The organism is Bosea sp. Tri-49 (assembly GCF_003952665.1).
GTDB lineage: Bacteria > Pseudomonadota > Alphaproteobacteria > Rhizobiales > Beijerinckiaceae > Allobosea.
The window spans coordinates 2,900,062-3,124,636 of record NZ_CP017946.1 but is presented as its reverse complement, the minus strand read 5'-3'; the positions used below and the strand labels follow the sequence as shown (position 1 = coordinate 3,124,636).

Annotated in this window: 217 protein-coding genes, 1 tRNA gene, 2 pseudogenes and 2 riboswitches (1 of these 222 cut by a window edge); of the genes and pseudogenes, 111 read left to right on the top strand and 109 right to left on the bottom strand. The window is 66.6% G+C overall.

Features of this window, described 5'->3' with window-relative positions:
• On the top strand, positions 1–1,165 hold the 3' portion of the coding sequence (locus BLM15_RS15330; protein ID WP_126113569.1) for a molybdopterin molybdotransferase MoeA. Its footprint begins 89 nt before the window's first position; only the last 1,165 of its 1,254 coding nucleotides appear in the window; the start codon falls outside the window, past its left edge; the stop codon is at positions 1,163–1,165.
• A gap of 52 nt (positions 1,166–1,217) precedes the next feature.
• Here the strand turns inward: BLM15_RS15330 and BLM15_RS15325 are convergent, their stop codons facing one another.
• The 3 genes from BLM15_RS15325 to BLM15_RS15315 all read right to left on the bottom strand — a co-directional run bounded on the left by BLM15_RS15325 (position 1,218) and on the right by BLM15_RS15315 (position 6,540).
• Positions 1,218–1,988: a TIGR02186 family protein gene (locus BLM15_RS15325; RefSeq protein ID WP_126113568.1), complete on the bottom strand. Its 771-nt coding sequence runs from the start codon at positions 1,986–1,988 to the stop codon at positions 1,218–1,220.
• Positions 1,985–2,917: a sulfite exporter TauE/SafE family protein gene (locus BLM15_RS15320; protein ID WP_126113567.1), complete on the bottom strand. Its 933-nt coding sequence runs from the start codon at positions 2,915–2,917 to the stop codon at positions 1,985–1,987. Before BLM15_RS15320 ends, BLM15_RS15325 begins: the two co-directional genes overlap by 4 nt.
• Before the next feature lie 227 nt (positions 2,918–3,144).
• Complete coding sequence (locus BLM15_RS15315) at positions 3,145–6,540, bottom strand: SEL1-like repeat protein (RefSeq protein ID WP_126113566.1); 3,396 nt, start codon at positions 6,538–6,540, stop codon at positions 3,145–3,147.
• A 368-nt stretch (positions 6,541–6,908) separates the two neighbouring features.
• On the opposite strand from BLM15_RS15315, the gene BLM15_RS15310 reads away from it, so the two are divergent.
• The 4 genes from BLM15_RS15310 to BLM15_RS15295 all read left to right on the top strand — a co-directional run bounded on the left by BLM15_RS15310 (position 6,909) and on the right by BLM15_RS15295 (position 12,980).
• Positions 6,909–7,364 carry a MerR family transcriptional regulator gene (locus BLM15_RS15310; RefSeq protein WP_126113565.1) on the top strand — a complete coding sequence of 152 codons (456 nt, stop codon included), beginning with the start codon at positions 6,909–6,911 and terminating at the stop codon, positions 7,362–7,364.
• A gap of 260 nt (positions 7,365–7,624) precedes the next feature.
• Positions 7,625–9,421: an acyl-CoA dehydrogenase C-terminal domain-containing protein gene (locus tag BLM15_RS15305; protein WP_126113564.1), complete on the top strand. Its 1,797-nt coding sequence runs from the start codon at positions 7,625–7,627 to the stop codon at positions 9,419–9,421.
• Between the two features lie 134 nt (positions 9,422–9,555).
• Complete coding sequence (locus tag BLM15_RS15300) at positions 9,556–10,764, top strand: acetyl-CoA C-acetyltransferase (RefSeq protein ID WP_126113563.1); 1,209 nt, start codon at positions 9,556–9,558, stop codon at positions 10,762–10,764.
• Between the two features lie 11 nt (positions 10,765–10,775).
• On the top strand, positions 10,776–12,980 hold the full coding sequence (locus BLM15_RS15295; protein ID WP_126113562.1) for a 3-hydroxyacyl-CoA dehydrogenase NAD-binding domain-containing protein: 2,205 nt from the start codon (positions 10,776–10,778) through the stop codon (positions 12,978–12,980).
• Here the strand turns inward: BLM15_RS15295 and BLM15_RS15290 are convergent.
• Positions 12,981–13,148 (bottom strand): annotated as a pseudogene (locus BLM15_RS15290) (LysR family transcriptional regulator); the annotation flags it as partial.
• A gap of 88 nt (positions 13,149–13,236) precedes the next feature.
• Here BLM15_RS15290 and BLM15_RS15285 point away from each other — a divergent pair.
• Positions 13,237–13,731 carry a peptide deformylase gene (locus BLM15_RS15285; RefSeq protein WP_126113561.1) on the top strand — a complete coding sequence of 165 codons (495 nt, stop codon included), beginning with the start codon at positions 13,237–13,239 and terminating at the stop codon, positions 13,729–13,731.
• Positions 13,732–13,743: 12 nt separating this feature from the next.
• Here BLM15_RS15285 and BLM15_RS15280 read toward each other — a convergent pair whose 3' ends face one another.
• A complete protein-coding gene (locus tag BLM15_RS15280; RefSeq protein ID WP_126113560.1) occupies positions 13,744–14,847 on the bottom strand; it encodes a serine hydrolase domain-containing protein in 1,104 nt (367 codons plus the stop codon).
• Positions 14,848–14,860: 13 nt separating this feature from the next.
• Positions 14,861–16,201 carry an omega-aminotransferase AptA gene (gene aptA / locus BLM15_RS15275; protein ID WP_126113559.1) on the bottom strand — a complete coding sequence of 447 codons (1,341 nt, stop codon included), beginning with the start codon at positions 16,199–16,201 and terminating at the stop codon, positions 14,861–14,863.
• A 182-nt stretch (positions 16,202–16,383) separates the two neighbouring features.
• On the opposite strand from aptA, the gene BLM15_RS15270 reads away from it, so the two are divergent.
• The 3 genes from BLM15_RS15270 (at position 16,384) to BLM15_RS15260 (ending at position 20,698) form a co-directional block, all read left to right on the top strand.
• Entirely contained in the window at positions 16,384–18,168 is a 1,785-nt protein-coding gene (locus BLM15_RS15270; RefSeq protein ID WP_126113558.1) for a tetratricopeptide repeat protein, read from the top strand.
• Between the two features lie 145 nt (positions 18,169–18,313).
• Complete coding sequence (locus BLM15_RS15265; RefSeq protein WP_126113557.1) at positions 18,314–19,756, top strand: EAL domain-containing protein; 1,443 nt, start codon at positions 18,314–18,316, stop codon at positions 19,754–19,756.
• An 84-nt stretch (positions 19,757–19,840) separates the two neighbouring features.
• On the top strand, positions 19,841–20,698 hold the full coding sequence (locus tag BLM15_RS15260) for a TIGR01459 family HAD-type hydrolase (protein WP_126113556.1): 858 nt from the start codon (positions 19,841–19,843) through the stop codon (positions 20,696–20,698).
• A gap of 61 nt (positions 20,699–20,759) precedes the next feature.
• Here BLM15_RS15260 and BLM15_RS15255 read toward each other — a convergent pair whose 3' ends face one another.
• On the bottom strand, positions 20,760–21,143 hold the full coding sequence (locus BLM15_RS15255; RefSeq protein ID WP_126113555.1) for a response regulator: 384 nt from the start codon (positions 21,141–21,143) through the stop codon (positions 20,760–20,762).
• Positions 21,144–21,419: 276 nt separating this feature from the next.
• Here BLM15_RS15255 and BLM15_RS15250 point away from each other — a divergent pair, with 276 nt between their 5' ends.
• From BLM15_RS15250 to mutL, 8 genes are all read left to right on the top strand, one after another.
• Entirely contained in the window at positions 21,420–21,866 is a 447-nt protein-coding gene (locus BLM15_RS15250; RefSeq protein WP_442859378.1) for a MaoC family dehydratase, read from the top strand.
• Between the two features lie 79 nt (positions 21,867–21,945).
• Positions 21,946–22,929: a bifunctional riboflavin kinase/FAD synthetase gene (locus BLM15_RS15245; protein WP_126113554.1), complete on the top strand. Its 984-nt coding sequence runs from the start codon at positions 21,946–21,948 to the stop codon at positions 22,927–22,929.
• Between the two features lie 188 nt (positions 22,930–23,117).
• Entirely contained in the window at positions 23,118–26,111 is a 2,994-nt protein-coding gene (gene ileS, locus BLM15_RS15240; RefSeq protein ID WP_126113553.1) for an isoleucine--tRNA ligase, read from the top strand.
• A complete protein-coding gene (lspA, locus tag BLM15_RS15235) occupies positions 26,111–26,596 on the top strand; it encodes a signal peptidase II (protein WP_126116193.1) in 486 nt (161 codons plus the stop codon). Before ileS ends, lspA begins: the two co-directional genes overlap by 1 nt.
• Before the next feature lie 151 nt (positions 26,597–26,747).
• A complete protein-coding gene (locus BLM15_RS15230; protein ID WP_126113552.1) occupies positions 26,748–27,404 on the top strand; it encodes a hypothetical protein in 657 nt (218 codons plus the stop codon).
• A gap of 133 nt (positions 27,405–27,537) precedes the next feature.
• The gene (locus tag BLM15_RS15225; protein ID WP_126113551.1) at positions 27,538–28,848 is read left to right on the top strand and encodes a M16 family metallopeptidase; all 1,311 of its coding nucleotides are present in this window, start codon (positions 27,538–27,540) and stop codon (positions 28,846–28,848) included.
• Between the two features lie 52 nt (positions 28,849–28,900).
• Positions 28,901–30,193 (top strand): M16 family metallopeptidase, encoded by a 1,293-nt coding sequence (locus tag BLM15_RS15220; RefSeq protein WP_126113550.1) that lies wholly within the window; start codon positions 28,901–28,903, stop codon positions 30,191–30,193.
• A 23-nt stretch (positions 30,194–30,216) separates the two neighbouring features.
• Entirely contained in the window at positions 30,217–32,034 is a 1,818-nt protein-coding gene (mutL, locus tag BLM15_RS15215) for a DNA mismatch repair endonuclease MutL (protein ID WP_126113549.1), read from the top strand.
• Positions 32,035–32,046: 12 nt separating this feature from the next.
• Here mutL and BLM15_RS15210 read toward each other — a convergent pair whose 3' ends face one another.
• From BLM15_RS15210 to BLM15_RS15195, 4 genes are all read right to left on the bottom strand, one after another.
• Positions 32,047–32,415 (bottom strand): DUF2019 domain-containing protein, encoded by a 369-nt coding sequence (locus BLM15_RS15210; RefSeq protein WP_126113548.1) that lies wholly within the window; start codon positions 32,413–32,415, stop codon positions 32,047–32,049.
• Complete coding sequence (locus BLM15_RS15205; protein ID WP_126113547.1) at positions 32,412–33,143, bottom strand: hypothetical protein; 732 nt, start codon at positions 33,141–33,143, stop codon at positions 32,412–32,414. Before BLM15_RS15205 ends, BLM15_RS15210 begins: the two co-directional genes overlap by 4 nt.
• Positions 33,144–33,245: 102 nt before the next feature.
• The gene (rsmD, locus tag BLM15_RS15200) at positions 33,246–33,806 is read right to left on the bottom strand and encodes a 16S rRNA (guanine(966)-N(2))-methyltransferase RsmD (protein WP_126113546.1); all 561 of its coding nucleotides are present in this window, start codon (positions 33,804–33,806) and stop codon (positions 33,246–33,248) included.
• Between the two features lie 10 nt (positions 33,807–33,816).
• Positions 33,817–35,919: a pseudouridine synthase gene (locus tag BLM15_RS15195; protein ID WP_126113545.1), complete on the bottom strand. Its 2,103-nt coding sequence runs from the start codon at positions 35,917–35,919 to the stop codon at positions 33,817–33,819.
• A gap of 173 nt (positions 35,920–36,092) precedes the next feature.
• Here BLM15_RS15195 and BLM15_RS15190 point away from each other — a divergent pair, with 173 nt between their 5' ends.
• The 3 genes from BLM15_RS15190 to BLM15_RS15180 all read left to right on the top strand — a co-directional run bounded on the left by BLM15_RS15190 (position 36,093) and on the right by BLM15_RS15180 (position 37,799).
• Positions 36,093–36,521, top strand: coding sequence for a nucleoside deaminase (locus tag BLM15_RS15190; RefSeq protein ID WP_126116192.1), 429 nt, complete (start codon positions 36,093–36,095; stop codon positions 36,519–36,521).
• Complete coding sequence (locus tag BLM15_RS15185) at positions 36,521–37,024, top strand: GNAT family N-acetyltransferase (RefSeq protein WP_126113544.1); 504 nt, start codon at positions 36,521–36,523, stop codon at positions 37,022–37,024. Before BLM15_RS15190 ends, BLM15_RS15185 begins: the two co-directional genes overlap by 1 nt.
• A gap of 490 nt (positions 37,025–37,514) precedes the next feature.
• On the top strand, positions 37,515–37,799 hold the full coding sequence (locus tag BLM15_RS15180; RefSeq protein ID WP_164547524.1) for a peptidoglycan L,D-endopeptidase MepK: 285 nt from the start codon (positions 37,515–37,517) through the stop codon (positions 37,797–37,799).
• Between the two features lie 9 nt (positions 37,800–37,808).
• Here BLM15_RS15180 and BLM15_RS15175 read toward each other — a convergent pair whose 3' ends face one another.
• The gene (locus BLM15_RS15175) at positions 37,809–38,549 is read right to left on the bottom strand and encodes a sulfite exporter TauE/SafE family protein (protein WP_126113542.1); all 741 of its coding nucleotides are present in this window, start codon (positions 38,547–38,549) and stop codon (positions 37,809–37,811) included.
• A 157-nt stretch (positions 38,550–38,706) separates the two neighbouring features.
• Here BLM15_RS15175 and BLM15_RS15170 point away from each other — a divergent pair, with 157 nt between their 5' ends.
• Positions 38,707–39,453 carry an ArsR/SmtB family transcription factor gene (locus BLM15_RS15170; protein WP_236846314.1) on the top strand — a complete coding sequence of 249 codons (747 nt, stop codon included), beginning with the start codon at positions 38,707–38,709 and terminating at the stop codon, positions 39,451–39,453.
• Here BLM15_RS15170 and BLM15_RS15165 read toward each other — a convergent pair.
• From BLM15_RS15165 to purD, 5 genes are read right to left on the bottom strand one after another with little or no spacing between them, the layout of a single operon-like run.
• A complete protein-coding gene (locus tag BLM15_RS15165; protein WP_126113541.1) occupies positions 39,413–40,288 on the bottom strand; it encodes a patatin-like phospholipase family protein in 876 nt (291 codons plus the stop codon). The genes BLM15_RS15170 and BLM15_RS15165 overlap by 41 nt on opposite strands.
• A gap of 27 nt (positions 40,289–40,315) precedes the next feature.
• Positions 40,316–41,230: an alpha/beta fold hydrolase gene (locus BLM15_RS15160; RefSeq protein WP_126113540.1), complete on the bottom strand. Its 915-nt coding sequence runs from the start codon at positions 41,228–41,230 to the stop codon at positions 40,316–40,318.
• Between the two features lie 5 nt (positions 41,231–41,235).
• Complete coding sequence (locus tag BLM15_RS15155; protein ID WP_126113539.1) at positions 41,236–41,649, bottom strand: type II toxin-antitoxin system VapC family toxin; 414 nt, start codon at positions 41,647–41,649, stop codon at positions 41,236–41,238.
• Positions 41,646–41,900: a type II toxin-antitoxin system VapB family antitoxin gene (locus tag BLM15_RS15150; protein ID WP_126113538.1), complete on the bottom strand. Its 255-nt coding sequence runs from the start codon at positions 41,898–41,900 to the stop codon at positions 41,646–41,648. The genes BLM15_RS15155 and BLM15_RS15150 overlap by 4 nt, the downstream gene beginning before the upstream one ends.
• Positions 41,901–41,960: 60 nt before the next feature.
• Positions 41,961–43,241 carry a phosphoribosylamine--glycine ligase gene (purD, locus tag BLM15_RS15145; RefSeq protein WP_126113537.1) on the bottom strand — a complete coding sequence of 427 codons (1,281 nt, stop codon included), beginning with the start codon at positions 43,239–43,241 and terminating at the stop codon, positions 41,961–41,963.
• Between the two features lie 92 nt (positions 43,242–43,333).
• Between purD and xseA the strand changes: the two genes are divergently transcribed.
• Together xseA and BLM15_RS15135 are read left to right on the top strand one after the other, a co-directional pair.
• Entirely contained in the window at positions 43,334–44,857 is a 1,524-nt protein-coding gene (xseA, locus tag BLM15_RS15140; protein WP_126113536.1) for an exodeoxyribonuclease VII large subunit, read from the top strand.
• A gap of 156 nt (positions 44,858–45,013) precedes the next feature.
• On the top strand, positions 45,014–45,742 hold the full coding sequence (locus tag BLM15_RS15135) for an SGNH/GDSL hydrolase family protein (protein WP_164547523.1): 729 nt from the start codon (positions 45,014–45,016) through the stop codon (positions 45,740–45,742).
• 22 nt (positions 45,743–45,764) lie between these two features.
• On the opposite strand, the gene BLM15_RS15130 is transcribed toward BLM15_RS15135, so the two are convergent.
• The gene (locus BLM15_RS15130; RefSeq protein ID WP_236846313.1) at positions 45,765–46,613 is read right to left on the bottom strand and encodes a dienelactone hydrolase family protein; all 849 of its coding nucleotides are present in this window, start codon (positions 46,611–46,613) and stop codon (positions 45,765–45,767) included.
• Positions 46,614–46,729: 116 nt separating this feature from the next.
• On the opposite strand from BLM15_RS15130, the gene BLM15_RS15125 reads away from it, so the two are divergent.
• On the top strand, positions 46,730–46,951 hold the full coding sequence (locus BLM15_RS15125) for a DUF2093 domain-containing protein (RefSeq protein ID WP_126113533.1): 222 nt from the start codon (positions 46,730–46,732) through the stop codon (positions 46,949–46,951).
• On the opposite strand, the gene lpxK is transcribed toward BLM15_RS15125, so the two are convergent.
• From lpxK to BLM15_RS15100, 5 genes are all read right to left on the bottom strand, one after another.
• Positions 46,919–47,953 (bottom strand): tetraacyldisaccharide 4'-kinase, encoded by a 1,035-nt coding sequence (lpxK, locus tag BLM15_RS15120; RefSeq protein ID WP_126113532.1) that lies wholly within the window; start codon positions 47,951–47,953, stop codon positions 46,919–46,921. The genes BLM15_RS15125 and lpxK overlap by 33 nt on opposite strands.
• Positions 47,953–49,254 carry a 3-deoxy-D-manno-octulosonic acid transferase gene (locus BLM15_RS15115; RefSeq protein WP_126113531.1) on the bottom strand — a complete coding sequence of 434 codons (1,302 nt, stop codon included), beginning with the start codon at positions 49,252–49,254 and terminating at the stop codon, positions 47,953–47,955. The genes lpxK and BLM15_RS15115 overlap by 1 nt, the downstream gene beginning before the upstream one ends.
• The gene (locus BLM15_RS15110; protein WP_126113530.1) at positions 49,251–50,000 is read right to left on the bottom strand and encodes a lysophospholipid acyltransferase family protein; all 750 of its coding nucleotides are present in this window, start codon (positions 49,998–50,000) and stop codon (positions 49,251–49,253) included. Before BLM15_RS15110 ends, BLM15_RS15115 begins: the two co-directional genes overlap by 4 nt.
• 28 nt (positions 50,001–50,028) lie before the next feature.
• The gene (locus BLM15_RS15105; protein ID WP_110488448.1) at positions 50,029–50,271 is read right to left on the bottom strand and encodes a DUF4170 domain-containing protein; all 243 of its coding nucleotides are present in this window, start codon (positions 50,269–50,271) and stop codon (positions 50,029–50,031) included.
• 206 nt (positions 50,272–50,477) lie between these two features.
• Entirely contained in the window at positions 50,478–51,272 is a 795-nt protein-coding gene (locus tag BLM15_RS15100) for a 3'(2'),5'-bisphosphate nucleotidase CysQ (RefSeq protein ID WP_126113529.1), read from the bottom strand.
• A 280-nt stretch (positions 51,273–51,552) separates the two neighbouring features.
• Between BLM15_RS15100 and BLM15_RS15095 the strand changes: the two genes are divergently transcribed.
• Complete coding sequence (locus BLM15_RS15095; RefSeq protein ID WP_126113528.1) at positions 51,553–52,080, top strand: DUF6101 family protein; 528 nt, start codon at positions 51,553–51,555, stop codon at positions 52,078–52,080.
• Here the strand turns inward: BLM15_RS15095 and ubiA are convergent.
• Entirely contained in the window at positions 52,077–53,027 is a 951-nt protein-coding gene (gene ubiA / locus BLM15_RS15090) for a 4-hydroxybenzoate octaprenyltransferase (RefSeq protein WP_126113527.1), read from the bottom strand. The two genes, BLM15_RS15095 and ubiA, sit on opposite strands and share 4 nt — an antisense overlap.
• 10 nt (positions 53,028–53,037) lie before the next feature.
• Positions 53,038–53,511, bottom strand: a complete 474-nt coding sequence (locus BLM15_RS15085; RefSeq protein ID WP_206438519.1) for a hypothetical protein — start codon at positions 53,509–53,511, stop codon at positions 53,038–53,040.
• 174 nt (positions 53,512–53,685) lie between these two features.
• Between BLM15_RS15085 and BLM15_RS15080 the strand changes: the two genes are divergently transcribed.
• From BLM15_RS15080 to BLM15_RS15050, 7 genes are all read left to right on the top strand, one after another.
• Positions 53,686–54,426: a 16S rRNA (uracil(1498)-N(3))-methyltransferase gene (locus BLM15_RS15080; RefSeq protein ID WP_126113525.1), complete on the top strand. Its 741-nt coding sequence runs from the start codon at positions 53,686–53,688 to the stop codon at positions 54,424–54,426.
• A gap of 167 nt (positions 54,427–54,593) precedes the next feature.
• Positions 54,594–55,769, top strand: coding sequence for a carboxylate-amine ligase (locus tag BLM15_RS15075; protein ID WP_126113524.1), 1,176 nt, complete (start codon positions 54,594–54,596; stop codon positions 55,767–55,769).
• Between the two features lie 221 nt (positions 55,770–55,990).
• Positions 55,991–57,376, top strand: coding sequence for a glutamate--cysteine ligase (locus BLM15_RS15070; RefSeq protein ID WP_126113523.1), 1,386 nt, complete (start codon positions 55,991–55,993; stop codon positions 57,374–57,376).
• A 90-nt stretch (positions 57,377–57,466) separates the two neighbouring features.
• A complete protein-coding gene (locus tag BLM15_RS15065) occupies positions 57,467–57,640 on the top strand; it encodes a Flp family type IVb pilin (RefSeq protein ID WP_126113522.1) in 174 nt (57 codons plus the stop codon).
• A gap of 250 nt (positions 57,641–57,890) precedes the next feature.
• Positions 57,891–58,991 carry a TadE/TadG family type IV pilus assembly protein gene (locus BLM15_RS15060; protein ID WP_126113521.1) on the top strand — a complete coding sequence of 367 codons (1,101 nt, stop codon included), beginning with the start codon at positions 57,891–57,893 and terminating at the stop codon, positions 58,989–58,991.
• A 12-nt stretch (positions 58,992–59,003) separates the two neighbouring features.
• On the top strand, positions 59,004–59,573 hold the full coding sequence (locus BLM15_RS15055) for a TadE/TadG family type IV pilus assembly protein (RefSeq protein WP_126113520.1): 570 nt from the start codon (positions 59,004–59,006) through the stop codon (positions 59,571–59,573).
• The gene (locus tag BLM15_RS15050) at positions 59,573–60,193 is read left to right on the top strand and encodes a TadE/TadG family type IV pilus assembly protein (protein ID WP_126113519.1); all 621 of its coding nucleotides are present in this window, start codon (positions 59,573–59,575) and stop codon (positions 60,191–60,193) included. Before BLM15_RS15055 ends, BLM15_RS15050 begins: the two co-directional genes overlap by 1 nt.
• 27 nt (positions 60,194–60,220) lie before the next feature.
• Here BLM15_RS15050 and BLM15_RS15045 read toward each other — a convergent pair whose 3' ends face one another.
• Positions 60,221–61,102 (bottom strand): LysR substrate-binding domain-containing protein, encoded by an 882-nt coding sequence (locus tag BLM15_RS15045; RefSeq protein ID WP_126113518.1) that lies wholly within the window; start codon positions 61,100–61,102, stop codon positions 60,221–60,223.
• Positions 61,103–61,268: 166 nt separating this feature from the next.
• Between BLM15_RS15045 and BLM15_RS15040 the strand changes: the two genes are divergently transcribed.
• Both BLM15_RS15040 and BLM15_RS15035 read left to right on the top strand, forming a co-directional pair.
• Positions 61,269–61,634, top strand: a complete 366-nt coding sequence (locus tag BLM15_RS15040; RefSeq protein ID WP_126113517.1) for a DUF1127 domain-containing protein — start codon at positions 61,269–61,271, stop codon at positions 61,632–61,634.
• Positions 61,635–61,822: 188 nt separating this feature from the next.
• Complete coding sequence (locus tag BLM15_RS15035) at positions 61,823–63,715, top strand: methyl-accepting chemotaxis protein (protein ID WP_126113516.1); 1,893 nt, start codon at positions 61,823–61,825, stop codon at positions 63,713–63,715.
• 60 nt (positions 63,716–63,775) lie between these two features.
• On the opposite strand, the gene BLM15_RS15030 is transcribed toward BLM15_RS15035, so the two are convergent.
• From BLM15_RS15030 to BLM15_RS15020, 3 genes are all read right to left on the bottom strand, one after another.
• Positions 63,776–64,681, bottom strand: coding sequence for a DUF937 domain-containing protein (locus BLM15_RS15030; protein ID WP_126113515.1), 906 nt, complete (start codon positions 64,679–64,681; stop codon positions 63,776–63,778).
• A 63-nt stretch (positions 64,682–64,744) separates the two neighbouring features.
• Positions 64,745–66,118 (bottom strand): MATE family efflux transporter, encoded by a 1,374-nt coding sequence (locus BLM15_RS15025; RefSeq protein WP_236846312.1) that lies wholly within the window; start codon positions 66,116–66,118, stop codon positions 64,745–64,747.
• Positions 66,115–67,980, bottom strand: coding sequence for a monovalent cation:proton antiporter-2 (CPA2) family protein (locus BLM15_RS15020; protein WP_126113514.1), 1,866 nt, complete (start codon positions 67,978–67,980; stop codon positions 66,115–66,117). The genes BLM15_RS15025 and BLM15_RS15020 overlap by 4 nt, the downstream gene beginning before the upstream one ends.
• 191 nt (positions 67,981–68,171) lie before the next feature.
• Here BLM15_RS15020 and ispH point away from each other — a divergent pair, with 191 nt between their 5' ends.
• From ispH to rnhA, 3 genes are read left to right on the top strand one after another with little or no spacing between them, the layout of a single operon-like run.
• The gene (gene ispH, locus BLM15_RS15015; protein WP_126113513.1) at positions 68,172–69,143 is read left to right on the top strand and encodes a 4-hydroxy-3-methylbut-2-enyl diphosphate reductase; all 972 of its coding nucleotides are present in this window, start codon (positions 68,172–68,174) and stop codon (positions 69,141–69,143) included.
• Between the two features lie 7 nt (positions 69,144–69,150).
• Positions 69,151–70,116, top strand: a complete 966-nt coding sequence (locus BLM15_RS15010) for a homoserine kinase (protein WP_126113512.1) — start codon at positions 69,151–69,153, stop codon at positions 70,114–70,116.
• Complete coding sequence (gene rnhA / locus BLM15_RS15005) at positions 70,113–70,559, top strand: ribonuclease HI (RefSeq protein ID WP_126113511.1); 447 nt, start codon at positions 70,113–70,115, stop codon at positions 70,557–70,559. Before BLM15_RS15010 ends, rnhA begins: the two co-directional genes overlap by 4 nt.
• 467 nt (positions 70,560–71,026) lie before the next feature.
• On the opposite strand, the gene BLM15_RS15000 is transcribed toward rnhA, so the two are convergent.
• From BLM15_RS15000 to BLM15_RS14985, 4 genes are all read right to left on the bottom strand, one after another.
• Positions 71,027–72,049 (bottom strand): LLM class flavin-dependent oxidoreductase, encoded by a 1,023-nt coding sequence (locus tag BLM15_RS15000; RefSeq protein ID WP_126113510.1) that lies wholly within the window; start codon positions 72,047–72,049, stop codon positions 71,027–71,029.
• 187 nt (positions 72,050–72,236) lie between these two features.
• Positions 72,237–72,686: a GNAT family N-acetyltransferase gene (locus BLM15_RS14995; RefSeq protein WP_126113509.1), complete on the bottom strand. Its 450-nt coding sequence runs from the start codon at positions 72,684–72,686 to the stop codon at positions 72,237–72,239.
• 151 nt (positions 72,687–72,837) lie between these two features.
• Positions 72,838–73,323: a peroxiredoxin gene (locus BLM15_RS14990; RefSeq protein WP_126113508.1), complete on the bottom strand. Its 486-nt coding sequence runs from the start codon at positions 73,321–73,323 to the stop codon at positions 72,838–72,840.
• A gap of 44 nt (positions 73,324–73,367) precedes the next feature.
• The gene (locus tag BLM15_RS14985; protein WP_126113507.1) at positions 73,368–74,207 is read right to left on the bottom strand and encodes a protein-disulfide reductase DsbD domain-containing protein; all 840 of its coding nucleotides are present in this window, start codon (positions 74,205–74,207) and stop codon (positions 73,368–73,370) included.
• A 208-nt stretch (positions 74,208–74,415) separates the two neighbouring features.
• Between BLM15_RS14985 and BLM15_RS14980 the strand changes: the two genes are divergently transcribed.
• On the top strand, positions 74,416–75,036 hold the full coding sequence (locus tag BLM15_RS14980; protein WP_126113506.1) for a YqgE/AlgH family protein: 621 nt from the start codon (positions 74,416–74,418) through the stop codon (positions 75,034–75,036).
• Between the two features lie 109 nt (positions 75,037–75,145).
• On the opposite strand, the gene BLM15_RS14975 is transcribed toward BLM15_RS14980, so the two are convergent.
• The 12 genes from BLM15_RS14975 to coxB form a co-directional block, all read right to left on the bottom strand.
• Positions 75,146–77,998 carry an EAL domain-containing protein gene (locus BLM15_RS14975; protein ID WP_126113505.1) on the bottom strand — a complete coding sequence of 951 codons (2,853 nt, stop codon included), beginning with the start codon at positions 77,996–77,998 and terminating at the stop codon, positions 75,146–75,148.
• Between the two features lie 137 nt (positions 77,999–78,135).
• Positions 78,136–78,747, bottom strand: coding sequence for a GNAT family N-acetyltransferase (locus BLM15_RS14970; protein WP_126113504.1), 612 nt, complete (start codon positions 78,745–78,747; stop codon positions 78,136–78,138).
• 5 nt (positions 78,748–78,752) lie between these two features.
• Entirely contained in the window at positions 78,753–80,105 is a 1,353-nt protein-coding gene (locus BLM15_RS14965; protein WP_126113503.1) for a M16 family metallopeptidase, read from the bottom strand.
• Positions 80,102–81,517, bottom strand: a complete 1,416-nt coding sequence (gene thrC, locus BLM15_RS14960) for a threonine synthase (RefSeq protein ID WP_126113502.1) — start codon at positions 81,515–81,517, stop codon at positions 80,102–80,104. The genes BLM15_RS14965 and thrC overlap by 4 nt, the downstream gene beginning before the upstream one ends.
• A gap of 69 nt (positions 81,518–81,586) precedes the next feature.
• Complete coding sequence (locus tag BLM15_RS14955) at positions 81,587–82,351, bottom strand: SURF1 family protein (protein WP_126113501.1); 765 nt, start codon at positions 82,349–82,351, stop codon at positions 81,587–81,589.
• A complete protein-coding gene (locus tag BLM15_RS14950) occupies positions 82,348–82,722 on the bottom strand; it encodes a DUF983 domain-containing protein (protein WP_126113500.1) in 375 nt (124 codons plus the stop codon). The genes BLM15_RS14955 and BLM15_RS14950 overlap by 4 nt, the downstream gene beginning before the upstream one ends.
• 76 nt (positions 82,723–82,798) lie before the next feature.
• The gene (locus tag BLM15_RS14945; protein WP_126113499.1) at positions 82,799–83,656 is read right to left on the bottom strand and encodes a cytochrome c oxidase subunit 3; all 858 of its coding nucleotides are present in this window, start codon (positions 83,654–83,656) and stop codon (positions 82,799–82,801) included.
• Positions 83,657–83,705: 49 nt separating this feature from the next.
• Positions 83,706–84,233 carry a cytochrome c oxidase assembly protein gene (locus BLM15_RS14940; protein WP_442859377.1) on the bottom strand — a complete coding sequence of 176 codons (528 nt, stop codon included), beginning with the start codon at positions 84,231–84,233 and terminating at the stop codon, positions 83,706–83,708.
• Positions 84,234–84,288: 55 nt separating this feature from the next.
• Entirely contained in the window at positions 84,289–84,465 is a 177-nt protein-coding gene (locus tag BLM15_RS31390) for a hypothetical protein (protein ID WP_164547522.1), read from the bottom strand.
• Positions 84,462–85,418, bottom strand: coding sequence for a heme o synthase (locus BLM15_RS14935; protein ID WP_126113497.1), 957 nt, complete (start codon positions 85,416–85,418; stop codon positions 84,462–84,464). The genes BLM15_RS31390 and BLM15_RS14935 overlap by 4 nt, the downstream gene beginning before the upstream one ends.
• A gap of 131 nt (positions 85,419–85,549) precedes the next feature.
• Positions 85,550–87,184, bottom strand: coding sequence for a cytochrome c oxidase subunit I (gene ctaD, locus BLM15_RS14930; protein WP_126113496.1), 1,635 nt, complete (start codon positions 87,182–87,184; stop codon positions 85,550–85,552).
• A gap of 57 nt (positions 87,185–87,241) precedes the next feature.
• Positions 87,242–88,123 carry a cytochrome c oxidase subunit II gene (gene coxB, locus BLM15_RS14925; RefSeq protein WP_126113495.1) on the bottom strand — a complete coding sequence of 294 codons (882 nt, stop codon included), beginning with the start codon at positions 88,121–88,123 and terminating at the stop codon, positions 87,242–87,244.
• 364 nt (positions 88,124–88,487) lie between these two features.
• On the opposite strand from coxB, the gene BLM15_RS14920 reads away from it, so the two are divergent.
• The 7 genes from BLM15_RS14920 to BLM15_RS14890 all read left to right on the top strand — a co-directional run bounded on the left by BLM15_RS14920 (position 88,488) and on the right by BLM15_RS14890 (position 95,967).
• Positions 88,488–88,997: an invasion associated locus B family protein gene (locus tag BLM15_RS14920; RefSeq protein WP_126113494.1), complete on the top strand. Its 510-nt coding sequence runs from the start codon at positions 88,488–88,490 to the stop codon at positions 88,995–88,997.
• On the top strand, positions 88,994–89,611 hold the full coding sequence (locus tag BLM15_RS14915) for a hypothetical protein (RefSeq protein WP_126113493.1): 618 nt from the start codon (positions 88,994–88,996) through the stop codon (positions 89,609–89,611). The genes BLM15_RS14920 and BLM15_RS14915 overlap by 4 nt, the downstream gene beginning before the upstream one ends.
• 75 nt (positions 89,612–89,686) lie before the next feature.
• A riboswitch (glycine riboswitch) is annotated at positions 89,687–89,786 on the top strand.
• 4 nt (positions 89,787–89,790) lie between these two features.
• Positions 89,791–89,890, top strand: a riboswitch (glycine riboswitch).
• Between the two features lie 57 nt (positions 89,891–89,947).
• Positions 89,948–91,096 (top strand): glycine cleavage system aminomethyltransferase GcvT, encoded by a 1,149-nt coding sequence (gene gcvT / locus BLM15_RS14910; protein WP_126113492.1) that lies wholly within the window; start codon positions 89,948–89,950, stop codon positions 91,094–91,096.
• Between the two features lie 29 nt (positions 91,097–91,125).
• A complete protein-coding gene (gcvH, locus tag BLM15_RS14905; protein ID WP_126113491.1) occupies positions 91,126–91,500 on the top strand; it encodes a glycine cleavage system protein GcvH in 375 nt (124 codons plus the stop codon).
• A gap of 111 nt (positions 91,501–91,611) precedes the next feature.
• Complete coding sequence (gcvPA, locus tag BLM15_RS14900) at positions 91,612–92,952, top strand: aminomethyl-transferring glycine dehydrogenase subunit GcvPA (protein ID WP_126113490.1); 1,341 nt, start codon at positions 91,612–91,614, stop codon at positions 92,950–92,952.
• Positions 92,952–94,526, top strand: coding sequence for an aminomethyl-transferring glycine dehydrogenase subunit GcvPB (gene gcvPB / locus BLM15_RS14895; protein WP_126113489.1), 1,575 nt, complete (start codon positions 92,952–92,954; stop codon positions 94,524–94,526). The genes gcvPA and gcvPB overlap by 1 nt, the downstream gene beginning before the upstream one ends.
• A 130-nt stretch (positions 94,527–94,656) precedes the next feature.
• Positions 94,657–95,967: a L,D-transpeptidase family protein gene (locus tag BLM15_RS14890; RefSeq protein ID WP_126113488.1), complete on the top strand. Its 1,311-nt coding sequence runs from the start codon at positions 94,657–94,659 to the stop codon at positions 95,965–95,967.
• A gap of 97 nt (positions 95,968–96,064) precedes the next feature.
• On the opposite strand, the gene BLM15_RS14885 is transcribed toward BLM15_RS14890, so the two are convergent.
• The 9 genes from BLM15_RS14885 to BLM15_RS14845 all read right to left on the bottom strand — a co-directional run bounded on the left by BLM15_RS14885 (position 96,065) and on the right by BLM15_RS14845 (position 104,462).
• Positions 96,065–96,547: a F0F1 ATP synthase subunit B family protein gene (locus BLM15_RS14885; protein ID WP_126116189.1), complete on the bottom strand. Its 483-nt coding sequence runs from the start codon at positions 96,545–96,547 to the stop codon at positions 96,065–96,067.
• Positions 96,548–96,555: 8 nt separating this feature from the next.
• Positions 96,556–97,110 carry a F0F1 ATP synthase subunit B gene (locus tag BLM15_RS14880; protein ID WP_126113487.1) on the bottom strand — a complete coding sequence of 185 codons (555 nt, stop codon included), beginning with the start codon at positions 97,108–97,110 and terminating at the stop codon, positions 96,556–96,558.
• A 124-nt stretch (positions 97,111–97,234) separates the two neighbouring features.
• The gene (locus BLM15_RS14875) at positions 97,235–97,462 is read right to left on the bottom strand and encodes a F0F1 ATP synthase subunit C (RefSeq protein WP_057187825.1); all 228 of its coding nucleotides are present in this window, start codon (positions 97,460–97,462) and stop codon (positions 97,235–97,237) included.
• Positions 97,463–97,523: 61 nt separating this feature from the next.
• The gene (locus tag BLM15_RS14870) at positions 97,524–98,270 is read right to left on the bottom strand and encodes a F0F1 ATP synthase subunit A (protein WP_126113486.1); all 747 of its coding nucleotides are present in this window, start codon (positions 98,268–98,270) and stop codon (positions 97,524–97,526) included.
• 48 nt (positions 98,271–98,318) lie between these two features.
• On the bottom strand, positions 98,319–98,906 hold the full coding sequence (locus tag BLM15_RS31875) for an AtpZ/AtpI family protein (RefSeq protein ID WP_236846311.1): 588 nt from the start codon (positions 98,904–98,906) through the stop codon (positions 98,319–98,321).
• 104 nt (positions 98,907–99,010) lie between these two features.
• Positions 99,011–102,466: a chromosome segregation SMC family protein gene (locus BLM15_RS14860; protein ID WP_126113485.1), complete on the bottom strand. Its 3,456-nt coding sequence runs from the start codon at positions 102,464–102,466 to the stop codon at positions 99,011–99,013.
• A gap of 27 nt (positions 102,467–102,493) precedes the next feature.
• Positions 102,494–103,114: a DsbA family protein gene (locus tag BLM15_RS14855; RefSeq protein ID WP_126113484.1), complete on the bottom strand. Its 621-nt coding sequence runs from the start codon at positions 103,112–103,114 to the stop codon at positions 102,494–102,496.
• 83 nt (positions 103,115–103,197) lie between these two features.
• Positions 103,198–103,695 carry a DUF721 domain-containing protein gene (locus tag BLM15_RS14850; protein ID WP_126113483.1) on the bottom strand — a complete coding sequence of 166 codons (498 nt, stop codon included), beginning with the start codon at positions 103,693–103,695 and terminating at the stop codon, positions 103,198–103,200.
• 68 nt (positions 103,696–103,763) lie between these two features.
• On the bottom strand, positions 103,764–104,462 hold the full coding sequence (locus BLM15_RS14845) for a DUF4336 domain-containing protein (RefSeq protein ID WP_164547521.1): 699 nt from the start codon (positions 104,460–104,462) through the stop codon (positions 103,764–103,766).
• 169 nt (positions 104,463–104,631) lie between these two features.
• Here BLM15_RS14845 and mutY point away from each other — a divergent pair, with 169 nt between their 5' ends.
• A complete protein-coding gene (gene mutY, locus BLM15_RS14840; protein WP_126113482.1) occupies positions 104,632–105,702 on the top strand; it encodes an A/G-specific adenine glycosylase in 1,071 nt (356 codons plus the stop codon).
• Here mutY and BLM15_RS14835 read toward each other — a convergent pair.
• The 4 genes from BLM15_RS14835 to BLM15_RS14820 all read right to left on the bottom strand — a co-directional run bounded on the left by BLM15_RS14835 (position 105,699) and on the right by BLM15_RS14820 (position 109,922).
• Positions 105,699–106,901: a site-specific DNA-methyltransferase gene (locus tag BLM15_RS14835; RefSeq protein WP_126116186.1), complete on the bottom strand. Its 1,203-nt coding sequence runs from the start codon at positions 106,899–106,901 to the stop codon at positions 105,699–105,701. The genes mutY and BLM15_RS14835 overlap by 4 nt on opposite strands.
• 220 nt (positions 106,902–107,121) lie before the next feature.
• On the bottom strand, positions 107,122–107,913 hold the full coding sequence (locus tag BLM15_RS14830; RefSeq protein WP_126113481.1) for a PhzF family phenazine biosynthesis protein: 792 nt from the start codon (positions 107,911–107,913) through the stop codon (positions 107,122–107,124).
• Between the two features lie 16 nt (positions 107,914–107,929).
• Positions 107,930–108,550 carry a ribonuclease HII gene (locus BLM15_RS14825; protein WP_236846309.1) on the bottom strand — a complete coding sequence of 207 codons (621 nt, stop codon included), beginning with the start codon at positions 108,548–108,550 and terminating at the stop codon, positions 107,930–107,932.
• Positions 108,551–108,734: 184 nt separating this feature from the next.
• Complete coding sequence (locus tag BLM15_RS14820) at positions 108,735–109,922, bottom strand: PA0069 family radical SAM protein (protein WP_126113479.1); 1,188 nt, start codon at positions 109,920–109,922, stop codon at positions 108,735–108,737.
• Between the two features lie 116 nt (positions 109,923–110,038).
• Here BLM15_RS14820 and BLM15_RS14815 point away from each other — a divergent pair, with 116 nt between their 5' ends.
• The gene (locus BLM15_RS14815) at positions 110,039–110,539 is read left to right on the top strand and encodes a hypothetical protein (protein ID WP_126113478.1); all 501 of its coding nucleotides are present in this window, start codon (positions 110,039–110,041) and stop codon (positions 110,537–110,539) included.
• Between the two features lie 105 nt (positions 110,540–110,644).
• On the opposite strand, the gene ypfJ is transcribed toward BLM15_RS14815, so the two are convergent.
• The 6 genes and pseudogenes from ypfJ to BLM15_RS14790 all read right to left on the bottom strand — a co-directional run bounded on the left by ypfJ (position 110,645) and on the right by BLM15_RS14790 (position 116,198).
• Positions 110,645–111,535 carry a KPN_02809 family neutral zinc metallopeptidase gene (ypfJ, locus tag BLM15_RS14810; RefSeq protein ID WP_126113477.1) on the bottom strand — a complete coding sequence of 297 codons (891 nt, stop codon included), beginning with the start codon at positions 111,533–111,535 and terminating at the stop codon, positions 110,645–110,647.
• A gap of 73 nt (positions 111,536–111,608) precedes the next feature.
• Positions 111,609–112,613, bottom strand: a complete 1,005-nt coding sequence (gene cydB, locus BLM15_RS14805; RefSeq protein WP_126113476.1) for a cytochrome d ubiquinol oxidase subunit II — start codon at positions 112,611–112,613, stop codon at positions 111,609–111,611.
• A 12-nt stretch (positions 112,614–112,625) separates the two neighbouring features.
• Positions 112,626–114,056: a cytochrome ubiquinol oxidase subunit I gene (locus tag BLM15_RS14800; protein ID WP_126113475.1), complete on the bottom strand. Its 1,431-nt coding sequence runs from the start codon at positions 114,054–114,056 to the stop codon at positions 112,626–112,628.
• A gap of 190 nt (positions 114,057–114,246) precedes the next feature.
• Positions 114,247–114,651 carry an ACT domain-containing protein gene (locus tag BLM15_RS31635; RefSeq protein WP_206438669.1) on the bottom strand — a complete coding sequence of 135 codons (405 nt, stop codon included), beginning with the start codon at positions 114,649–114,651 and terminating at the stop codon, positions 114,247–114,249.
• An 81-nt stretch (positions 114,652–114,732) separates the two neighbouring features.
• Positions 114,733–114,981 (bottom strand): annotated as a pseudogene (locus tag BLM15_RS14795) (GNAT family N-acetyltransferase); the annotation flags it as partial.
• A gap of 410 nt (positions 114,982–115,391) precedes the next feature.
• Complete coding sequence (locus tag BLM15_RS14790) at positions 115,392–116,198, bottom strand: uracil-DNA glycosylase (protein ID WP_126113474.1); 807 nt, start codon at positions 116,196–116,198, stop codon at positions 115,392–115,394.
• Positions 116,199–116,371: 173 nt separating this feature from the next.
• Between BLM15_RS14790 and BLM15_RS14785 the strand changes: the two genes are divergently transcribed.
• The 4 genes from BLM15_RS14785 to BLM15_RS14770 all read left to right on the top strand — a co-directional run bounded on the left by BLM15_RS14785 (position 116,372) and on the right by BLM15_RS14770 (position 121,827).
• Positions 116,372–118,051, top strand: a complete 1,680-nt coding sequence (locus BLM15_RS14785; RefSeq protein ID WP_236846308.1) for an electron transfer flavoprotein-ubiquinone oxidoreductase — start codon at positions 116,372–116,374, stop codon at positions 118,049–118,051.
• Between the two features lie 461 nt (positions 118,052–118,512).
• The gene (locus tag BLM15_RS14780) at positions 118,513–120,273 is read left to right on the top strand and encodes a tetratricopeptide repeat protein (RefSeq protein ID WP_236846307.1); all 1,761 of its coding nucleotides are present in this window, start codon (positions 118,513–118,515) and stop codon (positions 120,271–120,273) included.
• Between the two features lie 3 nt (positions 120,274–120,276).
• Entirely contained in the window at positions 120,277–121,161 is an 885-nt protein-coding gene (locus BLM15_RS14775) for a 4-(cytidine 5'-diphospho)-2-C-methyl-D-erythritol kinase (protein WP_126113472.1), read from the top strand.
• Positions 121,162–121,191: 30 nt separating this feature from the next.
• The gene (locus tag BLM15_RS14770) at positions 121,192–121,827 is read left to right on the top strand and encodes a LysE family translocator (protein WP_236846306.1); all 636 of its coding nucleotides are present in this window, start codon (positions 121,192–121,194) and stop codon (positions 121,825–121,827) included.
• A 6-nt stretch (positions 121,828–121,833) separates the two neighbouring features.
• Here the strand turns inward: BLM15_RS14770 and BLM15_RS14765 are convergent, their stop codons facing one another.
• Positions 121,834–122,850, bottom strand: a complete 1,017-nt coding sequence (locus BLM15_RS14765; RefSeq protein ID WP_236846305.1) for a polyprenyl synthetase family protein — start codon at positions 122,848–122,850, stop codon at positions 121,834–121,836.
• Between the two features lie 102 nt (positions 122,851–122,952).
• On the opposite strand from BLM15_RS14765, the gene BLM15_RS14760 reads away from it, so the two are divergent.
• Together BLM15_RS14760 and BLM15_RS14755 are read left to right on the top strand one after the other, a co-directional pair.
• Complete coding sequence (locus BLM15_RS14760) at positions 122,953–123,261, top strand: putative signal transducing protein (protein ID WP_442859376.1); 309 nt, start codon at positions 122,953–122,955, stop codon at positions 123,259–123,261.
• On the top strand, positions 123,251–124,018 hold the full coding sequence (locus BLM15_RS14755; protein WP_126113470.1) for a tRNA1(Val) (adenine(37)-N6)-methyltransferase: 768 nt from the start codon (positions 123,251–123,253) through the stop codon (positions 124,016–124,018). The genes BLM15_RS14760 and BLM15_RS14755 overlap by 11 nt, the downstream gene beginning before the upstream one ends.
• 6 nt (positions 124,019–124,024) lie before the next feature.
• On the opposite strand, the gene BLM15_RS14750 is transcribed toward BLM15_RS14755, so the two are convergent.
• Together BLM15_RS14750 and BLM15_RS14745 are read right to left on the bottom strand one after the other, a co-directional pair.
• Positions 124,025–124,336 (bottom strand): hypothetical protein, encoded by a 312-nt coding sequence (locus BLM15_RS14750; protein WP_126113469.1) that lies wholly within the window; start codon positions 124,334–124,336, stop codon positions 124,025–124,027.
• Between the two features lie 136 nt (positions 124,337–124,472).
• Positions 124,473–124,754 (bottom strand): hypothetical protein, encoded by a 282-nt coding sequence (locus tag BLM15_RS14745; RefSeq protein WP_126113468.1) that lies wholly within the window; start codon positions 124,752–124,754, stop codon positions 124,473–124,475.
• 231 nt (positions 124,755–124,985) lie between these two features.
• Here BLM15_RS14745 and BLM15_RS14740 point away from each other — a divergent pair, with 231 nt between their 5' ends.
• The 8 genes from BLM15_RS14740 to BLM15_RS14705 all read left to right on the top strand — a co-directional run bounded on the left by BLM15_RS14740 (position 124,986) and on the right by BLM15_RS14705 (position 132,966).
• Positions 124,986–125,903 (top strand): glycine--tRNA ligase subunit alpha, encoded by a 918-nt coding sequence (locus BLM15_RS14740; protein ID WP_126116183.1) that lies wholly within the window; start codon positions 124,986–124,988, stop codon positions 125,901–125,903.
• On the top strand, positions 125,903–128,110 hold the full coding sequence (glyS, locus tag BLM15_RS14735) for a glycine--tRNA ligase subunit beta (RefSeq protein ID WP_126113467.1): 2,208 nt from the start codon (positions 125,903–125,905) through the stop codon (positions 128,108–128,110). The genes BLM15_RS14740 and glyS overlap by 1 nt, the downstream gene beginning before the upstream one ends.
• 320 nt (positions 128,111–128,430) lie before the next feature.
• Positions 128,431–128,592, top strand: coding sequence for a Thivi_2564 family membrane protein (locus BLM15_RS14730; RefSeq protein WP_110488098.1), 162 nt, complete (start codon positions 128,431–128,433; stop codon positions 128,590–128,592).
• Positions 128,593–128,871: 279 nt separating this feature from the next.
• Positions 128,872–130,134: a GTP cyclohydrolase II gene (locus BLM15_RS14725; RefSeq protein WP_126113466.1), complete on the top strand. Its 1,263-nt coding sequence runs from the start codon at positions 128,872–128,874 to the stop codon at positions 130,132–130,134.
• Positions 130,135–130,142: 8 nt separating this feature from the next.
• On the top strand, positions 130,143–131,360 hold the full coding sequence (locus BLM15_RS14720) for a DUF1688 family protein (protein ID WP_126113465.1): 1,218 nt from the start codon (positions 130,143–130,145) through the stop codon (positions 131,358–131,360).
• Between the two features lie 33 nt (positions 131,361–131,393).
• Complete coding sequence (upp, locus tag BLM15_RS14715; protein ID WP_126113464.1) at positions 131,394–132,035, top strand: uracil phosphoribosyltransferase; 642 nt, start codon at positions 131,394–131,396, stop codon at positions 132,033–132,035.
• Positions 132,036–132,100: 65 nt separating this feature from the next.
• Positions 132,101–132,529, top strand: coding sequence for a type II RES/Xre toxin-antitoxin system antitoxin (gene parS / locus BLM15_RS14710; RefSeq protein WP_126113463.1), 429 nt, complete (start codon positions 132,101–132,103; stop codon positions 132,527–132,529).
• Positions 132,529–132,966: an RES family NAD+ phosphorylase gene (locus BLM15_RS14705; protein ID WP_126113462.1), complete on the top strand. Its 438-nt coding sequence runs from the start codon at positions 132,529–132,531 to the stop codon at positions 132,964–132,966. The genes parS and BLM15_RS14705 overlap by 1 nt, the downstream gene beginning before the upstream one ends.
• Positions 132,967–133,063: 97 nt before the next feature.
• On the opposite strand, the gene BLM15_RS14700 is transcribed toward BLM15_RS14705, so the two are convergent.
• The 9 genes from BLM15_RS14700 to BLM15_RS14660 form a co-directional block, all read right to left on the bottom strand.
• Complete coding sequence (locus tag BLM15_RS14700; protein WP_126113461.1) at positions 133,064–133,510, bottom strand: DUF1236 domain-containing protein; 447 nt, start codon at positions 133,508–133,510, stop codon at positions 133,064–133,066.
• A gap of 102 nt (positions 133,511–133,612) precedes the next feature.
• Positions 133,613–134,158, bottom strand: coding sequence for an ureidoglycolate lyase (locus tag BLM15_RS14695; RefSeq protein WP_126113460.1), 546 nt, complete (start codon positions 134,156–134,158; stop codon positions 133,613–133,615).
• 80 nt (positions 134,159–134,238) lie between these two features.
• Positions 134,239–135,210: a tripartite tricarboxylate transporter substrate-binding protein gene (locus tag BLM15_RS14690; protein WP_126113459.1), complete on the bottom strand. Its 972-nt coding sequence runs from the start codon at positions 135,208–135,210 to the stop codon at positions 134,239–134,241.
• Positions 135,211–135,271: 61 nt separating this feature from the next.
• On the bottom strand, positions 135,272–136,825 hold the full coding sequence (locus BLM15_RS14685; protein WP_126113458.1) for a tripartite tricarboxylate transporter permease: 1,554 nt from the start codon (positions 136,823–136,825) through the stop codon (positions 135,272–135,274).
• A 4-nt stretch (positions 136,826–136,829) separates the two neighbouring features.
• The gene (locus BLM15_RS14680) at positions 136,830–137,348 is read right to left on the bottom strand and encodes a tripartite tricarboxylate transporter TctB family protein (RefSeq protein WP_126113457.1); all 519 of its coding nucleotides are present in this window, start codon (positions 137,346–137,348) and stop codon (positions 136,830–136,832) included.
• Complete coding sequence (locus tag BLM15_RS14675) at positions 137,348–138,337, bottom strand: LysR family transcriptional regulator (protein WP_126113456.1); 990 nt, start codon at positions 138,335–138,337, stop codon at positions 137,348–137,350. Before BLM15_RS14675 ends, BLM15_RS14680 begins: the two co-directional genes overlap by 1 nt.
• Positions 138,338–138,566: 229 nt before the next feature.
• Positions 138,567–139,508: a DMT family transporter gene (locus BLM15_RS14670; protein WP_236846669.1), complete on the bottom strand. Its 942-nt coding sequence runs from the start codon at positions 139,506–139,508 to the stop codon at positions 138,567–138,569.
• A gap of 85 nt (positions 139,509–139,593) precedes the next feature.
• Positions 139,594–140,256 (bottom strand): glutathione S-transferase family protein, encoded by a 663-nt coding sequence (locus tag BLM15_RS14665; protein WP_126113455.1) that lies wholly within the window; start codon positions 140,254–140,256, stop codon positions 139,594–139,596.
• 68 nt (positions 140,257–140,324) lie between these two features.
• Positions 140,325–141,482: an acyl-CoA dehydrogenase family protein gene (locus tag BLM15_RS14660; protein ID WP_126113454.1), complete on the bottom strand. Its 1,158-nt coding sequence runs from the start codon at positions 141,480–141,482 to the stop codon at positions 140,325–140,327.
• Positions 141,483–141,825: 343 nt separating this feature from the next.
• Between BLM15_RS14660 and mgtE the strand changes: the two genes are divergently transcribed.
• Complete coding sequence (mgtE, locus tag BLM15_RS14655) at positions 141,826–143,208, top strand: magnesium transporter (RefSeq protein WP_126113453.1); 1,383 nt, start codon at positions 141,826–141,828, stop codon at positions 143,206–143,208.
• Between the two features lie 25 nt (positions 143,209–143,233).
• On the opposite strand, the gene BLM15_RS14650 is transcribed toward mgtE, so the two are convergent.
• Positions 143,234–144,946, bottom strand: a complete 1,713-nt coding sequence (locus BLM15_RS14650) for a GGDEF domain-containing protein (RefSeq protein WP_164547520.1) — start codon at positions 144,944–144,946, stop codon at positions 143,234–143,236.
• A gap of 204 nt (positions 144,947–145,150) precedes the next feature.
• Between BLM15_RS14650 and BLM15_RS14645 the strand changes: the two genes are divergently transcribed.
• Positions 145,151–145,711 carry a GNAT family N-acetyltransferase gene (locus BLM15_RS14645; RefSeq protein ID WP_126113451.1) on the top strand — a complete coding sequence of 187 codons (561 nt, stop codon included), beginning with the start codon at positions 145,151–145,153 and terminating at the stop codon, positions 145,709–145,711.
• On the opposite strand, the gene BLM15_RS14640 is transcribed toward BLM15_RS14645, so the two are convergent.
• On the bottom strand, positions 145,660–146,058 hold the full coding sequence (locus BLM15_RS14640) for a VOC family protein (RefSeq protein WP_126113450.1): 399 nt from the start codon (positions 146,056–146,058) through the stop codon (positions 145,660–145,662). The two genes, BLM15_RS14645 and BLM15_RS14640, sit on opposite strands and share 52 nt — an antisense overlap.
• 4 nt (positions 146,059–146,062) lie before the next feature.
• Positions 146,063–149,059, bottom strand: a complete 2,997-nt coding sequence (locus BLM15_RS14635; protein WP_126113449.1) for a PAS domain-containing sensor histidine kinase — start codon at positions 149,057–149,059, stop codon at positions 146,063–146,065.
• Positions 149,060–149,312: 253 nt separating this feature from the next.
• On the opposite strand from BLM15_RS14635, the gene BLM15_RS14630 reads away from it, so the two are divergent.
• From BLM15_RS14630 to BLM15_RS14605, 6 genes are all read left to right on the top strand, one after another.
• Positions 149,313–149,708: a phasin gene (locus tag BLM15_RS14630; RefSeq protein WP_164547519.1), complete on the top strand. Its 396-nt coding sequence runs from the start codon at positions 149,313–149,315 to the stop codon at positions 149,706–149,708.
• Between the two features lie 155 nt (positions 149,709–149,863).
• On the top strand, positions 149,864–150,820 hold the full coding sequence (locus BLM15_RS14625; protein WP_126113448.1) for a hypothetical protein: 957 nt from the start codon (positions 149,864–149,866) through the stop codon (positions 150,818–150,820).
• 128 nt (positions 150,821–150,948) lie between these two features.
• A tRNA-His gene (locus BLM15_RS14620) sits at positions 150,949–151,025 on the top strand.
• A gap of 99 nt (positions 151,026–151,124) precedes the next feature.
• A complete protein-coding gene (locus BLM15_RS14615) occupies positions 151,125–151,529 on the top strand; it encodes a RidA family protein (RefSeq protein ID WP_126113447.1) in 405 nt (134 codons plus the stop codon).
• Between the two features lie 137 nt (positions 151,530–151,666).
• Entirely contained in the window at positions 151,667–152,095 is a 429-nt protein-coding gene (locus tag BLM15_RS14610; protein ID WP_126113446.1) for an Hsp20 family protein, read from the top strand.
• A 116-nt stretch (positions 152,096–152,211) separates the two neighbouring features.
• On the top strand, positions 152,212–152,466 hold the full coding sequence (locus tag BLM15_RS14605; protein WP_126113445.1) for a BQ00720 family protein: 255 nt from the start codon (positions 152,212–152,214) through the stop codon (positions 152,464–152,466).
• Positions 152,467–152,472: 6 nt separating this feature from the next.
• Here BLM15_RS14605 and BLM15_RS14600 read toward each other — a convergent pair whose 3' ends face one another.
• Positions 152,473–153,258 carry an alpha/beta hydrolase gene (locus BLM15_RS14600; protein ID WP_236846668.1) on the bottom strand — a complete coding sequence of 262 codons (786 nt, stop codon included), beginning with the start codon at positions 153,256–153,258 and terminating at the stop codon, positions 152,473–152,475.
• A gap of 154 nt (positions 153,259–153,412) precedes the next feature.
• Between BLM15_RS14600 and BLM15_RS14595 the strand changes: the two genes are divergently transcribed.
• Together BLM15_RS14595 and infC are read left to right on the top strand one after the other, a co-directional pair.
• Positions 153,413–154,606 carry a glycosyltransferase family 4 protein gene (locus BLM15_RS14595; protein ID WP_126113443.1) on the top strand — a complete coding sequence of 398 codons (1,194 nt, stop codon included), beginning with the start codon at positions 153,413–153,415 and terminating at the stop codon, positions 154,604–154,606.
• Positions 154,607–154,692: 86 nt separating this feature from the next.
• Positions 154,693–155,235, top strand: a complete 543-nt coding sequence (gene infC, locus BLM15_RS14590; protein ID WP_126113442.1) for a translation initiation factor IF-3 — start codon at positions 154,693–154,695, stop codon at positions 155,233–155,235.
• 165 nt (positions 155,236–155,400) lie between these two features.
• Here infC and BLM15_RS14585 read toward each other — a convergent pair whose 3' ends face one another.
• From BLM15_RS14585 to BLM15_RS14560, 6 genes are all read right to left on the bottom strand, one after another.
• Positions 155,401–155,694: a GYD domain-containing protein gene (locus BLM15_RS14585; RefSeq protein WP_126113441.1), complete on the bottom strand. Its 294-nt coding sequence runs from the start codon at positions 155,692–155,694 to the stop codon at positions 155,401–155,403.
• Between the two features lie 145 nt (positions 155,695–155,839).
• Positions 155,840–156,472, bottom strand: coding sequence for an aspartate/glutamate racemase family protein (locus BLM15_RS14580; protein ID WP_126113440.1), 633 nt, complete (start codon positions 156,470–156,472; stop codon positions 155,840–155,842).
• Entirely contained in the window at positions 156,472–157,494 is a 1,023-nt protein-coding gene (locus BLM15_RS14575; RefSeq protein ID WP_126113439.1) for an amino acid ABC transporter substrate-binding protein, read from the bottom strand. Before BLM15_RS14575 ends, BLM15_RS14580 begins: the two co-directional genes overlap by 1 nt.
• Before the next feature lie 57 nt (positions 157,495–157,551).
• Positions 157,552–158,889, bottom strand: coding sequence for an aspartate aminotransferase family protein (locus tag BLM15_RS14570; protein ID WP_126113438.1), 1,338 nt, complete (start codon positions 158,887–158,889; stop codon positions 157,552–157,554).
• Positions 158,886–159,779: a MurR/RpiR family transcriptional regulator gene (locus tag BLM15_RS14565; protein ID WP_126113437.1), complete on the bottom strand. Its 894-nt coding sequence runs from the start codon at positions 159,777–159,779 to the stop codon at positions 158,886–158,888. The genes BLM15_RS14570 and BLM15_RS14565 overlap by 4 nt, the downstream gene beginning before the upstream one ends.
• A 114-nt stretch (positions 159,780–159,893) precedes the next feature.
• Entirely contained in the window at positions 159,894–160,487 is a 594-nt protein-coding gene (locus BLM15_RS14560) for a TetR/AcrR family transcriptional regulator (RefSeq protein WP_126113436.1), read from the bottom strand.
• Between the two features lie 113 nt (positions 160,488–160,600).
• Between BLM15_RS14560 and BLM15_RS14555 the strand changes: the two genes are divergently transcribed.
• The 3 genes from BLM15_RS14555 to rplT all read left to right on the top strand — a co-directional run bounded on the left by BLM15_RS14555 (position 160,601) and on the right by rplT (position 162,570).
• Positions 160,601–161,806: an MFS transporter gene (locus tag BLM15_RS14555; RefSeq protein ID WP_126113435.1), complete on the top strand. Its 1,206-nt coding sequence runs from the start codon at positions 160,601–160,603 to the stop codon at positions 161,804–161,806.
• 160 nt (positions 161,807–161,966) lie between these two features.
• Positions 161,967–162,167 carry a 50S ribosomal protein L35 gene (gene rpmI / locus BLM15_RS14550; RefSeq protein WP_091831700.1) on the top strand — a complete coding sequence of 67 codons (201 nt, stop codon included), beginning with the start codon at positions 161,967–161,969 and terminating at the stop codon, positions 162,165–162,167.
• Positions 162,168–162,195: 28 nt separating this feature from the next.
• Positions 162,196–162,570 (top strand): 50S ribosomal protein L20, encoded by a 375-nt coding sequence (gene rplT, locus BLM15_RS14545; protein ID WP_126113434.1) that lies wholly within the window; start codon positions 162,196–162,198, stop codon positions 162,568–162,570.
• Between the two features lie 115 nt (positions 162,571–162,685).
• Here the strand turns inward: rplT and BLM15_RS14540 are convergent, their stop codons facing one another.
• Positions 162,686–163,447 carry an LOG family protein gene (locus BLM15_RS14540; protein WP_126113433.1) on the bottom strand — a complete coding sequence of 254 codons (762 nt, stop codon included), beginning with the start codon at positions 163,445–163,447 and terminating at the stop codon, positions 162,686–162,688.
• A 222-nt stretch (positions 163,448–163,669) separates the two neighbouring features.
• Here BLM15_RS14540 and pheS point away from each other — a divergent pair, with 222 nt between their 5' ends.
• The 7 genes from pheS to BLM15_RS14505 all read left to right on the top strand — a co-directional run bounded on the left by pheS (position 163,670) and on the right by BLM15_RS14505 (position 172,174).
• The gene (gene pheS / locus BLM15_RS14535; RefSeq protein WP_126113432.1) at positions 163,670–164,752 is read left to right on the top strand and encodes a phenylalanine--tRNA ligase subunit alpha; all 1,083 of its coding nucleotides are present in this window, start codon (positions 163,670–163,672) and stop codon (positions 164,750–164,752) included.
• Between the two features lie 21 nt (positions 164,753–164,773).
• On the top strand, positions 164,774–165,961 hold the full coding sequence (locus BLM15_RS14530; protein WP_126113431.1) for a glycosyltransferase: 1,188 nt from the start codon (positions 164,774–164,776) through the stop codon (positions 165,959–165,961).
• On the top strand, positions 165,958–168,381 hold the full coding sequence (gene pheT, locus BLM15_RS14525) for a phenylalanine--tRNA ligase subunit beta (protein ID WP_126113430.1): 2,424 nt from the start codon (positions 165,958–165,960) through the stop codon (positions 168,379–168,381). Before BLM15_RS14530 ends, pheT begins: the two co-directional genes overlap by 4 nt.
• 273 nt (positions 168,382–168,654) lie before the next feature.
• Positions 168,655–169,557 carry an alpha/beta fold hydrolase gene (locus tag BLM15_RS14520; protein ID WP_126113429.1) on the top strand — a complete coding sequence of 301 codons (903 nt, stop codon included), beginning with the start codon at positions 168,655–168,657 and terminating at the stop codon, positions 169,555–169,557.
• On the top strand, positions 169,554–170,633 hold the full coding sequence (locus tag BLM15_RS14515) for a tartrate dehydrogenase (protein ID WP_126113428.1): 1,080 nt from the start codon (positions 169,554–169,556) through the stop codon (positions 170,631–170,633). The genes BLM15_RS14520 and BLM15_RS14515 overlap by 4 nt, the downstream gene beginning before the upstream one ends.
• A 73-nt stretch (positions 170,634–170,706) precedes the next feature.
• Entirely contained in the window at positions 170,707–171,411 is a 705-nt protein-coding gene (locus BLM15_RS14510) for a TerC family protein (RefSeq protein WP_236846667.1), read from the top strand.
• A 19-nt stretch (positions 171,412–171,430) separates the two neighbouring features.
• Entirely contained in the window at positions 171,431–172,174 is a 744-nt protein-coding gene (locus tag BLM15_RS14505; RefSeq protein WP_126113427.1) for a TerC family protein, read from the top strand.
• Positions 172,175–172,182: 8 nt separating this feature from the next.
• Here the strand turns inward: BLM15_RS14505 and BLM15_RS14500 are convergent, their stop codons facing one another.
• Positions 172,183–172,791: a 4'-phosphopantetheinyl transferase family protein gene (locus BLM15_RS14500; RefSeq protein ID WP_126113426.1), complete on the bottom strand. Its 609-nt coding sequence runs from the start codon at positions 172,789–172,791 to the stop codon at positions 172,183–172,185.
• Between the two features lie 127 nt (positions 172,792–172,918).
• Between BLM15_RS14500 and BLM15_RS14495 the strand changes: the two genes are divergently transcribed.
• From BLM15_RS14495 to BLM15_RS14480, 4 genes are all read left to right on the top strand, one after another.
• The gene (locus BLM15_RS14495; RefSeq protein ID WP_126113425.1) at positions 172,919–173,647 is read left to right on the top strand and encodes an AzlC family ABC transporter permease; all 729 of its coding nucleotides are present in this window, start codon (positions 172,919–172,921) and stop codon (positions 173,645–173,647) included.
• Complete coding sequence (locus BLM15_RS14490; RefSeq protein ID WP_126113424.1) at positions 173,634–173,951, top strand: AzlD family protein; 318 nt, start codon at positions 173,634–173,636, stop codon at positions 173,949–173,951. The genes BLM15_RS14495 and BLM15_RS14490 overlap by 14 nt, the downstream gene beginning before the upstream one ends.
• A gap of 149 nt (positions 173,952–174,100) precedes the next feature.
• A complete protein-coding gene (locus tag BLM15_RS14485; RefSeq protein WP_126113423.1) occupies positions 174,101–174,967 on the top strand; it encodes a branched-chain amino acid aminotransferase in 867 nt (288 codons plus the stop codon).
• 6 nt (positions 174,968–174,973) lie between these two features.
• Positions 174,974–175,954: an NAD(P)H-dependent flavin oxidoreductase gene (locus BLM15_RS14480; RefSeq protein ID WP_126113422.1), complete on the top strand. Its 981-nt coding sequence runs from the start codon at positions 174,974–174,976 to the stop codon at positions 175,952–175,954.
• Between the two features lies 1 nt (position 175,955).
• On the opposite strand, the gene murJ is transcribed toward BLM15_RS14480, so the two are convergent.
• Complete coding sequence (gene murJ / locus BLM15_RS14475) at positions 175,956–177,482, bottom strand: murein biosynthesis integral membrane protein MurJ (RefSeq protein WP_126113421.1); 1,527 nt, start codon at positions 177,480–177,482, stop codon at positions 175,956–175,958.
• A gap of 98 nt (positions 177,483–177,580) precedes the next feature.
• Positions 177,581–178,540, bottom strand: coding sequence for a glycosyltransferase family 2 protein (locus BLM15_RS14470; RefSeq protein WP_236846666.1), 960 nt, complete (start codon positions 178,538–178,540; stop codon positions 177,581–177,583).
• Positions 178,541–178,712: 172 nt separating this feature from the next.
• Between BLM15_RS14470 and BLM15_RS14465 the strand changes: the two genes are divergently transcribed.
• Positions 178,713–179,543 carry a ChbG/HpnK family deacetylase gene (locus BLM15_RS14465; protein WP_126113419.1) on the top strand — a complete coding sequence of 277 codons (831 nt, stop codon included), beginning with the start codon at positions 178,713–178,715 and terminating at the stop codon, positions 179,541–179,543.
• A 173-nt stretch (positions 179,544–179,716) separates the two neighbouring features.
• Entirely contained in the window at positions 179,717–181,378 is a 1,662-nt protein-coding gene (locus BLM15_RS14460) for a methyl-accepting chemotaxis protein (RefSeq protein WP_164547518.1), read from the top strand.
• Positions 181,379–181,449: 71 nt separating this feature from the next.
• Here the strand turns inward: BLM15_RS14460 and BLM15_RS14455 are convergent, their stop codons facing one another.
• Complete coding sequence (locus tag BLM15_RS14455) at positions 181,450–182,049, bottom strand: superoxide dismutase (RefSeq protein ID WP_126113417.1); 600 nt, start codon at positions 182,047–182,049, stop codon at positions 181,450–181,452.
• A gap of 283 nt (positions 182,050–182,332) precedes the next feature.
• Between BLM15_RS14455 and BLM15_RS14450 the strand changes: the two genes are divergently transcribed.
• Positions 182,333–183,796, top strand: a complete 1,464-nt coding sequence (locus BLM15_RS14450; protein ID WP_126113416.1) for a hypothetical protein — start codon at positions 182,333–182,335, stop codon at positions 183,794–183,796.
• Here the strand turns inward: BLM15_RS14450 and BLM15_RS14445 are convergent.
• Positions 183,783–185,924 carry a S9 family peptidase gene (locus BLM15_RS14445; RefSeq protein WP_126113415.1) on the bottom strand — a complete coding sequence of 714 codons (2,142 nt, stop codon included), beginning with the start codon at positions 185,922–185,924 and terminating at the stop codon, positions 183,783–183,785. The genes BLM15_RS14450 and BLM15_RS14445 overlap by 14 nt on opposite strands.
• A gap of 395 nt (positions 185,925–186,319) precedes the next feature.
• On the opposite strand from BLM15_RS14445, the gene BLM15_RS14440 reads away from it, so the two are divergent.
• The 3 genes from BLM15_RS14440 (at position 186,320) to BLM15_RS14430 (ending at position 188,194) form a co-directional block, all read left to right on the top strand.
• Positions 186,320–186,736 carry a Ros/MucR family transcriptional regulator gene (locus tag BLM15_RS14440; RefSeq protein ID WP_126113414.1) on the top strand — a complete coding sequence of 139 codons (417 nt, stop codon included), beginning with the start codon at positions 186,320–186,322 and terminating at the stop codon, positions 186,734–186,736.
• A gap of 292 nt (positions 186,737–187,028) precedes the next feature.
• Positions 187,029–187,397, top strand: coding sequence for a helix-turn-helix domain-containing protein (locus BLM15_RS14435; protein ID WP_236846665.1), 369 nt, complete (start codon positions 187,029–187,031; stop codon positions 187,395–187,397).
• Entirely contained in the window at positions 187,394–188,194 is an 801-nt protein-coding gene (locus tag BLM15_RS14430; RefSeq protein ID WP_126113412.1) for a DUF6456 domain-containing protein, read from the top strand. Before BLM15_RS14435 ends, BLM15_RS14430 begins: the two co-directional genes overlap by 4 nt.
• Here BLM15_RS14430 and BLM15_RS14425 read toward each other — a convergent pair.
• A complete protein-coding gene (locus BLM15_RS14425; RefSeq protein WP_126113411.1) occupies positions 188,191–188,616 on the bottom strand; it encodes a SufE family protein in 426 nt (141 codons plus the stop codon). The genes BLM15_RS14430 and BLM15_RS14425 overlap by 4 nt on opposite strands.
• 90 nt (positions 188,617–188,706) lie before the next feature.
• A complete protein-coding gene (locus BLM15_RS14420) occupies positions 188,707–188,988 on the bottom strand; it encodes a hypothetical protein (RefSeq protein WP_126113410.1) in 282 nt (93 codons plus the stop codon).
• A gap of 437 nt (positions 188,989–189,425) precedes the next feature.
• On the opposite strand from BLM15_RS14420, the gene BLM15_RS14415 reads away from it, so the two are divergent.
• From BLM15_RS14415 to BLM15_RS14405, 3 genes are read left to right on the top strand one after another with little or no spacing between them, the layout of a single operon-like run.
• A complete protein-coding gene (locus BLM15_RS14415) occupies positions 189,426–191,144 on the top strand; it encodes a sensor histidine kinase (protein WP_164547517.1) in 1,719 nt (572 codons plus the stop codon).
• A 17-nt stretch (positions 191,145–191,161) separates the two neighbouring features.
• Positions 191,162–191,713: a hypothetical protein gene (locus BLM15_RS14410; RefSeq protein ID WP_126113408.1), complete on the top strand. Its 552-nt coding sequence runs from the start codon at positions 191,162–191,164 to the stop codon at positions 191,711–191,713.
• Between the two features lie 34 nt (positions 191,714–191,747).
• Entirely contained in the window at positions 191,748–192,083 is a 336-nt protein-coding gene (locus tag BLM15_RS14405) for a DUF1491 family protein (protein WP_126113407.1), read from the top strand.
• A 2-nt stretch (positions 192,084–192,085) separates the two neighbouring features.
• Here the strand turns inward: BLM15_RS14405 and BLM15_RS14400 are convergent, their stop codons facing one another.
• Positions 192,086–193,210, bottom strand: a complete 1,125-nt coding sequence (locus tag BLM15_RS14400) for a DUF2336 domain-containing protein (RefSeq protein ID WP_126113406.1) — start codon at positions 193,208–193,210, stop codon at positions 192,086–192,088.
• Positions 193,211–193,385: 175 nt separating this feature from the next.
• Here BLM15_RS14400 and BLM15_RS14395 point away from each other — a divergent pair, with 175 nt between their 5' ends.
• The 3 genes from BLM15_RS14395 to corA all read left to right on the top strand — a co-directional run bounded on the left by BLM15_RS14395 (position 193,386) and on the right by corA (position 195,617).
• A complete protein-coding gene (locus BLM15_RS14395; RefSeq protein WP_126113405.1) occupies positions 193,386–193,586 on the top strand; it encodes a hypothetical protein in 201 nt (66 codons plus the stop codon).
• A gap of 71 nt (positions 193,587–193,657) precedes the next feature.
• Positions 193,658–194,455, top strand: coding sequence for a hypothetical protein (locus BLM15_RS14390; protein WP_126113404.1), 798 nt, complete (start codon positions 193,658–193,660; stop codon positions 194,453–194,455).
• Positions 194,456–194,561: 106 nt separating this feature from the next.
• Positions 194,562–195,617, top strand: a complete 1,056-nt coding sequence (gene corA / locus BLM15_RS14385) for a magnesium/cobalt transporter CorA (RefSeq protein WP_126113403.1) — start codon at positions 194,562–194,564, stop codon at positions 195,615–195,617.
• Positions 195,618–195,638: 21 nt separating this feature from the next.
• Here corA and BLM15_RS14380 read toward each other — a convergent pair whose 3' ends face one another.
• From BLM15_RS14380 to BLM15_RS14350, 7 genes are all read right to left on the bottom strand, one after another.
• Complete coding sequence (locus BLM15_RS14380) at positions 195,639–196,175, bottom strand: DUF1254 domain-containing protein (RefSeq protein WP_126113402.1); 537 nt, start codon at positions 196,173–196,175, stop codon at positions 195,639–195,641.
• A 110-nt stretch (positions 196,176–196,285) separates the two neighbouring features.
• Positions 196,286–196,861 carry a DUF1214 domain-containing protein gene (locus BLM15_RS14375; protein ID WP_126113401.1) on the bottom strand — a complete coding sequence of 192 codons (576 nt, stop codon included), beginning with the start codon at positions 196,859–196,861 and terminating at the stop codon, positions 196,286–196,288.
• 33 nt (positions 196,862–196,894) lie between these two features.
• Positions 196,895–199,102 (bottom strand): transglycosylase domain-containing protein, encoded by a 2,208-nt coding sequence (locus BLM15_RS14370; protein WP_126113400.1) that lies wholly within the window; start codon positions 199,100–199,102, stop codon positions 196,895–196,897.
• Between the two features lie 165 nt (positions 199,103–199,267).
• Positions 199,268–200,050, bottom strand: coding sequence for a class I SAM-dependent methyltransferase (locus tag BLM15_RS14365; protein WP_126113399.1), 783 nt, complete (start codon positions 200,048–200,050; stop codon positions 199,268–199,270).
• Between the two features lie 32 nt (positions 200,051–200,082).
• Entirely contained in the window at positions 200,083–200,880 is a 798-nt protein-coding gene (locus BLM15_RS14360; protein WP_442859459.1) for an ABC transporter ATP-binding protein, read from the bottom strand.
• The gene (locus BLM15_RS14355; RefSeq protein ID WP_126113397.1) at positions 200,877–201,980 is read right to left on the bottom strand and encodes a FecCD family ABC transporter permease; all 1,104 of its coding nucleotides are present in this window, start codon (positions 201,978–201,980) and stop codon (positions 200,877–200,879) included. The genes BLM15_RS14360 and BLM15_RS14355 overlap by 4 nt, the downstream gene beginning before the upstream one ends.
• Complete coding sequence (locus BLM15_RS14350) at positions 201,977–203,119, bottom strand: ABC transporter substrate-binding protein (RefSeq protein WP_126113396.1); 1,143 nt, start codon at positions 203,117–203,119, stop codon at positions 201,977–201,979. The genes BLM15_RS14355 and BLM15_RS14350 overlap by 4 nt, the downstream gene beginning before the upstream one ends.
• A gap of 182 nt (positions 203,120–203,301) precedes the next feature.
• On the opposite strand from BLM15_RS14350, the gene BLM15_RS14345 reads away from it, so the two are divergent.
• Positions 203,302–203,799, top strand: coding sequence for a YcgN family cysteine cluster protein (locus BLM15_RS14345; protein WP_236846664.1), 498 nt, complete (start codon positions 203,302–203,304; stop codon positions 203,797–203,799).
• 24 nt (positions 203,800–203,823) lie between these two features.
• Here the strand turns inward: BLM15_RS14345 and BLM15_RS14340 are convergent, their stop codons facing one another.
• Positions 203,824–204,969: an alpha-hydroxy acid oxidase gene (locus tag BLM15_RS14340; protein WP_126113395.1), complete on the bottom strand. Its 1,146-nt coding sequence runs from the start codon at positions 204,967–204,969 to the stop codon at positions 203,824–203,826.
• A 292-nt stretch (positions 204,970–205,261) separates the two neighbouring features.
• On the opposite strand from BLM15_RS14340, the gene ppdK reads away from it, so the two are divergent.
• From ppdK to BLM15_RS14305, 7 genes are all read left to right on the top strand, one after another.
• The gene (gene ppdK, locus BLM15_RS14335) at positions 205,262–207,946 is read left to right on the top strand and encodes a pyruvate, phosphate dikinase (RefSeq protein WP_126113394.1); all 2,685 of its coding nucleotides are present in this window, start codon (positions 205,262–205,264) and stop codon (positions 207,944–207,946) included.
• 24 nt (positions 207,947–207,970) lie between these two features.
• Positions 207,971–208,678: an HAD family hydrolase gene (locus BLM15_RS14330; protein ID WP_126113393.1), complete on the top strand. Its 708-nt coding sequence runs from the start codon at positions 207,971–207,973 to the stop codon at positions 208,676–208,678.
• Positions 208,662–209,603 (top strand): endonuclease/exonuclease/phosphatase family protein, encoded by a 942-nt coding sequence (locus BLM15_RS14325; protein ID WP_126113392.1) that lies wholly within the window; start codon positions 208,662–208,664, stop codon positions 209,601–209,603. Before BLM15_RS14330 ends, BLM15_RS14325 begins: the two co-directional genes overlap by 17 nt.
• Positions 209,604–209,825: 222 nt before the next feature.
• The gene (locus tag BLM15_RS14320; protein ID WP_110488019.1) at positions 209,826–210,035 is read left to right on the top strand and encodes a cold-shock protein; all 210 of its coding nucleotides are present in this window, start codon (positions 209,826–209,828) and stop codon (positions 210,033–210,035) included.
• A gap of 234 nt (positions 210,036–210,269) precedes the next feature.
• Positions 210,270–211,745 (top strand): DEAD/DEAH box helicase, encoded by a 1,476-nt coding sequence (locus BLM15_RS14315; RefSeq protein ID WP_126113391.1) that lies wholly within the window; start codon positions 210,270–210,272, stop codon positions 211,743–211,745.
• Positions 211,746–211,817: 72 nt separating this feature from the next.
• Complete coding sequence (gene infA, locus BLM15_RS14310; protein WP_057187732.1) at positions 211,818–212,087, top strand: translation initiation factor IF-1; 270 nt, start codon at positions 211,818–211,820, stop codon at positions 212,085–212,087.
• Between the two features lie 3 nt (positions 212,088–212,090).
• Positions 212,091–212,360 (top strand): hypothetical protein, encoded by a 270-nt coding sequence (locus BLM15_RS14305; protein WP_126113390.1) that lies wholly within the window; start codon positions 212,091–212,093, stop codon positions 212,358–212,360.
• Positions 212,361–212,579: 219 nt separating this feature from the next.
• On the opposite strand, the gene BLM15_RS14300 is transcribed toward BLM15_RS14305, so the two are convergent.
• The 4 genes from BLM15_RS14300 to BLM15_RS14285 all read right to left on the bottom strand — a co-directional run bounded on the left by BLM15_RS14300 (position 212,580) and on the right by BLM15_RS14285 (position 215,343).
• A complete protein-coding gene (locus BLM15_RS14300) occupies positions 212,580–213,200 on the bottom strand; it encodes a hypothetical protein (RefSeq protein WP_126113389.1) in 621 nt (206 codons plus the stop codon).
• 225 nt (positions 213,201–213,425) lie between these two features.
• The gene (locus tag BLM15_RS14295) at positions 213,426–213,746 is read right to left on the bottom strand and encodes a hypothetical protein (protein ID WP_126113388.1); all 321 of its coding nucleotides are present in this window, start codon (positions 213,744–213,746) and stop codon (positions 213,426–213,428) included.
• A 166-nt stretch (positions 213,747–213,912) separates the two neighbouring features.
• The gene (gene pstS / locus BLM15_RS14290; RefSeq protein WP_126113387.1) at positions 213,913–214,956 is read right to left on the bottom strand and encodes a phosphate ABC transporter substrate-binding protein PstS; all 1,044 of its coding nucleotides are present in this window, start codon (positions 214,954–214,956) and stop codon (positions 213,913–213,915) included.
• Positions 214,957–215,136: 180 nt separating this feature from the next.
• Positions 215,137–215,343, bottom strand: a complete 207-nt coding sequence (locus BLM15_RS14285) for a CsbD family protein (protein WP_126113386.1) — start codon at positions 215,341–215,343, stop codon at positions 215,137–215,139.
• Between the two features lie 508 nt (positions 215,344–215,851).
• Between BLM15_RS14285 and BLM15_RS14280 the strand changes: the two genes are divergently transcribed.
• Positions 215,852–216,718, top strand: a complete 867-nt coding sequence (locus BLM15_RS14280) for a MipA/OmpV family protein (RefSeq protein WP_164547516.1) — start codon at positions 215,852–215,854, stop codon at positions 216,716–216,718.
• A gap of 110 nt (positions 216,719–216,828) precedes the next feature.
• Here the strand turns inward: BLM15_RS14280 and BLM15_RS14275 are convergent, their stop codons facing one another.
• Entirely contained in the window at positions 216,829–217,761 is a 933-nt protein-coding gene (locus BLM15_RS14275; RefSeq protein ID WP_126113384.1) for a LysR family transcriptional regulator, read from the bottom strand.
• A 130-nt stretch (positions 217,762–217,891) separates the two neighbouring features.
• Here BLM15_RS14275 and BLM15_RS14270 point away from each other — a divergent pair, with 130 nt between their 5' ends.
• Entirely contained in the window at positions 217,892–218,860 is a 969-nt protein-coding gene (locus BLM15_RS14270) for an MBL fold metallo-hydrolase (RefSeq protein WP_126113383.1), read from the top strand.
• Between the two features lie 216 nt (positions 218,861–219,076).
• Positions 219,077–219,358 carry a hypothetical protein gene (locus BLM15_RS14265; protein ID WP_126113382.1) on the top strand — a complete coding sequence of 94 codons (282 nt, stop codon included), beginning with the start codon at positions 219,077–219,079 and terminating at the stop codon, positions 219,356–219,358.
• 478 nt (positions 219,359–219,836) lie between these two features.
• On the opposite strand, the gene BLM15_RS14260 is transcribed toward BLM15_RS14265, so the two are convergent.
• Positions 219,837–220,922, bottom strand: a complete 1,086-nt coding sequence (locus tag BLM15_RS14260; RefSeq protein WP_164547515.1) for an acyltransferase family protein — start codon at positions 220,920–220,922, stop codon at positions 219,837–219,839.
• A 279-nt stretch (positions 220,923–221,201) separates the two neighbouring features.
• On the opposite strand from BLM15_RS14260, the gene BLM15_RS14255 reads away from it, so the two are divergent.
• The 3 genes from BLM15_RS14255 to BLM15_RS31865 all read left to right on the top strand — a co-directional run bounded on the left by BLM15_RS14255 (position 221,202) and on the right by BLM15_RS31865 (position 224,530).
• Entirely contained in the window at positions 221,202–222,182 is a 981-nt protein-coding gene (locus BLM15_RS14255; RefSeq protein ID WP_126113380.1) for a class I SAM-dependent methyltransferase, read from the top strand.
• Positions 222,183–222,726: 544 nt separating this feature from the next.
• Positions 222,727–223,947, top strand: a complete 1,221-nt coding sequence (locus tag BLM15_RS14250) for a calcium-binding protein (protein ID WP_126113379.1) — start codon at positions 222,727–222,729, stop codon at positions 223,945–223,947.
• The gene (locus tag BLM15_RS31865; RefSeq protein ID WP_126113378.1) at positions 223,832–224,530 is read left to right on the top strand and encodes a calcium-binding protein; all 699 of its coding nucleotides are present in this window, start codon (positions 223,832–223,834) and stop codon (positions 224,528–224,530) included. Before BLM15_RS14250 ends, BLM15_RS31865 begins: the two co-directional genes overlap by 116 nt.
• The last annotated feature ends 45 nt before the right edge of the window (positions 224,531–224,575 follow it).

Sequence of the window (224,575 nt, the reverse complement as noted above, 5' to 3'; positions counted from 1 at the left end):
CGTGGCCGGCATCGAGACGATACCGCTTTCCGAGGCCGACGGGCGCGTGCTGGCGCAGGATGTGATTGCTCCGGTCGATCTGCCGCCTTTCGCCAATTCGGCGGTCGACGGTTACGCGGTCCGCTTTGCCGATCTGGCGGCAACGGGAGAAACACGCCTGCCACTGTCGGGCCGGGTCGCGGCTGGCGTTGACGCTGCTGGCGTCACGACCACAGGGATGGCGGTGCGGGTTTTCACTGGTGCGCCGATGCCTGCCGGTGCCGAGACGGTCTTCATGCAGGAGGACGTCGTAGCGGAGGGCGGCGCGGTCGTCCTCCCGGCTGGCCTGAAGCGCGGCGCCAATGCTCGCCCGGCTGGCGAGGATATCGGGCGCGGCAGTCTCGCGCTCGCCGCCGGCCGGGGGCTGCGCCCGCAGGATCTGGCGTTGCTCGCCGCGCTCGGCCTGACTAAGGTCGTGGTGCGCCGCCGTGTCCGCGTGGCGATCTTCTCGACCGGCGACGAGCTCAACGAGCCTGGCACGGCCCTGCCGCCAGCCGGCATCTACGACGCCAATCGCAGCCTGTTGCGCGCGATGGTGGCGCGCGTCGGGGCGGAGGTCGTCGACCTCGGCATCCTGCGCGACGAACCTGAGAGCCTTGCCGCGCGGCTGCTCCAGGCGGCGGAAAACTGCGACCTGATCCTGACCTCGGGCGGCGTCTCGACCGGCGAGGAGGATCACGTCAAGGCGGCGGTGGAGCGCGCCGGCGAGCTCGCCTTCTGGCGCGTGGCGATCAAGCCCGGCCGGCCCGTCGCGATGGGGCTGGTCAGCGGCACGCCCTTCATCGGCCTGCCCGGCAATCCCGTCGCGGTCTTCGTCACCTTCGCCTTCGTCGCCCGGACGGTGATCGCGCTTTTGTCGGGGACGACGCCAGTGCGGCTGCATGGCCTGCCAGTCAGGCTCGGCTTTCCCTACAAGAAGAAGGCGGGGCGGCGCGAATATGTGCGGGTCACGCTTGTACCGGGAGCCAATGGCATCGCGGTGGCGCAGAAGCACCCGCGGGACGGGGCCGGCGTGCTGACCTCGTTGACCGAGACCGACGGGCTGGTTGAGCTCGCCGACGACCTGACGAGCGTCACTGAGGGCACGATCGCGCCCTTCCTTGCCTATGAGATGTTGACCGGCTGAGCGAGAGCCGGATCCGATCAGGTTGGATCATCTTGATCGGTAAAAACGGTTTCTAGTCGCGCCGGAAGATCACGGTCGCAAGCCAGCCGAACAGCAGCGCGAGGACAGCGGTCGCCAGGCCATAGAGCAGAGGCCGCTCATGCGCCGCCGACGCCATGCTCTGTTCCGCGCCGGTCTTCACCACTTCGAAATTGGTGGTCTGGCGCGCCAGCACCGAACCGCCGGCATAGAGCAGGATCTCGACCTCGTAAGGGCCGGTCGGCGCCGTCGCGGGGATCTTGATCTGCGAGCTGAACAGGGCTGGCGACAAGAAGGTGACACCGCGCTCGTCGAGCAAGTAGAGCTGCTTGCCCTGGAGGGTTCGGATCAGCGCATCTCGATAGCGGCCGATATCGAAGTCGAAATCGAAGCCAGCCTGCGAGCGTTGCGCGTTGGCGAGGCCGATCCGGTCGCGTCGCGCTGCGTCCTCCGACAGGATCTCCTTGATCGGCCGGTTGGTCGCGACGGAGAGATAGATCGAGCGGTCCGGGAAGCGGCGCTGGCTGCGGTTGATCCAGATTGGCCCGACACGCTCCTTCTCGCGCACGATCAGCATGCGCTGCGGTCCGCGCACGGTGACGACGATGTCGTGGGGGTCGGCGCGCGCCACGGAGCGGCCATCGCGCTCGACCAGGCCGAACACGGCGAGCTGGTCGCCGGTGAAGTTGGAGGCGATCGCGATCCGGTGGGTCGACAGGGCTGCGATCAACGTCTCGGCTTTCACCGGTACGCTGGCGAGCGCCGCCAGGCAGGCCGTCGTCAGGGCGAGCGCCGCGCGTCTCATCGCTGCGCTCCTTCCGGCACGACCACCGAATAGGGCTCGTTCGGCGGCAGGAAGAGCTCGACCCCAAAGCGCAGGCCGACCGAGAGGATCAGCAGTGCCAGCAGCAACCGGAACGACGAGACGTTGAGGTTGCGCGCCGCCCGGCCGCCGAACTGCGCGCCGATCACGCCGCCGACCAGCAGCAGCATGGCAAGGATGATGTCGACCGATTGATTGGTGACCGCGTGCAGCACCGTCGCGCCGGACATGGTGACCAGGATCTGGAACAGCGAGGTGCCGACCACCACCGCCGGCGGAATCCGGAAGAAGTAGATCAGCGCCGGCACAAGCATGAAGCCGCCGCCGACACCGAGCACGGCGCCGATGAAGCCGATGATGACCGCGAGGCCCGCGATCGGAATCGCGCTGGCATAGAGCTGCGAGCGCGGGAAACGCATGCGCAACGGCATGCCCATCCAGGGCGGGTGCGAGCCGGCCTCGCGCCGCAGCCGTGTCGGCTTGCCGGCCCGGTCGCGCATCGCGGCGCGCACCGCGTCGAACAGCATCAACCCGCCAATCAAGGTGAAGAGCGTGACATAGGACAGGGTGATGACCAGTTCGAGTTGGCCGAGGCGCCGCATCGAGTTGAAGAACAGCACGCCCATGATCGTGCCGAATAAACCGCCCGCGACCAGGATGCCGCCGAGCTTGAAGTCGAGCGCATTGCGCCGCCAATAGGTCAGAACGCCGGTCATCGACGAGCCGGCGACCTGGGCAGCCACGGTCGCGACCGCGACCGCCGGGGGAATGTCGAGGAAGATCAGCAATGGCGTCAAAAGGAAGCCGCCGCCGACGCCGAACAGACCCGAGATGAAGCCGACCGCGCCGCTCAGACCAAGGACGAGGAAAACGCTGATCGGCAGTTCCGCGATCGGGAGATAGATCTGCACTCTTCCAAACCCCGTCCGCCGTCGACGCCTTCACGCCAGGCATGGTCCGCAGAAGTGGACACCACTTTTGCGACGAGAACGTGCCCGATCTGCCATGCCGGCACGAATTCAGGCCGAACGGAACGCGCTGCAGCGTCGAAAGAGCGACGCTACAGCCGAAACCTTTTCAATTTGTGCAGCTCAGAGGAGTTCTCGGGCGCCTGCCGAACGGCATGCGCCACGACAGTTCAGCCGCGGCCGGGCTTCGCTGGCTTCTTGGCGGCGACCGGCTGCTCGTCCCAGCCCTTTGCCGGTGGCGTGACCTCGTTGGCGTTCGCCTCCAGCGGCTTCGGCTTCCAGCTCTCTGTCGCTGCCTTGGCCGCGGCGAGATCGCTCGCCGACAGCCGGCCCGCCACCTCGTCGCGCTTGCGTCCCGCATCCTCGTCTCCCTGGGCGGCGGCGATCGCGAACCAGCGATAGGACTGGCCGAGATCGGCCGGCGCGCCGAGGCCGCGGCCGAGCAGGATGGCGAGGTTGTACTGGCTGTCGCGCACGCCGTGCTCGGCGGCGCGGCGGAACCATTCGGTCGCCGTGGCGTAGTCCGGCTTGCCGCCGGCACCCTCGGCATAGAGCACCGCGAGATTGTGCATCGCCTTGGCGTTGCCGCGTTCGGCGGCGCGGCCATACCAGACCTTGGCAAGAGCCGGGTCGCGATTGGTGCCGATGCCTTTCTCGAACATGTTGCCGAGGCGGAACTGGGCGGGCGTGAGGCCGGCGACGGCGGCGCGTTCGAACAGGCGCAGCGCCAGTTTCGGGTCACGATTGGTTGGGCCGTCCGCCGCCTGGGCAGCGAGCTGGTAGACGGCGCGCGCATCGCCCGCGAGTGCGGCCTTGCGCAGGCCGGCGCTGCCAAGTGCGGCCGGCAGATCGCCGATGCCGGTGACGGTCTCGGTCGCCTCGGACGGGCTCTGCAGAGGCAGCGCGGCGACCAGGGAAGGTACCGTGGCCGCCGGCGTCTCTGGGCTCGCTGCCGGCAAGGTCGGTACAGGCGCGAACGCGGCTGCCTGTGCCGGTGTCGTGCCGATCTGCAGCGGTGGCAGGGCGGAATTCTGATCCTTTACCGGCGGAGCCGTAGGCTCGACCGGGGCGGACTGCGGCGTCGGCTGGATCGTCGGCGTCTCGGTGGGCGCGGCCTTGGAGGGGGCAGTCTGGATGCTCTCGTTCGCCAGTTGCTTCTTGGCGCTCTGCTGGACACCGGAGAAGACCTGCGCGGCACCGATCGCGAGCACGAGTGCAGCGAGGCCGAGCAGCAGCGGCCGCCGGCGCTTCTCCATGATCTCTTTGAGGCGCCCGCGGGAGGCAGGCTTGCCGGGCTTGGTCGCTTCGGCCGTGGCGGTCGGATTGGCGGAAGCTGCTTCGCTGGCGGCCTTGGCCGAGCGCCGTGCCGCGGCGATCAGGCTCTGGCGCACGGCCTGGGGATCATTGGCCTGCGGGGCGGGCGCATCGGGGCGCGGCCGGCCGGAGCCTGGTTCCAGCGGCAGATCCAGTCCGCCTGTGCGCGGCAGCCGTGGCTCGGCGGCGAAACGCTCGGCCATCATCGGCGCGGTGAGGGCAGGCGCCCTGGCGTCTTCGGCCTCGGCGGCCGCCTGAGCCCGGGGCGCCGCTGCGCTGCCACGCCGGCCGCGGTCGACGCCGAGCTCGGATTCGAGGTCGCCGAGGCGGCCGATGATGGTCTCCAGCGTCCGGTGCACGGCGCCGATCGCATCCTGCGTCTCGCGCCCGGCCGAGACATGGGTCTCGCGCAGGCCGGTCATGAGATCGCTGAGCTCGGACAGGCGGGGCGGCGCCATATCGGCCATCGCAGCTCTCGCAGCGCGCTCGGCGGTGACGGCGGTGTCCTCGCGCATGCTCTGCAGATGGACGACGAGATCCTGCAGCGTCCGCTCGATGCCGCTCTCGGCCGTGCGCGTCGCCGCCTGCTCGTCGAGGCGCCGCGTCAGGCCCGCGATCTGCTGTTCCAGCGCGTCGAAGGAATCCGAACCGGCGCCCGGCCGGCCAGCCTCGTCGATCTTGGTCGCAAGACCGCGCAGCATCTCCTCGACCGGCCGCATGTCGACCCGCGCCAGCGGGGTTCCGCCATCGTCGACCATGTGGGCGAGGGTGCTCGAAGCCGCGAGCTGCTCGACACGGCTGGTCAGTGCCTCGATCCGGTCGTCGAGCCGGCTCGGGGGTCTTTCGGCCAGGTGTTCGAGCTTGGCCACCAAGGCTTCGATGCGCTCGGCCAGCTCATTGGACGCCGGGCGCCCGCTGGCGTCGAGCTCGCCGAGACGGGCGATCAACTGGTCGACCTGGCCATCGATGACGGAGGTCTTCATCGCCGGCAGGGAATCGATCTTCTGGGCGAGTGCTTCGACCTGGCGCGACAGGGCCAGCAGCGGGCCGCTGTCGCCGGCGCGCTCGCGCAGGCGGTCGGCATGCAAGGTCTCGCGGACATCCTCGATCGCCAGCGACAGGCCATGCAGATCGCGCGTGTCCTCGCGCATGCGGCCGATATCCGACGTCAGCGCATTGAGCTGCAGCGAGAGATCGTCGAGCCGGCGCCCGTCGGTCGCCGAGACGATGTCTCGCAGCTCGGCGATCTCGCGCAGGATCGGCGCCACCGTCTGCCGGTCGCCGCCGCGCGTGGCGAGCGCGTCGACCTTGGCGGCGAGATGGGCGATCTCCAGCTCGAAGCGGTTGTAGCTTTCGTTGGAACGCGTCTCGGCCAGCCGGCCGATTTCGGATTCAATCCGCGCCAAAGGCTTGAGGACCGGATCGAGCCGGTCACGCCCGTCGAAGCGATCGAGCCGGGCGCCGAGCTCGCCGATCGCGCGCTCCAGTGGCCGGTAGGCGCCGCGCTGGTCTTCGGCGCGCGGCGCAGGCTGGGGGACTGGGGCGATCCGGTCACTGAGATGGCGCAAATCGTCGCGCAGGCTCGCGAGCGACGGCGCAGCAGGGCTCGGGCGGTCGAAGGCGGCAGCGCGCGCGTCGCCGTCGAGGGTGCGCTGGCGCGAGCGGATATCGGAAACGGCGGCGGCCAGACCGTCGCGGCTCAGCACCGGACGCGGCTGCTGCGCGACCGGCCGGCGGCTGGCCTCCTCGGCCCGGCGCTCCATCTCGACGAGTCGCTCGCTCATCGCCTTGATGGAATCGGCGATCACGGAGGTGGTGCGTTCCTGCCGCTCGACCGTGGCGCGCTCGCCGTGCGACAGGCGGCTTTCGGTGCGCTCCATCCACTTGGCGATCGAGTCGAGGGCGCTTGCTGTCCTGGCATTGCTGTCACGCGTCAGGCGCTCCGCCATCGCCGCCTGGGTGATGAACGCGTCCATGCGATCGCGCGCGATATCCGGCCTGGCATTGGCCGCCTGGGGTGCCGCGGCCGTCTGCATCCCACCCTGGGAAAGGCGGGCAAGGCGCTCCGACAGCGCGACGATGTCCTGCTCTTCCGCCTCGTTGACGACGGCATCGGGTTCGCCGGCCTCTTCGCGGATCTTGCTGTCGAGCCATTCGCCAAGCGTCATCCCGGCCCGGCGTGCAGCAGTCTTCGCCGCATCGCGTGTGCGCGGGTCGACGCCTTTGACGCTCCAGGGCAGGCTGGTCGCCATGTTACGTTCGCCTCGAGGGGCCGGTCTTGGCTTAGCGGGCGCGCAGCCCCCTCATGCGGCGGCGCCCCTGCGATCTCGGCATTCATGAACATCGGGTTGATGCGGCCGATGCTGGAGATCGCGGTACCGACTTTTCGCAGTCACGGTAAACAGAGCGTTAAGATCGGGGGGCTGGGCGTTAATTTTGTCCAAACATGTGCCACGACAGCCCGCCCGGGGCTCGATATAGACCGGGCATAACCGTAACTTACCCCCAGCCGGAGGCGGATAACGTGACGTAAGGGAGCCGCGCCCCTACATTGCCGGCAACGCAGGAGCGCCTTCCGATGGGGCAGGCAGCTCCGCCCCGCAACCCGCAAGGATCAGATATGCCGCGCCAAGGCTCAGCTCTGGCGGCCACACCGAGTCACGACGGCCGCTCTTCTCAGACGACGAACGACACCGAAGCCGGTGGTTTCACCATCAGCGATCTCGCCCGCGAGTTCGGCGTGACCCTGCGCACATTGCGCTTCTATGAATCGCGCGGCCTGCTCGCGCCGGCCCGCTCGGGCCTGACCCGGATCTACTCCGGCCGCGACCGCGCCCGCCTCGCGCTCATCCTCAAGGGCAAGCAGCTCGGCTTCACCCTGGTCGAGATCCGCGCCATGCTCGCCAACGAGGACGGCAAGGAGATCAAGGGCAAGGAGCCGTCCGCCTCGGTCGGTGGCCTGCAGCTCAGCCGCGGCCAGATCGCCGAGCAGCTCGAATTGCTGCGCAGCCAGCGCGTCGAGATCGAGGCCGCCATTGCCGAGCTCGAGACGACCCTCGCACGCCTCGACGCCTGAAGCCGCCCGGTCGGCTGACCGGCATACCGCTGAGATCACGATGCCCCGAACCTCGCCGGTTCGGGGCATTTTTCGTTTGCAAGCCGATCGCTGCTCGCGCCAATCTCTCCCGGCAGCGCTGTCCAGGCGAAAAAATTGACGTGGCCCCTTGGCAAGTTGCGACCAGATAGTTTATATATGAACTATTCCGAGGCGCCGCTGTCATATAGAGCCGGCAAGCTTCGTCCAAGATCGTTGTCAAAACGCCAGGGAGGGATGCGATGCCGGTTTACAAGGCACCCGTCGAAGACACGCTGTTCCTGCTCAACGACGTCTTCCAGTTCGAGCGCTACAACAACCTGCCGGGCTTCGCCGAGGCGACGCCCGATCTGGTCGAGGCTGTGCTCGGCGAGGGCGCCAAGCTCTGCGAAGAGGTGCTGCAGCCGCTCAACCATTCCGGCGACAAGGAAGGTTGCAAGCGCAACGACGACGGCTCGGTGACCACCCCGAAGGGCTTCAAGCAGGCCTATGAAGCCTACGCTGCCGGCGGTTGGGTCGGGCTCGCCATGGACCCCGAATATGGCGGCCAGGGCCTGCCCTATACGCTCGGCGCCATCATGAACGAGTTCTCCTCCTCGGCGAACATGGCGTTCTCGATGTATCCCGGCCTGACCATGGGCGCGATGGCCGCGCTCTATGTCCACGGCTCCGACGAGGTGAAGCGCACCTATCTGCCGAAGATGGCCGAAGGCACCTGGTCCGGCACGATGAACCTGACCGAGCCGCATTGCGGCACCGATCTCGGCCTGATCAAGACCAAGGCCGTCCCGAACGGCGACGGTACCTATGCGATCACCGGCACCAAGATCTTCATCTCGGCCGGCGAGCAGGACATCACCGAGAACATCGTGCACCTCGTACTCGCCCGCGTCGAGGGCGCGCCGCAGGGCGTCAAGGGCATCTCGCTCTTCGTCGTGCCGCGCAACGAGGTCGGCGCTGACGGCTCGGTCGGCGCGAACAACCACGTCTCCTGCGGCTCGATCGAGCACAAGATGGGCATTCACGGCAACTCGACCTGCGTCATGAACTATGACGGGGCCAAGGGCTGGCTGGTCGGGACCGAGAACAAGGGTCTCAACGCCATGTTCGTGATGATGAACGAGGCCCGCCTCGGTGTCGCGATCCAGGGGCTGGCCCAGTCCGAGGTTGCCTATCAGAACGCCGTCGTCTACGCCAAGGACCGCCTGCAGGGCCGCGCGCTGACCGGCGCCAAGAACCCCGACAAGGCTGCCGACCCGATCATCGTGCATCCGGACGTGCGTCGCACGCTGATGTCGATCAAGGCCTTCAACGAGGCGGCGCGCGCCTTCGTGCTCTGGAACGCGATCAAGTCGGACGTCGCCCACCGCTCGACCGACGCCGCCGAGCGCCAGGCCGCCGACGACCAGCTCGGCCTGATGACGCCGGTGCTGAAGGGCGTGCTCACCGATGTCGGCTTCGACAATGCGGTGAAGGCCCAGCAGATGTATGGCGGCCATGGCTACATCGCCGAATGGGGCATGGAGCAGTTCGTTCGCGATGCCCGCATCGCCATGATCTACGAGGGCGCCAACGGCGTGCAGGCGATGGACCTGGTCGGCCGCAAGCTCGGCCGTGACGGTGGCCGCGCCATCATGGCCTTCTTCAACGAGGTCGGCGCCTTCGTGAAGGAGAACGAGGCGGACGAGGCGCTGAAGCCACTGCTGGTTTCGCTCGCAACCTCGCTCGGCCATCTCCAGCAGGGGACGATGTGGTTCATGCAGAACGCGCTTGCAAAGCCGGACAATGCCGGCGCCGGCGCGCATGACTACATGCACCTGCTCGGCCTGGTCTCGCTCGGCTATATGTGGGTCAAGATGGCCAAGGTCGCGCAGGACAAGCTCAAGGCCGGTGCCAATGGCCAGGCTGAGCGCATGAACGCCAAGCTCGTCACCGCCCGCTTCTTCATGGAGCGTTCGCTGCCCGAGACCGCCGCGCATCTGGCGCGGATCACCACGGGAGCGGATTCGACCATGGCGCTGAGCGCCGAGCAGTTCTGAACGTGAACGCGATGCCCGGGCCTGGTCCGGGCATCTCTTGCAGAATTGCCTCGTCATGAAATGGTCGGGTCAAGCCCGACCATGACGGCGGGGACCGAAACGAGCCGCAATTGCGGCCAGCCCGGGAGGCCTTGATGGCTGACGCCTTCATCTACGATCACGTCCGGACACCGCGCGGCAAGGGGAAGGCCGACGGTTCGCTCCACGAAGTCACCGCGATCGAATTGGGCACGCAGACCCTGCGCGCCATCAAGGAGCGCAACAATCTCGACACCAAGCTGGTCGAGGACGTCGTCTTCGGCTGCGTCGATCCGGTCGGCGAGGCTGGCGCTGACATCGCCCGCACCGTCGCGCTGAAAGCCGGCTACGGCAGGGAAGTGCCGGGCGTGCAGATCAACCGCTTCTGCGCCTCGGGGCTCGATGCGGTGAACCTCGCTGCGGCGCAGGTCATGTCCGGCCAGAAGGAGATGACGATCGGCGGCGGCGTCGAGAGCATGTCCCGCATCGGCATGGGCGCCTCGGGCTTCGGCATCGCGGTCGACCCCTCCGTCGCGATCGACACCTATTTCATGCCGCAGGGCGTCTCGGCCGACCTGATCGCGACGAAGTACGGCTTCTCGCGCGACGACGTCGACGCCTATGCCGTGCGCTCGCACAAGCGCGCCGCAGCCGCCTGGCAGGCCGGCCATTTCAAGAATTCGGTGATCCCGGTCACCGACGTCAACGGTCTGATCATCCTCGACCGCGACGAGACCATCCGCCCGAACACCGATATGCAGGCGCTGGCCTCGCTCAAGGCCTCCTTCGTCCAGATGGGCGAGATGGGCGGCTTCGATGCGGTCGCGACCGCGGCGCATCCGGATGTCGAGTTCGTCAACCACGTCCACCATGCCGGTAATTCCTCGGGCATCGTCGACGGCGCCGCCGCTGTGCTCGTCGGCTCGAAGAAGGCCGGCAAGGCGTCGGGCCTGAAGCCCCGCGCCCGCATTCGCGCCTTCGCCACCACCGGCTCCGACCTCGCGCTAATGCTGACCGGTCCGGTCGACGTCACCGAGCTCGTCCTGAAAAAGGCCGGGATGAGCGTCAAGGACATCGACCTGTTCGAGCTGAACGAGGCCTTCTCCTCGGTCGTGCTGCGCTATCAGCAGGCCTTCGACATCGACGACGCCGTGCTCAACGTCAATGGCGGCGCCATCGCCATGGGCCACCCGCTTGGCGCCACCGGCGCGATGATCCTGGGCACCGTGCTCGACGAGCTCGAGCGCACCAACAAGCAGACCGCGCTGGTCACGCTCTGCGTCGCCGTTGGCATGGGCGTCGCCACCATCATCGAACGGGTTTGAGGAGAGACACGATGAACCTCGTCAATTTCCGCTTCGAGACCGACGCCGACGGCATCGCCACCCTGACCTGGGACATGCCCGAGCGCTCGATGAACGTCATCACCCCGCAGGTGATGGAAGAGCTCAATCAGGTCGTCGACAAGGTCGCTTCCGATGAGGCGATCAAGGGCTGCGTCATCGTCTCCGGCAAGGAGGCCTTCTCCGGCGGCGCCGACCTCACCATGCTGCAGGGCCTGCGCGACCTCTACGTCAAGCTCGCCAAGGAGCAGGGCGAGCAGATCGCGATGCAGCGCTTCTTCGACGAGAGCCGCAAGCTCAGCCAACTCTATCGCAAGCTCGAAACCTGCGGGAAGCCGTTCGCCGCGGCGATCCATGGCGTCTGCCTCGGCGGCGCCTTCGAACTCGCGCTCTCCTGCCAACTGCGCGTCGTCTCGGACGATGCCTCGACCCGCGTCGGCCTGCCCGAGATCAAGGTCGGCCTGTTCCCCGGCGCTGGCGGCACCCAGCGCGTCTCGCGCCTGATGCAGACCGGCGACGCGCTGCAGATGATGTTCAAGGGCGACCAGATCAAGGCGCTGCCGGCCCGCAATTCCGGCCTCGTCCATGCCGTTCTGCCGCGCGACCAGATCGTCGCCGCCGCCAAGGAGTGGCTCAAGGCCAACCCGCAGGCGAAGCAGCCCTGGGAAGACCCCAAGTTCAAGCTGCCGTCCAACAAGGTCCATTCGCCGGCCGGCATGCAGATCTGGCCGCCGGCCAGCGCGATCTATCGCCGCGAGACCAACGACAACTACCCGGCGGCCCGCGCCATCCTCAGCGCGGTCTATGAGGGCCTGCAGCTGCCGATGGACCTCGCCCTCAAGGTCGAGAGCCGCTATTTCGCGAAGATCCTGCGGACGAAGGAGGCGGCCTCGATGATCCGCTCGCTCTTTGTCTCGATGCAGGAGCTCAACAAGGGCGCCCGTCGCCCGGCCGATGTTCCGGCCTCTAAGCTGAAGAAGGTCGGCGTCATCGGCGCCGGCTTCATGGGCGCGGGCATCGCCTATGTCACCGCCAATGCCGGTATCGAGGTGGTGCTCGTTGATCGCGACATCGAGGCGGCCGAGAAGGGCAAGGCCTATTCGCACAAGCTGGTCACCGACCAGATCACCAAGGGCCGTGCCAAGACCGCCGATCGCGACGCATTGCTCGGCCGGATCAAGGCCTCGGCCGACTATGCCGACCTCAAGGGTTGCGACCTGGTCGTCGAGGCCGTGTTCGAGGATCCCAAGGTCAAAGCCGAGGTCATCGCCAAGGTCGAGGCCGTGGTCGGTCCCAAGACCATCTTCGGCTCCAACACCTCGACGCTGCCGATCACCGGGCTCGCCGAGCACAGCGAGCGCCCGAAGAACTTCATCGGCATCCACTTCTTCTCGCCGGTCGAGAAGATGCTGCTGGTCGAGATCATCATGGCCAAGAAGACCGGCAAGAAGGCGCTCGCCATGGCGCTGGACTTCGTTCGCGCCATCAAGAAGACCCCGATCGTCGTTAACGACACCCGCGGCTTCTACGCCAATCGCTGCGTCGGCAACTACATCCGCGAGGGCCACCTCATGCTGATGGAAGGCGTGCCGCCGGCGATGATCGAGGCCGCCGGCAAGCAGGCCGGCATGCCGGTCGGCCCGCTCTCGCTCAATGACGAGGTCGCGGTTGACCTCGCCTACAAGGTGCTGAAGGCGACCAAGGCGCAGCTCGGCGACGCCTCGGTCGATCCGGCGCAGGAGAAGCTCCTGGCCGAGATGGTCGAGAAGCATGGCCGCCTCGGCCGCAAGAACAGGAAGGGCTTCTACGACTATCCGGAAGCCGGCCCGAAGCGGCTCTGGCCCGGCCTCGCCGAGCTCACCAAGAACAAGCTCGAGCCCGAGCTGGTCGACATGGACGAGCTGAAGCACCGCCTCCTGGTCACGCAGGCGCTGGAGGCGGCCAAGACCTATGAAGAAGGCGTCGTCACCGATCCGCGCGAGGCCGATGTCGGCTCGATCATCGGCTTCGGCTTCGCCCCCTATAGCGGCGGCACGCTGAGCTACATCGACAATATGGGTGCGGCCGCTTTCGTGAAGCTCTGCGAGAGTCTGGCCAAGAAGCATGGCGAGCGCTTCAAGCCGAACCGGCTGCTGAAGCGCATGGCCAAGACCGGCGAGAGCTTCTACGGCAGCGCCGAGAAGAAGGCCGCGGCCTGATCAGGCGAAGAGCCGCTCCTTCAGGAGCGGCTCCAGCCAGTCGGCGAAGACCTTGAGGCGGCGCGAGAGGTGCTGCCGATGCGGATAGAGCAAGGCGACCGGCTTCGGTTCCGCCCTGTGCCCCGGCATAACTTCGACCCGCTTGCCAACTGCCAAATGCGCGGTAACAACCTGGGGAAGGTGGAGCGCATCTATCTGGATCGCTACGCTGTATTTGCAATGACGCTTCAATCGGGGAGCGCACTACAATACTGCGATGCCTGTACGTCTGATCCTGAGCTTCCCTGATCCGCGTCTGCGGCTGCCCGCTCCACCGGTCACGCGCTTCGATGCCGATCTGCGCGCACTTGCCGAAGACTTGCTCGACACGATGCGGGCGGCGCCCGGAATCGGCATCGCCGCGCCGCATATCGGCGTGCTGTCGCGGCTCGTGGTGCTGGAGCTGACGCCTGGAGAGGTCCGCATCTACGCCAATCCAGAGCTGGATCAGGTCTCGCGCGAAACCATGCGCCGCACCGAGGGTAGCGTCTCGATGCCGGGCGTCACCGACGAGCTTGAACGCCATGCCCGTATCCGCGTGCGCTATCAGGATCTCGACGGGAAAGAGCAGAGCGAGGATGCGGACGGCCTGCTTGCCGTCTGCCACCAGCATGAAATTGACCAGCTCGACGGCGTCTTCTGGATCGACCGCCTGTCCCGTCTCAAGCGCGACAGGCTGATCGCCCGCTACAACAAGCTGCGGCGGGGGTGAGCGGCCTGTCGGCTACTGCGCCAGCGCGCCGAAGACGAACTCGTTCGTCAGCTTGACCGGCAATTGCCAGTTGCCCGGCTTGTTGTAGTTGCCGGCGGTTACGGCGATGACGAGCTGCTGCCTGGGAGCGACGACGAGACGCTGGCCGCCATTGCCGAAGGCGCCATACCAAGGTGCGCCCGAATGGTCGCGGCCTAGATACCACTGATAGCCGTAGCCGAGCCCGTCCTTGGTCTGCGTGCGTGGCGTTAGGCTCCGCTCCAGCCACTCAGCCGGCACGATCTGCCGGCCGGCATGGCTGCCCTTGTCGAGCAGCAATTGCCCGATCGCGGCGAGATCGCGCGGGCGCAGGCGCAGGCCCGATGCCGCAGCTTCCCGGTCGTCGAGACCGTTGGTCCAGGCGAAGCGATCGATGCCGAGCGGTGCAAACAGGCGCTCGCCTGCGAACTCACCGAGCCGCTTGCCGCTGCCTTTGGCGACGAGATGTCCGAGCAATGCCGTCGCGCCGCCGCTATAGGTCCAGGCCTCGCCCGGCGGGCGTGCAATTGGCCGGTCGAGAACGAAGCGGTAGCGATCGGGTGCGTACTCCATCGCGATCTCGCTGTTACGCGGGTCGCTATAGGGCAGCGACTCGTCCCAGGCGAGACCCATGGTCATGGTCAGCACATGCTCGACCTTGAGCCGCTGCCGTTCAGCGTCGCCAGCGAGGTCGGGATAATCCGGAAAGCTCGCCAGGAGCGGCGCGTCGGGCTTCGGGGCCGACCCGTCGGCGACAGCGATGCCATAGACGAGGCCGACGATGCTCTTCGACACCGAGCGCAGATCGTGGAGCTCGTCGGCGTTGAAGGCGACGACGCCACGGCTGTCGCCCCAGATCTCGTCGGCGCCGGCAAAATAGTGCTCCAGCGCGATCCTGCCGTGCCGCAGCACGACGAGCCCGTGCAATCCGCCGAGCTCGCCTGCCGCGAAGGCCTTCTCGATCCGCTCGCTCGCATCGGGCCGGAAGCCGGCCTCTGCGAGCGGCGATGTCTGCCAGGAGCGCGCCGGTGTCTGCGCGGCTGACGGAATTGCCGTCAATGCCGCGCCGGCACCTGCCAGGAAGGCGCGCCGATCCATGGCGTGCAGCGCCTCAGTTCGCCACCGCCCGGATCACCCGGCGCAGCTTGCCGATCAGCTCCTCGACTTGGGCTTCCGTGATGATCAGCGGCGGCGAGAAGGCGATCGTGTCGGCGGCGGTGCGGACCATCAGGCCTTCATCGCGGAAGAGGCGGTCCATTGCCTCGAAGGCGCGCTTGCCGACACCCTCCGCCCGCGGCGCGAGGTCGACGGCGCCGACCAGGCCGAGCGTACGGATATCGACGACGTTGGGCTCGCCCTTCAGGCTCATCACTGCATCGGCCCAAGCGTCCTCCATCGCCCGGGCGCGCTCGAACAGGCCCTCTTCGCGATAGATGTCGAGCGAGGCGAGCGCGGCAGCGGCGGCCAGCGGATGACCGGAATAGGTGTAGCCGTGGAACAGCTCGATGACGTTGTCCGGTCCGCCCATGAAGGCGTCGTAGATGTGCTTGCGCACGATCACGCCGCCCATCGGTACCGTGCCCGAGGTCACGCCCTTGGCGAAGGTGATCATGTCGGGGATGACGCCGTAGCGCTCGGCGGCGAAGGCGAAGCCGAGGCGGCCGAAGCCGGTGATGACCTCGTCGAAGATCAAGAGGATGCCGTGCTTGTCGCAGAGTTCGCGCAGCCGCTTGAGATAGCCCTTCGGCGGCGGCAGCGCCCCGGTCGAGCCGGCCATCGGCTCGACGATCACCGCGGCGATGGTCGAGGCATCGTGCAAGGCGACGACGCGCTCGAGATCATCGGCGAAATGCGCGCCATAGTCCGGCTCGCCCTTGCTGAAGGCCTGCTTCTCGCGGTCATAGGTGTGGGCGATATGGTCGGTTCCGGTCAAAAGGCCGCCGAAGAACTTGCGGTTGTTGACCATGCCGCCGACCGAGATGCCGCCGAAGCCGACGCCGTGATAGCCGCGCTCGCGGCCGATCAGCCGGGTCTTCGAGCCTTTGCCCGAGACGTTCCAGTAGGCGAGCGCGATCTTCAGCGCCGAATCCGCTGCTTCCGAGCCGGAGCCGGCGAAGAAGACATGGTCGAGATCGCCCGGCGCCAGCGCGGCGATGCGGGCAGCGGCCGCGAAGACCTTGGGGTGGCCGTACTGGAAGGAGGGAGCGTAGTCGAGTTCGCGCGCCTGCGCCTGGATCGCCTCGATGATCGGCTCGCGGGCGTGACCGGCATTGCAGCACCAGAGGCCGGCGGTGCCGTCCATCACCGGCTTGCCCTCGGGGGTGTAGTAGAACATGCCCTCGGCCCGGGCGACCATGCGCGGATTCTGCTTGAACGACCGGTTCGCCGTGAACGGCATCCAGTAGGCTTCGAGGTCGTTCGGCGAGCTGATGGCGCGCGGCGCAGAGGTCATGATCCGGTCCCATTTAGTTTTTTAAAGCTTCCTCAACCTAGCAGCGCGGTCGGGGCTGTAAATCTGCATCGGCTCGGGGCATGCCTGCGTCCGGCGGGCGGCGGCCAGTCCGTTGATGCAAGGTGACGTAACGTCGTTTCTAGCGTAGCTTCGGCATGGGGGTAACACTGGACTACGCCCCAATGACTGAAGGCGTTGCCGGTCGGGACGGGAGCGAACCAATCGCGCCGGAGGAGATCCGCGCGGAATTGGAGCGTGTCCTAGCCTCCGACATCTTCCGCAGCGCGCCGCAGTTGACCGCGTTCCTGAGCTATGTCGTCGAGCAGGCGCTGGCCGGCCGTGCCGGCGAGCTCAAAGGCTATACCATCGCCGTCGAGGCGTTCGGCCGCTCCGCCGATTTCGACCCGCAATCCGATCCCATCGTCCGGGTCGAGGCGGGGAGATTGCGCAAGGCGCTCAACCTCTATTTCGCGGCTGACGGCATACGCGATCCAGTCCGGATCGCTATTGCGGTCGGAGCCTATGTGCCGAGCTTTACGCGACTCGCCGCGTCCGAGTCGGAGCTGACCGCAGTGGCGTCGGATGCAGGGCGGACCGCGATGCCGTCCGTCGCATCGACGCGCTTCCGGCTCTATGCCGCCGGCTCGACCGCGCTGCTGGCGGCCCTGATCGCGCTTGCCGCCTGGCATGTCTCGCGCACTGGATCGGAGCCCGGCACGACGGTGACGAAGGGGGATGCGCTCGCATCACGCCCCGCCTTGCCCGTCGCGCCTGAGCAGACGGCGTCGGAGACTGCTGCCGAGCCGGTCATGGTGGCCGCGAGCCTGCCAGTGGTCGCCGTTGTCGTCGCCGGCGACATCGTCGACCCCGCGGTCGAGGATGCGGCGCGGCTGTTCATGCGCCATCTCGTCGACACCATGGCTCGTTTCGACGACCTGCTCGTGGTCAAGACACCAGGCACGGCGCTGCGGCCGGAGGACGGGGCCGATTATGTCCTCACCCTCAACACCGCGCGGGCCGGCGACAAGGTCGAGGGCTTCGTGCGGCTCAGTGCCGCGAAGGACGGACGCATCGTCTGGACGACATCCGGCGAGCGCAACCTTGCCTCGCTTGGGAGCGGTGTGGAGCTGCGCGAAATGGCGCAGCAGCTGGCGATCCGGCTCGTCCAGCCTTACGGCATCCTGCATGCCGACCTCAGGCTGGCGACGCTGCCGCCCGCGACCAGCTGCATCTATCAGGCGCTCAACGTCCGCCGGCATATGCGAGCCGAAGACCACCTCGCTGCCCGGAACTGCCTTGATGCGCTTGTCGCGCGCGATCCCGAGTTCCACCCGGCCTGGTCGCATCTGGCGCTGCTCACCGCGGACGAATACGCCTCCGGGCTGAACGTCCGGTCCGGCTCGCCGCTCGACCGGGCGCTCGCCGCCGCGGTCAACGCCACGAGGCTGGCGCCGGTGAGTGCGCGCGCGCATCAGGCGCTGATGGAGGCGCAGTTCCTGCGCGGCATGACGGAAGAGGCGCTCAAATCGGGCCGGGAGGCCTTGACGCGCAACCCTTACGATCCCGACATCATGGCCGATCTCGGGGCGCGCTATGTCCAGCTCGATCGCGCGGCAGAAGGGTTGCCGCTGCTCGTGCGCGCCGTCGCCCTGAGCATTGGCCGCCCGTCCTGGTACGATATCTACCTGTTCCTGGCCGCCCATCTGACCGGTGCCGGCAAGCTTGCCGAGACCCAGGCTGCCTTGATCAAGTCCGACGAGACGCCGCTCGGCTTGATCGGGCGCGCCGTCGCAAGCGCCGCCGCCGACGATCGTGTCGATCTGGAGGAGGTGCTGCGATCGCTCGGGCAGGCCGAGCCGCTGTTTGCCCTCGATGCACGCCTCTATCTGACCCGCAAGGGGTTCTCCCCGGCGGCCAGCGACCGCATTCTCGCTGCCATCGGGCAGACTGGATTGCAGCCGCGTTAGCGCGGGTTCCTGTGCACTTCTCTGGACGGGCCCGCGAGATTTGCCGAAGGGCCTCGCAGTCGATGAATCAGGCCGCTATCCTGTACTAATCGCAGCTGATTCGTAGCGTCGCGTTCCCTCTCAACCCCTTGCGCGATATCGGCCCTTGGCTCGCATCCGCCTCAGCGCTCTCACTCCAGCTGCCAGCGGCGTCGCCGGCTTTTCGCTGGGCGCTGCCGCCATCCTGCTTCTGCCGGGCAATCTCGCCAATGCGCTGGGGCTTTTGAGCGCCGGGCTCGGTCTTGCCGGGGCTGCGGCTCTCGCGCGTCGGGGCCGAGCGCAGGAGCGCGAGCAGCTGCTCGCCGCGATCGGTGAGGTCAAGGCCCGTCTCGCCACCAACACCATTCGCGTCGACGCGATGGCGAAGCGCTTCGACCAGCTGCCGATGGGCGAGGCCGACGCCGCGCCGGCCAAGGCGATGCTCAATGAGCTGACGGCTGAGGTTGGCCTCCTCGGCGACCTCCTGCAACAGGTCGCGACGACCTTGGGTGAGCATGACGACCAGCTCAGCCGGATCGAGGGTCGGCTCGCCAATCCGCAGCCACAACCGGTGCGCCTCGCAGCGTTCGCGCCTGAGCCCCGCATCCCGGAGCCCCTGACCGCGAGCCGGCAGGATCCCGGCGAGATGGCGCAGCTTCGCGCCGCCGAGGAGCGCGCCGCCTTGATCAGCGAGGCGCTGGCGAAGGGGCAGGTCGAGGTCCATCTCCAGCCGATCGTCAGCCTGCCGCAGCGCCGGACGCGTGGCTACGAGGCGCTGGTCAGGCTGAGACTCGACGAGAAGACGCTGCTGCTGCCCTCTGAATTCCTGACCACGATCGAGGACCGCGGCTTCGGGCCGACCCTCGATGCGCTCGTCCTGACGCGGGCCCTCGCCATCGCCCGCCACCTCGGCAGCAAGCCCGGTGAACTCTTCGTCTCTTGCAATTTCAGCGCAGCGACCTGGAATTCGTCGCGGGCGCTGGCGGCGTTGTCGCGCATCCTGGAAAAATACCACGACCATATCGGCAACCTCGTCATCGAGGTGCCGCAGCGGGTCTTCAGGTCGCTGGAGCCGGCGAGCCTCGGCCTGCTCGGCGCTATGTCGGCGGGTGGCGTGCGCTTCGCGCTCGACCATGTCTCGGACCTGCGCTTCGACCCGGTTTCGTTGCATGATCGCGGCGTGCGCTTCGTCAAGGCTTCGGCCGCGCTGCTGCTGGCGGAGGCGCGTGGCAGCAAGCTCGTCGATATCGCCGTGGGTGATCTTGCCACTCAGCTCGCCCGCGGCTCGATCCAGCTCGTGGCCGAGGAGGTCGAGGACGATCCGATGGTCGCCGACATGCTCGATCTCGGCATCAGCTTTGGCCAGGGCATCGTGTTTTCGCCGCCGCGCCCGGTCAGGCCTGAAGTCTTCGCCGAGCCTCAGGCGGAAGCCGCTCCTGCCGCAATTCCCACGCCTGCGGCCGCTCTGGCGCCGCCCGCTTCCGCCGAAGTGGTGGAGCATCCCGCCATGGCGCCGCCTGCCGTGAAGCGCGTGCCCTTCCGCGATATCCTGCGCCGCGCCACCGCTTGAACCCTCGCTGAGGACGGAAGCGCTGGCCCGCGCCGGTGAAGCCGCGTAAACAGGCCGCGCCTGTTTGCTAGGAGCTCTTCGCCCGTGCCGTCATCGACCCGCCTTCTGTCCGGGGTTGCGCCCGTCATCGGCCTGTACGAACTTTGCCTTTGCGATATCTGGGGCGTGGTCCATAACGGCGTTGCACCCTTCGCTGCGGCTTGTGATGCCCTGGCTCGGATGCGGGCAGCCGGCATCACCGTGGTTTTGGTGTCGAACGCCCCGCGGCCGCGTTCGGAGATCGCCGTCCAGCTCGGCAAGCTCGGTGTCCCCGGCGATACCTTCGACGCGATCGTAACCTCCGGCGACGTCGCGCGCGACCTGATCGCCCATCGCGCCGGTGAACCGCTCTATCATCTCGGCCCGTCGCGTGACCTGCCGCTCATGGCCGGGCTCGATGCGCCGCGCGTCGGCCCTGCCGAGGCGCACTATATCGTCTGCACCGGCCTGTTCGACGACGAGACCGAGACGGCAGAGACGTATGCCGATCAGCTCGCCGATTTCGCTCGCCGCGACCTGACGCTGATCTGCGCCAATCCGGACCTCGTCGTCGATCGTGGCGGGCGCATCGTGCCCTGCGCGGGCTCGCTCGCGGTGGCCTATGAGAAGCTCGGCGGGAAGGCGATCTATGCCGGCAAGCCGCATGCGCCGATCTATGATCTCGCCATCCGCCTCGGCCAGGAACTGCGCGGCGAGACGGTCGAGAAGGCGCGTATCCTGGCGATCGGCGACGCGATCCGCACCGACATCGCCGGCGCAGCCCAATACGGCCTCGCTTCGCTGATGTGTGTGGCCGGTATCCATGCCGGAGAGATGGCAGGCTTGACGAATGAAGCGCTGCAGGGCTGGTTCGGCCGCCAGAGCCACCGGCCGGACTACGCCATGCCACATTTGGCTTGGTGAGCGAGCATGCTCTGGCGCGAATTCTGATCGTTCGACCGCTCCGGTCGAACGGAAAGCGCGCTCAGGCGGCGCAGGCCGCCTCGATCTTCGATTTCAGCGTCTGCGCGTTGAACGGCTTGACGATGTAGTTGTTCACGCCGGCCTTCTTGGCGGCGATGACGTTCTCGGTCTTCGATTCCGCCGTGACCATGATGAACGGCGTCTCGGAAATGGCGTCCTCGTTGCGGACCTGGCGCAGCAGCTCGTAGCCGGTCATCGGCTCCATGTTCCAGTCCGAGATCACCAGCCCGTACTTCTTGTCGCGCATCTTGGCGATCGCGGCAGTGCCGTCGGAAGCATCGTCGACATTCTCGAAGCCGAGCTGCTTCAGGAGGTTACGGATGATCCGCACCATCGTCTGATAGTCGTCCACTACCAGGATCGGCATTGACGGATCGACAGCCATGACGGCGCTCCAAGCAAGTAGTCTGCGGCGCCGACGATGCCGACGCGGGCCGCTCTCGCAGAGAGGCGACCTTTGGTCAACTGTGATAGGCGGGCGACGTTTCAAAGCCGTTAACCCGGTCGCCGAGTGACCTTGCGGCATACGACCTTTGGGGGAGACCGGAACAACGGAACAGGCACCAAAGTTCAATGGTGCGGTGCAGCGAACTGTGAGACGCTTCCTGCTCAGTTCCGGACGCAGGCGGTCTTCGCCGTGCTGCAGAAGCGAAACCAACCGATGATGACCAGCACGCTCTATCAAGTTCACGCTTTCGAGGATCTGGTCGTCGGCCAGCGCGAGAGCCTGATGCGCACGGTGATGGAGCGCGATATCTCGCTCTTTGCCGATCTGTCCGGCGATGCCAACCCAATCCATCTCTGTGACCGCTATGCCGCCTCGACCAAGTTCGGCCAGCGCATCGCCCACGGCATGCTGACGGCGAGCCTGGTCTCGGCCCTGCTCGGCACGCGCCTGCCCGGGCCGGGCGCGGTCTATCTCTCGCAGACACTCAATTTCCTCGCGCCGGTGAAGATCGGCGATGTCGTCACTGCCAGCGTCGAAGTGGTCGAGCTTGTGGCGGACCGCCGCCGTGCCCGGCTGTTCTGCGAATGCCTGGTCGATGGCAAGGCCGTGCTGGAAGGCGAGGCCTGGGTGGCGTTGCCACGCGCGGTGGCAAAGGGCTGAGGCCCGGCCTTGACGCTCCCCGCCGCTTAGGGCCAAACACGGCGCTAGCCGGGGCTTCCCGGCGCCGACCTTGCGTTCCATGACCTCATCTTCCGACGCGCCGCGATCCGTTGCGCAGCCCGTCTTCGTCCTAGAACCCGGCAAGCCGGTGCCGGCCGAGTTGCGCGGCCGCGTGCTGGCGCTCGGCAATTTCGACGGTGTCCATCGTGGCCATGCCGAGCTCGCGCGCGTCGCCGGCGAGATGGCGGCCGCGCAGAGAACGCAGGCCGCGGCACTGACCTTCGAGCCGCATCCGCGCACCGTGTTTCGGCCGGAGCAGCCCGTGTTTCGCCTGACGCCGGAGCCGATCAAGGTCGCGCTGCTCGCCGGCCTCGGGCTTTCACCCAGCTTCATCATAGCCTTCGATCGCGCGATCGCCGGCATTCCGGCCGAGGCCTTCGTCGACGAGTTGCTGCTCGGCCAGCTCGGCGCTGCCGGTCTCGTCTGCGGTTATGATTTCCACTTCGGCAAGGGCCGCACCGGCTCACCCGAAATGCTGCAGGCCCGTGCCGGCCATGCCGGCATTCCCGTTGCCGTCGTGCCGCCTTTCGCCTTCGAGGGCGAGCCTGTCTCTTCGACCTTGGTGCGCGCCGCGCTCGAAGCCGGCGACGTCGGCCATGCCGCGGCGCTGCTCGGCCGGCCCTGGTTCGTGCGCGGCGAGGTCGCCCATGGCGACAAGCGCGGCCGCGATCTCGGCTATCCAACGGCGAACATGCATCTGGCTCGCGATTGCCGCCTGCGCTTCGGCATCTATGCGGTCCGGATGAAGATCGACGGTGTCTGGCGTGATGGCGTCGCCAGCTTCGGCAGCCGCCCGACCTTCGACGACGGCGCGCCCCGGCTCGAAACCTTCGTCTTCGACTTCTCTGGCGATCTCTACGGCAAGACCGTCGATGTCGCCTTCGTCGCCTTCCTGCGCGGCGAGGCGAAGTTCGATACGCTTCCCGCACTGATCGTGCAGATGGATGCCGACAGTGCGGGCGCGCGCGACATCCTGGCGAAAACGCCGGCCTTCCTTCCCTGACGAGGCTTTGCTAGAAGCCGCTCATGTCCGCTCCGCACCTTGTTCCGCCTCGGCGAATTACCGGCCCGGCTGCCGCCCTGCGCTGATGCGCGGGCGTTTGCGCAGGCCGGGACGACGATCGCTTCCCCGTGACATTCCAGGATGGGCGCGCCGCGCCTAAGCCGCCATCCGCACTGCCGAGCCGGATCATGACCGACAAGACCGCCGAGAAGCCCGAGACCACCGATTATTCGCAGACGCTGTTCCTGCCGCAGACGGAATTCCCGATGCGCGCCGGCCTGCCGCAGCGCGAGCCCGAGCTGCTCGCCCGCTGGGCCAAGATGGACCTCTACCGCAAGCTGCGCGAGGCCGGGCAGGGCCGCGACCGCTTCGTCCTGCATGACGGCCCGCCCTATGCGAACGGCAACATCCATATCGGCCATGCCCTCAACAAGGTGCTGAAGGATCTGGTGACGCGCTCGCAGCAGATGCTCGGCTACGACTCGAACTACGTGCCGGGTTGGGACTGCCACGGTCTGCCGATCGAGTGGAAGATCGAGGAGCAGTACCGCGCCAAGGGCCTGAACAAGGACGACGTGCCGGTCGTGGAGTTCCGCAAGGAATGCCGCGTCTTCGCCGAGAAATGGGTCGATATCCAGCGCACCGAGTTCAAGCGGCTCGGCGTCGAGGGCGACTGGGACGATCCTTATCTGACCATGGCTTATGGCGCCGAGGCGCAGATCGCTCGCGAGATCATGAAGTTCGCCGAGAACGGCCAGCTTTATCGCGGCTCCAAGCCGGTGATGTGGTCGGTGGTCGAGAAGACCGCTCTGGCCGAGGCCGAGGTCGAATACGAGGAGCATACGAGCGATACGATCTTTGCGGCGTTTCCGCTGCTCGGCTCGGGGCCGCTCGCCGGCGCGTCGGTGCTGATCTGGACGACGACGCCCTGGACGATCCCGGGCAACCGCGCGATCTCGTTCCATAACAAGATTGCCTACGGCCTCTACCGGATCACTGCCGCTCCCGAAGGCAACTGGGCCAAGGTCGGCGCGAGCTATGTGCTGGCCAAGAACCTCGCCGAGTCGGTGTTCAAGACCGCCAAGGTCGAAGCCTACGAGCTGGTGCGCGACGTCGCTGCCAGCGACCTTGCCGGTCTGGCCGCCGCCCACCCGCTGCGCGGCCAGGGCTATGATTTCGACGTGCCGCTGCTTGATGGCGACCATGTCACCGACGATGCCGGTACCGGCTTCGTCCATACCGCGCCGGGCCATGGCCGCGAGGACTTCGACGTCTGGACCGCCAATGGCCGCATGCTCGCCGAGGGCGGCATCGAGACGCGCATCCCTTACACCGTCGATGCCGATGGCCGCTTCACCAAGGAGGCTCCGGGCTTCGAGGGTGCGCAGGTCATCACCGACAAGGGTGAGAAGGGCAACGCCAACGAGGTCGTGATCAAGGCGCTCGCCGCTTCTGGCAACCTCGTCGCGCGCGGGCGGCTCAAGCACCAGTATCCGCATTCATGGCGCTCGAAGAAGCCGGTGATCTTCCGCAATACGCCGCAATGGTTCATCGCCATGGACAAGGCCTATGGCGACGCCGGCGCGCCCGATCTGGAAGCTCCCGCACCGACCGCCGGCGGCAATGCCGACACGCTGCGCAACCGCGCGCTCAAGGCGATCAAGCAGACCGAATGGGTTCCCGCCGCCGGCGAGAACCGCATCAACGGCATGATCGCCAACCGGCCGGACTGGGTGGTCTCGCGCCAGCGCGCCTGGGGCGTGCCGATCACCGTCTTCGTCGACAAGGAGAGCAAGGAAATTCTCCTCGACCCGAAGGTCAACGCCGCGATCGCCGAGGCCTTCGAGCAGGAGGGTGCCGACGCCTGGTTCACCGACACCGACGGCGCGCGCTTCCTCAAGCCTTTTGGCTACGACCCGGCCCTGTACGAGCGCGTCACCGACGTGCTCGACGTCTGGTTCGATTCAGGCTCGACCCACGCCTTCACGCTGGAGAAGCGCGCCGATCTCAAGACCCATCGCGTCGTCGATGGTGGCCGCGACAAGGTGATGTATCTCGAAGGCTCGGACCAGCATCGTGGCTGGTTCCATTCGAGCCTGCTCGAAAGCTGCGGCACCCGTGGCCGCGCGCCCTTCGACGTGGTGCTGACCCACGGCTTCTGCCTCGACGAGAAGGGCGAGAAGATGTCGAAGTCGAAGGGCAACGTCACCGCGCCGCAGGACATCATCAAGGACTCGGGCGCCGACATCCTGCGCCTCTGGGTGGCGGCGGCCGACTATTCCGACGACCTGCGCATCGGCAAGGAGATCCTCAAGACCTTCGTCGAGACCTATCGCAAGCTGCGCAACACCATGCGCTGGATGCTCGGCACGCTCGCGCATTTCGACGAGGCGATCCGCATCTCCGAGCCGGCCTCGATGCCGGAGTTGGAGCGGCTGATGCTGCACCGGCTCGCCGAACTCGGCCCGCAGGTCGAGGAGGCCTACCGGACCTATGACTACAAGAAGGTCGTGACCCTGCTCTCGCAGTTCATGAACACCGAACTTTCGGCCTTCTATTTCGACGTCCGCAAGGATGCGCTCTATTGCGACCCGCGCTCCAGCCATGTCCGCAAGAGCGCTCTGACCGTGGTCGACCAGCTCTTCCGCTGCCTGACGACCTGGCTCGCTCCGATCCTGGTCTTCACCGCCGAGGAAGCCTGGCTCGAACGCTACCCCGACGCCAAGGCCGGCGAAGCCTCCGTCCATCTCGAACTCTTCGCCAAGGCGGACGAGGCCTGGCTCGACTCGGAGCTGGCCGAGCGCTGGGCCAAGGTCCGCCGCGTGCGCCGCGTGGTCACCGGGGCGCTCGAGCTGGAGCGCGCCGCCAAGCGCATCGGCTCCTCGCTGGAGGCTGCGCCGATCGTCCACATCGCGGATCCCGATCTGCGCGCGGCGCTGAGCGGGCTCGACCTCGCCGAGATCTGCATCACCTCCGGCGCGAAGATCGCGGACGGGGAAGGACCGGCCGATGCCTTCCGCCTGCCCGACGTGCCTGGCGTCGCGGTCGTGCCGGCGCGGGCCTCGGGCATCAAATGCGCCCGCTCTTGGAAGTATTTCGACCCGGCCACGGCCGAGCCGGGCTTCCCCGAGGTGACGCCGCGCGACGCCAGAGCGCTGCGCGAGCTCGGGCGCGCGGCATGATGCCGGCCCGCCGCCTCGGCGTCTGGATCGTCGCACTCACCTTCGTGCTCGACCAGGCGCTGAAGCTCTGGCTGCTCTTCGGCGCGCGCCTCGCCGAGGAGGGGCCGTTCCAGCTCGCCTCCTTCCTGGAGATCGTGCTCGCCTGGAATCGCGGCATCTCCTACGGCCTGTTCCAGCAATCGACCGATATCGGCCGCTGGGCGCTGGTCGTGCTCTCCATCGTCGCGGCGATCTGGCTCTGGCGCTGGATGTGGCGCACTGACGACAGACTCACCGTGGTCAGCCTCGCGCTCATCATCGGCGGCGCGCTCGGTAACGGGCTCGACCGCATCGTCTACGGCGCCGTCGTCGACTTCGTGCATGTCCACGTCGGCAATTTCAGCTGGTACATCTTCAACATCGCCGACGCGGCGATCGTCTTCGGCGTGCTCGGACTGCTCTACGAGTCGCTGCGCCCGGGTGCGGACCGCTCCAAGCCGGCCTGACAGAGCCGCTTAGAACCGGCTGGCCACAGACCATTTACAGCAATCCGGCAAAAGGGCTCCCGATTTTGCCGGATATGGGTTAAAAGGCCCGCCATGCTTTTGCCGCGCCGCTGATCCATGACAGCGGCCGACATCCGTACGGAGAGGTGAAATGGCTTATCGGATCCGCGCTTCGCGCATGCTGCTCGCGGGCGGCCTGTTGCTGGCGGTGACCCCCGCTTTCGCCCAGGAAGGCATGCTCTTCCAGAATCTGGTGAAGGGCATGGGCCTGTTCGGCACCGACAAGGCTGACATCGAGTACAAGCAGCGCGCCCCGCTGGTCGTACCGCCGTCCTCCTCGCTCCCCAAGCCGCAGGAGGCCGGCGCCAACCGCAGCGCTGCTTGGCCGGATGATCCGGACGTCGCCCGCCGCAAGGCCGAGCGCGACAGTTCCAACATCCTGTTCTCGAACACCGAATCCTATCGCGCCAACACCAGGCCGCTGCTGTCGCAGGAAGAGCTTCGGCGCGGGCGCGTCACCGGCCGCGGCAACGGGCCGGAAGGCATCGTCGAGGACCACAATGTCGGCAACAACCAGATCGGGCCGATCCGGGTCGGCCGCGAGATGGCGGCGCGGCAGGCCCAGACCGACGTTTCGAATCTGGCCTATGGCAGCGAACCGCGTCGGCAATATCTGCACGAGCCGCCATCCGGCTATCGTCGCCCGGCTGGCACTGCGCCTCTCGGCCCGGGTGCGTCCGGCCCGCAGGAGGACAAGCAGGCGGTTGGCCAGCGCGAATTCCTCACTGGCCAGAAGGTCTATCAGTAGGCGCTATCGCCGCAACTGGCCGCGTTGGTTTTCCGGCGCAGCCAGCCTATCTATGAGCGAGCCTTTCCCCGGCTCGGGTCCTTGCGGGCCCGGGCCGGATTGCTATCGAGCCAGCGCAGGAGCCCATCCCGATATGACGGTTCACACCCCGCCCGGCCAGGTTCCGTCCGGCAACGCAGCCAGCCCGGTCGAATCCTTTCGGCTTCCCAACGGGCTGGAGATCGTCGTCGCGCCCGATCATCGCGCGCCCGTCGTCACCCATATGGTCTGGTACCGCAACGGCTCAGGCGATGATCCGGCCAGCAAGTCGGGCATTGCGCACTTCCTCGAACACCTGATGTTCAAGGGCACGGCAAAATGGCCAGCGGGCGAATTCTCGAAGATCGTCGCCGGCTATGGCGGCCAGGAGAACGCTTTCACCTCCTACGACTACACCGCCTATTTCCAGCGCGTGCCCAAGGAACACCTGCGCGCGATGATGGATTACGAGGCCGACCGAATGACCGGCCTCGCCTTCGACGAGAGCGTGGTCGCGCCCGAGCGCGACGTCGTGCTGGAAGAGCGGCGCATGCGCGTCGATGCCGACCCGGCCGCCCAGCTCGGCGAGGAGTTCTCCAGCGCGCTCTATGTCCACCACCCGTATGGCACGCCGGTCATCGGCTGGGAGCATGAGATCGAGGAGCTCTCCCGCGACGACGCATTCGCCTATTATCAGCGCTTCTACACGCCGGAGAACGCCATCCTGGTTGTCGCCGGCGATGTCGAGCCGGCAGAGGTGCTGCGCCTGGCGCAGGAAACCTATGGCTTGATCCCGGCCCGCGGCGAGGCCCCGCGCCGCAAGCGCCCGGCCGAGCCGGAGCCGCGCGCCGCCCGCCGTGTCGTGCTCAACGACCCGCGCGTGCAGCAGCCTTCGCTGCGCCGGGCCTGGCTGGCGCCGACCTATGTCTCGCCCGAGCGCGGCGAGGCCTTCGCGCTGGAGCTCGCCGCTGAGATCCTCGGCGGCGGCACGACCTCGCGGCTCTATCGCAAGCTCTGTGTCGAGCAGGAGCTCGCCGCCGGCGCCGGCGCCTATTTCATGGGCTCGATGGTTGATCGCTCGACCTTCCAGCTTTCGGTCAGCCCGCGCCCGGGGGTCGAAATGACGGCACTCGAAGCCGGACTCGACGTCGCGCTCGCCGCCTTCATCGCCGAAGGGCCGACCGAGCTCGAGCTCACCCGCGCCCGCACCCGGCTGGTGGCCGAGACGGTCTTCGCCCGCGACAGCCAGTCCTCGCTCGCCCGCATCTTCGGCTCGGCGCTCGCCGTGGGCGAGACCGTCGAGGACGTGCTGCTCTGGCCGCAGCGCGTCGAGGCGGTGACGCGAGAGCAGGTTACCGAGGCGGTCCGGCGCTATCTCAAACCCGACCGCTCGGTCACCGGCCTGCTCCTGCCAGCCGCCGCCTGACACCGCGCTGAAGCCATTACGGCGGGCTCCGGTCCGCCATCGAGGATTGCTGATGACCGTTTCGCTCGCTCCCGCCATCGCCTCTCCCGGCCCCTCGCTCGCCGTACAGCGCGTCACCGCCGCCTGCGGTGTCGAGGCCTGGCTGGTCGAGGAGCACAGCCTGCCGCTGCTCGCCCTCGACTTCGCCTTCGACGGCGGCGCCAACCGCGATCCGGCCAATGCAGCCGGCAGCGCCAACCTCGTCTCCGGCCTGCTCGACGAGGGGGCCGGCGATCTCGACGCCGAGGCCTTCCAGGGCCGGCTCGCCGACCACGCCATCAACCTTTCCTTCGATGCCCGCCGCGACGACTTCCACGGCCAGCTCCAGACGCTGTCGCAGCATCGCGAGGTGGCGTTCGAGCTGCTCGGCCTCGCCCTCAACGCGCCGCGCTTCGACGCCGACGCTGTGGCGCGCGTCAAGGCGCAAGTGATCGCCGGCCTGCAGCGCCAGGCGCAGAACCCGGATGTGATCTGCCGCAACGCGCTCTTCGCCGCGGCCTTCCCCGGCCACGCTTATGGCCGCCCGGAACGTGGCGATGTCGCCAGCGTCGGCGCGATCGAGGCCGGCGCGCTGAAGGCACTGACGCGCGATCTTTTCACCCGTGGCGGGCTCAAGGTCGTCGCGGTCGGAGACATCACCGCAGGCGAGCTGGCGTCACGGCTCGATGCCCTGTTCGGCGCCTTGCCGGCCGGCGCGCCGCGCCGCGAGCCGGCTGCGCCATTGCCGATCGCCGATCTCGGCCAGACCCATGTCGTCGATCTCGACGTGCCGCAGACCGTGCTGCGCTTCATCGGCCCCGGCCTGATGTGGGACGATCCGGATTTCATCGCCGCGACCGTGCTGAACCATATCCTCGGCGGCTCGGCCTTCACCTCGCGCCTGTTCATGGAAGTGCGCGAGAAGCGCGGCCTCGCCTATGGCGTCTCCTCCAGCCTGATGCCGCTGCGCCAGACCGGCTTCCTCGTCGGCGGCACCTCGACCCGCAATGACCGCGTCGCGGAGTCGATGAGTGTGATCCGCGAGGAGATCGCCAAGCTCGTGAGCGAAGGGCCGAGCGAGCATGAGGTCGAGGAGGCCAAGCGCTATCTGATCGGCTCCTATTCGCTGCGCTTCGACACCTCGCCGAAGATCGCCGGCGAACTGCTCGGCCTTGCCATCCGGGGCGAGCAGCCGGACTTCGTCGAGACGCGCAATCAGCGTTTCGCCGCCGTGACCCTGGCCGATGTCCGGCGCGTCGCCCAGCGCCTGTTCGGCGAGGGCAAGCTGCTCGTCCAGGCCGTCGGCCGCCCAGTCGGGTTGGTCTGATCTAACCCGCCAAAGGCGCACTTGTGAGCATTCGCCGCCTCGATCCCGTCCTGGTCGACCGCATCGCCGCCGGCGAGGTGATCGAGCGGCCGGCCGCGGCGGTGAAGGAGCTGGTCGAGAACGCGATCGACGCCGGCGCCGCCAGCATCGCCGTCACGATCCGGGCCGGCGGGCGCGAGTTGATCCGCGTCGTCGACGACGGCAGCGGCATGAGCCCGGAGGACCTGGCCCTCTGCGTCGAACGCCACGCCACCTCCAAGCTCCCGGACGGCGACCTCTTCGCCATCCGCTCGCTAGGCTTCCGCGGCGAAGCCTTGCCGTCGATCGGCTCGGTGGCGCGGCTCTCGATCACCACCCGCCAGCGTGATACCGCGCAGGGCTCGGCGCTCGTGGTCGAGGCTGGAGCCAAAGGGCCGGTGCGGCCCGCAGCAGCCGCGTCCGGGACCCGGATCGAGGTCAGCGACCTCTTCATCTTCACGCCCGCCCGCCTCAAATTCCTGAAGAGCGATCGGGCCGAGGCGCAGGCCGTCTCCGATATGCTGCGGCGGCTCGCCATCGCCCATCCGGAGGTCCGCTTCTCGCTCGAGGGCGAGTATGCCGGCGCCTTCGACTGGCCGGCCGAGCCGATCGGTGCCGAGGGCCGTTTGCGCCGGCTCGGGCGAGCGCTCGGCCGTGACTTCCCGGAGAACGCCTTGCCGGTCGAGACCGAGCGCGAGGGCGTCCGGCTGTCGGGCTTTGCCGGCCTGCCGACCTTTCATCGCGGCACCTCGGCTGGCGTCCACATGGCGGTCAATGGCCGCCCGGTGCGTGACAAGCTGCTGCTCTCGGCCGTGCGCGGCGCCTATGCCGACGTCGTGCCCTCCGACCGGCACCCGGTGCTCTATCTCGACGTGCTCTGCGATCCCGCCGTCGTCGACGTCAACGTCCACCCGGCCAAGAGCGAGGTCCGCTTCCGCGATCCGGCGCTGGTGCGCGGCCTCGTGGTCTCGAGCCTCAAGGCCGCGCTCGCCGGCGCTGGCCACCGCGCCACCACCACCGGCGGCGCCCGCACGCTCGACGCCTTCCGCGCAGTCTTCTCGGGCGGCGGATTCGGCGGCGGGCCAGCGACGATCCAGCGCCCGAATTTCGGTAGCGTCGCCGACTGGCGTAGCCCTGAGCCGGCCACTCCTGCCCAGCCGATGCAGGCCGGCTTCGCCGATCTCGCCATGCCCTCGGCCGATGCGAGAGCCCATCTGTCCGAGCCGCCGCAGGACGCGCTCGACCGGCCGCTCGGCGCGGCGCGCGCCCAGGTCCACGGCACCTATATCGTCGCCCAGACCCGCGACGGCATGGTCATCGTCGACCAGCACGCCGCCCATGAGCGCCTGGTCTATGAACGCCTCAAGGCCGAGCGGGCGAAAGCCGGCATCGCCCGCCAGCCCATGCTCCTGCCCGAAGTGGTCGAGCTCGATCCGGTCGATGCCGACCGGCTCAACGCCGCGGCGGCCGATCTCGCCTCGCTCGGCCTCGTCATCGAGAGCTTCGGCCCGGGCGCCGTGCTGGTCCGCGAGGCGCCGTCTGCCATCGCTGGCGGCAACCTGCAGGGCATCGTCCGCGACGTCGCCGATGCGCTCGCCGAGCATGGCGATGCCGGCTCGCTGGAGCGCCGGCTCGACTATGTGCTGGCGACCATGGCCTGCCACAATTCGGTCCGCGCCGGCCGGCGCCTCCGCCCCGAGGAGATGGACGCGCTGCTGCGCGAGATGGAGGCGACGCCGAATTCCGGCCAGTGCAATCACGGCCGGCCGACCTATGTCGAATTGAAGCTCAGCGACATCGAGAAGCTGTTCGGGAGAAGGTAGGGACAGTCCAAGTCAGGTGGGTTTGGATTCGCCGCTATCGAGAAAATAGAGGGTCATGCCCGCGTGGCCGGCTTGCGGGTACCATTTTGAGTCTTTGATTGCCTGAATCTCTCGGCGAGCAGACGCATAGTCTACGGCAAGGTTTGCTTCAGCAGCGGAAAGCCGAACTTGCATATTCGGGTGACCGAACAGCCTCATGAGTTCATAGCGTTGGTCACCGGGCCGCGATTTGAGCTCCATTTCGAGGTCGTGGATTCGCCAGACCAGGCGATTGACGCGTGCTTGCTCCTCGCGCTCCATCGCGTTGTATTGTTCGATGCAGAGTTGCTCGAAAAGATTGACGATTTGGCCGTTCGACAGGGTTCGGAGGTCCTTCTTCATTTGAGCACTCCGAATTCGCGCATCGCTAGGTTTCCAACACGGACATGCTCGGACCAGTCCTTCCCGCGTAGATAATTCCGTGGCGTCTGCATGCCGAAGTTTTTGTTCGGCTGGTTGTACCAGCCTGTAATCTCATGATGCTTGTATTTGGGCACGCTGACCACATTGTCGGCACCGTCGATCTGCGAGCGTGAGAAGCCTTCGCGCCCACCAGCGCCTTGCTCGACGATGTGATGATCCTCATAGCCCGGACGTCGTTTACCGGCATTTTGCTGGAGCTCTGAAAGTGTTTTCGGCGCATCCTGATAGGACGTGATCGACGGGATTTCGGAGTAGTGCTCGGCAGCCTCGATTATCGTGATGAGAACACCGATCTGGCCGGCTCGCCGTAGTATTTGCTTCGCCAGTTCCTTGGCGGCCTGCGTGCGCGAGGCCTTGTCTTTCGGCGGCTCCTTGGGAGGCTCCGGCGGCTCGAGCGGAGGGCCGCCATTGTCGCCTATGCCTGGCTGCCGGCCTTGGGCATAGCCTTCGACATAGATCCATTGCCCGCCGCCCGGCCCGCCTCCGGGCGCGCGTGGCTGATCGGGATTGAAGCCAGCCTTTTCAGCGAACGCTTGCAGGCGGGCGAAGGCCGCCATCATGCGCTCGCCGGCGATATGGCAGGCCAGCGCGCGGACGCTCAGCGGTCTTGGGCGAGCTGATTGGGAAAGCGAGTGTTTGGGAAGCATCCGTGCGCATCTCCGCGACGGATACGGAGATTAAGCGCGAAAATCGGGCCGGGGATAAGATTGCATTCTATCCCCGTCCGTCGGGGCAAAGACGCGTCCGCCTTACACCGCCTTCAGGAACCGCACCTGCGTCTCGCCATAATCCCGCCGGTCGAGCTCCTCGAACCCGTCCAGCCGCGTGATCTCGACGTCAGCCGCTTCCTCCAGCAGCACCAGCGCATCCTTCGCCAGCCAGCCGCCCTCGCGCGCCGAGGCGAGGGCCTTTTCGCCCAGCCCCTTGCGATAGGGGGGATCGCAGAAGGCGAGGTCGAACGGCGCCATGCCGGTGATCGGGCCGAGCTTGGTCGCGTCGCGGCGGAAGATGCGGCTATAGCCTGCAAGCCCGAGCGCCATCTGGTTCTCGCGGATCAGTCCGCGCGCCTCGGCCCCGTCATCGACCAGCAGCGCGAAGGCGGCGCCGCGCGACAGCGCCTCGAATGCCATCGCGCCGGTGCCGGCGAAGAGATCGAGCACGCGCGCCCCGTCGGCCGCATCGCCATAGCCATGCGTCAGCACGTTGAACAGCGATTCCCGCAGGCGGTCCGAGGTCGGCCGGATCGCGCCGATCCCCGGCTTCGGGCTGGCGAGCGTGCGGCCGCCGAAGCGCCCCCCGACGATGCGCATCGCTCAGACCTCAGCCGCGACGGTCGCGTCCACCGCCGGAACGCGGCGGACCGGAGCGCGGCGGGCCGGAGCGGGGTGGGCGCTTGTCGCCGCCCGGGCGCGGGCCGCCGCGTCCGCCGGGCCGATCGCCGCCCGGCCGGTCACCGGCAGGCCTGTCGCGGAACGGACGCTCGGGCCGTGCCTCGCCCGCGCCGCCGCCAGGCGGGCGCTTGCCGCGCTGCGGCTTGTCGGCCCAGTCGCCGCTGCCGCGCCAGGGCGACTCGCCGCCGCGATCGCGGCCGAAGCTCTCCTCGCGTGGGGGGCGGTCAGGGCGCTCGCTGCGCGGCGCGCGCGCCGGCCGCTCCTCGCGCGGCTCGTCGCTAGGCTTGGCGCTGATGCGCTCGACCTTGACGCGCCGCCCCTTCGGATCGGCGATCGCCTTGTCGCGCACGCGCTTGACAGTGCCGGTCGCCTCGCGTGCCTGGCGCTCCTCCTTCGGGTCGGCGCCGCGCCGCGGAGCCGCCTTGCGCTCGCGCTGCGGCTCGGCCTCGGCATCGCGCCAGACGCCGCGCGTCCAGGGCTTGTCGCCGCGCAGCGGGCGGGCCTCCTCGGCCTGCTCCTCGCGGGGACGGCGGCGCGGTCGGTCGTCGCCAGCGGGGGCGGACCTGCCGCGCACGGGCCTTTCGTCCGATCGGATCTCGTCGCGCCTCGGCGACTCGAAATCGACGCCCGCCTTGGCCATCAGCTCGGTGCCGAGCTGGTCCTTGAGCACCTTGGAGCGAACCTCCTCGGCCTCGCCCTCGGGCAGGTCGCCGAGCTGGAACGGCCCGAACGAGACCCGGATCAGCCGGTTCACCTGCAGGCCGAGATGCTCCAGTACCGTCTTGACCTCGCGGTTCTTGCCTTCGCGCAGGTCGACGGTGAGCCAGGTGTTCGAGCCCTGCTCGCGCTCGAACTGGGCGATGACCGGGCCATACTGGACGCCGTCGATGGTGACGCCGCCCCTCAGCGTATCGAGCTGCCCCTGGTTCACCTGGCCGAAGGCGCGGACGCGATAGCGCCTGAGCCAGCCGGTCTCCGGCAATTCCAGCATGCGCGCCAGCCCGCCATCATTGGTCAGCAGCAACAGGCCTTCGGTGTTGATGTCGAGCCGGCCGACCGAAAGCACGCGCGGCAGGTCCTCCGGCAGGGCGTCGAACACGGTCGGGCGCCCTTCCGGATCATGGTTGGTCGTCACCAGGCCGCGCGGCTTGTGGTAGAACCAGAGCCGCGTGCGCTCGCGCGCCGGCAAGGGCTCGCCGTCGACGAGCACGACATCGTTCGGGCCGACATCGAGCGCCGGACTCTCGATCACCTTGCCGTTGACGCTGACGCGGCCTTCCGCGATCAGCGCCTCGCTGTCGCGGCGCGAGGCGACGCCGGCGCGCGCCATCACCTTGGCGATGCGCTCTGGCTCCTGCGGCGCGGCCGGAACCGAGACGGCCTCGGCGATCTCGGCGGCGTTGCGATGCGCCCGGTCGGGGCGAGTGCGGGTCGGATTGCTGCCGCGCGGCGCGTCGAAACGCTTGGCGCCGAAGCTGCGGCCTTCACCACGGTCGTCACGACGTGGCGGCCGGGCAGCGCGCGGGCCATCGCCACTACGCTCGCGGAAGGGACGCTCGCTGCGGCCAGTTTCATCGCTGCGGGTCCGCGGTGGCCGGCGCTCCTCGCCGTCACGCGGGCGGAACGGCCGCTCGCCACCTTCACGCGGCGGGCGCGACGGGGCGCCATCGCGCGAAGGGCGCCCAAACCCGCCGGGCCTGTCGCCGCCGGGCCGGTCGCTGCGTGGCCGCTCGCCACCTTCGCGTGGCGGCCGCTCGCCGCTCGGGCGCTCGCGGAACGGCTTCTTCTCGAAGCGCGGCGCCGCCGGGCGCTCGCCTTCGCTGCGGCGACGCTCGGCACCTTCAGCGGGTGCGCGCCGGGGCCGCTCTTCGCCATCGCGCGAACGGAACGGAGGCTTGCCGGCGCCGCCACGGCCGGGCGGGCGGCCGCCAGGCCCGCCACGTCCGGGGCCGCCATCGCGCCCGCCGCCACGGCCGCCGGTTCCGCCGCCCTTGCGCGGGCCTCGGCTTTTCTGGTTGTTGTCGTCGCTCATGGTGGCTCCTGAAGCCGGATCATCGCGGACCGGGTTGCGAAGCGATCCGGGACGGCAGCGGCTTTTGAATCTGGTATTAGCCGGCGCTTGTAGCAGGCGTTTTCATGCGCTGCGACGGCAAAGATGAAGGTTTTATGGGATCGATCGACGCAAGCAAGGCCGAAGTCGCGCCGATGGTGCTAGCGCTGGCGGAGGCTCGCGCCGCGGCCGAGCGTGGCGAGGTGCCGGTCGGCGCCGTGATCGTCCGTGACGGGCAGGTACTGGCCAGCGCCGGCAATCGCACGCTCGAACTGAAGGATCCGACGGCCCATGCCGAGACATTGGCGATTCGGCTGGCCTGCGAGGCGATCCAATCGGAACGGCTGATCGACTGCGATCTCTATGTCACGCTCGAACCCTGCCCGATGTGCGCGGCGGCGATCTCCTTCGCCCGGATCAGGCGGCTTTACTTTGGCGCGCCCGACCCGAAGGGCGGGGCGGTCGAGAACGGCGTCCGGCTTTATGGTAGTCCGAGCTGTCACCATGCGCCGGAGGTCTATGGCGGCCTGAGCGAGCGCGAGGCGGCGGAATTGCTGCGCGATTTCTTCCGGGAGCGACGCTGATGGCGGACGCTATCCGAGCCGCGAAGCCGGCCGATGCGCAGGCCATTGTAGCGCTTAACCGCGCAGCCTTCGACGGCGAGGACGAGGTCGGCATCATCGAGCGCCTGCGCAGCGACGGTCTCGTTGCCGTCGAGCTGGTCGCGGAGCAGGGTGGTGCGATCAGCGGCCATATCCTGCTGAGCTGGCTGCCGACGATGATGGACGGCCGCGCCGTGAAGGCCCTGGCGCTGGCGCCGATGGCCGTGCGGCCGGGACTGCAGAAGCAGGGCATCGGCGGCCGGCTGATCGCGGCGGCGCTGGACGGGGCGAAGGCGGCCGGAGCCGAGGCCGTGATCGTGCTCGGCCATCCCGATTATTATCCGCGCTTCGGCTTCTCGGCAGCGCTGGCGCGGAACCTGGCCTCGCCCTTCTCCGGTGAGGCCTTCATAGCACTGGAACTCGTGCCCGGAGCCCTGGCGGGGCAGCACGGCTCGGTCAGCTACCCCTCCGCATTCGGACTCTAGCCGGCCAAAACGGTTTCAGGACTGCGCGGTCGCGGCAGATTCCCGAACGGCTGCGCGAATGCTTGAGCGGTTCCCGTCAAAACTGTATTCAGATGTAATGATGAAGATTTTGATTGTATATCATAATCTGTTTGGTAGTTGAGCAATTCAGTATTTAACCGGTTGGCTAGTTCGATAGGCTTAGTCCTGGTGATGTAAGGAAAACCCCGAGCAGATCGGCTTCTAAATTTCTGTTGTAATCTGCCATGTTTTTGCCTTGTATCGCCCGTAGGTCGTCGATGCACTGCTCGGCCAGACCAAGGAATGGTGGCTTGAGCCTTCCATTCCCCAAAGTCGGTAAATCTCCATTATGCGTAAAGTTGCGTTGGCTGCGCTGTCCGCGGCCTGTTGGTCTGTGTCACCCTCCTTTGCCGCCGATACCCATCTCGCGAAAATCTCGTTTCAGCCGCAAGTGAAAGGGCTCGGCTGCCTCAAGCCGGAGACCCTCGGCATGATCAAGGAGCTCACCGCCAAGATCGGCCCGATCCAGATCACCTCGACCTGCGGCGGCCGCCACGCCCGCAACTCCCAGCATTATCGCGGCAACGCCATCGATTTCCGCCCGCTCGCCACCTCACCCCGCAATGCCGCAGCGGCCGCCAAGGCGATCGAGAGCGTCGGCGGCGTCGGCTCCTATTCGAACGGCCTCGTCCATGTCGATGTCGGTGATCGAGAGATCGCCTGGTATGGCAAGAAGCGCAGCCGCCGCTTGGCCTATGCCGGGCGCGGACGCTGACGCGCCCGGTCAGAGCCAGGCCCGGGCGACAAGATAGCCGCCCAGCATCAGCAGCCCGGCGAAGAAGCAGAGCTTGAAGGTTGCCGCCGAGATGCGCTGCCGGATCGCCTGGCCGAACCACATCCCGGCGAGCGCCGGCAGCAGCGCCAGCAGCGAGGCGCCGGCGACCTTCAGGTCGAGCGCGCCGGCGCCGACCAGCCCGAAGGACAGGGCGATCGTCGAGACGATGAAGGAGAGGCCGAGCGCCTGCACCAACTCGTCCTTGTCGAAGCCGAGCGCCTGGAGATAGGGCACCGCCGGCAGCACGAAGACGCCGGTCGCAGCGGTGGCGGCGCCGGTGATGATGCCGACCAGCGGGCCGAGCCAGATCTCCGCCTTCTCCGGCACGCGCAGTTTCGCTGCCTTCAGGCCGACCAGCGCATAGAGTACCAGTGCGATGCCGAGCCAGAGCGTCGCCGAGCCGTCCTTGGCCTTTTCCAGCAACCCGGCGCCGGCCCAGGTGCCGACGCAGGTCCCGGCCAGCATCGGCCAGAGCCGGATGGCGATCGCCTTCAGCTTCGGCCCGGTGATCTGCCAGCTATTGGTGACGAGGTTGGGGATGACCAGCAGCGCTGCCGCCTGGGCCGGCGCCATCACTACGCCGAGCACGCCGACCGCGATCGTCGGCAGGCCGAGCCCGATCACGCCCTTGACGAAGCCGGCGAGCATGAAGGTCGCGGCGATAAAGGTAAGGAGCGTCGTCTGGTCCATGATCCTGCCGGCCCTGTCGGTCGATTGCGTTGGATCGCTTGTCGCAGTCCTGACTGGCGCTGTCGCTCGTCGATACTACGGTCCTCGCCGTAGCGTCCTTGCTTGCCTCAGTGGGCGCGAACGTCATCATGGCAGCCACAATGGAGGGCGTTGAGCCATGGCCATGCACGGACCCTATCTCGCCGAGATCGCCCATCTGATGGGCGATCCGGCCCGCGCCAACATGCTGCACGCGCTGATGGACGGGCGCGCGTTGACGGCGAAGGAACTCGCCTTCCTCGCCGGCGTCGCGCCGCAGACCGCGAGCGGCCATCTCGCCAAGCTGATGCAGGGCGGCCTGCTCGGCGTCGCCGTACAGGGCCGCCATCGCTATTATCGTCTGGCCGGGCCGGAGGTCGCCGCCGCTCTCGAAGGGCTGATGGTGCTCTCCGGCGGGCAGGCGAATGGGCGGCGGCTGCCGTCGCGCGTCGGCGCCGACCTCGCCCGGGCGCGCACCTGCTACGATCATTTCGCCGGCCGCCTCGGCATCGCGATCCATGATGCGCTCGTCGCCGGCGGGCATCTCTCCGTCGCCGATGGCGGCTATGGGCTGGCCCGTTCCGGTGTCGCGCTCTTCGCCGGGCTCGGGATCGATCCCGCTATCGCGAGCAAAGGCAAGCGCGCTGCGCTGCGTCCCTGTCTCGACTGGAGTGAGCGCCGCCCGCATCTCGCCGGCTCGCTCGCCGCGGCGCTGGCTTGCCGCTGCTTCGAGGCCGGTTGGGTGACCCGGATCAGGGACAGCCGTGCCGTGATCCTGACAGAAGAGGGGCGCATAGCGCTGGAGGCTGGTCTGCCGAGCTTCCGCTGCGATGAGCCCGACGCGGTCACGCCGCCCGTTCGAGCGCCTCTGACAGCCTCCGCTTGACCTCCTCCTTCGCTGGCTGCGCGGCCTCGAGGATCGCCTGCCAGCGGAAGAAATCGAGCCCACCGAAGCCCTCGCCGCCGGCGCGGATCAGGATGTCCGGCGGCTGGCGCTCGATCATGCGCTGGACCAGCGCTCGCGTCAGGATCTGCGAGACGCCGACCATCGCTTCCAGCGGCTCGGGCACGCGGCTGTCGCTCACGGTGGCCGGCGCGCTGGTGTCGACCGCGAGCACGAGGCGCCCCGGGCCGAGCAGGCGGTCATAGGGCAGGGGATTGATCGCGCCGCCATCGATCAGCACCCGTCCACCGATCGTCACCGGCTTGACCAGGCCAGGGATCGCCAGCGAGGCGGCGACGGCCGGTGTCAGCGGGCCGCTGCCGAGGACGATCTCGTCATGCAGATGGTAGTCGGTCGCGACGCAGAGGAAGGGGATGCCGAGTTCCTCGAAGCGATCGGGCACGACCTGCGGCCAGAACAGGTCGAGCAGGCGCTCGCCATCGATCAGCACGGGATTGCCGAGCCCGCCGCGCCAGAGATCGGCGATCTTGCCGATGCGCGCTTCGAGCAGCCGGGCAATCACCCGGGCGCGATCGCGGAAGCTCGCCTCGACATGGGCGCGTAAGTCCCGGCCGGAGAGGCCGGCGGCGTAGGCCGCGCCGACGATCGCGCCCATGGACGAGCCGGCGATCAGTGCCGGCTTCAGCCCGAGCTCGTCGAGCGCCTCCAGCACCGGGATATGGCTGAGGCCGCGCGCGCCGCCGGAACCGAGCACGAGGACGATCTCGGGGCCGGACGGATCCGGCAGGCGGGCGAGGGGGCTGGAGACGCTGGTCATGGCCTGATGTTGCGGTGCGGGAGCCGCTTAGGCAACCTCCCTTGCGAGGAAAGGTTTCACTGCCGCGAGCGTGTCCTGCGGATTCTCCTCCGGCAGAAAATGGCCGCTGGCGATCGCCTGCCCCTCGGCCTGCGGCGCGAAGGTCTCGCGCCAGATTTCGAGCGGGCTTGCGCCCTTGGCCGGGATGCCGGCCTCGCCCCAGAGCACCAGCACCGGGCAGAGGATCTTTTTCCCCGCACCGAGATCGGCCTTGTCGTAATCGAGATCGGTGGTCGCGCCGGCGCGATAATCCTCGCAGGCGGCATGGATTCGCGATGGGTCGTTGAAGGAGTCGGCGTAGGCGGCCATCGCCAGCGGGTGGAAGGCGTCGATCTTCTTGGCTCGCGTCCAGCTCGCGATCGTATGGTCGAGCCAGCCGGCGGGATCGGCCTGGATCAGCTTTTCCGGCACAGGCTCGGGCTGGGCCAGGAAGGTCCAGTGATAGACCTGCATGGCGCGCGCCGCGTTCATGCCTTCCCACATCGATACGGTCGGCAGGATGTCGAGCAGGACGAGCCGCTCGACCCGGCCGAGATGGTCGAGCGCAAGGCGATAGGCGACACGGGCGCCGCGGTCATGGCCGATCACCGCGAAGCGGTTGAAGCCGAGCGCGCTCATCGCGGCGACGATGTCTTCGCCCATGCCGCGTTTAGTATAGAGCGCCTTGCCGCCGTCGCCATGCGGCGCCGCCGACCAGCCATAGCCGCGCAGGTCCGGGCAGACGACGGTATGCGTCTTGGCGAGTTCGCCTGCCATCTCATGCCATTCGGCATGGGTCTGCGGGAAGCCGTGGATCAGCACCACGGGCGGTCCCTTGCCGCCGACACGGGCGAAGATCTTGCCGACCGGCCCGTCGATCCAGCGCGCCTCGAAATCGGGAAAGAGGCTGTCGATGTTGGTCATGGCCGCTACTCCTGTGACGGTACGGCCGTGGCGATGTCCGTCAGGCCGAAATCCTCGCCCTTGTAGAGCAGAGGCGCGTTCAAGGATTTGGCAAGAGCGTAGGAGAAGCAGTCGCCGAGATTGAGGCGAGCCGGGTGGCGGCCTTTGCCGAAGCGCGCAAAAGCTTGCGTAGCCAAGATGGCCTGCTCGGCGTCGAACGGGAGCAGCTCGACGTTGATCGTTCCCAGCGCGTCTTGAAGCTCGTCGGCAGTCAAGTCAGCGATCCGGGCCGACAAGACCATGAAGCTTTCGACGAAACTCGCTGTGGAGCAGAATGCCTTAGGCGCGGCATCGAGACGAGCACGGAACGCCGCTTGCTCCGGCTCGCCTGTCAGGATCGCGACGATCGCAGAGCTGTCGACGACAAGTTGGACCGTCACGATGGCAGGCCGTTTTCGTCATAGCCGATGATGTCGTCGTCGGATCGCGGATCGACGATGAGCCGATCGCGGAATGCGGCCAGAAGCTTGTCCAGCTTTTCGCGGTCGATCCGGCCGCCATTTGCTGGCGGCAATCTGTCCAAGCGCTCTTGTGCGGCGATCTTGACCGCTTGGGTAATAGTCTCGCCGGTCCGAGCGGCCAGCTCGCGGACAAGCCGGTCAGCTTCGGAATCTTTGATCAGCACTGTCATGGCTGTCTCTATATATACCCGGTTGCGATGGAGTATATATAGAGATGGCCATCCGTTTTGTCAGCCTTCGCGCTCGCGCTTCACCGCCTGCCAGCCGATGTCGCGCCGGCAGAAGCCGCCTGGCCAGTCGATCAGGTCGACGGCGTTGTAAGCCTTGGCCTGCGCCTCGCTGACGGTCTTGCCGAGCGCCACCACGTTGAGCACCCGCCCGCCATTGGCGACGATGTCGTCGCCTTTCGCCTGCGTGCCGGCATGGAAGACCAGCACGTCCTTTTCGGCCGCGGCCTTCTCGATGCCCTTGATGACGCTGCCCTTCTCGGGCGTGCCCGGATAACCGTTCGCGGCCATCACCACCGTCAGCGCGACGTCGTCGGACCAGCGCAGGTCGACGGCGTTCAGCACGCCGTCGCGCGCCGCGAGCAGCGCCGGCACGATGTCGCTCTTCAGCCGTGGCATCAGCACTTCGCATTCGGGATCGCCGAAGCGGGTATTGTATTCGATCAGCTTCGGGCCATCGGCGGTAATCATCAGCCCGGCATAGAGAATGCCCTTGAACGGTGCGCCGCGCTTGTTCATGCCGGCGAGCGTCGGCGCGATGATCTCGGCCATGACGCGCTCCTCCAGAGCCTTCGTCATGACCGGCGCCGGCGAATAAGCGCCCATGCCGCCGGTGTTGGGCCCGGTGTCGCCGTCGAAGGCGCGCTTGTGGTCCTGGGCCGAGGCGAGGGCGAGCGCATGCATGCCGTCGCAGAGCGCGAAGAAGCTCGCTTCCTCGCCGATCATCCACTCCTCGATCACCACCTCGGCGCCGGCCGCGCCGAGACCGCCGGAGAACATCATCGCCAGCGCCTCATTGGCCTGTTCGATGGTCTCGGCCATGACCACGCCCTTGCCGGCGGCGAGGCCGTCAGCCTTGATCACCAGCGGCGCGCCGGTCTTGGCGACGTAGGCCCTGGCCGCAGCCTCGTCGGTGAAGCGGGCGAAGGCCGCGGTCGGGATGTCGAACTCGGCGCAGAGTTCTTTGGTGAAGGCCTTCGAGCCTTCGAGCTGTGCCGCCGCCTTGGACGGGCCGAAGGTCTTGATCCCGGCGGCTTCGAGATCATCGGTGATGCCGTCGACCAGCGGGCCTTCCGGCCCGACCACGACGAGGCCGACGCCCATCAGCTTGCAGAAATCGGCGACGGCGCGGTGGTCGGCGATGTCGAGCACGACATTCTCGCCGCATTGGCCAGTGCCGGGATTGCCGGGCGCGATGAAGAGCTTGTCGCAGAGCGGGGAGGCGCAGATCGCCCAGGCCAGGGCATGCTCGCGCCCGCCGGACCCGATCAGAAGAATGTTCATCGCATCTCTCCGCTTGCTCAAAGGCGCAATAGCTGCCGCAGGCTGACGGGGCAACGCTTCTGCTTGCGTCCTCGTGCCGCTAAGTTCGCGCCATGGACAGCGAATCGCCCCCGCCCGCCGGCAATGCCCCCGAATGGTCGGTCTCCGACCTCTCCGGCGCACTCAAGCGCACGCTCGAGGATGCCTTTGGCTTCGTGCGCGTGCGCGGGGAAATCTCCGGCTATCGCGGCCCGGTTGGCTCCGGCCATGTCTATTTCTCGCTGAAGGACGCCAACGCCAAGATCGACGCGGTGATCTGGAAGGGCGTGTTCGGCCGGCTGAAGACCAAGCCCCAGGAGGGGCTGGAGGTCATCGCCACCGGCAAGATCACTACCTTCGCCGGCAAGTCGAGCTATCAGATCATCATCGATTCGCTCGAGCCGGCCGGCATCGGCGCGCTGATGGCGCTGCTGGAGGAGCGCCGCAAGAAACTCGCCGCCGAAGGCCTGTTCGATGCCGGCCGCAAGCAGCTTATCCCGTTCCTGCCGCGCGTCGTCGGCGTCATCACCTCGCCGACAGGCGCGGTGATCCGCGACATCCTGCACCGGCTGGAGGAGCGCTTCCCGCGCCATGTTCTGGTCTGGCCGGTGCGCGTCCAGGGCGAGAGCAGCGCAGCCGAGGTCGCCAATGCCATCGCTGGCTTCAACGCATTGCCCGAAGGCGGGCGCATCCCGCGCCCGGATGTGATCATCGTCGCGCGCGGCGGTGGCTCGCTCGAAGACCTGATGGGCTTCAACGAGGAGGCGGTGGTGCGCGCCGCCGCGGCGTCGCTGATTCCGCTGGTCTCGGCCGTCGGCCACGAGACCGATGTGACGCTGATCGACCATGCCGCCGATCTGCGTGCCCCGACGCCGACCGGGGCGGCCGAGAAGGTCGTGCCGGTGCGGGCTGAACTGCTGGCGCAAGTCACCGATTTGTCGCGCCGGCTCTCCGGCGCGACGCTGCGCCTGTCCGAACGCCGGCGAAGCGATCTGCGCGCGCTCGCCCGGGCTTTGCCTACGGCGGAGGGGCTGCTGGCGGCCCCGCGCCAGCGGCTCGACCTTGCCGCAACCAAACTCGGGCCGGCGCTGGCGCGCAATGCCCGCGTCCATGAGCAGCAGCTTGCTCAGCTCGACAGGCGACTGCACGGCCAGTCGCCAGCGGCAAAGCTCAAGACGCATGCTGCGAAGCTCGATGGCCTCGCCCAGCTTCTCGCCGCCGCTCGCGGCAAGATCTTCCTCATCGAACGCAACAGGATCGCCAGAGCCCGAGATAATCTCTATGCGGTCTCCACACGGGCACTGCCGGCCTTCAGCCGGCAGCTCCAGCGCCGCCGCGACCGGCTGGACAGTATCTGGGCGCTGGCCGCCTCTCTCGGGCCGCAGGCGGTGCTGGCGCGCGGCTACGCGCTGGTGCGCGACGAGGACGGCAATCTGCTGCGCAGCGCTGCGGCGGCGCGGCCGGGATTGACCCTTCAGGTCACCCTCGCCGATGGCAGCTTCGGCGCAGTCGTGCCGGGCGGAACCTCCTCTCCGCAGGCGCCGCGGCACCCCGGGCGCAAGCCGGTCGCCGGCGGTGGACAGGGCGATCTATTCTGACATCGCGAAAACCTGTGATTCACCACTGTTTTCGATGAGCCTCGTCCCGTTCAGATAGCGTTCAGCTAGTGCTGGCTAATCGCTGCCTGATAGCGGTTGGGGGAATGCTCCTTGATGCTCGCCGGTTTCCGGATACGCCTTGCTTGTGCCTTTGCCATGCTTGCGCCTCTGGGCTTGCAAGTACAGCAGGCGAATGCGACCGAGTTCGTCTGCAGGCCGTCGGCGCTCTCCCGCGATGCCGCCGATCTCGCTTCCTCCTGGAGCAGGGGCAGCACCCCCTTGCGTATCCTCGCCATCGGCTCGTCCTCGACCGAAGGCATCGGCGCCAGCGGCAAGGACAAGACCTATCCGGCCCAACTGGGTACGCTGCTGCGCACGGGCCTTTCGGGCCGCGCCATCGAGATGGTCAATGCCGGCATCGGCGGCGAGACCGCGCCGCAGACGCTGTCGCGTCTCAAGGCCGCGCTGGTCGAAGGCCGCTACGATCTGGTGATCTGGCAGGTCGGGACCAATGACGCGGTGACCGGCGGCGATCTCGCGACCTTCCGCCAACTCGTCGCCGATGGCATCGCTGCTGCCAGGCAGGCGCGTACCCGGCTCGTCATCCTCGATCCGCAGTTCTACCCAGGCATCAAGGAAACGGCGCGCTACCGCTCTTATGTCGACGCAATCGCTGAGACTGCGCGCGCGCAGGCCATCCCGGTCCTGTCGCGCTATCAGGCGATGCTGGGCTGGTATCAGCAGGACGAGGCCGGTTTCATGGCCGCTCTCGCCGGCGACCGTTTTCATATGAGCGATGCCGGTTATGCCTGCCTGGCGCAGGACATCGCCCGTTCGCTTCTGGGCGACAAGCCGACGGTGACGCTCGCAGCTTCGGTGCGCTGAACGTCCGCCGCGCGGCCGCCGCTCACTTGCCCAGGAAGAACGCCTTGACCCGTCTGATCGCGTCGTCGCGCGCCGCCGGATCTGTGCCTACCGTGACCTTGCCGGTTCCCGAGGCCGAGTAGGCGACGCCTTCCTTCTCGCGCCGATCCAGGCGCGGATGATCGAAATCATGCACGGCGCCGGGATAGAGCACGAGTTCGACCGGCTCGCCGCGGGCGCGGGCGGCTTTGGTCAGGAAGTCGCACGGGGCGGGCGGCGTCCAGTCATCGGCATCGCCCATCAGGATCAGGGTCGGCAGGCGGGCCTCGAAGCTGCCCGATTCCGATTGGGTGCGGCAGCCGGGATAGAACGCCACGGCGCGAGCAAAGTCGGGCTGGCGGTCGGCCGGCCTGCGGTCCTTGCGGATCGCGGCGAGGATGGTGGAACCGCCGCCGGACCAGCCGAGCAGCGCGATCACGTCGCGCCGTACATCGGGGCGCTCCTGCAGCCAGCGCCGGGCCGCCATCGCGTCGCCGACGCGTTCGCGGCTGGCGCGGATGGTCACGTCCTTGACGCCACATTGCGAGCCGAGCCCGCGCGAGCCGTAGCTGTCGGGCATCAGCACGACGAAGCCGGTAGCGGCAAGGCGCTCGCCCCAGTCGCTATGCCGTGTCGAGAGCTTGTCCGGTTCGCGCCAGAGGCCGCCGCAGCCATGCAGCGCGACGATCGCCGGAAAGGGCCCGGGCCCGGTCGGGCGAAACATCACCGCATCGAGCTGGTAATCGTCATGTGGAATACGGACGCGTTCATAGCCGCCTGCGATCGCGGGGACCGCGAGCAGGGAGACAAGACCAATCGCCAACGTAGTGGCGCGGGTCAGGCTGGACATCATCGCAACTGACGCTATCACAGAAAGACCATGTTGGAACAATGCGTGGTTTCAGAGATGGTTGCGTCAAACTGCAACCTGTACGCTAACCTGTCGCCGCTTTATCGTCCTGGCCCGTGATGAACATCAACGAACGCCTGCCTCCCTCCGGCTCCGAAGCGCTGGTCGATTACGGCCATGGCGAGTTCCGCGTCGTGCGTCCTGGCGCCTTCGTCCGCTGCGCCGTCACTGGCGCGCCGATCCGGCTCGAGGAGCTGCGCTACTGGTCGGTGGAATGGCAGGAAGCCTATGCCTCGCCGGAGGCCGTATTATTGCGCGTGCGTCGCGCCGGCCGCACCTGAGCGGGTTTTTGCCAGGCATCCGCGCAGCAGCGCGTCGAGAGCGGCCTCATCCTCGAAGGCGAGCGTGACCGGCACGCAAAGCAGCAGCGAGCGCTCCGCGGCGGGCCAGAGCGGCGCGAGCTTGACCATGTCCTTCTCGGTGACGGCGACACAGCAGGCTTTCGCCTTCGCCTCGGCGATCAGCGCCGCGACCTCGCCTGCCGTATAGGCGTGGTGGTCGCCATAGGCGTGTTCGCCGACGAGCCGCGCTCCCGCAGCGCGCAGCGTTGTCACGAATTTCTCCGGCCGGCCGATCCCCGAAACCGCCAACACCGGCAGATCGGCTAGCTCCGCCTCAACAGTAGCCGGCGGCGCGAGTCTCGCGCGCAGCACTGGCTTTCCGGCCGTGAGCGCCTGCGTGGCGACATCATCCCCTGGCGGGCCTTCTCCGATCAGGACGATCGCGTCGATCTGCTCTATCTGACCACCAAGTGGCGCGCGGAGCGGCCCGGCCGGCAGGCACAGGCTATTGCCGACGCCGACTGCGCCGTCGACGACAGCCAGCCGCAGATCCTTGTGCAGCGAGGGGTTCTGCAGCCCGTCATCCATCAGGACGAGGCTGGCGCCGGAACCGCACGCGAGCGCCGCGCCCGCCGGCCGCTTGCGTGCGACGATGGTCGGCAGGCGGGCAGCGAGCAGCAGCGGCTCGTCGCCGACATCTGTCGAGATATGCCGTGCGAGGTCGACCCGCAGGGGGCCCGGCAGCTTGCCGCCATAGCCCCGCGTCAGGGCGAAGGGCGTCTCCCCCATTGCAACCAGCCGTGCCGCCAGCGCCAACGTTGTCGGCGTCTTGCCAGCACCGCCGGCGACGAAGTTGCCGACGCAGATCACCGGGATGCCGGCCTGTGCGCCTGGCTGCCGCATGCGCCGCATGGTGACGGCGCCATAGAGTGCCCCGAGCGGTTGCAGCAGCCGGGCGAGGGCAGTTGGGGGCACGCGCCACCAGAAGCCCGGGGCGCGCATCAGTCCGTGGCCTCGCGCTGGCCGATGGCAGCGCGCAGCAGGAGCGGCTCGATCGCCTGGACGGTGCGGTCGAGCGCACCGCTGAGCTCCGTGCTGGTCCGGGCCGCGGCCCGGGCGGCCTGACGTGCCGCAGCCGGGTCGCTGAGCCAGCGATGCACTGCCTGGGCGAGTTCCTGCCGGTCGGCGACCTGAATCGCGCCGCCGCCGGCATCGAAAGCGGCGAAGAGCTCGGCGGATTTGTGGACGAGCGGACCGTGCAACAGGGCGCAGCCGAGCTTGGCCGGCTCGATCGGGTTATGGCCGCCGATCGGCGCGAGCGAACCGCCGATGAAGGCGACGGGCGCCAGCCGGTAGTACAGGCCAAGATCGCCGAGCGTGTCGGCGATGTAGAAGTCGATGTCGCGCTCCGGCAACTGCCCGAGCGAGCGGCGGGCACTGGCCACGCCATTGGCATTTGCGAGCGCTTCGACCTCGCCGCCGCGATCGGGATGCCGCGGCACGACGATGGTCAGGAGCTTGGGCAGATGCGCCTGGACGCCGAGATGGGCGGCGAGCACGTCCTCCTCCTCGCCCGGATGGGTCGAGGCCGCGACCCAGACTGGCCGTCCTGCCGCCAGGCCGTCGAGTAGAGCAAGTGTGTTGGGATCGGCCGGCGGAGCCGGGACGTCGAATTTCAGGTTGCCGGCGATGCTGACGCGCGGCGCGCCGAGCTGGGCGAGGCGCTGCCCATCCTCCTGTGATTGCGCCAGACAGCGGTCGAAGCCGGAGAGTAGGTAGCGCGAGGTCTTGGGGAATTTGTACCAGCGTTGGAAGGAGCGCTCGGACATGCGGCCATTGACCATGACCAACGGCACGCCGCGCTTGCCGGCTTCGATCATCAGGTTCGGCCAGATCTCGGATTCGCAGATCAGGCCGAGATCGGGACGCCAGTAGTCGAGGAAGCGGCGCATATAGCGCGGCACGTCGAGCGGCAGGAACTGATGGATCGCGCCGGCCGGCAGCCGCTGCGCCAGGAGTCGCGCCGACGTCACGGTGCCCGAGGTCACCAGCACGGCGAGCCCGCGCCGCTGCAGGCGCTCGATCAGCGGCAGCAGCGTCACCGTCTCGCCGACGCTGGCGCCATGCAGCCAGACCAGCGTCTTCGCCGGCCGCTCGACGCTCGCATAGCCGCGTCGCTCCGACAGCCTTGCCGGATCTTCCTTGCCGCGTCGGCGCCGCCAGAGCAGCAGCCCGGCGGCCGCGGGCTCGAGCAGGGCCGAGAGCGTGCGGTAGGCACTGATGACGAAGCTGCGGCCGATCATGCGGCGTTGGCCTTGGTCGCGGCCTTGGCGGCGGCGGCCTCGCGCAGGCCTGCGCCGGGATCGCGCGCACCAATCAGCGCATAGGCGCGTTCATGCACGGCGTCTAACCCGGCTTGGACGGCGAGGCGCGCAGCCTCGCAGGTTGCTTCGTCCGCGTCGCGGGCGATCCGGACCGCCTCGCCGACGACGATGGCGCCGCGCCCGAAGGGCAGACCGATCGAAGCGCGGTCCCAGTTGTTGAAATCGATCCGCCGGCTGGTCACCACCGCGATCGGATGGATCGGCCGACCCGAGGCCCGCGCCAGCTGGACGATGCCGGGGCCGCAGACGCGCGCGCGCTTGGGAATGTCGGCGGTCAGCACCATGGTGTCGCCGGCGGCGAGCCGCCGAACCATGGCGAGGAAGGCCGGCGCGCCACCCTTCTCGCGGACCTTCTTGCCGGAGGCGCCCGAGCCGCGGATCGCGCCGATGCCGAGCTCGCGCAGCGCCACCGCATTGAAGCCGCCATCGCCATGGCGCGAGACCAGCGAATAGGAAGGCATCCAGTCGGGCCGGGCGAACGGGATCATGATGTGCTGGCCGTGCCACATCGCGATGATCAGCGGCAGCTCGCCGCGGACCTGCTCATAGATATCGGCTGGCTCGACGACGAAGCGGTTCGTGCGTCTGACCAGGCGCAGATAGAAGGCAAGGCTGCGGCCGAGCGCCTCCTGTGCGAACTTCGTCTTGAGCAGGGAAAATCCCATCGAACCGGTCTGGCAGCGTCTTTTATCGTCAGTGCTGGCCGGTCGACGGGTCGAGCAGGCGGTGCAGGTGCACGACGAAATAGCGGGTCTGGGCCTGGTCGACGGTCGCCTGCGCCTTCGCCTTCCAGGCGGCATGAGCCGCGGCGTAATTGGGGTAGACGCCGACGATGTCGACCTTGGAGAGATCCTTGAACTCGACGCCGTCGAGTGAGCTCAGCTCGCCGCCGATCACGAGGTGCAGCAGCTGCTTGGTATCCTGGCTCGCGCTCATCATCCGTCTCCGGCCTGTGTCTTGAAATCTCTGTCGAAAGCACGCCGAGGCGCTGCCGGACCCGCTCCGGCTTGCCCCAACCGCATTTTTTGCCGTGCGATCAGATAAGCTATCCGCCTTCCGCGCGCGAGGCCCGTTCAGCAAGAAAATGCGGTTATTTCCGGCAGTTTTCGTTCTGACGTGACGTCAGCAGCGCTGCGTTCCGCTTAGCTGCGCTGCGGCTGGCTTTCGCGCAGGCGGCGCAGTGCTTGCGCGAGCGGAGCGACGAGGCTGCTTCCGGACGCGACCAGCATGCCGTGCATCGGCACCTCGCGATTATAGCGCATGGCCTCGCCTTCGCCTGTCGTCACCTGCCCACCAGCTTCGCTGAGGACGAGATCGGCGGCGGCGAGGTCCCAGTCGCGTGCGTCGGGCGAGACCAGCCCGGCATCGATCGTGCCGTCGGCTATGCGGGTGAGGCGCAGCGCCAGAGACGGGATCTTGTCGGCAGGGATGAAGCTCTCCAGGCGTGCCAGCGCATCGAGCATCGGTTTCGGACCGGCGATGCGTGCGCCGGCGAGCGTATCGACCGCGCGTGTCCGGATCGGCTTGCCGTTGCTCATGGCGCCGCCGCCGCTGATCGCCGTATAGGTCGTAGGACCTGCCGGGGCATGCACCACGCCGAGTATGGGCTTGCCGTCGTCGAGCAGGGCGACGCAGACCGCCCAGTCGGGCGAGCCGGTCATGAAGGCGCGAGTGCCGTCGATCGGGTCGACGACCCAGACAAAGCGGCGCGACAGGCGCAGGGCATCGTCGACGGTCTCCTCGGAGAGCCAGGCGGCGTCCGGCAGCAGCGCCGACAGGCGCACATGCAGGAAGGTGTCGACGCCGATATCCGCTTCCGTCACCGGCGAGCCGCCGGCCTTCGACCAGGTTTTGGCAGCTGTCTGCGCGCCGGGGCGGAACAGGTCGAGCGCAAGCTGGCCGGCCTCGCGGCAGGAGGCCTCGACGACAGCTAGCATATCCTCGGCGATTGGCAGTGGAGAAGATTCCATCATGTCCCGTTATGGCCGGAGAGTGCGACGGAACAAGGAAAAAACCGGGGCCGTCCGAAAGATTCCGTCAAGCATCATCCGGGAAACCGGCCGGGAACGGACTGAAAACCGCTTCAACACCTTTGTTTAACCCAAGCTCTTAAGCGCTCGGACAACCCTTCCGGCCAATCTCCGTCCTGCAAGCACGAGAACCCCGCATCGACAGAGGGTTCCGGGCAGCAGGGATTAAAGAGAGGCGTTAAAACCGATGGCCAGCGTCACGCCGGCCACCGGGGAGAGCGGGCTTGCGCCCGTCTACCCCGGTGGCGCACAGAATCAGAACGGACAGTCCCCGCAGTCGGCGAATGTGCCGCTGCAGCAGGACGGCCCCCGCATCGAGCGCATCGGGCCGGTGCGCATCCTGCGCGGCGGCGCCGGTTGGCGTGGCATCGCGCTGCGCATGGCCGGTGGCGCGATTGCTGATGACGACCGCTTCCAGCTCGCCTTGACCGCGGGCGACGGCCGCTCCGTCATCGTCGCCGTGCTTGATCAGGACGACGCCATCGCCGTCTGGCGCGATGCCGGCCGCGCCAGCGGCCTGCCGCTCCTGCTCGAAACCAGCGACGGCGCGATCACCGAGCCCTACCCGCAAATCGGCCGGCTCGCTCTGGGGCCGACCCGCATTCGTCGTCGTCACGCCCTGCTTGCTGGCCGTCGTCCGCGCTTCCTGACAAGGCGCAAGACCGGCCGCCTGGCCGAGCGCCCGGTGGTGATCCGGGGCGAGATCCTGACCTAGAAGACGAAGGAAACCAGCGCGTCGAGCGCGAAACCGGCCGCCAGGATCAGGCCGGCATGCCAATTGGAGCGGAACAGCATCAGCGCCGTGCGCCCGTCAGCGCCGTCGATGGTATGGACCTGCCAGCCCAGGTGGAGCGCGAACATCCCTAACCCGATGAAGGCGACGAAGCCGGCGCCGGCGAACCAGGCGGCGACACCGGCGAGCGCGATCGTCGCGCCATAGCAGAGGCCCACGGCCTGCTGGGTGAACGCGCCGAAATAGCGCGCGCTCGACTTGATCCCGGCGATCACGTCGTCCTCGATGTCCTGCATCGCGTAAATCGTGTCGTAACCGATCGTCCAGAACACCGCGGCGGCATAGATCAGATAGGCCGGCGGATCGAGCCGGCCGAACACCGCGCTCCAGCCGACCAGTCCGCCCCATGAGAAGGCAAGGCCGAGCACGAATTGCGGCATGTTGGTGATCCGCTTCATGAACGGATAGATCGCGACGATCGCCAGCGAGGCGATGCCGGCGATCACCGTGAAGCGGTTGAACTGCAGCAGAACGACAAGGCCGACCAGCGACAATCCGACCATGAAAAGGGCGGCCGCCTTGGCGCTGACCTGGCCTGACGGCAGGGGCCGGCCGCGCGTGCGCGCCACCTGCGCGTCGAGCTTGCGGTCGACGATGTCGTTGAAGGTCGAGCCGGCCGCGCGCATCACGATGGCGCCGATCAGGAAGAGCAGGCAGTGCCAGAGATTGGGAAAGGGCAGCCCGGCCGCGATCGCGGCGAGCCCGGCCGACCACCAGCATGGCAGCAGCAGCAGCTGCCAGCCGATCGGGCGTTCGATCCGGGCGAGCTTGAGATAGGGCCGCAGGCGCCGTGGCGCTTTGGTGTCGACCCAATGCCCGGTCAGTGCGTCGGGGAGCGGCGCGTCGGTGAGGGGAGGAGAGGGCGCCATCGGGGCGCCGTCAGAGTGCGCCCTGCGGCACGCGCATCGCGCCGCCGGTGATCGAGTCGGCGCCTCCGAACGGGTTGGCGCCTTGCCGCTGCTGCGCCTGCTGCTGGGCGCGGCGCTGCATCACCTCCTGCTGCTTCACCGCATTGCAGGCCTGGCCGCGGATCGTGCCGGCCTTTTCATTGTCGGCCTTCATGCCGTCGACGAAGGTCGCCGGAATCTGGCACCAGTCCTGATTGGCGGTGGCGAACTTGATCAGCGAGTTGCCGTTGCCGACCAGCCGGCCCAAAATGCCGCAGGCCTGCACCGGGGTCATCTTGCGCTTGGCCTTCGCATTTGCGTTGAGCTGCCCCACGATCGACTGGCGCTCCTGCATCAGCTTCTGCAGATTCTCACAGCCCGAAGGCACTTGCGCCAATGCCGGCTCGGCCAGGCCCAGGCCAGCCAACGCTACAGCCAGCTTCAGGGTCGCGTATCGCCGCATCATCCGCTCCGCTCTTGTCCCGTTATATACGCCCGTCCCGGCGTTGCGGGCTTTTCCATAACAGCGAGAGCCATGCGCCAACAAGCTCCGGCTCGCATTTCGCCACGATCCACTTGCCGATAGCGTGGGATTGTGGCGACTTTCGCGCCATTCTTGTGGATATCGGATCGGGTTCGCATGCGGGATTTCACCAAGCACCGGCTGTTCAGCGAGGCGCCGCTGGCGGCAGGCGCCGTGCTGGAGCTCGCGCGCGACCAGGCCAATTACCTGCTCAACGTCCTCAGGTTGCGCGGCGGCGACACCATCCTGGTCTTCAACGGTCGCGATGGCGAATGGCTCTGCGCGATCCGGGCGGAGGGGCGCAAGCAGGCCAGCCTCGAGGCGCTGAAGCAGGCTCGCCCGCAACCGCCGGCGCCCGGTCTTCTCTATCTCTTCGCGCCGCTGAAGCATGCGCGGCTCGATTATATGGCGCAGAAGGCGGTCGAGATGGGGGCGGGCGTGCTCCAGCCGGTCCTGACGCGCTTCACCCAGGTCTCGCGGCTCAATCTCGACCGGCTCGCTGCCAATGCGGTCGAGGCGGCAGAACAGTGCGGCATCCTGGCCCTGCCGGAAATCCGAGCCGAGCAGCCGCTTGCTGCTGCGCTTGCCGCCCTCGAGCCGGAGCGGTTGCTGATCTTCTGCGACGAAGCGCTCGACGCGCAAAGCCCGCTGGCAGCCTTGCAGGCCGCGCCGCGCGGCCCGCTCGCCGTGCTGATCGGTCCCGAGGGCGGCTTCGACGAATCGGAACGCGCGCTGATTCTCCAGCGCGATCGGACGCTGCGCCTGTCGCTGGGGCCGCGCATCCTGCGGGCCGACACAGCGGCGGTCGCCGCGCTCGCCGTCGTCCAGGCGACGCTCGGCGACTGGTCCGCCAATTAGCTCCGTGGCTTGCGCACGACCGGCGTCCTTGCTGCCGGTTGGAACGCCGCGGCTGGTTCGGCGTTTAGGCGTGGAAACTGCGCCACCGGTCGCAGTTCCGACTCATTGACTGGCAGTCTGGCGCCGCCGCTCCGCTTCGGAGCGCGCCGCCACGGGGGAGAGACATCATGGTGAGCAGCGCCTACCGCTTTGGCGTCGAGGAGGAGTATTTCCTGTCCGACGCGGAAAGCCGCGGCGTCGTGCGCAAGATCGCACCGCATTTCATCGAGGCGGCGCAAGCCGTATTCCCGAACGAGTTGCAGCGCGAGATGCTGCAGTCGCAGATCGAGGTGGCGACGCCGGTCTGCGAGAACATGGCCCAGGCGCGCCTGTCGCTGCGGCGGCTGCGCTCGGATCTCGCCAAGCTCGCGCGCGAGCATCAGATGCTCCTGCTTGCCTGCGGCACCCATCCGAGCGCCGTCTGGGCGCGCCAGCGCGCCACCGAGGCCAAGCGCTATGACGGCATCATGCGCGACCTGCAGATGCTCGGCAGTCGCAACCAGCTCTGCGGCCTGCATGTCCATGTCGAGGTGCCGGACGAGGAGCAGCGCATCTCGATCATGGTCCGGATGCTGCCCTTTCTGCCGCTGCTGCTTGCCCTATCGACCTCCTCGCCGTTCTGGCAGGGGCGCCGCACCGGGCTGATGGGCTATCGGCTCTGCGCCTATGCGGAGCTGCCGCGCACCGGCCTGCCGGAGCTCTTCACCAGCGCCGCCGATTATCGGACCTATGTCGACACCATGGTGGCATCGGGCGCGATGCGCGATTCCAGCTTCATCTGGTGGGCGATCCGCTCGTCCCAGAAGCATCCGACGCTGGAGCTGCGCGTCGCCGACAGCTGCACGCGGCTTGACGACACGCTCGCCATCGCCGCGCTTTGTCGCTGCCTCGTGTGCCATCTCGCCCGCAAGCCCGGGCTCAACGCCGATCTGACCGCCGCCTCGCGCGCCCTCGCCGGAGAGAACATCTGGCGGGCCCAGCGCTACGGCATGCATGGTGGCTTCGTCTGCGAGAAGCGCCGCGCCATGATCCCGGTCGGGCAGGTGCTGGACGAGGTGCTGGAATTGCTCGACGAGGATGCCGTCGCGCTCGGCTGTGCCCTTGATCTCGCCCATTGCCGCACGATCGTTGCCGGAGGCACCAGCGCCGACATGCAGCTCGCGATCTTCGAGGAGGCGCGTGCCGGCGCCGGCGGTCAGACTGCCGGACTCATCGCCGTCACCGACTGGATTGCTGCGCAGACGCGTGCCGACGATGACGGACTTGTGCCGAAAGGGGCGAACCTGCTGCGTGGCGCCGCCTGACGCATTCGTGACGTGCATGCATCCGTGCAAGGTCCAGGCGCGCCGACACGCGCTGACGGTCGTTGTCGGATTGTCGCGGCTCGCCTATGTCTGGCGCTCCTCAGCGCATGGCGCGGCGGGGCGTCCGCCCCTGCCTGTCATGCTGCACAGTTCGACCCGGAGCGTTCTCCAGCTGCCTGAAAGGGCAGGCGGCGCGCCGGGACACGCATGCCGGAGCGCCCATGGCCCGCGACGTATCCGATTCCACGCCGATCAGCTCGAAGGCCGAACTCATCGGCTGGATCGCGCAGGGCGAGAAACCGGCCTCCGAATTCAAGCTCGGCACCGAGCACGAGAAATTCCCGTTCTACACCGACGATCTCAGCCCGGTTCCCTATGAGGGCGCGGCGGCGGGCCGCAGCGGCGGCATCCGGCAATTGCTCGAAGGCATGCAGGAGCGCCTTGGCTGGGAGCCGATCCTCGATGCCGGCCACATCATCGGCCTCGCCGGTCCCGATGGCGGCGGCGCGATCTCGCTCGAGCCGGGCGGTCAGTTCGAATTGTCAGGGGCGCCGCTTGCAAACGTGCATGAGACGGCGCGCGAACTCGACCAGCATCTCGCCGATCTGAAGGCGGTCGCCGAGCCGCACGGCATCGGCTTTCTCTCGCTCGGGCACTCGCCGCTCTGGACGCGCGAACAGACGCCGATGATGCCGAAGCGGCGCTATACGATCATGAAGAACTATATGCCGAAGGTCGGCACGCGCGGCCTCGACATGATGTTCCGGACCTGCACGGTCCAGGTCAATCTCGACTTCGCCAGCGAGGCCGACATGGTGCGCAAGCTGCGGGTCTCGCTCGCGCTGCAGCCGCTGGCGGCGGCGCTCTTCGCCGCCTCGCCGTTCAGCGAAGGGCAGCTCAACGGCTTCCAGTCAATGCGCTCCGAGATCTGGCGCGACACCGATAATGCCCGCTCGGGCATGCTGCCCTTCGCTTTCGACGAGGGCATGTCCTACGAAGGCTATGTCGATTGGGCGCTCGACGTTCCCCTGTATTTCGTCAAGCGCGGCGACACCTATCACGACGTCGCTGGCGCCTCCTTCCGCGACCTGCTCGCCGGCAAGCTCCAGCAATTGCCCGGTCAGCGGGCCACCATGTCGGACTGGGTCAATCACCTTGGAACGCTGTTCCCGGAGGCGCGGCTGAAGCGCTATATCGAGATGCGCGGCGCCGATGCCGGCCCGGTCGAGATGCTGAACGCATTGCCGGCCTTTTGGGTCGGTCTGCTCTACGACGACGCTGCGCTCGCCGCCGCCTGGGATCTGGTCAAGCGCTGGAGCGCGCAGGAGCGCCAGCAGCTGCGCGACACCGTGCCGAAGGCTGGGCTCAATGCTCGAATCGGGACCCGCGCCTTGCGTGAACTCGCCCGCGAGGTCGTGGAATTGTCGCGCGCGGGCCTCGCCCGCCGGGCCCGTCTCGACGCACAGGGCCGCGACGAGACGCAGTATCTCGATCCGATCGTCGCGATTGCCCAGAGCGGCCGCACGCTCGCCGAGCGCCTGGCGGTTCGTGAGCAGGGCGCCTGGAGCGGCAAGGTCGAGCCGGTCTTTCCGGAGCTCGCCTTCTAGCCGGCGGGCTCAAGATCAGGCGAGGGCAAGCCAACCTGTTTCGCGCTTCGGATTAACCAATCGTCCGGAGTTTTGCGCCAATATTGGGCTATGGAACGCTTTTCGGCCCTGGTCCTCGACTTCCTGCGCGATCGCCGCGGCGCGACCGCGCTGGAATACGGCTTCATCGCATTTCTGATTTCGATTGCTGCGGTCGCCACCATCCGGGAAATTGGTCCGTCGCTGGCTGCGAAATATGCCGCGGTGCTGCCCGGCCTCCAGTAGCGCGGCCATAGCCTGCACAGCTGGGGGCTGAGATGCGAAGCCATCTCGGACTTCTGCAAACGCAATCACCACATTCTGTATTCAGTTTTAACTGCATTTTACCATGTTGGCGGAGAACTCGCGATTCTGCCGATTTTCGCAGCGATACCAGTGACATTCACTGGTTCTGGAAAGGTTTTCTCAATCGCCGCGCGCCTAGCGTCCAGGCAATCGTCCCGTAGCTTGCCTGTGCCACTTGCGAGGCCATCCGATGCCCGGCCTGTTCCGATCGTTCCTCAAGGATGCCCGCGGCGTTACCGCGTTGATGTTCGGCCTGACGCTGCCGGCAGTCGTACTCGCAGTCGGCGGCGGTATCGATTTCAGTCGCGCAGCGGCACGGCATCAGCGCATGGCGAGTGCGATCGAGCTCGCTTGTCAGCAGGCGGCGCAGGAGATTCGATATCAGGCGAGTCAGGCCAATGCCGATCCGAAAAAGGATTACAGCTCGCTCGTCAAAGACCTCGCGGTTAAGAAGCTCGCCGAAGACAGCCTGACGGAAGTCACGCCTACTGTGGTCATTGCGGGTGAAATCGTCACGATCACGGCAGCCGGCTCGAGCGCGAACCTCTTCGCAGGCATCGTCGGCTATAATCAGGTTTCGCTGCAGGTCAGTCGCAATTGTACCAAGCTTCCGGTTGCCCCGCCGGAAAACAAGGTGCTGTTCACGGAATCCTTTGAGAACTACCACAGTGTCAAGAAAGAGGACTGGAGCGTTCTGCAGAACTGGAATGGCTGGAAAACGACAGGCGGCGGTGTCGAGATCAACGGCATCCCACAACTGTCTGGCAATGAGATCCGCTTCGGTAATTTCTTCGCCGAGTTGGATTCACATTGCTATGTCTCCGGTTGCAACTCCAATTCTTCGATGGCGAGGGAGTTCGATCTGAAGCCCGGCAATTACGAGCTGCGCTATTGGTACATCTCTCGAATCCGTAACACGACCTCGACATTCGCCGGCAAGGTGGCCTGCGTCGGACGCTATCCAGAGAACGATACGAATCCGGACTATAAGAACAACCCCAGTTTACAGAGCGCCTGGGCTACGAAATGGCCTCAAGTGGTGCAATGGGCGAGATCTTGGGAAGATGAGACAAATCGTATCGAGGTCTATTTCGCGAAAAGTAACGCGACTCTGAATACGACAAACATGGTCGATCTCTGTATTCACACGGACAAATGGGTCGAGCGTGTTGTTCCGTTGAAAGTGACAGAGGCGGCCAAATACAGCTTTACGTTCCGCGCAGCAGGCAAACAGGATACGGTTGGTGGACTCCTCGACTATATCCGCTTCTGCAGCGGCAATTGCCCGTAACGGGAGGGAGGGATGAAGCTGAGCCCATCCTCACGACGCGTCGCTGACGTCAGCGCCCAGCTTCCTGATCAGCAGGTTGCTTTCGGCAAGGATAGCTCGGTTTTGACTCTTGGTTGCGCCCGGCAGGTGCTGTACCGGAAGCTTCGCGCCTTCGGAGGCGACAACGCGGGCGCCACCGCCGTCGAATTCGGCTTCGTCGGCCTGCTGTTCCTGACAGTGCTGTTCGCGTTTGTGCAGTTCTCCTTGTTGTTCCTTGCCGGGATCAATCTCGAAAATGCCCTGTCCGACGCGGCGACGGGCAATACCGCCGCAACCTATGCCAATGATCGGTCCACGGTGACCGAGCGGATCTGCAGCAGGATGGTCCTGGCGGATGACTGCCAGACCAAGCTCAAGCTCGAAATGCAGCCGCTGAAGAACTACCCCACCACCGGGCAGGAGATCACCGGTACGGTCTTCACGGTTGGCGAGGCGGGGAAAGACGTGACCCTGATACGGGCGCGTGTCCCGATTATCACGATCATCCCGGGGCTGCCGGCGCTGTCGATCAGCAGCCAGGCGATGTTCCTGAGGCCAGTGTGATGCAACCGTTTCGTGACTTCAGGGGGCTGTGCTGGGCCAAGATTGCCGGTTTTACCAGGCGGCAGGAGGCGCGGCAGTCCGCGCCGGAGGTCTGGTCACGACGGCCGAGTGCTCGCCGGCTGCTACCTGACCAGCGCGGCGTCGCAGCGGTGGAGTTCGGTCTGCTCGCCATGTTCATGTTCGTATTGATGGCCGGCACGATCGATATCTCGCAGCGAGTCATCTTCCAGCGCGACCTCAAGCGCTTCGCGAGCTCCGCCGCTCTAGCCATGGCGACATGTCCGCAAGGCGGCGGCTCATGCTCGACCGACGCGATCAGGGCCATCAAGGATCGTATGGCGGTCGTTCTGCCCGGCGTGACGATATCGGAGTTGCGCCTGGCTTCATTCTACCTTGAGAATAGTAAGATCACGATGGGTCCGGGTGTGACGACCTATTTCCAGGGAACAGAGGAAGCCGACGCCAAGGCATTGCTGCTCAGAGAATTTGACGCTGGCGTCTTCGTCTCGATCAAGGCCACTCATGCCCCGACCTTTCCTAGCTTCGCAGCCAATTGGGGCTTGGTGAGCAAGGAATTCAGCGAAAGCAAGATGCAGCTGAGCTATCGTAAGGTGCAATAATCGCGGCTGGTACATGGACCGCGACCCCTACTCCGCCGCCACCTTGAAGCTCTGCAGGTTGTCCAGGCTCTGGATGATGTGCTCGGCGAGGGCGTTCGACAGGATCGACGGGTCGTGCCTCGTGCGTAGCAGGCCGATCTTGCAGGAGGGCAGGGTGGAGAAGCCTTCCGAGGGGCCCAGAATGCGCATGCCGGGCCGGACCGCGCTCTCCGGCAATACCGAGACCGCGAGCCCCGCAACCACTGCCGCTCCGACCGCGGTCGAATTCCAGCTGGCATAGAGCACGCGGAAGCGCCGGCCCTTGCTCTCCAGCGCTTCGACCGCGGCCTGGCGCCAGTTGCAGGTCGGCCGTCCCAGCGCCAGCGGCAACGGGTCTTCCTCGTGCACGCAGTGGCGGGCCGAGGTCACCCAGAGCAGGGGTTCGATCCGGATGATCTCGCCCTGGCCGCGGCCCTCGACATGGGTGATGATCGCAAGGTCGATGTCGCCGGTACCGATCCGCTCCGCCAGCATCGGCGTCGGCTCGCAGACCACGGTAACTTCGGTACGGGGGTTCGAGCGAGCGAAGCGGGCCAGGATCTCCGGCAGATAGCGGTCAGCGTAGTCGTCGGGCACGCCGAGCCGGATGCGGCCCTTGAGATCGGCCTCAGTGAAGCTCGCCACGCATTCGAGGTTGAGCCGCACGATACGGCGGGCATAGTCGAGCAGCCGCTCGCCATCCTCGGTCAGCTTGGCATGGCGCCCATCCCGGCCAAAGAGCGGCCGGCCGACACGCTCTTCCAGCCGCTTCATCTGCATCGAAACGGCCGATTGCGTCTTGAAGACGATCTCGGCAGCGCGGGTGAAGGAGCCGGTGTCGGCGATGGCGACGAAGGTCTTGAGCTGATCGGCATCGAGCACATGAGCCATGTCGGCCTCCTCCCAGAGGTTCATCAAGATCGGTTGTGTCAACCATCATAACCATTCGTTTGGCTGATGACCAGAGCAGAGTTATCCTTTGGTCATTATCCCGCTCCTGCCGGCCTGTGTCGCAGCTCTGGTGGAGTATCGACCGTCCAACCCCGAGGAGGCTGTCATGCTGGTCATGACCTTCGTCACGAAGACCTTGTCTGCCGTTTCCGGCGGCGCGGCGCGTGCTGCCGCTCACACGGTTACGGGCACGAAAAACCTGGTGCGCGCCTTCGTGCACCGCCGAGAGGTGATGCGTCTCAGCGAGCTCGATGAGCGCGGGCTGAAGGATATCGGCCTTGTCCGCTCCGACATCGACGGTGCGCTTGCGACCTCCTGGCTCGCGGATCCGTCGAGCGTGCTGCAGGCCCGCTCCGCCCAACAGCAGTCGGCGGCCGCGAGCCGCCGAGAGGCCGGGGTTCGACGGCCTGTGGTGATCCAGGCCGCGCCACGGCCGAGCGCCAAGGACATCAAGATCGCGTGCAACGCCTGACCCCTTGGCGTGACGCGTCCCTGCGGGCGGTGGCTTCGGCTGCCGCCCTTTTTTGTGCGTGGAGCGTAACCTTGCTGCGGTCGTTAACCGGATCGCGCGCATCGTAACGCTTCATTCAGCAAGTTCGACCACATTTGCGCCGCATTGCGCCGACTTCGGCGCCCCGATTCCTCGCCCCGGGGTTTTCCATGCGACGCTTTCGCTTTCGGCTTCATGATCTGAGGATCAGGACCAAGATCGCCATCCCGATGCTGGTCATGGGAGCGATCGGCATCGGCTCGGCCGTCTACGGCGCATTCGAGTTCGGCAAGATCGAGAAGACCTATGCCGACCTGGTCTCCCAGCGCGCGACGGCCATCCTCGACTCTGCCCGCGCCGCCAGCGCCATGACCGAGATCGTCGGCAATCTCTACCAGGCGATCGCCTATCCCGAGTTCATGAAGCAGAACGGGACCAGCATCGAGAAGGTGAAGACCGCCTATGCGGCCTCGCTGCAGGCGCTGGTCGAAGCCAAGATCAGCTTCCCGCAGCGGGCCGAGAGCTTCGACGAGTTGAGCCGCCGCCTGCAGGCGGCGAAGTCCGACATCGACCAGATCATCGCCCAGGCTGCCCGCGACGAAGACCTGCCGGCACTCTCGATCATGTCCCAGCTCGACAAGACGATCGGCGAGATCGCCGGCGCTGCCGCCAAGGTCAATGGCGAGATCAAGAAAGATACGGAGGCGGCCTCCGAAGCGCTTGCCGCCGATGCCGATCGCGTCAACCTGATCGTCATCGGCCTGAGCCTGGCAGGGGCACTGCTCGGCCTGATCGGTGGCGCGATTCTGACCAGCGCAGCTATTACGCGTCCGCTGGAGCGGCTCAAGCTCCGTATGGGCCAGATCGCCAATGGCGACTATGCCGCCGAGGTCGAGGGCCAAGGCCGCCGGGACGAGGTCGGCGAGATGGCCCGCGCCGTCCAGGTGTTCAGGGAGAACGGCCTCGCCGTCCAGCGCCTCGAAAGCGAGACGGAGGCCGGCCGCACCGAAGCCGAGCGGCAGCGTCTAGCGGCCGAAGCCGAGCGCACCAGCGCCACGGCGCTGCAGCAGCGCCTTGCGGCGGAGCAGGCGGTCGTGGTCAGGGCCCTCGCCGAGGGCTTGACCCGGCTCTCCCAGGGCGATCTCAGCGTCCGCGTCGAGGACGAGGTCGCCGCCGACTACGCCGCGCTCAAGCAGGATTTCAACAGCGCCGTCAGCCATTTGGCGCAGACGATCGCGACCATCCAGGCGACTTCGGCCGATGTCGGCAATGCCGCACGCGAGATCAATTCCGGCGCCGACGATTTGTCGAAGCGCACCGAGGAGCAGGCCTCCTCGCTCGAGCAGACGGCTGCGACCACCGAGCAGCTCGCAGCCTCGGTCAAGGCCTCGGCGCAGGCCTCGCGGCAGGCGGTTCAGCTCGCCAATGAGGCGACCGGTGTCGCGGTCAATGGCGGCGCTGTCGCCAGCCAGGCGGTCGACGCCATGGCGCGGATCGAGCAGGCCTCGAAGAAAATTTCCGACATCACCTCGGTGATCGACGAGATCGCCTTCCAGACCAATCTGCTCGCCTTGAACGCAGCGGTCGAAGCGGCCCGTGCCGGTGACGCCGGCAAGGGCTTTGCCGTGGTCGCCAGCGAAGTGCGCACATTGGCTCAGCGTTCGGCCGAGGCCGCCAAGGACATCACGGCCCTGATCGCTCAGTCGGGCGTCGAGGTCGAGCAGGGCGTCGGGCTGGTGCGCGCCGCAGGCGAGGCGCTGAGCCGGATCGTCGAAGCCTCGAAAAAGGTTTCGGCGACGGTCTCCGACATCTCGGCGGCGTCCGCCGAGCAGGCCAACGGCATCGACGAGATGAGCCAGACCGTCGCCCATATGGACGAGATGACGCAAGCGAACGCGGCACTGGCCGAAGAGAGCGCCGCGTCCGCAGGCTCGCTCAGTAGTCAGATCCGTCGTCTCAACGAGCTGGTCGCGAGCTTCCGCACCGGCGACAATGCCGCGACGCTGACCGGTGCCCCGGTCGCCGACGAGGCTTCCGAATGGGATGAACGCCGCCGAGCCTGAGCATCAGCGGCATCACAAGAATTGATCGACGGCCGCCTCCGGGCGGCCGTTTGTCATGGATCAGGCCTTGCGCTGGCCGCCGCCGAGCATCGTCTCGAAGATCGAGCGCAGCGCGTCCTGCTGGCCCGCCTGGACCTGGCGGCCGTGCTCGAACATCTGGTTCAGTGCATCGAGCCCGATCGAGCCCGGCCCGGTCTCGCTCGATGGCGGCGGCTCGTCCGACTCAGGTTCAGGCACTGGCCGGCGGGATTGCGGCGCCGGCTTAGCGCTGGTGTCGGGAGCCTGTCCCTGTGCACCGCCGAACATGCCGCCGAGGATCTGGCCAAAGATATTGCCCATGTCGGTGGGCATGCCGGGCATGGCGCCGCCGCCGAAGGGGCCACTGCCCTGCGCCTGGCCGGCCGGAGGCTTCTGTCCGCCGAAGAGCCCACCGAGGATCGCTTCAAGCGGATTGGCGGGGTTCGCCTGTGGGGCCTGGGGCTGCTGCCCGGGCATCTGGCCGCGCATCATCTCGGCGAACTGCCCGAGAATGCCGCCGAGGCCCTGATTGTTCACCGATTTGAACAGTCCGCCCATCAGGATCGAGGCGATCACCGGCAGCATCTGCTTCAGGATCGCTTGGCCGACGCCGCTGGTCGCCGCGGCCTGGGCCGCGACGGCGTTGGCGACCTCCTTCGAGCCGAAGAGTTGGCTCATCACGTCCTGGCCCAGCGGCATCGCCCGGTCGGGAATGCCATCGCCGTCGCTGTCGTACATCTGGCCGAAGGGCGTCGCCGTCATCATCTGGGCGAGATTGCCGAAGGCGTAGGGGTTCTGGGTCTGGCGCTGCAGCCCCATCGAGAAGGCGGGGAGCAACGCGTCGAGCGCGGACTGGGTCTGCTGCATCGAAAGCCCGTATTGCCGGGCCAGGTTCTGCATGGCCTGGCCGTTCTGGGCCGATTGCATCATCTCGAAGAGATTCATCATGGCGCGCTCCCTCGCGGGACGAGCCCGCCAACTCACGAAGCCGACGATAGCAGCCGGTCGCCGTCAGGCAAACGACGGTCTCGCTGCCATCTGAGCCGAGCGCTCGAGCCTGGCGATGCCGCGATAGGCGGTGACCAGCGCCGCGATGCCGAACAGCACCGCGCCCAGTGCAGCCCCGGCGAGCGCGCCCTTGGGGCCGGCATATTGAGCGCCGAGCCAGGCGAGCGGCACCGTGCCGAGCGTGGCGCGGCCCCAGCTGAACAGGGTCGAGTAGAACGGCATCCCGAGATTGTTGAAGGCCGAGTTGGCGACGAAGAGCGCGCCGACGAAGAGCCACATCGGCCCGGCGATCAGGCCGAAGAAGGCGACGAGCTCGGCGGTCTCGCCGCTGGTGCCGAACAGAGCGCTGATCTGGTGACGCAGCAGCGCCAGCAGCAGGCCTGCGACAGCGACATAGGCCGCAGCGAAGCTGACGGAATCGGTCAGTGCCTGGCGCATCCGATCATAGCGCTGCGCGCCCCAGTTCTGCGCCAGGATCGGCCCGACCGCGCCGGACAGCGCGAACAGCACGCCGAAGGCGACCGGGACCAGCCGGTCGATGATCGCGCTCGCCGCGATGACCTGATCGCCGAAGCGGGCGATGATGCCGAAGAAGCAGGCATTGGCGATCGGATTGGCGAGATTGGTCATGATCGCCGGGGCTGCGATCGCGAAGGTAGGCCTTGCATCGCGGCGCAGGGCGGCAAAGCTCGGGCGGGCGATCATCCGGTGGACGCGAAGCGCGCCATGGAAGCCGACGGCGAGGAAGACGACGCGCGAGAGCACGGTCGCCCAGGCGGCGCCGTCGGGGCCGAGCCCGAGGCCGAAAATCAGGAGCGGGTCGAGCGCTGCCGTGACGATGCCGCCAGCCAGGGTGACATACATCGCCCGCTTGGCGTCGCCGACGGCGCGCAGGACGCCGGACAGACCCATGCCGAGCGCCATCAGCACATTCGAGGGGAGGGTGATCCACAGGAACGAAGTCGCGACGGCGAGCGACTCGCCATGCGCGCCGAGCTTAGGCAGCAGCCAGGGCAACAGCGGCAGCATGACGACGCTGAGCGCCAGCCCGGCGATCGCCATCACCGTGAGTGTCGAGCCGGCCATCCGCCGCGCGCCCTCGCGGTCGCCGGCGCCGAGCGCGCGCGCCGTCAGCGCCGTCACCGCGATCATCAGCCCGACATTGAATGAGATCATCAGGTAGAGCACGATCGTCGCGTAGCCGACGCCCGCCGTCGCCTCGGGCCGGCCGAGGCGCGAGACGTAAAGCAGCGACAGGAAATCGACGACGAAGATCGCGATCAGCCCGACTGAGGCGGTCGCGGTCATCACCGCGACATGGCGCAGGGTCGAGCCGCTGACGAAAACGGCCTGCGAAGGGAGCGTGGGCGCGTTCACTCGGCCGGTTCCCCGACTCCGCCGACCGCAACCTCGGCACCGCCATCCTCGATGACGTCCTGCGTCTCCTTGGTGAGCGCCTTCGACTTGCCCTTCGGTGCGATGATGGGTTCGGGCGTGACGCGCGGCACCTTCTCGATGCCGGCGGCGACGCCCTCGCTGAACTGGATCTCCATGCGCTGCGCATCGCGGTCGCGCACATGCTCGATCACGAAGCTCGCTTCCTCATAGCTCAGGCCGAGCGCTTCCAGGGTGACCCGGCCGAAGCCGAGGGCCGATTCGAAGGTCTCGCGCATCTGGTAGTCGACATCGAGGCGCATCAGGTCCATCGCATGGACGCGGTCATAGGCGCGGGCATGGATGCGCACGGCCGGGAATTCGACCTTGGCCATCTCGACGATGCGCAGCGCCGCCTGCCGGTCGTCGATGCAGATGCACACAACCTTCGCCTTGCCGGCGCCGGCGGCGCGCAGCACGTCGAGCCTGGTGCCGTCGCCATAATAGATCTTGAAGCCGAACTTGGCGGCCGAGCGGATCCGCTCGATGTCGGAATCGATGATGGTGACGTCGAGATGCTGCAGCAGCAGCGCCTGCGTCACCACCTGGCCGAAGCGGCCGAAACCGATGACCAGCACCGAGGGCGTCACGCCGTCGAAGGTCTCCTCGATCTCCTCGGGCGGCGGTGCGTTGGCGGCGAGCCAGAGGTCGATCAGCTTGGCCACGATCGGGCCGATCAGCATGCTGAGCGCGGCGGTCGCCGTCGCCAGCGCGCCCTGCCTCTCGTCGAGCAGGCCGAGCGAGGCGGCGAGCGGCAGCAGCACGAAGGCGAATTCGCCGGCGGGCGAAAGCAGGGCGCCGGCGCGGATCGCCTCGCTCGTCGAGGAGCAGGAGGCACGCAGGATCGCAGCCGCCGCAGCGATCTTGAACATCACCAGGAGCGGCGCCGCCAGTGCCAGCAGCAATGCGTTCTCGGCGACGAGCTTCAGGTCGATCGACATGCCGACCGCCATGAAGAACAGGCCGAGCAGCACGCCGCGGAAGGGCTCGATATCGGCCTCGAGCTCGTGCCGGAAATGCGAATCCGCCAGCAGCACGCCGGCGAGGAAGGCGCCCATCGCCATTGAGAGCCCGACCTGCTCCATCAGCAGGGCGGCGCCGAGCACGACCAGCAGCGCGGCGGCGGTCATCACCTCCTTGGCACCGGACTTGGCGAGCAGGCGGAAGAACGGGTTCAGCGCATAGCGGCCGGCGAGCACCACCGCGGCGATGGCGAGCAGAGCGAGGCCAAGCCCTGTCAGGGCCTTGGTCGAGCCGCCGCCATGGGCAGCGCCGGTCGTCGCCAGCAGCGGCAGGAAGGCCAGCGCCGGAGCGATCGAGATGTCCTGGAACAGCAGGATCGAGAAGGTGCGCCGGCCATAGGGCTCGGCGCCGTCACCGCGTTCCTCCAATAATTGCAGAGCGATCGAGGTCGCCGACAGCGCGAGCGCGAGCCCGATCGCGATCGCGCCGCCCATGGCGACGCCGAACTGCCAGGCGGCCGCGCCGATCGCCAGCGCGCTCAGCAGCATCTGGGTCAGGCCGGCGCCGAGGATGTCCTTGCGCATCGAATAGAGCCGCGCCGGCTGCAATTCGAGCCCGACCAGGAAGAGTAGCAGCACGACGCCGATCTCGGCGGTGCCGCGGACGGTCTCCGGATCCTTGATCACCGCCAGGGCCGATGGCCCGATCACAATGCCGGCGGCGAGATAGCCCAGCACCGCCGACAGTCCGAAGCGGCGGAACAAGGGCACAGCCACCACCGCACCCGCACAGAAGGTCAGGATCGGCGGCAGATAGCTGGCATGCGAAACGGCATCGGCCATTGAGGAACTCGTGCTGGAGCGAAGGCAGGCCGCGTCGAGGCAATGGCCGGTCGCGCCCAATGTAGGGCCTGCCGCAGCATCCTGCGAGAGGCGGCGTTGCATGAGCGGCGATGCGCTGCGGCACCGCGCTTTCTTGACATCGAAGCCGCCAGACCGAAAGAAGGCGCGATCTCCTTGGAACCCGCGCTCCAGTGACCGCCAAGCCGCCGCTCGACATTCTGCTCTGCGCCCCGCGCGGCTTCTGCGCCGGCGTGGTCAGGGCGATCGACGCCGTCGAGAAGGCGTTGGCTCTGCATGGCGCCCCCGTCTTCGTGCGCCACGAGATCGTGCACAACAAATACGTGGTCGAATCGCTGAAGCGGAAAGGCGCGGTCTTCGTCGCCGAGCTTTCCGAGGTGCCGGATGCGACGCGGCCGGTGATCTTCTCCGCCCATGGCGTGCCGAAGTCGGTGCCGGCCGAGGCGCAGGCCCGCAATTTCTTCGCCATCGACGCGACTTGCCCACTGGTCACCAAGGTGCATCGCGAGGCCGAGGTCCATCGCAAGCGCGGCCGGCATATCCTGCTGGTCGGCCATGCCGGCCATCCCGAGGTGATCGGCACGATGGGGCAACTGCCCGAAGGCGCGATCACGCTGATCGAGACGCTCGACGACGTCGCGACGCTCGCTCCGCCGGAGGGCAAGGAACTGGCCTATGTCACCCAGACCACGCTCTCGGTCGACGACACCCGCGAGATCGTGCAGGCCCTGCAGGCGCGTTTTCCGGCGCTGATCGCCCCGCACAAGGAAGACATCTGCTACGCCACCACCAATCGCCAGGAGGCGGTCAAGCGCGTCGCCCCGCTGGTCGATGGTTTGATCGTGGTCGGTTCGCCCAATTCCTCGAACTCGCAGCGCCTGCGCGAGGTCGCCGAGCGGGCCGGCTGCCCGATCTCTCGCCTCGTCTTGCGCACCGACGAGATCGACTGGTCGCTCTTCGGTGACATCCGCCGCCTCGGCATCACCGCCGGCGCCAGCGCGCCCGAGGTGCTGGTCGAGGAGATCATCGACGCCTTCGCCGAGCACTACGAGGTCACGGTCGAGACCGTCTCGACCGCCGATGAGAGCGTCTTCTTCCCGCTGCCGCGCGAGCTGCGCGAGCCGACCCCGACTGCAGCCGAGTAAAGAACGCGTGGCCGTCTATACTGAAGTGCCGGATGACGAGATGGCTGCCTTCGTGGCGAGCTATGGCATCGGCGACCTGCTCGCTGTGAAGGGCATCGCCGAGGGCGTCTCTAACTCCAATTTCCTGCTCCACACCAGCAAGGCGTTCTATATCCTGACGCTGTACGAAGAGCGGGTCGACATCGCCGACCTGCCCTTCTTCATCGGCCTGATGGAGCATCTGGCGGCGCGCGGGCTGATCTGCCCGCAGCCGGTCAAGGCGCTGAACGGTTCGGCGGTTGGCCGCCTGGCCGGGCGCCCCGCCGCGATCGTGACCTTCCTGGATGGGCTCTCGGTGCGGCGTCCGAACGCGACGCATTGCGCCGAACTCGGCCGCGGTCTGGCGCTGCTGCACCAGGCTGGCGCGGATTTCCCGATGGAACGGGCCAACTCTCTGTCGGTTCCCGACTGGCGGCCGCTGGCAGAGAGGGCAGGCGCCGCCGCCGACACCGTTTCGCCCGGTCTCGCCAATCGCATCATGGCCGAGATCGAGACCCATGAACGCTCATGGCCGCAGGATCTGCCGCGCGGCGTGATCCATGCCGATCTCTTCCCGAACAATGTCTTCTTCATCAAGGACAGGCTCTCGGGGCTGATCGACTTCTACTTCGCCTGCACCGACGCCTTCGCCTACGACCTCGCCATCTGCCTGAACTCCTGGTGCTTCGAGGCCGATGCCTCGTTCAACCTGACCAAGGGCCAGGCCATGCTCGCCGGTTATGAGAGCGTGCGCCGGCTCGATGATGCGGAGGTCGCCGCGCTGCCGGCGCTGTGCCGCGGCTCGGCGCTGCGCTTCCTGCTGACGAGGCTGGTCGACTGGCTGAACGTCCCGCCGGGCGCCTTCGTCAAGCCGCTCGATCCGCTCGAATACGACCGCAAGCTCGCCTTCCACCAGCGGGTCTCGGACACCAGAGAATACGGGCTGCGGCGATGAGCGAGGCTGTCGAGGTTTGGACTGACGGCGCCTGCTCGGGCAATCCGGGGCCGGGCGGCTGGGGCGCGATCCTCTCCTATAAGGGCAAGGAGCGCGAGCTCTCCGGCGGCGAGGCGCTGACCACCAACAACCGCATGGAGCTGATGGGCGCGATCTCCGCGCTGGAGACGCTGACGCGGCCCTGCACGGTCGCGCTCCACACCGACAGCCAGTATCTGCGCCAGGGCATCACCAGCTGGATCCATGGCTGGAAGAAGAACGGCTGGAAGACCGCCGATCGCAAGCCGGTCAAGAACGAGGAGCTCTGGAAGCGCCTCGACGCGGCGCTGAAGCAGCACAAGATCGAGTGGAAATGGGTCAAAGGCCATGCCGGCGACGAGATGAACGAGCGCGCCGACGCGTTGGCGCGAGCCGGCATGGCGCCGTTCAAGCTGGGGCGGTGAGGAGCGGCGGACGGCTATCTCAACGGCAGCTGTGGGTCGAAAACGGATGTCTCGCTTAAGTGCGTGAGAGATAGAACACGGCGCCGAAGAATACCCCGAACCACAGCAATTGTCCCAAAGCAATTGCTATTAAGAATGACACACTCAGCTGTCTACCACGGCGCCAGAGCATCTTGGAGCGCTTCTGGTCGTAATATCCGTAATCTCCGACATCTAAACTGCCAAGCGATAACGCTTGTATTGTTGCACGCCCTGTCCAGTAGCCTAACAATTGGGTTAGCGAGAACCAAATCAGTCGGAGGACGAAGCCCAAGATCGCTTCGAGCAATTTTGACTCCTGTCCAAGCGGCCATGCTGGATATAGCTCACTGCGCCTACCGATCCGTGAACGGTAATGTCGTCTATGGGTCGGAAGTGGAACCATCAGACCGGTATTCCGTTCTTCCCGACGCCAAAGCGCCGCACCCTCAGCGCCAGCCGACCCCCGGCGCGACATGCTTCAGGATCGCCTCGATGACATGGGCGTTGTAGTCGACGCCCAGCTGGTTCGGCACCGTCAGCAAAAGCGTGTCCGCCTCGGCGATTGCCTCGTCCCTGGCCAACTCCTCGATCAGCTTGTCGGGCTCGGCCGCATAGCTGCGCCCGAAAATGGCGCGCGTGTTGTCGTCGATATAGCCGATCGAATCGTCGCCCTGGTTGCCATGGCCGAAATAGGCGCGGTCGCGGTCGTCGACCAAAGCGAAGATGCTGCGGCTGACCGAGACGCGCGGTTCACGCTCATGGCCGGCTTCCTTCCAGGCCTGCCTGTAGAGGCGGATCTGCTTGGCCTGCTGGATATGGAAGGGCTCGCCGCTCTCGTCGGTCTTCAGCGTCGAGCTCTGCAGGTTCATGCCGTGCTGCGCGGCCCAGATGGCTGTCGCGTCGGAGGAGGCACCCCACCAGATGCGCTCACGCAGCCCCTCCGAATGCGGCTCCAGCCGCAACAGGCCGGGCGGGTTGGGAAACATCGGGCGCGGGTTGGGGCGCGCGAAGCCCTCGCCGCGCAACACGTCGAGGAAGACCTCGGTGTGGCGGCGCGCCATGTCGGCATCGCTCTGCCCTTCCGCCGGTTGGTAGCCGAAATGACGCCAGCCATCGATGACCTGCTCGGGCGAACCGCGGCTGATGCCGAGTTGCAGGCGCCCCCGGGCGATGAGATCGGCCGAGCCTGCATCTTCCGCCATGTAGAGCGGGTTCTCATAGCGCATGTCGATGACGGCGGTGCCGATCTCGATCCGGCTGGTCCTGGCGCCGACCGCAGCCAGCAGCGGGAACGGCGATGCGAGCTGGCGGGCGAAGTGGTGCACCCGGAAATAGGCGCCGTCAGCACCCAGTTCCTCGGCCGCAACCGCAAGCTCGATCGACTGCAGCAGCGTATCGCCCGCCGAGCGCGTCTGCGACTGCGGCGAGGGCGACCAGTGCCCGAAGGAAAGAAAGCCGATCTTCTTCATGGTGCAGCGCCTGTGAATGCCCGCGAGCGCGGAGCTGTTCCGCGAAAGGAAAACGCCCGGGCGGCTGGTGCCGTCGGGCGTATCTGTTCCTCATATAGGCGGCATCCACCGCATTGCCCTGGCGTTCATGCACAGACGGCAATGCCTTGCTGCAATCTCAGCGGGAGCAGCGTGCTGGCCCGCCAGCTCAGCCCAGCGGCTGGCGGTAGACGATGAAGCCCGATTTCTGCGCGACCTTGTCGTAGAGTTCCTGCGCCTGCAGATTGCTCTCATGCGTCTGCCAGTAGACGCGGAAAAGGCCCTGCTTCTCGGCCATCTGCCGGACCGCCTCGATCAGCTTGCGCCCGACGCCGTGGCCGCGCGCCTCCTCGCTGGTGAAGAGGTCCTGGAGGTAGCAGATCTCGTTCTGGCTCCAGGTCGTGCGGTGCAGCACATAGTTGACGATGCCGAGCGCCTTTCCGTCGCGTTCGGCAATGAAGCCCCCCATCGGCTCCTGGCCGTTCGTCAAACGCGAGAAGGTGGTGTCCGTCGTCTCCGGCGTCAGTGACGATTTGTAGAAGGTGATGTAGCCCAGCCAGAGCGGCTCCCAGGCGGCGCGGTCGCTCGCCACGAGCGGGCGGATGCTGATCTCTGACATGGGCTTGGCGTCTCCTCGATGTTTTCGGGAGGCTAGCGAGCACCTGCGTTGCTGTCTCATGACAAGCGCAGATCGGATCGATCGGATTCGCTGCTGGACATGAAAAAGCCCGCGCTGGAGGCGCGGGCTTAAAACTGTATGACGTTGCAGCTCAGAGCTGGTTCAGCAGTGCCTCGGCGCCGGAGAGGTCGGCCTTGCCCGGCGCGTCCTCGACATTGAGCGCGGTCACGACGCCGTCCTCGACGACCATCGAATAGCGCTGCGACCGGGTGCCGAGGCCGAAGCCCGAGCCATCCATCGACAAGCCGATCTCCTTGGCGAAGTCGGCGTTGCCGTCCGACAGGAAGGTGATCACGCCGGCGCCGCCGGTCGCCTTCGACCAGGCATCCATGACGAAGACGTCGTTGACGCCGGTGACGAAAATCTCCTCGACGCCCTTGGCCTTGATCTCGGCCGCCTTGTTCACGAAGCCGGGCAAATGGTTCTTGTGGCAGGTCGGCGTGAAGGCGCCCGGCACGGCGAAGAGCACAATCTTGCGGCCCTTGAACAGATCGTCCGTGGTCTTGGCGGCCGGCCCATCGGCCGTCATCACGCGAAACGTCGCCTGCGGAAGCTTGTCACCGACCTTGATCGCCATGTCCGTATCTCCTGCGCGCGGCGTCGCGCCGCCCGGCGGCAGGGTTACGGCTTCGCGTTGCCGATGTCGAGTTCGAGCCGCGTCTCCACCGCCTGCGGTTTTCCGCGCACGGTGATGATCAGCGGCGTCGGGCCGGTCGCGCCCTTGGGACGCTCGACGATCTTGAGTTTTGCGGCGACCGTGCCGTCGGGCTGCGGCATCAGCATCGGCCGACCGAAGGACCACATCCCGGCGCCCTCGACGAAGATGTCATCGATCGCGCCGCCCTCGGGCGCCTTCAGCAGCAGCTTCACGGCGGCGTCGCTATGCGTGACCTCTAGGATCGACAGGCGATCGCTGGCCTCGCCGAGCTTGATCGCGTGCGGGATCCTCGCCTCGAACTGCTCCAGCCGTGGCGAGGCCACCGAGGTGACGCCCGGCTCGAGCCACAGGCGCGCCTCGCCCTTGGCCGGCACGCAGATCTTGTCGCAGACGGCATAGTCGAGCTTCAGCACCACCGTGACCGGGCGCGCCGGGTCGATTGGCTGGACCGAAACCGGCACCACCACCTGGCCGACATAGCCGATGCCGGAGCCGGCGCCGTCCTCGAAGCGCTCGGGTGTCGGCCAGCGGACATCGAGCCCGCCGACATTCTCCGATCCGCTCCAGTCGAAGACCGGCGGTACGCCGGCGTCGCCGGGGCTGCGCCAATAGGTCTTGAAGCCCGCCGACATCGTGATCTCGACGCCGATGCGCTGCTTGCCCGAAGGCGCGGTCGCGCCGGCGATCAGGCGCACCGACGAGTATGCGGCCTTCGACCATGGCGAAATCGCGGCTTCCTGGGCGGAAGCCGGAGCGCCGAGCGCCAGCGCGGCGAGGAGAGAGAGGGCTGTGACCGTTTTCACGTGTCTGATTTAGGCGATCCAGTCCAGTTTTGCGAGGACGATACCGATGCTGTGATCCCATATCGGGACATGTTCAAGCATCGCCAGTTTTGCGCCAGCATTGCGGCGAGCACGGAGCGGGCGTTTCGGGGCACGTTCGCGCTACGCCGGAAGGCCGGGATCGCTACCGAGCCAAAGTGATTCCCACATCAGCCCAACATGCTCTACCATGGCGAACATGAATCTCGGCTCGAACCAGCGCGTCAGCGGGCGCAGCTATCTCGACGGGCAATGCCTGATCGCCATGCCGGGCATGAGCGACCAGCGCTTCGCCCGCAGCGTCGTCTATCTCTGCGCCCATTCCGAGGATGGCGCGATGGGCATCATCGTCAACAAGCCCGCGGCCGATACGCGCTTTCCCGAGCTGCTCGTCCAGCTCGACGTGATCCCGCCTGACCAGGCGATTCGTCTGCCGACCCAGGCCGAGAAAGTGAAGGTCCTGCGCGGGGGCCCGGTCGAGACCAAGCGTGGCTTCGTCCTGCACAGCGCCGACTTCTTCCTGGAATCGGCGACGCTGCCGATCGATGACGGCATCTGCCTGACTGCGACGCTCGACATCCTCCGCGCCATCGCCGTCGGCACCGGGCCGGAGAGCGCGGTGCTGGCGCTCGGCTATGCCGGCTGGGGAGCCGGCCAGCTCGAATCCGAAATCCAGTCCAATGGCTGGCTGCATTGCCCAGCGGACCAGGCGCTGCTCTTCGACGACGCGCTCGACACCAAGTACACCCGCGCGCTCGGCAAGCTCGGCATCGACCCGGCCTTCCTGTCGAAGGACGCCGGGCACGCCTGAAGAGCGTCATGCTTGGGCTCGGCCCGAGCATCTCAGGCCGGAACAGGCGTCGGACAGTGCTTTCTCGTCATGAGATTTTCGGGTCGGGCCCGAGAATGACGCTTTCCGCTTACGCAGCCTCGAAGCTCGAGCTCGACGCCCCCACCAGCCGGCGCGCCTCCGCCGCCGTCATCGGCTGGCCGAAAGTGTAGCCCTGCGCGTACTGGCAGCCGAGCTGATAGAGCTCGATCGCGTCCGACTCGGTCTCGGCGCCCTCGGCGACGACGTCCATCTGCAGGTCGCCGGCGAGCTGGACGATCGAGCGCAGGATCACCGGCGGCTTGCCGTTGCCCATCTGGCGCACGAAGCTCTGGTCGATCTTGATGGTGTCGAACGGGAAGCGCTGCAGATAGGACAGCGAGGAATAGCCGGTGCCGAAATCGTCGAGCGAGAGCCCTGCGCCGAGATCGCGAATGCGCGAGAGCATCTGCGCTGCATATTCCGGGTTCTCCATCACCAGGCTCTCGGTGATCTCGAGCTTGAGCGTGCCGGGCAGCACGCGCCGGCGCGCCAGCACGGCCTTCACGTCCCGCAGCAGGTCGTGGCGCAGCAACTGGCGGCTGGAGACGTTGACGCTGGCGAAGATCGGCGGTTCGACCTCGAGCGCGGCCTGCCAGGCGGCGAGCTCGCGCGCGGTGCGGTCCATCACATAGACACCAAGATCGACGATCAGCCCGCTCTCCTCGGCGATCGCGAGGAAGTCCTGCGGCAGCAGCCGGCCCTCGCGCGGATGATCCCAGCGCATCAGGGCCTCGAAGCCGGCGATGGTCCGGTCCTCCAGCCTGACGATCGGCTGGTACATCACCTGAATCTCGCCGCGCTCGATCGCCCGGCGCAGATCGCTTTCGAGCGCGAGGCGATCGTTGCGATCGCTGCGCATCGCCGGGACGAAGACCTCGACCAAATTTCCGCCCTGGTTCTTGGCGTGCGCCATGGCGAGCTCGGCGTTTTTGAGCGCGTCGTCCTTGCGCGCCGTCGGCGTGCCGTCGAAGAGCGCGAGCCCGATCGACGGCGTCAGTACGATCTCGCGTTCGGCGAAGGTGATCGGCGTCGAGACGGCGCGGCGGATCAGCTCGGCCAGGGCCAGCACCCGCTCGGGATCGCTCTCAGAGACCAGGATCATCGCGAAGATGTCGCCGCCGATCCGCGCCAGCGTGTCCTGCGTCCTGAGCAGCCGGCCGAGGCGGCGCGCCAGCGTCAGCAGGATCGAATCGCCGGCCGAGAAGCCGACGGATTCATTGACCTGCTTGAAGCGATCGATGTCGATCACGATTACGGTCGGGCGGATGGCGTCGTCGGCGCGGCTGAAGCCGAACACTGCGGTGAGCCGGTCCTGGAACAGCTCGCGGTTGGGCAGACCGGTCAGGTTGTCGTGCACGGCGTCGTGCAGCATGCGCTCCTGCGCGGTGCGCTGCTCGGTGACATCGGCGAGCGTGCCGATGACGCGGATGACCTCGCCGTCCGAGCCGATCACCGGCCGGGCCTTCAGGCTGAACCAGTGATAGGCGCCGCTGGAGGCGCGCAGGCGGAAATCGAGCTGCAGCTTGCCGCGGCGCTGTTCGATCACCGCGTCGAGGGAGACCCGGTAACGGTCGCGATCGGCAACGTGCATGTGTTCGAGCCAGCGTGCGGCCGAGCCCTCGAGCGCGCCCTTGGACAGGCCGAGCAATATCTCGGTCTGCGGCGAGACGAAGATCTTGTCGGCGGAGACGTCCCAATCGAAGACGAGGTCGCCGGAACCTGAGAGCGCCAGGGCCTGCCGCTCGGTGTCGGAGACCAGCCCCTGGGCCAGCGCCCCGCCGGCGAAGGCGTGCTGCACCACGGTGAAGCCGATCAGCAGCACGATCAGGATGAGGCCGCCGATCAGCGCCGGCGGCACGAGATCGCGCGTGACCTGGCCGACCACCGTGAAGCCAGCCGCCGTGACCCAGACGAGCAGCAGGAACCAGGTCGGGATCAGCATCACCGCCCGCTCATAGCCATGAGTGGCGAGGTGCAGGATCAGCACGAAGCCGATCGCGGCGACGGCCGCGATCGAGATGCGGGCGATGCCCGACGCCATCGGCGCGTCGAAGACTGCGAGGCCGACCAGCCCGGCGAGGCCGAGGATCCAGACGATGGTGATATGGCTGTAGCGCACATGCCAGCGCGACAGGTTGAGATAGGCGAAGAGGAAGACGAGCAGTGTCGCCGCCAGCACCACCTCCGCGCCGGCGCGATAGATTCGCTCGATCGCCGGGGTCAGCGGGAAGATGCGCTGGAAGAAACCGAAATCGAGCCCGGCATAGGCCAGAACCGCCCAGGCCAGCGCCGCCGCAGCCGGGAAGATCACCGCGCCCTTGACCACGAAAATGATGGTCAGGAACAGCGCGAGCAGGCCGGCGATGCCGATGATGATGCCCTTATAGAGCGTCAGCCCGTTTGTCTTCTGGCGATAGGCTTCCGGCTCGAACAGATAGAGCTGCGGCAGGTTCGATGATTTCAGCTCCGCCACGAAGGTGACGGTGGTGCCGGGATCGAGCGTGATCTGGAAGATGTCGGCGTCGGGCGCCTCTTCGCGCTCGGGCCTGAGGCCCTGGCTCGCGGTGATCGCCTCGATGCGGCGGTCGCCAAGATCGGGCCAGATCACGCCGGAGCCGATCAGGCGGTGGAAGGGGGCGACCAGCAGGCGATCGATCTGCTCGTCGGAATCATTGGTCAGCGCGAACACGATCCAATCCGGCCGCGCTCCGGATTCGCGCGCCCTGACGGCGATGCGCCGGACGATGCCGTCGGCTCCCGGCGCCGTCGAAATCTGAATGACGTCGCCGTCGGATTTGTTGCGTTCAACCACATCCGTCAGGTCGAGCACCGGCACGTCGAGCGGCACGCGCTGCGCCTCGACCGCCAGCGCCGGCCGCACCAGTGTCAGCAGCACCAGCATGAGAAGGCCGCAAACGGCGATGCCGGACCGGAAAAAGCGATATGGCGATGACAAGGTGAACTCTGCGGCGGGCTCTTCAGGCGTGACGATCAGTGGTATCGGCGCGACGTGGCGAGGGCAAGGCAATGCCGGCCTCTTCACAGCTTGCGGTCAATTTCGGACGGGCGACGCGGCTCCGAGGAGAGCATGCCGTAGAGCAGATGGTCGGCCCAGACGCCGTTGATGCGCAGATAACCGCGCGCCTCGCCTTCGCGCGTGAAGCCGACCCGTTCCAGCAGTCGGCGCGACGGTTCGTTATTTGGCAGACAGGCCGCTTCGACCCTGTGCAAGGCGAGCTCGGAGAAGGCGAAGTTGAGCGCGCCGCGCACCGCTTCGGTCATATGGCCCTTGCCGGCATGGCGCTGGCCCATCCAGTAGCCGAGCGTGCAGGCTTGTGCGACGCCGCGCCGGACCAGGCCGAGTGTCAACCCGCCGAGCAGGGCTTCCGAATGAGCGTCGAGGATGAACAGCGAGTAGGCCTCGTCGGATGCGATCTCGCGGGCGGCGCGCTTGACGCGCAGGCGGAACGAGGTGCGGGTCAAATCGTCCTCGCTCCAGACCGGCTCCCAGGGGGTCAGGAAGTCGCGGCTCTCCATCCGCAGGCTCGCCCAGGCCGAATAGTCGCCGGCAAGCGGGGCACGCATGATCAGGTTCTGCGTCCTGATCAGCGGCCGTGCCGGCGGGTCGGTGGCGAAGCGGAAGAGCGCCATCGTCGTCAGGCGGCCCGCGCCAGCATGGCCCGCAGGGCGGCCACCGGAGCGAGGTCGTCGAGCGGGCCGACGGCCGCGACGGTGACTACGCCGTCGAGCAGGGCCTGACCGGCTGCGCGCACATCGGCGAGGCTGACCGCATCGAGCCGGCGCGCCAGTTCCTCGCGTGGGATCGCCCGGCCGAAGACGAGCACCTGCCGCGCCATCTGCTCGAGCTTGCCGCCAGGGCTTTCCAGCGAGGCCAGGAGCCCGACCTTCATCTGGGCCCGGGCCCGGGCGACCTCGATCTCGCTGACGTCACGGGCCGCCTGGCTCAGGCAGTCGAGCGCGACCTCGACCAATTCGCCGACATCCTCCGGCGCTGTGCCGGCACTGATGCCGAAAACGCCGCAATCGGAGAAAGGCCAGTGGAAGGCGTCGATCGCATAGGCGAGGCCGCGGCGCTCGCGCACCTCCTGGAACAGCCGCGAGGACAGGCCTCCGCCGAGCACAGCCGAGAAGATCTGCAGCGGATAATGCGCGCCATTGGTGAACGGCTTGCCGGGGAAGCCGAGGACGATATGGACCTGCTCCTCGTCGCCGTCGATGCGGGCTTCGCCGCCGTGATAGCTGGCCTGCGCGCGCGGAGCGGGCGCCGCGGCAGGCTTCGGCTGCAGGGCGGCGAGCGAGGCTTCGGCCAGCGCGACGAGCTCGTCGTGATCGACGGCGCCAGCTGCCGCCAGCACCATGTTGCCGGCATGGTAATGACGGCCGAGATAGGCGCGGATTGCGTCGGGCGTGAAGCTGTTGACCGTCTCGGCGGTGCCGAGGATCGGGCGACCGAGCGGCTGCTCCGGGAAGGCTGCCTGCAGGAAGCGGTCATAGACGAGATCGTCCGGCGTATCCTGGACGGCGCCGATCTCCTGCAGGATCACGCCCTTCTCGCGCGCCAGCTCTTCTTCGCTGAGGGCGGGCGCGGTCAGGATGTCGGCGAGGATATCGACCGCCAGCGGCAGGTCCTGGCCGAGTACGCGGGCGGTGTAGCAGGTGTATTCGACTGATGTCGCGGCATTGAGGTCGCCGCCGACACTCTCGATCTCTTCGGCGATCTGGAGGGCGGAACGCCGGGCCGTGCCCTTGAACGCCATGTGCTCGAGCAGATGGGCGAGGCCGTGCTCATGTGGCAGCTCGTCCCGCGCGCCGGCGCCGATCCAGATGCCGAGCGAGACGGTCGAGGCATGGGCCATGCGCTCGGAAACGATGCGCAGGCCGGAGGGCAGCGTCGTCAGGCTGACGGCGGGGTCGTGGCCGGCTGCCTCACCCTGTTTCACGCTCTTCGGCTTGTCCGTCTTGGCCTTCAACGTCTTGATCGCCTTCATGCTGCGGCGCTCCGCACAGCCCGGGCCCGCTCGGCGACGAAACGCTCGAGTTTGCTCTGGTCGTTGGGCAGCACGCTGAAACGCTCCTTGCGCTCCATCAGGTCGGACAGATGCTCAGGCAGAGCGGGCGTGACGCCGCTCGCCGCCGCGACCGCCGCCGGGAATTTGGCCGGGTGGGCGGTGCCGAGTGCAACTACCGGCGTCGCTGGGTCGTTCGCGAGCAGCTTGCGCCCGGCGGCGACGCCGATCGCGCTATGCGGGTCGAGCAGATAGCTGGCCTCTCGCCAGGTCGTGCCGATCTCGGCAGCAATCGAAGCCTCGTCCTGCGACACCGCATCGAAATCGGCGCGGATGCGAGCGAGCGGCTCGGGGGCGATCTCGAAGCGGCCGGATTGCTGCAGTGACTGCATCAGCCGGCGCACGGCGGCGCCGTCGCGGCCATGCGCCTCGAACAGCAGCCGCTCGAAATTCGAGGAGATCTGGATGTCCATCGAGGGCGAGGTCGTCGCCGCGACCCCGCGCATCTCGTAGACGCCGGTCTCAAGCGTGCGCGCCAGGATGTCGTTGCTGTTGGTGCCGATCATCAGCCGGCCGACCGGCAGCCCCATCTGCTTGGCGATCCAGCCGGCGAGGATATCGCCGAAATTGCCGCTCGGCACTGCGAAGGAGACCGGGCGGTGAGGCGAGCCGAGCGCGCTCGCAGCGGTGAAATAGTAGACGACCTGCGCCGCGATCCGCGCCCAGTTGATCGAGTTGACACCGGAGAGTCGGGTCTCGTCGCGGAAGGCGTGATGGTTGAACAGCGCCTTCACCAGGTTCTGGCAGTCGTCGAACGTGCCTTCGATCGCGATGGCGTGGACATTGTCGGCTTCGACGGTGGTCATCTGCCGGCGCTGCACGTCGGAGACGCGGCCTTCCGGATAGAGGATGAAGACGTCGACGCGCTCCAGCCCCTTGAAGGCGTCGATCGCGGCGCTGCCGGTGTCGCCCGAGGTCGCGCCGACGATGGTGGCGCGCTCGCCACGCTGCGCCAGCACATGGTCCATCAGCCGCCCGAGCAGCTGCATCGCCACGTCCTTGAAGGCGAGTGTCGGGCCATGGAAGAGCTCGAGCGAAAACAGGTTGTCGCCGAGCTGGACGAGCGGGCAGACCGCCGGATGGCGGAACGTGCCATAGGCCTCGCCGATCATCGCTTTCAGCGCATCGGCCGCGATGTCGCCATCGGCTAGCGCGCCAACGACCAGCTCGGCTACTTCAGCATAGGGTTTACCGGCGAAGCTCGCGATTTCCGGCGTGCCGAGGCGCGGCAGCGTCTGCGGCAGATAGAGGCCGCCGTCACGGGCGAGTCCGGCGAGCAGCGCGTCGGCGAAGGAGAGCGACGGCGCTTCGCCACGGGTCGAAATATGCAGCACGATGATGGTCTCTGATGTCGTGCTGATCCTATAGGCCCGTTGGCGGGGGAGGGCAAAAGCAAAGGCTGATTAGCCGCTCTGCGTCGGCCTCCGCGCCTGCCAGGCATAGGCGCCGAACACCCCGATCAGCGTCAGCGCCAGCCCCCACCAGGTCAGCGCATATTGCAGATGGTTGTCCGGGATGCGGGCGATCAGCTCCTTGGCGTTGACGCCGGCCGGCGGCGTCAACCCGTCGCTCTGCCGCTCGGCTTCGAGATAGAACGGCGCCGCTGCGGGCAGGCCGAGAGATGCGGCAATCGCTGCCGGGTCTCGCGTATAGAATTCGCGCTGCTGCGGCAGGTCGGCGGGGGTGAAGCTGTTGCGAGCCTCCGGGATGCGCAGGAAGCCGGTGACGGTCGCCTGGCCGCTTGCCGGGGTGATCGTCGCAAAGCGGCTTTCGGGTACGAAGCCGCGATTGATCAGGATCGTCGCGCCGTCTTCCAGCCGAAAACCCTGGAAGACCCAACGGCCGAAGCCGGAGAGCTGGCGCGAACCCGGCGGGCCGGCGGCGATGGTGGTGCGCACGCCGGCGATGCCGTCGAGGTAACTGCCCTTGGCGATCGCCCTTGTGAGATCGACAGCCGCGAGGTCGAGCCGCGGCCAGTCGCTCGCCGGCGGCAGCTGGGCAGCGGAACCTGCGGCTTGCGTCTCCAGCCGCGTGATGAAGGCGCGCTTCTCGTCCATGCGCTGCCATTGCCAGGCGCCGAGGTAGAAGAGCACGCCGACGCCGATGACGGTCAGCAGGGCCGGCATCAGCAGCTTCGGGCGGCTAGCGGAAGCAATCTGATCGGTCACTTCTTCAGCCTGCCTTCTTCGGCCTTGTTGGCGTACTGCAAGGCGACTGCCAGGCCCTTCATCGGCCGCAGCAACCCGAGGCAGGTGACGAGCGCCAGCGGCAGCCAGAGCAGGAGATGCAGCCAGATCGGCGGCGTGTAGGCGATCTCGACATAGAGCGCGAGGCCGAGCACGAAGAAGCCGGCGATCAGCATGATGAACACGGCCGGCCCGTCGGCCGAATCGGCGAAGGCGAAGTCCAGTCCGCAGGCGGCGCAGCGCGGCTTCAGCTTGAGATAGCCGTCGAACAGCTTGCCCTCGCCACAGCGCGGGCAGCGGCCGGCCAGACCCGTTGAGAACGGGGAGGGCGGGGTGATCTGCGGCTGCGCCATCGCTGCCTCCTCAAATGGAAAGGGCGGCCTCGCGGCCGCCCCATTTTCAGGTTCGCGGCCGCTTCCGGCCTGGACCTCAGTGAGCCGCGGGTGTGCCGGAGCCCCAGACATAGATCGAGGCGAACAGGAACAGCCAGACCACGTCGACGAAGTGCCAGTACCAGGCGGCGAACTCGAAGCCGAGATGCTGGTCCGGCTTGAAATGGCCGAGATAGACGCGCCACAGGCAGATCGCCAGGAAGATCGTGCCGATGATGACATGGAAACCGTGGAAGCCTGTCGCCATGAAGAAGGTCGCGCCGTAGATGTTGCCCTTGAAGGCGAAGGCGGCGTGCGCGTACTCGTAGCCCTGGCAGGCGGTGAACAGGATGCCGAGGATCACGGTCAGCCACAGGGCCTGCTTCAGGCTCTTCCGGTCGCCCTGGATCAAGGCATAGTGCGCCCAGGTCACGGTCGTGCCTGAGGTCAGCAGGATCAGCGTGTTGAGCAGCGGCAGGTGCCAGGGATCGAAGGTCTCGATGCCCTTCGGCGGCCAATGCCCGCCAGTGAACTCGGCGCGGGCGAACTGGATGTGCTCGCCGGTGAACAGGCTCGCGTCGAAATAGGCCCAGAACCAGGCGACGAAGAACATCACCTCGGAGGCGATGAACATCATCATGCCGTAGCGGTGATGCAGCTGCACCACGCGGGTGTGATGGCCCTCGCGCTCGGCCTCGCGGGTCACGTCCATCCACCAGGCGAGCATGGTGTAGAGCACGCCGAGCAGGCCGACGCCGAACACCAGCGGGCCGATGTTCATGCCGAGCAGCGGCAGCGACTTCATCCACATCACCGCGCCGATCGCCATGATGGTCGCGCTGGCGGCGCCGACGATCGGCCACGGGCTCGGATCGACGAGGTGGTAGTCGTGGTTCTTGGTGTGAGCCCCGGCCATCGTGCTTAACTCTCCGCGTCCGTAGAAGTGCAGCGCTTCTTGCGCAGCTTTATAGTTTCGGTTGGTTGCCGTCACCCTTGCTTTCCGCGACCGGCTGCCCGTTCTTCGACGGGAAGTAGGTGTAGGACAGGGTGATCGATTTCAGGCTGGCGAGCTCGCGGTTCAACTCGATCTCGGGATCGATGTAGAACACCACCGGCGCTTCCAGGGTCTCACCGGGCTGCAGCGTCGTCTCAGTGAAGCAGAAGCACTGGATCTTGACGAAATAGGCGCCCGACTGGTTCGGCTGGACATTATAGGTCGCGATGCCGGTCATCGGCCGCGAGGACGTGTTGGTGATCTTGTAGAACACCGTCTGCGTCACGCCGACCTGCGCCTTGATCTCCGTCTTCTCCGCCTCGAAGCGCCAGCCCAAAGCCGGGGCGACATTGGCGTCGAAGGCGACCGAGACGATCCGCTCGCTGGTCTTGCCGGTGGCGGCGGTGCCGACCATCGGCGTGCCGCCAAAACCGGTGACCTTGCAGAAGAGGTTGTAGAGCGGCACCGCGGCGAAGGAGAGCCCGGTCATAGCGAGCACGGCGGTGCTGCAGGCGAGGACGGTGCGGCGGTTTCTGGAGGCGGCCGTCATCGCGTCACAGCGGGCGGTTGAGGATCGCCGGCCCGGTCTTGGCCAGCGTCACGATGAAGAAGAACAGCACGAGACCACCGAGCACGAGCGCGAGCGCGATCGAGCGGCGATTGCGTCGGGCCATGTCCTCCGGCGAGAAGGGGGCCGGCGGTTGTTTCTTGTCCTGTGGGCCCTCGCTCATCCCAACACCTTGGGCAGGGCCCACATCAGGCCAAGGCCGTTCTCGGCCAGCAGCACGGCGAAGAGCAGGAAGAGATAGAGGATCGAGAAGCCGAACAGGGCATAGGCCGCCTTGTTGGCAGCTTCGCCTTCAGTGACCCGCAGCACCCGCAGCGACAGCCCGATCATGGCGAGCCCGGTCACCACCGAGACAACGAGATAGATCAGCCCGCCGAAGCCCATCAGCGCCGGCAGCACTGCGACCGGGGCCAGCACCAGCGTATAGGCGACGATCTGGCGACGCGTGGCAGCGGGGCCGGCAACGTTCGGCAGCATCGGGATGCCGGCGCGGGCATAGTCGTCGGACTTCACCAGGGCCAGCGCCCAAAAATGCGGTGGCGTCCACAGGAAGATGATCGCGAAGAGCACGATCGAGGTCAGGCCGAAATCGCCGGTGACCACGGCTTCGCCGATCATCGGCGGGAAGGCACCGGCAGCGCCTCCGATGACGATGTTCTGCGGCGTCGCCCGCTTCAGCCACATCGAATAGATGACGGCGTAGAAGAAGATCGTGAAAGCGAGCATCGCCGCCGAGAGCAGGTTGGCGACGAGGCCGAGGACCAGCACCGAGCCGACGGAGAGCGTGAGCCCGAAGGCGAGCGCTTCGGAAGGCAGGATGCGCCCGGCGGGGATCGGCCGACCGGCGGTGCGCGCCATCACCGCGTCGATGTCGGCATCCCACCACATGTTGAGGCAGCCCGAGGCGCCGGCGCCGACTGCGATCGCCAGCAGCGCGGCAAAGCCGATCACCGGATTGACCGTACCCGGCGCCGCAACCATGCCGCCGAGCGCCGTCACCACGACGAGGAACATCACCCGCGGCTTGAGCAGTTCGAAGAAGTCGCGCGCCTCGCCGGTGGAACTCAGCGAGACTCCGTCGTCAGCCTGGGGGATCTGATCGAAGGCAGCAGACATTGAAATTCGTTCACTTCAACTTTCGTGATGCCCGAGGGCATCGTTTGCGGGATCCGCCCGTCTCCGGAGCGCCTCGGACCAGGCGCTCGGGGGAGGGGCGGCGGCGGGCGAGAGGCCCGCCGCCAGTCTGTTTAGTGGTCCGAGCCGGTGATACGCGGCAGCGTCTCGAACTGGTGGAAGGGCGGCGGCGACGACAGGGTCCACTCCAGCGTGGTCGCGCCTTCGCCCCACGGATTGTTGCCGGCGAGCTCCTTCTTCGTGAAGGCCACGACGATGCCGTAGAGCCAGATCAGGAGGCCGGCCGCGAAGATGTAGGAGCCGATCGACGACCAGAAATGCCAGCCGGCGAACGCGTCGGGATAGTCGACATAGTGCCGCGGCATGCCGGACAGCCCGAGGAAGTGCTGCGGGAAGAACAGTAGGTTAGCACCAATGAAGGCGACCCAGAAGTGCAGGCGGCCGATCCAGTCCGGGATGATGTAGCCGCTCATCTTCGGGAACCAGTAGTAGAAGCCCGCGAAGATGCCGAACACCGCGCCGAGCGACAGCACGTAGTGGAAGTGCGCCACCACGTAGTAGGTCGCGTGCAGCGAGCGATCGAGGCCGGCATTGGCCAGCACCACGCCGGTGACGCCGCCGACGGTGAACAGGAAGATGAAGCCGATCGCCCAGACCATCGGCGCGGTGAAGCGCAAGCTGCCGCCCCACATCGTCGCGATCCAGGAGAAGATTTTCACGCCCGTCGGTACCGCGATCACCATCGTCGCGAAGACGAAGTAGCGCTGCGTGTTGAGCGACAGGCCAACCGTGTACATGTGGTGGGCCCAGACGATGAAGCCGACCACGCCGATCGCGACCATGGCGTAGGCCATGCCGAGATAGCCGAAGATCGGCTTCTTCGAGAAGGTCGAGATAATGTGGCTGACGATGCCGAAGGCCGGCAGGATCATGATGTAGACTTCGGGGTGACCGAAGAACCAGAACAGGTGCTGGTAGAGCACCGGGTCGCCACCGCCGGCCGGATCATAGAAGGTCGTGCCGAAATTGCGGTCGGTCAGCAGCATGGTGATCGCGCCGGCCAGGACCGGCAGCGCCAGCAGCAGCAGGAAGGCGGTGACCAGCACGCCCCAGGCGAACAGCGGCATCTTGTGCATGGTCATGCCAGGCGCGCGCATGTTCAGGATGGTGGTGATGAAGTTGATCGCACCCAGGATCGACGCCGCACCGGCAACGTGCAGCGACAGGATGCCGAAATCCACCGACGGGCCGGGGTGGCCTGTCGACGAGAACGGCGGATATATCGTCCAGCCGGTGCCGACGCCCTTGGCGCCGGGGGCGCCCTCGACGAACATCGAGATCAGCAGCAGGATCAGACCCGCGACCGTCAGCCAGAACGAGATGTTGTTCATGCGCGGGAAGGCCATGTCCGGCGCGCCGATCATCAGCGGCACGAACCAGTTGCCGAAGCCGCCGATGACGGCGGGCATGACCATGAAGAAGATCATGATCAGGCCGTGACCGGTGACGAAGACGTTGTAGCTCTGACCGTTGGCGAAGATCTGCAGGCCCGGCTGCTGCAACTCGATGCGCATCATGATCGACAGGAAGCCGCCGATCAGGCCCGCGACGATCGAGAAGATCAGATAGAGCGTGCCGATGTCCTTGTGGTTGGTCGAGAGCAGCCAGCGCCGCCAACCCGTGGGGGTGTGGTGCTCGTGGGCGTGATCGCCGTCATGCCCGTGGGCGTGGGGAGCCGCGGTAGCCATGAAATTCGTCTCCTCCTGCGAATACGGTTCGCGTGAGTTCTTTCAAGAGTGTCGGGTTCAGCGGGTCGCTTCGGCGACCTTGCTGGCGGCGTCGGCCGCATTGGCGAATTTCTGCTTCGCTTCCGCGAGCCAGGCCGTGTAGCGCTCCTGGCTGACGACGCGGATGGCGATCGGCATGAAGGCGTGGTTCTGGCCGCAGATGAACGAGCACTGGCCGTAGAAGATGCCTTCGCGCTCGGCCTTGAACCAGGTCTCGTTCAGGCGGCCGGGGATGGCGTCGATCTTCACGCCGAAGGCCGGCAGTGCGAACTTGTGGATGACGTCGGCGCCGGTGACCTGCACGCGCACGATCTTGCCGACTGGCACGACCGCCTCGTTGTCGACGGCGAGCAGGCGCGGCGCCTCGGATTCGGCGATCTTCTTGGACTGGATCGCCTCGGCACGCTGCTTCTCGTCGAGCATCAGCGAATCGAAACCGAAGCTGCCGCCTTCCTGCGGGTACTCATAGGACCAGTACCACTGCTTTCCGGTGACCTTCACGGTCATGTCGGCTTGCGGAATCTCCAGCTGCAGCTTGAGCAGGCGGAAGGAGGGGATGGCGATCACGACCAGGATCAGCACCGGAATGATCGTCCAGGCCACTTCGAGCAGCGCGTGGTGCGTCGTCTTCGAGGGAACCGGGTTCGCCTTCTCGTTGAAGCGCCAGGCGACATAGATCAGCAGTCCGAGCACGAAGAGCGTGATGATGAAGATGAGGACGTTCACCGAGTCGTGGAACCAGTGGATGAACGTCATCACTTCGGAATTGGCCGGCTGGAGATTCAGCTCCCAGGGCTGCGGCATGCCGTTCTGGGCCGATGCGACGGCCGGCGAAAACGCTATCAAAGCCGCAGCGAGGGCAGCCAGCGCGTTCCTGAGAGGGGTGGTCACAAATCGCATCGGTCCGACATAGCTCCTTTGATGCCGCGCGATCTGTCTCGGTCAGCTTCAAGACAGGCGCGCCGGGACGGCCACGTCTGGCCACCCCGGTTCTTCGGCATTGCGATAAATCAAAGATCACGCTTGCGCCAGTGGGGCAATGACAGGCTGTGACACAGCCCGTGCGGCATAAGTACGCGACACGCGCATGGGCGCCGGGCGGCCGATCGACGCCGCCTGCATCGAGTCCACCGTGTGGACGCTCGTGATGCTTCGCCTTGACAGGAGTCGGGACGCATGGTCGGAACGCATTCTCGCATGGCGGGGGCGCCGTTCGGCATGGGTATGCGTGTATTTCCATGCCCGTAAGGAGAGGAAGACAGCGATGCGCTCATTGATCGGTCCCGTGGCCGCGGCGCTCGCCGTCCTTGGCTGCGGCTGGCTTTCGATTGCGCCGGCCCATGCTCAGGGTGCGGTGCGTTCCACCCATGGCGACTGGCAGATGCGCTGCGAGACGCCGCCCGGCGCCAAGGCCGAGCAATGCGCCCTCGTGCAGAACGTCGCCGCCGAGGATCGTCCGAATCTCACTCTGCTGGTGATCGTGCTGAAGACGGCCGACCAGAAGAGCCGCCTGCTGCGCGTGGTTGCGCCGCTCGGCGTGCTGCTGCCCTCCGGCCTCGGCCTCAAGATCGACGACAAGGACATCGGCCGCGCCGGCTTCGTGCGCTGCCTCACCACCGGCTGCGTCGCCGAGGTGGTGATGGACGATACCCTGCTCGGTCAGCTCAAGACTGGTAAGAGCGCCACATTCATCGTGTTTCAGACGCCGGAGGAAGGGGTCGGCATTCCGGTTTCGCTCAACGGATTCGGCCCCGGCGTGGAGGCTTTGCCGTGATTGATCGTTTCGCTGGCCGCGTCGGCCGGTTCATTCTGCCCGCCGGCCTGGCGCTCGCGCTCGCCGGCTGCGGTTCCTCCGGTTCGTCGAGCACCGGTGAGCCGAGCACTACGCAGAAGCTCGGCAACATCCTCATGTTCCAGTCGACCACGCCGCCGGCAGCCGATCAGCTGCCGACCGACGACGAGGTCTACTTCGTCTGCCCCTCGGTGATCATCGCCGATGGCGGCGCCGCGATCCGTGCTCAGTCGGGGCAGGACAGCGGTAGCCTGCGCAGCCAGGTCTCGATCACCACCACCGCGCGCGAGTGCACGCAGTCCAACAAGGATGGCGGCTTCACCCTCAAGGTCGGCGTCGAGGGGCGTATCCTGATCGGCCCGGCCGGCAGCCCCGGCAATTATGGCGCGACGCTGCACACTCAGGTGATGCGCAACAACCAGGTCATCGCGCGCCGCAGCGCCCGTGTCGGCGGGGCAATTCCTTCCGGCCAGACCGGCGCCGACTTCTCGCATGTCGAGGGCAATATCGTTGTCCCACCGGGCTCCGGCGAGGTCGAGATCATCGTCGGGTTGAACACTGGCGGCGGCGAGCCGGCGCGGCGCCGGCGTCGATAAAAGGCACGCTGCCGTGAACTGAGGCAGGGGGCCGATTGACTCGGCTCCTCGCTCGTCTATTGCTGGCTCAGCCGCATCATCCCCGCGGGAGAGACCGGAGCCGGACTTGTTCGGCGCCGGCGCCGAAGGCGCAACCGCCCCGGAAACGCTCAGGCAAACGGACCGCGTGGGAATTGGCGCTCTGGAAAGTGGCGGGCCGTTGAGGCTCGCCCACCGACGGGGGTAACTCGCCCAAGGCTTCGGCTGCGGCGGGGAAATCTCTCAGGTCCCGAGACAGAGGGGGCGCGCTCCGGACGATTCCGTCCGGGGCTCGCGCTCGACTCTGGAAGGGATGCCATGGCTGCCGAAGCCGAGACTGCAAGCACCGAGCCGCTGCTCAAGACGCCGTTCCATGCCCGTCATGTCGCGGCGGGCGCGCGCATGGTGCCGTTCGCGGGCTACGACATGCCGGTGCAGTACCCTGCCGGCATCATGGCCGAGCACAACTGGACGCGCGAAAGCGCCGGCCTGTTCGACGTCTCGCATATGGGCCAGGCCTTCCTCGTCGGCCCCGACCATGAGACCACGGCCCGTGCGCTCGAAGCGCTCATCCCCGCCGACATCGTCAACCTGCCGCCCGGCAAGCAGCGCTATTCGCAGCTGCTGAACGAGGAGGGCGGCATCCTCGACGATCTGATGGTGACGCGCTCGGCCGATCCGGACGAGGACGGCGCGCTGCTGCTCGTCGTCAATGCCGCCTGCAAGACGCAGGACTACGCCCATATCGAGGCGCGGCTGCCGGCCAATGTGAAGCTGGTCAAGGCCGAGCATCGCGGCCTGATCGCCCTGCAGGGGCCGAAGGCGGAGGAGGCGCTGGCGGCGCTCAATCCCGAGGCCGCCGAGATGGGCTTCATGACCCTGCGCACGATGAAGCTCGGCGGCGTCAAGGCCAATGTCAGCCGCTCCGGCTACACCGGCGAGGACGGCTACGAGATTTCCGCCGCGGCCGATCGCATCGGCGAAATCTGGGATGCGCTGCTGCTCGACGCACGCGTCAAGCCGATCGGCCTCGGCGCCCGCGATTCGCTGCGTCTGGAAGCCGGGCTTTGCCTTTACGGCCATGATATCGACACCACGACCTCGCCGGTCGAAGCGGCGCTCAACTGGTCGATCCAGAAGCGCCGGCGCGAGGAGGGCGGCTTTCCCGGAGCTGCGCGCATCCAGCGCGAATTCGCCGAAAAGCCGGCCCGCGTCCGCGTTGGCCTGTTGCCGGAAGGCCGGGCTCCGGCCCGCGAGGGCGCTGAGATTGCCACCGCCGACGGCACCATCGTCGGCAAGGTCACCTCGGGCGGTTTCGGCCCGACCCTGAACGGCCCTTGCGCCATGGGCTACGTCGCCAGGGAGCATTCGGCTCCCGGCACCAGGCTCGACCTGATCGTGCGCGGCAAGCCGCTGCCGGCGACCATCGCCGCCATGCCTTTCGTCCCCAACCGCTACAAGCGCTGAGCTTCACCCCTTTTCGCCGGAGGAAACCCATGGCCGAGACCCGCTACACCAAGGACCACGAATACATCCGCATCGAGGGCGATACCGGCACGGTCGGCATCACCGACTACGCCCAGGGCCAGCTCGGCGACGTCGTCTTCGTCGAGCTGCCTTCGGTCGGCAAGGCGCTGACCAAGGGCGGTGAGGCCGCCGTGGTCGAGAGCGTCAAGGCTGCGTCCGAGGTCTATGCGCCGGTCTCCGGCGAGGTCGTCGCCGTCAACAGCGAGCTCGAAGCTGCGCCCGGCACGGTCAACGAGGACCCGGCAGGCAAGGGTTGGTTCGTCAAGCTCAAGCTCACGGACGCCGCCGAACTGGAGGGCCTGCTGAGCGAGGCCGAGTACCAGGACTACGTCAAGACGCTTTGAGGCGTCGCTGACACCGTCATTCCCGGCCCGAGCATAATCTCCGGCCGGGAAGGCGCTGGTTGAAGAGACGCCCGGGCCGAGCCCGAGCATGACGCCATTCAAGGAAGCCCCATGCGCTATCTCCCCCTGACCGAAACCGATCGCGAGGACATGCTCGCGCGCATCGGCGTCCCCGATGTCGACGCGCTCTTCTCCGATGTGCCAGCCGGCAAGCTGCTGAAGGAGCCGCTCGATCTGCCGCGCGCCAAGGGCGAGCTCGAGGTCGAGCGCATCCTCGGCAAGCTGTCGGCGAAGAACACGGCGGCCGGCGCGGTGCCGTTCTTCGTCGGGGCAGGGGCCTACAAGCATCATGTCCCGGCGACGGTCGACCATCTGATCCAGCGCTCGGAATTCCTGACCAGCTACACCCCGTACCAGCCCGAGATCGCCCAGGGCACGCTGCAATATCTCTTCGAGTTCCAGACCCAGGTCGCAGCGCTGACCGGCATGGAGGTCGCCAACGCCTCGATGTATGACGGCTCGACCGGCACGGCCGAGGCGGTGCTGATGGCGCATCGCGTCACCCGGCGGCGCAAGGCGGTGCTCTCCGGCGGCCTGCACCCGCACTACACCCAGGTCGTCGAGACCCTCTCCGAGATGGCGAACGACGAGGTCGTGGCGCTCAAGCCCGACGTCCGCGCCACCGAGGACATTCTCGCGGCGATCGACGACAGCGTCTCCTGCGTCGTTGTGCAGTCGCCCGACGTCTTCGGCAATCTGCGTGACCTGAAGCCGATCGCCGACAAGGCGCACGCTCATGGCGCCTTGCTGATCGCGGTCTTCACCGAGGTCGTCTCGCTCGGCGCCGTGACCCCACCGGGCGCCCAGGATGCCGACATCGTCGTCGGCGAGGGCCAGTCGATCGGCAATGCCCTGAACTTCGGCGGCCCCTATGTCGGCCTCTTCGCCGCCAAGTCGAAATATGTCCGCCAGATGCCGGGCCGGCTCTGTGGCGAGACGGTCGATGCCGATGGCCGCCGTGGCTTCGTGCTGACGCTCTCGACCCGCGAACAGCATATCCGCCGCGACAAGGCGACCTCGAACATCTGCACCAATTCCGGCCTCTGCGTACTGGCCTTCACCATCCACATGACGCTGCTCGGCCAGGCCGGATTGTCGCGCCTCGCCGAGCTCAACCACGCCAATGCGGTCAAGCTCGCCGATGCGCTTGCCGGGGTTAAGGGCGTCGAGGTCGTCAACGAGACCTTCTTCAACGAGTTCACGCTGAAGCTCTCCAAGCCGGCGGCCGAGGTGGTCGAGGCTATGGCCGCAAAGGGCATTCTCGCCGGCGTGCCGGCCTCGCGCCTGAAGCCCGGCGCCGGGCTCGACGATCTCCTGATCGTCGCCAATACCGAAGTGAATACGGATGAAGATCGAGCGGCCTTCGTGGCGGCGCTCGCGGAGGTGCTGTGATGCTGAACCGTCAGGGACGTCCCAGCCAGGCTGGCGAAGGTGCGAGCGAGCGCCACGAGACCTTCACCGGCAACCGCGCATTGCAGCAGATCGAGCCGCTGATCTTCGAGATTGGCCATCACGAGTCGACCGGTGTCGACATCGACAAGCCGGCGCCATTCAAGTCTCGCCTCGGCAAGCATGCCCGGCAGGGCGAGATCGGCCTGCCCGGCCTCTCCGAGCCGGAGACGATGCGCCATTATGTGCGCCTCAGCCAGAAGAACTACGGCATCGACACCGGGCTTTTCCCGCTCGGCTCCTGCACGATGAAGCACAATGCCCGTCTCAACGAGAAGGTGGCGCGCCTGCCGGGCTTCTCCGACGTGCACCCGCTCCAGCCGGTCTCGACGGTGCCGGGCGCGCTCGACGTCATGCTCGAGCTCGCCCGCTATCTGATGACGCTGACCGGCATGCCGGCGGTTGCGCTCTCGCCCAAGGCCGGCGCCCATGGCGAAGCCTGCGGCATGATGGCGATCAAGGCCGCGATCGCCGCCAAGGGCGAGGGCGCGACCCGCACTGTCGTGCTAGTTCCAGAATCGGCTCACGGCACCAACCCGGCGACCGCGGCGCTGATCGGCTTCTCGGTGAAGGCCGTTCCGGCGCGTCCGGACGGCACCGTCGCGGTCGAGGACGTCAAGGCGCTGCTCGGCCCCGACGTTGCCGCGATCATGCTGACCAACCCGAACACCTGCGGCATCTTCGAGCCTCAGATCGTCGAGATCGCCGCGGCGATGCACGAGGCCGGCGCCTATTTCTACTGCGACGGCGCCAACTTCAACGCGATCGTCGGCAAGGCGCGCCCGGGCGATCTCGGCGTCGACGCCATGCATATCAACCTGCACAAGACCTTCTCGACCCCGCATGGCGGCGGCGGCCCGGGCGCCGGCCCGGTCGTGCTGTCGGAGCGGCTGGCGCCCTATGCGCCGGTGCCGTTCATCCATGTCGAGGGCGGCAAGTCGCGCCTGGTCGAGCACAAGGCCGATGCACCTGATGGTAACGACCCGTTCGGCCGCATGACCGCTTTCCACGGCCAGATGGGCATGTATGTGCGGGCTTTGGCCTACATGCTCAGCCACGGCTCCGACGGTATGAAGCAGGCCTCGGAAGACGCCGTGCTGAATGCCAACTACATCCGCGCCGGCCTCGCCGACCTGATGTCGCTGCCCTTCCCGGACCACCCGTCGATGCATGAGGCGTTGTTCGACGACGAGTGGCTGAAGGGCACCGGCGTCACCACGCTCGACTTCGCCAAGGCGATGATCGACGAGGGCTACCACCCGATGACGGTCTACTTCCCGCTCGTCGTCCATGGCGCCATGCTGATCGAGCCGACCGAGTCCGAATCGAAGGCCTCGCTCGACCTCTTCATCGCGACGCTGCGCGACCTCGCCATCGCGGCCAAGGGAAATGACAAGAGCCGCTTCACCGCTGCTCCGCATCACGCCCCGATGCGCCGCCTCGACGAGACCCGTGCAGCCCGTCAGCCGGTGCTGAAATGGGAAAAGCCCGCGCCGGTGAAGGAAGCGGCGGAGTAAGATTCTCGGAGGGGCAGGGGCCGGTGGCTGCTGCCCTTTCGTCAACTGGGCGGCCTGCCTTAAGTCTTCCTTGACCATATGCGAGGGAAGCTTCCGACGGCGTGTATTCTCGCGCCTTGGAAGCTCGCCCATGTATCGCGTTCGCCTTCGCCATGTGCTCGCCGCCACGGTCTCCTTCGTGGCGATGCTCTCGGCTTCCCGTGCCGAGGAGCCGGGCTATGGCCCCAGGACCTATGACCGCACGCTCGAGGCGCTGATCACGCATGAGGACATCGCCGGTCGTGGCGGCTGGCCGAAGGTGCCGGGCGCTGCGGCTGCGCTGAAGCCCGATTCGCAAGGGCCGGACGTGGCACTGCTGAAGCAGCGCCTGATGCTGAGCGGCGATCTGTCGCCCGACGCCTTGCCGGGCGACATCTACGATGCGACCGTCACCGCCGCGGTGAAGCGCTTCCAGCGCCGCCACGGCCTGTCGGAACTCGGCACGGTCGGCCGCCTGACCTTGAAGTCGCTCAACGTGCCGGTCGAGGTTCGCCTCAACCAGCTCACCGCGACGCTGGAGCGGCTCAAGGGCAACGGCTTCAGCTTCACCGAGCGCTATGTCGTGGTGAACATCCCCGGCGCCAGCGTCGAGGCGGTGGAGAAGAACGTGGTGCAGCGCCGCCATCTCGCCATTGTCGGCCGGCCGGACCGAGCCTCGCCGGTGCTGCAGGCCAGTATCACCTCGGTCAACCTCAATCCCTATTGGACAGTACCGATGTCGATCGTGAAGGCCGACATCATCCCGCATATGCGCAAGGATCCGGGCTTCATCGCCAAGTCCAACATGAAGCTGCTTGGCGCCGAGAATCGCGAGATCGACCCGGCCAGCGTCAATTGGGCGAGCCTGACCAACCCGTATTTCTACGTCCGGCAGGAGCCGGGGCCGACCAACTCGCTCGGCCAGCTTAAGATCGACATGCCGAACAGCGAGGCGGTCTACATGCACGACACGCCGAAGAAATCGCTGTTCCGCAACGATGTCCGTTTCAACTCCTCGGGCTGCGCCCGCATCGAGGGCGTGCGCGACCTCGCAGCCTGGCTGCTCGAAGGCACGGAATGGACGCAACCGGCGATCGAGGCCGAGATCGCCAAGGGCGAGCGCAAGAACATCGCGCTGAAGAAGGCGGTGCCGGTCGCCTGGGTCTACATGACCGGCTGGCAGGATGCCGAGGGGCTGGTGCAGTTCCGCGACGACATTTATGGGCTCGACACGCCGCAGGGCATCGTCACCTCGACGATCCAGCCGCGCCGGCCCAAGCCCAAGCCGGTGGTCGCGCCGACGGCAGCCCCCGCCACCGCGAAGCTGCCTCAACCTGTCGTCCGACCGGCCATGCCGAAGTCTGCGGCCGCTCCGGTCCCGACGCCGCTCCCGCCGCCTGGGACGGCTGTCGCCATCCAGTAGGAACAAGGGCTTTAGCTTGGTTCCAGAAGGTCAAATGAAAAACGCCGCGGTCTGAAGACCGCGGCGTTTTTGTTTCTTTGCCTGAGGCTCGGGCGGCTCAGTTGAGCTTGGCGCGAACGTCCTTCAGCCCGGCGGCGACCAGATCGGCACCGGCCTTGCCGGCGACCTGACCACGCAGGATGACCTCGGCGGCGCGCGTCGCAGCCTCGGCAGCGGCAGCGCGAACCTCGGCGGTCGCCTGGGTCTCCGCCTGGGTGATCTTGTCCTCGGCCGACTTGGTGCGGCGAGTGACGAACTCCGCCAGCTTCTCTTCGGCGTCCTTGGCGAGACGCTGGGCCTCGTCCCTGGCGTTGGCGACGATCGCCTCGGCCTCGGCCTCGGCCGCCTTGCGCTTGCTCTCGTACTCGGCGAGCAGCAGCTCGGCCTCGTGGCGCAGGCGCCTGGCTTCCGCGAGCTCGCGGGCGACAAGTTCACCGCGGCCGTCGAGCGCCCCGATGATGCTCTTGAGGGCACCCATCTTCACCGCCATGGCGAGGAAGATGACGGTCGAGACCAGGACCCAGAAGGTTGGGTTGCTCAGCATGGCGTTCAGCCTCCCAGCGCGGTCTTGACCGCCTTGGCGGCGTCGGCCGGAGCCGGAGCGGCGCCGGTCAGGCGGTTGACGATGGCGCTGGCCGCGTCGGCGGCGATCGCCCCAACATGGCTCATCGCTTCCGTCTTGGTGGCGACGATCATGGCCTCGGCGTCTGCGAGCTTGGCGGCAAGATCGGCCTCGACCGTCTTGCGCCGCGCGGCGCTGTCGGCGTTGACCTTCTCGCGTGTCTCCTGCGCGATCGCCTGCGACTTGGCGCGGGCTTCGGCAAGGGACTTCTCATAGGCCTGGCCGGCCTCTTCGGCCTTGCCCTTCATCGCGGCCGCCTCGTCGAGATCGTTGCCGATCTTGTTGGCGCGGTCCTCGAGGATGTTGCCGAGACGCGGCACGATCACCTTGGCGGAGAGCCAATAGAGGAAGCCGAAGGTGATCGCGAGCCAGAGCAGCTGCGAGGCAAAGGTATCGCCCTGGAACGGCGGGAAGCTGCCGCCGGGGGCGGGAGCCGCGCCGCCATGGGCGGTCGTTCCGGTGGTCGTGGCTGGCGCTGCCATCACTGAACCTCATCCGGCCGCACGAGCCCGGAGGGTTCGCACGGCATATGGGAAGGGAGGCGGGAGCCCGCCGCGTGACGCCCCGGAGGGGGTCGCCTGCGGCAGGCCCGGGTAGCGTTCGCGATCAGACCGCGAAGAGCAGCAGCAGCGCGATCAGCAGCGAGAAGATGCCGAGCGCTTCGGTCAGCGCGAAGCCGAGCAGCAGGGTGCCGCGCTGGCCATCGGCGGCCGACGGGTTGCGCAGGGCGCCCGAGAGGAACTGGCCGAACAGGTTGCCGAGACCGATGCCCGCGCCGGCCATGCCGAGGCAAGCGAGACCAGCGCCGATGTACTTGGCAGCTTGGGGATCCATGGAAATGCTCCTTAGGGGGATGGTTGTGGCAGTCGAGGGGTGAACTTGAAAACCGGGCCGATCAGTGACCCGGATGCAGGGCGTCGTGCAGGTAGATGCAGGTCAGCACCGCGAAGACATAGGCTTGGAGCACTGCGACCAGGAATTCGAGCGCGATCAGCGCGATCGTCAGCACGAGCGGCAGCGGCGAGAGGATCGCCCAGCCGCCGGCAAAGAGCAGCGTCGCCACGAAACCGGCGAAGATCTTCAGCGCGATGTGGCCGGCGAGCAGGTTGGCGAAGAGGCGGACCGACAGGCTGATCGGGCGCGAGACGAACGAGATCACCTCGATCGGCACCAGGATGATCAGCATCAGCGGATGCACGCCCTTGGGCACGAACAGGCCGAAGAAATGCGCGCCATGCTTGGCGATGCCGTAGATGATGACGGTGAGGATCACGATCGCTGCGAGCGCAGCGGTGACGACCAGGTGGCTGGTGACGGTGAAGGAGCCGGGAATCATGCCGAGCAGGTTGCAGACCAGCACGAACATGAAGAGCGAGAACACCAGCGGCACGAACTTCATGCCGTCATGGCCGGCGGAGTCCTTTACCGTACTGGCGACGAACTCGTAGCCCATCTCCGCCAGTGCCTGCAGCCGGCCCGGGACCAGCGAGCGATTGCGCGTGCCGTAGACGAAGAGCAGCGCGATGACGGCGACGGCGATGACCATGAACAGAGCGGAATTGGTGAAAGCGATTTCGCTTCCGCCGATCTTGCCGAGAGACACGATCGGCTTGATCTCGAATTGTTCGATCGGACTAGCCATCTGTCGCCCTTGTTCCTGCCATAAGACGGCCCCTTTCGGAGCCGCGCCTCAGTTCTGCGCGCTCGACTTATCGTCAGCGCGCGATTTCATCAAGCCCGCTGCGCGCACGACGTTCATCACGCCAGCGCCGAAACCGAGCATCAGCAGGACGATCATCCCGAAGGGCGCCGTCCCGAACCATTTGTCGACGGCCCAGCCGAGCCCGCCGCCGACGATGATGCCGGCGATGAATTCGGTGGAAAGCCGCATCGCCTGACCGATTCCGCTGGAATCGGTCCGACCGCTTTCGCTGCGGCTTTCGGCCTCCGCCTGGCTGGTCACACGCTTCAGGCCCGCATCTAGGGATTTGAGCCGGCTCTCCAGGCTCGCATCCGTTTCCGCAGGCCGCTGCGGGTCCAGGCCTTTTTCGTCCCGGCCCGTCATCGCAGATAGACAGCCATCATGACACGACCTTTCCATGCTCGGTTCGCGAGAGAACCGGACAATACCGGAATTGTCGCTGATTTGCGCTGCCTGAACCGGTTGACCCGTTGCCGGATCGCCAATGGCGGACGCTCGCCGGATTGCCGATCGTTCCCTGCGATGAAGAAGCCCCGCCGCCCGGAAAAATCGGCCGCACCATATTGGCGGCTCCAAATGGTGTCAAGCCGAGCGCGAGGTGATTAATGCCTTGAAAAATAAAATGATTTTAGACTGAGATGGAGCTCTTGGCGCGATTCTTGTGCGTTGCGGCGAAGGAGTCAGATCGCCTCGCGGATGCGCTCGGCCGTGGCGAGGTCTACCGAGACCATCTGGCTCACCCCGCGCTCAGCCATGGTGACGCCGAAGAGTCGGTCCATGCGGGCCATGGTGATCGGGTTGTGCGTGATCAGGATGAAGCGGGTCGCGGTGTTGCGCGCCATCTCCTCGAGCAGGTCGCAGTAACGCTCGACATTGGCGTCGTCGAGCGGGGCATCGACCTCGTCGAGCACGCAGATCGGCGAGGGGTTGGTCAGGAACACCGCGAAGATCAGCGCGGTGGCGGTCAGCGCCTGCTCGCCGCCGGACAGCAGCGTCATCACCTGCGGCTTTTTGCCCGGGGGGCGCGCGATGATCTCCAGCCCGGCTTCGAGCGGATCTTCCGAATCGACCAGCGTGAGCTCGGCCGTGCCGCCGCCGAACAGCACCCCGAACAGATGCTGGAAATGGCCGTTGACGATTTCGAATGCGGCAAGAAGCCGCTCCCGGCCTTCGCGATTGAGCGCGCCGATCGCCTGGCGTAGCCGCCGAATCGCCTCGGTCAGGTCGTCGCGCTCGGTCGCGAGGCCGGTTCGCTTGCCCTGAACCTCCGAGAGCTCGTCGTCGGCGCGCAGGTTGACGGCGCCGAGGCGCTCGCGCTCGGCCTTGAGCCCACCGAGCCGGCGCTCGACATCCTCGGCATCCGGCGGCGTGTCTCCAACCTTCAGGCCGGCGATCTGATGCAGGTTGGCGACCTCAGTCTCCAGCCCGTCGACGATCTGGCGCACGACATCGGCGAGGCGTTGACGCCCCGCTTCGAGCCGCGCTTCCGCGCTTGCCCGGCCTTCGCGCGCAGCCGCCAGCCCCTCCAGCGCCGCGCGCGCCTGCCGGTCGGCCTCGGCCTGCGCGACCTCGCCGGCGGCGAGCTTGTCGGCGGCGCCACGCCGGTTGCCCTCGGCGGTCTCGATTTCGCCAAGGAGGCGGCGGCGCTCGACCAGGAAGGTGTCGGGTGCTTCCAGCAGCGCCTTGTGCTCGGCCGCGGTCGTCTCGATTCGCCGGCGCGTGTCGGCAGCGCTCTGCTCGTTCGTCACCGCCCGCTCGCGCCAGGCGCGCAGATCCCCAGCGATCGCCTCGCGCCGACGGCTACGCAGCTCGGCCTCGCGCCCCTGCGTCTGCACGCGCGCTCGTGCATCGGAGGCTGCAGCGCGCCGTTCACCCAGTTCGGCGCGAGCGGCAAGCAGGGCGGTCTCCAGTTCGGGCGCCGGCGCGAGACCGGCCAAGTCCTGATTCGCGGCCTCGGCTTGCGCCTGCGCATCGGCGATGTTCTGGCCGAGCCGGCCGATCGCTTCGGTCAGGGCCGAGCGGCGGGCCGCCGTCTCGCCAGCCTTGCGCTCAGCCTGCGCCAGCCGCTCGCGGGCCTGGTCGAGGGCGCGCCGCGCCTCGCGGGCCGTCTCCAAAGCCTTCGCCTCGGTCAGCGCCGCCGTCTTTGTGCGCTCACTCGCCTGGTCGAGATCGTCGCGAGACGCCTCGGCCGCCTCGCGCGCAGCCTGCGCTTCGTGTTCCAGATCGCCAAGCCGGTTCTTCTCCACAAGCCTACGGGCGGCAGGCGAGGGCGCATCGGCGGCGCTGGTGAAGCCGTCCCAGCGCCAGATGTCACCTTCGCGCGAGACCAGTCGCTGCCCCGGCAGCAGCCTCGGTCGCAATCCGGCGCCATCGTCCCGGGCGACGACGCCGATCTGGCGCAGGCGCCGGGCGAGCGCCGCCGGCCCACGGACATGTTTGGCGAGTGGCTCGACGCCATCGGGAAGGGAGGGATCGCTTTCGCCGCCGCCGCCGTCGGACCAGTGCGCCGGCGCCGCCGGATCGGCCGAAGCGTCGAGGTCGTCGCCGAGCGCCGCGCCCAGCGCCGTCTCGTAACCCTTGGCCGCCGCGATCGAATCGAGGATCGCCGGCCAGCGCCCGCCCGCCGCCGGGGCGAGCAGTTTCTGCAAGGTACGGACTTCGGTTTCGAGGCGCTGTGCCTTGCGGTCAGCTTCGGCGAGCGGGCCACGCAAACGCGTTTCGTCCTCGCGAGCGGCGGCGAGAGCGCTGCGTGCTACGCCAGTAGCCGCATCCGCACCTTGCATCGAGGTCTCTGCGGTCGCGACCGCGGCGCGCAGCCCATCGAGCGAGGCGGTGGTGCCGTCGGCATCGAGTGCCGCCTGGTCGCGTTGCAGCCGCTCGCGCTCGCCGGCGTGGCGGCCCTCACGCTCCTTCGCCTCGCGCACGGCGCGCTCGAGCGCACCGCGCCGGGCCGTCAATTCGGAGAGCCGTGCCTGGACCGCGGCATGTTCGGCTTCCGCCGCCGTCAGCGCTTTCTCCGCTTCTGTGAGCTCAATCGCAGCGGCCTTGCTGCCTCCTGCCGCAGCCTCGGCCTCCAGCCGCAGGCTCTCATCCTCGGCCATCAGCCGCGATAGGCTGTCGGTGGCATCTTTTCCGAGGTTCTCCTGCCGGGCGAGATCGCCCTGCAATTCGGCAAGGCGCTTCGCCAACTCCTCGGTGCGCTGCTTTGTGCGCCGGTTCTCGGCCTCGATCTCGTCGAGACCGCGCTTCAGCCTGACGAGGGCAGCGGCTGCAGCCGCCTCATTCTCGCGCAGCTCGGGCAGGGCGTGCGCCGCGATCGCCTGCAACCGCGCCGCCTCCGCCTGCACACCAGTCTTGTCCGCGACATCGCGCACGGCCGCTTCGAGGGCGCGCTCGGCCACAGCCTCCTGCGCGCGCGCCTCGTGATGGGCGATCAGGGCCAGCACCGCCTCGGCCTTACGGATATCGGAGGCGAGATTGCGATAGCGCGTCGCCTGGCGCGCCTGACGCTGCAAGGCCTCGACCTGCCCGTCGATCTCGGCGAGCACGTCCTCGAGTCGGTTGAGATTGTCCTCAGCGCCCTTGAGCCGCAGTTCCGCCTCGTGCCGGCGGCTGTGCAGCCCGGCGATGCCGGCGGCGTCCTCAAGGATGCGCCGGCGCGATTGCGGCTTGGCCGAGATGATCTCGCTGATCTGGCCCTGACGCACCAGCGCCGGCGAGCGCGCACCCGTGGCTGCATCGGCAAAGAGGAGCTGCACGTCGCGGGCGCGCACCTCCTTGCCGTTGATGCGGTAGGTCGAGCCTTCCTCGCGCTCGATCCGGCGGGTTACCTCGAGCACCTCGGCATCATTGAAGGCGGCGGGCGCCTTGCGGTCGCTATTGTCGAGGGTGAGCGCGACCTCGGCCATGTTGCGGGCCGGGCGCTCCGACGAGCCGCCGAAGATGACATCGTCCATGCCCGAGCCGCGCATGTTCTTGAACGAGCTTTCGCCCATCACCCAGCGCAGGGCTTCGACGAGATTGGACTTGCCGCAGCCATTGGGGCCGACAATGCCGGTCAGCCCCGGCTCGATCTGGAACTCGGCCGGTTCGACGAAGGTCTTGAAGCCGGCGAGCTTGAGGCGCGTCAGCTGCATTGACGCGCCATAGGGCTATCGGCCGGCTCAGCTGCCGAGCAGCGGCTCGAGGATCTTGTCGAATTCGGCGAGGCTGAGTGCACCGGAGCGCTTCTGCCCATTGATGAAGAAGGTCGGGGTGGAGTCCACGCCAGCCTTGGCCCCACCTTCCTTAACTTGCGTGACAGCGTCGTAAATGTCCTGCCGTTTCAGGCACGCTTCAAAAGATTCCTGTGTGAAACCGGCCTGCTTGACCAGATTCGAGAGCGCATCGACCGGCTTTTCGGTGAAGGCCCAGTTGCGCTGCTGCGCGAACAGCAGGTCGGTCAACGGGTAGTATTTGTCGGTGCCGTTGCAGCGCGCCAGCATGAAGCCGGCCGTGGCGAGCGGATCGAGCGGGAACTCGCGCAGCACGAAGCGCACCTTGCCGGTGTCGATGTACTTGGCTTTCAGCGCCGGCCAGGTGTCCTTGTGGAAGGTGGCGCAGTGGCTGCAGGTCAGCGAGGCATACTCGATGATCGAGACCTTTGCGTCGGCGCTGCCGAGCCAGACATCGCCGAGCGGGTTGGCGACACCGGGAAGGGTCTGGGCCGAGGCGCCCTGGCTGGCGAGAAGCGGCGAGAGGGCCAAGGCGGCGGAGCCGATCAACACCTGGCGGCGGCTGGTCATGAGAAAATCCCTGGTGGCAAAGTAATTGCTGCGGACCATAGTCGCCATCAGGATTGTGGCAAGATCGGTTCGCCGGTTCCCGCTCACGAAGCCGTGTCGTCACCAGCGACCTGGCGCCGCTGTGCGATGCCGCGCCCGAGCCGTGCCAGCGCCTCGCGCAACTCGACGCTCTCGACGCCCGCGACCTGCGCATCGATCCGAGCCAGCGCGGCCGGATCCGGCGGCGGAGCGGGCTTTGGCGCAGGCGGCAGCGCGACCGGCCCCTGCTTCAGCACCAGCTTGCCGACGGCGCGCCAGCCGAGATGGCTGTTGACCCGCTCCAGCACCAGCGGGCCGAGCTGCTGCATCTCCAGCGCAAAGGCGCCTTCGACGCGCACCACCAGCGTCGCCGGGTCCGACAGTTCTCCCGGCGCGCCACGCCGCCGCGGCCAGTCGATCTTGAGCGGCCGCGTGCGCTGCGCCAGCCGTTCGCCGACGATCTCCGGCCAGAAGGCGACGACCGAGCGCCCCGCAAAGCCCTGCGCTGCGAGCGCAGGCGCGAGACAGTCGTCGATCAGTTCGGCGAGAGGTTTTGCGACCATGGGGCAATTTGCGCAGGCGAGCGGCGGCGATGCAAGTCGACCACTCGCCGCATGAGGCACCGGCTCGATCAGCCAGTCAGCCAGCGAAACGCCCGCTTCAGGAAAGCGCTGCCATCGGCCCGGACCGGGTTTCCGTGCGCCATCAGGACCGTCTTGGTAGGCCATGACAGTAACCGTTCGACCGCCGCCCGCGCGGCCCGCCGATCGGTGAAAGCAAGACGGAACTTTCTAGGCACCGAAGGCTCCGGGGCGAGCATCAGGTCCCATTTTGCGACGAGTGCTCGCCAGCCGGTGAACCAACGAGGCGGAAACTGCTGCAGCAGGTCAGTGAACAGGACCGTGCTGCTCTTCACGTGAAAGAAGACGACTTCGGCCGTGATGGCGTTACCGGCCATCAGGACCTGATCGATCTCACCCATCCAAGGCGGCATCGGCGTATCCGAGAGCTCAGCGTCGAAGACGAGATTCTTGCGCTTCTCCTGCACTCCGGGAGCGGCATAGAGGCGGGCATCGGGATAGGCCTGCTTCCAGTCGGCGATGAACAGGTGATGCAGCGAGTTGGGCGCAATGAGATGGCGAACCGTGCCGAGGGAGGCCAGTTCCGCTTTGAGTTCGTCGGTCAGCGCTGTCGGCGACCAGGCGAACAGCTCCCCTCCGGCGAGGCGGATTACGGCCATGCGCGTCGGATAGTGAAATCCGAGCGCCGCTGTCACCTGAGGCCCATCGGCGATCCAGATCTCGGGGCCGAATTCCTCAAGTATCGCCATCACGACAGCCTCGCCCTCGTTCTGCTTCGGGAGAAGCTCCCGCCCGCCGCGGACATTTGTGTGACACTGCGCGCCGGGCCCGCCATTGCAGCTATAGCGTGATCTCCGATGTGTCGCGCAGCACCGGCCGCTCTTGCCTGTCTCGCCCGACGCATTACACCCGGAGACCATGGACGCTCCCGTTCCCCAGCCCCGCGCCGCCGATCTCCTCGCCTGGTATGACCGCCATCGCCGCGTCCTGCCCTGGCGCGCGCTGCCGGGCGAGCGCGCCGACCCTTACCGCGTCTGGGTCTCCGAGATCATGCTGCAGCAGACCACGATCGCGGCGGTGAAACCCTATTTCGAGCGCTTCATGGCGCGGTTCCCGACTGTCGAGGCGTTGGCTGCCGCGCCTTCTGAGAACGTCATGCAGGCCTGGGCCGGGCTCGGCTATTATTCGCGTGCCCGCAACCTCCACGCCTGCGCCCAGGCGGTCGCGTATCAGCATGGCGGCCGCTTCCCCGGTACGGAGGAGGGCCTGCGTGCACTGCCCGGTATCGGCGTCTACACGTCGGGCGCCATCGCGGCGATCGCCTTCGACCGGCCGGCCGTTGCGGTCGACGGCAATGTCGAGCGGGTGATCACCCGGCTCTTCGCGATCGAAGACGAGATGCCGGGCGCCAAGCCGCTGATCCGCGAGCGGGTGCTGGCATTGCTGTCGCATGATCGGCCCGGCGATTTCGCGCAGGCGCTGATGGATCTGGGTGCGACCATCTGCACGCCGCGCTCGCCGGCATGCGGGCTCTGTCCCTGGCGCGAGCCCTGCCAGGCGCGGATCGAGGGTACGCAGGAGAGCTTCCCGCGCAAGGCGGCGAAGAAGACCGGCAAGACCCGTTATGGCGCCGCTTTCGTCGCGATGCGCGAGGATGGCGCCGTGCTGGTGCGCACGCGGCCGGCCAAGGGTTTGCTCGGGGGCATGGTCGAGGTGCCCGGTGGCGAGTGGCGGGCGGACTACGAGCTGAGCGATGCCCTGCGCGATGCGCCGGTGTCAGCGAAATGGCGGCGGCTGATGCTGCCGGTCCGCCATGTCTTCACGCATTTCCCGCTGGAGCTGACCGTGTTCGCCGGGCGTGTCCCGCTGGAAACGCAGGCGCCAGACGGCATGCGCTTCACGCCGTTCAACCGGCTGAAGGAAGAAGCGTTCCCGAATGTCTTCCTGAAGGCACTGGAAGCCGGGCTGGAGGAGCTGCGGCGGCTTTAGGCCGCCGCCATCTGCGTCCTGATCTCGCCGCGCAGCGCATCTAGCAGCAGGGCTTTGCCCTCACGCTCGACATGCCAGAAGGTCCAGCCATTGCAGGCCGGCAGGCCCTGCGCCAGCGCGCCGACCTTGTGGATCGAGCCGACGGCCGGGCCGAGCACCAGCGTGCCGTCGGCGCGGATCGTGGCGCTGTGACGGCGCTTCTCGTCAAAGACGCGCTCGCCTGCCTTCACCAATCCGGCTTCCACCAGGCTGAGGAAGGGTACGCGCGGCTCGCTGCGCTTCGAGGGCGCAGTGGCGAAGGCTTCCGGCGGCAGCGGCTGAACCGCAGCAATGCGCTCGCGCGCCGCCTTGGCGTAGACCTGCTCTCGCTCGATGCCGATGAAGTGGCGGCCGAGCGCCTTGGCGACGGCGCCGGTCGTGCCGGTGCCGAAGAAGGGGTCGAGCACGATATCGCCGGGATTGCTGGCCGAGAGCAGCACGCGGGCGAGCAGCGATTCCGGCTTCTGGGTCGGGTGGACCTTGGAGCCCTTGTCGTCCTTCAGGCGCTCATCGCCGGTGCAGAGCGGTAGATACCAGTCGGAGCGCATCTGCAGGTCGTCATTGCCGCCCTTCAGTGCCTCGTAGTGGAAGGTGTATTTCGAGGCCTCGCCGCGCGCTGCCCAGATCAGCGTCTCATGCGCATTGGTGAAGCGCCGGCCGCGGAAATTCGGCATCGGGTTGGCCTTGCGCCAGACGATGTCGTTCAGCATCCAGAAGCCGAGATCCTGCAGGATCGAGCCGACCCGGAAGATGTTGTGATAGGAGCCGATCACCCAGAGCGCGCCGTCGGGCTTCAGCGCGCGGCGGCAAGCGGTGAGCCAGGCGCGGGTGAAGGCGTCGTACTCGGCGAAGGAGGCGAACTTGTCCCAGTCGTCGTCGACGGCGTCGACGAGGCTGTCGTCGGGCCGGCGCAAATCGCCGCCGAGCTGGAGATTATAGGGCGGGTCGGCGAAGACGAGATCGACGCTCCCCGGGGGCAGCGCCTCGATCGCGGCGACGCAATCGCCGACGATCACCTGATCGAGCGGCAGCTCCCGAGGGAGAACCTGAGTGGGAAGAAGGCTCGTGGCCTTCATCCGGGCCCCCAGCGCGGGCCGTCCGGTACGCGAAACCTGAATCCGGACGGGAGCGCTGGCGGTCCCGGTACGCGAGGTACTCATGACGCCAAGACCGTTACGCAACTTCAACAGTCGCGATCCTGGCTGGTCAGGGTAAAGGGCGGGTTTCCGGGGTGAAAAAAATGCGTCCCATTCTGGGGCTGCAGATTTTGCCTAGCCCATTGAATACGTTTGGAAATTCGTAACGGAGATTAAGGAAAGGTAACCGGCTCCCGGGTGCCGTTGCGGCAGTTCGGGAGCAGTTCCGCGGGTCTTCTGGCCGTCAGTTTGGCAGGTAGATTTCGGCCTTCATGAAGGTCACAGCCTGCCCGGTGACGAGCACGCGCTCTCCCGCCAGTTCGCAGCCGAGATGCCCGCCGCGCGCTGAGGCCTGGAAGGCTTCGAGGCGGGTCTTGCCGAGCTCGCGGGCCCAGTATGGGACCAGAGTCGCGTGGATCGAGCCGGTGACCGGATCTTCCGGGATACCGGCGCTGGGGGCGAAATAGCGCGAGACGAAGTCATGGCTCTCGCCGCGCGCTGTGATGCCGAAGCAGAGCGGGGCTAACGTCGCGATCGCGGCGGCATCGGGCACGAAGGTGCGCACCGCCTTTTCGTCCGCCAGGACGGCGAAGACGTTCTCGAAATTGCGGAAGAGCGCGCGCGGCGGAACCGGGAAGAGCGCAGTGATCGCCGGGGGCAGAGCATCGATCGGCTCCGGAGCGAAAGCCGGCAGGTCGAGCCGGTAGCCCTTGCCCTGCTGTGAGACCCGGATCGGACCGACCCGGGTGGCGAACTCGATCTCGCCCGGGATGCAGTGGGCACTGGCGAGGACATGCGCGGTCGCGAGCGTGGCATGGCCGCAGAAATTGACCTCGTGGACCGGGGTGAACCAGCGCAGATCCCAGCCGGAACTGTTCGGCCGAGCGAAGGCGGTCTCGGCGAGGTTGTTCTCATTGGCGATCGCCTGCATCGTCTCTTCCGGGAGCCAGTCATCCAGGATGAGGACGGCAGCCGGGTTGCCGGCGAACACCCGGTCGGTGAACGCGTCGACCTGATGCATCGTCAAGGTGGGCATGGTGCCTCCGGCAGGCTCAGACAAGCGAGCGTGACCAGACACCTTTGATCGGCGCGAAGGAATAGCGGTGGGCGGGGCAGGGGCCATGCGTCTTCAGCGCGGCGCGATGCGCAGCCGTGCCGTAGCCGACATGGCTGATGAAGCCATAGGCCGGATATGCGAGCGAAAGCCGCGCCATCATGCGGTCGCGCGTCACCTTGGCGACGATCGAGGCCGCGGCGATCGAGGCGATCAGCCCATCGCCGCCGATGATGGCCTCGCAGCCGCAAGCGAGCGCCGGCGGATCGTTGCCGTCGACCAGCACGAGATCGGGCGATAGCGGCAGCGCCGTCACTGCACGCCGCATCGCGAGCAGGGTCGCCTGCCGGATGTTGATCGTGTCGATTTCCGCCGCGGAGGAACTGCCGACCCCAACCGCCAAGGCACTGCCGAGGATCAGGACACAGAGCTCTTCGCGGCGCTGGGCAGTGAGTTCCTTCGAATCGGCGAGCCCGTCCGGGATCGCCGAGGGATCGAGGATGACGGCGGCTGCGACGACCGGGCCGGCGAGCGGCCCGCGCCCGACCTCGTCCACGCCGGCGACGCGGGCGCGCCCGGCAATCATCGCGGCCTGTTCGCGGCTGAAATCGGCGGTCATGGCTCCGCTATGCCAGATCATGGCGCGAAGGTCTGCCGACCCGAATGCCGCATCCACAGTCCTCATCCTGAGGAGGCCGCGTAGCGGCCGTCTCGAGGGATGATCCAGAGCGCGCTGGAAGCATCCTTCGAGACGCGCCTGCGGCGCTCCTCAAGATGAGGGCTGCGTGTAGAGCAGGCAGTGGTCAGAACAAACTGAGCTGCGCCTTCTCCTTCTCCGGCTTGACGAAGAGGTCGGTGCGCAGGCGCAGCCGCGCGCTGTTGAAGCCGAGCCGCTCGGCCGCCATCTCGAAGCGCCGGCCGATCATCCAGGCATAGGGGCCGGAGCCGACCTGACGCTGGCCCCAGGCGGCGTCATAGTCCTTGCCGCCGCGGGTCGAGCGGATCAGCGAGACGACATGGCGCATCTTGTCGGGGTGATGCGTCACCAGCCAGTCCTGCACGATGTCCTTCACCTCGAGCGGCAAGCGCAGCAGCACATAGCCGGCCTCGCGCGCACCCGCAGCCTTGGCGGCGTCGAGGATGCGCTCGATCTCGTGCTCGTTGATCGCCGGCACGATCGGCGCGACCAGCACCGTCACCGGAATGCCGGCTTCCGAGAGCTTGCGGATCGTCTCGATCCGCTTGGCGGGCGACGCAGCGCGCGGCTCCATGTTGCGGGCGAGCTTGGGATCGAGCGTTGTCACCGAGAGCGCGACCTTGACCAGCCCCTTTGCCGCCATCGGCGCGAGGATATCGATGTCGCGCTGGACCAGCGCCGATTTGGTGACGATGCCGACCGGGTGGTTGAATTTCGAGAGCACCTCCAGGATCCCGCGCATGATTCTGAGCTTCTTCTCGATCGGCTGGTAGGCGTCGGTATTGGTGCCGATCGCCATCGTACGGGGCTGGTAGCTTGGCGATGACAGCTCCTTCTCAAGAAGCAGCGCCGCATCGGGCTTGGCGGTCAGCTTGCTCTCGAAGTCGAGCCCGGGCGAGAGGCCGAGATAGGCATGGCTCGGCCGCGCGAAGCAGTAGACGCAGCCATGCTCGCAGCCGCGATAGGGGTTGATCGAGCGGTCGAAGGAAATATCCGGAGAGTCGTTCCTGGTGATGATGGTCCGCGGCTTCTCGACCGAGACCTCGGTCTTGAACGGGGGCAGCTCGCCGAGCGAGCCCCAGCCGTCATCTTCGCTGATGCGTTGCTCGGCCTCATAGCGGCCGCCGGGATTGATCGTTGCGCCGCGTCCGCGCCGTCGCTCTGGGTCGATCTGGCTGCCGACATAGGCGAGCGGATCGACCGGCAGGGTGCGCAACGGCGCCGAGACGCTTCCCGGCTCGCTGTCGCGACGCTTGAGCGGTTGCGTCCTGGCTGAGGGTCTGGCCTGCAGCATGGCTTCGTCTCCCGGCGGAATCGGTTGATCCGAGACCAAGGAATGTGAACATAGCAGGAACAAAATGCAAGTGACAGGATTGCGACATGTTGCACTGCGTCATAAGCTGACCGCCCATGATCACCGCCGTCATCCGGGCCAATCGCGACGTCGAAGCGCTCGCAGCGACCTTGTCCGTGCTGATTCCGGCGGTCGCGCAGGGCGTGATCGGCCATGCCGTGGTGATCGACGAGGCGGATGACGCAGCGATCGAACGTCTCGCCGACGAGACCGGCGCCAGCTATGTCAGGGCCAAGAATCTGGCCAAGAATGGCGAGGCTTGGTCCAGCGGGGTCGCACAGGCGCGCGGCGACTGGGTGATCCTGCTCGAAGCCGGCGACCTGCCCGAGCCGCAATGGACACCGAGCATCGAGCGGCATTTGCTGACGATGGCGATGCGGCCGGCCTTGATGCCACTGCGCGGCATGGCCGCGAGGTTGCGCGAATGGGGCGCCGTCTCGTTGCGTTCACGCCATGTCAGGGCAGGGCTCCTGGCGCCGAAGACGCAGATCCTGTCCGGCCGATTGGCGCGTGCGCCGCGCCGGCTCACCGTGCGTCGCGAGCGCGCCGAGCTCTGAACGCGACCGTCATTGCGAGGAGCGCAGCGACGAAGCAATCCAGGGGGATGTAGAACTCTGCCGTTCCTGGATTGCTTCGCTGACGCTCGTAATGACGAGGGAACGTCAGAGCTGGTTGGTGCGGAAGGTGTCGCAGCTCTGCATCGAGCCGGATTTGAAGCCGGTGTTGAACCAGCGCGTGCGCTGTGCCGACGAGCCATGCGTGAAGGAATCCGGCACGACGACGCCGCGGCCCTGTTGCTGCAACTTGTCGTCGCCGATCGCAGAGGCGGAGCGCAGCGCCTCGTCGATGTCGCCGGGCTGGATGCGGTCCATCGCCTGGATGTTGTAGGCCCAGACGCCGGCAAAGCAGTCGGCCTGCAATTCGACCCGCACCGAAAGCTGGTTCGATTCGCGCTCGGAGATCCGTTGGCGCATCTCGTTCACCTTGGGCAGGATGCCGAGCAGGTTCTGGATGTGATGGCCGATCTCGTGGCCGACGACATAGGCATAGGCGAAGTCGCCGCCGCCGCCGAGCTTGCGCTGCATCTCCTGGAAGAAGGAGAGGTCGAGATAGACCCGCTGGTCGTTGGGGCAGTAGAACGGCCCCATCGCCGCCTGTGCCGTACCGCAGCCGGAGCGGTCGACGCCGCTGAACAGCACCAGCTTCGGTGGCACGTATTTGCGGTTGGCCTGCTGCGGCAGGACCTTGCTCCAGACATCCTCGTTCTGCGCCAGCACGGCCGAGACGAAGCGGCCCATCTCGTCCTGTGGCGGGCCGGCAGATTTGCGCTGCTCCTGCGTCGGCGCACTGCGCCCGCCGATGCCGCCGATCAACTCGGCCCCGCCGATCAGCAGGCGCGGATCGATGCCGAGCGCCCAGCCGAGCAGGCCGAGCACGACCATGGTGCCGATGCCGATGCCGCCGCGCCCGCCGGGCAGGCCGGCATATTCGCCGCCGCCACCGCCACGCCGGTCCTCGAGATTCTCGGACTGGCGATAATCTTCCCAACGCATGCGCGAACCCTTGTTGCAGCCTCGCCAATGTCCGCGACGCGGCGGCGGAACTCAAGTCCCGCGGCAGAGGTGCTCAATGATACCCGGCATCGGCTTTCACCTTGCCGCGGAAGGTCCAGTACACGAAGGCCGTGTAGAACAGGATCATCGGCAGGAGGAAGGTCACGCCGATCAGCACGAAGACATGCGAGGACGGCGCCGCCGCCGTGTCCCAGATCGTCAGGCTCGGCGGCACCAGATACGGGTAGTTCGAAATCGCGAGCCCGAGGAAACAGAGCAGGAAGATCGCGATGGTGAAGGCGAAGGGCGTGAACTCATGCGCTCCGTGGAGCCGTTTCCAGGCCATGTAGCCGCAGAAGGCGGTCAGCACCGGGAACGGCCAGAGCAGCAGGAGGTTCGAGGGCGTGAACCAGCGCTCGGCGATACGCGGATGGGCGTAGGGCGTCCAGAGCGAGACCAGCGCGGCGAAGGCGAGCAGGCAGAGCAGCAACGTCTTGGCCTGGCGGCGGGCGCGATCGGCCACCGGCCCTTCCGTCTTGAAGACCAGCCAGGTTGCGCCGAGCAGGGCATAGCCGACGACGACGCCGGCGCCGCACATCAGCGTAAAGGGTGTCAGCCAGTCGAACGGGCCGCCGGCGAACTGCCTGTCGGCGACCTTGATGCCCTGGATCAGCCCGCCGAGGATGACGCCCTGGGAGAAGGCGGCGGTCGTGGAGCCGAGCCAGAAGGCCAGATCCCAGATCCGGTGCTTCGGCTTTGCCACCCAGCGGAACTCGAAGGCGACGCCGCGGAAGATCAGCGACAGCAGCATCAGCGTCACCGGCAGATACAAGGCCGGCATGATCACGGAATAGGCCAGCGGGAACGCGACCCAGAGGCCGGCGCCGCCGAGCACCAGCCAGGTCTCGTTGCCGTCCCAGAACGGCGCGACCGAGTTCATCATCTGGTCGCGCTCGCCCTCGTCCCCGGTCGTCGGGAACAGGATGGCGATGCCGAGGTCGAAACCATCCAGCACGACATAGAGCATCACGGCGGTGCCGATCAGCCCGGCCCAGATCACGGGGAGATACCATTCCATCTTAGGTTCTCCTCAGCTCGCCGGCTGGATCTTGTCGTCGCCGGGATGGCCGTCGCCGAAGATCGCCGAGGCCGGTGCCTGCGCTGCCTTCAGCGGCCGCTTCGAGGGCTGCTCGGGCGGGTCCTCATGGCTGATCTCGTCGGGTCCCTTGGCGATCAGGCGGTTGATCAGGAGGATGCCGGCGGTGAACACGACGCAGTAGACGAAGACGAACAGCGCCAGCGAGATCGCGACCTCGGCGGTGGTGATCGGCGAGACCGCATCCTTGGAGCGCAGGATGCCGGTGGCGACCCAGGGCTGGCGCCCGACCTCGGTGACGAACCAGCCGGCGAGAATGGCGACGAAGCCGGCAGGCCAAGTGTACTGGGCGAGCCAGAGCCAGCGCTGCGACTCGAAGATGCGGCCGCGCCACCAGAGCCAGGCTCCGACCCAGCCGAACAGGATCATCAGCGTGCCGAGCCCGACCATCAGCCGGAAGCCGAAGAAGGGGACCAGCACCGGCGGGCGGTCCTCCCGCGGGAAGTCCTTCAGGCTCTTGAACAGGGCGTCCATGCTGCCATGGGTAAGCAGGCTGGCGACGCCGGGGATCGCGATCTCGAAGCGGTTGAGCTCGGCCTTCTCGTCCGGCCAGGCGAACAGGACGAGCGCGCCGGGCTTGGACGAATCCCAGTGCGCCTCGATCGCAGCGAGCTTGGCCGGCTGGTAGATCGCGGTCTGCTTGCCGTGGAAGTCGCCGATGACAGCCTGCAGCGGTGCGGTCAGCGCGATCATCAGGATTGCCATCCGCACCATCGTCCTGGCCGATTCGGTGCGGTGGCCAGCGAGCAGATGACGTGCGCCGGTCGCCAGCACCACGAAGGCGGTCGTGAGATAGGCCGCCGTCATCATGTGCGCGTAGCGCAGCGGAAAGGTCGGGCTGAAGACGATCTTCATCCAGTCGACGGGGTAGACGATACCGTCGCGGACCTCGTGCCCGACCGGATACTGCATCCAGCTATTGGCCGACAGGATCCAGAAACCCGACAGCGCCGTGCCGCCGGCGACGATGATGGCCGACAGGAAGTGCAGCCAAGGCGGCACCCGCTTCCAGCCGAAGAGCAGCACGCCGAGGAAGGAGGCCTCGAGGAAGAAGGCGCTGAGCACCTCGTAGCCGATCAGCGGGCCCAGCACATTGCCGGTGACCGCCGAGAACCGGCTCCAGTTCGTGCCGAACTGGTAGGAGAGCACGATGCCGGAGACCACGCCCATGGCGAAGGAGACCGCGAAGATCTTGGTCCAGAAGCGGGCGAGGAGATGGAACTTCTGGTCGCCGGTCTTCAGCCACAGGCCAAGCAGCGTCGCGATATAGGCCGACAGCCCGATCGTGAAGGCCGGGAAGACGATGTGGAAGGAAATCGTGAAGGCGAACTGGATGCGGGACAGCAGAAAGGCGTCGATTTCCATCGCATCGCTCCGGCGTACCGGCCACGAACGTCATGGCCGAAAGACCCTGCCGGTTGCAGGGTCTACTTTGCACACGGAATAATCAAGCCGATGCGACAGGGCAGCCGTCGGTGGTGACGCAGTGGCATCGCGCCGCTGCGTCAAAGCGCGTCGAGAGCGACGGTTGGTGCAGCGTTGCTCCTGCTCTCGTTCAGACCAGCGAATGACCGGCTCGGAGCAGGGTGGAGCGCGCCTTTTCGGCGTCGGCTTCCTTCACGAGCAGATGATCGCCGTCGAAGGTCGACACGACGAAGATGCCCATGCCATTTGTCGACAGCGGCTGAACCACCGAAAGCACGATGCCAGCCTGACCGAAGGCGAATGGCCCCTGAAACTTGAAGCAGGTCCAGCCAGCGTCGATCTGGGTGCCGTCAGGAACACGTTCCCTCAGGCACACGATGGATAGCTCGTCATCGGTGCGGCTTATGCTGACGAAACCATCGCCATCAGCCCAGGGCGGAATGGGAGCGTCATTCTGCAAGCGCGCGATGGCATAGTCCCCCGCCAACGCCTTGAGCGTGATCTTCACGCTCGTTGGGGCTGTTACGCCCAGCATTTTGGTCATGTAGACGGTTGTGCCGCCCATGAACGGTTCGGTGCTTGTCACGGCGTAGTCGGCCGCTTGGTAAAGCGTCACATTCGATTGGAAAGCTGCGTTCGTCAGCAGGCGCAGCTGGGCGTAGCCCGCACGCAAGGCGAGGCTTTCGGCATAGGCCAGCAAGCGGCGGCCGAGTCCTCGCCCTTGCTGATCCGGCGCGACGGCGATGTTCTCGATCCAGATGTGATCACCCTTGTCGATGGTCTCGATCAGGCCAACAAGCTCATCCCCGTCATACAGGAGCGCGAAGTCATGCCGCGCGACAGCAAGCCGATAGTCGGCAGTCATGGGCTGCGTCTCTCGCCCGATCACGGGCACCCATTTCGCGTAGGCGGCCCGAACAAGATCGCGGATCGCCGCGACGTCCTGCATGTCGGCAGGCCGGAAATACAATGATTGTGCTGAGGTCATGCTCGTGTCCCGAGACAACAAAAAACCCGCCGCGCGAAGCTGGCAGATTGCGGAATGCTTGGAGGGATCTACGACCGGGCAGTCAGCTCAGTATCGTCGTCGCCAAACATATGCGCCACGCTGCGCGATGGTGCAGCATCGACGTCGGGCAGCGGTCGTCAGGGTGGAAACGGACATGACGTTACGGCTAGCAGAGCCTTGCGCCCTGTCAATCACGCAGGGCAACGCCACGCATGCATGGCTCAGCGGGCCTCCCTTCCGTGCCTTCCAGGGAGCGCTCGAAGGCTTCAGCGCTGTGTCATCGCGTCGAGTGCCGCCTTGAGTGCCCGCAGATCGCGCCAGGCCAGGCGCTTCTGCAGGGGCTGGCGCAACAGATAGGCCGGGTGCAGCGTCGCGATCGCCCGGATCACGCGCGTGCCGGTATCGTATTCCCGCCAGCGGCCGCGCGAGGCCAGGATGCCGGAGACGCCGAGCAGCCCTTGCGCCGAGGGGCCGCCGATGCAGACCAGGATGTCGGGATCGGCGAGCTCGATCTGGCGCTGGATGAACGGCAGGCAGATCGCGACCTCCTGCGGCGTCGGCGTGCGGTTGCCGGGCGGACGCCAGGGCAGGAGGTTGGCGATGTAGACATGCTCCTGCCGGTTGAGCCCGATCGCCGCCAGCATCCGGTCGAGCAATTGGCCGGATCGGCCGACGAAGGGCAGGCCGGCGCGGTCCTCGTCGGCGCCCGGCGCCTCGCCGACGACCATCACCTTCCCGCCCGGATTGCCGTCGGCGAAGACGAGGCTCTTCGCCGAGGCCTTGAGCGGGCAGCCTTCGAAGCTGGCGAGTGCCGCCTTGAGCTCGTCCAGCGTCGTCGCTTCGCGCGCCAGCGCCCGGGCCGACAGGGCTGCTTCGTCCGGCGGCGCCGGGGCCGCTGCCGCCGGGCGCGCGGTTGCCTGTTGGGAGGACGTCACGAGGCGTGCGACAGGCTGTCGCGCCGGCTCGGGTGCAGCTGCGAAATGGTCGTGCGGCGTCTCGTCGAGCGCTTCCGTCACGCCCATCTCGGCGTACCAGGCGATCAGTTCGGCTGCGGAGGCGGCGTCGAAGGACATGGGCGACAGAATACCGCGCCGCACGGAACGAAGCGAGCCCGTTCGCTGTTGCAAAATAACCGGGAGCCCCGGATAGAGGAATTCCAATCAGCCCCGCGGCTTGGCGGGGTGATCGAGATAGTTCATATATAAACTATCTAACGACATATAAGCGGCGCGGGGTGGAGGGCAGCATGGATCTGAAGGAAGCACAGAGCACGCCGCGCGAGAGCATGGACTATGACGTCGTCATCGTCGGCGCCGGCCCGGCCGGGCTCGCGGCCGCGATCCGGCTGAAACAGCTCGACGAGGCGATCTCGGTCGTCGTGGTCGAGAAGGGCTCCGAGGTTGGCGCGCACATCCTCTCCGGCGCGGTCATCGATCCGATTGGCCTCGACAAGCTCCTGCCCGACTGGCGCCAGGACGAGGCGCGCCCGCTCCATACCGAAGTCAGCGAGGACGTCTTCTATTTCCTCGGCCCGGCCGGCGGCGCGCGCCTGCCGAATTTTGCGATGCCGAAGCTGATGAACAATCACGGCAACTTCGTCGGCTCGCTCGGCCTGGTCGCACGCTACCTCGCGGCCCGCGCCGAGGCGCTCGGCGTCGAGATCTATCCAGGCTTCGCTGCCGCCGAACTGCTGTTCAACGAAGACGGCTCGGTTGCCGGCATCGCCACCGGCGACATGGGCATCGCCAAGGACGGCACCGTCTCCGAGCGCTTCACCCGCGGCATGGAATTGCGCGGCCGCTACACCTTGCTCGGCGAGGGCGCGCGTGGCTCGCTCTCCAAGATCGCGATCAGGCGCTTCGCTCTGGATGAAGGTCGCGAGCCGCAGAAATATGGCATCGGCCTCAAGGAGATCTGGCAGGTCAAGCCGGAGAAGTTCAAGAAGGGGCTGGTGCAGCACTCCTTCGGCTGGCCGCTCGACATGTCGACCGGCGGCGGCTCCTTCCTCTACCATTTCGACGACAATCTGGTTTCGGTCGGCTTCGTCGTCCACCTCAACTATACGAATCCGACGCTCTCGCCCTTCGACGAGTTCCAGCGCTTCAAGACCCATCCGATGATCCGCGACGTCTTTGAGGGGGCCAAGCGCCTCTCCTACGGCTCGCGTGCTATCACCGAAGGCGGTTGGCAGTCGGTGCCGAAGCTGACCTTCCCGGGCGGGGCGCTGATCGGCTGCTCGGCCGGCTTCGTCAACGTTCCGCGCATCAAGGGCAGCCACAACGCCATCCTGTCGGGCATGCTGGCGGCCGAGCATCTCGTGCCGGCGCTGGCTGCCAGCCGCTCCCATGACATGGTTGACGGCATCGAGGAGAGCTGGCGCTCGTCCGAGATCGGGCGCGACCTCAAGCTGGTGCGCAACGTCAAGCCGCTCTGGTCGAAGCTCGGCACGCTCGGCGGCGTCGCGCTCGGCGGCATCGACATGTGGCTGAACCAGCTCTTCGGCTGGTCGCCCTTCGGCACGCTGAAGCACGGCAAGCCCGACCATGCCACGCTGAAGCCGATCGGCATGGTCAAGCCGATCGTTTATCCGAAGCCCGACGGCAAGATTTCCTTCGACAAGCTCTCCTCGGTCTTCCTCTCGGCGACGAATCACGAGGAAGACCAGCCGGCGCATCTGAAGCTGACCGATCCCAACGTGCCGGTGCTGCAGAACCTGCCGATTTATGGCGAACCGGCGCGGCTCTACTGTCCGGCGGGCGTCTACGAGGTGGTTTACGCCGATCCCGAGAAACAGTCGCTGCCGCGCTTCGTGATCAACGCGCAGAACTGCGTGCACTGCAAGACCTGCGACATCAAGGACCCGGCCCAGAACATCACCTGGACGGTGCCGGAAGGCGCGGGCGGCCCGAATTACTCGAATATGTGACAGTATTCGATATTGTCATCAAAGATTAAGGCCGCGACGGACGGATCCGGCGCGGCCTTTTTGTTGACGCCGGAAGAGGCGGTGAATCAGCCCTTGCGGACGACGGGAGCGGGCTTCTCCGGCTCCTTGGTGGCGCAGCCGCCGGCAATGCCGGCAAGCGTCAGGACAGCAGCGAGCGCGAGCGAGACCTTCTTCATTTGAAGTGTCCTAAACGAATCGTCGCGAATATCCGCGACGACGCAATCCTATGCCGATTTGCCTTACGGAAATCTATGCTGTCGACGCCGCTATAGCGGCGGATCGCGCTTTTCACGTGAGCGTGACAGCGATGCTGCAACCGCGATGCTGGACTTGTCGCGCAGCCCGGAAACGGCCATGTTGGCGGCCTAATCGTTCAGGTCACGGTCCCGTCTACGGACCAGTTCCCGGCAGCCGGGGCGGACCGAGGGAGAATGGTGGACGTGACGTTTCAGATCGACGGCCGTAGCGCCGCTCTTATGCTTGCGTTTATCGCTGGGCTGCACGTCGCCATGCCGGCGCTCGCGCAGGCGCGCCCAGTCGACAAGTTCGAGCCTGCCGAGAGTCTCGAAGGCAATTATCTGGCGGCCGTTGTCGCTGGCTCTGCCCGCGATCTCGGCGCAGCCTCGATCTATCTGCGCGAGGCGATCAAGAACGATCCGCAGAACAGTGAATTGCTCGAGCGCGGCTTCGTCGCCTTCCTCGCCGACGGCGCGATGAACGAGACCTTCCGCGCCGCCGAGAAGCTGATCCAGCGCGATGCCACCAACGGTCTCGCCCAGCTGGCGCTCGGCGTCCGCGCGCTGAAGCAGAAGAACTATGCCGCGGCCCGCACCCAGTTGCAGCGCGGTGGCCGCGGCCGCTCCGCCGACATCACCGCGACTCTGCTTGCCGCCTGGGCCTATTCCGGCTCCGGCGAGACAAATCGCGCGCTTGAGACGCTCGACCGCCTCAAGGGCGAAGCGACCTTCGACCGCTTCCGCGACTTCCATGCCGGGCTGATCCTCGACATCGCCGGCCGCCGCAACGACGCGAATCGCCGACTCAAGGCGGCCTATGACGCCGAGAAGACCAATCTGCGCCTCGTCGATCTCTGGGCCCGCCAGCAGGCGCGCGCCGGCGACAGCGACGCGGCCTTGGCGACGCTGAACGATTTCGAGCAGCGTGTGCGCCCGAACCATCCGGTGGTGCGCGACGCCATCGCCAAGATCAGCAGCAAGGAGCCGCTGCAGCGTATCGTCGGCAACACCCAGCAAGGCGCGGCCGAGGTGCTCTACGGCCTCGCCAGCGCCGGTATTCTGCAGGGCGACGAGGCGACCGCGCTGCTCTATCTGCGCTTTGCAGCTTATCTCGACCCCGGCCACGACCTCGCCGTGCTGACGCTGGCCGATATCCTCGAGCGCGCCAAGCAGACCGAGGATGCGGTCCAGGTCTACCGGCGCATGCCGGAGAATTCGCCGCTGCGGCCGGTCGCCGACATCCAGATCGGGCTTGGCCTCGAGCAGCTCGGCAAGACCGAGGAAGCGGTCAAGCATCTCGAGGGGATCATCACGGCGCGGCCGGAAGACGTCGACGCCATCTCCGCGCTCGGCAACATCTACCGCTCGCGCAAGCGCTTCGAGGAGGCGGCCGCGACCTATGACAAGGCGGTCGCCAAGCTCGGCACGCCCGGCCGCTCAAATTGGGATCTGCTCTATTCGCGCGGCATCGCCTATGAGCGCACCAAGAAATGGCCCCAGGCCGAGGCCGATCTGCGCAAGGCGCTGGAGCTGATGCCGGAGGCGCTGAGCCGCGAGCGTGCGCTCGTGCTCAACTATCTCGGCTATTCGCTGGTCGACCAGAACCTCAAGCTCGAGGAGGCGCTCGGCATGCTGCGCCGCGCTGTCGAGCTCAGGCCGCGCGACGGCTACATCATCGACTCGCTCGGCTGGGCGCATTACCGCCTCGGCCGCTATGACGAGGCGGTGACGGAACTCGAGAAGGCGATGGAGCTGCGCCCCTCGGATCCGGTGATCAACGACCATCTCGGCGACGTCTACTGGAAGACCGGGCGCTATCTCGAGGCGCGCTTCCAGTGGAACTATGCCCGCGACCTCGGACCGGAACCCGAGGATCTCACCCGGATCCAGCGCAAGATCGAGAAGGGTCTCGAGGATCCGGGACCCTCGGCCAATGCGGCCGAGCCGAAGAAGGATGGCGGCTGATCCTTGCCCGCCAGACTGGCGACCCGCGCCCCGGCCAAGATCAACCTCTCCCTGCGCGTCCTCAGCCGGCGCGCCGACGGTTATCATGAGCTCGACAGCCTCGTCGCCTTCGCCGGCGTCGGCGACGAACTGAGCCTGTCGCCGAGCGAGCCTGCCGGGGTACAGATCTCAGGTCCCTTCGCCGCGGGCCTCTCGACCGGGTCGGACAACCTCGTCCTGAAGGCTGAGCGCGCGCTCCGCGAGGAGATCGCCGGCCTGCGCTCCGGCCGCTTCCATCTTGTCAAGCGCCTGCCGGTCGCCTCGGGCATCGGCGGTGGCTCGGCCGATGCGGCCGCGGCCCTGCGCCTGCTGGCGCGGCTCAACGATCTGCCACTGTCGCATCCGGCGCTGCTCGCCGCTGCCGGCCGGATCGGCGCCGATGTCCCGGTTTGCCTGGAGGCGCGCGCCCGCATCATGCGCGGCATCGGCGATCAGCTCGGCCCGCCGCTGCGCCTGCCGCGGCTGTTCGCGCTGCTGGTCAACCCCGGCGTCGCAGTCGAGACGGTGGCGGTATTCCGTGCGCTTGGCCTCCCTCCGGGGCAGGAGCATGCGGGCGGCAGCCTGGCGTTCAGCACGCAAGAGCCTTCACCGGCAACGTCGGCCGCTTTGATCGCTGCACTGGCCGTCTCCGGCAATGATCTCGAAGCGCCGGCCCGCATAGTCGCTCCGGCTATCGGCGAGGTGCTGTCAGCGCTGTCGGCACTTCCCAATTGCCGGCTGGTGCGCATGTCGGGTTCGGGAGGAACCTGCTTCGCTCTGTTCGACGATTGCCGCGCCAGCGCCGAGGCTGGCAAGCTTCTGGCGCATGGCCAGCCGGATTGGTGGGTGAAGCCGACTGTGCTGAGATAGGCGTCAGGGCTCAACGCCGGAGGGCGCATCATGACGCTGGCCTCTTTCCTCGCCTATGTCGGTGTCGCGGCGCTGGTGATCTGCACGCCGGGGCCGGACACGGCTCTGACCATCCGCAACACCTTGTTCGGCGGCCGTACCGGCGGTGTGCTCACTGCGCTCGGCGTCGCGACCGGCCTATCGATCTGGGCGTTGGCGACCAGTCTCGGTCTCGTCGCCTTGCTGGTGGCGAGCGAGCCGGTCTTTCGCGCGATCCAATATGCTGGCGCCGCCTATCTGATCTATCTCGGCGTCATGGCGCTGCGCGACGCTTTTCGCCGGCAGGGGCCAGCGTCGCCGGCTGCTGCCGCGATCTCGCCGCGGCGGCTTGCGCCCGCCATCGCCTACCGGCAGGGGCTGATCAGCAATCTCGGCAATCCGAAGATCGCGGTCTTCTTCGCCAGCCTCCTGCCGCAATTCGCGGCTGGCGGCAGCAGCTTCACCATGCTGTTCCTGCTCGGCCTCGTCTTCGCCGCGATGACCCTGCTCTGGCTCTCGGCCTATGCGCTCGTCGTCGCCAAGGCCGGCGACGTGCTGCGGCGCTCTCAAGTTCGGCGCGTCATCGAAGCGCTGACTGGTGGGCTCCTGCTGGCGCTGGGCCTCAGGATCGCCGCCGAGCAGCGCTGAAGCTGCTCAGTGCGCCCGTGCCACGCAGAAGTCGACGGCCTCGTTGAGCGCTTGCTTCATCGGCGATGACGGGAACAGGCCGAGCGCGTCCTTCGCCATCTTGGCGTAGTGCCGGGCGCGCTCGATCGTGTCGGCCAGCGCGGCGTGCTTCCGCATCAGCGCCTGCGCCTCTTCAAGATCGCCATCGCGGACCTCGCCTTCCTGCAGGGTGCGACGCCAGAAGGCGCGATCGCTCTCACTGCCGCGGCGGAAGGAAAGTACGACGGGCAGGGTGATCTTGCCCTCGCGGAAGTCGTCGCCGACATTCTTGCCGAGCTGGCCCGAGGAGCCGCCATAGTCGAGCGCGTCGTCGATGAGCTGGAAGGCGATGCCGAGATTGAGCCCGTAGCTGCGGCACGCGGCGGCCTCGCCCTTCGACGAGGCGGCGATCACCGGCCCGACCTCGCAGGCGGCGGCGAAGAGTTCGGCCGTCTTGCCGCGGATCACGGCGAGATATTCGTCCTCGGTGGTCTCGGTGTTCTTGGCGGCGGCGAGCTGCATCACCTCGCCCTCGGCGATCACCGCAGCGGCGGTCGAGAGGATGTCGAGCGCGCGCAGCGAACCGACCTCGACCATCATCCTGAAGGCCTGGCCGAGCAGGAAATCGCCGACCAGCACGCTGGCCTCATTGCCCCAGAGCATGCGGGCGGCGAGCTTGCCGCGGCGCATGTCGCTCTGGTCGACGACATCGTCGTGCAGCAGCGTCGCCGTATGCATGAACTCGACCGAGGCCGCGAGCTTGACATGGCCATCGCCCTGGTAGCCGCAGAGCGCCGCCGTCGCGAGCGTCAGCATCGGCCGCAAGCGCTTGCCGCCCGAGGAGATCAGGTGGTTCGCCACCTCCGGGATCATCGTGACCTCGGAACCGGTGCGCGACAGGATCATCGCATTGACGCGCTCCATGTCGGCGCGCGTCAGCCCGACCAGCGGCGCGATCCCGCTCTGGCCGGTGTCCTTGTCTTCGAAAGCTACGACGACGCCCACGCGCAAACTCCGGCCTTGTTCTCGCGCATTCGCGCGCCCTCGCCCTTGCCACAAAGGTCGCATGCGTGGCCAGCCCCGGCAATCCTGTCGCGGCGCAGCAGATTGACGCTGCATCGCGGTGCTGCGCCGGTAGATGCGATCTTTCCTGTTGCGCCGGGGCGACGCGAAGGGCTCCATGGCGGCATGCATGAACTCGTCCGCTCGAACGATATCGTCCTGCTCGGGGCCATCGAGGCGCTCCTGGCCTCGGCCAATCTCGATTGCCTGATCGCCGATCAGCACATCAGCGCGCTCGAAGGCATGATCGGCGCCTTTCCGCGGCGCCTCCTGGTGCGCGAACAGGACAGCAAGCGCGCTCGCGCTTTGTTGATCGAGGCGGGCTATGGCGACGAGTTGCGCCATGAACGCTGAGGCGCCCGGTCTCCGCGAGATCGCCGAGGATCGGCTGCTGGGAGGCCGCCTTCGCTTGCTGCAGCCGTTGAAGGGTCATCGTGCCGGCTCGGATGCGGTGCTGCTTGCCGCTGCGATTCCCGAGCTCGGCGAAGGACGGCTCGCCGATTTCGGCGCCGGCGTCGGCACGGTCGGGCTTGCAGTCGCCTTGCGGCAGCCTGCGCTCAATGTCGCCCTGGTCGAGCGCGATCCGGAGCTCGCCGCGCTCGCAGTCCGCAATGTCGCGCTCAACGATCTCGGCGGCCGGGTGCGCACCATGGTCGGGGTAATCGGTGAGCGGAACGCGGACCTCGCCCGGGACGGCCTGACGGCGGACTCCGTCGCCTGGGTCGCGATGAACCCGCCCTTCTTCGAATCGGGTGAGGTGCGCGAATCGCCGGTCGCCAACCGGCGTGTCGCCCATGTCGCTGGCCAATCGCTCGCCGACTGGCTGAAGGCGGCTCGCCATGTGCTGAAGCCGGGCGGTGGCGTCAGCATCATCCACCGCGCCGAAGCGCTGGGGACGATTCTCGCGGGCCTGGAGACGGGCTTCGGTGCGATCGAGATTCGCGCAGTCCACGGCCAGGCCGAGCGGCCGGCGATCCGGGTGATCGTCTCGGGCAGACTCGGTAGCAGAAAGCCGGCAGCGTTGCTGCCGGCTCTTGTTCTCAACGGGGCCGATGGGCGCTTCACCGCCTTCAGCGAGGCACTCCATCGCGGCGAGGCCGTGCTCGCCTAGATTGGCTCAGCGGCAGATGCGGCGCTCGCGCACCACCCAGCCCCAGCCATCCCAGTAGCGGACCGGCCGGCTAAAGCAGCGCGGGCCGTAGTACCCGCCGCCGTAGCCGTAAGCGGGACGGCCATAGCCATAAGCAGGGCGCCCATAGCCGTAGTGAGGGCGGCCATAGTAACCGCCACCGCCCCAACCGGGCCGGCCATAATAGCCGCCACCGCCCCACTGTGCCTCAGCCGGAGTTGCCGTGACTGCTCCGATGCCGAGCGCCGCCACGCCGAGCGAGGCGGCGGCTGAAAGTCCAAGAACGAGTTTGCGAAGCATGGTTACCTCCTTCGCGAATGCCCTCCCGGCTGTGCCGGGGTCATCGGGTGTCATCGTTGCAGCGAGCTTGCAGCATCGAGGCTGAACGGCGCGTGGCCGGGCCGTTCAGCCGCTCTTCATCCGCCCTGGCGCCCCGTCAGCGGCAGACGCGAACCGGACGGATCACCCAGCGCCAGCCATTCCAGACGCGCCGGTCGACGATATAGCAGCGCGGCCGGTAGACCGGGCGGCCATAGTAGCGGCGCGGGCCGTAATAGGGCCGGCCGTAATACTGGGCCTGCTCGACCAGCCCGGCGCCGGTCGAAGCGGCGGGAGCGCCGGCCGCGAATGGCGCTGCATTGACAGGGGCGACGGAAAGGCCGGTGAAGAGGAGCGCGCCAGCACCGAACAGGGCGGCAGCGATACGGTTCGACAGCATAGTAACTCTCCTACTTATCGCATCGACCCGACTCAAGCACTCGCCCCGAGAACCGCGGACCGTTCGATGCTGCGGATCATGAGCTACCGTTCCTGAACGCGATCCTTGTGCCGGGGTTCAGGCAGCGTTCATCCCGCCGAGCTTGACCATGAGCGCCGCCAGCCCCTAATCACGCCGCATGTTTTTCGACAGTTTAAAAGGCTGATGCCCTTGGCCGCGTCCTCCGATCCCATGAACCCGACCCGCTCATTCCAGGGACTGCTGCTGACCTTGCAGCGCTTCTGGGCCGAGCGCGGCTGCGTCATCCTCCAGCCCTACGACATGGAGGTCGGCGCCGGCACCTTCCACCCGGCGACGACGCTGCGTGCGCTCGGCCCGAAGCCCTGGAAGGCGGCCTATGTCCAGCCTTCGCGCCGGCCCAAGGACGGCCGCTATGGCGAGAACCCGAACCGGCTGCAGCACTACTACCAGTTCCAGGTGATCCTGAAGCCGTCGCCGCCGGATTTGCAGCAGCTCTATCTCGACTCGCTCAAGGCGATCGGCGTCGATCTCGCTTTGCACGATGTCCGCTTCGTCGAGGATGACTGGGAAAGCCCGACGCTCGGCGCCTGGGGCCTCGGCTGGGAGTGCTGGTGCGACGGCATGGAAGTCAGCCAGTTCACCTATTTCCAGCAGGTTGCTGGCGTCGAATGCGCGCCGGTTGCGGGTGAGCTGACCTATGGGCTTGAACGGCTGGCCATGTATGTCCAGGGCGTCGAGAACGTCTACGATCTCAACTTCAACGGCCTCGAAGGCGAGGACCGCATCAGCTATGGCGACGTCTTCCTGCAGGCTGAGCAGGAGTTCTCGCGGCATAATTTCGAGCACGCCAATACCGAGGTGCTGTTCCGGCACTTCAGCGACGCGGAAGCCGAGTGCAAGGCGCTGCTCGCCGCCGGCGAGGCGGACAGCGGCAGCAACGATCCCAGCCACAAGCTCGCTCTGCCGGCCTATGACCAGTGCATCAAGGCGAGCCATGTCTTCAACCTGCTCGACGCGCGCGGGGTGATCTCGGTCACCGAGCGCCAGAGCTACATCCTGCGGGTGCGCGATCTCGCCAAGGCCTGCGGTGCAGCCTGGCTGAAGACCGCCGGCGGGGGAGCGAACTGATGCCTGATCTCCTGCTCGAACTCTTCTCCGAGGAAATCCCGGCGCGCATGCAGCGCAAGGCGGCCGAGGACCTGAAGAAGCTCGTCACCGATGCGCTGGTCGAGCGCGGGCTCACCTATGAAGGCGCCAAGGCCTTCGCGACGCCGCGTCGGCTCGCGCTCACCATCGCCGGCCTGCCCGTGCGTGGCCGCGATGTCCGCGAGGAGCGGAAAGGGCCGCGCGTCGGCGCGCCGGACGCTGCCGTGCAGGGCTTCCTCAAGGCTGCGGGGCTCACTTCGCTCGACCAGGCGACGATCGTCAGCGATCCGAAGAAGGGCGATAGCTACATCGCCGTGATCGAGAAGCCGGGGCAGGAGACGGTCGCGGCGATCGCCGAGATCGTGCCGGCGGTGATCCGCGCCTTCCCCTGGCCGAAATCGATGCGCTGGGGCAAGGCCTCGGCTGAGAGCGGCTCGCTGCGCTGGGTGCGTCCCCTGCACTCGATCCTCTGCACCTTCGGCGCCGAGACCGAGGATCCGGAGGTCGTCGCCTTCGACGTCGACGGCATCAAATCCTCCAACATCACCTATGGCCACCGCTTCCATGCGCCGGGGCCGATCACGGTCAAGCGCTTCGACGACTATGTCGCCAGCCTGGAGCGGGCCAAGGTCGTGCTCGACGCCGATCGCCGCAAGGAGATCATCGCGACCGACGCCAAGAACCTCGCCTTTGCCGCGGGGCTGGAACTGGTCGAGGATGAGGGTCTGCTGGAGGAGGTCGCCGGTCTCGTCGAATGGCCGGTCGTGCTGCTCGGCGATTTCGAGGAACGCTTCCTCGAGATTCCCGGCGAGGCGATCCGCGCCACCATCCGCGCCAACCAAAAATGCTTCGTGCTGCGCGATCCGAACAGCGGCGAGCTCGCCAATCGCTTCATCCCGGTCTCGAACCTGATGGCGAGCGATGGCGGCCTGGCGATCACCGCCGGCAATGGCCGCGTCGTGCGGGCCCGCCTCTCCGACGCCGCCTATTTCTGGCAGACCGATCGCGGCCCGCTGCCCGATCTCGATACGCTGAAGGAGAGTGCTGACAAGCTGGGGCTTGACCTCGCCAAGCCGCTCGACCAGCGCATGGCCAAGCTCGACAGGCTCGGCGTCGTCTTCCACGCCAAGCTTGGCACGCAAGGCGAGCGCGTCCAGCGCATCGCGGCGCTGGCGAAAGAGCTGGCGCCGATCGTCGGCGCCGATCCGGCGCTGGCCGAGCGCGCGGCGAAACTCGCCAAAGCCGATCTGCCGACCGAGATGGTCGGTGAGTTCCCTGAACTTCAGGGGCTGATGGGGCGCAAATACGCCGAGCTGCAGGGCGAGAACCCCTCTGTCGCCGCGGCGATCGAGGAACACTACAAGCCGCTCGGCCCCTCCGACCGCGTGCCGACCGATCCGGTTTCGGTTGCCGTCGCGCTTGCCGACAAGCTCGACACGCTGGTCGGCTTCTGGGCGATTGACGAGAAGCCGACCGGGAGCAAGGACCCTTACGCCCTGCGCCGCGCGGCGCTGGGGGTGATCCGGCTCATCCTGGAGAACTCCACTAGGGTTGAGCTGATCCCGTTGCTAACGCGACACGGTGATCGCTTCCCCGGCCACGATGCAATGAATTCCGCTTTTGAACTCGTTCAGTTCATTGGCGAACGCCTAAAGGTCCAGTTGCGCGACCAGGGCGCGCGCTTCGACCTAGTCGATGCTGTCTTGGAAATGGGTGTTAGGCGCGATGAGATGCTGCCCGGAATGGGCAATAGCCGTGATCTAGTTCTCATCGTCCAACGCCTCAACTCGCTCGGCCGCTTCCTCGAAACGGAAGACGGCAAGAGCCTGCTGGCCGGCTACAAGCGCGCCGCCAACATCCTGAAAGCCGAGGAGAAGAAGGACGGCGAGGGCGCCTTCGCCGGCAAGGCCGATCTCCAGCTCATCGCCGATGCCGGGCTGATCGAGGAGAAGGCGCTCGCGGTCGCGCTGGCACAGGCGACGCCGAAGGCGGAAGCGGCGGTCGCTGCCGAGGACTATGAGGGCGCGATGACGGCGCTCGCCGAGCTCAGGCCGGCGGTCGACGCCTTCTTCGACAAGGTCACGGTCAATGACCCTGATCCGGCCCTGCGTGCCAATCGCCTCAAGCTCTTGAACCAGCTGCGCGAGGCGACCCGCGCGGTGGCGGATTTCTCGCGGATTGCGGGCTAAAGGGCGCGGAGAACCCTCTCCTGGAAGGAGAGGGCAGGGTGAGGTGTAGGCCGCTGGACCAGCGGGGTGCTGCACTCACCGCGCGTTGGTTCAGGCTACCGATTCCGCTCCCGAACACCTCACCCCTACCCCTCTCCTTTCAGGAGAGGGGATCCCGCGCGTCTCTGGTTCTCGCCGGAGGCTGAAGACCTCAGCCAGCTAGCCTTTCGGAACTTTTTCCCATGGCTCGACGTTCTCTTGCCTGAGGTCGCTGCCTGCGAATGCGTCGCAGCTAGCGCCTCGGGGGGCCGGCTTTCGGCCGCGATAAGAGGATTTGAGCCATGAGCCTTCTGATTTCGCTGTTGATCACGATCCTAGTGATCGCGCTGGTGCTTTATCTCGTGCGGATGCTGCCGATCGACGGCAACATGAAGAACATCGTCCAGATCATCGTCATCATTATCGGTATCATTTCGCTGCTGCGTTATCTCGCGGTCTTCTAAGCCAAAGGGGCAGCCGTCATGCTCGCCCCGTGGCGAGCGTCCATGCGAACATCGCCTTCATGGCGAGCACCTGGATGGTCGGGACAAGGCCCGGCCATGGCGGTGGTGACGCTTTCAACCGGCAATTGACGAAAATCACGCGCTGATCCAGAATCTCATTGGTCCAGAGGGCCCCGGACGCGACCCGTCCCGGGGCCCTTTCCCGTTCGAGCATGGTCCGCAAAAAGTGGAATCGATCTTGCGACCAGGCCATGCCCGACAGATCGAGCGATCACCGCGATGAATTCGCAGAACCGCACCACCCATATTCGCCTGACCTCGCATCCCGAGCCCGGCAACGCCTCGACCCGCTTCCCGATCCAGTGGGGTGCCGGCACGCCGGAGGAACGCGGCCCGGTCATCGCCTCGACCACGGCGCCGGGTGATCGCAACTGCATTGGCGCCCATGGCGGCTCCTATTCGGTCTATCGCGCGCTCGCGATTTCCGCCCGCGCCATGAACCCAGCGCAGCGTCCGGACTTGACCAACACCCACCCGACCTCCGACATCCTGCCGCAGCCGCAATGGTTCGAGCCCGGCCGAATCGTCTCGCTCGATCCGTTCGGCCATCGCGTCGCCCAGGATTTCGGCAAGCTGATCGGCGAGGGCATCGACATCCGCCCGACCATCGCGGTGACCAAGGCGCGGCTGAACCTGCCCGAGATCCTCGCTGCCATGGCCGGTCACCGGCTGGCGGCTGACGGCGCCATCCTGCACGGCTCCGGCGACATCAGCGTCACCAAGATCGCGGTCGATCCGGTCTGGCACCTGCCGGGGATCGCCGAGCGCTTCGCCACCACCGAGAACGAATTGCGCCGCACGCTGTTCGAGCAGACCGGGGGCATGTATCCCGAGCTGGTGACGCGGCCCGATCTCAAGGTCTTCCTGCCGCCGATCGGCTCGATCACCGCCTATGTCATCGGCGAGGTCTCGGCGATTTGCGATCCCAGGAAGACGCTCGCCTGCCGCGTCCATGATGAGTGCAACGGTTCCGACGTCTTCGGCTCCGACATCTGCACCTGCCGGCCCTATCTGGTGCATGGCATCGAGGAGGCGGTGAAGGAAGCGCAGGCCGGGGGTGTCGGCCTGATCGTCTACAACCGCAAGGAGGGCAGGGCGCTCGGCGAGGTCACCAAGTTCCTCGTCTACAACGCCCGCAAGCGCCAGGAGGGCGGCGATTCCGCCGCGACCTACTTCGAGCGCACCGAATGCGTCGCCGGCGTGCAGGATGCCCGCTTCCAGCAATTGATGCCGGATGTGCTGCATTGGCTCGGGGTGAAGAAGATCGACCGGTTGATGTCGATGTCGAACATGAAATACGACGCCATGGTCGAGAGCGGCATCGAGATCGGCGAGCGCGTCGCCATCCCGCCCGAGCTCGTCCCGCCGGATGCCTCGGTCGAGATCGAGGCGAAGAAGGCGGCCGGTTATTATTCGCCCGACGGCGCGCCCGGCGACAACGCACTCAAGGCCACTGTCGGCCGCGACCTCGAAAAGTTCTGACCCTGCTTATGCCTGACTCCAATCCCGACGCCGTCCGCCGGCTGCTCAAGCCGGCCGCCGTCCGCGAGCGCGCGCAGGAGATGCTGCAGCTCGGCCTTGCCGGCAGGCTGGCGCATTTCAGCGTCCATCCCGAGCGGCTCACTGCGTGCGCCACCTATGTCCTGGAAACGATCCGCCAGAACTACCCATCGCTCGACATCCCCTTCCACGCTCGCTGGCGCCATTTAATCATCGCCGGCATGGACCGCTGGAAGGTGCTGGATGCTGGCGCCCAGTTCGCTGACGCGCGAGCCAGGGGACGCGCCGCCTATGACCTCGCGGTGGTCAGCGTCCTGCTCGATGCCGGCGCCGGTGCCGATTGGCGCTACCGCGATGCGGTGACCGGCCAGAGCATCGGCCGTTCGGAAGGGCTGGCACTGGCTTCGCTCGACATGTTCGCCGCCGGTGCCTTTTCCAGCGATCCGGCTGAGCCGCTGCGCGTCGACAGCGAGGCGCTCAGGCATCTCGACGCTGCGGCGCTGGCTGCTGGCTTCCAGGTCTCGGAAGGCAATCCGCTGGTCGGGCTGGGGGGGCGCGCTGCGCTGCTCAACCGCCTCGGCGAGGAGCTGGAGAAGCATGGGCTGACCCGGCCGGGCGATCTGTTCGACCGGCTGGTCGAGGCGGCCGAGGGCCGCTCGATCCGTGCCGCCTATATCCTCTCGCAGGTTCTGGAGGCGCTCGGCGGCATCTGGCCGTCGCGCCTGAGCTATGCCGGCATCGCGCTCGGCGACAGCTGGAAGCACCCGCTGATCGCCCCGGGCGAGGTGACCAAGGGCATCGTGCCATTCCACAAGCTCTCGCAATGGCTGAGCTACTCGCTGATCGAGCCGCTGCAATGGGCCGGCATCCAGGTCGTCGGCATCGACGATCTGACCGGCCTGCCGGAGTACCGCAATGGCGGGCTCCTGCTCGATCTCGGCGTGCTCGAACTGAAGGACCCGGCCGATGCCCAGCGTAGCCACGAAGTCGGCTCGCAGCTCGTGGTCGAATGGCGAGCGCTGACGGTTGCGCTACTCGACAAGATCGGTGAGTTGGTGCGTGGGCAGCTCGGCATGAGCGCCGAGCAGTTGCCGCTCGCCAAGGTGCTGGAGGGCGGCACCTGGGCTGCCGGCCGCCGCATCGCCCGCGAGAAGCGCGAGGATGGCGGTCCGCCCTTGACCATCGTCAGCGACGGCACGGTATTCTAAGCACAGACAAAAGACGAAGGGGATCAGGACTGCATGACCACGAGCGCGAACGGCGTCACTGTCGTCGACCACCCGCTGGTGCAGCACAAGCTGACGCTGATGCGCGAGAAGGACCGCTCGACCAAGAGCTTCCGCCAGCTGCTGAATGAGATCGGCATGCTGCTCTGCTACGAGGTCACGCGCGACCTGCCGACCGAGCTGATCGAGATCGAGACGCCGCTGCAGAAGTCGATGCAGCCGATCATCTCGGGCAAGAAGCTGGTGTTCGCGCCGATCCTGCGCGCCGGTGTCGGCTTTCTCGACGGCATGCTCGAGCTCGTGCCCGCCGCCCGCGTCGCCCATATCGGCCTCTATCGCGACCCGCAGACGCTGCAGGCGGTCGAGTATTATTTCAAGGCGCCGTCCGATATCGCCGACCGCATGATCGTGGTGATGGACCCGATGCTGGCGACGGCGAACTCGGCAGTCGCGGCGGTCGACCGGCTGAAGGAACGTGGTGCCAAGGATCTGCGCTTTGTCTGCCTGCTGGCCGCGCCAGAGGGCATCGCCCGCATGCGCGATTCCCATCCGGACGTCCGTATCTGGACGGCGGCGATCGATGAGCGCCTCAACGACCACGGCTACATCGTGCCCGGCCTCGGCGACGCCGGCGACCGCATGTTCGGCACGCGCTAAGCTACGCGCTTGAAGCTCCGGCGATATGCCCCTATCTTATGGGCATATCGCCAAGGAGTACCGCCATGGTTGCCCTGACTGCATTGGATGTCGTCGGTGGCCAGGCGGCGCTGGGCGGCCCCGCCGCCAGCAGCCGCGATCTCATCGCCGCCGTCCGCCGCGGCTTTCCGGTGCGGACGATCGAGCATGTCATCGAAAGCGGCCGGATGACTCTGGCCGAGATCGACGAGCTCGTGTTGCCGCGCAAGACACTGAGCCACCGCCGCAAGATCGGCACGCTGACGACCGAGCAGTCCGACCGGCTGATGCGCGCCGCGCGCGTCATCGCCGAAGCCGAGGTCACCTTCGGCTCGCAGGACAAGGCCGGCCGCTGGCTGCGCCGCCCGACCAGTGCGCTCGATGGCGAGAAGCCGCTGGCGCTGCTCGACACCGGCGAAGGTGCGGCGCAGGTCGAGGCGTTGCTCGGCAGGATCGCGCACGGCATCGCCGCCTGATGCGGCTCTGGCGCGTTGCCCGCGCCGCCTTCGCTGATCTGACCGGCGAAGGCGCGCGGCTTTATGGTGGCCGCTGGAACTCGCCCGGACGGCCGGTCGTCTACGCCGCCGAGAATCCCGCCCTCGCCATCCTGGAAGTGCGGGTCCATCTCGACCTCACGCCGGAGCTGATCCCGGACGACTATGTCCTGATCGAGATCGAGACCGGATCTGCGTCGATAAGCGAAGGCGACCCAGCGGCGCTGGAGCCGCAGGCGCTGGGGGATGCCTGGCTGGCTGCGGGTGCGACCGCGCTCCTGAAGGTGCCATCCTTCATCGCACCGCGGAGCTTCAACGTCCTGGTGAACCCGCGCCATCCGGACGCGGCCGGGATCAAGGTCCTCACGACGCAACCCTTCGACTTCGACCGGCGGCTTTGGTTGCCGCTGACATCATGACACGCAAAAAAGCCCGCCCCGTTGCCGGGGCGGGCCTTGTGATCCGGATCGTCACTCAGGCCTTGATGGTGCGAGCGGCAAGCGGATCGACCTGGCGTCATTCGATGATCTGGACGACACGGCGGCTCTGCGGTTCGACCAGCACGGCGCGGTTGTTCACCACGGTGTAGCGATAGCCGCTGGCGCGCTCGCCATATTCGGCCGGCACTTCGCGATAGACTACACCCTGCTGCGGTAGCACGGTGCCGACGACTACAGGCTCGGCATAGGTGTAGGACGGAACGCGCTGCTCGACGACATAGGTGCGGAAGCGCGGGGTGTTGTCGCCGATGATCCCGCCGGTCACGCCGCCGACCACCGCGCCACCGACACCGCCGACGACCGCACCGACCGGGCCACCGACGACCGCGCCGCCGACGGCACCCGCAGTCGCGCCACCGACGATGCCGCTGGCCGCGCCGCCCTGGGCGCCTTCAGGATTCTGAGCGAAGGCCGCAGCCGGAACGATGGCGAGGGCCGTAACCAGAGCAAGTTTCTTGAACATGTCGTTCTCCTTACAGAGGGGAAACCTCAGAGGAGGAAACGGAAAAAGGGCCAGTAGGGTTCCGCTTCGAGAGTCACGAGCTGTGTACGATCGTAACCGGATCTATCGATTCTTTTGATTTTCCGGTGAGTTAGTGTCGATCACGACTTCGATTCCAGCAGCCGGGAAATCGAAAACCTGGGTCCGTTCTGGCGCGCGCCCTGGATTGTCGAACAATTCGCTGACCGTCGTTTCCTCGGAGAGGAAGAGGAAATCAGCATGGCTTCCGCTCTCGGGGTAGGCGTCGATGGCGTGCCAGGTACCGCGATGGAATAGCACGCCCTCGCCATCGAGCCGGAACGCCCGCAGCGCCTCCGGCGCCGGCGGCGTCTCGGACGGCTCTGCGACCACGATGATGGCTGGAGGGTCGCCGAGCGGTTGGCGCGCCTCGGTGACGTGGAGGTGCCGCTCGACCAGGGCAACGACGAAGGGCCGCGCGTGATAGCGCACGATCTGCAGTCGCGGCCGGCTCTCGGCGGCGAAGGGCTGGATCCAGATGTCGTAGCCCTCGCGGCCTGTGTCGCGGCCTCCCGCGGGGGTCAGGACGTGGCCATAAGGAGCGAAGGCTTCGGCGGTGAGTGGGGAGACGGGCAGGACGATGCGGCGCATGTCGCATCGTAGTACGCCGCCGCTAAAAGAAAACGGCGGGCATGAAGCCCGCCGTTCGGTAGGTAAATGATCCGAGGCGCTTACTGCTTCGGCGCGGCGGCGAGCACTGGCGAGAGCTTGTCGGCATCGCGCTTGATCAGAGCGGCGAAGCCGGCGGGGGTGCGTTCCTCGGCGGTCGGCAGCACGGTGCCGAGGTCGAGCAGGCGCTTCTTGACGTTCTCGTCGTTGAGCGCCTTGCCGAGCGCGTCGACGAGCTTGTCGACGGCTTCCTTCGGCATGCCCTTCGGTGCGGCGATGCCGTTCCAGGCCTCGATCTGATACTCGGGCAGTCCGGCTTCCTTGGTCGTCGGAACGTCGGGCAGCGCCGGCGAGCGCTGCGTCGAGGCGATGGCGTAGGCCTTGATCGTGCCGGCTTTGACCTGCTCGGAAACGCTGACGATCTGGTCGCACATGAAGTCGATCTGGCCGGAGACAAGATCGTTCAGCGCCGGGCCGGTGCCGCGATAGGCGACGGAGTTCAGCTTCGGCACGCCGAGCTGGCCCTTGAGCAGGGTGCAGGTCGTCCACGACACCGAGCCGACGCCGGCATGGGCTTCGTTCACCTTGTCGGTGTTCGTCTTCACATAGGTGACGAACTCCTTCAGGTCCTTTGGCTCGAAGTTCTTCTTTGCGACGATCAGGATCGGCGTGCCGCCGGCGAGGCCGATCGTTTGCATGCCGTTGATCGGGTCGTATTTCAGGCCAGGATAGGTGGCGGGCGCCGCCGAGAAGGTGCCCAGATGCCCCATCGCAATGGTGTAGCCGTCCGGCGTCGCCGTCAGCGCGCGGGTGATGCCGGTGGTGCCGCCGGCGCCGGCGACGTTCTCGACCACGATCTGCTGGCCGAGCGTCTTCGACATGTTCTCGCTGACGATGCGGGCAATGATGTCCGTCGGGCCGCCGGCGGCGAAGGGCACGATCATGGTGATCGGCCGCTCCGGATACTTGGACTGGGCCTGCGCCGGCAGCGCCAAGGCGAGCGCTGCAGCTAGGCTGAGGGCGAGCTTCTTCATGGGTAATCCTCCCTGACGCGATATCTTGAAGATGGTGGAACGGGGTTGAGTGACAACCCCGTCATTCGGTGAAGACCTCTTCGCGCTTCTTCGACATCGACGGCAGCAGCGCGATGACGAGGATCGCGACGGCGACCAGCAGCAGCCCGGCCGAGATTGGCCGCTCGATGAAGGTCATGAACGAGCCGCGCGAGATGATCAGCGCCTGACGCAGCTTCTCCTCCATCAGCTTGCCGAGCACGAAGCCGAGCAGCATCGGGGCGGGCTCGAAGCCGAGCTTGATCAGGATATAGCCGAACAGGCCGAACATGGCGGTGAAGGCGACGTCGACTGGCTGGTTGTTCACCGAATAGATGCCGATCGAGCAGAAGATCAGGATCGCCGGGAACATCAGGCGGTAGGGCACCTGCAGCAGTTTCACCCAGACGCCGACCAGCGGCAGGTTGATGACCAGCAGCATCAGGTTGCCGATCCACATCGAGGCGATCATGCCCCAGAACAGGTCGGGGTTCTTGGTCATGACCTGCGGGCCGGGGATGATGCCGTGGATGGTCATCGCGCCGACCATCAGCGCCATCACGGCGTTCGGCGGAATGCCGAGGGTGAGCAGCGGGATGAAGGCGGTCTGGGCGCCGGCGTTGTTGGCGGCCTCAGGTCCGGCGACGCCCTCGATCGCGCCCTTGCCGAAGCGGGACGGGTCCTTGGCGATCTTCTTCTCGATCGTATAGCTGGCGAACGGGCCGAGTACTGCGCCGTTGCCCGGCAGGATGCCGAGAATGGCGCCGACACTGGTGCCGCGCACCACCGGCGCGATCGACTGCTTGATGTCCTCCCAATTCGGCAGCAGCCGGCCGATCTTGGTGCGCACGACGTCGCGCGTCTCCGGGTTCTCCAGATTGCGCAGCACCTCGGCGAAGCCGAACACGCCCATCGCCAGCACGGCGAAGTCGATGCCGTCGGAGAGCGGCGGGAAGCCGAAGGTCATGCGCTCCTGGCCGGTCTCGAGATCGGTGCCGACGGTCGAGAGCAGCAGGCCCAGCATGATCATGCAGAAGGCCTTGAGGATCGAGCCGCGCGCCAGCACGACGGCGAAGCACAGGCCCATCACCATCAGCGAGAAATATTCGGCCGGGCCGAACAGCAAGGCGAGCTTGGTCAGCGGTGCGCCGAGCGCCGCGATGACCACGGTCGCGATCGTGCCGGCGAAGAAGGAGGCGAGCGCCGCCGTGCCTAGGGCGACGCCGGCACGGCCCTGCTTGGCCATCTGGTGGCCATCGAGCGTGGTCACGACCGAGGTCGCCTCGCCGGGGATATTGACCAGGATCGCCGTGGTCGAGCCGCCATATTGGGCGCCGTAATAGATGCCGGCGAGCATGATCAGCGCGCCGACCGGATCGAGCCCGAAGGTGATCGGCAGCAGCATGGCGATGGTGGCGATCGGGCCGACGCCGGGCAACACGCCGATCAGCGTACCGACCAGGCAGCCGACGAAGCAGAGCGCGATGTTGATCGGTACGGGTACGGTGAAGGCGCCCTGCAGGAAGGCAGGCGACCACCACACGATCTTCCAGACGGTCGAGAAGCCGAGGCCCAGATTGGCAAACATCTCATTCATGGTCTCAGATCCCCAGCAGCCAGGGCGCCAGCGGGATCGGCAGACCCAGCGCGTATTTGAACAGCAGCGCGCAGAAGGTCGTCATCACGGCGGCGAAGATCACGAGTTCCTTGAGCTTCACATCCTCGGCCGCGAAGCCGGAGATCAGCACCACGAGCGGGCCGGAGACGAGCATGCCGAGCTGCGGCACCTTGAGCGGGCCGAGTTCGAAGCCACGGATCGTCAGGCCGAAGACCACGGCCGCGCCGAGCACGAAGATGACGCCGCGCCAGGACCAGCCGGACAGCTTCTCGCCATTGTAGCGCAGCGAGTTGAAGGCGAGCAGCGCGCCGAGCCCAGCGCAGATCACCGCGAAGCTCTTCGGCAGCATGCCCGGGCCGATCTGGCGCAGCGTCCCGGTCGGAAGGTCGCTGGACAGGAACAGCGCCAACGCCGCCAGTGCGATCATGAACAGGCCGGCGGCCAGGTCCTGTGTCGAGCGGATGCGCCAGCCCTGCGCAGCCTCGATCTTGTTCAGACTCATCAATGTCCTCCGGCTCGGGTGGTTGCGGTGCGCATGGCGGATTTCCTGCCACGCCCGGTTACGCTGAACGGCAGCACATTGCCGTCGTCGATGAGGGTCACGCTCTCGCGCAGGATGGCGAGGAAGTCGTCGCGGGCAGCGAGTTTCTGATGTGGCCGCCAGGCGACACCGACGAGCGCGCCGGGCGGCGGTGGATCGAGCAGCGCGCCGCGCAGGCGCCGCATGGTGACGCCCGGAAAGCTCAGCCGCGAAACCCAGTCCGGCGCCAGAGCCATGCCGAGCCCGGCCGCGACCGCCGACATCATCGCCGGCTTCTCGGTCGCCTCGATGGTGACGTTCGGCACTGCGCCGACGCTCTCGAAATAAGCCATGACGAGGTCATAGGCGAAGGGGCGGATACGCTTCGACGGCACGACGAAGGGCTCGCCGACCAGATCCTGCATGGTCAGGTATTCGCGGGCTGCGAGTGGGTGGCTCTCGCTCAGCACCACGATCGGCCGCTCGACGCGCAGGATCTCGAAGGCACAATCGGTCGGCTTGCGTGGTGGCCGCAGCAAAGCGAGGTCGAGCTTGCCCGCCTCCAGCATCTGCACCAGCGGCGCCGTCATCGCCTCGACGAACTTGATTTCGATGCCGGGATGGCGCGAGCGGAAGGTGACCAGCGCTTCCGGCACGAAGCTCGACGATGCCGCGTCGATCGCGCCGACCCGCAGTACCTTGCTCGAGGCCAGCGAGGCCTCGCGTACCGAGCGGGAGGCGCGTTCCATCCGGACCAGGATGGCCTTGGCCTCTTCCAGCATGATGAGCCCGGCGCGGGTGAGCGCGACCTGCCGCGTGGTGCGGGTCAGGAGGCTGACGCCGAGCTCGTCCTCGAGCGCGCTGATCTGGCGTGAAAGTGCCGGTGGTGCGAGGCCGAGCCGCTCGGCAGCCCTGCCGAAGTGCAGCTCTTCCGCCACCGCGATGAAACATCGCAGTTGCCGCAGGTCCATGGTGGTTGCGCTCCCCTCTGGCGTATCGCTTTTTGTGATATCGTCCAGTCGTTTCTGTTATGCCCTTTAGCGCCTGTCGCCAGTTTTGCGACCCTAGAGCAATTCATAATTTTTTGGCAACAAAGCTCGCGCTCACGAATGCGGCGTCCACAGGGTGAACGCCGCATTCGGCCAGGCTGCAGTTTCTCGATCTTTTTAGGCTGGTGAGTGTCGGCCCGGCCCGGCGCGGTCAAGGCGCTGGCGTGGCAGCCTGCTTGGTCTGCCACAACCCGGCCACACGCCCGTCGATCAGCGCCAATCCGACGAAGATCGCTGCCATGCCGGCGAAATGGCGCGGCAGCAGTTCCTCGCCCAAGAGACCGGAGCCGAACAGGATGGCGCTGACCGGGATCAGGAAGGTCACCAGCATGACATTGCTTGGTCCCGCAGTGCGCATGATCCGGAAGAAGAGGATATAGGCCAGCGCCGTCGAGATCAGCGCCAGGCCGATCGCCGCGAGAATGGCTTGCTGCGAAGGCACCGGCAGCGTCCAGGGCGGATGCAGGACGAAGACGATCGGAATCATCATTAGCGTCGAGGCACTGAGCTGGCCGGTGGCGGCAACGAGTGGCGATAGGCCGCGGAAGCGGCGCCCGAACAGGCCGGAGAAGGCGTATGAGACCGCGGCGAGAACGCAGGCAAGCTGTGCGGCGAGATTGGAGCCGAGGCCGCCGATCGCGTCGGGGCCCATCAGAATGCCGACACCGACGAGGCCGGCCAGCACGCCGCCGAGCTTCAGTCCTGTCGCCTTCTCGTTGGCGAAGCAGTGCATGACCAGCACGGCGAAGATCGGCGTCGTCGCGTTCAGGATCGAGGCGAGGCCGCTCGCGATCTGCTGCTGGCCCCACAGGAACAGGCTGAACGGGATCAGATTGTTGAGGATGCCCATGCCGAAGAAGGCGAGCCAAAGGCTGCCTCCAACCGCCATCGACTGCCCGGTGATCCGCACTACGAGAAGCAGCGACAGCGCCGCCAACCCGACGCGCACCTGCACCACCGCGAAGGGCGGCCACTCCGCTACGGTCAGCTTGTTGAAGAAGAACGAGCCGCCCCACAGGATCGAGAGGGCGACGAGCAGGAGCCATTCTATCGGGCCCATGCGCAGCGAGGGAGCGGCGGGTGACTGTGTCATGACGGAAGCTGTCCTCGCAGGGCGGGTCATCCTGCGTCAGTAGGCAGCCGGGCAGGGCCCGACCACCCGATTTCCGCAGTCGTCTTTATGCAGGCTCGGCCTCGCGCGCTGCCCACATCGCCTTGAAGCCCGGCCGGGCATGGCAGGCGTCGAGCCAAGCCTTGACGTTCGGCGCGGCGTCGAAGAGCTGCGTTGCCGGCTTGGCATAACGGATGACCTCGGCGACGTTGATATCGGCGACGGTGAAGCGCCCACCCATGACATAGCCGCCGCCCTCGGCCAGCGCCTTATCGAGCACTGCAAAGGGAGCGGGAAGGGCGGCGAGAGCCGTGGCGACGATGGCGGGATCGCGCTTCTCTGGCGGATAGGCAGCCAGGTGATAGGTCAGGTTCAGCGCCTGCGTCTCGCATTCGGTCGCGGCCCAGAGCGACCACATCGCCGCGAGCCCCTCTTCCTGCACATCCTTCGGCGCGACCGGGCCGCCATGCTTGCGGGCGAGATAGAGATTGATCGCCAGCGACTCGTGCAGGACGAAGCCGTCATCGTCGATCGACGGAACATGGCCGTTCGGATTGACCGCCATGAACTCCGCGCTGCGCGTGTGGATCGGTGCGTCCGGCGCGTTGGGGTCGGCGACGCGATAGACCTGGATTACCGGCACATGCTTGAAGGTGATGCCGAGCTCGTTGGCGAGCCAGACATTGCGCGTCGCGCGCGAGCGGTAGCAGCCATAGATGGTCAGGGACATGGACAGGATTCCGGCAGGCGGGAGGGGCTCCGAATCCAGCAGATGCGGAGAAAAATATTCTACGGAGCTCAGGCAAGCTGGCGCAAGGTCTCGCGCGCAATGATCAGGCGCTGGATCTCGGATGTGCCCTCATAGATCCGGGTGATGCGAGCGTCGCGCGCATAGCGCTCGACCGGGAAGTCGCGGCAGTAGCCGGCGCCGCCATGGATCTGGATCGCCGCATCGGTGCAGCGATGCGCTGCCTCCGAGGCGAAGAGCTTGGCCATCGAGGCTTCCCGGGAGAAGGGTTCGCCGCGATCCTTCTTCGCGGCTGCATCGAGGATCAGCAGGCGCGACGCATGCAAGTCGAGCTCACGGTCGGCGATCAGCCATTGCAGGCCCTGGAACTCGGTGAGCGCCTGGCCGAACTGCTTGCGCTCGCGGGCATAGGACTTGGCGGCATCCATCGCGGCACGGGCGATGCCGAGCGAGACGGCGGCGACGCCGATGCGCCCGCCGGCGAGCTCGCCGACCGCGACGCGGAAGCCGTCATTCTCCTTGCCCATCAGGTTGGCGGCGGGGATGCGCGCCTCGTCGAAATGGATCGTGTTCGTCGCCGAGCCGGTCTGGCCCATCTTCTTTTCGGCCTTGCCGACGCTGACGCCGGGCGTGTCGGCCGGCACCAGGAAGACCGAGATGCCCTTGCCCTTCGGCACATCAGGGTTGGTCACGCCCCAGACCACGAAGAGCCCGGCATATTCGCCCGAGGTGATGAAGATCTTCTCGCCGTCGAGCACGTAGGCATCGCCGTCGCGCCGGGCGCGCAGCTTCATGCCCGCGGGATCGGAGCCCGCCCCGGCCTCGGTCAGGCAGAAGGCGCCGGCCGGGTAGCGGCCGTCGGCAAGCTTCGGCAGATGGTCCGCCTGCTGCCGGGAGGTGCCGACCGCCTGGATGACCTCGCCGACCATATTGGTGACCGAGGTGGTGACCGCCGTGGAGGCGCAGGCCGCTGCCAGCTCCTCGAGTGTCAGCGCGAAGGCGACGGTGCCTGCCTCCGTGCCGCCGAAGCCGGCCTGGATGTTGAGCGCCATGAAGCCGTTCTCGGCGAGCAGCTTCAGATTGGCGAGGAATTCGGTGCGGCCCTCACCGCGGTCGAGCCGCTCGGCCAGAGGAGCCAGCCGTTCCGTGGCGAGCTTGCGCGCGCTCTCGCGGATGAGCTCTTCCTCCTCGGTCAGGGAAAACTGCATGGGGCTGGCTCGCTTGGTTGAGGCTCTTGGGCGTCAGCTTAGAAGCTGGCGCGAGGCGAGCCAATGCGCGGCTTCGCCAGCCCGATCGTGCGCTCTCGGGCACTCGCTATCCTTATGGATTTTTGACTTGACGGCGAAAGCCGCGAGGCGCATCTGCCCGGTCGTTCGCCGGCCCGCGCTCTGACCCGAGCCGGCGACTCCACAGGAACACGTGAACCCCATGCCAAGCGACAGTCCCAGTCGACAGTCCTTGCCGTCCTCGGCCCGCCCAGGCGCCTGATCCTTAACCGGCAGGCTCGCCCTGGTTTGGCCGCTCGACGGCCAAACCAGAAGGAAGCGAGCCATGAACGCCGCTATCACCGAAGCCTTGCCCATTGCCGGCCTCGCCGCGCCGGATCTCGCCGTCACGCTCGCCCGCGCTCACGTCGCCGACATCGTCGAGGCGTTGAACGAGCACGAGCCGGCTTATGCCGCGCAGGTGCTGCTCAGCCTGCCCAAGGGGAGGGCGGTCGATGTGCTCGACCAGCCAGAACTCGGGGAGCCCGGAGCTATCCTGAAGGCGCTGCCGCTCGATCGCGCCATCGCCTTCATCCAGGGCATGTCGTCCGACCGGATCGCCGACATCTTCCGCAACGATCTCTCCGAGCCGGAGCGGCATCGCTTCGTCGCGCGGCTCGACCGCGAGACCAAGGCTGCGCTCGCCTCGTTGCTCGCCTATCCCGAGCACAGCGCCGGCGCGATCATGACCACCGAATTCGTCAGTGTACCGGCCGACTGGACGGTCGCGCGGACGCTCGAGCATGTCCGCACCGTCGAGCGTACGCGCGAGACGATCTACGCGATCTATGTGCTCGATCCCGTGACGGGCACGCTGCAGCAGGCCGTGGGGCTGCGCCGCCTGATCTCGGGTGCGCCCGATGCGCTCGTCGGGTCCGCTGCCGGCCGGCGCGAGCCGGTCAGCGTCTCGCCGCTGACCGATCGCGAGGAGGTGGCGCGGCTGATCGCCAAGTACAACCTGCTCGCCGTTCCCGTCGTCGACGAAGGCAGACGCGTCCTCGGTATCGTCACCGTCGACGACGTCATCGACGCGATGGTCGACGAGACCACCGAGGACGTCCACAAGCTCGGCGGCATGGAGGCGCTCGGTGAGCCCTACAACCAGATCAGCTTCTTCAAGATGATCAGGAAGCGGGCCGGTTGGCTCAGCATCCTGCTCGTCGGCGAGATGCTGACCGCCTCCGTCCTGCAGCATTATGAGGGCGCGCTCGAGAAGGCGATCGTGCTCACTCTGTTCATTCCGCTGATCATGAGCTCGGGCGGCAACTCCGGCTCGCAGGCGACCTCGCTCATCATCCGCGCTCTTGCGCTGCGCGAGCTCGCCCTGCGCGACTGGTGGCGCGTGGCGCTGCGCGAACTGCCGACCGGATTGACGCTTGGCGCCATCCTCGGAGCGATCGGCTTCGCCCGCGTCGTGGCCTGGCAGAAGCTCGGCTTCTACGATTACGGGGAGCATTGGCCGCTGGTGGCGGCGACGGTCGGCGCAGCCTTGCTCGGCATCGTCACCTTCGGCTCGCTGACTGGTTCGATGCTGCCCTTCGTCATGACACGGCTCGGCTTCGACCCGGCCAGCGCCTCGGCTCCCTTCGTCGCGACGCTGGTCGACGTCTCCGGCCTGGCAATCTATTTCAGCATCGCCCTGCTGATCCTGAGCGGCACGCTGCTATAACGCGCCGCCGGGCGTCTGACGCCGCTCAGGCGGCCGCGCGCGCGACCACCCGGTTGCGGCCGGCCGCCTTGGCTTCGTAGAGCGCCTGATCCGCCGCCTCGACGAGATCGGGCCAACTGCCGCCGGCAGGCGTCATCGCGGCAACGCCGAAGCTGGCGGTGACGTTGAGGCTCGCACCGGTATCGAGCGTGAAGGGCGCGCCGAGGAAGGCGCTGCGCAGACGCTCGGCGATCTGGTCGGGTTTGGCTGTGGGATCGGCCAGCAGGATGGCGAATTCCTCGCCGCCGAAACGGGCGATGACATCAGCCGGTCGCAGGGCTGCCTGCAATCGGCGGGCGGTTTCCTTCAGCACCTCGTCGCCGGCGATATGGCCGTAATTGTCGTTGATTCGCTTGAAATGGTCGATATCGAGCAGAATCAACGGCAGCGGTTGCTGCTCGGAACGCGCGGCCAGCATGCTCGCGGCGCGTTGTTCCAGGGCGCCGCGGTTCAAAATCCCGGTCAGTCCATCCGTTTCCGCCAGCTGCCGCAATTGGGCCGTCAGCTTGAGCTTTTCCCGATCGAGGGCGTCACGCTCTGTCAGCTTGCTGCGCAAGGCATCAAGCGCGTTGAAAAGGCTGCCGATTTCGCCGCGCGTGTTGCGCGTCGCATAGGAGCTACCGGTCTTGCCGGAGGCCAGGGCCATGACGGCGTCCCGCGCCGACAGGAGCGGACGGAACAGCAATGTCTGGCTGGCGATGACGAGAACGAGTTCGAGAAGCAAAGCGATCAGCGTGACGGTGCTGATGATGATCAGGAGCCGGCGTGCATGTTCGCCATTGGCCTTTACCTGCGCCATGGCGGAGTCGAGATACATGTCTCGTAGTCGCTCCAGCGAGGCGAAGGTCGGCACGATCTGGTTGGTGAAGGTGATCGTGTCGAAGCGATAATTGCCGTCCTGGCCGGTGGCGAGGAGCTCGCGGTATATCGCCATGCCCTTGCCGAAGAAGTCCTCGACCACGGCGCGGCGCGTCGCCGCGATCTGCGGGTCCGTATTGGTGCCGGTCTGCTGTTCGACCAGCTGCCAGAAGCCGAGCACGCGGCCATAGGCGATATCATGTGCCGAGCGGTGCTCGGGGCCGATCGGCGTGCGCGCTGCGATCGAGGCGACGAAGTTCGAGCCCATGCGCCCGACCTGCTCGCGGATATCGCTCAGCATCCGGGCGACCAGCGCTGTACCGATCAGATGATCGGATTCGGCGGTGTTGAAATCGCTGATCGCGGCATCGACCAGCGCTTGCGCCGTGTCGACGACGCCGAACATCGCCAGGACGACTTTGTGGAAGTCCTGCGGTCTGCGCACCCCTAGGGGCTGCCTGTCGAGGGCGTCGATCAGTTGGCGGGCCTCGGTCAGCGAGCGCCTTGTCTCGGCCAGCTGCTGCGAAAAGCCGGCAATCGGCGATAGCCGGTCCAGTGCGGCATCGGTGTTCGCCTGGAACGTGATCAGGCGCCTGCGCGAGGGACTGTAGGTGCTGGGCTCCTCGCCGAGCACGCTGTTGACCGGGCCACGCTCGGCCGAGAGGCGGTTCACGGCACGCATCACCAGCTGGAAGCGCTCAAGCCGCGTCTCGCTGAGCCGGGTCGCCTGGAGTTCCCGGTAGTAGGTCGAGATCAGGATCGCGCCGAGAACCACGGAGCAGCCGAGGATCACCGCGAGAGCCGCCCAGAACCGGTAACTGAGAGTGCGATGCTTCGACATGAGCGTTACCGGAAGGAGCCTCGGCGCTTGCCGACGGTCAGGGAAAACGCGTCGGCAGAGCGGGGCCGTGCAGACAGAGCGCCTGGTCATCGAAGTTGCGCATCTGCGCACGACACCTTGGAGGATGTGCAGCGCCTTTCCTTAAGATTCCGCTGCGTCACATCGGCGTCGGTAATGCGGCGCGTTCCTTGCTAAGGCTGGCCTATGGACATCCTGACCAGCAGGCTCTCGCTGCGATCCAGCAAGCTCTCGGACGTGCCGGCGCTCTTCACCTTTCTCGGCGATGCCGAGGCGATGCGGCATACGAGCCAGTTTGCGACTCTGCGCGCCTGCCGCCGCCATGTCGCCGGACATGAATGGCAGCGCCGCCGGCTGGGCTGCGCGCCCTGGACGATCAGGAGCCGGGCAGACGAGGCGATCATCGGCTGGGGAGGTTTGTTCGAGGATCCGTTCGATCCGGGCTGGGGCGTCGAACTCGGCTACTGGTTCGCGCCCTCGGCCTGGGGCAGGGGCTATGCGAGCGAACTGGCGGCGGCAAGCGTCGCCGAGGCGCGAGACCGGCTGAAACTGCCGGAACTACTGGCCTTCGCCAAACCAGAGAACGCCGGCTCCTGTCGGGTGCTGGAGAAGGCCGGTTTCATGCGCGAGCGCTACGTGCCGGAGCTGGAACGCCACCTCTACCGGCAGGGGTTCGGCAAGGCGTCGCAGGCCGTTCAAGCGCAGTTCGCGACTTCGACCAGATTGCCGTCGGGATCGCGGAAATAGATCGAGCGGATTGGCCCCGTTGCGCCGGTGCGCGGAACCGGCCCTTCCTCGATGGCGATGCCGAGCGTCGAGAGGTGCCTTGCGATGGCCTCGACCGGCTCGGTCGCGATCAGGCAGAAATCGCCGGAACCCGGCATGGGCTGGTGTGCCTTGGGCTCGAATTCCTTGCCGTGCTCGTGCAGGTTGATCTTGTGCGGACCGAAGGCGAGCGCCTTGCGGTCCTTGCCGAAGGTCACCACCGCCATGCCGAGCGCCTCGCGATAGAACCGGCAGCTTCGCTCGATCGAGGCGACCGTGAGCACGAAATGGTCGAGACTCCCAACGAGGCAGGGCGTCTCGTCCGCCATCTGCTCAGCTCGCCAGCACCCGCTGCGGCGGGAAGGTGACTTCGACCAGCGTGCCTTCCTTCTTGACGCTCGTGATAGTCAGCGCCGCCCGGTTGGCTTCCACCAACGCCTTGGTCAATGGCAGGCCGAGGCCGGTGCCGCCTGCTCTGCGCGTTGTCGGCACCTGCCGGAACGGCTCCAGCGCCAGCTTGATCTCGTCGTCGTCCATGCCGATGCCAGTATCGCGCACCCGCAGGATCGCCTCGCCCTGGTCGCCTAGCGCGGTCGAGACGATCACCTGCCCGCCGGCATCGGTGAACTTCACCGCATTGGAGAGCAGGTTGATCACGATCTGGCGCAGCGAGCGCTCGTCGGCGACGACCGGCGGCAGCTTCGGCGCCAGCCCCGAGCGCAGCACCACGCGGCCGCGTTGGGCTTCCGGCTGCAGCAGGTTCACTGCCGAGAGCGCGATCTCGTTCAGATTGACGCTGCCGAAGTCGAGGTCGAGCTTGCCGGCCTCGATCTTGGCGAGGTCGAGCAGGTCGTTGACCAGGCTGATGACGTAGCCGCCCGACAGGTGGATGTCGCGCAGGTATTCCTTGTAGCGCTCGTTCTCGATCGGGCCGAAACGCTCCTCCGCCATCACCTCGGCGAAGCCGATGATGGCGTTGAGCGGCGTCCGGATTTCGTGGCTGATCTTGGCGAGGACGTCGGATTTCTGTGCGCTCGCCTTCTCCGCGGTCTTGCGCGCCTCGACCAGCTCGCCCTCGGTCTTCTTCCAGGCGGTGATGTCGCGCAGGACCGCGCAAAACTTGCTGTCCGGCTTCTCGGCGATCCGGCCCATGGTCATGAACAGCGGGATGCGCCCGCCCTGGCGCACGCGGCCGATGACCTCGCGGCCATCGTTCATCAGCGAGGCAACGCCGCCCCCGATCAGCCCGTCGAGATAGTCGAGCGCCGGTGAATGGCTCTCCGGCGCGAAGAGCAGGGTGAAGAGCTCACCGGCGACCTCGCGCTGATCGTAGCCAAACAGCGCTTCGGCGCTCTTGTTGAGCGAGAGGATGCGGCCGCGCCCATCGACGGTGACGACCCCGTCCGTCGCCGTATCGAGCATCGCCGAAAGCTCGGCGACGCGGGCGTCGCTTGCCTCGCCCTCGAGCCTGAGCTGGGCCACGCGGGAGGCGCTCTCTTCCTCCTCGGCCTCGAATTCGGCTGCGAGCTCCTGCTCCTCGGCCTCTTCGGGCGATAGCATCTTGAGATCGCCACCCGGCACGCTGTTGCGGAAGGCCATCAGCGTCGCAGGCTCGCCCTGCCAGCTGACGCTGGAGAGCCTGCCGTCGACGCTGATCAGCCCGCCCTTGCGGTCGACCAGGATCATCGCACCCTCGCTGCTGCGGCTCGCGCCCTTGATCAGCTGGCTGACGCCACCGGCCGAAGTGAGATCGTCGAGATCGGCATAGTCGAGCAGATCGAGCAGGGTGCGGTTGGCATAAAGCGCGGCCTCGTCCCTGTTGACCAGCACCGCGATCGGCAGGCGGTCGAGGATCTCGGCATGGGCGTTCGCGACGCGCGGCCGCTGTCCAGGTACGGCGGCTGGCGGCGGAGCAGTCGTCGCAGGAGTGTCCGCCTGCGAGTCCTCGGCGTCCTTGGCACGAATGCGCAACGGAGCGGCGGCCGGCAGACGCGGCTCGCCGGGCACGTCTTCTTCGCCAGCGATGCGGGCGCCGAGCGCCTTGGCGATCTCGCGGAAGGCGTTCCTCTCGGCCGAAGACAGCAGGGTCTTGGACGGTTCGAGCACCGGGCGGACGGCCGACAGATGGCCGTTGCGCAGCGGCACGACATTAGCTCGCGGTGCCTCGGGGGGCGACTGCGGCGGCTCCTCAGCTTCTAGTGCGGCGTCACCGTCGTCGACGGGCGCCATCAGAGCGTCGGCATCCGCCTCGGCTGATTCAGCTGCCGCGTCCTGAGGCTCCGCCTGTGCAGGCGCGTCGGCCGGCGCTGCCTCGTCAGCCTTGCCCTCGCTGGTATCGGTTTGGGCCGCCTCAGCTGGGGCTGCCTCGACGACCTCGTCTGAAACCTGTTCAGGCACGGGGTCTTCCGCGGCTACCGTCTCCGGGAGGTCTGCCTCTTGGGCATCGGCCTCCGGCACGACCGGCACGAGCGCCTCTATCGGAGCCTCCCGCTCAGGGAAAGCCTCATTGGCCGTCGATCGGACCAGGCCGAAGCCGCGGAAGCCGGCGGGATTGCGCTCGCTGTCGAACAGCGGAAAGCCGGAGAGCTCGATGCGGGCGCCTTCGCCCGGGCCAACACGCCACAACACGGCGCGGCCGCTCCAGGTCGAGGACGTCGCGAGACGTTCGGCCAGATCACCGTCGACGTCGAGAACGTCGGTGGCGAGCAAAGCGGGCCAGTCGAGCCCTAGAGTCACGCTCGCGGCCTGCTGGCCGACAAGCTCGGCGAATTCCCGGGACAGGCTAACCAGCGTCCCATCCAGGTCGCTTTCCCACAGGAAGCGCAGATTGGCGCGGCGCTGCTGCTCAGATGATTCGGCCTGGGTATCGGCCGTCGCGGCGATCGTCGTCGGGGCGGCCGGGGAGGGTGAGGCCGGCGGCGCAGCCGGAGCGCGTGGCTCTTCCTGCGGCACGGTGATGCCCAGGCGGCGCAGGTCGGAGGGTGTGACGCCGAGGGCCAGCGTAGAGCCGGCCTCGGTCTTGACGAGTTTGCAGGCGCAGGTCACGAGCCCGGCCAGCGCAGCGCCGAGCCGCAGTCTTTCGAGCCTGAGCCCGTTCGGCGAGGCGAGCCCGCCGGCAAGCAGGCGCAGGCGTTCGCGCGTGGCTGCGGGCAGTTTCGCGGCTCCGCCGAAGGCGTCGAGGAGCGCCTGGCCGCCCGTATTGGCGAAAGCCGGTGCATCGCCATCGGCCGGCCAGAGCAGCAGCGCGCCCTTGCTGGCGAATTCAGCAAGTGCGGGATCTTGCGCCAGCGCGCCGCCAAGGCCGTTCCAATCCTGCACGGATTCGTTCATCCCGTTCCGTTCAACCTGCTGGCGACCAGCCCGCGCGAATATACCTAACAAATCTTTAATAACCGCGCGAGGTGGGTGAATCCATGCGGGAACTCCGCCTCTCCCCTGACGTTTCCAAACAGCGTTAATATCGCGAAGGTCGCCTTTGCCGAGGCGGCGTTGTCATTGCACTGCAATAATGATATTGCAGTGCACAATAAGGCTCGACGCCGGAGGCGGCGCAGAAGCCTGGCTCGGTCACAGGAGGACCACCATGGACGGCAAGAACCCCTACGAAGTCCCCACCGAAATGCGAGACTTCGCCGAGAAGAGCGTCGACCAGGCCCGCAAGGCTTTCGACGGCTTCATTGGCGCTGCCCAGAAGGCGGTCGACAGCGCCCATGGTTCGGCCGAGTCGGCCCGCGTCAACGTCCAGGACATGACCAAGAAGGCCATGACCTATGCCGAGAGCAACATCGCAGCCGCCTTCGACCTCGCCGACAAGCTGGTCAAGTCCCGCGACATGAACGAGGTGCTCCAGCACCAGTCCGAGTTCCTGAAGGCTCAGGTGGCCGCACTGCAGACGCAGCTCAAGGAAGTCAGCGCGACTGTGCAGGATGTCGCTAAGAAGACCGCTGAGACCGCCGCCAAGGCGACCAAGCTGAAGTGAAGCCGGCGCGCCACGGGCGCGGAGCGGGCTTTCACGATGAGGCGGCCAGGCCAGTGCACGAACCCGTGAGGGGGAAACTCCTCGCGGGGATTTGACTGGGCCGGTTTCGTCGAGCGCGCAGGCTCGTCCTGCAGGATCTGTGAAGGAGACATCCGATGGCGAAGCAGACTATTCCCGGCAAGCCCCCGATCAGCCTCGCGCCGGTCAAGGCGTTGAGCGAGTCGAAGCCGGCAGCACCGGCCGTGCCTGCCAAGAGCCCCGAGGCCAAGCCTGCGGTGGACGCAAAGCCTGTGGCCGCCCCGGTCGTGGCCGCGCCCGTGCTCAAAGTCGCGCCTCAGCCGGCCGTCGCGCCGGCTGCACCCCAGCCGGTGGTGAAGGCTGCCGCTGTGCCGCCGGTCGCCAAAGCTCCCGAGGCCAAGTCCGTGGTGGACGTGAAGCCGGCCACCGCTCCGGCAGCAGCGATCTCCGCCCCCAAGGTCGAGCCCAAGCCTGTTGCTCCGCAGCCGGTTGCGAAGGCTGCACCGGCCGTCGTCGCCAAATCTGCGCCGCAACCCGCCGCCAAGGTTGTCGCGGAGTCCGCCAAGCGCATCGTCCTGCAGAAGAAGGTTGCAAAGCCGGCCGCCAAGGCGGCGCCTGTGAAGGCTGCGCCCGCCAAGCCCGCTTCCGTGCCGGCCAAGGTCGTGGCTGAGCCGGTCAAGGCGCAACCCGTTCCCGCCAAGGCCGAGCCTGTTGTGGCAAAGCCCGCTGTCGCGCCGGTCAAGCTCGTCGAAGTCGCTCAGGTGGCGAAGCCTGCTCCTGCTGCCACGCCTGCCGTTGCCAAAGCGGTCGAGGCGCCGACGCCGTTTGCCGTCGCGCCCTTCTCGGCAGTCAACTGGTTCGAGCAGACGCTGGTGCTGACGCGCACCTTCGGGGCCGTCCAGGCCAAGGTGCTCGATCATGCCTGCGCGGAGCTCAAGGCGACGCTGGGCGAGATCGAGACGCTGGCGCGCACGCAGAGCGCCGCCGATGCGTTCGCGCTCCAGGCCAAGGCCTTCCGCCGCAGCTATGAATCGCTCGCTGCACATCTCGGCGATCTCGCTGCGACCGCCCGCAAGGACCTGCCGCGCTCCTGATTTTCAAAGCCGGCGCGGTTTTCCCCGCGCCGGCCTGCATTTCGCCGTTGCATTCGGCGAAATGCGGCACTAGGTTCCGCGCCGTCGCCGGACAGCTTCCGGGCACCGCGACATCAGGCGCAAGCCGTGCAGCCATAGCTCAGTTGGTTAGAGCGCTAGATTGTGGATCTAGAGGTCCCCCGTTCAAGCCGGGGTGGCTGTACCATCTCTCCTTATCCGATTCCGTTGGTTCTGAGATTGCGCGCGCGGTCCGCGCCGGCCTAGCTTGCCGCGCGGCGCTGCGCCGCGTGCTTCGGAGCCTTCCATGCCCAGCAAGATCGATCTCCTCAATCCCGCCTCGCTGTCGCCGCCGACCGGCTATTCGCATCTCGCCATCGTCAAGGCGGAGCGGCAGGTTCATGTCTCCGGCCAGGTCGCTTATGATCCGATGGGGAAGGTGGTGGGGGAGGGCGATATCGCCGCCCAGGCCGAGCAGGTCTACGCCAACCTCGCCGCGGCGCTGGTTGCCGCCGGGACAGACTTCACCAAGGTGTTCAAGCTGGTGACCTATGTCGTCGACCTCAGCACCGACAAGGCGGTCGCAGTGCGCAAGGTGCGCATGAAATACCTCAGCGACGGCCCCTATCCGGCGAGCACCATGGTCGGCGTCACGGCCCTGGTCGACCCGCGCCTCCTGATCGAGATCGAGGCGATCGCCGCGCTGGATTGAGGGGCGGCTGGCGGGACTTGCGACGGGGCGCGGCGCTCGCCATATCCGGTTCACGCGGTTGGGTTCGCCTTTCGCGTACGGGGCGCTGCGCAAGCGGGCTCCGGTAGTTCCAGAGGCGCCTTTCAAAGGGCTTCGTGATGACGCGTCCGCCTAGCCTGTCGCATCCCTTCCTGCTCGGGTTCGACGATATCGAGCGGGCTCTCGACCGGGTCGCCAAAGGCGCCGGCGATGGCTATCCGCCCTATAATATCGAACGCATGCCGCGCACGGAGGACGAGCCCGACAAGCTCAGGATCACGCTCGCGGTGGCCGGTTTCTCGCGCGAACAGCTCGAGATCACGCTGGAGGAAAACCAGCTGACCATCCGCGGCCGGCAGGTCGACGACAAGACGCGGCATTTCCTGCATCGCGGCATCGCCGCGCGGCAGTTCCAGCGCTCCTTCCTGCTCGCCGACGGCATGCAGGTTCTGGGCGCCGACCTCTCGAACGGGCTGCTCGCCATCGATCTGGCCCGTCCGGAACCGGAACGGCTCGTCCGGCGTATCGATATCATGAGCCGCGACTAGGGGCCTTTAAGAAGGCGCTTCATAGACGTCAGTCCGAGGAGGCATGCGGTTTGCCTTCCGTTCATGATCATGGATGCACAATCAAACCGCCTCGCACTGCTCTGAAGGAGGGCGCGATGACTGAGACCAGAGAGACCCCCCTGACCACGGCTGAATTTGCCGCCCTCGGCAACGGCCAGGTCGCCTATCTCAAGCCGATCATGTCGGACGAGCTGGCGCGCATCTTCCCGCAAGCGCCTGACATCGAGCCCGGCCTGCAGCTCTTCGCGCTGCTGGCCGCCGATGGCGCGCCGATCCTGGTGACCGATTCCCGCGAGGCCGCGACGGCCAACGCCTGGGAGCACGATCTCAGGATGGTCAGCCTGCACTAACCGGTTTCAGGCCGTCGCGGGTACGATCCCCGCGACGGCTGTCACCAGACGCTCGATGTCGTCCGGTGTCGACAGCCGGTGGTCGCCGTCCTTGATCAGGGTCAGCACGACCGGATCGTGCGGCAGATGTTCGACCAGCTTCAACGCCTGGCCATAGGGCACATCGGGATCCTTCATTCCCTGCAGGATGTGGACGGGGCAGCCGGTTTCCAGCGGGTGCCCGAACAGGAGATGGCGCCTGCCATCTTCGATCAGCACCCGCGTGATCGGCATCGGCTCAGGCGAATATTCCGACGGCCGCTGCCAGACGCCGTCCTTTGCGATGGTTTGGCGGATCGCCTCCGGCATCTGCGCCCACATCAGCTCTTCGGTGAAGTCGACGGCCGGCGCGATCAGCACGAGACCGGCCGGTTGCAGTTGCGGAGCGGTTCTGCGCAATTGCAACGTCGTCAGCAGCGCGACCCAGCCGCCCATGGACGAGCCGACAAGGATGGCGGAACCCTTAGTATGGGCGGTCAGAACCGCCTGCGCATCCTCGAGCCAGTGCGACATCGTCCATTGCGCGAAGTCGCCGCTCGATTCGCCATGGCCGGCATAGTCGAAGCGGATGAAGGCGCGTCCTGTGCGCTCAGCCCAGGCGGCGAGCGCCTCGGCCTTGGTCGCGCGCATGTCCGAGCGCAGGCCGCCGAGCCAGACCACCGGCGGGCCCTTGCCGGCCTGCGTCAGCACCGCGATCTCGCGGCGTTCCGCGCCGGCGCCGACGCTCAGAAATTGCGGCTCAGGCCTCGTCACCCTATGCTCTCCTGTGGTGAACCGGGTGAAAGCGGGCGCTGGCCTGCTGCAATACCGCCCGATTTGGTCATCATCTGAACCCGATAGCACCCGCGAGTCGCCAAGCAGAAGGCCTTTTCGAGTAGTGAGCACCTCCTTGCGTTCCGGCGCACAATTGTCCCTTCCTTCGACCGAGACGCATCCGCTTGCCGGGCGCACGGTGCTGCAGATCATCCCGGATCTGGAGGCGGGTGGCGCCGAGCGCACCGCCGTCGACATCGCCGCGGGGCTGACCGAGGTCGGCGCGCGTGCGCTGGTCGCGACCGAAGGCGGGCGGCTCGTCGCTGAGTTGCAGGCCAAGGGTGGCATCTGGTTGCCGTTCCCGGCAGCGGCCAAGAACCCCGTCTCGATGCTTTTGAACGTGCGCACCTTCGCCCTGCTCTGCAAGCGTGAGCGGGTCGATCTCGTCCATGCCCGCTCGCGGGCGCCGGCCTGGGTCGCGCTTGCGGCGACGCGGGCGCTGAAGCTGCCCTTCGTCACCACCTATCACGGCTCCTACAACGCCCGCTCGGCCGTGAAGAACCTCTATAATTCGGTGATGGCGCGCAGCGACTGCGTGATCGCCAACTCCGCCTACACCGCCGATCTGATCCGGGCTCGGCACGGCTTCGCCCGTGACCGCATTCGCGTCGTCCATCGCGGCACGGACTTTTCCGCCTTCGCGCCGGCGGCGGTGAATCCGGAGCGGATCAGCGCGCTGCGCAGCGCCTGGGGCGTCGAGCCGCATCAGCGCATCGTGCTGCTGCCCGGCCGGCTCACCGGCTGGAAAGGCCAGAAGGTGCTGATCGAGGCGGCGCGCCAATTGCGCGACGCCGGCGACGAGGACACCGCCTTCATCCTCGCTGGCGATGCACAGGGTCGCGACGGTTATGTTCGCGAGCTCGACGACGCTATCGCCAAAGCCAAGCTCGAAGGCCGCGTCCGCCGCGTCGGCCATTGCAGCGACATGCCGGCGGCCTTCCTGGCGGCCGCCGTCGTCGCCGTGCCCTCGACCGAGCCGGAAGCTTTCGGCCGTGTCGCCGTCGAGGCGCAGGCCATGGGCACACCGGTCGTCGTCTCCAATCTCGGTGCCGTGCCGGAGACGGTGCTGGCTCCGCCGCAGGTCTCGCCGCAAGAGCGCAGCGGCTGGCATGTGCCGCCCGGCGATGCCGCGGCACTGGCCGAAGCGTTGCGCGAAGCGTTGGCGCTCAGGCCGTCTGCCCGCGATGCGCTTGCGCGGCGGGCCAGGCTGCATGTCGAGCGCCATTTCTCGCTGGCTTCGATGGTCAACGACACACTCGACGTCTATTGCGCCCTGCTGGGGCGCTGAACCCTGCTTGATCCATTGACAACGCTTCGCGTTGTGCAATGTGTCTCACCAACGGCGCCACGCGCCAATCATAGGAGAATACAGCCATTCGTCGTCCCTTCCGTGCCGCACCAACCCCCGTCAAGGACGGTCCCCGCGCCAACCGCGACATTCGTGGCGTCCGCGATGTCCAGCTCATCGACGATACCGGCGCCAACCGTGGCGTGGTCTCGTTCTTCGAGGCGCTCAAGATTGCCGAGGACGCCGGTCTCGACCTGGTCGAGATCGCCCCCAATTCTGAGCCGCCCGTCTGCAAGATTCTCGACTATGGCCGCTTCCGCTTCCTCGAGCAGAAGAAGGCGGCCGAGGCGCGCAAGAAGCAGCGCACCATCGAGATCAAGGAAATCAAGCTCCGTCCCGGCATCGACAAGCACGATTACGACGTGAAGATGAAGGCGATGCACGGCTTCTTCGACGAAGGCGACAAGGTGAAGGTCACCCTGCGCTTCCGCGGCCGCGAGATGGCGCACCAGGACCTCGGCGTGAAGGTGCTGGAGCGCGTCAAGGCCGATCTCGTCGAGATCGCCAAGGTCGAGAGCGACTGGCAGCTCGAAGGCCGTCAGATGGTGATGGTGCTCGCGCCGAAGTGATGCCGAGCCGCGCGCCCGAATAAGGCTCGCATTCGCATCGTTTTTTACGAAGCCCGGCCGTTTCGGCCGGGCTTCTTTGCATTCGGCCCGGCCATCAGTCTACCAGGTCAAGGCATTCCCTGGAGCCCGTTTCGATCGGCTTGCACGGCAAGCTGATCACCGGCTCTAGCTGACGGAGCGGATGATCTCCCGATAGGCCGCCTCGGGAAAAGCCTTGAGCGTTTCCGTGCGGACATTGCCGAGCATGGCCAGTTGCAGGCAGAAGCGCGCCTGCACGGCATCGTCCGGCGCCTCGCAGACGACGACCATGTCGTATTTGCCCATCGTCATGAAGAACGCTTTGAAATCGCCGCCCATATCCTTCAGCGCCTGCTTGGCGGTGTCGAGACGGGCGGGCGAATCCTTCAGCTTGCGCGCGCCCTGATCGGTCCAGCTGAGCAGCATGATGTAGGTGGTCATCGCGCCTCTCCCCGAAAAGGCCCGGCCTTTCCGTCGGAAGCAACATACGGCCGGCTTGTCGCCGCGCTGGTTCCGGATGGGTTGTTGAACCATCCGCCGGGCCTGCATCGCCAGTCTAGCATCACGGGCCGGTATCCGGCAGGGCCTATCGGCTGAGCAGCCGCTTCAGCTTCCGCACGGCGCTGTCAGGGGTCGTCAGCACCGGCTTGTTCGTTGCTGCCGCAACCGCTGGTGCGGCCCGAGCAAGGCTGAACTGCGCCAGCGCGATCGCGTCGCAATCCGCCAACTCGTTGGCTGCGAGAGCCGCCAGCCGGTCGTGCTCGGGCCCGTCGCCGCGATCGAGTGCGGCGAGCGCGCCTTCGGCGAGCTTCGGCACCACCGTCAGCGATCCGGGAAACTCCGGCGGCATCGACTGCAGTGTCGGCCCGAAGCTGGCGAGGAGGCCGATCTGGCCGCCCATCGCCTCCGCCTCCTCGATCATCGCCTCGTTTGGCTTCAGCACCGGCAGTGGTGAGAGTGCACGCTGCACCGCCTCTATGCAGGGCCCGAAGGCGGAGCAGGTGAAGAGGATGCCGTCGGCACCGGTCGCCCGAGCATAGCTCGCCAGATTCAGGAAGCGCCCGGTCATCGCCTCGGTGATCCGCCCGTCGCGGGAGAGATCAGCCGAGAGGCTGTCGTCGAGCAGGTTCATCAGCGTGGCTTCAGGCCACAGCCGCGCGAACGCCGCCTCGATCGGAGGCGGCGAATGGCGCAGTGCGTGGATCAGCGCGATCCGCATCAGCGAATGGGATGCGGGTATTGCAGCCCGCCCTTCGAGGCGAGATCGTTCAGCCCGCGCTTCAACTGCAGCTTGGAGCCTGCGCCGACATTTCGCTCGAAGCTCTCGCCGTAATTGCCGACGTGCTTGATGACGCGAAGGGCCCAGTCATTGGTGAGGCCGAGGCCCTCGCCGAACTTGCCCTCGGTGCCCAGCAGCCGTTTGATCTCGGGGTTCCCCGATTTGAGCTGCTCCTCGACATTGGCCTTGCTCACGCCGAGCTCCTCGGCATTGAGCATGGCGTAGTGCACCCATTTCACCAGCGCGACCCAGCTCTCGTCGCCGCGCTTTACTGCCGGGCCGAGCGGCTCGCGCGAGATGAGCGTCGGCAGGATGACGAAATCGTCGGGCTTGGAGAATTTCAGGCGCTCGGCGGCAAGGCCGGAGGTGTCGGTGGTGAACGCGTCGCAGCGTCCGGCCTCCAGCGCCTTCACGCCTTCTTCGTTCGTGGCGAAGCCGATGATCTCGTATTTCAGTTTGTTGGCCCGGAAAAAGTCGGCGAGGTTGAGCTCGGTCGTCGTGCCTTGCGTCACGCAGATCGAGGCGCCGTCGAGCCCCTTCGCTTCGGTGACCCCAAGCGACTTGCGCACCATGAAGCCCTGGCCGTCGAAATAGTTGATGATCGGCCAGGACATGCCGGCCGTGGTGTCGCGCGACATCGTATAGGTGGCGTTGCGGGCGAGCATGTCGACCTCGCCCGACTGCACCACGACGAAGCGCATCTGTGGCGTCGTCGGAATGAACCTGACCTTGTTCGGGTCGTTGAAGATCGCCGCGGCGACGGCGCGGCAGAGATCGATGTCGAGCCCGTCCCAGCGCCCGTCCGAGCCCTGGATGCCGAAGCCGGGCAGAGCGATATGGTTGCCGCAGATCAGTTCGCCGCGCGCCTTAATGCGGTCGAGCGTGCCGGTCTGGGCGGCAGCTACGCCGGAGAGGCCGAGCGTGGCGAGTCCGGCGAAGAGCAGATGTTTCAGTTGTTTCATAGCAGTTCCCCTGTGGTGGTCGCTACGGGCTCTTGATGGCCCGGATCGGGTAGAGCCTCAGGCCGGTCGGGCCGAGGCCAGGCTTGCGTCGATGGCGTCGCCCAGACGGTCGACGATCGTGTCGATGGTGGCAGCGTCGATGATGAAGGGTGGCGCGAGCAGGATATGGTCGCCGGCGGTGCCGTCGGCGGTGCCGCCCATCGGATAGATCAAGAGCCCGCGCTCCTGCGCCGCCTGCTTGATCCTGGCGTTGAGCTTCAGCGCCGGATCGAAAGGCGCCTTGGTCGAGCAGTCAGCAACGATCTCGACGCCCCAGAAATGGCCGCGCCCGCGGATATCACCGACATGATGGTGGTTGCCGAAACGCTCGCGCAGGCGCTGCTCCAACCGCGCGCCCTGCGTGCGGACATTGGCGAGCAGGTCGTCGCGCTCGATCACCTTCTGCACTGCGAGTGCGGTGGCGCAGGCGAGGGGGTGGCCGACATAGGTCTGGCTGTGCGGGAAGATGCCCGAGCCCTGCCTGACCGCCTCGACGACCCGCTTCGAAGCCAGCATCGCGCCGATCGGCGCATAGCCGCCGCCGAGCCCTTTGGCGATCGCCATCAGATCGGGGGCGATGCCCTCCTGCTCGCAGGCGTGCAGCGTGCCGGTCCGGCCCATGCCGCTCATCACCTCGTCGAGGATCAGCAGCACGCCATGGCGGTCGCAGATATCGCGGATGCGCTTGAAGTAGCCAGGCACGGCCGGCACGGCGCCGAGCGTCGCACCGACTACCGTCTCGGCGACGAAGGCGCAGACCGTCTCAGGGCCCAGCTCAAGGATCTTGGCCTCGAGCTCGTCGGCGACACGACGCCCGTACTCCTCGGAGGTCTCGTCGGCGCGGCGGTCGCGATACTCGTAGCAGGGCGAGATGTGGTGGCCCTGCATCAGCATCTGCTCGAAAGGCGCGCGATCCTTCATCCGCCCGCCGACCGAGAGCGCGCCCAGCGTGATGCCGTGATAGCTCTGCCGGCGCGAGATGAAGTTGACGCGGCGCTGCTCGCCCTTCTCGACGAAATAGTGCCTGGCCATTTTCAGGCAGGCTTCGATCGCCTCCGAGCCCGAGCTGCAGAAATAGACCGATCCCATGCCGGCCGGCGCCCGCGCGATCAGATGATCGGCGAGCTCCTCGGCCGCATCGGTGGTGAAGAAGCTGGTATGGGCATAGGCGAGCTTGTCGATCTGCGCATGCATCGCCGCCAGCACGTCGGGGTGGGCGTGGCCGAGGCAGGAGACGGCGGCGCCACCCGAAGCGTCGATATGCTCGCGCCCGTTCTGGTCGCGCAGCACCATGCCTTCGCCGCCGGTCGCGGTCGGGTAGGTCTTGCTCAGCATGCGATGCAGGATGTGGCTCATCGGCGGCCTCGCTTGGCGGGTCTCGGATTCAGGAATGTGCCGGCCGCATCGAGCGCGGCTTCGTGGCGAGCGATCGCAGCAAGCGCGGCCTCGCCCTTGCGCGCCGTCATCAGCGCCGCCAGGCATTCGACCGCGGCGAAAGCCGGCGTCATCGTGTGAAAGAAGGAGGGCGTCTCGGTCCTCACCAACATCACGACATCGGCGAGTGCGGCGAGGGGCGAGAGCGCGCTGTCGGTCAGCGCCACGACCGTCGCGCCGTGTTCTTGCGCGATCTCGGCCGCCTGCACGGTCAGGCGCGTATAGGGCGCGACCGAGACGGCGAAGAGCGCATCGCTCGGGCCGATCCGGCGCAGCGCATCGATCCCGCGCCCGCCGGCGCCATCGGCGAGCACCGAGCCCGCCCCGATCAGGTCGCGGATATAGTCGAGCATGAAAGCTGCCGGGAAGGCTGAGCGCAGTCCGAAGCAGAACACGGTCTGCGCTTCGCTCAAGAGGTCGGCGGCCTGTTCGAAGCGGGCGAGCGCCTGTGGCTCACGCAGCGCCTTGAGATGCTCGGCCAGCGCCGCGAACATGTCCTGCGCGATTGCGCCCGGACCCTCCTCGCCATGGCGCTGCATCAGCTCGCCGGCGCGACCGGCAAAGCCTTCCGGCCGTCGCCGCAGCGCTGCCGCGTGGACGGCGCGCAATTCGTCATAGCCCTTGAGGCCGAAACGCTGCGCCAGCCGGGTCAGGGTGGCCGGCGACAGGCCGGCGCGCTTGGCCTGCTCGCGCGTCGTCAGCAGCGCGACATCGGCCGGATGGTCGAGCACCCAGCGCGCCGCCGCCTGCAATTGCTGCGGCAACTGCTCGAAGCTCTCGGTGAGGCTCGCCGTCAGGCCGGGCTTGTCCATCGTCAGGACGCTAGCAGGGAGTCACGATGTCTGAAACAAAAAAGTCTATATGATAAAAAAGAAACATTTGTTTCATTCCGCCAGCGATAGGCGCCACTGCATTCTGCCACCGGCTCAGTTTCGCACGAGCAGTCCGTCGAGCATCAAATTGAAGGCCTCGATCGCCTTGCGCGAGGTCGCCTCCGGATCGGGCGCGTGCGCGATCCATTGTGCTGCGTACTGCGTTGCCCCGGCGATCAATCGCGCCGCCGCTTCGGGGTCGATCGAGGCAATGACTCCGGTTTCGGCCAGCTTCGTCAGGCTCTCGGTCATCGAGCGGATGCATTCGCTGAGCGTCGGCCAGTCCCAGGGATCGCCGAGGACGGCCGGGCCCTCGCGCAGCATGATGCGCTGGATTTCGGGGTCGAGCGCCAGCTCGATATAGGCGGTGCATTCGTTGCGGAAGCCGGTCCAGGGATCGGTCGCCTTGGCCGTGGCAGCCCGCATATGCGCGTTCATCTCGCCGTCAATCTCGACGATCACCGCCGCCAGCAGGCCCTTCTTGTCGCCGAAGTGATGGTAGAGCGCGCCGCGCGTCAGGCCTGCCGAGGCGGTGAGATCGTCCATCGAGGTCTCGGCATAGCCGACCGTGCCGAAGGCGGCGCGCGCCGCTGCGATCAGCTTGGCCCGGGTCTCGGCGATCATCTGCGTGCGCGGCTTGCGCGTCATCCATGTTCCTTTCGCATACGAGGCGTATGTGAATTGACATACGGTGCGTATGTAGTTATTCATGTCACATACGAAACGTATGTCAATTACGCTTTGATGTGACGGAGACGTCCATGCCTAACCCCTATCGCGAGATTTTCCGGGCCCCCGGTTCGATCGGCTTTTCAGCCGCCGGCTTCCTTGCTCGCATGCCATTCTCGATGCTGACGATCGGCATCGTCACCATGCTCTCCCAGGCGCGCGGCCAGTACTGGCTTGCCGGTGGCGTCGCCGCGACCTTCGCGTTCTCCAATGCGCTGATCGCGCCGCAGATCTCACGGCTGGTCGATCGCCACGGCCAGAGCAAGGTGCTGATCCCCGCCACACTTGCGACCATCGTTGCGCTGATCGGCCTAATGCTGGCGACGCGCCTCGAGGCGCCGATCTGGGTGCTCTTCCTCTTTGCCGCTCTCGCCGGACTCGAGCCGAGCATGATGGCGATGGTGCGCGCCCGCTGGACCGAGATCTATCGCGACACGCCGCATCTGCGCACCGCCTTCGCCTTCGAATCGGTCATCGACGAGGTCATCTTCATGCTCGGCCCGGTGATCTCGATCGGCCTCAGCGTCATCTGGTTCCCGGAGGCCGGGCCGCTCGCGGCGACGATCATGCTCGCGGTCGGCATGGCCCTGTTCGTCGTACAGCGCGCGACCGAGCCGCCCGTGCACTCGCAGGGCGTTGGCGCCAGCAGCTCCGCCATCCGCCTGGTGCCGGTGCAGATCATCGCGCTGCTGATGGTGGCGCTCGGCGTGGTCTTCGGCACGGCCGAGGTCACCGCGGTCGCCTTCGCCGAGGCCCAGGGCAACAAGGCGGCGGCGAGCCTGGCGCTCGCGGCCTATGCCGCCGGCTCCTTCATCACCGGCCTCATCTTCGGTGCGCTCCGCCTGCGCCTGCCGCTGGCGACGCAGTTGCTGCTCTCGATCGGGCTTGCCGCGGCGACGACGCTGCCGCTGCTGATCGTGTCGTCGCTCTGGATGCTGGGCATCGTGCTCTTCATCGCCGGCGCCTCGATCTCGCCGACCGTGATCGTCGCGATGGCGCTGGTCGAGCGGCACGTGCCGGCCTCGAAGCTGACCGAGGGCATCACCTGGGTGATGACCGGCATGGGCATCGGCATGGCGGCGGGTTCGGCCGCCTCGGGCTGGCTGATCGACGTCTATGGCGCGTCCAGCGGGTTCTACGTCTCGGTCGCCGGCGGGTTCTCGGCGCTGGCGATCGTCACGATCGGGTTCTGCCTGATCGCCGAGCCGCGGCGCGAGCCCGAACCGGCTCTCGCCTGAGCGGAAAGGAAGGCCGCGCTTGCAAGGGCGCGGCTTTTCTGTCATAGGCGCCACCTTCGATCGCCCGGCTGATAAGGGCTGCCGTGGCGATCGTACTTTGCTTCCCAAAGCAAAATTGAAGCGGCGCATTGTTCGCGCTCGCGACCTATGAGGAGCTGAAATGCCCAAGATGAAGACTAAATCGGCCGCCAAGAAGCGGTTCAAGGTCACCGGAACCGGCAAGGTGCTCTATGCCCAGGCCGGCAAGCGTCACGGCATGATCAAGCGGACCAACAAGCAGCTCCGCAATCACCGTGGGACGAACGTTCTTTTCGAGGGCGATGCTGCCAACGTGAAGAAGTATTTCCTCCCCAACGGCTAACGCCTGACAACCTTTCCGGAGATTAAACATGGCTCGCGTGAAACGGGGCGTTACGTCCCACGCCAAGCACAAGAAGACTTTCGAGGCCGCCAAGGGTTTCTATGGCCGCCGCAAGAACACGATCCGCGCCGCCAAGGCGGCCGTCGATCGGTCGATGCAATATGCCTATCGTGACCGCAAGAACCGGAAGCGCACCTTCCGCGCGCTCTGGATCCAGCGCCTGAACGCTGCGGTGCGCGAGCACGGCCTGACCTATTCGGTGTTCATCGGCGGCCTGATCAAGGCGAACCTCGAGCTCGACCGCAAGACCCTGTCGGCCCTCGCCATCGACGATGCAGCTGCCTTCGCTGCAGTGGTCGAGACGGTCAAGGCTGCGCTCGCCGCCGAAGCCAAGGCCGCCTGAGCGACCTCTTCGCTACGGAATTAAGAAAGGCCGGCGGAAACGCCGGCCTTTTTCGTTTGGGTTCGCCGTCATGGTCGGGACAAGCCCGACCATGACGAGAGGTGCCGGATGCCGCTTACGTCTGCACCTTCTCGACCGCCTTCGGCGTCCAGTTCTCGCCGGCACCGTCGAGGATGCGCTGGTAAGCTTCTTCAGGCGTATCAGCATAACAGAACAGCTTGAGGTCCTCGGCCCGGATGAAGCCGGCCTCGGCCATCCGTTCGAGGTTGATCAGTCCCTGCCAATAGGCGCTGTCGTAGAGCACGATCGGCACCGGCGGCATCTTGCCAGTCTGCACCAGCGTCATGATCTCGAACAATTCGTCGAGCGTGCCAAAGCCGCCGGGGAAGACCACCAGCGCCGCCGCCCGCATGGCGAGGTGCATCTTGCGCATCGCGAAATAATGGAAGCGGAAGGTCAGGTCCGGCGTCGACCAGGCGTTCGGATCCTGCTCATGCGGCAAGGTGATGTTGAAGCCGATCGAGACCGCGCCGGCCTCGGTAGCTCCGCGATTGGCGGCTTCCATGATGCCCGGCCCGCCGCCGGTGGCGATGACATGGTTGCGGCCGCGATCCTTGCCGTCGAGCGCGCCGCCTCGCTCCGAGGCGATCCTGGCGAAGTTGCGCGCCGCTTCGTACCAGGGATTGCCCTCGCGCACCCGCGCCGAGCCGAACACGACGATGGTCGAGAGGATGCCGCGGGCCCGCAGGCTGTCCTCGGCCTTCTGGTATTCGAGCATGAAGCGCGCCCCGCGCATGGAGTCGCCGAGGAGAAAGTCCTGGTCGAGTGCAGCGATCCGGTAGGAGGGCGAATTCTTCTGGGCGCTGTTGTCTGGCATGCTGGCTTCTCCGTCGCTCGGATTGCATAGCCGCGCCGGACCCGTCCTGTCGCCCCTTGCCTGCCGCGCAAGCATGATTGCGACGCGATTGTCATGAACCTGCGGCTAGAGTGGCGGCCACCGCGAAAAACCTCGCGAGCGGGATGCTTTGCCAGCGCGATTCAGGCTGGCATCCGCTTGCCGGACACCCTAGAAGGTGCCTCGCAAACGGACCTAATTCGCATGAACGACATCGATACCCTTCGCGATTCCCTGATTGGGGAGATCGAGGCGGCCGGCGACGAGGCGGCGCTCGAGCAGCTGCGCATCGCGGCGCTCGGCAAGTCCGGCTCGGTCTCGGGCCTCCTGAAAACGCTCGGCACGATGACGCCGGACGAGCGCAAGGAGCAGGGGCCGCGCATCAACGGCCTGCGCGACACCGTCCAGCAGGCGCTCGGCGCCCGCAAGGACGCGCTCGGCGAGGTCGCTCTGGAAGCGCGGCTTTCGGCCGAGCGGGTCGACATCTCGCTGCCGGTGCGCGAGGGGCCCGAAGCCCGCGGACGCATCCACCCGATCAGCCAGGTCATCGACGAGATCACCGCGATCTTCGGCGACATGGGCTTCTCGATCGCCGAAGGCCCGGACGTCGAGACCGACGATCTCAACTTCACCAAGCTCAATTTCCCCGTCGGTCATCCGGCGCGGGAGATGCACGACACCTTCTTCTTCGCGCCCGATGCCAATGGCGAGCGCAAGCTTCTGCGCACCCACACCTCGCCGGTTCAGGTGCGCACCATGCTGTCGCAGGAGCCGCCGATCCGGGTGATCTGCCCGGGCCGGACCTACCGCATGGATTCCGACCAGACCCACACCCCGATGTTCCATCAGGTCGAGGGCCTCGTCATCGACAAGAAAACCCATTTCGGCCACATGAAATGGGTGCTGGAGGAGTTCTGCAAGGCGTTCTTCGAGGTCGAAGGCGTCAAGATGCGCTTCCGGCCCTCCTTCTTCCCCTTCACCGAGCCGTCGGCCGAGGTCGACATCCAGTGCTCGCGCAAGGATGGCGAGATCCGCTTCGGCGAGGGCGAGGATTGGCTCGAGATCCTCGGTTGCGGCATGGTCCACCCCAATGTGCTGCGCAATTGCGGGCTTGATCCCGATGTCTATCAGGGCTTCGCCTGGGGCATGGGCATCGATCGCATCGCCATGCTGAAATACGGCATGCCGGACCTGCGGCCCTTCTTCGAGGCGGATATCCGCTGGCTCTCGCATTACGGTTTCCGCCCGCTCGACCTGCCGACCCTGACCGGCGGGTTGACCTCGTAACCTGACCGAGAGGGGAGACGCATGAACGGCGCGCAGTGGGCTGGCCTGATCGCGGCGCTGATGGTCGCCGCCAATCTGCTTTGCCTGGCGATCGCCTTCGTGCGCCTGCGCCGCCGGCAGACGCCGTCGCGTCTCCAGAAGCTCGCTCCGCCGGTAACGGTCGTGCGCCCGGTGCGCGGCATCGAGACCTTCAGTCGGGAGACGCTGACCTCCGGCCTCGAGCTCGACTATCCGCTCTATGAGACGATCTTCTGCGTCGCCGACGGCCATGACCCGATCGTGCCGCTGATCGAGGAGCTGATCGCGACCTATGGCGCGGACCGCGTCCGCCTGATCGTCGGCGACGTCGCCGTCAGCGCCAATCCCAAGCTCAACAACTGCGTCAAGGGCTGGGAAGCGGCGCGCCACGACTGGGTGGTCCTCGCCGATTCCAACGTGCTGATGCCCAAGGACTATATCCAGCGGCTGATGCAATCCTGGCGCGACGACACCGGTCTCGTCTGCTCGACGCCCGCAGGCTCGCGGCCGGGCTGCTTCGGCGCCGAGGTCGAATGCGCCTTCCTCAATACCTTCCAGGCACGCTGGCAATATGCCGGCGAGGCGCTCGGTTTCGGCTTCGCCCAGGGCAAGTCGATGCTCTGGAACAAGCCCTTCCTCGATGCCAATGGCGGCATCGCCGCGTTGGCCGCTGAGATCGCCGAGGATGCGGCGGCGACCAAGCTGGTGCGCAAGGCCGGCAAGCATGTCCATCTCGTCGGCCAGCCCTTCGAGCAGCCGCTCGGGCCGCGCAAGCTTGGCGAAGTGGTGCAGCGCCAGTTCCGCTGGGCGCGCCTGCGCCGCGTTACCTTCCTGCCCTTCTTCGCGCCGGAGATCCTGGTCGGGCCGCTGGTGCCGGCGCTGCTTGCCGCTTACGCCGCGCCGGCTTTCGGGCTGGCGATCTGGCAGGCCGTGCTTGCGGTGCTGGCTGTCTGGTATGCCGGTGAGATCGTGCTGGCGAAGGGCGTCGGCTGGTTCGTGAACTGGCGCACACCTGCAGCCTATCTGGTGCGCGACCTCGTCTTTCCCGGCATCTGGGCCTATGCCTTCGTCGCCCGCGAGGTGAGCTGGCGCGGCAACGATATGAAGATCAAGACGGACGGCGAGGACGAGCTGAATAAAGCCGCCCCGGCGTTGTCGGCAGCCAATATGCGTAGCGACGGAACACCATGAAGTTCACACTCTCCTGGCTCAAAGAGCATCTCGACACCACGGATTCGCTCGACAGCATCACCGAGGCGCTGACCCGCATCGGCCTTGAGGTCGAAGGCGTCGAGGACAAGGCCAAGGCGCTGTCAGCCTTCACCATCGCCTATGTCATCGAGGCGAAGCAGCACCCGAACGCCGACCGCCTGCGCGTCTGCATGGTCGACACCGGCACGGGCGAGCCGGTCCAGGTCGTCTGCGGCGCGCCCAATGCCCGCACCGGCATGAAGGGCGTCTTCTCGCCGCCGGGCACCTATATCCCCGGCAAGGACATCACGCTTGGCAAGGGCGTGATCCGCGGCGTCGAGTCGAATGGCATGCTGGTTTCCGAGGCCGAGCTGCAACTCTCCGAGGACCATGACGGCATCATCGATCTGCCCGAGGATGCGCCGGTCGGCCAGCCCTATGCGATCTATGCCGGGCTTAGCGACGCCGTGATCGAGATCGCGGTGACGCCGAACCGGGCCGATGCGCTCGGCGTGTCCGGCATCGCCCGCGACCTTGCCGCCGCCGGCCTCGGCACGGTCAAGACGCCGCCGGTCCAACCGGTGCGCGGCACCTTCCCATGCCCGGTCGACCTCAAGCTCGATTTCGCCGAGGAGGACCGCAATCTCTGCCAGGTCTTCGCGCTGCGTCTGGTCCGCGGCGTCAAGAACGGTCCGTCGCCGGAGTGGCTGCAGGCGCGGCTGCGTGCCATCGGCCTGCGCCCGATCAACGCGCTGGTCGACATCACCAACTTCATGACCTTCGACCGCAATCGGCCACTGCACGTCTTCGACGCGGCCAAGGTCAAGGGCGATCTCGTCGTCCGGCGCGCCAAGGAAGGCGAGGAGGTGCTGGCGCTCGACGGCAGGACCTATGCGCTGACCGACGAGATGGTCGTGATCACCGACGACAATGGCGTCGAGTCGATCGCCGGCGTGATGGGCGGTGAGCATTCCGGCTGCGACGAGACCACCACCGACGTGCTGGTCGAGAGCGCGCTCTGGAACACGCTCAACATCGCCCGTACCGGCCGCGCCCTCGGCATCAATTCCGACGCGCGCTACCGCAATGAGCGCGGCATCGATCCGGACTTCACGCGTCCGGGCCTCGACATGGCGACGCAGATGATCATGACGCTCTGCGGCGGCGAGCCGTCCGAGGTCGTCTTCGCCGGAGAGTTGCCCGACAGCCCGGGCGCCATCGATTTCCCCTGGTCCGAGGTCAAGCGCCTGACCGGGCTCGACCTGCCGGTTGTCGAGATGAAGCTGGCGCTGACCTCGCTCGGCTTCCACGTTTCCGGCGCCGGCGAGCGCGTCAAGGTCGCGCCGCCCTCCTGGCGCGCCGATGTCGAGGGCAAGGCCGATCTGGTCGAGGAGATACTGCGTATCGCCGGCATCGACCGTGTCGATCCGGCGCCGCTGCCGCGCATCAAGGGCGAGGTGATCAAGCCGGTGCTGACCGTGCTGCAGAAGCGCACGCGACTGGCCAAGCGCCTGCTCGCCAGCCGCGGCCTGGTCGAGGCCGTGACCTGGTCCTTCATCTCGCATGATGCCGCCAAGCTCTTCGGCGGCGGCTCGCGCAAGCTCGTGCTCGCCAATCCGATCGCGGCCGATCTCTCCGATATGCGCCCTTCGCTGCTGCCTGGGCTGATCCGGTCGGCGCAAGCCAATGCCGATCGCGGTTTCGGCGATGTCGCCTTGTTCGAGGTCGGCCAGATCTTCCAGAGCGACGAGCCGGAGGGCCAGCTCATCGCTGCTGCCGGCCTGCGCCGCGGCACGGCCCGGCTTGAGGGTGCCGGACGCCATTGGGACGGCGCGGCCAAGCCGGTCGACGCCTTCGATGCCAAGGCTGACGTGTTCGGCCTGCTCTCCGGCCTCGGCGTGCCGGTCGGCGGCCTGCAGATCGTCGCGGGCGGTCCAGCCTGGGCCCATCCCGGCCGCTCGGCCACGCTGCAGTTCGGTCCCAAGGGCGTGATCGGCGCTTTTGGCGAGGTTCATCCGCGCGTGCTCAAGGCGCTCGACGTCAAGGGCCCGCTGGTCGCCTTCGAGATCCATCTCGATGCGCTGCCGCTGCCCAAGTACAAGCCGACCAAGGTCAAGCCGAAGCTGACGCTCTCCGACTTCCAGCCGGTGACGCGCGACTTTGCCTTCATCGTCGACAAGGCCGTGGCGGCCGGTGAGATGGCCAAGAGTGCGCAGAATGCCGACCGCGCCCTGGTCTCCGATGTCGGGGTCTTCGATCTCTACGAGGGCACGGGCGTCGAAGCCGGCAAGAAGTCGGTGGCGCTGGCGGTGACGTTGCAGCCGACCCAGAAGACGCTGACCGACACCGAGATCGAGGCCGTCGCGGCCAAGATCGTCGCCGAGATGGCCAAGCGCTATGGGGCTGTGCTGCGCGGGTAAGGAAACTGCGCGGGAATAGGAGGCGCGGGGAACCCTTCTCCCGTGTGGGAGAAGGGCAGGGATGAGGGCCTGCCCTACCCGCAGAAGGCGCAAAGATGCCGTTTCGTATCAATAATCAGCGGCGGTCCCTCACCCCTACCCCTCTGCCATCCGGGAGAGGGGATCCCGCGCTTGCCTCACCGCCGTTATTGATCAGGATTATGAAATAATCGGCGCAAGAAATCGTTTGAAAATACGGGTATCGGCTCTGATTGTTGCAGTCTGAGAGGCCTGATGTCGCTGACCGAGCTCCCTGTCGTGGACGATCTGTTTCCCGGCTTCCGGCTGCTCGACGTCGCGACGACGGGTGCGCGCATTCGCGTCCGCACGGGCGGGGAGGGGCCGCCGCTGCTCCTGCTCCACGGTTATCCGCAGACCCATGTCATGTGGCGGCGTATCGCTCCGCGGCTGGCACAACGCTTCACCCTGGTCTGCCCGGACTTGCGCGGCTACGGCGATTCCGAGAAGCCGCCGAGCGCGGCCGATCACGCACCCTATGCGAAGCGCGCCATGGCGCGGGACATGGCCGAGGTCATGACCGCGCTGGGTCATGACCGCTTCTGCGTCGGCTCGCATGATCGCGGTGCCCGCGTCGCGCATCGGCTGGCGCTGGACCATGGCGAGCGGGTGTTGAAGCTGGCGACTCTCGACATCGCGCCGACGCGCGAAATGTATCGCGACACCACCGACGCCTTCGCCCGCGCCTATTGGCACTGGTTCTTCCTAATCCAGCCGGCACCGATGCCGGAGCGGATGATCGGCGCCGACCCGGAGTTTTACTGGACGAGCCGGCGCGCCTCGGACATGAAACTGTTCGAGCCGGCGGCGCTCAGCGAATATCTCCGCTGCTTTCGCGATCCCGCGATGATCCATGCCAGCTGCGAGGACTATCGCGCCGCGGCGACGATCGACATCGCCCATGACGATGCCGATGGCGGCAAGAAGGTCGCATGCCCGCTGCTGGCGCTGTGGGGCGATCGCGGCGCCGTCGGAAAATGCTTCGATGTGCTGGCGCTCTGGCGCGAGCGCGCGGAAAACGTCCAAGGCCGGGCCCTGCCGGGTGGGCATTATCTGGCGGAGGAGATCCCTGATCTCGTCGCCGCCGAATTCTCGGCCTTCTTCGGAGAGAACACATGACCGGAACCAATCGCGTCTACCGCATCGCTGCCATCGCCGGCGACGGCATCGGCAAGGAGGTCATGCCCGAGGGGCTGCGCGTGCTCGAGGCTGCCTCGAAGAAGTACGGCTTCGAGCTCCAGCTCGACGAGTTCGACTTCTCCTCCTGCGACTACTACGCCAAGCACGGCAAGATGCTGCCGGACGACTGGAAGGAGAAGATCGGCGGCCATGACGCGATCTTCTTCGGCGCGGTCGGCATGCCGGCCCAGGTGCCCGATCACATCTCGCTCTGGGGCTCGCTGCTGCTGTTCCGGCGCGAGTTCGACCAGTACGTCAACCTGCGCCCCGTGCGGCTGATGCCGGGCGTGCCGGGGCCGCTCGTCGGCCGCAAACCCGGCGACATCGACTTCTTCGTCGTGCGCGAGAACACCGAGGGCGAGTACTCCTCGGTTGGCGGGCGCATGTATGCCGGCACCGAGCGCGAGATCGTCATCCAGGAGACGATCATGAGCCGCGTCGGCGTCGACCGCGTGCTGAAATACGCCTTCGAGCTGGCGCAGCGCCGGCCGCGCAAGAAGCTCACCTCCGCGACCAAGTCGAACGGCATCTCGATCACCATGCCGTACTGGGACGAGCGGGTGAAGGAGATGGCCAAGGCCTATCCCGACGTCGCGGTCGACCAGTACCATATCGACATCCTGACCGCGCATTTCGTGCTCAATCCGGACCGCTTCGACGTGGTCGTCGCCTCGAACCTGTTCGGCGACATCCTTTCCGATCTCGGCCCGGCCTGCACCGGCACGATCGGCATCGCCCCGTCGGGGAACATCAACCCGACCGCCGAATTCCCATCCCTGTTCGAGCCGGTGCACGGCTCGGCGCCCGATATCGCCGGGCAGGGCATCGCCAATCCCGTCGGCCAGATCTGGTCGGGGGCGATGATGCTCGATCATCTCGGCGAGCATGAAGCGGCCAAGGGAATCGAGGCGGCGATCGAGCGCGCGCTCGGCGACGCCCGCACCCGCACGCGCGATCTCGGCGGTAGCCTGAATACTGAGGCTGCCGGCAAGGCGATCGAGCAGGCGCTGGGTTGACGACAAGGCCGGCGCATGACCACAAGCTGTGGTCGGCGCCGATCAGACGTAAGACTTAAGAAGGGGGGAACAGGTGCCCGATCTGACGTTTTCGCTGCTCGACCCGGCGCTCTGGGGCAAGCTCTTCGAGATCATCGCGCTCAACATCGTGCTGTCGGGCGACAATGCGGTGGTGATCGCCCTTGCCTGCCGCGCGCTCGCCCCCGAGCAGCGCGCCAAGGGTATCGCGCTCGGCGCCGGCGTGGCGGTGCTGCTGCGCGTCGTCTTCACCGTGCTGATCGCCTCCCTTCTCAACATGCCTTTCCTGCATATCGTCGGCGCGGCGCTGCTGGTCTGGATCGCGGTCAAGCTGATCATTGAGGACGGCGAGAGCGACGAGAATGCGGTCGCTGCCAGCAGCAAGCTCTGGAAGGCGGTGCAGACGGTGGCGATCGCCGACATCGTCATGAGCCTCGACAATGTGCTCGCCATCGCTGCCGTCGCCAAGGACTCGATCCCGCTGCTGGTCGGCGGCCTGATCATCTCGATCCCGCTGATCGTGCTCGGCGCCTCGCTGATCACCTCGCTGCTCAGTCGTTTCCCGGTACTGGTCTGGGCCGGTGCCGGCCTGCTCGGCTGGGTCGCGGGCGAGATGTTCGAGACCGATCCCTGGCTGATCGGCAAGCTCGGCGAGACGCTGGCCCACCAGCTCGAATATCCCGCTGCTATTCTGGGCGCCGTTCTGGTGCTCGGCCTTGGCTACTTCCTCAAGCATCGCCGGCCAGATCCGGCCCTCTGACACAGGGACTGACCGACCTATGGATTTCGCATCTTCCGCTTTCTGGACGTCATTGCTCCAGATCATCTGGATCGACCTTCTGCTCTCCGGCGACAACGCGGTCGTCATCGCGCTCGCGGTGCGCTCGCTGCCGGAGAAGCAGCGCAAGGTCGGCATCTGGCTCGGCGCCGGCGCTGCTGTCGGCCTGCGCATCATCTTCGCGATCGTCGTCACCTATTTGCTCGCCGTCCCCTTCCTGAAGGTCGTCGGCGCGCTCCTTCTGTTCTGGATCGCGATCAAGCTCGCCAAAGGCGAGGAAGAGGCGCATAGCGATATCGAGGCCAGTGACAATCTCTGGAAGGCGGTGCGCACCATCGCCATCGCCGATGCGGTGATGAGCCTCGACAACGTGCTCGCCATCGCCGCAGCGGCGCGGGGACATTTCGAGCTCTTCATCTTCGGCCTGCTGCTGACCATTCCGCTGATCATCTTCGGCGCCCGCATGCTCTCGACCGTCCTCGAGCGCTTCCCGATCCTGATCTGGCTCGGCGCGGCCCTGCTCGGCTGGATCGCCGGCGAGATGCTGCTCAGCGACATGGCGGTGCTGCAATGGTTGCAGGCGAACATGCCGAATTGGGTCGTCAGTGTGCCGGTCTCCGACGTCAACCCGGTCGGCCTCCTGCCTGCGAAGGTGCCGTTCTATACGGCGGCAGTGGTCGGCGCGCTGGTCGTTGTCGTCGCCGGCTACCTCCTCAAGAAGAAGCCGGTCGATCAGCCGGGCTAAGATCTACCTCAATCGAGCATGACGAACGCGGCGGCCATGGTTTCATGGCCGCCGTTTTTCGTGAGCTGGATGAAGCCGCTGGCGTGGCGCCCATCCTGCTCGTCGCCGACGGTGAAGCGTCCGGTCCCGTCGAGCTGCACGGCAAAGCTCTCTGGCGCCCGTGCGAAGCCGGTGCCGAGCGCCTTCACATAGGCCTCCTTGGCGCTCCAGAGCTGGGCGAAGACCAGAGGCCGGGCGGAGGCGGGGAGGCCCTCGAGCCAGCTTCGTTCGTCGGGGTGCAGCACAGCGAGCGGCGGTTCGCTTGCGAGCGCAACCTGCTCGACATCGACGCCAACAGGCTGATGCGCCAGAGCTATCGCGACGAGACCCTCGCGCGTCGCGAGCGACAGGTGCAGCCCGGAGCCGTGCGGGGAGACGATCAGTGGCCGACCCGCAGGCTCATGCCCGATCTCGACAGCATCCTCTGCTAGACTGAACTGGCGGGCCAGTACCTTGCGCGCAAGCGAGCGGCGTAGTTCCGCGCGCTCGGGCAAGTTTGCAGGCTGCGCCTGCGTCGCGATCAGCCAGACGGCTGGCAGGGCAGGGGCAGTGTCGTTAGCGGAGGAGAGCCATTGCATGCCGCGGTTCTAGTGCACCGCGCTTTGCCGCGGAAGGAGACGGCCTCGGCTCGCTTTGCGCGGCGCTCATGGAGGCCTGGAGCTTGCAGGGCGTTGACGTAAGCCAGCGAAACCGGTTCGAGGGACCATGCCTTCCGATCTGAAACCCGAGCCACTGGCCCCAGCGCAGCTCACCCTTGCCGGCATGCGGCTCGGGGTCCGCCGCGTCGCCGTGCTGATGCCGGGCATCGTTGTCTTCTCGGTGGCCTTCGGCGCCGCCGCCTCGGCCAAGGGTCTGAGCCTGTTCGAGGCCGTGCTGATGAGCGCGCTGGTCTATGCCGGCGTCTCCCAGCTCGTCGCCATGGAGCTCTGGCGGCCGGAGTGGAGCTGGGGCGCAATCGCGGGCCTTGCCGTCGTCACCGCGACGGTGAATGCGCGCATGGTGCTGCAGGGAGCGTCGCTGCAGCCCTGGTTCGCGCGCCATCCCAAATTGGTCAACGCGGCGCACCTCTTCTTCTTCACCGACGCCAACTGGCTGATCGGCACGCGCTACCATGGCGAAGGCGGGCGCGATCTCGGCGTGCTGATTGGCGCAGGCCTCGTGCTCTGGCTCGTCTGGGTGGCGGCGACCGTCCCGGGCTATCTGCTTGGCGCGCTCGTCGCAGATCCGCGCCAATATGGCATCGACCTCGTCATGCCGATCTTCTTCGCGGCGATGATCGTGCCGCTCTGGCGCGGCAAGCGCGGAGCGCTGCCCTGGATCATCGCCGGCGTCGTCGCGCTGATCACTGTGCGCCTCGTCGACGGCTATGCCTTCATCATTGTGGGCGCGCTCTCCGGCGCCGTGGCAGGGGCTTTCCTCGATGACCCTGCCTGAACCCGGAAGCTGGGGGCCCTATCTCGCCATCCTCGCCATGACGCTCGCGACCTATCTTTGCCGCATCTCCGGCGTCGTGCTGATGGGCTTCATCCCGCTGACGCCGCGGGTCCGGCGCGGTCTTGCGGCCTTGCCCGGCTCGATCGTGGTCGCGACCGTGCTGCCGCTGATCGAGCGCCTCGGCCTGGCCGCCGGCCTCGCTTTGCTGGCCGCGATCGCCAGCATGGCCATCCGGCGCAGCGAGTTGCTCGCGCTGCTCATCGGCATGGGCGTGGTGTCCCTGATGCGCGCCGCCGGTTTCTGACGCTCGGGCGCGATGGCGCCTGATACGATGATCCATCACTGGCTACGATCGCATCCATCACATCAAACGTTCGCCGGCATGTTGACGCCGCCTTGCCTGCGGCGGACGGTGCCGGCTCTCGCTTTTTAGCTGACCAATCGGAGCGCATGATGGCCTGGTATTCGCAGACATGGACCTGGTTCGATGGCGAGTGGCGCGAGGGTAACCCCGGCATCATGGGGCCGCGCACCCACGCCGCCTGGCAGGCCTCCCAAGTCTTCGACGGCGCCCGTTATTTCAACGGCGTCTCGCCCGATCTCGACCGGCATGCCGCCCGCGTGAACCGGTCCGCCGCGGCGATGGGCCTGAAGGCCACGGTGTCGGCCGAGGAGATCATCGCCAAGACGGCCGAAGGCGTGAAGAAATTCGACCATAGCACGGCGCTCTACATCAAGCCGATGTATTGGGCCGAGGCCGACGGCCCCTCCACCATCATCGGCGATCCCGACTCGACGCAGTTCGCGCTCTGCCTGTTCGAGGCGCCGATGGGCGATCCGGGCAAGGGTTTCTCGGTGACCAAGGGCGTCTATCGCCGCCCGACCTTCGAGACCATGCCGACCGATGCCAAGGCCGGCTGTCTCTATCCGAACAATGCCCGCATCCTGCGCGAGGCCAAGGGCAGGGGCTTCGACAACGCGCTCGTCCTCGACATGCTCGGCAATGTCGCCGAGACTGGCACGTCCAACGTCTTCCTCGCCAAGGACGGCGTGGTGAAGACGCCTGCCGTCAACGGCACCTTCCTCAACGGCATCACGCGCCAGCGCACGATCGGCTTGCTACGCCAGGCCGGGGTCACCGTCGAGGAGATCTCGCTGCGCTACGAGGATTTCGAGCAGGCCGACGAGATATTCTCCTCCGGCAACTACTCGAAGGTGATGCCGATCTACAAGATCGACGATCGCGAACTGCAGCCCGGCCCGATGTTCCGCAAGGCGCGCGAGCTCTACATGGACTTCGCCCACAGCAAGGGCGCCTGAGGCCAAATGGTCCGCCTCGTCACCCGCCTGACCGAGCGCCTCGGGATCGAGCACCCGATCCTGTCGGCGCCGATGGCTCTGGCGGGCGGCGGAGCGCTTGCCGCGGCCGTGACACGCGCTGGCGGTCTCGGCCTGATCGGCGGCGGCTATGGCGACGCCGATTGGCTACGCACGCAATACGCCGCAGCCGGTAACACCCGCACCGGCTGCGGCTTCATCACCTGGTCGCTCGCAAAGCAGCCGCATCTGCTGGGCGAGGTGCTGGCGCACCGGCCGGCGGCGCTGATGCTCTCCTTCGGCGATCCCATGCCCTTCGCTGCCGAGATCGCCGCTGCCGACGTGCCGCTGATCTGCCAATGCCAGAATCTCGGCCATGTCCGGGCGGCGCTGGAGGCAGGCGCCGCGATCATCGTCGCGCAGGGCGCCGAGGCCGGCGGGCATGGTCACAACCGCGGCACGCTTCCGCTCGTGCCGGAGGTCGCCGACCTCCTGGCCCGCGAGAGTCCGGACACGCTTCTGCTCGCTGCCGGGGGCGTCGCTGATGGACGCGGCCTTGCCGCGGCCCTGATGCTCGGCGCCGACGGCGTCCTGGTCGGCACGCGCTTCTGGGCGAGCCGCGAGGCGCTGGTCCATCCGAACCACCATGCCGCTGCCGTCGCGGCGACGGGCGACGAGACGGTGCGCTCAGCCCTGCCCGATATCGCGCGCCGGCTCGACTGGCCGCGGCCCTTCGACATCCGCGTCAGCGACAATGCCTTCATCGCCAGATGGCGCGGCCGTGATGCCGAGCTGCGCGCTACGATCGAGGCGGAGGCGCCGGCCTATCGCGAGGCCTTCATGGCCGGTGACCCCGACAAGGCGGCGGTCGTCTTCGGCGAGGCGGCAGGCTTGATCTCCGACATCCCCTCCGCCGGCGAGATCGTCGCGCGCATGGTGGATGAGGCAGCCGGCCATCTGAAGGCAGGAGCCAGGCTCGTAGCGGGCTGAACTAGCGCAGCAACCGCCAGAGCCCGGCCGATCTGAGCCCTCCGAGCGCGACCGCGCCGTAGATGCAGGCAGCCGCAAAGCTCAGTATGGCGAGCGCGATCAGCCGCGGCTCGTAAGGGAACGAGATCAGCATGCCGTAGAGCGGCTCGGCCAGCAGCCGGGCGACCAGCGCGGCGAAACCGGCGGCGACGCCGACGATCAGGATCAGCAAGGACAGGCCGCGATCGGGATTGGTCCAGCCGCGTTTCAGCGCCAGCACATAGAGCGCGCCGAGATTGATCCAGGCGCCGACGGCGGTGGCGAAGGCAAGGCCCGGTGCGCCATGGCTCTTCCAGAGCAGCAGCTTCAGCCCGACATTGGCGGCGATGGCAGCAAGCGAGACCAGCATCGGCGTGGTCGTGTCGCCCCGCGCCTGGAAACTCGAGACCTGGGCGCGGATGAGCAGGGTCGCGGGCAGGCCGATCGCATAGGCGAAGAGCACGGCGCCCGCAGCCTGCGTCGCCGCTTCGTCGAAGCGGCCGCGTTCAAACAGCGCCCCGACGATCAGTTCCGGGAAGGCGAGGAAGGCGGCAGCGAAAGGGGCTGCTGCGACCAAGGTCAGCGCGATCGCCCGGTTCTGGGCGGCTTCCGCTCTGGCCTCGTTGCCGGCGGCGATGGCGCGGCTCATCGTCGGCAGCAGAACGGTGCCGACGCCGATCGCGATCACGCCGAGTGGCAGCTGGTAGACGCGCTCGGCATAGTAGAGCGCCGAATAGGCTCCGGTCGGCAGGAGCGAGGCAATGATCGTGTCGGCGAAGAGAGCGATCTGCACGCCGGCAGAGCCGATCACTGCCGGGCCGAAAGCCTTGAAGAAGCTCTTCACCTCGCCATCGAAGCGAGGCCGCGTCAGCGCCGCCGATACGCCCACACGCCGCGCCGAGATCCAGAGCAGCAGCCATTCGAGCACGCCGGCGACGGCGACGCCCCAGGCGGCGGCATGGGCTGCGCTTGGGAACAGGAAAGCGGTGAAGAGCGCCCCGATCAGGCAGATGTTCAGGAGGATCGGTGCCGCTGCCGCGGCCGCGAAGCGATCGACGGCGTTCAGATTGGCCGAGAGCAGCGTCACCAGCGTGACGAAGAGCAGATAGGGGAAGGTGATCCGCGTCAGCGTGACGGCGAGATCGAAGCGGGCGGGATCGTTGACGAAGCCAGGCGCCAGTAGCCGCACCAGCTCCGGCATGAAGGGGATGGCGAGCGCCAGCAAGACGAGCTGGACGATCAGGTTGAGTGAGAAGACGCGGTTCGAGAACTGCGCTGCGGCAGCCTCACCCGACTGCTCGCGGATGCGGCTATAGGCCGGGATATAGGCCTGGTTGAAGGCGCCTTCGCCGAAGATGGCGCGGAAGTGATTGGGCAGGCGCAGCGCCACCGAGAAGGCGTCCATCAGCCCGCTCGCGCCGAGCGTAGCCGCGAGCACGATGTCGCGGAGGAAGCCGGACAGCCGCGAGAGCAGCGTGAAGCCGCTGACGGAGAGGATCTTTCTCAGCATCGCGCCACTCGGGGCCGCCGGGGTCGGCAGGCCGGACTGAACCTAGTCGCATATCTGCGTCGCGCGAGATGGTCCAGCACAGGGCTCCGCTGCTGTCCTTACCGCATCGACGGCGGCAGGGCGTCGCTGTGCGGAGGGGAGCTGTCGTGCTTGTCGAAACCGACGCGCTCGCCGACCAGATAGAGCGGCCGGCGTTTCACCTCGGCAAAGATGCGCCCGACATATTCGCCGATCATTCCGAGTGAGATCAGCTGGATGCCGGAGAAGAACATGATCGAGACGATCAGCGAGGGGAAGCCGGGCAGGTCGGTGCCGAAAAGCAGCGTCCGGACCATGAAATACAGGCCAGTCAGTGTAGCCACGATCGCGATCAGCACACCGAGCCAGGTCGCGATCTTGAGCGGCACGGTCGAGAATGAGGAGATTCCATCGAAGGCGAAGCTGAAAAGCTTGCTGAAGCGGAACTTGCTCTCGCCATGGGCGCGGTCGGCGACCGCGAAGGGCACTCCCGTCGCCGGAAAACCGACCCAGGCATAGAGGCCCTTCGAGAAGCGCGCCCGCTCGGGCAGGGCGCGCAGCGCCTCGACCACGCGCCGGTCGAGGAGGCGGAAATCGCCGGCGCCCTCAGGCAGCTCCGTCTCGCCGAAGCTGGCGAAGAGCTTGTAGAACGCCTTGGCGAAATTGCGCTTCAGTCGGCCTTCGCCGGCGCGGTCGGTGCGCTGGCCATAGACGTTGAGGAAGCCCTCGCGCCATTTCGCCAGGAAGGTGGGGATCACCTCCGGCGGGTGCTGCAAATCGGCGTCCATGATCACCACGGCATCGCCATCGGCATGGTCGAGCCCGGCGGCGATCGCGACCTCCTTGCCGAAATTGCGGCTGAAGGAGATGGCGTTGATCCGGCTGTCCTGCGCGTGCAGGGCGCGCAGCGCGGCGAGCGTGCCGTCGCGGCTGCCGTCATCGACGCAGACGATCTCCCAAGACGCGACATGGGCATCGAGGATCGGCTTCAACCGTGCGATCAACGGCTCGAGATTGGTAGCCTCATTGTAGACAGGCACGATGACCGAGAGCTCTGGCCGCAAGGCGGGCGATGCTGTTCCGGCGGAGACAGAAGTGGGCGCGATCGCGGACGACACTTTCGGGGCCTTCATTGCTCGGCTAGGGCTGACATCATGGGGCCAGCCACAGGCTCCATATACCAGCGCTGATGAATAGGGGGTAACAGCCGGCATGACCCGCAGCTTCGTGCTCTGCGCCGACGATTTCGCCATGACGGAGGGCGTCAGCCGCTCGATCCTGGAGCTGCTCGCCACTGGCAAGCTCTCGGCTACGGGGGCTATGACCAACCGTCCGCATTGGCCGCGACTGGCAGGTGAGCTGGCGGCGTTCACTGGCCGCGCCGATCTCGGGCTTCATCTCAATCTGACCTGCGCGGCGCCGCTTGCGGCGATGCCGACCGTGGCGCCCTCGGGCAATCTGCCGAAGCTCGGCGAACTCGCGCCGCTGGCGTTGCGCTCGGGTGCCGCGCGTGGCGAGATCGCCAGCGAGATCAGCCGCCAGCTCGACGCTTTCGAGCAGTATCTCGGCAGGGCGCCGGATTTCGTCGACGGTCACCAGCATGTCCATGTCCTGCCCGGCATCCGCCGCGCGGTGCTCGACGCGTTGGCCGCCCGCTATCCCGCCGGCTCGGTCTATCTGCGCGACCCGTCCGACTCCATCGCGGCGATCCGCGCGCGCGGCGTCGCCGTCGGCAAGGCGTTGACGGTCGCCGGCCTCGCAACCGGCTTGCGCGGCGCTGCGGCCCGGCGTGGTATCCCGACCAATTGCGGCTTCTCGGGCTTCTCGCCCTTCGACGCCGGGCGCGACTTCGCCGCCGATTTGACGGCCTTTCTCGTCAATCCCGGTCCGGCGCATCTGGTGATGTGCCATCCCGGCCATGTCGACGATGAGCTCGTCGCACTCGACCCGGTCGTCGCGACGCGGCCTGTGGAGCATGGGGTGCTCACGACCTTCGAGCCACCTCAGGGACTGAGGATCGGCCGTTTCGAGGTGCTTGCCTAGATCCGGCAGCCCTGTCGAGGGGCGTGCAAGCATCGTCCATACGCAATCGAAAATTTACCCTGATCGAGCATCGTGTCCTTGCCGACCCCGACCTGTCCGGGAAGCGTCGGGTCTGGAGTTCGCGGGATATGAGCGTGATGACCTGGTTACAGTCGCGGTCGCGGCGATCGCAGGTGGCTGTGCCGCAGATCGGCCAGGTCGAGACGGTGATGCGTTCGCTCAGCAGCCAGATCGCTGGAGCGGCCGTCGCCATCGTCGCTGTCGCCATCGTCTTCGTCGTCATCGCGGCCGCCCGCTACAACGAAACCAAGACGCGCGGCGACCTCGAGCAGAAGATGATGTCGCTGACCGCGATGATCGCGCATGCCTCGCCGCCGATGATCCTGGCGCGCGACACCATCACCCTGAGCTACATTCTCGAGTCGCTGAAGCGCGATCCCGACTTCGACGCCGGCTTCGTCGCTGATGACCTCGTCGCCTTCGCCTCGGCCGGCCGCAACGACGAGGCGCGGCTCTCGTTCACACCGAACAGGCTCGCCAAGTTGATGGGGCGCGAAGCCTGGGACGTCCTCAGCGAGCAGAATACGTTGCGGCTCGAGGACAAGACCTATGTGACGCAATTGCTCACGGTGAAGGTCGGAGGCTTCCAGAAGCAGATCGGCTACGTCGCGCTGCGCTTCGACAAGACCCGGCTGATCGCACGTTCGGCCTGGGAGCAGTTCCTGACGATCGGGATCGGCATCGCCCTTCTTCTCGTCCTTGGGCCGTTGCTGTGGATCTCACTGTCACGGACGATGCGTCCGCTGAAGAGCATGACCCGCGCCATCGTCAACATTTCCGACGGCAAGCTCGACACGCCGATCGACGCTGTCGGTCGGCAGGACGAGATCGGTGCGATCGCACGCGCTCTCGGCGTGCTCAAACTGCGCCTTGCCGAGCGGGCGAGCCTGCAGGAACAGCAGTTGACGACGGAGGCGCAACGCAACCGTCAGCAGAAACATACCGAGGAGGCGATCGCGCTGTTCCGCGGTGAGGTCGGCGTCGCGCTCGAAGCCTTCAAGAGCAATGCCGACCGGATGGGCGAGGCGTCAGACGGTCTGGCCCGCGTCGCGGCCGAGTCGTCAGAGCGCGCCGCCCGTGCCGCCCAAAACTCGCACGGCGCCTCGGCCAATGTCGAGAATGCGGCCCAGGCTGCCGAGGAGATGGGCGCTGCGATCCGTGAGGTCGAGTTCCAGATCCGCCGCGTCCGCACCGAGATCGTCGAGGCCGCCTCGGCGTCCCGCGACACGGCAGGCTCGGTCCAGGCGCTGGACGAGACGGCGCGTGCCATCGGCGAAGTCGTCAACCTCATTCGCGACATTGCCGCGCAGACCAACCTGCTGGCGCTCAACGCCACGATCGAGGCGGCGCGTGCCGGCGAAGCCGGGCGCGGCTTTGCCGTCGTCGCTGCCGAGGTGAAGAGCCTGGCGTCCCAGACGGCCGACGCCACCGACCGGATCGTCAGCCAGGTCGGCGCCATCCAGGGCGCGACGACCGAGGTCGTTGATGCGATCCAGAACATTGCCAGCCGCATGGGAGCGATCGAGAACTTCGCCAATTCGGTTGCGACGTCGATCGAGCAGCAGGCGATCGCTACCGGAGAGATCGCGAGCGGCGTCGCCATGGCGAGCACTTCGGCGCTCTCGGTCTCGAGCGATCTCAGCGTGCTGGCCGACAGCGTCGAGGAGACCGGGCGTTCGGCCGAACAGGTTCGTGACGCCGCAGGCGAGGTCTCGGCCCAGGCGATGCGGCTCGATTCGACCGTCGACCAGTTCCTCAAGCGCGTCGCCGCCTGAAGGCCGAGGCAAATGAAACGGGGCCCTTGCGGGCCCCGTCTGCATCCGTCTCATCGATTGATCTGTGCGGATCAGGCCTTGGCGCCGTCGTAGAGCTCGGCGACGTAGTCCCAGTTCACCAGGCTATCGAGGAAGGCCTTGAGATAGTCCGGGCGACGATTGCGGTAGTCGATGTAGTAGGAGTGCTCCCAGACGTCGACGCCGAGGATCGGCGTGCCGCCATGGACCAGCGGGCTCTCGCCGTTCGGGGTCTTGCTGACGGCGAGCTTGCCGCCCTTGACCTCGAGCCAGGCCCAGCCGGAGCCGAACTGGCCGACGCCGGCGGCGACGAAGTCTTCCTTGAACTTGTCGATCGAGCCGAACGAATCGGTGATCGCCTTCTCCAGCGCGCCCGGCAGCTTGCCGCCGCCATTCGGCTTCATCCACTTCCAGAAGTGAAGGTGGTTGTAGTGCTGGCCGGCATTGTTGAACACGGCCGGGTTCTTGCCGTAGGAGCCCTTGACGATCTCCTCGAGCGACTTGCCCTCGAATTCCGTGCCCTTGATCGCGTTGTTGCCGTTGTTGACGTAGGCGAGGTGGTGCTTGTCGTGGTGGTACTCCAGCGTCTCCTTCGACATAAAGGGCTGGAGGGCGTCATGCGCATAGGGAAGATCGGGCAGGGTAAAGGACATGGGGCCTCTCCTTGGGCTGTCGAAATCGCGACGTGAGAATGGCTGCAATGACGCAACGCATGGGCAATGTACGCCCGGCGGAACACCCCGCCATTCGCCTGTTAGTTAAGCCGCCCGGTCCGCAGCGGCAACCGCCGAGGCCTGAGAATTCCGGCACGGCCGGCTTGCGTCGCACGGGGAGGTGGCCCCGAGGCCGTTCGGTTGGCAATAAGGCATGGTATCGATAGGTTAACCGCTGGGGCGGCAAGCTGTTGCAGCTCGCCCGGCCTCAAAGGAGCAAGCGTTGGTCAAGCTTTTCGTGGTTCTCGGGCTCGCTCTGCTGGCGGGCGGCACCTATGCCATCGTCGATGGCTGGGCTTATGTCGTCCTGGAGCGAGGCTTCACTGAGGTCATCCTGGGGGCACTGGCGGTGGCGGCCGGCTTGATCCTGCTCGCACTCGCCGCGGTGCTCGCGGAAGTCCGCCGGCTCAAGGGACTGGTCAGCGGCGCCATGGCGGCCGTCGTGCTGTCCGAGCCGCGCTTCAACGAACGGCTCGCGCCGAACGAAGCGCTGGCGCGCCCGGAGCCCGTGCTCGAAAAAGAGAATGCGCCTGAGGCACGACATGTCGGTACCGCGACCACGCTGGCAGCGGGAGCCGGCGCTGCTGCGGTCGCTGGCGCTCTGACCAGCCTGGCGAAAGCCGAGGAGCCGGCGGGCGAAAAAGCATCCGATAAGACGGACGATGATGACGGAGGACACAGCAAGCGCTCCGACCATGCCGAAGTGGTGGTCGCCGAGCCGCAGCAACCGCCTTCGACCGTGACCGGCGAGATTGACGACTGGCTGCTGCCCCCGCTGCCCGCGGCGCTCGATGCCGCGCCCTCAGAGGTCAGTTCGGACGAGCGGAGCGTGATTGAAAAAGAGCCTCCCGCTTCGGAGGGCGAGCAGGACCTCCCGATCTCGGCGGGCATCGGCGAGCCGTCGCGGCCAAACCAGGACGATGATGAGGAAAGCGTCGAAGCGGACCCTGTCCAGGTTCCAGTGAAAGAGCCCGAAGCAGACCAGGTGAAGACCGAGGCGGACGCGATCAAGCCAGAGTCTGCGCCAGCGCCAGGTGAAGACCGGCTTTGGTGGCCGAGCATCGACCGCCCCTCGACCGAGGCGACCGCCTCGGTCGCTGACGAGTTCACTGCGCTGCGCGATCAACTCTCGGGGGTCATCAACGCGCCGGAGGTCGAGTTGCCGCGACGCGATCGCGTGGGCGTAAGCGATGGCTTGGGCACGGCGGAGACCTGGATGGCGCCGCGGGCCTGGCCCCCGGTGACGCATCCGCGTGATCCCGGCGCTCTGGGCGACGTCGAAATCGATACCGCCGACAAGGCTTCGGCAGAGGACGCCGAGGCCGAGACGGTTGCCACTAGCAAGCCTGTGACGCAGGAGCCGCCGGAACCAGAACCGGAGGAAGAGCTAACGCAGGTGCCGGGCCCGGCCGAGGCGGAGGTGCCCCCTGCGGAGACGGCGGAAATCGCCGCCGAAGCCAAGTCGGACAAGGAGACATCGGACAAGGAGCCGTCGGACGACGAGCCTGCGGCTTCGGAAGAGGGCGTGATCGGTGCCTACCAGGTCGGCGAGACGCAGTTCACCATGTTCGCTGACGGTTCGATCCACGCTCGCACGCCGGACGGCGACTATACCTTCGCCTCGATGGACGAGTTGAAAACCTATCTCGCCAGCGAGAAGGACAAGCTCGAACCTAGCTCGAACTGACCGGTTCGCTGGCCTTATCCCAGCCGCCGGCAGCCGCCGTGATGGCGAAGGCGTAGGCGAGGGCGGTTTCCTTCAGCGAATCGAAGCGTCCGGCGGCGCCTGCATGCCCGGCATCCATGTTGGTGTGCAGCATGACCGGGCCGCCGCCGGTCATGGTCGCGCGCAGGCGCGCCACCCATTTCGCCGGCTCCCAGTACGTGACGCGCGGATCGGCCAGCCCGCCCGTCGCCAGGATCGGCGGATAGGCCTGCGCCTTGACGTTGTCATAGGGCGAATAGCCGAGGATCGTTCGGAAGGCGGCCTCATCCCGGATCGGGTCGCCCCATTCCGGCCATTCCATCGGGGTCAGCGGTAGGCTCTCGTCGAGGATGGTGTTGAGCACATCGACGAAGGGCACCTCGGCGATGATGCCCGCGAACAGTTCCGGTGCGAGATTGGCGACGGCACCCATCAGCATGCCGCCGGCGCTGCCGCCCTCGGCGACGATGCGGCCGCGGCTGGTGAAGCCCTCCGCCGCCAGCATCTCGCCGGCCGCGATGAAGTCGGTGAAGCTGTTGGGCTTGTTCTGGCGCTTGCCGTCGAGATACCAGCCCCAGCCCTTGTCGGTGCCCCCGCGGATATGGGCGATGGCGTAGACGAAGCCGCGATCGACAAGACTCAGCGGCCTGGTCCGGAACGAGGCCGACATCGCCGCGCCGTAGGAGCCATAGCCGTAGAGCAGGCAGGGCGCCGAGCCGTCGAGCACGAGATCGCGCCGATGCAGCAGCGAGACAGGCACCTTGGCACCGTCCTTCGCCGTCGCGAAGATGCGGCGTACGACATAGGCGTCGGGGTCGTGACCGGACGGGACCTCCTGGCGTTTCACAAAGGTGCGCTCACCGGTCGCCAGATCGTAGTCAAAAGTTTCAGCGGGCCGCGCCATCGAGGCATAGATGAAGCGCAGTCGATCCGTATCGAATTCGTAGCCGGCATCGATGCCGAGGCCATAAGCCTCCTCGTCGAAGGCGATGCTGCTTTCGGCTCCGCTCTTGAGATCGCGGATGACGATGCGCGGCAAACCTTCCTCGCGCTCCAGGCGGATCAGCCGGTCGGCGAGGCAAAGATGGCTGAGCACGAGCCGGCCGCGTTTATGCGGCACGAGGTCGACCCAATTGGATGGCGACGGGTCGGCCAGCGGCGCGCGAACGATCTTGAAGTCTTCGGCGCCATCGGCATTGGTCAGGATCAGCAACTCGTCGCCATGATGCTCGACACTGTATTGCCGTCTTGGCTGTCGGGCCGCGATCAGCTTGGGTTTGCCCGCCTCGTCGGCGAGATCGACCAGCCGAACTTCCGAGGTTTCGTGGTCGCTGCTCGAAATCAGCAGGAAACGGCGCGACTGGGTCTGGTCGATATCGGCGAACAGGCCGGGATCGGTCTCCTCGTAGAGCAGTTCGTCCTCGCTCTGCGGCGTACCGAGCCGGTGACGCAGCACCCGGGTCGGGCGATGGTCGTCATCGAGCGCGACATAGGCAAAGGTGCTGGAATCGGCGGCCCAGATCATCTCGCCGGAAGTGTTGGCGATCGCGTCCGGCAGGTCCTTGCCGGTTGAAAGATCGCGGATTCGGATGAGGTAGAGCTCCGAGCCGGCCTCGTCGGCGCTCCAGGCGAGCAGACGATGATCCGGACTATGCTCGGCATCACCGAGGTCGAAGAACTCCTTACCTTCGGACAACGCGTCGGTATCGAGCATCACCTGCTCGCGTCCGGGCTTGCCGCCCTTGTCTGAACGCGATTTACGGCAGATCAGCGGGTGCTCGCCGCCGCGCCGGTAGCGGCTATAGTAGAGAAACGGTCCGTCCGGCTGCGGCGGCTCACTGTCATCTTCCTTGATCCGTCCGCGCATTTCCTTGATGAGCTCACGCTGAAGCGTTCGCGTCGGCGCCATCAGATTGTCGCACCAGGCGTTCTCGGCCTCGATATGCGCCCGGATCTCGGCCGGCAGGGCGTCCGGGTCGCGCAGCACATCGCGCCAGTTCTCGGCTCGGAGCCAGGCATAGTCGTCGGTCAGGACGACCCCGTGGACCGTGCTGCTTTGCGGGCGGATGGCGGGAACCGGCTGGGCGGAGACCCTGCGTTGGCTAGTCATGCTTGGTCTCCAGGCTCGGTTCAACCATTTCTAAAGTCTCGATCTATGGTGGGATCGCTTCATCTTGGTCGAGACGACAGGTAGAGGTCGGTGGCGGCACTGACAAGGACAACCTTTTCGCGCAAATGCTGCGGTGCAAGGCGTCATGGTTACGATGCACGCTCACAATTTCAGCAATAATATGTCTCGACGAATGTATTCGAATCCTTGTCAAGCCACTTGCGATATTGAACTGCATGGCTTAGACGATTGCCGGCTGGTCCGTTTTGCATGATTCTATTCCGGTGGGAATTCGACCGTCTGCCGGCGGAGGTCAGGGAGGCGCTCGCGCCTGGAAACAGAGCTGGGCGCAGTCACGCTACGACTGGTCAAAAAAACAATGGAGCAACGCCATCATGGCTGACCAAGACGGTTCCGATTTCATCGAACTCACGGCAGATATCGTTTCCGCCTACGTGTCGAACAATTCTGTCCCGGCATCGGAGTTGCCTGCGCTGATCAGCGACGTTCACGCTGCACTCAATCGTGTCGTCGGTGGCGCTGCCCCGATTGCTCCGGTCGAGGCGCCGAAGCCTGCGATTGCAGTGAAGAAGTCGATCACGGCCGACTATCTGATCTGCCTGGAAGACGGAAAGAAGTTCAAGTCGCTGAAGCGCCATCTGCGCACGCAGTACAACATGTCGCCCGAGCAATACCGCGAGAAGTGGGGCCTGCCGCCCGACTATCCGATGGTCGCGCCGAATTATGCCGAGGCGCGCTCGCAGCTCGCCAAGAAGATGGGTCTCGGCCAGCAGCGCCGCAAGCGCCGCTGATCGATCGCCGGCCCAGCCGGCACGATCGCCCATGCAATGAAGCCGCCGGCTAAGCCGGCGGCTTTTTCTTTGCGTCACCTTTCCTGCACGGCCTCACTGGCGAGGGAAAACACGACGAATGGCTCTTCATTGGTCGGGTTGCTTTCCTTCAGGGGGCTAGCCGCCGCGAGCACAAAACTGTCAGGAGCCTGTCGGGACGGGCAACGACGTGCTTGTGGGAGTCGTTATAGGAATATATACCTTGTGCGTCGCGGTTGAATTTGGGAAGGCGATACCCGTAATGGAACATATCATGAACATACCGATTGCCAAGCGGTCACATCCAACCCGCTTGGGCGCTCCGGCCCGGCTGGCGGAAGCGGCCGTCAGCGGCGCGATGAGCCTGCCGGTCGGGGCGCTACGTGCCGGTCGCGGAACCCGCAGGATCGCCTTTGCCCGCCAGCTTGCAATGTATCTGACCCATGTTGGTTTCGGATTGACCCTGACCGAGGTCGGCGCCTGCTTCGAGCGCGACCGCACGACCGTGCGTCACGCTTGCGCCCTGGTCGAAGATCGGCGCGACCAGCCGGCATTCGATTTCGCCGTCTCGGCGCTCGAGACTGGCCTGGCGCATCTCGCTTTCGGATTGCAACTGGGATTCGGCTCGGAGGGCTCCCGATGAGCGCTGGCGACCGCACCCCGTCTCGCTTGCTCCGGCACCTCAGCGAGCGCGGCGCCTATGCTGTCGACTCGCCGCTAGGCTGCGGGCGGCTCGCGCTCTACCGCCGCGCAGCCGGTGGAACGACGCTCGGGGCCGGCTATGTCCCCGTGGCCGAGGCCGATGTCCTCGTCGCCGCCGGTTTTGCCGCCTGGTTCACCGAAGCGGGCAGGCGGCGACTGCGGCTCGTCGACGCCGAGGCGCAAAGGCCGCGTGCGACGACGACGATGGTGGTCGACGGGCAGGCGCAGCAGGTCGTGCTGGATGAGCGTGAAAGCCCGCTGCTCTGGCTCCATCGTCGCCTTGGCAAGGACGGGGCGCCTCAGATATCGGCGGCCGAGTTCGCCGCCGGTGAGCGCTTCCGCGCCGATCTGACGTTGGCGCAGATGCTGCCTCGGATCACGGTCAACTGGGACGCAGCTCTCGCTGCCGGTACTCATACGTCGGCGCGTGGTCCGGCCGAGGCCTCCGATTCCAGCCTGGCAGCGCGTCAGCGTGTGCGCCTTGCGTGCAAGCGCCTTGGCCCCGAGCTCTCGGGCCTGGCGATCGATGTCTGCGGTTTCCTCAAGGGGCTCGACCAGGTCGAGCGCGAGCACAAATGGCCGGCACGCTCGGCCAAGGTCGTGCTCCGGCTGGCGCTGTCAGCGCTCGTCGAGCACTACGGACTGGGCGGGAAGCAGAGTTTATCTGCCGGTAGCACCGTCTGGCACGCGCCCGACGCGCGCCCGTCGATCCCACCTGCACCGGTCAGTGGCGGTTAGGCCAATGCCGCGCGGGCGTCGCTCTTGATCCGCTCCATCATGGCACGCACGCCGTTCGAGCGCTGAGGCGTCAGATGAGCCGCCAATCCGAGGCGCTCATAGATGGCGAAGGCGTCGGTCGTCAGGATCTCCTGCGCCGTGTGGCCGGAGTGGATGGCGATGGCGAGCGCGACCAGCCCGCGCACGATATGTGCGTCGCTATCGCCGCTGAAATAGAGGCGCGTGGTTTCGCCGGGGCTACCCGCGGCACGGGTCTCGAGCCAGACCTGGCTGGCGCAGCCGCGTACCTTGTTGGCGTCGCTATGTGCGTCCTCGGGCAGAGGCGCGAGCGTGCGCCCGAGCTCGATCAGATAGCGATAGCGATCGTCCCACTCGTCGAGCAGCTCGAAATTGGCGACGATCTCCTCGAGGCTCTCGCTCATGAACTGCAGTCGGCCTCCGCTTCATCCCACCGCTGACAATGCGACGGCGATGGCGAGCGTCTTCGGCCTCTCGCGCGGCTAGGTCAAGCGTCAGCGCTGTCGCGGCTGGGGGTCGCCGGCACGTGTCGCGGCACTCGCCGCCATGGCGAGGACCCGGGCGCGGGTCTCCGGTTCCAGCCCGGCGAGAACCTCGGCCGCTTCGCGCAGGCTGACCGCGCCCTGCAGCGCTGCCTTGGGGTCGATCTTGGCGAGGATCGCAATGGCCGCCTTGGCATCGACCACGGTCGCCTCAGGCTCGTTCTTCGTGCCGTGCACGGGCGAGTTCAGCGCGATCACGCCGACGATCGCCAGGCTGCGCAGAAGATAGGCCATGCTCGGTCCCCATCCGGTTCCGGGCTCCCCAGCCCGCGAATGTGAGAACCTTAGCGCGTGGACCAAAAGATCAGGTGTCGCCGAAAGCGTCGATTTGAATCAAAGGCGGCCTATCGTCTTCAGCATCCGTTCACCTTGTGGCCAACAACAGCTGACGTGGAGTAGCGCGCTGAGATCCGTGCAATTTGTTGAAAAACAAAGGTTATTTTTGCGAACGCCGAGGAAGTGCCCGGTTTCGGGCCCGGTCTCTTTAAGCCCCGCTTAAACGGCAACCATGAGGATCACAGCAACAAGGCGGGGCGTAAGTGCCCATGGCCGGCAGAGGTGTGCGTTTGCGGTTTTCCAGTTTGATGACGGCGGTAAGGGCGCAGGTCGCGGCGATGGTCCATCCATCGGCGCTGGCCGATTCGCTTGAACGCATGCGTCACGAGCGCTTCATGCTGACGAGGCTCGTTGTCTCGACCGCAGCGCTCAGCCTGATGCCGGCCTATGTCGCCTGGCGCGGCCGCATCGGGGCGCTCGAACTGCTCGTGCTCGTCGCGATGACACTGCCGCTTCTGGCGGTCTTCCTGCTCTCGCGCACTGGGCGGCTCGACCTCGCGCACTGCATTTCCGGCGCCGCCCTGACATTGCTGATCACCACGCTCGCCTGCCTGACCGGTGGAGCCGCCTCGCCATTGCTGCTCTGGCTTGCGGCAGTTCCGGCCGAAGCGATGTTCTTCGGCTCCCGCTCCTATGTGGCGCGCGCCGGGGCGCTTGCGGCCATCGGCCTCGGTGCTGTGGTTGCCCTGCAGGGGATGGGGGCAATTGTCGAACCGGCATCCTGGACCTGGCAGGCGACGCCTGCTTTCGCCGCGATCGCGATCCTGCTCACAGCATTGATCACAGTCGGCTTCCTCTATCGCCGTGACGATGAGCTACGCGAGCACCGCGCGTCCGATGCGCGGGCGCGACTGATGCTCGAGCATGTCGGCGATCTCGTCACCTGGCACGATGCGGCCGGCTCCGTCGTCTTCGCCAACGAGGCCGCCCGTGGCCTGATCGGGGCCGAGCCAGCCCAGTTGTTCGGCCGTGGCCTGTTCGATCGCGTCCACATCGCCGACCGGCCGCTCTTCCTCAAGGCGCTGAGCGATGCCGCGCATGGCAGCGGCCGGGCCAACGCCTGTTTCCGTGTCCTGTTCGTCCCGACGGGCAGCGATGGGCATGCCTCGGCGAGCCCGGTCGTGCGCTGGCTTGATCTCAGTGTTCGGCGGATCGAGCAAGCGAGCCCGCATGGCGTCGCAGCCGTCGTTGGCGTCAGCCGCGACGTCACCGACCGGCATGCGATCGACGAGGAGCGCGAGCGCAACCACGCCGAAGCGGTCAAGGCGAGCGACGTCAAGGGGCAGTTCCTGGCGACCGTCAGCCATGAGCTGCGCACCCCGCTCAACGCCATCATCGGCTTCTCGGAGATGCTGGGTGGCGAGCTCGGCCCTTCCTTCAGTCCGGCGCAACGTCAGGAATACGCCAGGATCATCCATGATTCCGGCCAGCATCTGCTCGATGTGGTCAACACGCTGCTCGACGTCTCGAAGATCGAGAGCGGAGCGATGACGATCGAGCAGGACTCGCTCGACATGGCGGAACTCGCCGCGGATTGCTGCAGTGTCGTCGCGCTCAAGGCCAAGACCGGATCGGTCGTGCTCGAGCGGATCATCGGTCCGGACCTGCCGCAGCTGCTTGGCGACCGGCGCGCCCTGAAGCAGGTGATGCTCAACCTTCTGTCGAACGCCATCAAGTTCACGCCCGCAGGGGGGCGCGTCACCCTCGCTTTGGTGCGCGATGGCGGGATGATCGACCTGTCGGTGTCCGATACCGGCATCGGCATCGGCGCGGCGGACCTGCCACGGCTGGGCGATCCCTTCTTCCAGGCCAAGTCATCCTACGATCGCGCTCATGACGGCACCGGCCTTGGCTTGTCGGTGGTGCGCGGCCTGGTCGGCTTGCATGGCGGCACACTCACCATCGAGAGCGCGCCCGGCGTCGGTACCCGTGTCGGCGTCCGCCTCCCGCTCGGCGGCATTTCTACTGCGTGCGAGCCGGCGCGCATCGCAACCTTCGCCCGCGCGCCACGCCGCGGCCTCGACACCAAGCAACCTGTTCGCCTGACCGCCTGACCGAGAGCTTAAAGACCATGTCAGCCACGCTCGCCGCCCGCGCCCGCTCCGATGCGACGCTGTCGATGCCCGCCCGCCGCTCCGCCGGCCGACGCGCCCCCTCGGCGCCAGCCCGGCTCCTGCGCTGGTTTGCCCGGCGCCCGGGCCGCGGGCTGGTCGTGCTCCTCTTCGCGGCCGTGTCGGTGCTGATCGTCTTGAACGCCGTCCTGTTCCAGAAGGGCCGCCACCCGGCGCCGATGCTGTCGCCGCCGTCGCAATCGGCGGCGCGGCCGGCCGAGCGCCGGGCCGAGACGCCGGCAGTCGCCGAACCCGCGAATTCGGCGGTACCAGCCCAGCAGGCCATCATGCCGCCAGCGCGGCCCGGCGCGCTGGCACCTGCCGCCCGCGATGCAGCGCCGCGCCCGCCGGCGCCGGTCGCGCCTGCCCAGCCGCGGCAGGCACAGGCGGCGCAGGCCCCCGCTCGCCCGGCTCCGGCCGCTCAGCCAGCGGCGGCACGCGACCCGATCGCCGACCTGATCAACGGCGCCGATATCCGGCCACCGGCGGATATCCGGGGACAGCGGCGCTGACCTCCGTGGTCCGCGGATTGCGGGGGCGCTCTTCGTGCCCCGCCTGACCAGCGATTTCTGGGTCTCGGCCTATCTGCGCCAGGCGGCTCGTGACGGGCTCGTCGCGGTGTTGCGTCGGCGCGGCGCCCGCGAGGCCGGCGCCGTTTTCGTCAAGCTCGACCGCCTCGACGGCACGGCCGCACTCTATGGCCCGGCGCCGCAGGCGCTGGCCGACGAGGCCGGCGAGCGCCGTTTCCAGCTCGTGCTCGACGCCGATCCGCTCACGGTCGAGGATCGGGTCGCGCGCGAAGTGCGCTTCGACAGCGATCTCTGGCTGGTCGAGATCGAGAACCGCGCCGGCGATGCGCAGCTCGAGCTCGTAGAGGGATAACGTCAGCCGTTACCGCCGCCGAGCCTGCGCCGCACCTCTTGAACGATGCCGCGCGCGGGAGCGCGCTCGGCGCCGGACCGGGCCGGCGTGCCGCTCGGATCCATCGCAGGCTGCAGGGTTCCTGGACGGGCATGGCGTGGCGCAATTCCCCCGATCTGCTGTGCCAGTCGGCGCGCCACTGTCGGCTGCACGGAGCGCATCAGCTCGACCAGCGCAAAAATGCGCTCGACCGAGCGCGCCGCGTCGTCGCCGAGCCCGATCAGGAAGCGCGTCGCATCCTCCGGGCTCGCGCCGCAGCCGATCAGCACCAGCGCCGCGAGCCGACGCGATTGATCGTTCGCCATGGCCGTTGCGAAGCGCCCATCGCTGCCGAAGGCATCCGCCAGCGCCGCGAAGGCACCGGGTCGATCGGAGAGCGCCGTCGCGACCAGGCCTGCGATCTGCTCGGCAGGAAGCGTTGCCGGTCGCGGCGAGGGGGCTAGCGCCTCATAAGCCACGACGGCGTCGATCATGGCGAGGCGCTTTTCGAGGCTCGCCTGCAGGAAGAGCGGCGTCAGCTCCGACACGGGCAGATCAGCGCGGGCCAGCAGGCTCGCACCGAGCGCGGGTGCGCGGATTGCACGCGGCAGCAACAGGTCGAGCGCCGCATGCGGTAGCGGCGCTGCTGTATTGGCGACCAGCGCCGCGTCGATCTCGGCATTGTCGCAGCCGGAGAGCGTGATGCTGGCGCTGTCGGTGAGATCACGCCGGCCGGCGAGAGCCACTCTCGCCTCGCTGTCCCCCTCGGCTGCGATCTCCTCGATCTCTGTCGCGCTGAGCGGCATGCCATGGGTGATCAGCGCAGCCAGCACCTCGCCCCCGCGGGCGCGCAGGTCCGCGAGGACCTCACGCGGCGCATGCGGCCAACTCGCGAGCTTGCGGGCGAGGATCGTCGCCGTTGCATCGTCGATCATCGGGATCGAGGCTTCCGCCATGGCGCGGAAGGCTTCCATGTCCTCAGTCGACGGGCTCGGCGTCGCCAGCAGCAAATCGGTCTTCACCCGCAGCGCGACCTGGCGCAGATCGAGCCCGCCATCGCTGGCCAACCTGGCGAGCTCGGCGAGATCTGTGGCGATGCGGGACGACATGGGAGATTTCTCGTCGACGAATTTCACTTTTCGGCAACTTATCCCCGATGCGTTAGCACAGCGTTAACCATGATGGGCGCTGATGGTCGGGAGGATGGCGGCGTAACTCGCGCGTGAGTCCGATCTTACGTGTCGTCCGCGAATTGGGCACAGGCGCCAGCAAGGGAGGCGCATCATGGCAGACGTCATTCCTTTTGCGCCGCGCAGGCGCTTCGCCAGCCAGAGCCCCGCAGCGGTGGGCCCTTCCGGGCAAATCCTGTTCTTCACCGGCGTACGCTACGAGCGCCAGCCGGAGCCCGCTGCGAGCAAGCCGCCGCGCCGGCCGCGCCCCGCAGGCCGCGGCGAGCGCGAGACGCGGCGCAGGCGGCCTGGGTGAGAGCTGCGGATCGTGATTTTGGATTGATCCAAGATCATCACGATCCGTTCTTGAGAGTTCGAGTGGGATTCATGCGAAGAACCGGTTCCCACTTTTTCGCATCCCACTCGGTCGCAACGGCGGCACTCTCCTGCGTTCTGCTCGCCGGCTGCTCGACTACCGGCGATCTCGGCCGCCCCCGTCCGAACATCTTCGCGGACCAGATTGCACCGGCTGTCGGCGAGTGGAGCGCGCGCTTTCGCGGCGAGGCCTCCTCCTGGTTTCATATGACCGACGATGAGGAGCAGTTGCGGGCCCGCGCCTGGCGGATCGTCCTGCCGGCGCATGAGCGCAGTCATTTCGAACGGGAGGTCTCCAAGCTCGCCCATGCCCGTATCCTGCCGGTCGAGGCCCAGTCGAACGATGTCGCCTCTTATCATCGCGCCCTGACCTCCGGCTCCTTCGCCTCGCAGGCGTCGCGCTACAACCGGCTTGCCGAAGACGCCAATGGCGACCGGCTGCTGCTCAGCCAGTTCCGCGCCAATGCCTTGCGGGTGATCAATGCCGATCGCGCCCGCCTGCGTGCCCTCGACGCCTCTCAGCAGGTACCGCCCGAGCAGCGCGATCCGGCTACTCAGCGCATCGCCGAGAATGAAGGGCTGATGCTCTGGGTCTGCGAGCGCGCTCGTTTCAGGCTGAAGAGCTATCGCTTCTCGCTCGACAACCTCGTTGTCGAGATGCCCTCGCGGGAGGCCGTTCGGGCCGAGCGCGCCATCATGGGGCTGGAAAGCGAGCTAGGCGGCGCCTGCAATCTGCCGCTGATCGGCATCTTCGCCGGAAAGGGCGACGGCGCGCCGGCGGAGCGGGGACCCGTCGTCTACAAGGGCTAGCGGGCTTGCGTCCGATCTCCGATTTCAGGCGCAAAACAGGATTCCCATTCCCGTGGAATTAGGTCTAGCCTGCCGAATATGAGCTGGCGAACGGTGGAGTGACCCCATGTCAGTCGCACACGTCAGGTTCACGCCCTCGGTCGCGGCGGAACCCCCCAGCGATTCGCCTGCCGACCAGGGGCATCGCCACGAAGCCGGCGTCGTCGCCTCGAGTGTTTACGCCCATGGCGTGCGCATCGCCGACGTCCCGATTGATGAGGCCGGCGAATGGGCCCGCAAGGACGGCCATGTCGTCTGGATCGGATTGCTCGAGCCCGAGGCGGCGCTGCTGAAATGCGTGCAGGAGCAATTCGGCCTGCACCCGCTTGCGGTCGAGGACGCGACCAACGCCCATCAGCGGCCCAAGCTCGAGCAATATGGCGACGCGCTGTTCGTCGTCGCCCGCACCGCCCAGATGGTCGACAAGCGCATCGCCTTCGGCGAGACGCATATCTTCATCGGCCGCGGCTACATCGTCAGTGTCCGCCACGGCGCCTCGACCTCGTACACATCGGTCCGGCAACACTGGGAGACTTGCCCGACCTCGCTGGCCAAGGGCGAGGATTTCATCCTCTACGCGATCCTCGATTTCATCGTCGACAATTACATGCCGGTGCTCGAGTCGATCCATGATGAGGTCGAGGAGATCGAGGACAAGGTCCTCGCCAGGCCGATGACGCGCGGGGACATCGAGCGGCTCTACATGCTCAGGCGCGATCTCCTGCGCCTGCGCAACGCGGTCGGGCCGCTGGTCGATGTCTGCCAGCGCCTGAGCAATGGCAGCGTGCCGCAGGTGCGCCCGACGCTCGCACCGATGTTCCGCGACGTGACCGACCATGTCCGCACTGTCCAGGAGAAGATCGACAGCTTGCGCGAGGTGCTCGCCTTCGCCTTCGAGGCGAGCCTGCTCGTCGGCCAGAGCCAGGAGAATGCGATCACCAAGCGGCTCGCCTCCTGGGCGGCCATTCTCGCGGTACCGACCGCGCTTGCCGGCATCTACGGCATGAACTTCAAGAACATGCCGGAACTGGAGATGCATTACGGCTATTACGGCGTCCTGACGGTGATCATCACCACCTGCCTGACGCTGTTCTGGCGCTTCAAGCGCAATGGCTGGCTCTAGGGTATTTTCGAGCGAGATGGACTAATCCGCCAGTCCACACGCCACGCCGGTCGCCAGTGCTTCCGCCTCGCTGCGGTCGAAGGCACGGCGGACGATAACCCGCGCGACGACGAGGCCCTGCAGCGAGGGCGAGACCACACGCAGTTCCCGCGACGTCTCGCCCTCCTCGTCATTGGCCAGCCGGTCGTCCAGCTGTTCCTGCGTCATCACCACGAATTCGAGGACGCCGCGGATCGCCGCCCGGTCGGTAATCGCATAGGCGACGCCGCCGCCGCGGCGGTGAACGGTGAGACCGAGCGGCAACGAGGCGGTGCGAGCGACGACGCGTAGCGGACCCGCCGCGAGGTCGTAGCTGCACACGGCCGCGACACTGTTCGGATCGGCGTCAAGCATGGCAGGCAGCCCGGCCGGCGGCGGCGTCACTAGCTCGGCCCGGCCGTTCATGCCCAGTGCGGCGTAGACGGTGGCAGCGTCGCCCGAGGCCAAAGCGGGGACCCTCAGCACGGTGACGATGTGGACGATGCCGGCGAGTACCAGCCCGGCCAGCGTCAGCAACATGAGCCGCAGTAGCCTGCTCCTGAGCCGTGACAGCCAGCGGCGAGGCCGCGATCGGTCCGTGACCGTGGACCGGCTTGCCGTAGGCAACGCTCCGATATCGTCCGCAGCACTCATTGGCAGTCGATCCGTGCGATGCGGGGCAGGGCGCTTGGCCTGAGTTCGCCGGCATGGCTCGATATCGGCGTGTCGTAGAGCCGCAAGCGGAGTTGGAACCGGCCGCCCACCGGCAAGGGCAGCCAGTTGCCGGCCTCGGGCGCCGTGGCCAGCACGATGCGCATGCCGCCGCGTTCGCCGCGGACGATCTCCGCATCGGTGAAGCTCGCGCGCTCGACGGTGGACTGCAGGGAACGGCCGGCGGGGTCGGCGATATCGAGCGACCAGCCACGCGCCGGTGGCGTTGTTCCGCCGACGAGATAGCGGCAACGGGCGTCGAGCGCCTGTCCAGCATCATCTGCCTTGGCGATGAGCTCCAGGCCTTCACCGGCTCCGAGCGGCAGATGAACGCCGCGCGCCAGATAGGCCCGCATATAGGGATCGATGTCGCGCGCGCCGCTGTTCGGCCAAGTCGTCCAGGCACCGATCTGGGCCCGGCCGAACCAGGGCCGCTCGGCCACCGCGTAGCGGGCGGAGACGAGGCCGAGCCCGGCGCCGAGCGCGATCACATAAGCGAGGGGGAGCACGCGCATGGGATGATCTTGGTTCGCATTGGCGGTGATAGCCTAGCGAATGACGGAGAGACCGGTGGGAGCGCCCCGGATCCCGGCCTGGACGGAGGCGCGGGCGGCCCGCGGAGCCTCGACCGACTTGAACATCGTGCCGACGGCGGAGAGCACCTCGAAGGATTTGCGCGACATATGGCCGGCGTTGGCACCGGCTGCGGGATCGCTGGCTTTCGCAACCACTGTCTTGGCGTCGCCCGGCTGCGGCGTCACGCCCGGGATCGGCTTCAACTCGATGCCTTGATGCGCGAAGCCCATGATCTCCTTCCAGGTCATCGCTGGCAGCGAGCCGCCGGTCATGTTGTTGGTCTCGGAGGAATCATCGTTGCCGAACCAGATCGCGCCGACGAGATTGCCAGTATAGCCGACATACCAGGCATCCTTGTAGCCGTTGGTCGTGCCGGTCTTGCCGGCGCTGACGACGCCGTCGAGCGCAGCGCGCCGGCCTGTGCCGGCTGTCGGCACGGTCGACAGCATCTGATTCATCTCGAAGGCGACCTGCGTGCTCAGCACCTGCGCCGGCGCGGGTTCGTCGCGGTCATGGCGGTAGATCTCCTCGCCGCCCGAGTTGCGGATATCGAAGGCGGCATAGGGCTTGGCCCGCTTGCCGCCATTGGCGAAGACGGCATAGCCGGCTGCCTGGTCGATCACGGTCACCTCCGCCGCCCCGATCGGCAGCGAGACGGTGTCGGTCAGCGGCGTGGTCAGACCCATGGCCCGGCAGGTCTCGACGATCTTCATCCGGCCGATGCGCGCGGCGCGCGCCTCGTGCGTCTCGCCGGTGGCCTTGCCGATCGCGATCGACATCTGCACCGGGATCGTATTGATCGACTTCGCCAGCGCCACCGTCAGCGGCATCGAGCCGGCATAGGAGCGCCCGTAATTGTTGGGGCACCAGTTGCCGATGCAGACGGGCCGATCGGTGACAACAGTCGTCGGCTTGTAGAGCCCGGCGCTCATCGCCGCAGCGTAGACATAGGGTTTGAAGGAAGACCCCGGCTGGCGCAGGCTCGATGTGGCGCGGTTGAACTGGCTCGCGCCATAGTCGCGCCCGCCGACAATGGCGCGCACGGCCCCGTCCGGGTCCATGATCACCGCCGCCGCCTGCTTGGCGCGATAGGCCGGGCCGTGCTGGCGCAGGATCGACTCGACCGCCTCATCGGCGCGCTTCTGGATCGCAGGGTCGTAGGGCGTCTTGACCGTCAGTACCCGTTCCGGGCCGAGCTTGCCGTCCTCGGCGAGCTTGCGGGTCTCGTCGAAGGCCCAGTCGAGATAGTAGTCCGGACTGGAATCGCGCCGCCGGTCGATTGGCGTCGCGGGATTGCGCTTGGCCGAATCGACCTGGCCGGCCGTCATGAAGCCGGCGTCGACCATGGCGTTGAGCACGTCATTGGCGCGGGCGCGTGCCGCCGGCAGGTTGACGTGCGGAGCGAACTTGGTCGGGGCCTTGAACAGGCCGGCCAGCATCGCCGCCTCCGCCAGGCCCACATCCTTCACCGACTTGCCGAAATAGTAATCGGCGGCCGCCGCGACCCCGAACGTGCCGCCGCCCATATAGGCGCGGTCGAGATAAAGCTTGAGGATCTCGTTCTTGGTCAGCCGGTATTCCAGCCAGAGCGACAGGAAGGCTTCCTTGATCTTGCGGTCGAGCGAGCGCTCGTTGTTGAGGAAGAGGTTCTTGGCCAGTTGCTGGGTGAGCGAGGAGCCGCCCTGGACGACGCCCGAGGCGCGGGCGTTGACGGTGAGCGCCCGGAACGTCCCGATCACGTCGATACCGAAATGGTCGTAGAAGCGCCGGTCCTCGGTCGCCAGCACCGCCTTGAGCAGATGGTCCGGGAACTCCTCGAGCTTCAGCGAGTCGTCATGGCGGGCGCCGCGATGGCCGATCTCCGAGCCGTAGCGGTCAAGGAAGGTGACGGCGAAGACCTGGTTCTTGAGCGCCTCTTCGCGCCCCTCCTGGAAGGCCGGGATCGCCAGCATCAGCATGACGATCGCACCGGCGATGCCGACGTTCAGCCCCTCGCTGGCAAGTTCAGCGGCGAGCCGTTTCGGCCCGCTGACGGTCAGCCGGTCGGTCGCGCTGCGGATGCGTTCATAGATATCGCCGGCGCGATGGCCGGCCGCATAGAGCGAGGCACCGATCCACGCATCCACACTGAGCGCGAGGCGCTTCAGGCGGGTCGTCCAGCGGGCCTTCCTGAACTCCATCACGGCTTTGCGCCACCTTGAGCATGCCGGCGGCTCGCGCTCGCGGCGTCCCGGGCCGGCCAGCGAACGCCCGACCCGATCACAGAAGGTAAGTGCTCGACGCCTGCAACGGAAGAGGGCAGCGGTGGAGCTGCACGGCAAAAACGGGTGTTCTGCGCGGTATGCTCAATCCTTCGTCGCGAGCAGTGCGAAACGGGTTGAGGAAGCCAGCCGCAGCGCATCGTGCAGAGCGGCGTGGCGCTGCTGCGCCTTGACCACCTGCGCGTAGTCGGCGGGCTCGACCTGGGCAAAGCCGGCTTGCCGCAGCATGCCGGAGAGGCGCTCCGCGCTCAGGCCCTCGCGGAAGAAGAAGCGGCTGGTGATCGAGTCGAAAGCCGCGCGATCGGCGCCATGCGGGGCGGCGCCGGCGCGCTCACGCAGGAAGGTCGCCGCCCGGTTGAGCAGGCCCTGCAGCCAGGAGCGGTTGATCCAGTCGCCGTCGATCACGAGCAGCTTGCCGCCGGGCTTCAGGACCCGGAACCATTCGGCGAAGGCCGCTTCGGGATCGGTCAGCGTCCAGACCAGATGGCGCGTCACCAGCGCATCGTAAGTGCCATCGTCGTCGAGCAAGCGCTCGGCGTCGCCCGCAAGGATACGGGCCTTGTCGCCATGCTTGGCGCGGGCGCGAGCCAGCATCTCCTCGGAGAAATCGATCGCGGTGACTTTGTGGCCGAGCGAGAGCAGCGCGCGGGTGATCTCGCCGGTGCCGCAGGCGAGATCGAGCACCTCGCGCGGTTCAGCGCCGAAGGATTGCCGCAGCAGCGACTGGAAGGCGGCGAGTTCGGCGTCCGACTTGATGGCGTGGCCGACCTGCTGGTCGAAGGTGGCGGCCCGCCCGGACCAATAGGACCGGATTTCCTCCTTGAGGGAGAAATTGGCGCCGGGAGTTGAGAAGCTGCTGTCGGACATTTGCGGTTCGCCGCGCTGAACTTGAAAGGGGCTTATTCCGCTGCCTGGGCGGGCGCAAGCTGCGCCTCGCCATAGCTGCACCGGCGGGCTGAGCCATGGACGACGACGAAGGGCGTCTCGCCCTCTGCTGCCTCGACGCGGGCGACGACGCCATAGACCTCTTCGAGCAGGGCCGGCGTGATGATCTCGCGCGGATCACCGAAGGCGGCGAGGCGTCCCTTGGCCAGCACCATCACTTTGTCGGCGATGCGCAGCGCCTGATTGAGGTCGTGGATCGCGATCAGCACGCAGACCTGCCGCTCGCGCGCCAGCCGCGAGACGAGGCTCAAGACCTCGAACTGGCGGTGCAGGTCGAGCGCGCTGGTCGGCTCGTCGAGCAGCATGATCTCGGGGCGGCGCACCAGCGTCTGGGCGATCGAGACGAGTTGGCGCTGGCCGCCCGAGAGCTCGCCGAGACCGCGGAAGGCGAGGTCGGCGATGTCGAGTGCGTGCAGCGCCTCGTCGATGGCCGCGAGCTCGTCGTCACCGACACTCCAGGAGCCGCCCTGCTTGCGCGCGAGCAGGATCGATTCGTAGACGGTCAGCACGGCGTTCACCGCCGTATCCTGCGGCAGATAGCAGGGCGTCTTGCCGTGGGCGCTGACGACCTCGACCGAGCCCGCTCCCGGGATCAGCCCAGCGATGCGGCGGAACAGGCTCGACTTGCCGGCAGCGTTGGGGCCGATCACGGCGACGACCTCGCCGCCCTTCATCTCGGGGGTGGTGATCCCGCTCAGGACCTGGCGCTTGCCATAGGCGACACCGACATCGTTGAGCGCGAGGCGCCTCACCATGAGCGCCTCCGGCTGGTCAGGATCAGACTGAAGAAGAAGGGCACGCCGACCAGCGCGGTGACGATGCTGATCGGGAAGATCAGGCCGGGGATCAGCGACTTGCTGACCACGGAGGAGGCCGACAGGATCGCCGCGCCGGCCAGCGCCGAGGCCGGCAGGAAGAAGCGCTGGTCCTCGCCGATCACCATCCGGGCGATATGCGGGCCGACCAGGCCGATGAAGCCGATCGTGCCGACGAAGGCGACCGGCACCGCGGCGAGCAGGGCCACGAGCAGCATGGTTTCCAGCCGCAAGTACCTGACGTCGATGCCGAAGCTCGCCGCCTTCTCGTCGCCGAGCCGCAGCGTCGTCAGTGCCCAGGCCCGGCGCGCGAACAGCGGGATGCAGAGGACAAGCACGGTCGAGGTGATCGCCAGCTTGTGCCAGTTCGCCTTGGTCAGCGAGCCCATCATCCAGAAGACAACGGCCCCTAGCGCCTGCTCGGAGGCGAAGAACTGCAGCAGCGAGAGCAGAGCGTTGAAGGTGAAGACCAGCGCGATGCCGAGCAGCACCACCGTCTCGGTCGTGACGCCGCGGCGCTGGCTCAGCACATGGATGAGCATGGAGGCGCCCATCGCCATGATGAAGGCGTTGAGCGGCACGATGTAGTCGATCGCGAGCGGCACGATGGCGACGCCGAAGACCAGCGCCAGCGCCGCCCCGAAGCTCGCTGCCGCCGAGATGCCGAGCGTGAACGGGCTCGCCAGCGGATTGTTCAGCACGGTTTGCATCTGCGCACCGGCGATCGCCAGCGACGCGCCTGTAACGACCGCCATCAGTGCGACTGGCAGGCGGATGTCCCAGATCACCACCCTGACTGCGGCGGGTGCGGTCGAGGGCGAGATCAGTGCGTTGACGACCTCGGTTACGCTGTAGCGGGCCGGGCCGAGCATCAGGTCGACGATCAGGCAGGCGAGCAGCACGGCGGCGAAGCCGACGAGGATCAGCTTGCGGCGCAGCGACAGCGCCCGGTAGGCGTCGCGGCCATGGGCTACGGTCCGTGGTGCCTCCGCCGGCTCAGTCACGATCTCGTCGGCGCTGGCCGGAGCAAGACTCATTTGCCGGCCTCGAGCGAGACCCACAGGCCGGGCTCGTAGGGCAGCGGCAGGAAGCGCTCGTGCAGCGTCTTCATGGTCGCGCCGGGGTCGACGTCCTTGAACAGATCGGGGTGCAGCCACTTCGCGATCTCCTGGATCGCCACGAACTGATAGGGGCTGTTGTAGAACTGGTGCCAGATGCCGTGGACACGGCCGTTCCTGACGGCCGCAGTCTGGGTGAAGGCCGGGCGCTTCATCAGATTGGTCAGCTTGCGGCGAGCCTCGGTCATGTTGGCGCCGTAGCCGAGCCCGACCCAGTTGCCGCCCGGGACATAACCATCCCAGTTGCTGCCGGTGACGATCACGACATCGGGGTTGGAGGCGACTATCTGCTCGGCGTTGACGGTGCCGAAGGTGCCGGGGATCAGCGGGGCCGCCAGGTTCCGGCCGCCGGCGAAGTCGACCATCTTGCCGAAGTTCTCATTGCCGAAGGACATGCAGCAATCGTCGGAATAGCCGCCGGCGCGCTCGACCATGACGAGCGGGCGCTTGAGATCGCCTGCCTTGGCGAGGCGATCGGTCACCACCTTGATCTGCTCGGCGCGGAACGTGATGAAGTCCTCGGCGACCTGCTCCTTGCCGAAGAGCTTGCCGATCAGCCGCATCGACGGCTCGGTGTGCTCGAACGGCTTCTCGCGGAAGTCGACATAGACGACGGGAATGCCGACCGAGGCGAGCTTCTCGACCAGCTTGGCCTCGTCGCTGGCGATCTTGGCCTCGATGTTGAGGAAGAGCACGTCGGGCTTGAGCGAGATCGCCTGCTCGATGTCGAAGGCGCCTTCCTTCATACCGCCGAAAGTCGGCAGCTTGGCGATCTGCGGATAGCGCTTCTCATAGGCGCGGTAGGTCTCGGGATCGGCCTTGCCGAGGTCGTCACGCCAGCCGACGACGCGCTTGAACGGCTCGTCCTTGTCGAGGGCGCCGACGAAATACATCTGCCGGCCTTCGCCGAGGATGATCCGCTTGACCGGAGCCTCGACCTCGATCTTGCGTCCGACGATATCGGTGACGGTCACCTTGTCGGCCAGCGCGGGGAGGGCTCCGATTGTCAGGCCGGCGATGATCGTAAAGGCGCGCAGCAGATATCGGCGGGTCAGCATCGGGAGGGCTCACGAACAGGGAATTCTTCCTCCCGTTAGGCCGATCCGAGTATTCGGTCAATTTTCATAGATTATAACGCCTCTAAACAAAGATTAGAATGAATGTAAGATTATGGGTGAGATACCCCTTGCTGCGACGCTGGCGCGCTTCCCTCTGCCGCTGCGGCGGGGCATAAGCAGCCATGGCCGGCCCGATGATCGATAGCGCGCCCTTCTGGCGCACCAAGACGCTCGAGGAGATGACCGAGGCGGAGTGGGAATCGCTCTGCGACGGCTGCGGCCGCTGCTGCCTGGTCAAGCTCGAGGATGACGACACCGGCAGGCTCCACGCCACCGATATCGGCTGCCGCCTGTTCGACGCATCGACCTGCCGCTGCCATGACTACGCTAACCGGTCGAAGACGGTTCCCGATTGCGTCACGCTCACGCCGGACGCGGTCCGCACGCTGTCCTGGCTGCCGCCGACCTGCGCCTACAAGCTCGTCGGCGAGGGCAGGGACCTGCCCTGGTGGCATCCGCTCGTCTCGGGCGATCCGCAGACGGTGGTTGCCGCAGGCGTGTCCGTCAGGGACCGCGTCTACGCCAATGAGGACGAGGTTGCCGAGGACGAGATCGTCGAGCGCATCGTCAATTGGCCGCTGCGCTGGCCGAAGGCGGCGCGCGGCAAGAAAGCTGGCTGAACGTGGGTCGTTTCCGGCTTTGGGCTACCGGAACCGCAGATTCTCGCGCGACAATTGATCCAGCCTGGTCACGCCCATCAGCTTCATGCCGCGCTCGACCTCTATCTTGAGCTGGCCGAGGGCGCGTTCGACGCCGGGCTGTCCGGCGGCCGCGAGCGGATAGAGGTAGTAGCGCCCGACGCCGACCGCCTTGGCGCCGAGCGACAGCGCCTTCAGCACATGCGAGCCACGCTGGATGCCACCATCCATGATCACGTCGATGCGGTCGCCGACGGCGTCGACGATCTCAGCAAGCTGGTCGAAGGCGGCGCGCGAACCGTCGAGCTGGCGGCCGCCATGATTGGACAGGATGATACCGGTGCAGCCGATCTCGACGGCTCGCTTCGCGTCGGCGACCGACATTATCCCCTTCAGGCAGAACTGCCCTGACCAGAGCTTGACCATCTCGGCGACATCGTCCCAGGTCATCGACGGGTCGAGCATCTCGGTGAAGTAACGGCTGATCGACATCACGCCGCCGCCCATGTCGACGTGGCTGTCGAGCTGCGGCAGGCTGAATTTCTCATGGGTGAGGTAGTTCAGCGCCCATTGCGGCTTGATCGCGAACTGCGTGATGCCGGCGAGGTTGAGCCGGAACGGGATCGAGAAGCCGGTGCGCAGGTCGCGCTCGCGATTGCCGCCGGTGATGCTGTCGACGGTCAGCATCATCACCTCGACGCCCGCCGCCTTGGCGCGCTCCATCATGGCGCGGTTCAGGCCGCGATCCTTGTGGAAATAGAACTGGTAGACCTGCGGGCTGCTATGGGCCTTGCGCAGCTCCTCGAGGCTGACGGTGCCGAGCGAGGAGACGCCGAACATGGTGCCATGGCGGGCGGCCGCCGCGGCGACCGCGCGCTCGCCCTGATGATGGAAGAGCCGCTGCAGGGCCGTCGGCGAGCAGTAGAACGGCACGGCGAGCTTCTGCCCCATCACGGTGACAGAGGTATCGACGGTGGTCACGCCGCGCAGGACACTCGGAATGAGATCGCACCGCTCGAAGCTCTCGGCGTTGCGCCGGAGCGTGACCTCGTCATCGGCGCCCCCGTCGATGTAATTGAAGATCGGGCCCGGCAGCCGCTTCCTCGCGAGGGTGCGGAAGTCATGGAAATTGTGGCAGTCGTTCAGGCGCATCGTTCGCTTCGGCGTTGTTCTGGAAAGCGGGCGAGACAGGCAACCACTGGGTCGATGGCGCCGCCGCGCCGAAAGGCGGGATAGAATCCTATCGCGCAGCGGCGACCTTGGCCATATTGCGCCGCCTGTCGCTGTGCTGCCGATTGGCGCGGTGCATGCTCATTGATTGTTCATGCGCTTTTCGGCATGACCACGCCGCGCAGGTGCGCCGCAGCAGGTGCTGCCGCAAATGCGAAACCATGCGGGCGCGCCGGCGTTCAATGCCGGTCACCAACGTTGGGAAAGGCAGGCTATGGCAGGCGAGAAGTGGGTCTACACCTTCGGCGACGGCAAGGCGGAAGGAGAGGCGGGCATGAAGAACCTGCTCGGCGGCAAGGGCGCGAACCTGGCCGAGATGAGCAATCTCGGTCTTCCGGTGCCTCCGGGCTTTACCATCACCACCGAGGTCTGCACCTGGTACTACGACAACGGCAAGAAGTTCCCGGCTGCGCTCGAGGCTGAGGTCAAGGCGGCGCTGGCCGGCATGGCCAAGCTGACGGCCAAGACCTTCGGCGACCCGGCCAATCCGCTGCTCGTCTCGGTCCGCTCCGGCGCCCGCGCCTCGATGCCGGGCATGATGGACACTGTCCTCAATCTCGGCCTCAACGACGTCACCGTTGAAGCCGTCGCCAAGGCCTCGGGCGATGCCCGCTTCGCCTATGACAGCTATCGCCGCTTCATCACCATGTACTCGAACGTCGTGCTCGACATCGACCATGGCCATTTCGAGGAGGCGCTCGAGGACTACAAGGAGCGCAAGGGCCTCAATCTCGACACCGATCTTACGGCCGATGATTGGAAGGTGCTGGTCGGCAAGTACAAGGAGATCGTGAAGAAGGAGCTCGGCTCCGACTTCCCGCAGGACCCGAACGAGCAGCTCTGGGGCGCTGTCGGCGCCGTCTTCTCGTCCTGGATGAACGCCCGCGCGATCAAGTATCGCGAGCTCAACAGCATCCCGGCTTCCTGGGGCACGGCGGTCAACGTCCAGTCGATGGTCTTCGGCAATATGGGCGAGACCTCGGCGACCGGCGTCGCCTTCACCCGCAACCCCTCGACCGGCGAGAACGCGCTCTATGGCGAGTTCCTGATCAACGCCCAGGGCGAGGACGTGGTCGCCGGCATCCGCACCCCGCAGGACATCACCGAGGCGGCCAAGGCCGCCGCCAAATCCGACAAGCCCTCGATGGAGAAGGCGATGCCGGAGGCCTATGCCGAGCTCTGCCGCATCTACGGCATCCTCGAGAAGCATTACCGCGACATGCAGGACATGGAGTTCACCATCCAGGAGGGCAAGCTCTGGATGCTGCAGACCCGGTCCGGCAAGCGCACCGCCAAGGCGGCGCTCAGGATCGCGGTCGAGCTCGCCCGCGAGGGCCTGATCACCGAAAAGGAAGCGGTCGGCCGTGTCGAGCCCGGCGCGCTCGACCAATTGCTGCATCCGACCATCGACACCAAGGCCGAGCGGCGCGTGCTGACCGGCGGCCTGCCGGCCTCGCCCGGCGCCGCCGCCGGCGAGGTGGTCTTCACCTCGGAGGCGGCCGAGGCCGCCAAGAAGGGCGGCAAGAAGGTCATCCTCGTGCGCGTCGAGACCTCGCCTGAGGACATTCACGGCATGCACGCCGCCGAAGGCATCCTGACCACGCGCGGCGGCATGACCTCGCATGCGGCGGTCGTGGCGCGCGGCATGGGCAAGCCCTGCGTCTCCGGCGCCGGCCAGATTCGCGTCGACTACGCCAAGGGCACGATGACCGTGGGGCCGACGACGCTGAAGGCCGGCGACTTCATCACAATAGACGGCAGCAGCGGCCAGGTGCTGCTCGGCGAGGTCAAGATGCAGCAGCCGGAGCTCTCCGGCGACTTCCGCACGCTGATGGGCTGGGCCGACAAGGTCCGGCGTCTCAAGATCCGCGCCAATGCCGAGACCCCGCGCGACGCCAAGGCGGCGCGCGAGTTCGGCGCCGAAGGCATCGGGCTTTGCCGCACCGAGCACATGTTCTTCGACGCCGGCCGCATCCTCGCCGTGCGTGAGATGATCCTGGCCGAGGACGAGAAGGGCCGGCGAGCTGCGCTTGCCAAGCTCCTGCCGATGCAGCGCCAGGACTTCGTCGAGCTCTTCGCCATCATGCAGGGTCTGCCGGTGACGATCCGCCTGCTCGATCCGCCGCTGCACGAGTTCCTGCCGCACACCGATGACGAGATCGCCGAGGTCGCCTCGGCGATGGGCACGACCATCGACAAGCTGAAACGCCGCGCCGCAGAACTGCACGAGATCAACCCGATGCTCGGCTTCCGCGGCGTGCGCCTCGCGGTCGCCTATCCCGAGATCGCCGAGATGCAGGCCAGGGCCATCTTCGAGGCGGCGGTGATCGCCGCCAAGGAGACCGGTCATCCGGTCATCCCCGAGGTGATGGTGCCGCTCGTCATGGGCGCGCCCGAGCTCGATCTAGTCAAGGACCGCATCGATGCGATGGCCGAGGCGGTTCGCAAGGAGAGCGGCAGCGAGCTGACCTATCAGGTCGGCACCATGATCGAACTGCCACGTGCCGCACTGCGGGCGGAGGAGATCGCCAGGAGCGCTGAATTCTTCTCCTTCGGCACCAACGACCTGACGCAGACGGCGCTCGGCATCAGCCGCGACGATGCCGGCTCCTTCCTCGGTGCCTACACCGCGCGTGGTCTGCTCGAATCCGATCCCTTCGTGACGATCGATCAGGATGGCGTCGGCGAGCTGGTCAGGATCGCCGTCGAGCGTGGTCGCAAGGCCCGGCCGGACATCAAGCTCGGCATCTGCGGCGAGCATGGCGGCGATCCCGCCTCGATCGGCTTCTGCGAGAGCATCGGCCTCGACTACGTCTCCTGCTCGCCCTTCCGCGTGCCGATCGCGCGCCTTGCCGCCGCCCAGGCGGCGCTGGGGGCGATCAAGGCCAAGGACGCCTGAGAAGCGGGGAGGGCGCGATCCATCATGGCGACACGCGCCCTCACCACCATCGGCTTCGATGCCGACGACACGCTCTGGCAGAACGAGCAGTTCTTCCGGCTGACGGAGGATCGCTTCGTCGCGCTGCTCGGCGAGCATGGCGAGGCGGCCGAGATCTCCGGCAAGCTGCTCGAGGCGGAGAAGCGCAACCTTGCCTTCTACGGTTTCGGTATCAAGGGCTTCACCCTCTCGATGATCGAGACTGCGATCGAGATCACCCGCGGCCAGGTCCCGCAGTCGGTGATCGGCGAGATCCTCGCCGCCGGCCGCGAGATGCTGACCCATCCGGTCGAGACCCTGCCGCACGCGCAGGGCACGCTCGCCGCGCTCGCCGGCCGCTACCGGCTGGTGCTGATCACCAAGGGCGACCTCTTCGACCAGGAGCGCAAGCTGGCGCAGTCCGGCCTCGGCGACTTCTTCGACGCGGTCGAGATCGTCAGCGACAAGAGCGCCGCGACCTATACGAAGCTGTTCGCGCGCCATGGCGATGGGCCGGGGCAGGCGCTGATGGTCGGCAATTCGCTGAAATCCGACATCGTTCCGGCGCTCGCCGCCGGCGCCTGGGCGGCTTATGTGCCGCATGATCTGACCTGGGCGCTGGAGCATGCCGAGGAGCCGACGGGCCACCAGCGTTACCGCAAGCTGGCCGACCTCGGCGGATTGACGTCGGTGCTGCGTGACATCGAGTCCTGAGGTCACTCGCCTGCGCCGCGTCGCGCGATATCTGATCGGGCTTGCTGCCATCGCCACTGCGGTTGCCACTTTGCTCGGTCTCCTGGCTGGGGTCGTTCCCTATCTGGAGCTGATCAATCATTTCCGCTGGCTGCTGCTCGCTGTTTCAAGTCTGGTCGTGGCTGCGGCCTGGTGGGCGGGTGGTCGTGCGCTGCTTCGCATCAGCGCTTCTGTTCTGATCGCAAACCTCGTGCTGGCGTCGCTGCCGCTCATGGCCCAGGCCTCGTCGGCTGCTCGACCGACCCTGCGCGTGACGACGTTCAATCTCTGGATCGGCAATCGCGAGCCACAGGCGGTGGTCGGCTTCCTGCGTGAGACCGACGCGGATGTCGTCGTGCTTCAGGAAATCGGCAACCGTCTGGAACAGGAGATCGTCCCACAGCTCAGGGATAAGTATCCGCACGTGGTTTCCTGCGCCCGCCGGAACTGCGGTCTCGTCCTGCTGTCGAAGCACGGCTGGCTCGACGCGGGCTTCTCGGATCGCACGCGTCTGGCTCCGCCGATCGTCTGGGCGCGTTTTGCCGGAGCGGGCAGGCCCTATGTGGTCACCGGCCTGCACCTCGCCTATCCGTTTCAACCGGCGATGCAGGTCGATCACATCGATTGGCTCGCCGAGCGTTTGCGGCAGGCAAGCGACACCCAGATTGTGGTCGGGGACTTTAACCTCACCCCCTTTTCGCTCAAGCTCAACGCTTTGGCGTTGAAGGCGAATTTGCGCCGCCACGCGACGTTGGGCGCGTCATGGCCTGCAGACCGTTACGTGCCTGTCGTCTTGCTCGATAATCTGCTGGCCAGCCCCGAGGTCAGGGCGGTCGATGTGCGCTATGGCGCCGGCAGTTACGGCTCGGACCATTACCCGGTGACGTTCGATATCGCGCTCGATTGACGGCGCGGTCGGCGCAAACTGGACCGACCTTGCAATTTGTGGTAGATCGACCGATGTAAGACGAGATGCGGCCGGTTCTGGCCAATCCTCCGCGCGGGTATTCCGACCGGCGGGCCACTTCAGATCCACCACACGTCGCTACAAGACCATGGCAAGGCGTCCGCGCGTCCGGTTATGGGTTCCACGAATACGCGGATCTGAAGTGCAAGGATTAGTCCCGATATGAACAAGGGCACCGTCAAGTGGTTCAACGCCACCAAGGGCTACGGCTTCATCACCCCTGAGAACGGCGGTCAGGACATCTTCGTCCACATCTCCGCCGTCGAGCGGGCTGGCCTGCGCGAGCTGCGCGAGGGCCAGGTCGTCTCGTACGAGCTGATCGCCGATCGCAAGACCGGCAAGTCCTCGGCCGGCAATCTCGCCGTCGCCTGAAGATACGATCCGGGCGGACTGTTCCGGTCCGTCCGTTCCAAGATCGGGCTGGCACGCCTGTCCTCGGCCTAATGGCCGAACGATGGGGCGTGCCATGCTCGTTACACCATATCCTCCGGCGCAGTGGCTAGCGGTTCGCCGGGCGGAAAGAGACCATGCGTAGACCGAGATGGCATGCCGAGGCGCTTCCGTTCACCACGTGCGCCCCTGTCATCCGGCTCAGAAAGACCTGATTTGACAAAGTTCACCGACCTCGGCCTGGCCGAGCCGCTTCTCAAAGCGCTCGCCGCCGAAGGTTACGAGACGCCGACGCCGATCCAGGCGCAGGCGATCCCTTCCATTCGCGACGGTCGTGACCTGCTCGGGGCCGCCCAGACCGGCACCGGCAAGACGGCTGCGTTCTCGCTGCCCATGCTGCACCGGCTGATGAACCAGCCGCGGCGCATGCAGCTGCGTTCGGTGCGCGCGCTCATTCTGTCGCCGACCCGCGAACTCGCAGCCCAGATCGAGGCGAGCATCCGCACCTACGCCCAGTTCACCCCGCTGAAGTCGACGGTGATCTTCGGTGGCGTGCCGGTCGGCAAGCAGATCCGCGCGCTCGGCCAGCATGTCGACATCCTCGTCGCCACGCCCGGCCGCCTGCTCGACCTTGTCGACCAGCGCGCCGTATCGCTCCGCGAGATCGAGTTCCTGGTGCTGGACGAAGCCGACCAGATGCTCGACCTCGGCTTCATTCATGCGCTGCGCAAGATCGCGACGCTGATTCCGAAGCAGCGCCAGACTCTGCTGTTCTCAGCGACCATGCCGAAGGCGATCCGCGAGATCGCCTCCGCCTATCTGACCGATCCGGTCGAGGTTGCGGTCGCGCCGGTCGCGACCACTGCCGAGAAGGTCCACCAGCGCGTCATCTTCACTGAGGCCGGCCAGAAGCCGGCGCTGCTGGCGAAGACCCTGAGCGTTCCCGAGATGGAGCGCGCCATCGTCTTCACCCGCACCAAGCATGGCGCCGACAAGGTCGTGCGCCAGCTCGATCAGTCCGGCATCGCGTCTGCCGCGATCCATGGCAACAAGAGCCAGGGTCAACGCGAGCGTGCGCTCGGCGCCTTCCGTGATGGCGAACTGCGCATCCTGGTCGCGACCGATATCGCCGCCCGCGGCATCGACGTCGACGGCATCAGCCATGTCGTCAATTTCGACCTGCCGAACGTGCCCGAGACCTATGTCCACCGCATCGGCCGCACCGCGCGCGCCGGGGCGTCGGGCGTGGCCATTGCCTTCTGCACGCCGGAAGAGCGCGGCGATCTCGCCGCGATCGAGAAGCTGACCAAGATCGCGCTCACCCCGATCGGCGACGTGCCGCATTGGGACGGCCGCACCCCGAAGAAGCCGCCGCAGAATCGCGGCGGTCGCAGTCAGGGGCAGGGCCGGCCGCAAGCGCAGAACGGCCAGCGTCGCGACGGCAGGGGCGGGCAGGGCCGCAACGGCCAGCGTCCGGAACAAGGTGAGCGGCAGGAGCAGCGTCGCGAGCAGCCGCGGCCGCATCAGGCGCGACAGGAGCAGCCGCGCCATGAGCGCCCCGCTCCACGCCATGAGGCGGGTGGCGCGCGAAAAGAAGCGGTTTCCGGCAAGGAAGGGCTTGGCGGCGTGGCGTTCTTGCAGCAAAGAACGGAACAACGACGCACAGGCGGCGGACGGCGGCGCCCGAACTGATACGCGCTACAGCCAAGGGCCGAGCCGATACGGCTTGGCCCTCCTGCCGCAGACAAGACGAAGGATCAGCGAATGGCGAAAGAAGAACTGCTCGAATTCGACGGCACCGTGGTCGAGGTGCTTCCCGACGGCAATTATCGGGTGAAGCTCGACAATGATCACGTCATCCTGGCCTATGCGGCCGGCAAGATGAAGAAGAACCGCATCCGCACCATCGCCGGCGATCGCGTGGTCGTCGAGATGTCGCCCTATGATCTCGATCGCGGCCGCATCAATTTCCGCCAGAAGACCGCGAGCCCCGGCCCGATGCCGCCTCGCCCGCAGAACTTCCGCCGGCGCTGACACATGCGCTTCAGCCGGCCCGAGCAGTATTTCGCCGCTGCCGGCGTCGGGCTGGGCGCGTTCGCCTCGCTGGCCGTCAACAATGGCTGGATCGCCAAGGGCGGCACCTTCCCGCCCTTCGTCTATGTGCTGCTGGCGCTGGCGCTGGTCGAGGTCGTCGCCGGCTTCGTCACCAAGCAGGCGCCGGGCACGCTCTTCTCCATGCCTGCCCGCATCCTCGCCTTCGCGCTCGGCATCGGCGTGCTGATCCTGCTGACCGGCGGTCTGGCCTGAACCAAGGCCGTCATTCTCGGCTGCAGCGAAGCGGAGAGCCGGGAATTTCTCGACGATAAGGCGCTGATCAGAGCCTCAGCCGGGCTGAGATGCTCGGGGCAAGCTTGAGCATGACGCGCATTTCCATTCGTATCTGCAGACAAAAAAAGCCCCGGCCGAAGCCGGGGCGTGAGGTGTTTGTTACGTGGTGACAGGTACTACGTAGAAAACTCGAAAAACTCAGTAGCCCGACCGGGCCCAGTATTGCGAACCGGGACTGACCAGGACCTGGCGCTGACGGGTCGCATATTCGGCGGGCACGGTCTCGTGCACAACACGCGTCGCACTGACCATCACGCGCCGGCTACGCTGGCCATAGACGGCGGGAACGACGTCGTAATCGACCGAGGCCGGCGCCACTTCGACGGTACGCTGCTGATAGCCGTACTGCGCAGGGACATACACCCAGCAGCCGGTGGTCTGGCCGTAAGCGTCGCGGCTGACGTCCCAGCGCTTGGTCGCCGGCGAGATCAGGACCTTCTCGGAGACGGTCTTGTACTGGGCCGGGATGTGGCGGGCGATGCGGCGCTCCGGCTGGACCACCACCTTCTCGGTGACGGTATCGTATTCGGCGGGAATGACCCTGGAATAGGTGCGCTCGGGGCGCACGACATAGCTTTCGTCGACCGCCCCGTAGACCGGCGGCTTCGAGACCAGCTTGTAGCAGGAGCCGCCACCGCAGCTGCTGACGGGCGCGCTGTAGCAGGAAGAGCCGCCGCAGCCGCCGGCCACAGCCGGGGCGGCAAGGCCGACGAGGGCCGTGGTGGCGAGCGCCGAAAGCGAAAGAAGCTTGAACGTCATAGCTGACTCAACCCTGCATTGCGCCGCGATGCCGCTGCGTCGTTGGAGAGAGAAAGCCTGATGTGATCTATGAAGACAAGGTTAACTGCGAAACAAGGTAAAATTAACCAGTCTGGCTCAGCTGCGGGTGACCTATCCCGCAGCTGGAACGCTCGGCGAAGCGAATACTTGGTGACGTCGGGACCGGTCGGAAGTGCGGCCGAGCCGGCTCCGCCGAGGCTGGCCTCACTCGATCGCGCCGCGCTTCATGCCGAAGCCTTCGATATAGCAGCCGCAGGACGAGTTTCTCGGCGCAGGCTCGGCTGCGCACGAGCCGCGCGAGGTCAGGCAGACATCGCCGAAGCGGCGGCGCTGGGGCCGGTCATAGCCATAGCGCGGGCCGTCATCGCGATAGCGCGGGCGGTCGTAGCCATAGGGTGGCGGTGGTCTGTCGTAGTCGTAGCGCGGCGCCGGCCGGTAATAGGGATCGTAATACTGAGCGTTTGCGCTCGACATGGACGAGATGGCCGTGCCGATGAGAGCGGCGAGAGCGAGCGTCCTGATCATGCCTGTCCTCCTAGTCCCTCCGGATGCAGCCGGATGCAGATCATAGGAGGCCAGGATAAGGGCCGTTCGATGAACGGTGCCTGAGCGCAGGCCCCCCTGCATTCACCGGTGAAGTGCAGGGCGGCCGCGCGGTGGCGAATGGGGGCAGCCGGCAGGCCGTGTCAGGTCAGCTGCCAGCCTTCATGCTGGCAGCCCAGTAGTCCTTGACCTGCTTGACCAGTGTCCCGGGCAACGGGACATAGCCGAGCACTGTGGCATCGGCCGCGCCGCTCTCGAAGGAGAGCCGGAAGAAGTCGAGCACTTCCTGCGTGCGGCGCGTCCGCGGCTTCGGCACCAGGGCGAAGGTGGTGGCGACGATCGGGTAGGCGTCGACGCCCGGTGCATCTGTCAGCATCAGCCCGAAATCCTTGGCCTTGGCCCATTCGGCGCTAGCGGCGGCCGCGGTGAAGCTCGCCGGATCCGGCTTCACGAAGGCGCCGGCCTTGTTCTGCACCTGGGCATAGGCGAGGCCGGCGCGCACGACCTGGCCGAACTCGACATAGCCGATCGCGTTCTTCGTCCGCTTCACCGCGTCCGTCACACCCTGGCTGCGCTCGGCGCCCTTCCCGACCGGCCAGGCGACTTGCGTATTGACGCCGATCTTCTCGCGCCATTCCGGGCTCGCCTTGGCGAGATAGTCGGTCCAGTTGAAGCTCGTGCCCGAACCATCGGCACGATAGATCACGCTGATCGGGGCATCGGGCAGCTTCAGCTCGGGATTGGCCGCCTTGATCGCCGGATCGGACCAGAGCTTGATCTTGCCGAGATAGATGTCGGCGAGCAGGGCGCCGGTGAACCTGATCTGGCCGGGGCCGACGCCGTCGAGGTTCACCACGGGGACGATGCCGCCCATGACGATCGGGAACTGGATCAGGGCCGAGCGCTGCAATTCCTCGGAGGAGAGCGGCCGGTCGGAGGTGCCGAAATCGGCGGCGCGCTGCGTGACGCGGACCTCGCCGCCGAGCGAGCCGACCGGCTCGTAGTCGACGCCGATGTCGAGCGGGGTCATCTCGGCGCCGTCCGACTTGGCGACGCGATAGCTCTGCGCCCATTTGCCGATGACCGGGAAGGCAAAGCTCGAACCGGCGCCGGTGATCGGCTCGGCGTAGGCAGGCGCCACCGACGAGGCAAGAAGGACGCTGGCGACAGCCAGCTTGGCCAGGAGCTTCATGCGTCTATCCACCCTGTCGGGCCCGCAAAGGGGCAAGATCAACAGGGTTACGCTAGGGCGGCGCGGTGACGCTGCGATGACGGGGCGGTCCGGGCAAACGAAAGGCCCCGCCGGCGCGAGCCGACGGGGCCTTTCTTCAATGGTCACACCCGCCTTGCAGCGTGCGGCAACCGCGAACGGTCAGTGCCAGGTCTGGCGGCCGTACCAGGCGTCGACATCGGTCCGGACCTTGTCCTTCTCGATGCCGTAGCGCTCCTGGATCTTGCCCTCGAGCTGTTCGCGCTTGCCGGCGATGACATCGAGATCGTCATCGGTCAGCTTGCCCCACTGCTCCTTGACCTTGCCCTTGAGCTGCTTCCAGTTTCCTTCGACACGGTTCCAGTCCATCGGACATCCTCCTGTTCTGAATGGTGTACTGAAACAACGCGCCGGCGGCGGAATGGTTCGATCGCAAGTGATCGGGCGGAAGCCAGACAGCGGGCCGGCTCGCCGGCAGAGCCTCGCCGCCATATGAAGTAGCCGCAAGCCTGTTTGCCCCGCGTGCGGGACGCCGGAGGCTACCAGACAGCCTCGGCGCCTGATGATCAGCGGCGGTCGTCCGCCGTGGCAATCCTGGCGCAATCAACGATCTTTACAGCGAGCAGATGGATTGGGCGGAACGCCCTGTGCCTGCACGCAGCCGCGGCTGCCTAGCCTTGCCGTCAAGACGACATGCGATCGGAGCTTTGAAATGCGTTACTGCGGCCGGCCGGACAGAATAGCTAGAGCGTCCCGTGAAAACGGGCCAGGAGCCTTCCCGGTTCATGCCTCTCTGATCGCAGTGCCCGATCAGATGCCGTCCGGATTTGCCGCCAGCGCCAGGCCCAGGCGGCAGCGGTTTGGTCGCCGGGTCCGGATGGCAGGTTTCGCCGTTGTGTTCCCGATGTCGGCGGCGTCGGCAGCGGAGCTGGCCAGGCCTGCCGCTCAGGCCATCCCGGATACCGCGCTGAAAAAGCCTGACTGGACAGTCGAGCTCGGCGCATTCGGCCTGTTCTCGCCAAAGTTCTTCGGCGCCAAGGACACCAAATTCTCTGCGCTTCCCTATGTGTCGATCAAATACAGGGACATCGCCTTTGCCTCCATCGATAAGGGCATCGGCGTAAACCTCTTCTCGGCAAACGGCTTCACGGCGGGAGCGTTCGTGAATCTTCGGCCAGGGCGTGAGGTCAAGGAGAGCAGGCGCTACCTGACCGGTCTCGGCGACATCGACCCTGCTCTCGCCGCAGGTGTTTTCGTCAAATACGACTACGGACGGTTCTTCTCGACGCAGATCACGCTCAGCAAAGGCATCGTTTCGTTCGGCGACAGCAAGAACAAGATAAATGCCCTGGGCTTGCTGGAGAAAACCGAAGGCAATCTTGGCACGCGCATCGACTGGAGCGCCGATGCCCGGCTGCCGCTCTTCGACAACCGGCTGCACCTGTCGGTCGGGCCCCGCGTCAGCTTCTTCGACAAGGAATACGCCGAATCCGCCTATGGGATTACGGCCAACCAGGCGCTGGCATCCGGTTACCGACCCTACAAGGCGAAGGCCGGCGTCGCCGAAGTCGGCGTCGGCGGCAGCGCCCGCTACCGCATCACCGACAACCTCTCCGCGATGGCCTTCGGTAGCTATACAAGGATCGTCGGCGATGCCGCCAAATCGCCGCTGGTGACCGGCCCCGGCGGTTCGAAGGACCAGTTCAAGGCGGGCCTCGGACTGACTTATCAATTTGGGTTGTAAAGCCTGGTTGGTGGGACGACTGACCTTGACGTGGGTGGTACCGACGGCGTGCGGCGAGGCCAACTGCGGCGGAAACCCCAGGGTTTGGCGTTGGCCCGCCGGTCGCGCCATCATGGATCAGTTGATGACGGCGGGTGGCTCGCGCTGTGAGCCGCCAATTGCGAACGCAGCCGTGGTGCCATCCAGTCGAGGAAGGCGCGGACCTTCAGGCTGCGCAGGCCTCCCCCCGCATAAGCGAGGCTGACCGGCAGAGGTGCCGGCGCAAACTCCTCCAGCACCGCTTCGAGGGCGCCTTGCCGAAGCTCCTCCTCGACCTGGTAAGACAGTACGCGCACGAGCCCGAACCCGGCCAGCGCGGCATCGATGGCCGCCACGGTCGAGTTCACCGACAGCCGCGCTTGGGGCTCCTCGCCGAGCTCCGGATTATCACCGCGATAGCGCCATTCCGGCGTGACCGAGAAGCCGCGGAACGAGATGCCGTCGTGATTCTCGATATCCTCAGGCGTCCGCGGCCTGCCGCGCCGGGTTAGATAGGCCGGGCTGGCACAGATCACGCGGCGCACCTCCCCGACTTTCGCCGCAATCAGCCCGCCGCCATCGAGATGGCCGATCCGCACCGCGACGTCGATATGCTCGTCGACCAGGTCGATCTGTCTGTCTTCCAGATGGAGCTTGAGCGCGATCTCCGGATTGCGCTCCAGGAAGGCGAGGGCGATCGGCAGGACGTGACGCTGGCCGAACAGCGTGGGGGCGGTGACGCGCAATTCGCCACGGGGAGCGCTGTACTCTCCCGCCGCGATGCGCTCGGCCTCTTCGACCTGCTCGAGGATGCGCCGGCTGGCCTGGAGATAGGCTTGGCCTGCCTCGGTCAACTCGGTTCCGCGCCGCGTGCGCAGCATCAGCTTCGCCCGCAGATGGGCTTCGAGCTCGGCGATCCTGCGGCTGACGGTCGCCAGCGGCATGCGCAGCTTTCGCGCGGCTGCCGACAGGCTCCCGGCCTCCACGACCGCGAGCAATACCGCCATGGCGTCCAGCCGATCCATGATACTCCCATTATTCGAGAGGATAGCTCTATAATAAGTCAATATCATCCGTCAGTCGGGAGGACTATGTCGACCCCATCGAGGCGCTGCTCTTGGCGCCCCGCGCTCGCGACGAGCCCAGGAGTTTACGATGACAGGTCTTTCACGCAGGGGTTTCTCTCTCGGCATTCCGGCCTTGGCTGCGGCAGGCGCCAGCCTGTCGTCGGTCGGCCTGGCGCAGGCGCCGGCAGCGGCCGGACGTTCCGTCGACCAGCCGCCCTTGGCGCAGCTCAGGATCGGCCGCTTCAAGGTGACGGCATTGAGCGACGGCTATGTCGACATGCCCTATGAGTATTTTCCCGGCCGCTCCGCCGCCGAGGTCGAGGCGTTAGCGAAGGCGCAGTTCTCGGCGCGCGCCGGCGGCGTTCGGATGATGTTCAACCAGTATCTGATCGAGGACGGCAGCAGCCGTATCCTGATCGATGCCGGGCCGGGCGGGACGATCGGCCATTCGGGACGTTTGCCAGCGGGCTTAAGCGCGCTCGGGCTCGATCGCGGCAGGATCGACGCGGTGATCGTCACCCACATGCATCAGGACCATATCGGCGGCCTCGTCGCCGGCGAGCAGGCCAATTTCTCCAAGGCCGAGATCTATGTCGACCGGCGCGAGCTGGCGCATTGGAGCAATCCGGCGACCCGCTCGGCCTCGCCAGCCTATCTCCAGAACGGCATCAAGCTCGCCGGCGAGGTGACACGGCTCTATCCGAAGCTGCAGGCCATCGACGGCGAGCGTGAGATCGTCCCCGGCGTCTCGATCGTCGATCTTGCCGGCCACACCCCCGGCCATATTGGCGTACGCATCGCCGATACCGGCCAGAGCCTGATCATGGCCGGCGACATGCTGTTCCCTGTCGTTCACCCGGCAGGGCTGGACGTGAACTTCCTGTTCGAGCAGGACCGCCCGGCGGCACAGGCGATGCGCACCCGCTTCTTCCAGCGTGCGGCCGCGGAGGGAGCCCTGATCGCCGCGACCCACATGCCGTTCCCGGGGCTGGGCCGGGTCGTGGCCGACCAGGGGCAGTATCGCTGGCTGCCGGCCGCCTGGGCGTTCCAGGACTGAGGCGGGCGAAAGAGTGTCATCCGGAGATGATGAGCGAGGCCGGGATCAGTCCCGGCTTCGTGCTTTTTGCGAAGCCGAGCCGCGGCTTGATCCAGGCCCCGACGCAGGCCTGCCGCCGGCGCAAAATCGGCTGACTGCTAAAATTCGAGCTGAATCCGTATCGGTTGGCCAACAGGCCGCAGGCTAGGAGAGTGCCATCAACGCCCAGAACAGGCCATGACATATTCATCGCAAGACATCTCGAACGCTCTTCTCCGGATCAAGGAAGACGGGTTCGTCCTCGACAACGACGCCTTCGGCTATGCCGCGATCAGATGGGACGCGCGCAGGCTCAGGCGCGATCTGCGCGAGGCAGGCTATGCCGGCGCCGAGCTCGCCCAGGGCCGGATGACGAACGAGGGCGAGGAGATCTGCTGGCTCTACGATCCCGAAGCTGTCGGGAAGGACAAGGTCGACCGCCTCGCCGCGGCGCGGCACTCGGCGCTGTACGGCGAGTAGCCGCCAGGAGCCGGCGCTCGAACAGGGAAGCCTCAAAGCAGCTTTGCGATAGCCGAACCCTGCAAACGCAACCAGCGACGGCCCCTCGAGATCGGCGCAAGCCGGCCCCTATCGTCCCTGCTGTGCCCGGCAGGGCGGAGCAACGTCCTGTTCGAGAGCTTCCGCTTGCGCCTCATACGCGCTCGCCATCGCCGTCAGGCGGGCCGCGGCCTCATCATCGCAGGCCGTAACGGGCCAACGGCGGCACTTGAACGCTTTCACACGCAAGTCCTGAGCCTGTCGAATTCTGTCGGTGGTCCATGAGGGCACTCCAGCACAGCAGATCGCCATGCAACTTGCGGCCGTCAGGGCAAAAAACGCTTGGGCCGCCCAGGAGCAATCACGGGAGCCTGAACATTTGAGCTCGTCGCCTTCTCGGGTCGGCGCGCCTTGGGTAGGCCGCATCGCACATCGTCTCTTCACCGCTCTCATTCAACGGTCAGGCCGGCTGAGCTGCCCGAACGTCAACGGGGGCATGGCTCTTGAAGTAGAATCGCTCAGCTAGCTGGTAGGAAACCCAGGCCAGAAAAGTCGAGCCAACGAAGGCTACCGCCCCGAGATAGATTGCATTGGGTATGGTGCCGGCGCTTTGAATGTACAACAACCACCATTCCTTGAAGACGAGGCTAATGGCGACCGAATGCAGCAAATAAAATGAATACGAGATTCGGCCGAGTTCGGACAAAGGTCTCCAAGCCAGCGCACGGGCAATATCGCTCTGCCCATCGATCGCTTTGCAGAGGATAACCGAGCCGCATCCGGCGAATGCCCACACAAACTGCGATGTCGTCAACAAACCGATTGTAAAGAAGCTCGTTATGAGCACATAGAGGGCAATGACTGCATAGTCCGGGAAAGCTTCGGCGACAGCTTTAACCGCCGGCTGGCTAAAGGTCGCGACCAGTGCGCCCGCGAACAAGAACAGAAAGAACTCGGCGTAGAACCCCACCACGCCCGGCAAATATGCTGCAACTATGCCTGCTAAAACGATCGCCGGCACGATAGGCACGCCGACGCGTCGCCCAACTACGAGGACCAGTGGGAAAGCAAGATAAAACGCCATCTCATAGAAGAGAGACCATGTGACATTGTTAAACACGATGCCAGGCACACCTAGCTGCGGCACGCCATTCAGAAAAAGAAGATTCATGGCGATGGTTTGCCACGTCGGCGGCGGGATCAGGAGAAAGGGATTCAATGCGGCGCAAATGATCAACGCCAGCAAGAACGCAGGGTAGACACGGACTATTCGCTTGCCGACAAATGCGACGTAATTGAAGGAAGTCTTCATCGCAATGCGGCAGATGAGAAATCCGCTGAGCATAAAGAATATATATACGCCGTGATGGGAATGAAAAATCCAGTAAAGTACCCTATCGAATGGGTTGTTCCACTCAAAAAGCCGTACGACATTCGGGTTTCCTCCCCGAAAGGTCGCCATATAGGTTCCCCAAAAATGAACAAGAAACGTAAGAATTACTGCCACGCCTCTGAGGCCGTCGAGGCTGCGATTGCGATCCAACATTAATACGCTGCCTGGCCTCATTGAGAGAACGCGCGCGCCGTCCTCACTAACTGAAAGAGGGCGCAATCAAGCAGTTATGTCGGAATCATACGGTTGTCGACTGTCATCAGCGACTGGCAACCTGACAAGACAATGCTGTGACCACGGCAGGCCCGGTACACCGTCAGTGGCGGGGAAAATCAGCCTTTCGGCGGCCATGGAAGGTCGGGCTAGTTTGCGTGGTCTTGTTAACGGCGGGGCGCTCGCTATGGTTGCGTCACCTATGAGGCGAGGCCGACGATGGTGTTCAATGCCGAGGGGATTTTCAGGGAACCCCTGCTCGATCTAGGTCAGCACGAAAATCCCGCCTTCAGCGGCGTGCTTTCACCAAAAGGCGAAGTGGGTGCTGTCCGCGAAGGGGTGAACGCGGTCTTCCTGGAGAACGCCGAAGACTATTACCGGCGTTATCAGGGTTTCAATTACTGGCACGGTCTCTGTCGTGAGGCTGGTGAGCGGGTCGGGTTGAAGGATCCAAAGCTCATCGTCGAAGTGGGGTGTGGGTTCGGGAACGCGACGTTGCCGATGCTGGACCTGCATCCAGGCGCGCGACTGGTGGCGACGGACATTAGCCCAAACCTCCTGGCGATCTTGAAACGGCTGCTGGATTCGCGCGGGCTCAACGCCCGATGCCTGCCGGTCGCGATGGACGCTCAAAAGCCCTACCTGAACGAGGGCATAGCCGACTGCGTATTTGGCGCGGCTATCTTGCATCACCTCGCGGAGCCGGGGCCGTTCATCGATATGGCGATGCGGATGCTCAAACCGGGCACCTCTGCTTTCTTCTTCGAGCCCTTTGAAGCGGGAAACGCTATCCTGAGGCTGATCTGCCAGGAAATTACCCGAGAGGCGAAGTTGCGCCGTGAAAGCGGGCGCGCGCTGAAATTCGCAGAGGCCCAGATCAGCGAACTCGAGCCTCAGATCTTCAGGCAGAAGACCAAGGGATGGCGCGACCGGGACGACAAATGGGCATTCCCGCGCTCGGTCTTGCAGGATCTGGCCGATGCGGCGGGGGCGGACCTTCGCGTGTACCCCATTCATGACAATGTCGGGCAGTTCACGCAGCATTTTGCCTATCAGATGAAGGCCTACCGCGACATCGACCAAGCCGAGTTGCCCAAGTGGGCCTGGGCCATCTTTGATCGCTATGACCATCACAGCTTTTCGGCTGATCAACTCCGGGATCTGCCTATGGCGGGGTGCGCGATTTTCACCAAGCGATAGCCTCGGAAGGCACCCCGCAAGGTCGGCCGAGCGTAAGCTCGCACCTATCGTCCCTGCCGCGTCCGGCAGGGCGGAGCAATGTCCTGTTCGAGGGCTTCCGCTTGCGCCTCATACGCGCTCGCCATGGCCGTCAGGCGGGCCGCGGCCTCCTGGTCGCAGGCCGTAACGGCCCAACGGCGGCACTTGAACGCTTTCACACGCAAGTCCTGAGCCTGCCGAATTCTGTCGTGGTCCATGAGGGCGCTCCAGCACAGCAGATCGCCATGCACTTTGCGGCCGTCAGAGCGGAAAACGCTGCGGTCGATTGGAGGACCGATGACACTCGCGGACGTCCGAGCGCAGGGCGTGCTCGGCGTGACGCTGCTCCATGGGCTAACCTTGCAGCCACAGCGCCGATATCCGCGTGGGCGAGCTCTGTGCCGGCAGCCGTCTTGGATTGCGATGTGTTGAGGCTTTGAAGCGGAAGGCGTTTCGCCTTGCTTTGCGGCATGGTGGAAGGCACTACTGCCAATAGAGTGATCGCGGCCGAGATTGGAAGGTTTTCATGCCGAGTCTGACCGTAACAGACGCCTTCACGCTTCTTGCGCTGGAATTTGATCTGACTGCTCTCTATGCCCGAGGCTTTCAGGCCCTGGATTCAGGAACGACGTCTAATTTCCACAGCCAGACCTGGTCCTTTCCCAACCGCGGAACGCACACTACCCAGAACTGGGACGTGACGCTCCTTAATCCTGACGGCACTCATACCGTCGCGCACGTCGTTCGGAATTTCGGAGTTTCCAATGTCGGTTTATTCGACAAGACGGAAATCACCTCGATCGCTGAATATTATGGTGATCAACTGCGCTATACGCTCACGGATGTAATTGATCCGACCAACCGCGCATCGCCGGTCTACACCACACAGGGCTTTTACGACCGCGCCAGCAGCATCACGACCGGCAACCGCGACGACTACATCATCGGCGGGGCCGGTATCGACGATATCGTCGCTGGAGACGGAGCGAACTATGTGGCGGCGGGGGCAGGCGATGACGCCGTTCGCGGAGGCGTCCAGGCGGATCATCTCGACGGCGGCGAGGGCAACGACACGCTGGATGGCGGCGCGGGGAACGACTATCTCGCCGGCGGACAGGGGAACGACTCCCTGTATGGCGGCTGGGGCGCCGATGTCCTGAACGGTGGCGAAGGCTTCGACAGGGCACTCTTCTACGAGCCGGTTTTCGTGCATCTCGGCGCCCCCGAACTCAGTACGGGCGATGCCGCAGGGGACATATTCGTATCGATCGAGGGGCTGGTCGGCTCGTCAGGCGACGATGTTCTCATCGGCGACAACGGCGACAATACGCTCGAGGGTGGCAATGGCGACGACGTTCTGTACGGCCTGGATGGCAACGACACCTTGTCGGCACAAGGAGGCGGAGCCGACAAGCTATATGGCGGCGCAGGCAACGATAGGCTGATAGGGGGCGCCCTCACCCTCGTGGAAGGTGGCGACGGCGACGACATCCTTTCCAGCGGGAATGGCAACACTCTGCGCGGCGGCGCGGGCAACGACACGCTCTACGGTTCGTTCGGCTTCAACACTCTGGAGGGCGGGGCCGGGGCCGACCAGCTGGTGGGCGGCTTCGGCTTCGATTGGGCGACCTATGAAAACGCGACCGAAGCTGTGCGCGTCAGCCTTTCGGGGGCCGCGGCCAATACGGGCGAAGCGGCAGGGGATACATTTTCCAGCATCGACGGTCCGGGGCAGTCGCTTCGATGACGTTCTGATCGGCGCAACGGGCACTGTCATCGATGCTGGTGATGGCGACGACACGATCGTCAGCGGTGCTGGTGGCAGCCTCTATGGCGGGCGGGGGAACGACACCTATTTCGTCAGCACGGCCTCGGCAGCGGTGGTCGAGGACCAGGACCAGGGCTATGACCGGGTCTATTCGAGCGTCAGCTACGTTCTGACGGACAATGTTGAAGCCTTGAACCTGCAGGACACCGCCGTCACCGGCATCGGCAACGCCCTCGACAACGGAATCGGTGGGAACAGCTTGAACAACGTGCTGTCGGGAGGAGCCGGCAACGACCAGCTGTTCGGTTTCGGCGGCAAGGACACTTTCGTCTTCAGATCAGGCTACGGGCGCGACGTCATCGGCGATTTCGAAGGCGCGGGCATTGCCGATGCCGACGTCGTGCAGATCGATCCGGCCCTGGCCGATTCGTTTGCAGAGTTGATGAGCTTTGCGACGCAGTCAGGTGCTGACACGGTCTTTACCTTCGACGCCGGCACCTCGCTGACGTTGCAGAATGTCAACCTCGCTCTGCTGCATCAGAACGACTTCCTGTTCGTATGACTCCGTCGGCCCGGGAGGATTGCGGAACAGGCTGAGACGGTCCGA

Coding starts and splice junctions, on each gene's coding strand:
- BLM15_RS15325 (WP_126113568.1), bottom strand. CDS start 1,988: ATGAGACGCGCGGCGCTCGCCCTGACGACGGCCTGCCTGGCGGCGCTC.
- BLM15_RS15315 (WP_126113566.1), bottom strand. CDS start 6,540: ATGGCGACCAGCCTGCCCTGGAGCGTCAAAGGCGTCGACCCGCGCACA.
- BLM15_RS15310 (WP_126113565.1), top strand. CDS start 6,909: ATGCCGCGCCAAGGCTCAGCTCTGGCGGCCACACCGAGTCACGACGGC.
- BLM15_RS15305 (WP_126113564.1), top strand. CDS start 7,625: ATGCCGGTTTACAAGGCACCCGTCGAAGACACGCTGTTCCTGCTCAAC.
- BLM15_RS15300 (WP_126113563.1), top strand. CDS start 9,556: ATGGCTGACGCCTTCATCTACGATCACGTCCGGACACCGCGCGGCAAG.
- BLM15_RS15295 (WP_126113562.1), top strand. CDS start 10,776: ATGAACCTCGTCAATTTCCGCTTCGAGACCGACGCCGACGGCATCGCC.
- BLM15_RS15285 (WP_126113561.1), top strand. CDS start 13,237: ATGCCTGTACGTCTGATCCTGAGCTTCCCTGATCCGCGTCTGCGGCTG.
- BLM15_RS15280 (WP_126113560.1), bottom strand. CDS start 14,847: ATGGATCGGCGCGCCTTCCTGGCAGGTGCCGGCGCGGCATTGACGGCA.
- aptA (WP_126113559.1), bottom strand. CDS start 16,201: ATGACCTCTGCGCCGCGCGCCATCAGCTCGCCGAACGACCTCGAAGCC.
- BLM15_RS15270 (WP_126113558.1), top strand. CDS start 16,384: ATGACTGAAGGCGTTGCCGGTCGGGACGGGAGCGAACCAATCGCGCCG.
- BLM15_RS15255 (WP_126113555.1), bottom strand. CDS start 21,143: ATGGCTGTCGATCCGTCAATGCCGATCCTGGTAGTGGACGACTATCAG.
- BLM15_RS15250 (WP_442859378.1), top strand. CDS start 21,420: ATGATGACCAGCACGCTCTATCAAGTTCACGCTTTCGAGGATCTGGTC.
- BLM15_RS15245 (WP_126113554.1), top strand. CDS start 21,946: ATGACCTCATCTTCCGACGCGCCGCGATCCGTTGCGCAGCCCGTCTTC.
- ileS (WP_126113553.1), top strand. CDS start 23,118: ATGACCGACAAGACCGCCGAGAAGCCCGAGACCACCGATTATTCGCAG.
- lspA (WP_126116193.1), top strand. CDS start 26,111: ATGCCGGCCCGCCGCCTCGGCGTCTGGATCGTCGCACTCACCTTCGTG.
- BLM15_RS15230 (WP_126113552.1), top strand. CDS start 26,748: ATGGCTTATCGGATCCGCGCTTCGCGCATGCTGCTCGCGGGCGGCCTG.
- BLM15_RS15225 (WP_126113551.1), top strand. CDS start 27,538: ATGACGGTTCACACCCCGCCCGGCCAGGTTCCGTCCGGCAACGCAGCC.
- BLM15_RS15220 (WP_126113550.1), top strand. CDS start 28,901: ATGACCGTTTCGCTCGCTCCCGCCATCGCCTCTCCCGGCCCCTCGCTC.
- BLM15_RS15210 (WP_126113548.1), bottom strand. CDS start 32,415: ATGAAGAAGGACCTCCGAACCCTGTCGAACGGCCAAATCGTCAATCTT.
- BLM15_RS15205 (WP_126113547.1), bottom strand. CDS start 33,143: ATGCTTCCCAAACACTCGCTTTCCCAATCAGCTCGCCCAAGACCGCTG.
- rsmD (WP_126113546.1), bottom strand. CDS start 33,806: ATGCGCATCGTCGGGGGGCGCTTCGGCGGCCGCACGCTCGCCAGCCCG.
- BLM15_RS15195 (WP_126113545.1), bottom strand. CDS start 35,919: ATGAGCGACGACAACAACCAGAAAAGCCGAGGCCCGCGCAAGGGCGGC.
- BLM15_RS15190 (WP_126116192.1), top strand. CDS start 36,093: ATGGTGCTAGCGCTGGCGGAGGCTCGCGCCGCGGCCGAGCGTGGCGAG.
- BLM15_RS15185 (WP_126113544.1), top strand. CDS start 36,521: ATGGCGGACGCTATCCGAGCCGCGAAGCCGGCCGATGCGCAGGCCATT.
- BLM15_RS15180 (WP_164547524.1), top strand. CDS start 37,515: ATGATCAAGGAGCTCACCGCCAAGATCGGCCCGATCCAGATCACCTCG.
- BLM15_RS15175 (WP_126113542.1), bottom strand. CDS start 38,549: ATGGACCAGACGACGCTCCTTACCTTTATCGCCGCGACCTTCATGCTC.
- BLM15_RS15170 (WP_236846314.1), top strand. CDS start 38,707: ATGGCCATGCACGGACCCTATCTCGCCGAGATCGCCCATCTGATGGGC.
- BLM15_RS15165 (WP_126113541.1), bottom strand. CDS start 40,288: ATGACCAGCGTCTCCAGCCCCCTCGCCCGCCTGCCGGATCCGTCCGGC.
- BLM15_RS15160 (WP_126113540.1), bottom strand. CDS start 41,230: ATGACCAACATCGACAGCCTCTTTCCCGATTTCGAGGCGCGCTGGATC.
- BLM15_RS15150 (WP_126113538.1), bottom strand. CDS start 41,900: ATGACAGTGCTGATCAAAGATTCCGAAGCTGACCGGCTTGTCCGCGAG.
- purD (WP_126113537.1), bottom strand. CDS start 43,241: ATGAACATTCTTCTGATCGGGTCCGGCGGGCGCGAGCATGCCCTGGCC.
- xseA (WP_126113536.1), top strand. CDS start 43,334: ATGGACAGCGAATCGCCCCCGCCCGCCGGCAATGCCCCCGAATGGTCG.
- BLM15_RS15135 (WP_164547523.1), top strand. CDS start 45,014: ATGCTTGCGCCTCTGGGCTTGCAAGTACAGCAGGCGAATGCGACCGAG.
- BLM15_RS15130 (WP_236846313.1), bottom strand. CDS start 46,613: ATGATGTCCAGCCTGACCCGCGCCACTACGTTGGCGATTGGTCTTGTC.
- BLM15_RS15125 (WP_126113533.1), top strand. CDS start 46,730: ATGAACATCAACGAACGCCTGCCTCCCTCCGGCTCCGAAGCGCTGGTC.
- lpxK (WP_126113532.1), bottom strand. CDS start 47,953: ATGCGCGCCCCGGGCTTCTGGTGGCGCGTGCCCCCAACTGCCCTCGCC.
- BLM15_RS15115 (WP_126113531.1), bottom strand. CDS start 49,254: ATGATCGGCCGCAGCTTCGTCATCAGTGCCTACCGCACGCTCTCGGCC.
- BLM15_RS15110 (WP_126113530.1), bottom strand. CDS start 50,000: ATGGGATTTTCCCTGCTCAAGACGAAGTTCGCACAGGAGGCGCTCGGC.
- BLM15_RS15105 (WP_110488448.1), bottom strand. CDS start 50,271: ATGAGCGCGAGCCAGGATACCAAGCAGCTGCTGCACCTCGTGATCGGC.
- BLM15_RS15100 (WP_126113529.1), bottom strand. CDS start 51,272: ATGCTAGCTGTCGTCGAGGCCTCCTGCCGCGAGGCCGGCCAGCTTGCG.
- BLM15_RS15095 (WP_126113528.1), top strand. CDS start 51,553: ATGGCCAGCGTCACGCCGGCCACCGGGGAGAGCGGGCTTGCGCCCGTC.
- ubiA (WP_126113527.1), bottom strand. CDS start 53,027: ATGGCGCCCTCTCCTCCCCTCACCGACGCGCCGCTCCCCGACGCACTG.
- BLM15_RS15085 (WP_206438519.1), bottom strand. CDS start 53,511: ATGATGCGGCGATACGCGACCCTGAAGCTGGCTGTAGCGTTGGCTGGC.
- BLM15_RS15080 (WP_126113525.1), top strand. CDS start 53,686: ATGCGGGATTTCACCAAGCACCGGCTGTTCAGCGAGGCGCCGCTGGCG.
- BLM15_RS15075 (WP_126113524.1), top strand. CDS start 54,594: ATGGTGAGCAGCGCCTACCGCTTTGGCGTCGAGGAGGAGTATTTCCTG.
- BLM15_RS15070 (WP_126113523.1), top strand. CDS start 55,991: ATGGCCCGCGACGTATCCGATTCCACGCCGATCAGCTCGAAGGCCGAA.
- BLM15_RS15065 (WP_126113522.1), top strand. CDS start 57,467: ATGGAACGCTTTTCGGCCCTGGTCCTCGACTTCCTGCGCGATCGCCGC.
- BLM15_RS15060 (WP_126113521.1), top strand. CDS start 57,891: ATGCCCGGCCTGTTCCGATCGTTCCTCAAGGATGCCCGCGGCGTTACC.
- BLM15_RS15055 (WP_126113520.1), top strand. CDS start 59,004: ATGAAGCTGAGCCCATCCTCACGACGCGTCGCTGACGTCAGCGCCCAG.
- BLM15_RS15050 (WP_126113519.1), top strand. CDS start 59,573: ATGCAACCGTTTCGTGACTTCAGGGGGCTGTGCTGGGCCAAGATTGCC.
- BLM15_RS15045 (WP_126113518.1), bottom strand. CDS start 61,102: ATGGCTCATGTGCTCGATGCCGATCAGCTCAAGACCTTCGTCGCCATC.
- BLM15_RS15040 (WP_126113517.1), top strand. CDS start 61,269: ATGCTGGTCATGACCTTCGTCACGAAGACCTTGTCTGCCGTTTCCGGC.
- BLM15_RS15035 (WP_126113516.1), top strand. CDS start 61,823: ATGCGACGCTTTCGCTTTCGGCTTCATGATCTGAGGATCAGGACCAAG.
- BLM15_RS15030 (WP_126113515.1), bottom strand. CDS start 64,681: ATGATGAATCTCTTCGAGATGATGCAATCGGCCCAGAACGGCCAGGCC.
- BLM15_RS15020 (WP_126113514.1), bottom strand. CDS start 67,980: ATGGCCGATGCCGTTTCGCATGCCAGCTATCTGCCGCCGATCCTGACC.
- rnhA (WP_126113511.1), top strand. CDS start 70,113: ATGAGCGAGGCTGTCGAGGTTTGGACTGACGGCGCCTGCTCGGGCAAT.
- BLM15_RS15000 (WP_126113510.1), bottom strand. CDS start 72,049: ATGAAGAAGATCGGCTTTCTTTCCTTCGGGCACTGGTCGCCCTCGCCG.
- BLM15_RS14995 (WP_126113509.1), bottom strand. CDS start 72,686: ATGTCAGAGATCAGCATCCGCCCGCTCGTGGCGAGCGACCGCGCCGCC.
- BLM15_RS14990 (WP_126113508.1), bottom strand. CDS start 73,323: ATGGCGATCAAGGTCGGTGACAAGCTTCCGCAGGCGACGTTTCGCGTG.
- BLM15_RS14980 (WP_126113506.1), top strand. CDS start 74,416: ATGGCGAACATGAATCTCGGCTCGAACCAGCGCGTCAGCGGGCGCAGC.
- BLM15_RS14975 (WP_126113505.1), bottom strand. CDS start 77,998: ATGCTGGTGCTGCTGACACTGGTGCGGCCGGCGCTGGCGGTCGAGGCG.
- BLM15_RS14970 (WP_126113504.1), bottom strand. CDS start 78,747: ATGGCGCTCTTCCGCTTCGCCACCGACCCGCCGGCACGGCCGCTGATC.
- BLM15_RS14965 (WP_126113503.1), bottom strand. CDS start 80,105: ATGAAGGCGATCAAGACGTTGAAGGCCAAGACGGACAAGCCGAAGAGC.
- BLM15_RS14950 (WP_126113500.1), bottom strand. CDS start 82,722: ATGGCGCAGCCGCAGATCACCCCGCCCTCCCCGTTCTCAACGGGTCTG.
- BLM15_RS14945 (WP_126113499.1), bottom strand. CDS start 83,656: ATGGCCGGGGCTCACACCAAGAACCACGACTACCACCTCGTCGATCCG.
- BLM15_RS31390 (WP_164547522.1), bottom strand. CDS start 84,465: ATGAGCGAGGGCCCACAGGACAAGAAACAACCGCCGGCCCCCTTCTCG.
- BLM15_RS14935 (WP_126113497.1), bottom strand. CDS start 85,418: ATGTCTGCTGCCTTCGATCAGATCCCCCAGGCTGACGACGGAGTCTCG.
- ctaD (WP_126113496.1), bottom strand. CDS start 87,184: ATGGCTACCGCGGCTCCCCACGCCCACGGGCATGACGGCGATCACGCC.
- coxB (WP_126113495.1), bottom strand. CDS start 88,123: ATGCGATTTGTGACCACCCCTCTCAGGAACGCGCTGGCTGCCCTCGCT.
- BLM15_RS14920 (WP_126113494.1), top strand. CDS start 88,488: ATGCGCTCATTGATCGGTCCCGTGGCCGCGGCGCTCGCCGTCCTTGGC.
- gcvT (WP_126113492.1), top strand. CDS start 89,948: ATGGCTGCCGAAGCCGAGACTGCAAGCACCGAGCCGCTGCTCAAGACG.
- gcvH (WP_126113491.1), top strand. CDS start 91,126: ATGGCCGAGACCCGCTACACCAAGGACCACGAATACATCCGCATCGAG.
- gcvPA (WP_126113490.1), top strand. CDS start 91,612: ATGCGCTATCTCCCCCTGACCGAAACCGATCGCGAGGACATGCTCGCG.
- gcvPB (WP_126113489.1), top strand. CDS start 92,952: ATGCTGAACCGTCAGGGACGTCCCAGCCAGGCTGGCGAAGGTGCGAGC.
- BLM15_RS14890 (WP_126113488.1), top strand. CDS start 94,657: ATGTATCGCGTTCGCCTTCGCCATGTGCTCGCCGCCACGGTCTCCTTC.
- BLM15_RS14880 (WP_126113487.1), bottom strand. CDS start 97,110: ATGGCAGCGCCAGCCACGACCACCGGAACGACCGCCCATGGCGGCGCG.
- BLM15_RS14875 (WP_057187825.1), bottom strand. CDS start 97,462: ATGGATCCCCAAGCTGCCAAGTACATCGGCGCTGGTCTCGCTTGCCTC.
- BLM15_RS14870 (WP_126113486.1), bottom strand. CDS start 98,270: ATGGCTAGTCCGATCGAACAATTCGAGATCAAGCCGATCGTGTCTCTC.
- BLM15_RS14860 (WP_126113485.1), bottom strand. CDS start 102,466: ATGCAGCTGACGCGCCTCAAGCTCGCCGGCTTCAAGACCTTCGTCGAA.
- BLM15_RS14855 (WP_126113484.1), bottom strand. CDS start 103,114: ATGACCAGCCGCCGCCAGGTGTTGATCGGCTCCGCCGCCTTGGCCCTC.
- BLM15_RS14850 (WP_126113483.1), bottom strand. CDS start 103,695: ATGGTCGCAAAACCTCTCGCCGAACTGATCGACGACTGTCTCGCGCCT.
- BLM15_RS14845 (WP_164547521.1), bottom strand. CDS start 104,462: ATGGCGATACTTGAGGAATTCGGCCCCGAGATCTGGATCGCCGATGGG.
- mutY (WP_126113482.1), top strand. CDS start 104,632: ATGGACGCTCCCGTTCCCCAGCCCCGCGCCGCCGATCTCCTCGCCTGG.
- BLM15_RS14835 (WP_126116186.1), bottom strand. CDS start 106,901: ATGAGTACCTCGCGTACCGGGACCGCCAGCGCTCCCGTCCGGATTCAG.
- BLM15_RS14830 (WP_126113481.1), bottom strand. CDS start 107,913: ATGCCCACCTTGACGATGCATCAGGTCGACGCGTTCACCGACCGGGTG.
- BLM15_RS14825 (WP_236846309.1), bottom strand. CDS start 108,550: ATGACCGCCGATTTCAGCCGCGAACAGGCCGCGATGATTGCCGGGCGC.
- BLM15_RS14820 (WP_126113479.1), bottom strand. CDS start 109,922: ATGCTGCAGGCCAGACCCTCAGCCAGGACGCAACCGCTCAAGCGTCGC.
- BLM15_RS14815 (WP_126113478.1), top strand. CDS start 110,039: ATGATCACCGCCGTCATCCGGGCCAATCGCGACGTCGAAGCGCTCGCA.
- ypfJ (WP_126113477.1), bottom strand. CDS start 111,535: ATGCGTTGGGAAGATTATCGCCAGTCCGAGAATCTCGAGGACCGGCGT.
- cydB (WP_126113476.1), bottom strand. CDS start 112,613: ATGGAATGGTATCTCCCCGTGATCTGGGCCGGGCTGATCGGCACCGCC.
- BLM15_RS14800 (WP_126113475.1), bottom strand. CDS start 114,056: ATGGAAATCGACGCCTTTCTGCTGTCCCGCATCCAGTTCGCCTTCACG.
- BLM15_RS31635 (WP_206438669.1), bottom strand. CDS start 114,651: ATGCTGGGCGTAACAGCCCCAACGAGCGTGAAGATCACGCTCAAGGCG.
- BLM15_RS14790 (WP_126113474.1), bottom strand. CDS start 116,198: ATGTCCTTCGACGCCGCCTCCGCAGCCGAACTGATCGCCTGGTACGCC.
- BLM15_RS14785 (WP_236846308.1), top strand. CDS start 116,372: ATGGATCTGAAGGAAGCACAGAGCACGCCGCGCGAGAGCATGGACTAT.
- BLM15_RS14770 (WP_236846306.1), top strand. CDS start 121,192: ATGACGCTGGCCTCTTTCCTCGCCTATGTCGGTGTCGCGGCGCTGGTG.
- BLM15_RS14755 (WP_126113470.1), top strand. CDS start 123,251: ATGAACGCTGAGGCGCCCGGTCTCCGCGAGATCGCCGAGGATCGGCTG.
- BLM15_RS14750 (WP_126113469.1), bottom strand. CDS start 124,336: ATGCTTCGCAAACTCGTTCTTGGACTTTCAGCCGCCGCCTCGCTCGGC.
- BLM15_RS14745 (WP_126113468.1), bottom strand. CDS start 124,754: ATGCTGTCGAACCGTATCGCTGCCGCCCTGTTCGGTGCTGGCGCGCTC.
- BLM15_RS14740 (WP_126116183.1), top strand. CDS start 124,986: ATGAACCCGACCCGCTCATTCCAGGGACTGCTGCTGACCTTGCAGCGC.
- glyS (WP_126113467.1), top strand. CDS start 125,903: ATGCCTGATCTCCTGCTCGAACTCTTCTCCGAGGAAATCCCGGCGCGC.
- BLM15_RS14730 (WP_110488098.1), top strand. CDS start 128,431: ATGAGCCTTCTGATTTCGCTGTTGATCACGATCCTAGTGATCGCGCTG.
- BLM15_RS14725 (WP_126113466.1), top strand. CDS start 128,872: ATGAATTCGCAGAACCGCACCACCCATATTCGCCTGACCTCGCATCCC.
- BLM15_RS14720 (WP_126113465.1), top strand. CDS start 130,143: ATGCCTGACTCCAATCCCGACGCCGTCCGCCGGCTGCTCAAGCCGGCC.
- upp (WP_126113464.1), top strand. CDS start 131,394: ATGACCACGAGCGCGAACGGCGTCACTGTCGTCGACCACCCGCTGGTG.
- parS (WP_126113463.1), top strand. CDS start 132,101: ATGGTTGCCCTGACTGCATTGGATGTCGTCGGTGGCCAGGCGGCGCTG.
- BLM15_RS14705 (WP_126113462.1), top strand. CDS start 132,529: ATGCGGCTCTGGCGCGTTGCCCGCGCCGCCTTCGCTGATCTGACCGGC.
- BLM15_RS14700 (WP_126113461.1), bottom strand. CDS start 133,510: ATGTTCAAGAAACTTGCTCTGGTTACGGCCCTCGCCATCGTTCCGGCT.
- BLM15_RS14695 (WP_126113460.1), bottom strand. CDS start 134,158: ATGCGCCGCATCGTCCTGCCCGTCTCCCCACTCACCGCCGAAGCCTTC.
- BLM15_RS14690 (WP_126113459.1), bottom strand. CDS start 135,210: ATGAAGAAGCTCGCCCTCAGCCTAGCTGCAGCGCTCGCCTTGGCGCTG.
- BLM15_RS14685 (WP_126113458.1), bottom strand. CDS start 136,825: ATGAATGAGATGTTTGCCAATCTGGGCCTCGGCTTCTCGACCGTCTGG.
- BLM15_RS14680 (WP_126113457.1), bottom strand. CDS start 137,348: ATGAGTCTGAACAAGATCGAGGCTGCGCAGGGCTGGCGCATCCGCTCG.
- BLM15_RS14675 (WP_126113456.1), bottom strand. CDS start 138,337: ATGGACCTGCGGCAACTGCGATGTTTCATCGCGGTGGCGGAAGAGCTG.
- BLM15_RS14670 (WP_236846669.1), bottom strand. CDS start 139,508: ATGACACAGTCACCCGCCGCTCCCTCGCTGCGCATGGGCCCGATAGAA.
- BLM15_RS14665 (WP_126113455.1), bottom strand. CDS start 140,256: ATGTCCCTGACCATCTATGGCTGCTACCGCTCGCGCGCGACGCGCAAT.
- BLM15_RS14660 (WP_126113454.1), bottom strand. CDS start 141,482: ATGCAGTTTTCCCTGACCGAGGAGGAAGAGCTCATCCGCGAGAGCGCG.
- mgtE (WP_126113453.1), top strand. CDS start 141,826: ATGAACGCCGCTATCACCGAAGCCTTGCCCATTGCCGGCCTCGCCGCG.
- BLM15_RS14650 (WP_164547520.1), bottom strand. CDS start 144,946: ATGTCGAAGCATCGCACTCTCAGTTACCGGTTCTGGGCGGCTCTCGCG.
- BLM15_RS14645 (WP_126113451.1), top strand. CDS start 145,151: ATGGACATCCTGACCAGCAGGCTCTCGCTGCGATCCAGCAAGCTCTCG.
- BLM15_RS14640 (WP_126113450.1), bottom strand. CDS start 146,058: ATGGCGGACGAGACGCCCTGCCTCGTTGGGAGTCTCGACCATTTCGTG.
- BLM15_RS14635 (WP_126113449.1), bottom strand. CDS start 149,059: ATGAACGAATCCGTGCAGGATTGGAACGGCCTTGGCGGCGCGCTGGCG.
- BLM15_RS14630 (WP_164547519.1), top strand. CDS start 149,313: ATGGACGGCAAGAACCCCTACGAAGTCCCCACCGAAATGCGAGACTTC.
- BLM15_RS14625 (WP_126113448.1), top strand. CDS start 149,864: ATGGCGAAGCAGACTATTCCCGGCAAGCCCCCGATCAGCCTCGCGCCG.
- BLM15_RS14615 (WP_126113447.1), top strand. CDS start 151,125: ATGCCCAGCAAGATCGATCTCCTCAATCCCGCCTCGCTGTCGCCGCCG.
- BLM15_RS14610 (WP_126113446.1), top strand. CDS start 151,667: ATGACGCGTCCGCCTAGCCTGTCGCATCCCTTCCTGCTCGGGTTCGAC.
- BLM15_RS14605 (WP_126113445.1), top strand. CDS start 152,212: ATGACTGAGACCAGAGAGACCCCCCTGACCACGGCTGAATTTGCCGCC.
- BLM15_RS14585 (WP_126113441.1), bottom strand. CDS start 155,694: ATGACCACCTACATCATGCTGCTCAGCTGGACCGATCAGGGCGCGCGC.
- BLM15_RS14580 (WP_126113440.1), bottom strand. CDS start 156,472: ATGCGGATCGCGCTGATCCACGCACTGCGCCATTCGCCGCCTCCGATC.
- BLM15_RS14575 (WP_126113439.1), bottom strand. CDS start 157,494: ATGAAACAACTGAAACATCTGCTCTTCGCCGGACTCGCCACGCTCGGC.
- BLM15_RS14570 (WP_126113438.1), bottom strand. CDS start 158,889: ATGAGCCACATCCTGCATCGCATGCTGAGCAAGACCTACCCGACCGCG.
- BLM15_RS14565 (WP_126113437.1), bottom strand. CDS start 159,779: ATGGACAAGCCCGGCCTGACGGCGAGCCTCACCGAGAGCTTCGAGCAG.
- BLM15_RS14560 (WP_126113436.1), bottom strand. CDS start 160,487: ATGACGCGCAAGCCGCGCACGCAGATGATCGCCGAGACCCGGGCCAAG.
- BLM15_RS14555 (WP_126113435.1), top strand. CDS start 160,601: ATGCCTAACCCCTATCGCGAGATTTTCCGGGCCCCCGGTTCGATCGGC.
- rpmI (WP_091831700.1), top strand. CDS start 161,967: ATGCCCAAGATGAAGACTAAATCGGCCGCCAAGAAGCGGTTCAAGGTC.
- rplT (WP_126113434.1), top strand. CDS start 162,196: ATGGCTCGCGTGAAACGGGGCGTTACGTCCCACGCCAAGCACAAGAAG.
- BLM15_RS14540 (WP_126113433.1), bottom strand. CDS start 163,447: ATGCCAGACAACAGCGCCCAGAAGAATTCGCCCTCCTACCGGATCGCT.
- pheS (WP_126113432.1), top strand. CDS start 163,670: ATGAACGACATCGATACCCTTCGCGATTCCCTGATTGGGGAGATCGAG.
- BLM15_RS14530 (WP_126113431.1), top strand. CDS start 164,774: ATGAACGGCGCGCAGTGGGCTGGCCTGATCGCGGCGCTGATGGTCGCC.
- pheT (WP_126113430.1), top strand. CDS start 165,958: ATGAAGTTCACACTCTCCTGGCTCAAAGAGCATCTCGACACCACGGAT.
- BLM15_RS14520 (WP_126113429.1), top strand. CDS start 168,655: ATGTCGCTGACCGAGCTCCCTGTCGTGGACGATCTGTTTCCCGGCTTC.
- BLM15_RS14515 (WP_126113428.1), top strand. CDS start 169,554: ATGACCGGAACCAATCGCGTCTACCGCATCGCTGCCATCGCCGGCGAC.
- BLM15_RS14505 (WP_126113427.1), top strand. CDS start 171,431: ATGGATTTCGCATCTTCCGCTTTCTGGACGTCATTGCTCCAGATCATC.
- BLM15_RS14500 (WP_126113426.1), bottom strand. CDS start 172,791: ATGCAATGGCTCTCCTCCGCTAACGACACTGCCCCTGCCCTGCCAGCC.
- BLM15_RS14495 (WP_126113425.1), top strand. CDS start 172,919: ATGCCTTCCGATCTGAAACCCGAGCCACTGGCCCCAGCGCAGCTCACC.
- BLM15_RS14490 (WP_126113424.1), top strand. CDS start 173,634: ATGACCCTGCCTGAACCCGGAAGCTGGGGGCCCTATCTCGCCATCCTC.
- BLM15_RS14485 (WP_126113423.1), top strand. CDS start 174,101: ATGGCCTGGTATTCGCAGACATGGACCTGGTTCGATGGCGAGTGGCGC.
- BLM15_RS14480 (WP_126113422.1), top strand. CDS start 174,974: ATGGTCCGCCTCGTCACCCGCCTGACCGAGCGCCTCGGGATCGAGCAC.
- murJ (WP_126113421.1), bottom strand. CDS start 177,482: ATGCTGAGAAAGATCCTCTCCGTCAGCGGCTTCACGCTGCTCTCGCGG.
- BLM15_RS14465 (WP_126113419.1), top strand. CDS start 178,713: ATGACCCGCAGCTTCGTGCTCTGCGCCGACGATTTCGCCATGACGGAG.
- BLM15_RS14455 (WP_126113417.1), bottom strand. CDS start 182,049: ATGTCCTTTACCCTGCCCGATCTTCCCTATGCGCATGACGCCCTCCAG.
- BLM15_RS14445 (WP_126113415.1), bottom strand. CDS start 185,924: ATGACTAGCCAACGCAGGGTCTCCGCCCAGCCGGTTCCCGCCATCCGC.
- BLM15_RS14440 (WP_126113414.1), top strand. CDS start 186,320: ATGGCTGACCAAGACGGTTCCGATTTCATCGAACTCACGGCAGATATC.
- BLM15_RS14435 (WP_236846665.1), top strand. CDS start 187,029: ATGAACATACCGATTGCCAAGCGGTCACATCCAACCCGCTTGGGCGCT.
- BLM15_RS14430 (WP_126113412.1), top strand. CDS start 187,394: ATGAGCGCTGGCGACCGCACCCCGTCTCGCTTGCTCCGGCACCTCAGC.
- BLM15_RS14425 (WP_126113411.1), bottom strand. CDS start 188,616: ATGAGCGAGAGCCTCGAGGAGATCGTCGCCAATTTCGAGCTGCTCGAC.
- BLM15_RS14420 (WP_126113410.1), bottom strand. CDS start 188,988: ATGGCCTATCTTCTGCGCAGCCTGGCGATCGTCGGCGTGATCGCGCTG.
- BLM15_RS14415 (WP_164547517.1), top strand. CDS start 189,426: ATGCTGACGAGGCTCGTTGTCTCGACCGCAGCGCTCAGCCTGATGCCG.
- BLM15_RS14410 (WP_126113408.1), top strand. CDS start 191,162: ATGTCAGCCACGCTCGCCGCCCGCGCCCGCTCCGATGCGACGCTGTCG.
- BLM15_RS14400 (WP_126113406.1), bottom strand. CDS start 193,210: ATGTCGTCCCGCATCGCCACAGATCTCGCCGAGCTCGCCAGGTTGGCC.
- BLM15_RS14395 (WP_126113405.1), top strand. CDS start 193,386: ATGGCAGACGTCATTCCTTTTGCGCCGCGCAGGCGCTTCGCCAGCCAG.
- BLM15_RS14390 (WP_126113404.1), top strand. CDS start 193,658: ATGCGAAGAACCGGTTCCCACTTTTTCGCATCCCACTCGGTCGCAACG.
- corA (WP_126113403.1), top strand. CDS start 194,562: ATGTCAGTCGCACACGTCAGGTTCACGCCCTCGGTCGCGGCGGAACCC.
- BLM15_RS14380 (WP_126113402.1), bottom strand. CDS start 196,175: ATGTTGCTGACGCTGGCCGGGCTGGTACTCGCCGGCATCGTCCACATC.
- BLM15_RS14375 (WP_126113401.1), bottom strand. CDS start 196,861: ATGCGCGTGCTCCCCCTCGCTTATGTGATCGCGCTCGGCGCCGGGCTC.
- BLM15_RS14370 (WP_126113400.1), bottom strand. CDS start 199,102: ATGGAGTTCAGGAAGGCCCGCTGGACGACCCGCCTGAAGCGCCTCGCG.
- BLM15_RS14365 (WP_126113399.1), bottom strand. CDS start 200,050: ATGTCCGACAGCAGCTTCTCAACTCCCGGCGCCAATTTCTCCCTCAAG.
- BLM15_RS14355 (WP_126113397.1), bottom strand. CDS start 201,980: ATGAGTCTTGCTCCGGCCAGCGCCGACGAGATCGTGACTGAGCCGGCG.
- BLM15_RS14350 (WP_126113396.1), bottom strand. CDS start 203,119: ATGCTGACCCGCCGATATCTGCTGCGCGCCTTTACGATCATCGCCGGC.
- BLM15_RS14345 (WP_236846664.1), top strand. CDS start 203,302: ATGGCCGGCCCGATGATCGATAGCGCGCCCTTCTGGCGCACCAAGACG.
- BLM15_RS14340 (WP_126113395.1), bottom strand. CDS start 204,969: ATGCGCCTGAACGACTGCCACAATTTCCATGACTTCCGCACCCTCGCG.
- ppdK (WP_126113394.1), top strand. CDS start 205,262: ATGGCAGGCGAGAAGTGGGTCTACACCTTCGGCGACGGCAAGGCGGAA.
- BLM15_RS14330 (WP_126113393.1), top strand. CDS start 207,971: ATGGCGACACGCGCCCTCACCACCATCGGCTTCGATGCCGACGACACG.
- BLM15_RS14320 (WP_110488019.1), top strand. CDS start 209,826: ATGAACAAGGGCACCGTCAAGTGGTTCAACGCCACCAAGGGCTACGGC.
- infA (WP_057187732.1), top strand. CDS start 211,818: ATGGCGAAAGAAGAACTGCTCGAATTCGACGGCACCGTGGTCGAGGTG.
- BLM15_RS14305 (WP_126113390.1), top strand. CDS start 212,091: ATGCGCTTCAGCCGGCCCGAGCAGTATTTCGCCGCTGCCGGCGTCGGG.
- BLM15_RS14300 (WP_126113389.1), bottom strand. CDS start 213,200: ATGACGTTCAAGCTTCTTTCGCTTTCGGCGCTCGCCACCACGGCCCTC.
- BLM15_RS14295 (WP_126113388.1), bottom strand. CDS start 213,746: ATGATCAGGACGCTCGCTCTCGCCGCTCTCATCGGCACGGCCATCTCG.
- pstS (WP_126113387.1), bottom strand. CDS start 214,956: ATGAAGCTCCTGGCCAAGCTGGCTGTCGCCAGCGTCCTTCTTGCCTCG.
- BLM15_RS14285 (WP_126113386.1), bottom strand. CDS start 215,343: ATGGACTGGAACCGTGTCGAAGGAAACTGGAAGCAGCTCAAGGGCAAG.
- BLM15_RS14280 (WP_164547516.1), top strand. CDS start 215,852: ATGGCAGGTTTCGCCGTTGTGTTCCCGATGTCGGCGGCGTCGGCAGCG.
- BLM15_RS14275 (WP_126113384.1), bottom strand. CDS start 217,761: ATGGATCGGCTGGACGCCATGGCGGTATTGCTCGCGGTCGTGGAGGCC.
- BLM15_RS14270 (WP_126113383.1), top strand. CDS start 217,892: ATGACAGGTCTTTCACGCAGGGGTTTCTCTCTCGGCATTCCGGCCTTG.
- BLM15_RS14265 (WP_126113382.1), top strand. CDS start 219,077: ATGACATATTCATCGCAAGACATCTCGAACGCTCTTCTCCGGATCAAG.
- BLM15_RS14260 (WP_164547515.1), bottom strand. CDS start 220,922: ATGTTGGATCGCAATCGCAGCCTCGACGGCCTCAGAGGCGTGGCAGTA.
- BLM15_RS14255 (WP_126113380.1), top strand. CDS start 221,202: ATGGTGTTCAATGCCGAGGGGATTTTCAGGGAACCCCTGCTCGATCTA.
- BLM15_RS14250 (WP_126113379.1), top strand. CDS start 222,727: ATGCCGAGTCTGACCGTAACAGACGCCTTCACGCTTCTTGCGCTGGAA.
- BLM15_RS31865 (WP_126113378.1), top strand. CDS start 223,832: ATGAAAACGCGACCGAAGCTGTGCGCGTCAGCCTTTCGGGGGCCGCGG.